Source organism: Roseovarius sp. AK1035 (genome assembly GCF_003288315.1).
Classification (GTDB): Bacteria; Pseudomonadota; Alphaproteobacteria; order Rhodobacterales; family Rhodobacteraceae; genus Roseovarius; species Roseovarius mucosus_A.
This window is the reverse complement of the sequence record NZ_CP030099.1, coordinates 3236804-3467489: the sequence shown is the minus strand read 5'-3', so window position 1 is coordinate 3467489 and position 230686 is coordinate 3236804. Positions and strand designations below refer to the sequence as shown.

Here is a 230686-nt window from a genome sequence, read left to right as displayed (position 1 = left end):
ATGACCGCCTTTGGCATGACCAAACGCGCGGGGCGGTCGGCGGAAAACGATGATGTGCTGGCCGCTGTGCTGAACGCGGGCACCTCTGCCGTCTGCCTTGTGGGCAAGACGCATGATTTTCACGTCACCGCCGCCCTTGGCATCGGCCTTGCGGATAACACCGACAACATCGCCAAATCCATCGCGCATCTGGTCGCTGAGGGGCGCGAGGCGCTTTTTGATGCCGAGCATTTCTTTGACGGCTACACCGCCAATCCCGCCTATGCGCTGGAATGTCTGCGCGCCGCCCTAGAGGCAGGGGCGCGCTGGATCGTGCTCTGCGATACCAATGGTGGCACGCTGCCGCCGCAGATTGGGCGGATTGTCTCTGAGGTGATTGCAGCGGGCATTCCCGGCGACCGTCTGGGCATTCACACCCATGACGACACCGGCAATGCGGTGGCGGGCAGCCTTGCGGCTGTGGATGCGGGCGTGCGGCAGATACAAGGCACGCTCAATGGTCTGGGCGAGCGGTGCGGCAATGCCAACCTCACCACGCTGATCCCGACGTTGCTGCTCAAAGAGCCATATGCCAGCCGGTATGAGACCGGGGTAAGCCTTGAGGGATTGCGCAGCCTCACCGCGATCAGCCGACAGTTGGACGAAATCCTCAACCGCGTGCCTCTGCGGCAGGCGGCCTATGTGGGGGCCTCGGCCTTTGCCCACAAGGCGGGGCTGCATGCCAGTGCCATCCTCAAAGACCCAAGCACCTATGAGCATGTCGATCCCGCCTGCGTCGGCAATCAGCGCATCATCCCGATGTCCAATCAGGCGGGGCAATCGAACCTGCGCCAGCGCCTGAGCGAGGCGGGGATTGTGGTGGAGCCGGGCGATCCGGCATTGGCACGCCTCTTGGAGACGATCAAGGCGCGCGAGGAAGAGGGCTATACCTATGACAGCGCGCAGGCGAGTTTCGAGATCCTCGCGCGCAAGGAACTGGGCCAGATGCCCGCCTTCTTCGAGGTCAAGCGCTACAAGGTGACGGTAGAGCGCCGCAAGAACAAGTATGACCGCATGGTCAGCCTGTCCGAGGCGGTGGTTGTGGTCAAGGTGGACGGCGACAAGAAACTGTCGGTATCCGAGTCGATGGATGATCACGGCTGCGACCGGGGGCCGGTCAACGCGCTGGCCAAGGCGCTGGCCAAGGATCTGGGCCGCTATCAGGGTCAGATCGACGATATGCGGCTGGTGGATTTCAAGGTGCGGATCACCCAAGGCGGCACCGAGGCCGCAACGCGCGTCATCATCGACAGCGAGGATGGGCAGGGGCGGCGCTGGTCCACGGTGGGGGTCAGCCCCAATATCGTAGACGCCAGTTTCGAGGCGCTGCTCGATGCGATCAACTGGAAGCTTTTGCACGGACAGGGCGCGGCGTGAGCCAACGGTTTGACGCGGATTTGACCGCCTGCGCCGATCTGGTGCGCCGCGCTGATCCTGACCGCTTCATGGCCGCAATGGCCGCGCCGGTCGCCGCGCGGTCGGTGCTGTTCCCGGTCTATGCGTTCAACGTCGAGGTGGCGCGCGCGCCTTGGGTCACGCAAGAGCCGATGATCGCCGAGATGCGGCTTCAATGGTGGGCCGATGCCTTGGACGAAATCGCGGCGGGCGGTCTGGTGCGGCGGCACGAGGTGGTGACACCCTTGGCGCATGCGCTCGACGCGCCCGGTGCCGCGCTGCTGGCGGATCTGGTCGAGGCGCGGCGATGGGATATCGCGCGCGATCCCTTCGAGGATGCAGCCCAGTTCACGCAGTATATCGAGACCACCTCGGGCAATCTCATGCAAGCCGCAGTACGGGCGCTTGGCCCTGCTGCGCCCGACGTGGCACGCGATGCGGGCTATGCGCTGGGCCTTGCCAATTGGTTCCGGGCCATTCCGGCGCTCGAGGCGGCGGGGCGCAAGCCCTTGGTGGATGGTCGCCCCGAGGCGGTGCAAGCCTTGGCCAAGGATGGGTTGGTGCGGTTGCGCCGGGCGCGCGCTGCGCGCGGGCAGGTGTCCCACACGGCGGTGGCGGCATTCTTGCCGCTTTGGCTGGCGGGGCCGCTGCTGCGACAAGCGGCGCGTGATCCGCGCGCAGTGGCTGAAGGACGGCTTGCGGTGGCACCGGCGCGCGCGCGCCTGAGCCTGATGGTGCGCGCTCTCTCGGGGCGCTGGTAGGCGGATCAGGCCAAGAGCGGGCACCTTTGCGGGCCAATCGCGGCTGTACCCTCGCGATTTTCGAGCGTTCGGTCAAGAATCGTACCACCGGGCGACGGCGAACACGCCTAACGAATGGGGGTTCCCGGTGATGGCAGCCCCGGCGTGCCCGCCTCTTCGGGATGGGTGGCCAGATAGCGGGCCTTGATGGTCTGGGATGTGCCCCGGCTGTTGTCATGGCTCCAGCCGGGGGGCATGAGGCAATAGTTCAACCGCTCGCGCCATGTCAGCCCCGGCTGCGTTGCATCGCGCCAGATGCCGATCCACTCGTGCAGGGCCACCCGCAGCGGGTTAAAGGTGCCAAGGTTGTGGACAAGGCCGTAATCCACTTTTTCCCGGTCAAGTTCCGGCACGAAGGTGCCAAACATCTTGTCCCAGATAATGAAAACCCCGGCATAGTTGCAATCAAGGTAGCGCGGATTGCGCCCGTGATGCACCCGGTGATGCGAGGGCGTGTTCATCACCGCCTCGACCCAGCGGGGCAGGCGGCCGATCGCCTCGGTGTGGATCCAGAATTGATAGATGAGATTGAGCCCGCCCACGAAAAGCACCATGGCCGGGTGAAAGCCCAACAGGATCAGGGGCGCGCGCACGATCATCATAAAGGTAAAGGTGCCGGTCCATGTTTGCCGCAGAGCCGTGGTCAGGTTGTAATGCTGCGACGAGTGGTGATTGACGTGGCTTGCCCAGACCCAGCGGATGCGATGCCCGAACCGATGCACCCAGTAGTACCGCAGATCATCAAGCACAAAGCAGAGCAGGATCACCCAGATCGAATGCCCCAGATCAAGCGGCGTGATCTGCCACAGCACCATGAAAAACCCATAGGCGACAAAACCCAGCACGATGCCTTCGGCCACATTGCCCGCCCCCATCAAGAGCGAGGTCAGCGCATCGCGCGTCTCATAGCGCCCGCCACGCCCCCGGATCACGATCCACAAGAGTTCTGCAAGGATCGCCGCGATAAAGAACGGCACAGCCCAGGTGACCACGTCGGGATAGGTCAGTGCATCGGTCATGCGCAAGACTCCAATAGTCTGTGCCACGTCTTGGCTTCATCGGGGGACAGTCTGAGGTGAATTCGGGGGGCGGTATAGTCGGGCAAATCAAGCGTAAGGCCGGTTTTGCCCTGCCGAACCCGCGCGCCCTTCAGATAGCGGGCGGTGGTGTCTGCGCCCATTGGCCAGACCACGCCAAGGCCGCGGGCTGTCTCGATCAGCGCGGCGTTGTGCGTGTGGCACCGTCGGATGCGCGTGGGTGTGTCTTCGGGAAATTCGCGCAGCCATGCCGCTCGTGCCGCCGCATCATCCGCCAAGATAGCCCGACGCGACAAGCCCAGAACATGCAAAAGCACCGCGACGCCCGCGATGCCCAAAATGACCATCGGCAACAGAATGATCAGTGGCATGAGCCCTCTCCCTTGATCGGTATCTAGGCCAAGCTGGGGGCTATTTGTCAAAGGCGGCGTTACGTCACCGGCACGCGCCGCCGCCGCCCTTCGCGCCAGATCAGCAACCCCGCCCCGCAGAGGATCACCGCCGCACCGGTGATCGAGGTGATGTCGGGCCAAACCCCGAACACCAGCCCGTCATAAAGCCCGGCAAAGATCAGCGCCGTATAAAAGAACGGGGCGACATAGCTGGCATCGCCGCGCGCCATGGCATTGACGAAGGCCATTTGCGCCAGCGCCATAAGGACGCCGAGCGCGGCAAGGGCTGCCCATTGGGCGGCGGTTGGCGGTGCCCAGACCCAGATCACCGCCAGCGTCGCGATGCTGAGGCCAATCGCGTTGTTCACAAGCAAGATTTGCCAAGGCCCTTCGCGCCCCGAGAGGCGCTTGAGGAAAATCAGCTCTGCCCCAAGACAGAGCGCTGCGCCAAGGGCAAGCAATGCGCCGGTTTCAACCACGCCACTGCCGGGACGGATCAGGATTGCGGCCCCCGTCAGGGCAATCACCGCCGCCGCCCATCGCACCGGTCCGACACGCTCGCCCAAGAGCGGAATGGCGAGGATCATGCCAAGCACCGGGTTGAGAAAGCTGATCGCCGTGGCGTCGGACAGCGGGATATAGGCGGCCGCCGCGAACATCAGGGTCACACCGCCCCAGCCCAGGCCCGAGCGTTTGACATGGGTGCGCAGATCCGGGCGCGTAAAGCGTGGCCGAACCAGCGCGACCGTGACGGAAATCGCCAGCAAGGCAAAAAGAAATCGCCCATGGCTGATCTGCAGCGGATGCAGCGGCGGGCCAAGCGTGTCGGTGCCCAGCGCCTTGGCCAAAAGCGTGGTGCCCGCCAGCAAGGCAGCGGCCAACACGGTCAGAAGGGCCGCAAGGCCCGGATTCGAGGCGCGGGGTATGAACATCGCCGCAGCATTGCCCGCTTGCTACGCTGGCCGCAAGTCACCGTTTCAGGGGGCAGCCTCAAGAAAGTTTTCAAGCGGCGAGACAAAAACGACAGGATGTCGTCGTTTGCCAATCACGCGCTTCGCATCCGTGATCAGTCTTACGAAAAATCGGAACGACTCCATGCACCAGCGCCGCATTCCTGAATGGCTCCGCCACGCCCCCACGCCCTCTGTGCGCGGCTTTGCCACCTTGGCGGGCACCGAGGCGATGGCGCGCGGCATCCTGATTTCGGTCATGCCGCTTGAGATGTATCGCGCGCTCCGCGATGCGGCGCTCGTCTCTGAGATTTATTTCATGGTCGGCCTTTTGTCGCTGGCCACGGGCCTGATGGTGCCCTTTGTGTCGCGGTTCATGCCACGGCGCTGGATCTATGTGACCGGCTGCGCGATGTTCGCGGGCGGGGCTGCGATGGGCGCGCAGGGTGGGGCGCTGGGCATGATCGCGGCGCTGGCAATGATCACGGCAGCCACAGTCACGGTCTTTGTCTGCTTCAATGCCTATGTGCTCGATTTCATTGCCAAGTCCGATCTGGGCCGCTGCGAGACCTCGCGCATGTTTTACAGCGCGCTGGGCTGGACGGTGGGGCCATTCCTTGGCGTGACGCTCTTGGGGATTTGGCGGCCATTGCCGTTCATGATCGCGGCGTTGGCGGCGCTGAGCATGATGGCACTTTTTCTTTACCTGCGGCTTGGCAATGGCAAACTGATCACGCGCGCGCGCCGTCCGGCCCCCAACCCATTGGCATGGATGCCCCGGTTCTTTGCCCAGCCCCGGCTGGTGGCAGGGTGGATATTTGCGGTCATCCGCTCCTGCGGGTGGTGGGCCTATGTGGTTTATCTGCCGATCTTTGCCGTTCAGCAGGGCTTGGGCGAGGATTTGGGCGGTATGTTGCTGTCAGCCTCGAATGGCATGCTGTTTCTCACGCCTTTCATGCTGCGCTGGATGCAGCGGCGGTCTATCCGCCACGCCGTGCGGGCGGGCTTTCTTGTGTCTGGGCTGCTGTTCGTCTTTGCGGCGATCCTGAGTGGTCTGCCATGGGTCACAGTGGCAAGCCTTGCCGTGGCCTCGGTCTTTCTGGTGTTGCTTGATGTCTCTGCGGGATTGCCGTTTCTGATGGCGGTCAAGCCATCCGAGCGCACCGAGATGTCGGCGATCTACGCCAGTTTTCGCGATGTTTCGGGCATTCTTACGCCGGGGGCGGCGTGGCTTGTGCTGCTGGTGGCGCCCTTACCGGGGATTTTTGCGGTCACGGGCGTGGCACTTGTGGGGTGCTGGCATCTGGCGCGGCAACTGCACCCGCGCCTTGGCGCGGCACGTGTGGCGATCGAGCCGGGACCAAAGCTTGACATTTCACTTCCCCTGACACGCAAAACCGGCTAGAGCGCGGCCATGATCACGCAAACCACATATTCCTGTTTGCGACGTCGACGCGACCGCGTCTGACGACCCTTTAGGTCGTGATCCCGGCGCTTTGCTGCGCCAACCCGCCAAATGCCAAATCTCCAAATGATTGACTCGGCCCCGCCCATGCGGCACTCAAAGGGCCTGTTTGACAAGGAAGCCGCCATGATCCCTTCGATCCTGCCAACCTATAACCGTGCGCCGCTCTCTTTCGTCAAGGGCGAGGGGGCTTGGCTCATCGAGGCGGACGGGCGACGTTTTCTCGATCTGGGCGCGGGCATCGCGGTCAATTCATTGGGGCATGCGCATCCCAAGCTGGTGGCGGCCCTAACCAAACAGGCAGAGGCGCTCTGGCATACTTCGAACCTTTACCAGATTCCCGCCCAGCAAGAGCTGGCCGACCGTCTTGTCGCCGCCACCTTTGCCGATACGGTTTTTTTCACCAATTCCGGCACCGAGGCGTGCGAATTGGCGGTCAAAATGGCGCGCAAGCACTTTTACGAGGCGGGCCAGCCGGAGCGTACGGATATCATCGCCTTCGAGGGGTCCTTCCATGGCCGGTCCTCGGCGGGAATTGCGGCGGCGGGGTCAGAGAAAATGACCAAGGGCTTTGGCCCGCTCTTGCCGGGGTTCAAACATGTGGCTTGGGGCGATCACGACGGGTTGCATGCGGCGATTGACGATCATACCGCCGCCATCTTGATCGAGCCGGTGCAGGGCGAGGGCGGCATCCGCCCGCTGCCGGACCAATGTCTCAAGGGGCTGCGCGCCCTTTGTGATGAACGCGGCATCCTGCTTATCCTCGACGAGGTGCAATGTGGTGTGGGGCGCACGGGGCGGCTTTTTGCCCATGAATGGGCAGGGGTGACGCCAGACATCATGATGGTGGCCAAAGGCATCGGGGGCGGCTTTCCTCTCGGGGCTGTTCTGGCCACCGAGCATGCCGCATCGGGCATGACGGCGGGCACCCATGGCTCGACCTATGGCGGCAACCCTCTGGGCTGCGCGGTGGGCTGTGCCGTTATGTCCGAGATTGCGACGCCTGAATTTCTGGCCGAGGTCAACCGCAAGGCCGCGTTCCTGCGCCAGCGGCTCGAAGGTCTGGTGGCGGCGCATCCGACGGTGTTCGAGGCCGTGCGCGGCATGGGCCTTATGCTCGGTCTCAAGTGCAAGGTCCCCAATGCCGAGGTGGTGCAGGCGGGATACGCAGCCCTTGTGGCGACCGTTCCCGCCGCCGACAATGTACTGCGCCTGCTGCCGCCCCTGACCATCACCGATGATGAAATCGCCGAGGCTGTGACACGCCTTGATGCGGCGGCAACCGCGCTAGAGACTGCGTAACTTCATCGTTCCCGAAATACTCCGGGGGTGTGGGGGTTGGCCCCCACCGAACCTCCCACCGAAAAGCGATCCGACCATGACCCATTTTCTTGATATTCACAAAACCACCGAGACCGACCTGCGGGCGATGATTGACCAAGCCCGCCGCATGAAAGAGGCGCGGCAGGGTCGCCCGCGCGGCACACCGGATGATGATCAGCCGCTCGCGGGGCGCATGGTGGCGCTTATCTTTGAAAAACCCTCTACGCGGACCCGCGTTTCCTTTGACATGGGCGTGCGGCAGATGGGCGGTCAGAGCATGGTGCTTTCGGGGGCTGATATGCAATTGGGCCATGGCGAGACCATTGCCGACACCGCCCGCGTCATGAGCCGCTATGTCGATCTGATCATGATCCGCACCTTTGACGAATCCGTGCTGCTGGAAATGGCGGAACATGCCGATGTGCCGGTGATCAACGGCCTGACCGACCGCACCCATCCCTGTCAGATCATGGCTGATATCCTGACCTATGAAGAACATCGTGGCCCGATCAAAGGCAAAAAGGTGGTCTGGTCGGGGGATGGTAATAATGTCTGCGCCTCTATGCTGCATGCCGCCGGGCAATTCGGTTTCGACCTGACCTTTACCGGCCCGATGCAGCTCGATCCCGAGCCCGAGTTCATCGGCCTTGCGCGCAAGGCCGGCAGCACGATCACCATCGAGCGCGATCCGTTCAAGGCGGTGGACGGGGCCGATCTGGTTGTCACCGATACCTGGGTCAGCATGCACGACAGCCAATCCACCAAAGAGCGGCGTCACAACATGCTGCGCCCCTATCAGGTCAATGACAAGCTGATGGCGGCGGCCAAACCTGATGCGCTTTTCATGCATTGCCTGCCTGCGCATCGCGGCGAAGAGGTGACATCCGAGGTAATGGACGGGCCGCAATCGGTGATCTTTGACGAGGCCGAAAACCGCCTACACGCGCAAAAGGCCGTGATGCGCTGGTGTCTCGGGGTCTAAGCGCGCCGCGCCCAAGTGCTGCGCGCTTGCAATCGCCGCGCCAAAGCGCTTAGCCTGTTTTGAGGCTGTTAGCGATAGCAGGGGAACGCATGGCGCAGATTGGCATCTATGGGTTGGGCACCATGGGCAGCGCCTTGGCGCTGAACATCGCCGAGCACGGGTTTGACGTCGCCGTGACCAATCGCGAGGTGGACTGGATCGCGCCCTTCATGACAGAGGCGGGCGATCTTGCGGTCCGGTTGCACCCGCATGAGCAGCTCGAGGCGTTTGTGGCGGCGTTGAACACCCCCCGCGTCATCCTCTTCATGATCCCGTCGGGCCCGCCGATGGATGCCATGCTGGCGCAGATCACCCCGCTGCTCAGCCCCGGTGATACCGTGATCGACGGCGGCAATGCCGATTTCCACGACACCCGCCGCCGCGCTGCGCAATTGGCCGAACGCGATCTGCATTTCGTGGGTTTGGGTGTTTCGGGCGGCGAGGCGGGCGCGCGGCAAGGCCCCTCGATGATGCTGGGCGGCAGTGATCATAGCTGGGCGCAGCTGGAACCGATTTTGACGGCCATCGCAGCCCGCTATGATGGTATCCCCTGCGTCGCGCGTCTGGGGCCGGACGGGGCGGGGCATTTCGTCAAGACGGTGCATAATGGCATCGAATATGCCGATATGCAGGTCATTGCCGAAATCTACAGCCTGTTGCGCAATGGTGCGGCCCTGCCGCCTGCTGAGATCGGCGCACTTTTTGCCGCCTGGGACCTTGGACCGCTCAAATCCTATCTGGTCGAGATCACGGCGCGGCTCTTGACCTATACCGATCCCGAGACCGGGCATCCCATGGTGGATGTGATCAAGGATGCGGCGGGTCAAAAAGGCACCGGGCGCTGGACCGTGATCGAGGCGCTGCGTCTGGGGCAATCGGCCAGCATGATCGAGGCGGCGGTAGGGGCACGGGGCTGGTCCTCGGAAAAACCCACACGGCAGCGGGCCGAGGCGATCCTTGGCGGCGCTGTTGGTGCGTTTGATGACACGCCCGAGGTTCTGGCCGAGGCGTTTCTGGCCGCGCGCCTGCTGACCTATGCCCAAGGGTTTCGCATTCTTGCGGCGGCGTCGGATGCCCATGGCTGGGGCCTTGATCTGGCAACCATTGCCCGCATCTGGCGGGCTGGGTGCATCATCCGTTCCGCGCTTTTGGATGATATCGCAGATGCGTTTGACCGGGATTTGCCACAGGGCGAATTGATCCTCGCGCCCGAGATTGCGCAGACCTTTGCGCGTTGCCTTCCCGCGCTGCGGCAGGTCGTGTGCAGTGCGGTTCATGGCGGGCACCCGGTGCCGGCGCTTTCGGCGGGGCTGGCTTGGTATGACAGCATGCGGCTGGGCCATGGCAGCGCCAATATCATTCAGGCGCAGCGCGATATGTTCGGGCGTCACGGATTCGAGCGCCTCGGGCGCGCGGGTCTGCATCACGGCCCTTGGTGGGATTAGGGCGACCCGGTTTTTTCTGATAATTGGAGCAAGACAAAGATGGATCAGGGATCGGACTGGCCCCAGGGCTATGGCCGCCGTGTGCTGGCGTCAGTGGACAGCACCAATGCCGAGGCGGCGCGCCTTGCGCCGCATCTGGCGGGACCAGAGTGGATATTGGCGCATCAGCAAACAGCAGCCCGCGGGCGGCGCGGCCGCGCTTGGGCCAATCCGGCGGGCAATTTCGCGGCGACGCTGGTCATGCGCCCGACCGAGAGCCCGGACCGCGTGGCGCTGCGGTCTTTCGTGGCCTCGCTGGCGCTTTTTGATGCGTTGGTGGCGGCAACGGGCCGGGCCGAGGTTTTTGCCCTCAAATGGCCCAATGATGTGCTCTTGAACGGTGGCAAGCTGGCGGGGATTTTGCTTGAAAGCGCCGGGGCAGGCGGCAGCCTCAGCCATTTCGCCATCGGCATCGGGGTGAACCTGCACAGCGCGCCCGAGGTGTCCGAGGTCGAACCGGGCGCGCTGCGCCCTGTTTCCCTCCTGTCCGAGACCGGCATCGCGATCGACCCAGAGGCGTTTCTCGACCTCTTGGCGCCCGCCTATGCGCGGGCCGAGGCGCAGTTTGTCACCTATGGGTTTGCCCCCATCCGCACCGCATGGCTGGCACGGGCAGCGCGTTTGGGCGAGGTCATCACCGCCCGCACCACGCGCGAGGTATACGAGGGCCGGTTCGAGACGGTGGACGAGGCGGGCAATCTTGTTCTATTGACCGCGCAAGGGCGACAGGCGATTGCCGCCGCCGAGGTGTTCTTTTGACGGAAAGGGACCGGCCATATGCTCTTGGCGATTGATTGCGGCAATACAAACACGGTGTTTTCCATCTGGGACGGACAGACGTTTCTGTGCACGCTGCGCACCGCGACGGATCATCAGCGCACGGCTGATCAGTATTTCGTCTGGTTCAAGACTCTGCTGCATCACTATGGTATAAAGGCCGATATAAGCGGGGTGATCATTTCCTCGACCGTGCCAAGGGTCGTGTTCAACCTGAGGGTCTTTTCGGACCGTTATTTCAATTGCCGCCCATTGGTTGTGGGCAAGCCCGAGTGCCGCCTGCCGGTCGATGTGCGGGTGGATACGGGCACGCAGGTGGGGCCTGACCGGCTGGTCAACACGGTGGCAGGGTTTGACCTTTACGGCGGTGACCTCATCGTGGTCGATTTTGGCACCGCGACCACCTTTGACGTGGTCGACAGCGACGGGGCCTATATCGGCGGGGTGATCGCGCCGGGCGTGAATCTTTCGCTGCAAGCCCTACATGAGGCGGCGGCGGCCCTGCCACATATTGACGTGACCCGGCCCGAACGGGTGATCGGCACCAATACGGTGGATTGCATGCAGTCGGGTGTATTCTGGGGTTATGTCGGGCTGATCAATGGGCTATGTGACCGGATAAAGGCCGAGCGTGGCCGCACCATGACGGTGATCGCAACGGGTGGGCTGGCACCTCTCTTCCAGCAGGGCACGGACGTGTTCGACATGTTCGAGGACAATTTGACGATGCACGGTCTGACCGTCATCCATGCGTATAACAAGGAGGGCTGACGCCCCATGAGCAGTGAACGACTAATCTACCTGCCCCTCGGTGGGGCGGGCGAAATCGGTATGAACGCCTATGTCTACGGCTATGGCAAGCCGGGAAAGGAACGGCTGATCCTTGTCGATCTGGGCGTGACCTTTCCGGATATGGACGGCACGCCGGGCGTCGATCTGATCCTGCCGGACATCTCTTGGCTTGAGGCGCGCAAAGGGCAGCTAGAGGCGATTTTCATCACTCACGCCCATGAGGATCACGTGGGCGCTGTCGCGCATTACTATGCCCGCCTTGGCGCGCCGATCCATGCCCGCGCCTTTACCGCCAATATCGCGCGCCGCAAGATGCAGGAACATGGCAACCCTGAAAAGGCGGTCCATATCGCCTCGACCTGGCCTGCCACCGTCAAGGCCGGTCCCTTTACCGTGGGTTTCGTGCCGATTTCGCATTCCATCCCAGAAAGCTCTGGTCTGGTGATCGACAGCGCCGGTGGGCGGATCGTGCATACCGGCGACTTCAAGATTGACGTCAATCCGGTGGTGGGCGAACCCTTTGATCGTGATCTCTGGGCCAGCCTGTCCGAGCCGGGGGTCAAGGCGCTGGTTTGCGATTCCACCAATGTCTTCAGCCATCACGAAGGCCGTTCCGAGAGCACCGTGGGCGGCCCGATCACCGATCTGGTCGCGGCCTCCAAGGGGCTGTTTGTGTGCACCACATTTGCCAGCAACGTCGCACGCGTGAAATCGCTGGCCGAGGCCGGCGTGCGGGCCGGGCGCTCTGTCTGTCTGATGGGGCGCGCCATGCAGCGGATGATCGAGGCGGCGCAGGAAACCGGCGTGCTCACCGGATTTCCCAAGACCATCAGCCCGGAAGAGGCGGGGAATGTCCCGCGTGACAGCCTGATGCTGATCGTCACCGGCTCTCAGGGCGAGCGGCGCGCCGCCAGTGCGCAACTGGCCAATGGCAAATACAACGGCATTACCCTCAAAGAGGGCGATACGTTTCTGTTCTCCTCCAAGACCATTCCGGGCAATGAGCGCGGCGTGATCCGGATCATCAACCAGTTCTCCGAGATGGGCGTCGATGTGATCGAGGGCGACGACCGCTATCACGTGTCGGGCCATGCCAACCGTCCCGATCTGGATGAGATGCACAAGCTGATCAAGCCGCAGATGGTGATCCCCATGCATGGCGAGCACCGGCATCTGCGCGAGCATGTGAAGCTGGCCAATGCCAACCGGCTCAAGGGGGTGCTGGCGGTCAACGGCATGATGATCGACCTCAGCGGCAATGCGCCAAAGGTGGCCGAATATATCGAGACCGGGCGCACCTATCTGGATGGTTCGGTGCAGGTCGGCGCGATGGATGGCGTGGTGCGCGACCGTATTCGCATGGCGCTGAACGGTCATGTCATGGTCAATGTCATCCTGGATGAAGAGGATGAACCCTTGGGTGATCCTTGGGTCGAGATTATGGGTCTGGCAGAAACCGGGCGCTCCAACGCGCCGCTGGTCGATGTGCTGGAAGAGGACCTGTCGCAGTTCATGGGCCGGGCCGGGGCCAAGATGCTGACCAATGACGACAAGCTGGAAGAGGGGCTGCGCCGGACCGCGCGGCAGAGCACGCAGACCGAAATCGGCAAGCGGCCCGAGGTGACGGTCGTCATCAGCCGCCTCACGGCGTAAGCGGGACGGCGCGCGGATGCGGATCGGCTATGTCATAGCAGAGGGGCGCGGGGAAACCGATCTCTTGCTGCATGACGTGGCGCGTGCGGCCCGCGCGCGGGGCCTGCGCCTGTGTGGCACGGTGCAGGTCAACACCAATTGCGGCGCGGATCGCCCCTGCGACATGGATGTCGAGGTGCTGCCCGATGGGCCGGTAATCCGCATTTCGCAAAGTCTGGGGCCGGGCGCGCGGGGCTGTCGGCTTGATCCATCTGCGCTGGAACTGGCGGTGGCTGCCGCCGAGGCGCGGCTGGCAGAGGGCTGTGATTTGCTGATCGTCAACAAATTCGGCAAGCACGAGGCCGAGGGGCGCGGGTTTCGCACGCTCATCGCCGAGGCGCTGAGCCAGAATGTTCCGGTTCTGGTCGGGGCGAACCGGCTCAATGCGCCGCATCTTGTTGCCTTTTCCGACGGGATCGCCGAGGCGCTCAGCCCTGACCTTGTGCATATTCTCGATTGGTTCGACAGGACAGCACGCGAGGCCTGTGCCTGACCTAGAACGCAATTGACCGGGCGGGGGGCATCTGTCATGCAGCAGGTTCAGTCACGATGAGGCAAGGACGATGAAGGTCATCATCTGCGGCGCCGGTCAGGTCGGTTGGCAGATTGCGCGGCATCTGTCGGGAGAGCGCAACGACGTCACGGTCGTGGACAACAATCCCGATCTGGTGCGCCGGGCCACCGATACGCTTGATGTGCAGGGGATAACGGGCTTTGCCTCTTATCCCGATGTTCTTGACCGTGCAGGCGCACGCGACGCCGACATGATCATTGCCGCGACCTATTCGGACGAGGTCAATATGGTCACGTGTCAGGTCGCGCATTCGGTCTTTGGCATCAGCCGCAAGATCGCGCGCCTGCGCAGCCAATCCTATCTCGATGCGATTTATTCAGACCTATACCGCCGCGATCACATGCCCATCGACGTGGTGATCAGCCCCGAGCGCGAGGTGGCGCAGGCGGCGCTGCAACGGCTTGCCTCGCCCGCATCCTTTGATACCGAGCTTTTCATGGGCGGGCAGGCGCAGCTTATGGGTATTCGGCTGGAAGAGGATTGCCCGGTGCTCAACACGCCGTTGCGGCAATTGAGCGATCTCTTCTCGACCCTCAGGGTGGTGGTTCTGGCCGTGCGCCGCGAGGGGCGGCTTTTCGCGCCAGAAGCGGGGGATCAGCTTTTTGCGGGCGACGAGTGCTATCTTTTTGCCCCCATCGAAGACGTGCCGCGCACGCTCGAAGTGTTCGGCAAGTCGCAGAAGAAACAAGAGCGGGTGGTCATCATCGGCGGCGGCAATATTGGCCTTGCCGTGGCCCAAGCGCTGGAAACGCGGCCCGGCGGGCGTGTCCGGGCCAAGGTGATCGAGAAAAGCCGCCCTCAGGCCGAGCGCGCGGCGGATGCGCTGGAGCGGACCATCGTGCTGAACGGGGATGGCCTGAATTCCGCGCTATTGGCCGAGGCAGGGATTGCCCGCGCCGATGCGGTGCTGGTTGTGACCGATGATGACAAAACCAATATGCTGGCCGCCGTGCGTGCCAAATCCGAAGGCTGCCCCTTTGCCGTGGCGCTGATCAACGATCCCACCATGGTGCCGCTGCTCGAGTCGTTGGGCATTGACGCCTATATCAACCCGCGCGCCACCACTGTCAGCTCGATTCTGCGCCACATTCGCCACGGCAAGGTGCGCGGCGTCTATTCCATCGGGGATGCCGAAGGCGAGGTGATCGAGGCCGAAGTCATGTCGACCTCCTCCATCGCCGGCGCGGCGATTCGTGATATCGACTTTCCAGAGGGTGTGCTGGTTGGGGCCGTGCGCAAGGGCGGCAAAATACACAAACCCGCAGGCGGTCTGAGGGTTGAGGCGGGCGATGTGATCGTGATCTTTGCAATGGCGGCGGATGTGGCGGCGGTCGAGCAGCTGTTGCAGGTCTCGATCGACTTTTTCTGATCCGATGATTGCCCGGCTGCTGACATTCCCGCTCATCCTGATCCTCGCCGGGATTGCCGCATTGATGATGTATCTGCCTGCGATAGATGCGGGCATGCGTGGCTTTAGCGGCGTCGGCAAGGCCTTTGCTTTTTCCGGCACCATCGGCTTTGCACTGGTGATCACCATAGGGCTGGCGCTGTCCGGGCGGTCCGATCAGCGGATGAGCGACACCCAAAACCTGATGTCGCTCTTGCTGGCCTATGTGCTCTTGCCGGTGTTTCTGGCGATTCCGTTTTATAGCGGCGTGCGGAACACAACCTTTCTCAATGCCTATTTCGAGATGGTCTCGAGCTTCACCACCACCGGGGCCACGCTATTTGGCACGCCGGGACGTTTGGTGGATAGCCTGCATCTGTGGCGCGCGCTGGTGGGCTGGGGTGGGGGGCTGTTGCTCTGGATTTCGGCGTCGGCGGTGCTTGCCCCGCTCAATCTTGGCGGGTTTGAGGTGACGGCCCGCGGCGAGCCGGGACAGGATGAGACCGTTCTGGGCCGGTTCGAGCGGGCGAGCCCCGCCAAACGGTTGGCGCAATCCACACGGGTGCTTGCCCCGGTCTATATCGGCCTGACTGCGGCGCTCTGGATCTGTCTTCTGGTGGGCGGAGAGCGGGCCTTTGTCGCGGCGGTGCACGCGATGTCGACCATGGCAACAAGCGGGATTTCATCGATTGGCGGCTTGCAGAACGGCACTTCGGGCTTTGCCGGGGAATTCGCGGTCTTCCTGTTTTTCTTCTTTTCCCTGTCACGGCTCACGTTTTCCTCGGACACGATTACGTCGATGCGTCCGGGTGTGGTCAACGATCCAGAGTTTCGGCTGGGTGTTGTCTTGCTCATTGGGGTGCCATTGATCCTGTTTCTGCGCCACTGGATCGCCACGCTGGGGGTCGAGGATACGTCTGATTGGCGCTTGGCGCTCCGGGCCTTGTGGGGCGCGGTCTTTACCGTGCTGTCCTTCCTGTCGACCACCGGCTTTGAAAGCGCCGATTGGCAGGAGGCGCGGGATTGGTCGGGTCTCGGCACGCCCGGCCTGATCCTGTTGGGCCTATCGCTGGTGGGGGGCGGGGTGGCCACCACGGCGGGCGGGGTTAAACTTCTCAGGGTCTACGCGCTCTACTTGCACGCCCGGCGCGAAACCGAGCGTCTGGTGCATCCCTCGTCGGTCGGGCGGGCAACCGGTGTCGGGCGGCGTATCCGCCGGCAGGGGGCCTATATCGCGTGGATCTTTTTCATGCTCTTCGCCATGTCTCTGACCTTTGTCACCGCTCTTTTGGCGCTTGCCGGGCAGGGGTTTGACGCGGCGCTGATTCTGGCGATTTCCGGGCTTTCAACCACGGGGCCGCTGATCCTGACCGCAAGCGACACGCCCATTCGCCTGCTCGAGTTGAGCGATGGCGCCAAGATGATCTATGCCATGGCCATGGTGCTTGGACGGCTTGAAACATTGGCCCTTATCGCCTTGCTTAACCCATCAATCTGGCGGGATTGACGCGGGTGCAACTCTCCGCCGCAGTTTGGAACGATTTTATTTTTGGGCTGGAAACTCTTGCACGGGCAAGACATACTCTGATTGTACGCAAGACCCCTCGCGCCGGTTCGCGGTGCGCGCAATAAAAAAAGGCAGGAAGACGCATGGCTTCTGATCGACAAAATTTACAGGACGCATTTCTCAATCAGGTCCGCAAGACCAAGATTCCTGTGACGGTCTTTCTGATCAACGGGGTCAAGTTGCAGGGCGTGATCACATGGTTTGACAATTTCTGCATCCTGCTGCGCCGGGATGGGCAATCGCAGCTTGTTTACAAGCATGCGGTGTCAACCATCATGCCGTCGCAGCCTGTCAACCTCTACGATGGTGACGACGCCAATTGATGGACCACGCGCGCCCGATCACCCGGGCTTGGGTCATCCACCCCGAAATTGACGGTGCCAACCGCGCCCGTGATCCCGCCTTGGCGTTGGAAGAGGCCGTGGCCCTTGCCCATGCTTTGCCGGATATCGACGTGGTCGGTGCCGATACGGTGCGCCTGCGCAAGCCGGATGCCGGGCGTCTCTTTGGCAAGGGCAAGTTGGAAGAGCTGCATCAGGCGATGGAGGCCGCCGAGGTCGAGCTTGTGTTGGTCGACGGCCCCGTGACGCCGGTGCAACAGCGCAATCTGGAAAAGGCTTGGGGCGTCAAGCTGCTGGATCGCACCGGGCTGATTTTGGAAATTTTCAGCGACCGCGCGGCTACGCGCGAAGGCGTGCTGCAAGTCGAGATGGCAGCGCTGAGCTATCAGCGCACGCGCCTTGTGCGCGCATGGACCCACCTTGAACGGCAACGCGGTGGTCTAGGGTTCGTGGGCGGCCCGGGCGAGACGCAGATCGAAGCGGACCGTCGCGCGATTGACGATCAGCTTGTGCGCCTGCGGCGTCAGTTGGAAAAGGTGGCCAAGACCCGCACCCTGCACCGCGCCGCGCGTGCCAAGGTGCCATTTCCGGTGGTGGCGCTTGTTGGCTATACCAACGCGGGCAAATCCACGCTTTTCAATCGCCTCACGGGGGCGGATGTGATGGCCAAGGATATGCTCTTTGCCACGCTCGATCCGACCATGCGCCGTGTCAACCTGCCCGAAGGCGGGCCAGAGGTGATCCTGTCCGATACCGTGGGCTTTATCAGCGATCTGCCCACCGAATTGGTCGCAGCCTTTCGCGCGACGTTGGAAGAGGTTCTGTCCGCGGACCTCATTTGTCATGTGCGCGATATTTCGCATCCCGAAACTGTCTCGCAGTCGCGCGACGTGGCGACAATTCTCGAGAGCCTCGGGGTCAGCGACAAGACACCCCAGATCGAAATCTGGAACAAGATCGACCGCTTGCCAGAGGATGCGCGCGCCGCTGCCGTGACCCAAGCGGCCCGGCAAGAGGATGTCATCGCAATTTCCGCGATCTCGGGGCAGGGGCTCAGTGATCTCATTTCGGCCATTGGGGACAAGCTGTCTGATGTAACGCATCTGACAGAGGTGCATCTGCGCTTTGCCGAAGGGCGCAAACGCGCATGGCTCTTTGAAAAAGAGCTGGTCGAAGCCGAGACCCAGACCGAAGACGGCTTTGATCTGACAGTACGCTGGACCGCGCGGCAAGAGGCGCGCTTTCGCGCTTTGTAACGACAAGGGCGGGGCAGGGGCGGGGCCGTGCGCGGCGACGCCTGTGGCCATGTGACTGCAGGTGTTTTCTGACCCTTCAAGATCCCAGCCTGAAAGGTCTCGCGCGCGGCGCATCTGAAACAGGGGCGGCTTTCGGTCCGCTCAACGTGCCAAGTGCCAAGTTTCGCCTTGATAGACCGTGCCGGATTGGGGATACCTCTGGTGATTTAAGTCAGGATTGAAAAGGATATCAGATGATTACTCCGGTTCTCCTTTGCGGCGGCTCTGGCACACGGCTGTGGCCCTTGTCTCGCAAATCCTATCCTAAACAATTTGTGGCGCTCTTGGGCGATGTCACGCTCTTTCAGGCTTCGGCTCAGCGGTTGTCTGGTCCAGAGTTTGCGGCCCCCATGGTGCTGACCAATGCCGATTTCCGCTTTATTGTGGGCGAGCAACTGGACGATATCGGGATCAATCCGGGCGCGGTTCTGATCGAGCCTTCGGGGCGCAATACGGCGCCTGCGGTTCTGGCAGCGGCGCTCTGGCAGGCACGCCAAGACCCCGAGGCGCTGATGCTTGTCGCGCCCTCAGACCATGTCGTGCCCGATCCCGAGGCTTTTCGACAGGCGGTCGCGGCGGGTGTCGGGCCTGCGCAGGCAGGGCAGCTTGTGACCTTCGGGATCAAGCCCACGCATGCCGAAACCGGCTATGGCTATCTGGAACTTGACGGCGTGCCCGGCGATCTGGCCCCGCGCCCCATCGGCCTCAAGCGGTTCGTTGAAAAGCCGAATGCCGAGGCGGCGGCGGCGATGCTGGCAGAGGGCACATATCTGTGGAACGCGGGGATTTTTCTCTTCAAAGCGGCAACCATCCTTGATGCATTCCGGGCCCATGCGCCGCAGCTCTTGGCACCGGTCGAGGCTGCGGTTGAAAAGACCACCCCTGATCTGGGCTTTTATCGCCTTGATCCCGAGGCTTGGGGCGAGGCCGAGGATATCTCGATCGACTATGCGGTGATGGAAAAGGCGCGCAACCTCACGGTCATTCCCTTTGCTGCCGGATGGTCGGATCTGGGGGGATGGGATGCGGTCTGGCGTGAAACCGGGCCGGATGCACGCGGCGTTGCGACCTCTGGCCATGCAACGGCGATTGATTGCGACAACACGCTTTTGCGGTCCGAAGACGCAGGGCTTGAGGTGGTGGGGATCGGGCTTGACGATATCATCACGGTGGCCATGTCCGATGCGGTTCTGGTGGCGCATGTCAGCCGGGCGCAGGATGTGAAACAGGCCGTCGCCGCGCTCAAGGCCAAGGGGCGCAAACAGGCCGAAAGTTTCCCCAAGGATCACCGCCCTTGGGGCTGGTTCGAGAGCCTGGTGATCGGCGAGCGCTTTCAGGTCAAGCGCATTCATGTTCACCCCGGTGCCGCCCTCAGCCTTCAAAGCCATCACCACCGCTCTGAACACTGGATCGTGGTGGAAGGCACCGCCAAAGTGACTGTGGATGACGTGGTCAAGCTCGTGAGTGAGAACCAATCGGTCTATATCCCCTTGGGCGCAGTGCACCGGATGGAGAACCCCGGCAAGGTGCCCATGGTGCTGATCGAGGTGCAGACCGGATCGTACTTGGGCGAGGATGACATCATCCGGTATGAGGATATCTACGCGCGTGGATGACAGGGATACCGCCCCAGACCTTGTCCTCAAGGCTGGCTTCAAGCGGTCAAACATGCTTGATAGAACGGGCGCGTAGCTGGTAGCAGACGATAAGATGCAGCATTTCCACATTGAGTAGCGAGCGGACGACATCATGAAGAGCAGCACAAACCGGGCCAGCCCACATGACAAAAGTGCGCAAGGTGGGGCGCCGTCCGGTGCCATGTCTGCTCCGCAAGTGGCAACGCGCCGGGTGCCGCATGCGCTGATATTCGTGATGCAAGATGTGACGCCAGCCTTCCAAGAGGCGCTGCACGCCGCTGGATTTGATGTGGCCCCTCTGGATAAAATGGCGGTATCGCAGGCAATCGCCTCTGACGAATTGCCCTGCGCCCTGATGTGGAGTGATCCAACAAATTGCCTTGCCCGCGCAATCGAAGAAGGGACTTCGATTGCAGAGGCAATCGAGGGCTGGCGTGCGCGCGCGGAAGAGATTTTGACGCTTCTTCGCAAGAACCGCCGCCACATCACACTGGTCGAGAGCGATCTTTTGACCGCCTCCAACACCGACCCCGCGTGGGAGGTCCTGCGCAAGAGGCTCAATATCCCCAAGGATGTCGTGCTGTCACAGCCGGGGGCACAATCAGCGCTGTCGCGGTCGGTGGCACGGCTTGCGGTGCCCCAGATTGAGAGCCTGCGCGAGGTTCTTGAGGAGTTGAGAGCCAGTGGCATCTCTCCTGCGAATGAGGGGAGTGCACTTGCCACTCTCGAGGCGGCGGCGGCAGTCTTTGAGGATCTAAGAGCTAGTCAGGATGAATTGGCGTTGCTCGGCGCGCAGGTCAGGCTTCAGGTCGAAGAAGCAGAAGAAAGCAGCGAAGAGCGCGGTTTGTTGCAAAGCCAGGTGATGCTGGTCACGCAGGAAATGCAGCGTTTGACCGCTGTGGAGACAGCATTCGAGGCGCAAAAGCTAGAGCGTGACGACGATCAAGAAGAACTGGCCTTGTTGCGCGAACAGGTGCAACTCCAGCTTAGAGAGGCCCACCGCGCCAGCGAAGAGAGCGCAGCGCTACGCGAACAACTGAACCGTTTGACCCAAGACATTAAGCGCCTCAGAACGGCCCAGACTGCGCTGGAATCCCGCCATGTGCAGGCGCTGCGCGACAAGGATCAAGCCTTGGCGCAAGCAGCCCAAGACCTTGGCCATGCCATGACCCTGCGCGCAGAGCTAGAGGCCCAAAACGCCAAGCTGGGGCATGATGTAGAGGGTTTGACCACGATGTTGGCCATGGTCTACGAGTCCACGTCTTGGCGTGTCACCGCCCCGCTGCGCGGCGTGAGGCGTCTGGTCTCGAAGTAACCCCAGATCCTAGCCGGTAAGACCACAAGGCCGCAGGTTTTGAGGCGGGCAGCTTGGGCGTAACAAGCGCGGGCCTAACCAATGGCTTGGTGCGCGACGCAATAAAGACACCCAGAATTGGTACTATAAAGATCGGTTGAATCCTTACGGGTGATGACCATACTACGGCGGACCCAAGCGGCGATTTCGCGGATGAGATCGACAGAATTTAATTGGCTAGGCAACTTTGGCATGAGTGAGCACCCTGTGAGCAAGACAAAACCACGCAGTTTCATTCATATTGGGGCTGGCACCGGCAAACGTCTTGCAGAGCTTCAAAAGCATGACCCAGACAAGATCGTGCTGGTTGAAGCAGATCGAAACGCTGCGGCGCGATTGACCCAGAAAAGCGCATCGGCGTCAAATGTACAGGTGATCCGGGCCGCTTTGGGCAAGGAAGAGGGCGATGCAGAGTTGTCCCTCTGGAACTTTTCGCGGCTGAACAGCACGCAGGAACCAACCCCCGCGCTCTACGAGCTTTTTCCCGGGTTGATCCGCAAAGAACGTCAGATCGTTCCCGTCATCACGCCCGCGCAGCTCTTGTCCGAGATGGGGGCGGTTGCAAGGCCAATGGCGCTTATCCTTGAGGCCCCCGGCAACGAGATGAATATTCTGAACGCTTGCAAGGCCGATGGCATGCTCGATCAGATCGACCAACTCGAAATCCTTGCGGCTGAAGAGGCGTTTTACGACGGGGCGGTCACGCGCGCCGAGTTGGAAGCATGGCTGAGTGACGAAGGATTTGACGTCACGCTGCGCGACGAGGCGGATGCGGATTGGACTGTGCTGCACCTTCAAGCCGATCAAAAGGCCCGCGCCTTGGCTCGGGCCCAAACACGCATCGAAACCTTGCGCACAAGCCTTGCGTCCCTTGAAACGACGCTGTCAGAGACGCAGGCCGAATTGAAAGCAGCCAAAGAACGGGCAGAGCTGCAAGAGGCTGCCCTATCCGAAGCGCGAGCGGCGACAGAGGCGAAAGCAAAGACCTTGGCAGAGCGCGATATAGCGCTGAAGGCGGCTCAGGAGCGGGTCGTCGCAATTGAGACGGCCTTGACCGAAGCGCGTGCCGCGACGGAGGCAAAAACAAAAGAGTTGGCAGAGCGCGATGCGGCGCTGAAAGCCGCGAACGATAAGATATCTGGCATCGAAACCAGTATGGTGGATTTGGAAAAACAGCGCCACAGTGCCGTGCAAAAGCGCGACGAAGCTGTCTCGACCTTGGATTTTCAAACCCGCTTTCAGGCGATGTTGCAGGTCGATTTGGAAAATTTGCGCGGTCGTCTCGAGCAGAGTGAGACACAGCGCCAACGGCAAGAAGACTTGCTGGGCAAGCTCACGGCAAAACTGTCGCTGGCGGCCGAATATCTGCGACAGTTGCCCCCGAGCGACCAAGAGAGTTTAGCGTCGGACCCCGCCCAAAAACTTTCGCCACCTCGTCGGCGCACTGCGGGCAAGAAGCAGAAAACAAAGGCCGGGCAAGGGTCAAAGGCATGAAGGCGGCGACACACTCGCAGTCAATCGCGATTGAAATCGAAGCGGCATTGGACATGCTGCAAGCCTACAAAGCATCTGTACCGGCGGTGCCGATCACCGACAGTTTCCCAAGTTTGCTGGACCAGTGCGAAGCAATGTGCCAGTCCTTTACTGGCCCCGAACCGATCCGGACATTGCATCATTTTGCCTGTTCCGGTGGCACCTTGATTGCGAAATGTATCGCGGCACTGCCCGGCGTTGTGCTGTTGAACGAGATTGACCCGCTCAGCCAAATTCATTTGCCGGAAAACAGGCGTGCCCCGAAATTTGCGCCGACGGATCTGTTTGGGGCACTGCAGATCTCTCGGCGCGAGGTTAACCCAACTGTTGTTGTCGACGGCTTCCGTGAGGCAACGCAGACAATCGTCGGCGGCTTGGCATCCAGAGGACAAAGCCTGGTGATCCGGGACCATGCGCATTCCCATTTCTGCACCCAGATTGATCCGAACAGCCGGCCTACGCTTCACGAGATTTTGGCGACAGGGCGTCATCCTGTGGTGTCGCTGCTTACGGTGCGGCATCCGCTCGATAGTTTCCTGTCCTTGCATGCGAACGGATGGTTGCATTTTTCGCCCTCCACCCTTGAAACCTACAGCCAACGATATGCAGAGTTTCTGGATCGCCATGCGGATCTGGACCTCGTCAGATACGAAGACTTTGTGGCTGCGCCCGAACTCACGCTGGAAAAGATCTGCCAGATCATTGCCCTGCCATACCACGCCTCAGCCTTGGAGCTATTTACCATCATTCGTCTGTCCGGCGACAGTGGCCGCAAGGGCGCGCAGATCGCCGAGCGCCCACGCCGCGAGGTTCCAATGGTGATCGACGCGCAACGCGGCTCTCGCGATTACAAAGCATTATGTGTGCGTCTGGGATATGAGCCCTAATGCGCGCACAGTCTGGCCCGGTATCAGACGACGCGAGGGGCTGGTTCACAAACTCCGCCGGATAACCTAAGGCGGATCAGCACTTGAGGATCAGATTTGGATTTGCGCAAGACCATCCGTAGGACACTTGATCAGCTCGGCGGGCTGCGGCGGCGGACTGAGACCGGGTCAAACTCTGGATTGGCGCAGTTCGAGAATCTGCACCAAGGCGAAAGCTGTGTCATCGTCTGTAACGGCCCGTCACTGAACCGGATGGATCTGCGGTTTTTGCGCAATCACACGGTGATCGGTCTGAACAAGATCCATCTGGGATTGGAGAAATTCGGCTTTGAGCCGCGCTATCTGGTTGCGGTCAATCCCAAGGTGGTCGAACAGGCGCGGGAGGCGCTGGCGGCCTTGCCCGCAATCCGCTTTATCGGGGCGCGCGCAGCCGGGCATCTCGAGGAGGGGCCGCGCACCTTTCACGTGCCGATTTTGACCCCGCCCGTCATGTTTTCGACCGACATCTGCAAAGGGCTGCGCGAAGGCGGCACCGTGACCCATGCCGCGCTTCAAGTGGCCTATTACATGGGCTTCTCAAAGGTTGTGATCATTGGAATGGATCATCGGTTCACCTATCACGGCGCGCCGCACGAGGCGCATGTTATGGAGGGGCCAGATCCCAATCACTTTAGCCCCGAATATTTTCGGGGTCAGGTCTGGGACAATCCGGATCTGGAGCGTTCAGAGGCGTCTTACAAGGTGGCGCGAGAGGTCTTTGAAGCGGCGGGGCGGCAGATTGTCGATGCCACTCTGGATGGTGCTTGCCCGGTGTTTGAAAAGGCCGATTACCGCGCGGTATTTGGGTTGCCGCGCGATCACGGGCCTAGAGAATAACCTGATGTTCGGCTTGGCCGTGGCAGGCGTGGGCGCTCAGGTCCACAGCATAGGTCATGCCCGCCTCGGGTGCTTTTGACAGCGCCTCGGTGTCCATCCCTTGTCGCGCGGTGGTGATGTGCAGCACTGACAGGTTGTCACCCCCAAAGGCAGGGCAAGAGGCATGGGGCGCGCCCACTGCGACGGCGCCCAAGAATTGCGCCTGCCGATCATAAATCGCCACACGGTGACTTCCCCATTCTGCCAGCCAGAGCCGCCCTTGAGCATCCAGAACCACACCGTCGGGATTGCGGGCCGCTGCGCGCAGGTCAAGCCAGGGTTCGGGATCGCCGATGGGCCAGCCCTGCGTGGCCTCAAGACGCTGGCGATAGACGATGCGGCCCGGCGTGTCGGTGAAACAGGCAAAGCCCGCGTCAGGCGCAAAGCAGATTGCGTTTGGAATGGTGATCTTGTCGAAGAGGCGGCGCATTTCACCCCGGTAATAGCGCCAGATTGCACCGGCTTGCGGTTCGGCGCCATGGCCCATTGTGCCGATCCAGAACCCTCCCCATGGGTCGGCGCGCCCGTCATTGGGGCGCAGCCGTCCAGCGGCGCAGTCAAGCGGCGCAATCGGGGTTGTGGTGCCTTTGGCTATGTCGAAGTGCAAAAGGTGATCGCTGGCCGCGATCAAGAGCGTGTCAGCGTCAATCCAGCCCGCCGCAGAGACAGGCTGTTCAAATTGCCAATGCTGGTTGTCGTCTTGGTCGCGCGACATAAGACGCCGCCCCGTGATATCGAACCAGAAAAACTGCCTGCGCTCTGGATGCCAGAACGCACCTTCGCCCAAATCACAGATGCGCCGGTCAAAGACCTGAGCCTGAGGTAGCTCGCTCATCCCGTTACAACCACGCCGCCGTCGATGACCAATGCCTGACCGGTCATCATCCGGCTGGCCTCAGAGGCCAGAAAAAGCGTGCCGCCGCTGATATCCTCGGGGACAAGGTGTTCCTTGAGGCATTGTTTCTCCAGATGCGCGGCAAGGTCCGTGGGCGTAGCCCAAAGGGTGCGTTGGCGTTCTGTCATCACCCATCCGGGCACCAGCGCATTGACCCGAATACGCTCTGGGCCAAATTCGCGCGCAAGAGCGCGGGTCATGCCGGTAATCCCGGCATTCGCGGTCACATAAGCAGGGTAGCCCGCATTTCCCATCATATAGCTGATCGACGAGAAATTGATGATCGAGCCGCCCCCGGCGGCCCGCATCTGGCCAACGACGCCCTGAATGGCAAAGAAATAGGCAGAAAGATTCACCGCAAGACTTGCGTTCCATCCGGCCTCGTCCAGATCCTCGGCGCGGTGACGCTGATCGTTGGCGGCATTGTTGACCAAAACCTGCACTGGCCCATGTGCATCGCGCGCAAACTCAAGTGCCTGATGCAGCGCTGTGCGATCCGTAATGTCGCAAGGCAGATACAAGGGGCGGGCCCCGTGACGATCAGCGATACTGTCACAAAACGCTGTTGCATCCGAACGTTGCACAAAGGCGACTTTGGCCCCTTGAGCGACAAACGCCTCGGTCAGGGCCGCGCCGATCCCAGAACCTCCGCCGGTGACAAAGACAGAGCGACCCTTCAGATCGGGATAGTGGGCGTCGGTCATCGCAAAAGTCCCCTCGATGGCGTCAATTCACCTCTTTTGCTAACGCTCTCAGCCAAGGATGCAAGCCGGAACTTCGCCTATTTTTTGATCAATCCCGCTGGAGTTTCGGCGGATTCCGCCCATTGGCCGCAGTGCTGAGGGTGGACATGCAAGGTTCAACTCGATAGATACGCCAAGTGTCGATAGTGTTCGGTTCGGTTGGTGTTCGTCTCACGCATATTTTAAATGGTACCGGTAACGGTAGGTTGTTGTGCCCAAAGCGACTTGCATAGGATGGTTCAAATGCTTGCAAGCATTGTGATTAGAACATTGAACGAAGCGCAGCACCTCGACGATCTTATGGTGATGATCGGCGCTCAACAGACCAACGGTCTTGACGTTGAGGTGGTCCTGATCGACTCGGGCTCAACAGACGGCACTGTTGAGATTGCAGAGCGCCATGGCTGCCGGGTCACAACCATCAAGAAATCTGAATTCTCTTTCGGGCGCTCGTTGAATCGTGGCTGCGATCACGCAACCGGAGATTTGCTTGTGTTCATCTCTGGCCATTGCGTGCCTGTTGATACGATGTGGCTGCAGAACCTGTGCCAACCGCTGATCGACGGCGTGGCCAGCTATAGTTACGGTCGCCAGATCGGGGATGACGACAGCAATTACAGCGAGCGTCGCATCTTTGCCAAATACTTCCCGGATGTCTCGGCCATTCCGCAGGACGGATTCTTTTGCAACAATGCCAACTCGGCACTGCTGCGCAGCGCATGGCAAAAGCATCCCTTTGACGAGGCACTGACGGGTCTTGAGGATATGGAGCTTGCCAAACGCTTGGTAAGCGCAGGGCATAAGATCGCCTATGTGGCGGATGCGCCTGTATTCCACCACCATCAAGAGAGCTGGGCACAGGTTCGACGCCGGTTTGAGCGCGAGGCGATTGCGCTGCGCTCGATCATGCCAGAGGTGCATTTGTCGCGCTTTGATGTTCTGCGCTATGTGATCCGCAGCGTGATCGGGGATTGGCGCGCCGCCGCACTCAACAACATTCGCTCGACCTCGCGCATGGATATGCTGCGGTATCGCTGGAACCAATACGTCGGATCGCACAAAGGCAATCACGAACACCGGCTGTTGTCGCAACACGCCAAGGAACGTTTCTTTTTTCCACAAGTCAATGAAAAGGCCGCACAAGATGACTGGCTCAGGCCGCTGCGTCGCACTCCTCCCCATGAAAGCCAACAGTCAAAGAGTTAAGGGCAAGAATTTCCGTCCACTACACGGCAAACCTCTCTTTGCTTGGATTTTGGATTCGCTTCTGGCGCTTGATGAAATTGATGAGGTCGTCATCAATACGGATGCCCGTCACATTCTTGCAGAGAATGGGCTGGTAGAGTCGGACCGCGTGCGAATCCGGGATCGCAAGGCAGAGCTGTGTGGCGATACGGTGTCGATGAATCTGATCTTGGCCGATGATATCGCCGCCGTAGAAGCGGAGACCTATTTGATGACCCATACGACCAATCCGATGCTGCGCCCCGAAACCATCCGGGCGGCTTTGGCCGCCTATCGGGCGGGGGTTGCGGATGGCACGGCGGATTCGCTCTTTTCGGTCAACAAAATTCAGACCCGGTTTTACCGCGCCGATGCCAGCCCGGTGAACCATGATCCGGACAACCTCGTTCAGACGCAAGACCTGGAACCGTGGTTCGAAGAGAACTCGAACCTTTTCATTTTCTCGCGGGATAGCTTTGCCGCGACCAATGCACGGATCGGGCGCAAGCCGATCCTGCATGAGATGAACAAGATGGAAGCTGTCGACATCGACACTCCCGAAGACTGGGCCCTTGCCGAGGCAGTGGCCAGTCTGCACATGCAACACCAAAAGACGGCGTGACCCAATGAAAGACGTGCTTGTAACCTGCCCTCCGATGCTGGGCCAAATCGACCTGTTCATGGAACCTGCTGCCGAAAAGGGCCTGCGCCTGCATCCGGCCAAGGTGACGCAAGTGATGACCGAGGCAGAGCTGATGGACCTTTTGCCGGGCTATGATGGCTGGATCATCGGCGATGATCCCGCCACGCGGCAGGTGTTCTCGGCAGGCCGGGCGGGGCGGCTGCGGGCGGCGGTGAAATGGGGCATCGGTGTCGATAACGTCGATTTCGATGCCTGCAAGGATTTGGGCATTCCCATCATCAACACGCCGCAAATGTTTGGGGCAGAGGTGGCCGATGTTGCCACGGGCCTTGTGATTGGGCTTGCCCGTCAGCTTTTCTTGATCGACCGGGGCGTGCGTGCGGGCGGGTGGCCCAAACCTGCGGGCATCAGCCTTGCGGGTCGCACGGTCGGCGTGATCGGATTGGGGGACATCGGGCGCAACACAGTCACGCGGCTTCAGGCGCTTGGGCTCAAGGCGATTGCCTATGATCCCGGCGTTACCGGAGATGCCGGACTTGATGGGCTGACGCGCGCGGCCTGGCCCGAACGGGTCGAGGAGTGCGACTTTCTTGTGTTCACCTGCGCGTTGAACAAGCACAATTTCCATATGCTCAACGCCGATGTTCTGGCGCGCTGCATGCCGGGGGTACGCATTGTCAACGTCGCGCGCGGCCCGCTGATCGACGAGGCGGCGCTGATCGCGGCGCTACAATCGGGCCATGTGCATTCCGCAGCCCTAGACGTGTTCGAAATCGAGCCGCTGCCAATGGATAGCCCTCTGCGCAGCATGGAACGCTGTATCTTTGGGTCGCACAATGGCTCGAACACCGTCGATGCCGTTATCCGCGCCAGCCACACCGCCATCGAGCGATTAAGCGGCTTTTTTTGAGACCACCCGCCTTTTGCTATGACTGCAAATTGCCAAAGCAAACGCAACGTGAGATCCAATGTCCAAAGTTTTCATCTATCCAGCCCTGCTCAATCTGGAAGACATTGACAATGTCGTGTGTCGCTTGGCGTGGTATTTCAAACCCTATCTGAGCAAGATTGACAGCATCCATTTCACAAGCCGCCGCGCATTGGTCGACGCGGCAAAATTGGCACCGCAGCTTGATCCGCTGGTGGCGGGTGATCTCGCGGCGGTGAAGGCCAAGATAAAGCTGCTGGATCACGAGGATTTTGCCGCTGCGATATCCGAGGTCGATCTTGCGCGGGACCTCTTGTTGATTTGGGATGAAACGGCAGAGAATAATGCGCCTGCGCCGGTCAAGGCGGCCATCAAGGCCTTGGGCGCAAAACAGGGGCTTTACCGGGTCGATCCTTTGCGGACACGGATGGAGGGCTCCTTTTACCTTTGGGCCGGTCTCAACCGCTACGCCGACCGCGCCGCACTGCTCGAGGTGAACCATGCGCGCATGCGCGCGATGGTGGCTGACATCGGGCAGCACGAGAAAGCCTATGTTTTCGGCAGCGGCCCGACGCTTAGTGATTTTGTTGAGGGGCACGACTTTAGCGATGGTATCTGCGTTATCTCCAACTCCATCGTCAAGAACCGCGATATCATCGCCGCAACACGCCCACGGATCATAACTGCCGCCGATCCGCTCTATCATGCGGGCTGTTCTGGTTATGCGGGGGCCTTTCGCGACGAGCTCATTCAGGCGTTGCGAGAAACGGGCGCATGGTTCGTTTGCCCGATGCGGGATTTCGCGATTTATGACACGTTCCTGCCCGTTGACCTGCGGTCTCGTATCATTGGCGTGCCCTTCGACAAAGAGGGCGCGCCGCCCAGCAATCTCGCAGAGACATTCTATCTCAAATCCTATCCAAACGTCCTGACACTGGCGCTCTTGCCGATCGCGGCCAGTATCGCGCGCAAGATCGAGATCGTTGGCTGCGACGGGCGTAATCTTACGGATGACAGTTTCTTCTGGTCGCATGACAAAAAGGCGCAGTTCAACGACAAGATGTCCGAGATTCAGGCGGCGCATCCGGCGTTTTTTGCGATTGATTACAACGATTACTACACCGATCATTGCCGCGACGTAGAAGAGGTGCTGACCGCTCTCGAAGCTGCGGGAAAGGTGATCGAGACCGCGACACCTTCGATGATTCCAGCCCTGCGCATGCGCGAAGCCCCTAATCCCGATAGCATGGCCGCCGGATCGAAAGTCGCGGTTTTCGCGATGATCGACCCGGATGCCAAGGATGACTGGGGTCATTTTCTGGCCTATGACAAGCGCGTCGCAGAGGGCTGTCATGATCTGAATACCGATTTCGCGCTGATCTGCCGCAAAGAGCTTGATCCCAAGTTCTTCCCGGACAATGCCGAACTCGTTTTGCCGGTCTTTTCGGTTCATAGCTGGACAGTGGGTAAGGACTGGCCACAGACGCGTCGCCGCGACATGATGCAATTTGCAAAGGAGCTTGACGAAGCCTTTTCTACGCTTGATTTGCGCTATCCGGCAGACGCGATCTGTGTGTTCATGTATATCGGCAGTATAGAAGTTGCAGAGACAGTCGAGCATCTCCTAATGAGGAGACCCAGGTTCCGGGCGGTGATCAACTTATTCTGGTCGTACAATTTTGATCAGAACGACCCGATCTACAAATCGCAGTGGTATCGCGTCGCCAAGCGTTTGGAGCGGTCGAACCAAGTCTTCCTTATGCATTCTACCGAGCAGATCGCTGATGAATTCAGCACGGATTGGTCGGTTTCTCTTCCGGTTTTGCCCCATCCCAGCACCACGTTCGACGACAAGACTGTCGTGACGCTGGATGAATTGCCCCTGTCCAAGCCGGGCAAACCGCTTCGGGCTGTATTCCCCGGCGGAACACGCAAGGAAAAAGGGTTTGCTCTTTCCACAGGCGCTTGCGCGTTGTTGGCGAACGACCCAGACCTTAGGCTCCGGTTGCGCGCACGCATAGATCGTGTGTCCGGAAAAGATCTTGAAGACGCCTTGCAGTCAATGACCGCCGAGGTAGGGACAAAGGTCGACATTCTTGGGGATGACATGTCTGATGGTGAGTTCATCGACATGATCCGCACGGCGGATATCGTGGTCATCCCCTACCTGTCCGAGGCCTTTCGGCGGCGAACCTCTGGAATTCTGGTTGATGCCTTTCTTCTGGGCAAGCCTGTGGTAGTGCTCAAGAACACATGGCTTTCCGATATTGTCAAAGCAGGGCATATCGGCCTTTGCGCCGATCCAGATCCGGCGGCATTGGCTTCCGCAGTGCGAGAGGTGGCTAAGCGCTATGATGAATTCCTGCCCGGAGTTGCCAAGGTTCGTAGTGACTACCTCGGTAAGCATTCATGGAAAGCTCTCGTTAAAAGCGTTGTGAAAAGAGCAGACCTTTCACTCCCAGCACCACGAAAGAACCTGACAAAGGCCGAAATGGATGGGTTAAAAAAAGAGCTAAAAGAGCTAATCTCAAAGCTTCCGACGCGCGCACCAATTTACCTACCGACAGAAAAAATTGCTGTCGAGGCCCAGATCAAGGGCCTAAAACGCGTGAAGCATATATATGAGAAAGGTCTGAAAGAGGTCTATTCGCCGCGTCTGCGCGCCTTGCGTGAAAAATACCGTGGCACCAAGCGTTGTTTCATTATCGGCAATGGTCCCAGCTTGAACGAGACAGATCTGAGCTTGCTCAAGGATGAGGTGACCTTTGCGGTAAATGGTTTTTTCCTTAAGGCAAAGGATCTTGATTGGACGCCTACTTTCTATGTGGTTGAAGACCATTTGGTGGCGGAGGATCGGGCCAAATGGATTAAGGCTTTCAAAGGGCCAACCAAGCTGTTCCCAGCGTACCTTGGATACATGTTTCCCGAATCCGAGGATACGATTTTCTACAATCATAGGCCCCGTAAAAGCTATCCCCACGGATTTGATTTCTCTACGCAAGCCGACGAAATTACTTACACAGGCGCGACTGTAACCTTCTCGATGCTTCAATTGGCATACTACATGGGCTTTGAAGAGATTTACATGATTGGTGTCGATGCGAGCTATGCTATTCCCGAGGATGCGCAACAAGCATCATCCTACTCTGTCGGGGTGATCGATATGAAATCCGATGACGTGAATCATTTTCACCCAGATTATTTTGGAAAAGGTTTCCGTTGGCACGACCCTCAGGTCAGTAAGATGGTCGAAGCCTATAAAGAAGCACGCAAAGTTGTCGATCAGACCAACCAGCGGATCTATAATGCCACTGTTGGCGGACAGCTCGAAGTTTTTGAACGGCGCAATTTTGCTGATCTCTTTCCACCAAAGCGACCTCTGGAACTTAGAGATTATCCGCGACTGCTGCTCCTTGATTTAACCCCGATTGGTAACGGCTCTGCAACAGGTGAACTTAAGCACAACCTTTTAAGAGATTGGCCATCAGAACAGATTTTGCAGGTGTCCTGCAGAAATTCTGAAGACTTGGTTTTGACACGGCAAAGACTGGGACCCGATTCAATTCCCTTTGAAGTTAAACCCAAAGAAGCAGCTGCGTTCGTAGACGCATTTGCGCCTGAAGTTGTACTTTATCGACCAGTACCCGACACTCGAGTCCTTCATGATTTTGCGATGCCGCTCATAGAACGTCTCCAAAAGCCGCTTGTCACTTGGATCATGGACGACTGGCCGCATCACATTAAGATCAGTGACCCAGCCCAGTATAATCGTATCCATGCCGACTTCGAGACATTGTTAAGCCATTCCTCGATGCGACTGTCGATCTGCAATGCGATGTCCGAAGAGATGTTCCGGCGATATAGGCTGCCATTCCGGTCTTTGGCAAATGGTGTAGCTCCCGAAGATTGGCAAACGCCAAAAAAACACACTCCGGGAACCATGGTCGTGCGCTATGCTGGTGGATTAGAGCCGAACATGACGCGAGCGAGCGTTTTGCGTGTTGCACGCGTGATCGAGTCACTCGGTAAGAAGGGGTATGACCTGCGTTTTGAAGTCAATACACGTGCAGCGTACTATAATCGAAACCTGAATGATTTTGGCAAGTTTAAGCATACCCGATTTACCAATAACGTTCTGTCTGCTGAGGGCTACAAAGGTTGGCTTATGCAGGCAGACGTTACCTTGATCGCCTATAATTTTGATCCGGCCACAGCCGATTATGTCAAATTCAGCATGGCCAATAAGATGCCGGAATGTTTGGCGTCGGGCTCGGTTCTGTTGGCGCACGGGCCCAAAGGATTTGCCACAGTTGACTATCTCGCAGGAGTAGATGGGGCCGTTGTTGTTACTGAGGATTCCGATGCGGCAGTTGAGGCGGCACTTTTGGCATTACGGGCTGACCCAGAGTGGCGCGCCGATTTGGCGACAAAAGCTCGTGCCACTGCTTTTGAGCGCCACAACATTCATCGCCTACGTGAGCAAATGTGGCTTATCTTAAGCCAGGCGGCGAAATCGGCAGATTCTGTTGTCGCGCGGCGCGTAGTTCAGCACATGCATCCGATTGCCCTCGCGGCAGAGCTTTTGTGTGCGCCCGCAGACGCCCTGCACCGGATCGACAGGGATGCGGCAGTCAAAGAGACGGTCGCGCGCACGCTTGATCCTGCCTTCCCTGACCGGCAGTTGAGCGCGCATCTTGAGAACTGCATCGCCTTCGCGCGCAAGAAAACGCGCGTATGACCGGGGTGCTTGCGATGGTTTGGCCCATGTGCTGCAATGCCCGAGACAGCCTTGGGGCAGGGCCAATCAAGAACGGAGAGTTGACGGAATGAAGAAAGCGCTCATCACGGGGGTTACGGGGCAGGATGGCTCTTACCTTGCGGAATTCCTGCTCGAAAAGGGCTATGAGGTGCATGGGATCAAGCGCCGCGCCTCGCTCTTCAACACCCAGCGGGTGGATCACATCTACCAGGACCCCCACGGCGGGCGGCAGAATTTCAAGCTGCATTACGGCGATCTGACCGATAGCTCGAACCTCACCCGCATCCTCAGCGAGGTGCAGCCCGACGAGGTCTATAACCTTGGCGCGCAATCCCATGTCGCCGTCAGCTTTGAGGCCCCCGAATATACCGCCGACGTCGATGCCATCGGCACCCTGCGCCTGCTCGAGGCGATCCGCTTTCTGGGGCTCGAGAATAAAACCCGCTTCTATCAGGCCTCCACATCAGAGCTGTATGGCCTTGTGCAGGAAATCCCACAGCGCGAGACAACACCCTTTCACCCGCGCAGCCCCTATGCGGTGGCCAAGATGTATGCCTATTGGATCACGGTCAATTACCGCGAGGCGTATGGCATCTATGCCTGCAACGGCATCCTCTTCAACCACGAGAGCCCCCGGCGCGGCGAGACCTTTGTCACCCGCAAGATCACGCGCGGGCTGGCCAATATCGCGCAGGGGCTAGAGGATTGCCTCTATATGGGCAATATCGACAGCTTGCGCGATTGGGGCCATGCCAAGGATTACGTCCGCATGCAGTGGATGATGCTGCAACAAGAGGTGGCGGATGATTTCGTGATCGCCACGGGCGTGCAATATTCCGTGCGCGAGTTCATCACATGGTCGGCGCAAGAGCTGGGCATCACGCTCGAATTCACCGGCACCGGCGTGGAGGAGATTGCCACCGTGACGGCCGTGACCGGCGATAAGGCCCCCGCCATCGCACCGGGGCAGGTGATCATGCGCATCGACCCCCGCTACTTCCGCCCCGCCGAGGTCGAGACCCTGCTGGGCGACCCCACCAAGGCCAAGGAAAAACTCGGCTGGGTGCCCGAAATCACCGTGCAAGAAATGTGCGCCGAGATGGTGGCCGAAGACTTGAAGACAGCACAGCGGCACGCTTTGCTGAAAGTGCACGGCATGGAGTTGCCGGTGAGTTTGGAAGGTTAATGGCTTTGCTTACCATCTTAGCGAACTGTCAGGCTGGTCCAATGGCGGCCCTGATATCTCAGTTTTGTCCTGATCTAAACGTAATCAGGTCACCACTGGTGCATCAAATAACTGACAAAAATCGCCTAGAAGTTATTCAAAATATTCAGAAGTCTGACATCGTTATTCACCAACCTTTGGGCCCGTCTTTCAAAGAATTATCCACTGCGGAATTGAAGTCGAAATTCCCCTCTAAGACCTTTGTTTCATTTCCTTCGATTTTCTTCGGTGGATTATTCCCGCAGCTATCATACCTCAGATTGCCCGAAGGTGGCACGATGAAAGGTCCGCTAAGCGATTACCATGATACACGGATTATAGATTGTTTTCTCAACCGAGAGTCGTCCGAAGTGTGCCTTGGTCGCATGAAGTCGGAAGATCCGTTGGAATTGAAATACTACGATATCTCATTGAAAGAGTCTTTGGGTCGTGACAGGGCAGTCGACATTCCAGTTATGGAAATCATCTTGGATGAAATGTCAAAATCTCCGCCGCTGTTCACATTCAATCATCCCACAAACCGGGTGTTGTGGCGTGTTTTAGAGCGGGTACTTAAACTCCTTGGGCTACAAGCGCCGCAAGCTCTTGATCTGTTGCCAGAAAGAGAATTTCTTGGCAACACGCGGGCAATGATACCGGACAGCATCCCAAAGTCATTAGGCCTCGATTGGAGACAGCCTAAATATTCTATTTGGGAAGACGAGTTACCATTGAGAGAGCTGATTACGTCTTTCTATCAACTCTACAATGAGATACCGAATTTTCCGGCTATCTGTCGGGACAACGAACAACGCTTCAATCTTCCTGTAAGACTGGGCCATTATTCATAATTTTGCGGCCTTCGTTAAATCAGAACAAACTCCGGAGACTCCCATGCATGTAAGTGCTCTACTCGGCAACCTAGATATCAATTGTTTCTCTGATATTCTGGGTCCGTATCGCACTCTGAATCCGGACCTCAAGATTTGTGTGGATGGTGGCGCAGGATTGGGCGAGACGGCAGAGAAGATTTTCAAGAATTTACCGCAAGACGACGTGAAGGTGCTGGCTTTTGAGCCAAACCCCAACAACATTGCCGAGTTCAAGTTTTCCGACCCTCGGTTGACAATAGTAGATGCAGCTCTCGGAGCGCGCCGTGCAACAGCAAGATTTCATGTTGCGGCAACGACCCAGCGGCAATCTGAAACCAATCCTTACCTTGTTCCGGGAACAAGTTTTGTAGGCAAGCTGGTCGATGAAGCTGCCAGCTTTGATAAGGGTGATCAGTACGAGGTTCAGGTTGTCCGAATGGATGACAGTTTACGCGAAAATGGATGTTCCGGGGCACAATTCATCAAGCTTGACCTTCAAGGCGGTGAACTTGACGCTCTTAAGGGACTTGGCGATATGCTTGGGGACGTCCACTGGATGTGGATTGAATATGGTGGTCAGCCAGAGCTTTTGGAACTTTTGATCGAGCGCGGCTTTGTATTGTTCGACACCCAGTACCTCTTTTTTGGCGACATGAAGCCAGAAGTGAAAGAAGCTTTCACCGTTACACGAAAGGGTAAGAACTCTGTCGGACGAGAGATCTTTTTTGGACGGCGCAAGCAGGTCTGGCGTAACTATGCTTCTCAGTTTTCTTATTGCCGCAAGTCCTTGGGCATGGTTCAAACAGACCTTGTTGCCGTCGCGCCAGCCTACATCAGCTCCTTTCTTGACGCCTGCTATTTGAAGGGAAAGTTGGGTGCACAAGGAGCGATAGTATCATGATCAAGCGACTTACCCTATTCCGCGAATATGCCTTACCAAATCTGATGAATGTTGAAGCGATCCTGAAGGAAATCTATACGGCTCGGTGCCAAGATCTCAAAGAGTATACTTTGTTCGATGGGGGCGCGCACAAAGGCTACCACACCATTCGAATGTTGGATTTGTCGGGGTGCAAACGCGTATATGCGGTTGAGGCTGATCCGTTCATGGCTCAAGCATTCAACACAATTCTTGAAACACAACGCCCCAATGACCTCGACCGCGTTTCCTTCCATCAAAAGGCTCTGCAAGACGATCCGGCGCGGGCATCTATTCCTTGGAAGTCGTCGACAACGCATGTAGGTCGGTCTTCGATCGTTGCGACAAACAGCGAGCGTCAGACTATATGGGGCGATAACCCGGATATGGTGTATCGCGAAAGTTTTGAAGTCCCCGCGACGACGATTGACGCGCTGCTTGCCGATGAGCCTCTTCCCATACCGTTCTTGAAGCTCGATTTGGAGGGGGCAGATTTGATCGCGCTACGCGGGGCCAGAAAAACCCTGCGTACTAAACGTCCGGTGGTTGCGTTTGAAAATTCTGTGCACGCACCCAAAGTGCACGGCTTTACTCTAGAAGAGATGGCGGCGTATTTTGACGGGCTGGGGTATGTGCCAATCAACTTTGTTGGTGAACGTATGACGCCGGATTCGTGGTTCGGGTTCTTCGAGGCATGGCTGGCACCGGAAGAAGACGCAAATTGGCTCGCGGGCCAATTGGATGAAGCCCTTGCACGGCGCGGCATCTGACGTCTTCAACTCAGGTTCCCATGACACATGAGAACGATAGGCCTGACCTTACAAAATAAGGTTACGAACCTTACAAACCTTACAGGAGCTACTCAATGACCCGGATCCACATTGCAGGCCATCGGGGGATGGTTGGGGCGGCTATTTTGCGGCGGCTTGAGGCGCGCAGGGGCGCGGGCGAGGACCTGACGCTGATCACCCGCACCCATGCGGAATTGGACCTGACCAGTCAGGCCGCCGTGCGCGATTTCATGCAATCCGAGCGGCCAGATGTGGTGATCCTTGCCGCTGCCAAGGTGGGTGGCATCCATGCCAACAACACCTATCCGGCTGATTTCATTTATGAAAACCTGATGATTGAGTGCAACGTGATCCATCAGGCCTTTGACGCGGGCGTGCGGCGGCTTTTGCAATTGGGGTCAAGCTGCATCTACCCCCGCGCCGTGCCCCAGCCCATGCGCGAGGACGCGCTTTTGACCGGCGTGCTCGAACCCACCAACGAGCCCTATGCCGTCGCCAAGATCGCGGGCATCAAGCTCTGCGAAAGCTACAATCGCCAGCACGGCACCGATTACCGCTCGGTCATGCCCACCAATCTCTACGGCCCCGGCGACAACTTTCACCCGGAAAATTCCCATGTTTTACCGGCACTTATCCGCCGCTTTCATGAGGCCGCGCAAGAGGGGCGCGACGAGGTGACGATCTGGGGCTCCGGCACACCGCGCCGCGAATTCCTGCATGTCGACGACATGGCCGAGGCCAGCCTCTTCGTGCTCGACCTGCCACGGGATGTCTATGCGGCCAATACCCAAGACATGCTAAGCCATATCAACGTGGGCTCTGGCACCGATATCTCGATCCTGGAGTTGGCGCAGATGGTGGCTGAAGTGACTGGATTCCAAGGCAAAATAACAACCGACCCCAGCAAACCCGACGGCACGATGCGCAAGCTGATGGATGTCAGCCGTTTGGCCACCATGGGCTGGCGCGCGCGCATCAGCCTGCGCGAGGGGATCGAGGATGCCTATCGCTGGTACCTCGCCCAAACCCCAGGCAGCGTGCGCGGGTAGGTGCTCAATTCTGGATAGAACACTTGGAGAGCGGATTGACACGATGGCTGCAAAACCAAATCGGGAGCGCAGCGAACTCGTCCGCTGGGTGAACTGCCTCCGAGATTATTTGTGTGCGCAGGCGGGAGGGTCGTAACCGCCTCATGGATACCGCGGCCTACGCGGCTTGACTTTGCGTCACGGATACCGGCGGCACCCAGTTCCAGGGGAGCAATTCGTCCAGCCTGTTGATCTTGTGATCGGTAACCGCGCTATTTGCACCGCCTGCCTGACGTTCGGACAATGATTTAAGCCAGGTGTTTAACGACGTCTCTTATGCGGGGTCTGCGATGCGGGGCGAAATTGTGGTGATTATCCCCTAGCAGGCGTTTGTAACAAATTTCGCGCGAGCCGCTATCCGCCGTTTTACGTTTTGTTCGATGCCATCATCCTTCGTTGATTTGACACTTTCGGACAGAACAGGCGTTGCTCAGGCAAAGGCATCAATGCAGTTTTTCTCGGACAATTTGATTGATCCCCTCTCTACCCAGAGTTGCAAGGATGTTATGTAAGCATCTGAAATAGTTAACAAGGTTTCGTTTGCTCGATTTTGTTTCATCCTGTTATCATTCTTTTGAATTTAAATTTTCTAGGTTCGGATCGCAAAAGACATTGATGATTGGTCCATGTTGATAATCACGTTTTAGAATATGGGGGTATTCTATGTTGATTAACATTAGCTCGGCATCGGTCGAGGAACGGGTAGCCTTTGGGAGTGGAGTTCTCGAATTCATCGTAACGCTGGATGCGCCTTCGGCAGGCACAGTGACAGTTGATTACCGCACGCGTCAAGGGACGGCTTCCGAGTTTCTGGATTTTACAGGGGAGAGCGGAACTCTTGTCTTCGCCGCTGGCGAAACCGTAAAAACGATCACCATTCAAACCGCAAGCGACAGCCTTGACGAGGTGGATGAGTTTCTCGAGGTTGAACTGTTCGATCCGACTGGTGGTGGCACCTTCGCAAATGACGTGGATGTCGTGCGCGCTATTGGCTGGATTGAGGACAACGATGGCACGCTTGATGATCGCGCGTTAGCCGTTTCGGATCCCGTAATCGAAGAAGGTGACAATGGCACCACCACAGCGCGCTTCACCCTATCAGTCTCGGAAGCGTTCGGCGTGTCGACGAATATGGGCTGGGCTACCGTCAGCGGGACGGCTACAGCCGGGTCGGACTTCACCGCTGCGTCGGGCATAGCGACTTTTCTGCCTGGCCAGACAAGCACCATCGTGAATGTGGATGTAACTGGCGATAACGCCGTAGAGTTGGCGGAGACTTTCGGTGTAAGCGTAACGCCATCTGCGAGTGTCTTTTCCGGATCAAGTGGCGCAGTCGGGTCGGCGACGATCCTTGACGACGATGCAGGCCCGCGCACGATCTCGATTGCGGATGCTGCGATTGATGAGCGAACGTTCTTCGGCAGCGGGGTCTTGCGATTTGCCGTGACCCTTTCGCAGCCCTCGACCGGGACCGTGACCGTAGACTATCGAACGGTGCAGGGCACGGCGTCAGAGTTTTTGGATTTCACTGGCGCAACCGGCACACTGACTTTTGCAGCAGGCGAAACGACAAAGTGGATCAATATCAGCACCGCAAGCGACGATATTGATGAAGTAGACGAGTTCCTCGAAATCGAGCTCTTCGACGCAACTGGCGCTGTGTTGGCAGGCGGTGTGGATCAGGTCCGGGCCACCGGCTGGATCCTCGACGACGACGGCACGGCGGATGATCGTGCGATGCAGATTTCCGATCCGATTCTGACTGAAGGGCAGGAGGCACAATTCATCGCCCGTCTGTCGCGTCCGGCCGATGACGAGGTGACGGTGGCCTATGCGACGTCGGGGGGCACCGCTCAATCGGGGGAGGATTTTACTGCGGCCAATGGTAATTTTACCTTTGCGCCGGGGCAGACGCTTACCGCGACGACGGTGGCGACGACAGCTGATGCCGTTGCTGAACCGGCCGAGACCTTCGATTTAATCGCTGTTGCGCCGGGCGCGAGTGTCTTTTCCGGCTCGAGTGGCGCAGTCGGGTCGGCGACGATCCTTGACGACGATGCAGGTCCGCGCACGATCTCGATTGCGGATGCTGCGATTGAGGAGCGAACGTTCTTTGGTAGCGGGGTCTTGCGTTTTGCCGTGACCCTTTCGCAGCCCTCGACCGGGACCGTGACCGTAGACTATCGAACGGTGCAGGGCACGGCGTCAGAGTTTTTGGATTTCACTGGCGCAAGCGGCACACTGACTTTTGCAGCGGGCGAAACGACAAAGTGGATCAACATCAGCACCGCAAGCGACGATATTGATGAAGTAGACGAGTTCCTCGAAGTCGAGCTCTTCGACGCGACGGGTGCTGTGTTGGCAGGCGGTGTGGATCAGGTGCGGGCCACCGGCTGGATCCTCGACGACGACGGCACGGCGGATGATCGTGCGATGCAGATTTCCGATCCGATTCTGACTGAAGGGCAGGAGGCACAATTCATCGCCCGTCTGTCGCGTCCGGCCGATGACGAGGTGACGGTGGCCTATGCGACGTCGGGGGGCACCGCTCAATCGGGGGAGGATTTTACTGCGGCCAATGGTAATTTTACCTTTGCGCCGGGGCAGACGCTTACCGCGACGACGGTGGCGACGACAGCTGATGCCGTTGCTGAACCGGCCGAGACCTTCGATTTAATCGCTGTTGCGCCGGGCGCGAGTGTCTTTTCCGGCTCGAGTGGCGCAGTCGGGTCGGCGACGATCCTTGACGACGATGCAGGTCTGCGCACGATCTCGATTGCGGATGCTGCGATTGAGGAGCGAACGTTCTTTGGTAGTGGGGTCTTGCGTTTTGCCGTGACCCTTTCGCAGCCCTCGACCGGGACCGTGACCGTAGACTATCGAACGGTGCAGGGCACGGCGTCTACATCCACGGATTTTACCGGTGTCGCTGGAACACTGACCTTTGCAGCAGGCGAAACGACAAAGTGGATCAACGTAAACACGACTGGTGATACAATCGACGAGATCGATGAAGCCCTTGAGTTGATCTTGTCAGATCCATCGGGTGCGGTGCTTGCGGGGGGAGTTTCGGAACTGGCCGCTGTGGGCTGGATACTTGACGATGATGGAGCACCAGAGGATCGGGCGCTCTATGTGCATGATACGAGGGTAATAGAAGGAGATTCAGGGACAGCCCAAGCGGTGTTTCAACCGAGGCTATCGCGTTCTTCTGACAGTGCCATTGAAGTAGATTACACCACGATCAGCCAAAGCGCTGCCGCAGGTTCGGATTTCGCGTCGAGGACTGGGATACTCACCTTTGCAGCGGGTCAGACAACTGGTGCGGTGTTCGTGCCTATCTTCGGAGACCTCGTTCAAGAAGACGCTGTTGAAGAGTTCCAGATGAATTTTGCCCCGGCCACAAACCAAGTGTTCAGCGGGCCAGGCTTCAACGCGACAGGCACAATCCTGGATAACGATTTCTCAAATTCTTTACCAACCGGGGCAGTTACATTGAGCGGCTCTGCGGTTGAGGGTAGCACGCTTACGGCTGACACATCGGCGGTTGCGGACGCGGATGGCTTAGGGGCCTTTAGCTATCAGTGGTTTCGCAACGGCCTTGCCATCGCTGCGGCAAACGATATCAGTTACACGCTTTTACCGCCAGACATAGGTTCAGAGATCACTGTCCGGGTCAACTATTCAGATGGCAATGGGGCAAACGAAACACTCTTGTCCCAAGGGTCATTGGTTGCCCCAAGACCGGGAACAAGTGCTGGCGAGTTGATCGTCGGAGGACCGTTGGGTAGCCTTTTGGAGGGATTGGGCGGAAACGATACACTTATTGGTGGCGGAGGAAACGACACGATCGCTGGCGGCGATGGTAATGACAGCATCGAGGCAGGCGGCGGTAATGACAATGTCTCGGCTTCAGAAGGCAACGATTTCGTGGATGCGGGCGCTGGCGATGACAGTGTTGGCGGTGGCGTGGACAATGACACGCTGATTGGCGGTGTTGGAAATGACGTCATGGGCGGTGGTTTTGGCGATGATTTCATGTCCGGCGGCGCTGGTAACGATGTAGTTGCTGGCGGCGCTGGCGATGACACGCTCGAAGGCGGCGAAGGCAACGACAGCATGTCGGGCAGCTTTGGCAACGATCTGATCTTTGGCAATGGCGGCGCGGATGATATCGGCGGCGGCACCGGGCGCGATACGATTGATGCCGGTGCAGGCAATGATAGCGTTGGCGGCGGTGAAGGAGACGACAGCATCTCGGGCGGTGACGGCAACGACTTCCTCGCTGGTGGCGGCCGTAACGATGTGGTCGACGGCGGCGCAGGCAATGACACGATCAATGCGGGCGCTGGAAATGACACGATCACCGGCGGAACCGGCGCCGATCAATTCGTCTTTTCGTCCTTCTTCGACGGCGAGGCGGATGTCGTCACCGATTTCGAAGATGGGTTGGACAGTTTCTTCATCCGCCGCGTGGACCCGGATACCGGCGAGACCAATATCACCAATGGCGGCAATGGTCTGGCGGGGTTCGTCGCGGCGATGAACATCGTCGATGTCGAGGGCGGGGCGCAAATGACGGTGAATGGCAACACAATTTTGGTTGAAGGCATCACGGCGGCGCAACTTGCCGTAGAAGATTTCCAGTTCCTTTGAAGAGTTCTGTCGCAAACTTACCGGTTCCATGACGATGGTTGATCTGTCAGCGTTGTCAGATGGTTGGAAGGGAGCTTGTGGCCCGATCGATTCCTAGGCGTACATTATCCTAAGTCGGCGATCCTGCATGCGGTGTTTTTCTATGTCCACTACGCAGTGTCCTACCGAGACCTCAAGGAGATCCTGGCGGAGCGCGGCGTTACGGTTGACCACGCCACGCTGAACCGCTGGGTGGTGAAGTTCGCGCCGCTCATTGCCGATCGGGCCCAGGCGAGGAATGAGGTGCCCCTAGTTTCCTAGACACCTGCTTCGTTTAGTTTCTGCTGTCTGGTTTCGAAGTCAACGGGTGACAGCATGCCGTTGTTCGTGTGCTTGCGCTTTGGGTTGTAGAACATCTCGATGTAGTCGAAAACGTCCTGCCTTGCAGCTTCGCGTGTCGGGTAGGTGCGGCGACGGATCCGTTCCCGCTTCAAGAGTTGGAAGAAGCTTTCGGCGACAGCGTTATCGTGGCAATTCCCACGCCGGCTCATACTGGCTTGCAGGTTGTGCTGGCTGAGAAATACTTGCCACTCACGGCTGGTGAACTGCGACCCCTGATCTGAATGAATCATCACCTTCGTCTTGGGTTTGCGTCGCCAGACCGCTGCAAGCAAGGCCTGCAGCGCCAGGTCGGTCGTCATGCGGGGTTGCGCGGACCAGCCTACCACACGCCGTGAGAAGAGGTCGATAACGACAGACAGATACAGCCAGCCCTCGTGGGTCTTGATGTAGGTGATGTCCGTGACCCAGACCTTGTCGGGCGCATTTACTTCGAACTGCCGATCCAGAGTGTTGAACGCGACGACAGCAGGCTTCCCGCCATATCGTCCCGGGCGGCGCTTGTAGCCAATCTGGGCCAAGATGCCCGCAAGGCTGGCCAGCCGGGCGACCCTGTTCTCAGAAACCTGCTCGCCGAGATCGCGCAGATCATCGGCCAGCTTGCGGTAGCCATAGATCTTGCCGCTCTCGCACCAAGCCTGTCGGATCAACTCTGTCTGCCGTTCATCGTCCTGCGCACGCTGGCTTAACGGTTCTTTAAGCCATGCATAAAATCCGCTGACGTGGACCATAAGCACACGGCACATTGACCGAACCGAAAACTCGGATCGATGAGCCCGGATGAAACCATACTTCAACGGGACTCTCGCGCGAAGTATGTGGCGGCCTTCCTAAGAAACAGCCGCGGTCTCGTGAATAGGCGCCAATACAAACCCGAGGGTCTTGGCGCGCCGTTGAAGGTTTGACAGCAGACGTTTCCGATGCCGCTCTTCATAAGCCGCCGCGCCCTGATCTTTATATGACATGCCATGCCGCACGGCATTGTAAAACAGCACCGCGATCTTTCGCGCTGTCGCCGTAACAGCCTTCTGCTTGCCGATGCGCGAGGACAGCCGCCGATAGAACGCACCCAAGGCCGTGTCGCTCCGGCCGATCGTCGTCGCGGCCAATCTGAGCAAGGCCGCAGCGCGGCTGGAGGACCGGCGTGTCCGCGAGGACAGCAGCTTGCCACCAGAGATCTTGTTGCCCGGGGCGAGGCAGAGCCAAGACGTGAAGTGCTTGGCACTCTTCCAGGCGCGCAGGTCCGTGCCGCATTCGGCCACCAGCTTCAGCGCCAGCGATGGCCCAAGGCCATGGATCTGAGTCAGGTCTGTGCCTAACACCCCGTAGAGCGCAGCCCGCACATCGAAGGACGGCGCATTGTGCTGCCTCCCCTTGATCCGCGCCTTGGGCAGTGGGGCCAGTTCTCCGTCTGCACGGGCCGTCAGCGCCCCAACCGCGGCCTCCAGCCTGCGGTCGCACGCCTCGATCTGCTCTTGATAGAAATCGTAAAGTTCCAGCGACTGTGTCAGGGCAAAGACATGTTCCTCGCGGTCGTTGCCGACCAGCGCGCCTTTGATCGTGTCCAGCGATGAATGGCAGCGGATATCCCGGAATGCGGCGAGAACTTCAGGATCGCGCTCGCCATCGACAATGGCGCGGATAATCCGCATGCCCGTTGCGCCGGTGATGTCGGAGACGACATGATGGAGTTGCAGGTTCATCTCCATCAGCGCCTTCTGCATGTGTTGGATGTGAGCGGCGGCATATTCGGTGAGCCGTTCGCGCTGGCGCATGTAGGCGCGCAGGGTGGCTATCTCCGCCTCAGGGCGGAAACTGCCGCGGAGCAACCCATAAGAATGTAACTGACGCAGCCACCCCGCATCGCTGACATCGGTTTTGCGGCCTGGCACATTCTTGGCGTAGCGGGCATTCACAAGGATAACCTCGAACCCATGCGCCTCCAGGATCTCGAAGGCCGGTATCCAGTAAACGCCGGTCGACTCCATGGCCACGCTGGTGACACCGCACGACTGGAGCCAGTCGGCTAGATCGTGCAGGTCTTGAGTGAACGTCCCGAAAGCTCGCACCGGCATAGCGGCGGTGTCAGGGTTCACAGCAGCCATATGCATGGTCGAGCCAATGTCGATCGCAGCCGCATTGGGGTTGACCACGTTCAAATCCGGGTGGCCGCCGGTCTTACGCTTCGTCATGGCATCTCCTCCGTTCAAGTCGAAGAGCGGGGGCCATGCAAGTTCGTCATCTTCCTAACCGGGATCGCCGCGATGGCGGCGTCACCACTCTCAAGTGCGCATCGACCCATGTGCCACGTTTTTTAACGGGGTCTGACCCTCCAATAAGCCATCGGCAACTGCCCTTCGGGCACAGCATAGCACAGGCTGTTACTACCGCGCACAGGCGGGCTGCGGCCCGGAACGGTTTTTTAATATATCGCGCTCCTCGGTCACGCGGGCCAGTTCCTTCTTCACCCGACGGAGCTCGACGGCCAGATCTGACTCCGCCTCTCGACCCTTGGCAGGCCTCGCAAACTGAGCCTTCCATGTGTAGAGCGACTTCGTGCTGACCCCCAGTCGCTCAGCCACTTCGCTGACCGCATAGCCGCGATCAACAACCTGCGCCACAGCGTCCCTTTTGAACTCGTCCGTAAACCGTTTCTGCGATGACATCCGCGCTTCTCCTTGGTTCCAAAATTACCAAGCAAAGCGTCTAGAAATCTAGGGGCACCTCAGTTGCCGCTCGCCACAACGGCGGTCGGCCCCAAGTTGCCGCATCGTTGGCGGTAACTCATACTCGAAGAACTAAGTGTTCTGCCTCTGAAACTAAACAACTTCCCGTTTTACACCGCGACTTCACGTTCAATTTTCAGTAGTTCCTGTTGCAGACTGTGCTCTTCTTCTTGGGTGAGGCCACAGTAAGACAACCTATGCTTGCCATCAAGAATATCTGAGAAAAGGTTTTCACCCTCAAATCCGAGACTGGCCCCATCAAAGTAACCGTCCAGCCATTCCCACGCAGTGTCAATAATTTGGCGCTTGGTTCGGCGCCAGCGATAGCTCTCCTTTTCGATCAACTCAATGCTGACAAACATTTCGCCAACGTCTTCGTCCTGCTGATCGCTGAGTCGGAATCTCAGCCTTACCCGTGCTGAGAGACGATCGCTTTTTTCGCGACGTGTTACAGTGACAATATCTGCTTCTATTTTGTCGAACGTTTTCAACACGGTCATTTGCCGCTGCTGGCACCCTTGCAAGTTGCGACGATCCGCTGAGATTTCATCGACGATCTGTTCTTCAGCAACCACACCCATACCAAAACACCGACCGCGCACACCGCAATTTGAATGGTCACCTCATCGGTTAACCTTATCGAGAGAATAAACGCGCAGATGATGATCAACCACCATATCCGGACCCATCTATTGCGTGCGGACAGAACGCGCACAGTTTCCGTTGTTTCACATTCCACGAGGTCCAGCGCATTCTCTGCGATGCTTAAGCTGCCCATTGGCCGCGCGGCAAAGTAAGCAAGGCCAAGTAATGCCGTGAAAAGCAAAATAGAAACAACAAGATATACAAAGAAACTCATCAGGAGACTGCTGCCGAGAATTGCAGAAACAACCGCCAGGCCAAATCCAATCACGCTGCTGACAGCAATCAGGATCACGGCGTTAACCGTGGTCACTTCGTGCAAATCGCCCATATCCCTGCTGTCTTCACATGGCGCAGCACGCAGTTTCTCACGTGGTTCGAACCCGGCCTCGCAGCTCTTCACGGTGTTCTGCGCATCCGGCACCTCCCCCCTCAAACAGGTCTTGTTTTCTCTTTGCATCAACATAGCGTCCGCTTATTGGTTCGATTGCCGCCGTTGCGCATCGCCTGTAACGACACGGCCGCCTCCTTGCGGTTCACCACGTAACGCGCGGTGATCATGTCTGAATTACCGGTGAGGGCATCGAGGCAGGGAAAGAGATGGAGTATCTCTGCCCGCACCTCTTCGCAGAGAGTTGACCAGCCGACACAGCCAGGATGAAAGCTCTCGGTCCAACACTGCTCGGAAAGAACGAGCTCGTGGCAGTCAAAGAGAATGTGGAAGTATTCCACATCACCCGGCAACTCGCGCAGGATCGTTTCTCCGTCGACGAGGTATTTGGCCGGAACCAGCACTTCCGTATGCCCCAGCAACAGCTCCAACATCGGTCCCTTCAGGAGAACGCGATGATTGGGTGAAATGCGCAGATCACGAACGTTCTGCAGAACGCCCTTGCGTATCCGGATCGGCGCGATCTCGACATGTGCCTTGACCGTTGTGCGCCCGATCCAGCGGATTTTCTGATAGCCGTGATCACGTGTGATCACGCGATCTCCAACGTTCAGATCCTCGACTGCTATCTCGCCATTGGCGCCTGTGATGCGCGTTCCCCGGCAAAAGCAAATGACATTCGTTGTATCAAAGTTCAGCGTTTGTGGATCGACCGTGGCGCCCCTGTTGGTTAGGGTCAGGCTGTTGCCAGCTGTCCATCCCGCCGCGCGCTCATTAAGGATCCCGTCATCATCGTAATCGGCACGCAGCCATTCCAGCGGATTGCGGATGACCGCGGGATCGATATCACCCGTCAGGACGGCGGCGTCGTAATTGGCCTGATTGTAAAAACCCGACAGATTCACAAAGTCGTTGTTCGACTGATCACCGTCCCGGACAGCATTCGTGTCGTCACTTCCAAAGTCCGAAATCGTGTCGTGCCCAGTTCCCGGCACGAAACGATCATTCCCCGTGCCTCCAGCAATAAGATCATCACCGTCCCGCCCCAGCAACAGATCGTCACCGGCATCACCAAACAAGGTGTCATTCGCAGAGGTGGTAATATTGGGAACGAGGGGGTTGGTATCGACAAAGAGCTCATAGATTGCCCCATCGATCGATCCAAACGTCGCCGTAGAGATGAAAACATCAAGGCGCGAATGCGGAATTCTGATCGTCAGCTCGAGGAATGCCTGTTCACTGTCCACCGGGTCGGCCAACAATCCGGTCAGCCTGCCGGCCGAGTCGATGGTGAAGGCACCGTTGCCTTCGAATGATACATTTCCCGACGCGATGGCGGCATTCAGATTGAGCGCAGTTCCGTCGAGGCTCAGGGTGACGACCTCCAAACTCTCTAGACGGCTCATGAGAATCCGCACACCGGGAATCTGGGTCGGAGACAGACCTTCGGTGTATCGGTGCGTATGCGTCTCGCTTTCAACAGCTGGGTTGGGAAGTGCTATATCCCCCATGAAAAAGCCGGACAAATCAGCCGTAGACCCGAATGCGACGGTTTCATTGGACGTTGTCGTGACGGTGAAAGCCCCACGTCCGTTAGCGCCGGCAACGGCCTGCGCACCGGCTGTCGAAATCTCCTGATAAATGGGTCCTAAGGCGGTATCACTGGCGTCGGTGCCCGTACCCCCGTCTAGGGTGTCATTCCCCATCCCGCCGAAAATCAGGTCAGCTCCGGTTCCACCATCGAGGCTGTCATTCCCATCGCCCCCGAGAATTGTGTCATTCCCGAACCCGGCCAGAACCGTGTCATTACCGCCAGACGCATTGACGAAATCCGCGTTGCTATTGACGAGCTCGCCATTCGTTCCCGCAGCGTCCAGATTATCAATTCGGTCGCCGTTAGGGTCCCCAACGTAATCCTGATTGATCAGATCATTGCCGAGCGTGCCGGTAATCAGCCCATCCCCAGCACTCAACAGAATATCGATGTTCGAAACATCACCACCCAGTGACATCACTCCAAAGCTCTGTGGAAAGCTCTGTGCCGATAAATCGATGTCCTCGCTTCTGACTTGGCCCGAAACACGTAGCGTCGCGACATCCCGTTCGGTGCCATCATTTTCCGAAAAGAGTGCGACCGCCCCCAAATCCTCCGCCGAAACGCTGAAAAAGAGATCGCCGTTCGACATCTGCACGACCGCCCCGGCCGGGACACGCTGAACATCTCCATCCATGAATGTTACTTGGAACGACGAGGTATAAACCTGTCCAATGGATGCACTCGCCAAGCCGCCCTCGACATAAAGGTAGCTTAAGTTCAGGGTACTTCCTTCTTTGCTGTACGCCCCGTCCAAAGCGACCCTGAGGTAGTCAACAGGTTCGAATAAATCCCCCCTCGACAGCTCGAAGACCTGCGCCCCGGTGGGCGTAGCCTCGGTCGAAGGATCGGCAGCAATTTTTCCAAGGAAAAGCCACGTTAGTTTTTTCATGGGTGGGTGGCCTTCTTACTTCAGCGGCACGCGAGCACATGCTCGGCACTGCACGCGTGCAACCTCGGCGCGGTGTTGCGATCGTGGCCTTCGGCAAAGCCGACGATCAGCAAGAGGCACAGCAGACAGCTCAGCATCACAGCTGCGCCGCGCAGGGCGTGGCGTTTGTGGCGGCGAAGGGCGTGCTGGCGCGGACCGGTGTTAGAGACTGATTGGTTGGGCCGCCCCCTCTTGCTGGGCAGACCAGAAAATTCAGAAGCATCGTGCATCATCGCATCAGCGCGCAATGCCTCGGGGGCGCGTAGCATTTCACTCTCTCCGTGCAGTAGAGCAATTCGTTTCGAAAACGACGATTGGCCGTGAGACCACGTTACGTCTGGTAGAAAAGCCGATGAATGTCGGGGGGTCCGAGATATATGCGCAAACGTCCAGTTCTGTGGTCGACAGATCTTAGGTCACGAGTGAATCACGGCAGTGGTAGAAATCATGGCGGCAGCGAGGCGCTCATGCGGGGTTTGACGAGCACATCCCCGGGGACGCAGATGATTTTCTACAGATAAAAGAACACGATACATGCTCAGCGTGGCCACTTAACGTGGCCTTGCGGGAACAGGCCCGCCGAAGTTTCGGCGGGCCTGCTTGTTTATGCTGCGACCTGACCCGTAGTGACGACCGGAAAGTCGATATCGGTGTCCGCCACGTGATTCAGATAGTTGGTAAAGATGTTCGCCACCACATTGGCGAGCGTCTCTACGATGTCGGCCTCGCTCAGCCCTGCGGCACGCGCGGAGACAAGATCGGCATCCGACACTTTGCCCTTAGCCGACACGATACTCACCGACAGTTTCAGGATCGCTGCCGTGCGCGGATCGTCGGAACGTCCGACAAGATGGTCCTTGACCGCCTCGGGTGCAACCTTGAGCCCAGCCGAGATCGCGGAATGGGCCGAGGCGCAGTAATCACAAGTATTGGCGCCGGCCACGGCGAGCGCGATTGCTTCACGGGTGCGGCCATCAAAGGTGCCGCCCGCCAGCGTCTCATTCAGGCCGAGCATTGCCGCCAGAACCGATGGCTGGTTCGCAGCAACGCGATAGAGATTAGGCACCATGCCGATCTTGCCCTTGATCGCGGAAAACAGGGCGCTTGCCTCGGGGGTGGCGGCGGTGTCGGAGACTTGGTTGATGCGTGCCATGGAATCTTGTCCTTTTGTTGGCAGGTGGGAAAGTGGGGAGTCAGGCCGCAGGCATCTGCGGTTCGGGCTTCGACAGCCCGATGACGGTGACGACCGCCGCGCCGTTAAGCCAGTAATAGGCGGCGTCCAAACCAGAGAAGCCAAGAGCGAAGGGCAACACCAGAAACAGCAGCCCGACCGCAAGATCGACTGCAAGATGCAGCTTGTAGGGCAGCACCCGGATCATCCCGAGATGGTGATCCGTAAAGACCGTGAGCACGAAAGCCGCCAGCCCGACAACGGGAGAGATCTTCAGCGCCAGCGGATTGGACGCACCGAGCCCCAACAGGAACGGCAAGCCCATAAGTGAGATGGCAACCGGGTAATCGAGATAGGCGTGGATGTTTTTGGTAACGAAGCGCATGGCGCAGGGACCTTTCTTAATGATTTCGAGAACGGCGGCTCGCCGTATTCCCGACATAGGTCCACTGACACGGACGGTGAATGTTCAGAAATCCGGTAAAACTGCGTGATCGTCCGGATTTCGACCGACTATTGCCTATTCCCGACGAACCTCCGCCACGGCGAGGGTCGTCACACCGACGGCAGGTCGATCACCCGAATTTCGATATCGCTCACTTTGCGCGCTCCGGCATGGTCGTAAAATACGCGGGCTGCGATGTTACAGACCCAAAGATCCGCCACGATGGCGACACATCCCAGATCCAGCGCCCGGCGTTTGACCGCCTGCAACAGCAAACCGCCGATCCCCAGCCCTCGGAGGCCCTCGTCCACGACAAGATCGGCCAGCCAGAGGGTCTTTTGTCGAGTGTGAAGTTCGAAACGTCGGCCATAGGCGGCAAGGCCGAGGATAACGCCACCCTGCTCCGCCACAAGAACGTCGAGCCATCGCTCCGTCCCGAAACAGGCCGCTACAATCAGCGACGTGTCATCGCCGGGATCGGGGTCTGCGACATGCACCGCCAGCGCCCGAGACAGGCGCGCTAGTTCGGCGGCATCATCGGGCTGCGCCTCGCGGATCTTCACCGGAGGCACTGTATTCACGCCGCATTCAATGCGTCACGCCCAGCTTTGGCAAGCAGTCGGACGGCTGCCGGGGTGACGCCGATCTCTTTCTTGAACACCCGGCTAAACGCTGATTCCGACGCATATCCCGAAACCTCGGCGGCCTCGGCCACCGACAGGCCGCGCTCGGCCAATGCCTCACGTGCAATCTGCATCCGCCATGCGGTCACGTAGCTCATTGGGGTCACCCCAAGCCGCGCCGTGAATCGTTCAGCAAAACCGGTGCGCGACAGACCCGCGATCCGCGCAAGGCCAGCCACCGTCCATTCGGCAGCAGGGTTGCGATGAAACATACTCAGCGCGCGTGCGATCTGCGGGTCAGCAAAGCCAGCGATCCCCGGAATGCCCTCGGGCGATTGTTCGATAAAGGCTCGGATGGCTTGGGCAAAGATTGCCTCGGACATCTTGAGCGCAATCAGATCGCCACCAAGCCGCGCGCCGCCCGCCTCAGCTCCGATAACCTTGAGCGTTGCATTGAGCCACCCCCCGGCCTCTTCACCATATCCTCGGAGATGAATGTACGGCGGCAGCCGATCAAAGAGCAGGTGGCGCGACCCCTCGGCTAGCGCAAAATGCCCGCAGATGAGCTGAGTATCTCGCGGGCTTTCCTCTCCACCCCATACAAGCGTGCCATATCCCGGAAACCCCGAGCGGGACAGCACATCATCAAGCGGCAAGGCCTCCTCTGGTCCGGTATGCCGGCATGATAAAACATGCGGCTCACCATGCGGAATGATCACAAGATCGCCCTGCGCAAGGGTCACCGGTGCCTGTTGCCCCGCAACACGCACCAACGCCTCACCGCGATGAGCATAATGGAAGCGCGCCACATCGCGATAAGCTGGCACACGCACTCCCCATGGTTCTGTAAAACTCGTGCGGAAGTAGAGCGTGCCGCGAAACGACAGGCGGGTAAGGATATCGCTGAGAAGGTCCAACATGCGGTACAGCTTACAGGTTAGGCGCGTAGAATCCAGAGCCGTGGACGATCGAGCAATAATTTCGGACGAGGCGCCATTCATCGCGCCGGAATTTTGCGGTGAACAGGCGCAGCCGCGTGACGACGGCCGACCGCATGGCGACGGTCTCGTCCGTCGACGCGGCTTTACTTAACCGTACCACGAGGAGACGCCTAAATGAGATCCAAAACCCTTGCCATGATCCTGTCCATCACAAGCCTGCCCGCTTTCGCTCAGATGGCGACAGAGGCAGGGCAAATCACCGTAGAACCCGTGCTCGAAGTGCCGTCCGAGGAATATCGCACCGGGTGGGTGCAGATCGGGGCGTTTTCGGTGCTCGCAGAGAACCCCGCTGAAGGTGCGCATGAAATTCACGCTGTCTTCATCGACGAAGACGCGCTCAAGGCCTATCTCGCCGAGGGTCGGTTTGTCGAGGGGACGAAGATCGTCAAAGAGGTCTGGGACACCCAAACCGAGGACCTGACAACCGGGCGCGCCAGCTATGCCGACACGCTCAAGGGCCGTTTCGTCATGGTCGCCGACCCCGACGGCAAGCTGGATGCAGGCCCGCGGTTTGGCGACGGTTGGGGCTGGGCTTTTTTCCCAGGACAGGAAACCCGGATTACCGATACCGAAGACTACCGTGATGCCTGCCTGGCCTGCCATGAACCGGCCCGCGATCATGGGTTAATCTACCTTCAGGGCTATCCGGCCCTGCGCAGATAATACAGAGGCACACCACCTCCGCAACTGGACGATTGAGCATAATATTAGGTCGAGCCAGCATTAATAATACGAAAGCCTCTAGGTAACGTGTCCCCACATCGCCAAAATGTACCGCAACTCACGCGGCGACATGGTGATGCCCCGTCCCAGCCGGGGTGGGGATTTCCATGACAAAGAAAGGACAACGAATGAAACGGAAACTGACACTTACCGCTGCAACCCTGTCAGCGCTTCTCGCCTTCGGGCCGGCAATGGCCGCAGACGAATTCAACGTCGTATCGGGTCTGACTGCGGCAGGTGCTCCGCTTGGGGTGCATGGCGTCGACGTGGTTTCGCTGATCGAGTACAACAAAGAGCAGGCCGGAAGCGCGAAATTTACCACGGTCTACGACGGGGTTTCGTACTACTTTACTAGCGAGAAGCACCAGAAATCCTTTGAAGCCAATCCGTCGAAATATATCCCGCAGAACGGCGGATTCTGCACTTTCGGGGTTTCTGTGGGCAAGAAGTTCGATGGCGACCCGAGCTTTGCGTCGGTGGTCGATGGAAAACTCTACGTCTTCCTGAACGAGGATATCTACAACCTTTACCTCAAGGATCAGGCCGGAACGATCCACAAGGCCGAAGAGAACTGGAAGAAAATCCAGCACACCGCCGCCAAGGATCTCTGACACAGAGATCTCGCAGAGCCGGCCGCACAAGCCGGCTCTGCGTCTTCCGCGTGATCTGACAAACGAATGGTGGCTTGGCCGCTTCCTGTCGTCAGCAAGCAGGTCATCCCCGGCGTCCGGCATATTCTAAGGATTCCGGACGATCACACAGAAATCTCGAACGCAATCGCATTCAGACGCAAGCAAAATTAAGGCAATTTCAGTCGCGAATATCTGAGCGAGAGAATAACCGATGAACCCTCACTGTTCTTAGGCGCCAATGCCCAATTTGATGCCACTCACACGCCGCCGCTTCGGTATCGGTCTTGGCGCGTTCCTGGGGTGCGCCGGAACGCTGCGCCGTTCACACGCGCACGATCGGGTGCAAGAGACAATGGTGCGAATCGACAATTCCACCTTCGAACCCTTGGTCGTTGAAATCTTTGCCGGGGATAGCGTGACCTGGGAGAACAACGATCTCGCGTCCCATACCGCGACGGCTCTGGACGGAAGCTGGGATACCGGGCCACTCGAGCGGGGGACGCAGGGCAGGATCATCTTCACCGAACCCGGCGAGTATCCCTATGTCAGCACTTTTCGTTCGCACATGAAAGCAACCGTTCTGGTGCGCAACCGCGATGGCGGATGAGCGAACTCGTAAATGCGAAATGCCATGGCGGGGATCTGCCGATGGCGTCAGGAGAATACCATGAAAAAGCCGATCACCCTCAACAGCCACGCGCTCTGCCCCTATGTGCAACGCATCGCCATAGCCCTTGTCGAAAAAGGTGTTGCGCATGAGCGACGCGTTGTTGATCTCGGCAACAAGCCGCAGTGGTTTCTGGAAATTTCTCCGCTGGGACGCACGCCTGTACTGACGGTCGGAGACGCGTCGCTCTTCGAGTCTACCGCAATCCTTGAGTATCTCGAGGATACGCAGCCCAATCCATTACATCCCGCTGACCCGGTTGAGCGCGCGCGCCACCGCGCCTGGATCGTTTTCGGCGCAGAGGTGCTCGACACGATCGCAGGATTCTATTCCGCGCGAGATGCCGTGACATTCGAGGCGAAGACGGCCGCACTCCGCCGTCACTTCACACTCCTGGAGGATCATCTTAGCGAAGGACCGTGGTTTTCCGGCGCAGACTTCAGCCTCGTCGACGTGGTTTTCGCTCCGGTTTTCCGATATTTTGACGTCTTTAACGAGATTGACAGATTCGAGTTCTTCGATGGGCTGACCAAGGTTCAAGCCTGGTCACTGCTTCTCGCGGCCCGTCCTTCGGTGCGAGATGCGGTGAGCGAGGATTACAACGCGCTCTTGCGCGCCTTTCTGCTTCGCCGCGACGGGGTACTTGCCACGCGCATCCGAATTTCGGGCGCCGCCTGAGCGAAGGCGCAGAATGATGCAGTCGCGCTCACATCATAATTTGACCTTCTCACGCCTTACGGAGGTGCCGCTCGAAACGCTTGTCGAGCATATGTCCGATCCCCGCGTCGCACGGCATATGCCGCTCTTGTCGCAACCTTGGGATGTCGATGCAGCGAAACACTTTGTCGCCGCCAAAGAAGTGTCGTGGCAGCGTGACGGGTTAGGGCATTGGGCGTTTCTGCAAGACGGCCACTACGTCGGTTGGGGCGGTTTCCAAAAGGAAGGAGCGGAGTGGGATTTTGGCCTTGTCCTACGTGGAGAGGCCTTTGGCCTTGGCCTCGCGATCACAAATGCGGCATTGAATTTCGCCCATGCGGACGCACGCATCCCTTTCGTCACATTTCTGCTGCCCCCTTCGCGTCGTCACCTTGGGGCTCTTGCTCGGATAGGCGCAGAGCTGGTGGGCGAGGTGCCTTATGAAACGGCACGATTTCTCAAATTTCGTCTTGATACCCCTTGCCCTGCCACACCCCCCACTTTGCGGAACTGAAAGGACAATCCATGACAATGATCGACCACCTAAGCCTCGGTGTTGCCGATATCTCTGCCGCTTGCGGTTTCTATGCCCGCCTATTCGAACCGCTCGGAATCAACTGTCTGGCCGCAGGCGACGGCTTTGCCGCCTTCGGTCGTGACCGGATCGCGTTTCTGTTGCTGCCGCCCTTCGACGGCAAACCGGCAAGCGCTGGCAATGGCGCGCATGTCGCATTCGCAGCACCTTCGCGCGAGGCGGTCGATGCCGCACATGCTGCGGGGCTTTCCGCCGGGGCGGGTGATGAAGGAGCGCCGGGTGTACGCGCGGCCTATCCCATGCCGAATGTCTACGCCGCCTATCTGCGCGATCCTTGGGGCAACAAGCTGGAAATCGTCCATGCCGGCTTCTCGGCCTGACAAGACCCGATCCGAGATCGAAAAGCTGCAGGCCGAAATCACGGCCTGCAGCGTCTGCTCAGACTTGCCGCTCGGACCTCGTCCGCTTTTTCAGATCGGCGCGGGGGTGCGCATCCTCATCGTTGGACAGGCACCAGGTCGTAGAGCACACCTTGCAGGACGGCTCTTCGACGATGCCTCAGGCGTGCGGCTGCGTAACTGGCTTGGCCTAGACGAAGCGACGTTTCGTGATCCGGAAAAGATCGCGATCCTGCCCATGGGCTTCTGCTTTCCTGGCACTGGCCGTTCGGGTGATCTGCCTCCGCGCCCCGAATGCGCCCCTCTGTGGCGTGCCCGCGTGATGGCGCTGTTGCCCGACATCATGCTGACCGTAGTGATCGGTCGCCACGCCCAAAGCTGGCATTTGCCCGAAATCTCACGCCTGCCCCTTGCCGAAGCGATGCGGGATTGGCCCACATGTTGGCCGGCCAGCATTCTTCTCCCGCATCCAAGCCCGCGCAATATGGGATGGTTTCAACGCAATGTTTGGTTCGAAACTGATCTGCTGCCAGTATTGCGCGCGCGCGTCATCAAACTCATCGGCACTGGTGAAAAGCAGAACAATTTAGGTGACTGACCCGAAATCGAACAGCGAGTGCCTTGATTGAAATCGCTGAGCCGCGCCAATAACTGACCTCCACGCCAGGTCGCAAAAACTGAGTTCTTTGAAAAATCCGGACCAGCACGAAACAAGCTGGCCCGGTGTTGGTTGCTCTCGTCAGAGATCCGTTGCGGCAGTGTGTTTGATCTTGCCCCAGTTGGCCTCAGCCTTTGCGACAGTGCCCGCCTGATCCTTGAGGTATGCCTTGTAAACATCCTCGTTGAGGAAAACGTAGAGTTTGTCGTGCATCACGGCTGCAAAGCTCGGGTCGCCGTCAAACTTTTTCCCGACCGAGACACCAAAGGCGCAGAACCCGCCATATTGCGGCATGTATCGCTCCGGGTTCGCCTTGAACGCCTTCATGTTCTGTTCCGAGGCAAAGTAATAGGCGACCCCGTCATGAGCGGCAACATAAGCGGCGCTGCCTTCGGTGTTTTCGCCATGATCAATTAGTGAAACCGGGTCGGCACCATGCAGGCCGAGCGGCGCACCGCTATAGGTAAGACCCGGAGTGACGTTGGCTTCGTCGGCAGCCATTGCAGGTCCGAAAGCAAAGAGCGCGGTCAGCGCGGTGGCCGCGAAGATCAACTTGCGAGACATTGGATTTCCTCTTTTCATAGGTGATTACATCCCGTACCGAACGGCACAGTCCGCCAAAGCCCGCGGGAAAAGGATTGCTTCCCGCCAACGAAGGCGCGGTGCCAAACTATCCAATCCAAGCGTTTCTTTAATGCCGGTTAGTCCGCATTATATATCTGTTCGTCCCTTTCGATGAACGATGCTGACTTGGCGGTCAAACAGTGTTTCCAAGTTAACGGACTTGAGGTTACTGGTTTACTGATTTGGACATATGCGGTGTCTATGCGGACACAGACGATCAGCTGCAAACGACACCAGTTTCGGCCTCAGATCATCGCTCATGTTGTCTGGCCCTACGTACGGTTCAACTTGAGCCTGCGCGAAGGTCGAGGAACTGATGATGGAACCCGGCATAGACGTTTCGCATCAGGCGATCCGGCGCTGGAGCGTCAAGTTCGGTCCGCTGATCACCCACGTTCTACGGCGACAGCAGCCGCGCCCCGGCAATGTCTGGTATCTGGACGAAGTCGTTGGAAAGATCGCAGGCCGGTCATATTGGCTCTGGCGCGCGGTCTACCATCACGGAGTTATGCTCCAGGAAAACCTCCAATCGAGTAAAGACAAGCGCGCCACAAAGTGGCTTCTAGTCAAGCTGATGAAACGTGGGGGCTTAATGCTAAAAAGGATTATTATGGACAAACTGCGCTCCTATTGCACAGCGAAGCGCGAGGTTGCGCCTGGCCTTGATCATTGGTCACAAAAGGGGTTCAATAACCGCTCAGACTCGTTTCGCTTTTGCTGCTTGCCAGCGAACTCGACAATGACGCCCTCGATGAGCTCTTATTCATGGTAGAAGACCTCTCTACGTAAGCGCAGGGCAAACTGGTCAGCAAATGACCTTCATCCAATGATACCAACCCGTGAGGTCCACGTCTGCTTACGTCGGGATGTAGTAAGCCGTTATGCCTTCGGCACCCGATCGTCCACCTCGACGAGACACCAATAAAACTCTTCAGTGACCAAGCAGGCTGTAGAAGCCAGGATGTGGGTTCTGTCCCACATCCTTGTTTCTCAGTTTTGGTGGTTTGATAAGTTTAGTGGCTCACTCACACAAAATAGGTGCCTCAATACTTTCATTTCGTCCAAAGAGTATTAAGAATAAATAAATTATATCAATAATTTACACTCTTAAACCACTTTCATGTGTGGCTTTTGGACTAAGTAGCGCAATCAGACCGAGAACCGCGCAGCCTGGAGGCACACGAAGATTAAAAACCTAAATATTTCCTTTGTAAACATTAAGATAAGATAAATCCTGTTCTGGCAGTCTCAATCTCGGGTGAGAGATGAGTAACCGAAGGGCTGATGCATAAGTTCTTCGGGTCGTCGACTGCAAAAATTGAGAATGACCGAGCTTTCAGGGACGCCTGAAGGACCAAAGCGGTCATCTCAAGGACCTGCTCCTCTCTCTGAGTTGCCCGATGGGCATTTGTGAGCTGTGGGAGCGTTTCATGAGAAATAACCTGTCTATCGCGCTTGGTTCGGAAAACTTCGCAAATGAAGGACGGCAGATTTCCTCTTCAGCGCTTGGTGCAGAATTTCTGGGCTGGGAGTTCTTTTCTGGATTCGAGAACAGACAGCAACAAGTCGGATTTGATCATGTACGTTGGGCTGGTGGGCTGCCCGTCGAAGAGGGGATCAATACAGACGAAAGCCCGGATGGATCCCGCGAAGTCGTATTTGACCTGACCTTCGAAAACATTGTCGACTGGGACCGCAATGTCTCAAATGGCTATTCTGATGATCCGGTTCCGCGCGAAGGCATTCGGGAGATGATGCAATTCGCGGTCGAGCATAATGCCAGTTTCGCAATGATCGCGCCCACGGTGCGTTACATCGATGTGGCCTTCGACGACCCTGTATCGGCCTTGGAGCAGGCGCGCAACGACATTCGCGTCTTTGCAACCCGCCTCTTGAACGGTGAGTTTGGTGATTTGCCCAAGGAGTTCATCCTTGAGGTTGGAACCGAGTACTACTCCGTAGCCACCCTTTGGCGCGAACATTTCTCAAGACCCGGTATCGATATTGCGAGAACGGCGGGCGAGGTCTTTGCCGCCATGGTGGATGAGCTTGACAAAGTGCTGCGCGATCCGGCCCTGAACCCGACGGGCTATGACATCAATATTGCTGTGCAACTCGGGCGTTCCTTTTCCAGAGATGACGATCCCAGCCGGGGGTTCGATGCCAATGGCGACATCAACGGCGGCTGGGGCGAACACGCGGACAATCAGGACTTCATCACGGCTTTGCAGGACATCGGCGCGCTGGATGCGGTGGATTCGGTCATCTTCCACCGCTATGTGCCAAACTTCTGGGGAATCGAACGCGGCCTCTGGACACCTGTGGGCGGGGTCACGCTTGAGACGGTGATCGATCAATGGGAAAGTGCTGCAGGCCGTGACCTTGGGCTGGTCGGGGGACATCTTGCGCCTGCAGCACAGGGTGACGACGATATTGAATTCCATGCCCCCAGCCTCACCAGCATTCTCCAGCTCACGACCGCCTTACTTGCCAATGGCATGGATTATGGCACCATCTTCGGTCTGGGCTTTGGCACGGATGGATCATTGGGATTTCGGAGCGAGGTTTTTCTAGGCGGGCAACTCTACGGGATGATGGTGGAGAGCCTACCGGGACTGGCTGTCCATGATGGGTTTCAAAACAATACCTCGCCGGTCGACTCTGTCTGGCAAGATGGGCGGATCGTGGACGAGTTTCTGCGCGTCGATGATAGCGTCAATTCCTATGTGTTCGAGAACGAAGATCTGGTTGTCATCTTTTTGGTCGCGAAGGATTTCGCGGCCGAGACGCTTGAGTATTCCCTCCACTTTGAAGAGGCCTTCGAGACTGTCAGTATTTCAAGGCTGTGGGACGATGATAATCAATTCTTAAATCCCCGCACTGACGAACGGATCGGTCATATTGGGCAAATGGCCCATGAGGCAGATGTCCCTTTGAGCGTGACCGGAAGCGGGTCCCGCCTGGACCTCTCCTTCCACCATGATTTCGAGGTTATCCGTGTCACGCTGGACCGGCGCGTTGTTGACGCGTTCCAGGGTACGGATGGTGATGATCTCTTCCGCATAAATCATCGTGAGGATCAAGTGTTTGACGCCGGCTTGGGAAATGACACTGTACAAAGTTCCGTTGACTTTGTGCTCCGCCATGCTTCGGCTGGGCGAGACATCGAGAACCTGCACTTTGTCGGCTCTGATGATCTCACCGGAATCGGCAATGCGGCGGATAATACTCTTCTAGGCAACTCCGGAAACAATCATCTCAGTGGTGTCTGGGGTGACGATACCGTGAGCGGGGAGGACGGCAATGATACGCTGGTCGGGGAGGTGGGCGATGATCTCTTGATTGGGGGGCGCGGGTTCGATCACCTTTTTGGTGGGGATGGGCATGACACTCTGCGCGGTGGCGACCAGGCAGATTACCTGTCCGGAGGGAGCGCCGATGATGTGCTGCACGGTGGTGAGGGGGCCGACACGCTTATTGGGGGTGACGGCGCAGATATCTTCGTAATCGACCCCGCATCGATGAGCAGTGATATCATCGCGGATTTCACCATTGGTGTAGATAGGATCGATGTGTCGCGCTGGCAGTTAGAAGCCTTCTCAGAAATCATCATTTCCTGGATTGATGGTCAGACCTTTGTTCAGGACGCCGTCGGCAGTTTCTTCTTCATTGACAACTTGAGCCGGGGCGAAGGAGAGTCACTTTCCGTCGACAACTTCATTCTTAATGCCGATGACGAGCACATTGGTTCTGTTGAAAACAACACCCTTGCGCCTTCTGTTTCGCCGCCTGCAGCATCACTCCATCCGCCGACACCCATTATGCCTGGGGTCGCACCGGTTTTGCAGGTGGGCGGCACAGAAGATGACCTGCTTGAGGGTGGAACCGGAGCAGACGCGCTTGCGGGCAACACTGGTGCTGACACGCTACTCGGCCACTCGGGCAACGACCGTCTGGCCGGGGGAGATGGAGATGATCTGATCGAGGGGGGGGAGGGGGATGATAATCTTGGTGGCGGGTTAGGGGCTGATCATCTTGAGGGGCAGGCCGGGAATGATACAATTGGCGGCGGCGGCGGCAATGACATCCTTTTTGGCGGTAACGGTGCGGATGTGTTGAGTGGTGGGGAAGGCAACGACCTGCTCGCAGGAGGCGAGGGCAATGACCGGCTTGCAGGCAGCTTCGGCCATGACACGTTGCGTGGCGGAAACGGCAATGACCGCATCGGAGGCGGGCCGGGGCGTGATATTCTTGAAGGAGGACAGGGCAATGATGAACTTGGTGGAGGAGAGGGCGACGATATCGTTACAGGCGGTGCAGGGGATGATTTTCTGGCCGGCGGCGGGCGCGAGGACCTGTTGGATGGCGGCACGGGCGACGACACCCTAAATGGCGGCCTAGGTAATGACCGTCTGATCGGCAGAGAGGGGGCTGACGTCTTCATATTCAACGAATTTACTGCAGGTGAGCGCGACGTGATTGTTGATTTTCAGGTCGGAGAGGATCACCTGCGATTGGCTGGGATCGAGGGGCAGGGGTTGAACGGGCGCTTTCTAGCGCTCACCATTCAGGATACGGACGAAGGCGCGCTCCTGCGCCATGCGGGCCATGAGATCCTGCTCGATGATGTGACGGCAGCCAGCCTGTCGCATTACGATTTCATCTTCTTGTGAAGTGGCACAAGGCGGGAAGGTTTTGATTAACATGGCCACCAAGCCGAAAGCTCCATGCCTACTGTCCCAATCTGGCGCACACCAAAAAACAAGACGTCTCCAAGCATTCACGGATCAGGGCACCCATGCTCAACGCAATTGACGGGTTGGGAACCGAACTACATTCTTCGGTTTCATCGCTTCCACTTCTTGCTCAAGCTCTGGATAAATTGCAATAAGAGCCTCACTGGACCGGTGCAGCCCATTCACCCCCGCGTAGATGATCATATCCAAAACGGTATCCAAAACCCAAACGTGCGCGTCCAGCTTGTCCATGTTTCCCCCAGAATCTAAAAGTAGAATTTTATCTCTCTTTTAATTGTTAGGGTTGTGTTTGCTAACAAAGGGTTAAGACTGCACTCCGTAGTTTCTTTTTGATGCACCAGCGCATTTTCATTTGGCTTTACGCCGATCCTTGGCACTATTGCTCCGCGAACCTCGCCCAAAAATGCAATGTAACATCGCCTAAAACAGCGCCTCGGCAGCCCTGTCGTTGAACGTCGTCTCATCCCGTACATAGCTGACGCGTGACAGATCTGAGGCATATACAGTCTGTGCTCTTACCGTATGGGTCGGCAAACCCCGGCCTTGATTATTGTTTGCAAGGATTGCCCGCAGGGAATGGCCAGTGTGCCATTCAGGTTCGATCGCCGCTCCGGTGAAGCGGTCTTGCAGGATGGTGGAAACGCCATCGGCCCGCAGGCTTTGATGCTGGCAATCGCCGTGGCAATCTAATAGGCGGAAGATCGTGCCGCATTCGCAATAGTTGGGTTTCTGAAACTCAGCCAGCGCGGCAACTGGACAGCATGGGTTTATGACCAATGGGGACGTCGATGTTTCAGCCTTTGCCTGTCTGGCCGGTTTTAGACTGTGACAATTGCAGGACCCGCACCTCATGGACTTTCCCGACATCTGACCACTCTAGCCCAACCAGTTCCGACGCCTAGAAGCAATGAAACGCTAAATCACTCCAATTTTTAATTTTCCATAAGGCTCCTGCCATAAGTAACTTTTATTAACAGGAGAAAGTTATGGACGAACATAGGAATTTTGCACGCAAGCAACATGTGGGCCACGGCACCAAACTTAGGGCGCAGTTCACAGAATACGCCGTCGCAGGACTTCGAAAATCTGATTACGCGGGCGTGTTTCAGAAAACCAAGGACCGCGGCCGACCTGCATGGCTTGCAGAGATAAAACTGGACGGTTTTCAACGGAGCCTTTTTATCAAGTTATGGAGTGCCGTTGACAAGGCTGGCAATATCCGCCGTCTTGGATTGCTGCAGGGTCTGCCATTGACCTTCGAGAAACGGTCGTTTGATCTGATCGTCATCCCCGAAGGCGTCGACCGGTTCCACGGGATAGTCGAGCTGCAAGACGCCCGCTTGATTATCAATGTGTTTCCTGCTCCAGCCCGCGGGAAACGCAGAGTTTATTTGTGTCATCTCGAGGTGGCCCGAAGCGACGGTTCGGTCGAGGCCTAGGGGTGCGCTGATGTTTCAACAAATCTGTTACTGCTTTTTACATTTCTACGACCACGTTGCGGAGTTTCGTTACCACGGTGCTTCCATCAGCGGTCGCATGACAGGTCAAATTCAAGACTGCTCAAAGGCTTGGCTTAACCATCCTCCCCGCTACGGAGTGGGGGAACACTACGTGCGCCTATGGGATATTCAATTTCGAACCCACTGGTCGCAAGCGGTATCTGAACACAAATTTTTAAAAAGAGAGAGATTTCTATAATGACATATTTTGAAGCCAATGTTTTCAAACCAGAGAAGGACGACTGGAGTAGCCCCCTGAAAGTGGTCCACCAACTGGGATAGATTGTCCCGTGAATTGGAGGATCAGCGATGGCTGGAAAACGAGAGAAGCCCGAAGAGATCGTATCGAAGCTTCGGCAGGTTGAAGTTCTGCAAGGACAAGGCGCGACGATCGCCGAGGCGGTGCGCCAGATCGGCGTGACACAGCAGACGTTCTACAGGTGGCGTAAGCTCTATGGCGGGATGGGGAGGTCTCAGCTCGCACGCCTGAAGGAGCTTGAGAAAGAGAACCAGCGATTGCGGCGGGCTGTGTCCGACCTCACCCTGGACAAGCTGATCCTGACCGAGGCAGCAAAGGGAAACTTCTGAGCCCTTCGCGTCGCCGGAAATGCATCGACCATGTGCGGCGGGAACTTGGCGTATCAGAGCGCCGGGCCTGTCGCACACTGGGGCAGCACCGATCCACGCAGCGTAAGATGCCGCAAGGCCGTGCTGACGAGCAGCGTCTGACCGACGACATCATTGAATTGGCTGATCAGTACGGGCGCTATGGATATCGCATGGTCACTGGCCTGCTCAACAATGCAGGTTGGTGTGTGAACCATAAGCGGGTCGAACGCATCTGGCGGCGTGAAGGGCTGAAGGTCCCTCAAAAGCAGAAGAGAAAGGGGCGGCTCTGGCTGAACGACGGGTCGTGCGTGCGTCTGCGGCCCGAGCGCCCCAACCATGTCTGGTCCTATGACTTCGTCCAGGATCGCACCGCAGATGGCCGTGTCTACCGGACACTGAACATTATCGACGAATACACCAGGGAGGCGCTCATGATCCGCGTCGATCGCAAGCTCAACTCAACGGACGTGCTGGATGCACTGACCGATCTGTTCATCCTCCGCGGCCCGCCTGAATACATCAGATCCGACAATGGCCCGGAATTTATCGCTCAGAAGGTGCGGGACTGGATCGCCGCCGTCGGAGCGAAGACGGCCTATATCGAGCCGGGATCACCCTGGGAGAACGGATACTGCGAAAGCTTCAACGCCCGGTTCCGTGACGAGCTGTTGAACGGCGAAATCTTTTACAGCTTGAAGGAAGCCCAAATCCTGATCGAGCAATGGCGGGTTCACTACAACACGGTCAGGCCGCACAGCGCATTGGGCTATCGCCCACCCGCGCCCGAAAGCATCGTTCCGCTGGATCAAAGGCCCACAATGCACTAACAATCAAATCGGACCACCCGATGGGGGCAGACCACGACCTATTCACAGACTTGCAAGCGGCATCTGATAACAAATGGCTTGAAAACGATTTCTTTAATAAGAGTATCGCGGCCTATCAGTTGGCCCTGCATTCTAGCATAAAGTATTCAATTGCAGATCTTTATCGGTCAGGCAGCTGGCAAAAATATGAGCAGCGGGCGGCAGCTTTAGCGCGCAAGCATCCCTCGCGAGATCCCTATGCGGCGTATCTATCTCGTGCCGAGCATGACGATTGGAGTGGGGTGAACAGTCGTCAAAGCTATCGCTCAGCACTTGTGCGGTTAGCCGCTCAGACGGTGCTTGAAGTGGGCCCGTCATTCTGGCGGTATGTCCTCGTTAAGACCAACGACACTGAGGCTCGTAACCAGCTGGTTCGTCAACTTAAGCGGCATCTAGATGAAGAGGTGTGGTATCAGATCAAGACGGTCACTGCTGCACTTTCTAGTGTTGAACTCAAGAAGCTACGGGGTGCTGCCGCGTTCTTGATTCAAGTTCCGCCGGATCCTGAGCACACGGCGGTGCGGCGGGCTTCGACCAACGGCCAAAAAAAATCGTCTAAACCTCGGACAGAAAACTCAAAGAAAAAAACGCTCTATGCGCTCAATCAACATCAACGACGCCGCGCCAAGGAGAGCCCGGGGTACGACTGGCGCAGTCACCTGTGGGCAAGGGCGGTACTGCCAGACCGATATTTAGATGATAACGCACGTGCTGCCATTGCAGTGCTTATGCTGACGGGATGCCGCCCGTCCGAGCTTGCCGATGACTTGGGCGTTGTCATCATGGCTTTTGAGCGCGGCGACCTGGATCACCTCGCATTTGAGATTTCCGGCGCGAAACTGGCCGAGGCGGATGCCGGGGGACATGGAAAAGGGCAAGATCTGCGCAAGATCGAGATTTGCTGTCAAACTCCTGAAGCACACTGGCTCTTTACACATGTCTCAGATCACTCCGGTGGTCAAATGCTCATCAAGCTGGCGGCACCGACGCATAGCCTGACGGGACTCGCACTCATGCCGACGGAACGACAACGTCGCGTGACGAACAGGCTTGGGAAGCTGATGGAGAGGCTTGGCCGGATCGCGTTTCCGCGTCTACAGCAAAGATTGTCGCCGTACGTATTTCGGCATGCGCTTTCTTCTGATCTGCGATCTGGGGGAGCTGGGTGGAGCAAAGAGGAAATAGCGATCGCCCTCGGTCATCAAAGTACCCGCACCCAATCGAATTACGGTAGTTCGAACACCTCCCGAGGTCTCGCAGGAAATCGGGCGGAGCAGGTCACTCAGGTATCAGCACTCAATCCGGTACGGAGTTCAGAACGCGGTGATCCGGGCGCGCCTGACGGGCCGCGTTCGGCATGAGGCAAACAGGGAACTTCGGAACTCGTGTGATTGCGTCAGTTCAACGGAGAAATTGATCCGCCACTGCTGTGCTGACATTGAAGCCACCGACCTGCGGACCGCCAAATTGTAAGCCGGAGAGCGTGGGCAGAGGGCAGAAAAAGACAGTTTGTCACCTTTAAGCGCGCGCACCGATGATACGCCAAGGGCCAGGGGGCAGTATCTGGTTTCTAAGCCCTTGGGAGTCGTGCAAATATTCAGGCAAGGGGAAATATTCGCTCCAAATACACGTTGCCCTCGGTTTCGCCAGTTGGGAGCGAGAAATCTATCCGTGGGATTGCGATTTCTGTTCAAGCCAGTCCGCGAGGATGCGACGGATCATTTCTGGACGCGTGGGGACGTCAGCCTCAATTCTTCTTACATCATCTATTTCTTGAAGCATGGCTTCCGATATGCGGAGCATCACAGCTTGCGTATCAGTTTTTGGACGTCCCATTTTTTTCATTTTGACGTTTTTCTGTATTTAGGGGTTGACTTAATGATATTAATATATCATAAATTGGCAAGCGAGACAAGAGCTGCAACTCCTGTCCCGCTCTAACACAAAGATCTATGAAGGAGATCATCATGTCTAAAAATATCACTACCACTCGATCCCGCGCGGCGAAAGCCGTGGTAAAACCAGAAGACAATTTGTTCGATCATTTTTGCGAACTGATGGTCCGCGTGCTGCTTGCGCTTGAGGAAGAAGAGCTTGCCGCAGATGCGGGCTGGGATACGGCTGTTCGCCAGCCTTACTGCGCAGAAGTCGACGCGGCCTGGAAACTGGTCGCACTTCAAGCGGATGTGATCGCGGCTCTGAAACCGCGCTCCGCAGATGAAAAGCTTCTGCATAGCATGGCTGTGCTTATCTCATGCGCCGTTTCTGCCACCAGCATTCGAGTGCTCGAGGCTGCGCGGGCCCATGCGATGCGGTGCATGCTCAAAGCGGATAAGGACATTTCACCGGAGGTACGTGACCTCGCAGATGAAGCGCGCGACGGCATTGAACAAATGCTCGAGCATACGTCTGCTCGTTCTTGCGACAATAATTCGACGCGTCACTTGCCGCTCGCGGCCTGATTTTCAGCGATTTTCAACAACGTCATTTCTCTGGTCGGCGCGCCCGCGCTGGCTGGTTCAACTCATAACTCAAAAAGGAATAAAGCATGAGTAAACAACTACTTCTGAGTGGATTCGAAACGCTGTGCGCGTCTCAAATCGACAGCACCCACACCAACGATATTCGCGATTTTCCGAACCTGTCGCGGGACACTATGACCCGAAACGCAAAATGGTTTGGCCTTTCTGGCGAATTTTTCGTCGACAGCATTCTCTTGCGTTTCGGTATTTACACATCGCAGTTGCCTGAGGTGCTGCCAGCAGATCGGATCGTCTATCATCCAAGAGCTGATCTGCGGATGCAGATCAAGACCTGCTGCCGCGCGCGTGACGGATATTTTCATTTCAACTTAAGCAGGGGCTATCACCGTTCCCCGACCGGTGTGAAACCCTATGAGACGAATGATTTTGATCTCGTGGCACTGGTCGCATTGTCGGAAAACGCCGTGAAATTCTCCGCGGATCGGCAGGGGTCGCAGAGGATTGCAATCTCCGAAATTGAAACTTTGCGCGCAGACCCGTGCGCTAGTCTCGAGCAGGCGATTGATGACCTAGGCTTTGCCGGGGGGAAAGCCCCCGGTTCCAGCCTTTCGCCGACGTTGGGCGGAGGAGGTTGCCGATGAGCTCACAACCAATCTGCAAGACGGCTAAAGCGAGTAACTTTGCTGCTGCGCTCGCCAGCGCCACAGCCCGCAGTCTCTTCAACTCGACTTGGAACGGGACTATCGAAATCCGCCAGGACTATGACGAGCCAGACGACGCGCATTTTGATGCAGGCGTTTTGATTGATGCGCCATCACCTCCCCGACAGATGTCAGAGGTTGGGCCGCAGCCGCCGATGGCCGAGAGCATGGAGGCCGCCGAAATCGCGGCCTCTATCCGAGATGGCGTCGATCCTTGGGCGCAGTCGTCCCCAGATGAAGGTTCTTCATGGCGCAGAGGTAACCCAACGCCGTCACTCATCGTCTCTGCCTTTGCCATGGCGCAGATCGTTGAAAGCGAGGAACAACTGAAAGCTCTTTTCCGCTCGGGACAGATCACGCATTTTTGCTGTCACTCCCTGGCGTTCCTGCACGTGATGGAACAGATATTACCGAACGTCATCTCATATTGGCGTCGTCTCCTGCCGACTTCCGACACGGCACCGCTCGAGAGTATCGCTTTCGGCGCGGATGCCGGGACAGCGGGTAAATCCGCGCGGCAGAAGCTTAGCCCTTTGGACGCAAAGATCGAACGCAGCTTGTCGCTTGGAGCTTCGGTCTTGCTCGTAACGACGGCAGAAACTCAGCTATCCGCCGAAACGCGCGCACTCGTTACGCGCCGGGTTGGCTGCTGGGGACCAACACAGGATAACGTGATCGAGACCCTGAGGTTGACGCACAGCACAACCGGTCTGCTTGCGGAGAGTGAAATTCGCAACCGATTGCCGTCTGAACAGCTACTGAAAAGGGTGACACCGGCGCAGATTGATGCAGCCTTCGCGGCACCAACAAGCTTGAACGTCGCAGATCGGCTCGCTGAAATCGCCCAGAAAATGACGCAAGGGCAGCCAGACCTGACCCTCGATGCGGTGCATGGCTTGGGCGAGGTGCGAACCTATCTGAGCCGAATGCTCAACGATCTGAACGCGTGGCGAACAGGGGCACTTGCATGGGCTGAAGTGACGTCAAGCGCCGTACTCTATGGCCCACCGGGGACCGGTAAAACAACGCTCGCGAACGCCTTTGCGGGCTCTGCTGGTATCCCAATTATCTCCACCTCCTACGCGGATTGCCAGAAGCACGGCCACCAAGGCGATATGCTGCGCGCGTTGGACGACGCCTTTGCTACGGCGAAAGAGGCTGCGCCAGCAGTGTTATTCATCGACGAGTTGGACAGCTTCACCCAACGAGACACACCGGATTATAACGGGGGCTATATGCGCGGTGTCGTCAATGGCTTGCTCGAACAGATCAACCGCGCGAAGGATGTCGAGGGGCTGGTTCTGCTTGGTGCAACAAACGAGCTGGAAGCGGTCGATCCTGCCGTGATCCGCAGCGGTCGGTTCGATCTTAAGTTGCATGTGCCGCTCCCTGACAAGAAGGGGCTTGAGGCAATTCTGACGGCAAAACTCGGATCCGAGACTGCCATAAGGCTCGATCTCGCCAATCTTGCCGCCAGACTACTGGGGCAGTCCGGAGCCGTGGCGGAGGCAATCGTTCGTGATGCTTTGGGACGCGCACGGGAGGACCGAACGACCATTCGACAAAACCACCTCGAAAGCGCAGCAGACCAGATTGTGCCCAAATTGGACCAGGAAATTCTGCGTCGGACGGCAATACACGAAGCTGGACATGTGGTCGCCATGACACAGCTCGGATGGCCCTTGCCAAAACGTGTGTGTCTGACCGGCGAGGGGGGAAAAGTTGAGCACGAACCGTTTAACTTCCTGACGCCCTGTAAAGCTCGAGAACGATTGGTCGTCCTCTTGGCGGGAAGGGCGGCAGAAATATGTGTGCTTGGGGCACCGAGCTCGGGCGCTGGTATTGGTGAGAAAAGTGATTTGGCGAAAGCTACTTCTGTCGCAATGTTCATAGAGCGACAATGGGGCTTTGGGGAAACAGGCCTGCTTTGGGACGGAGAAGCTGCAACAAATATCTGGAGCGTACCCGGGTATGTGAGACGGCGTGCAGAACAGCATCTGATGGAAGCTGAACGAAACGCTCTTGCTCTGATGAAAGAGCACAAGGCACAGCTTATCACGTTAGCAAAGCATCTCCTACGCGTCAGGGATATGACCGCGCATGATGTCGAGCTTTTCAACTATTATCATGCTTCGCAAGGCTCTGAACGAATGTCTTTGAGGTGAAAGCACTGCGCATTGGAAAAGAAACATCATGAACTTATTCTGCCCGGCTGAACTGGCCCCTTTTTCGACCGGACACCTGGGCAAAATAAAGCGCGTCAGGCAACGCCCAAAACCTAAACCTCAATTAGCACAGATTTGCCCTGACAGGCCAAAGCATCCGGGCAACCACCAGCTCTGTGATAAGAGCGGTCGCCCGGATGGTGGCGCACGCTTATGCCGCAATCTCGCACGCCCAAAAGTGGCAACATTTTCCGCTGCCTTTGGCCCACTTTTGTTCTGCCGTTGATATGTTGCCACGACATTTATGCCGCAGCTGTCCAAGACATTTAGTCGCAAGGAAGTCACATGAATTCGGTTCGAGGCAACAATCAGAGCGGCAAGGCACCGACGGCGCCCCGCACCGGCCTCCCTGACCATTTCCGATCAGCAGACTGCAGCCCTGAGGGGTTTGCTTGCCCGAAAGGGTGCAAAATGCTATTCTCAGTCATTATTATCTGCGCCTTTCTTCAATGATATCAGTTTCTGCCGGGATGAATTTCTCTCGGCTCTGAGACAAAAGGATCGTTTTCATGGGCTTGGAACTTGACGCCTATAAGGCGCGTACGGATCAGACAATCCTAAGATTACAAGCGCTTCAGGATGTGACGTTCCGCATTGGCACGCTGATATCCGCAGCCCAGTTCGGCGTCACGAAATACAAGACTGCGGACAAGACAGCAGAGAATATCGACGATTCCCTTTTCACGGTGAACAATCTTTTGACCGTCGCCGGGTTCGTTTCTCCGCTCAAAACGCCGGTGACGGCCCTCAAGACAGTGCTGAATCGCATCGAGCCGGTCGTTGACAGGATCGACGACAAATTCGACGAAATCAGCGGCAAGGATAATACGGCCACCCCAGAGACCGAAGCGGATGGCCAGTTTGTCGAGACGATCGAGACCGGGCTGACAGGTGCTGCGGTCACGTTCAGCATCGTGGCAGATTTGCTGACCCTGCGCGTGCGGCAACTTGAAATCGCCTCTGCCGCGACGGGAAGCTTTTCAGACGCGCTTGACGCGGCCACCCGTGGCTCCGAAGGCTGGAGCGGTAATTTTACGGCATTGAACGCGGCAGTCGAAGCACAAATGGCCGCGCGGAACGACCTGATCCAAGGTGTCCAGACCCTCTACACCAACGTCAAGGCCGAGGTGGACGCGTTTCTTGCTGTCTTGGTGGACATTGATTTTGAAAGCATTCTTGGCGAGCTTGTCGATCTTGAAGAAATCGGAAAGGTGTTTGATTTCCTCAAGGCCCCTCTCAGCGCCGCCGAGACCCTTCTCGCCCCCATTCAACCGCTGTTGAACGCGGTCGATTTTCTGGTTGGGCTGATCGTCAATCCGATCATTGATTTCGTCATCGAAACCCTGAACCTCGACAGCATCCTCGAAGCCACCGAAGCGGCGATTGATGCGCTTATTCCCTCGATCAACCTGTTGGATGCCTTCGAACAGCTGATCCAGCCCCTTCAGGATTTCCTGTTGGAATACATCGTTGACGGGCTGGGCACGATCCCCTTGTTGGACACGGTGGAGGATGCCTTTTTTGGTGGCGTCGTGGGGAATGCCGATCAGGGGCCAACCGGCTGGGGCAATGATGTTGCGAACCTGCTCGCCGGAGACAGCGGCGATGACATCCTTGATGGCCTTGACGGAAGCGATACGATCTTGGGCGGCGGCGGCAATGACGTGCTTATCGCCGGGGCTGGCTATGACCTGCTTGAGGGGGGCGCGGGCAACGATCTGTTCTATTTCGGGGCAAGTTTCACCGAGTATGAATTGGCCCGCGATCCCGATACCGGCGATATCATCGTAAGCCATCTTGCGCCGCAAACTGCGGTCAACACCGGCATCGACGTTCTTGTCGCCCTTCAGGATGGCGACCACGTGGTGTTTACGGATATCTCCTTTAGCGGGGCCGACCTTAATAATGCGCTCATCGGTGGTTCGGTCCTGAATGGTGACCGAAATGGGTTTGCCGAGGATGATCTTCTGTTTCTCAATTCAACGGGAACCCCGGTAAACGGATTTCATGTGGCGAATGGCCTTGGTGGCAATGATCGGATCTTTGGCTCGACCCTGAACGATCAGCTCAACGGCGGTTCGGGCGACGATGTGCTGGTGCCGGGGCGTGGCGACGACCAAGCCAATGGCGGCACGGGCACAGATACGTTTCAGGTGCTCAGAGGGGCCAATTCCAGACTGACGGTCGATCTTATTGCGGGGACTTCGTTTGGGCAGGGGCGGGACACGCTGAGTTCGGTGGAAAATGTCATTGCCTCTCCGGATCAGGATCACAAGATCCGCGGCACCGATGGGGCAAACGTGATCTACACAGGCGATGGGATCGACGTGATCACGGGTCTGGACGGCAATGACACGATCGACGCTGGCGGCGAGGATGATTACATCATCGGCGGGCGCGGTGCGGATGTGATCAATGCTGGCGCAGGCAATACCGATGTGATGATTTCGGGCAGCGCGGCACAGGCTGGGATCAGCGATCACTATATAGGCGGCGACGGCTTTGACGTGGTGTCCTACACCAGCTCGTCGAATACGATCCGTTTCGATATCAATGATCAGACTGATGATCCGTCGATCCTTCAACAACTTCTCAGCTACATGGATGGGATTGAGGTCAGCGGCCCGGTGCGGATTGATGCGGGCAGCGGTCGCATCAGCCGGTTTGATCTGGCGGGAAATCTGGTCACCACGGATACGACTGACGGTGTCGAAGGGTTCATGGGGTCGGATCTTGCGGATACTCTCTTTGGTGCGCCGACCGCCCGTCTGTTGCATGGTGCGGGCGGCGATGACGTGATCCACACAGGGGGCACGGAAAACATCGACGGCGGAGAAGGCGATGACCTCATCCTGATCGAAGAGGTTGAGGGCGGATCGACGGCACTTCAGGTCAAGGGGGGCAGTGGCTTTGACCGCTTGCAACTTGATGGTGTTGGTGATGCGCGTTGGTTTTACCGCGTGGAAAGCGCGATTTCCCTTACCCTACGGGCGCATAAAACCACCGTTCAAGGCGAAGACCTGCGCAATGCAGGGGATGTTTTCTTTTCCCTGCGCCCCAGAGAGGTTGAGGAAATCTCGCTCGGTAATTTCGACGACCACGCCATCTATGCCCCGGGGGGCAGTGCGACGGCGTTCTTCTTTTTGCAAGACGGGAACGATCGGTTCGACGGGCAAAATGGCTTTGCCGATGTGCATGCCGGGCTTGGCAATGACATTGGCAATTTCAACACTGGTGGTGGCGGTATTTTCCGGGGTGGCGCGGGGGATGACTTTGCCGTGTTTGACGACGCCGGTAGGGACAATGCGGCGATCATGGGCGCGGATAACGATGTGGTCCGGATCGAGCGGTTTCGCGGCACTGCTGACGGTGGCACGGGCTATGACACGATTGCCTTCGATGTGAATTTCAACTCGCGGATCGTCGCCAACCTTGCAGCGGGCACGGTTGTTTCGTTCAATGGTCTGGTGGTCAACAACTCGGAACAGGTCGATATGACCTTGGAAAACTTCGAGGTGGTCATCGCGACAGAGTTCAACGACCTGATAGACGGCAGCAGCCGATCCGAGCAGATCCTCGGGCGTGGCGGCAATGACACGTTGCGCGGCGCAGAGGGCCGGGACAAGCTTTATGGCGGTGCGGGCAATGACACGCTCGAAGGTGGCGCTGACGAGGATTTGTTGCATGGCGGTCCAGGGAATGACCGTCTTGACGGGGGCGCAGGCAATGACACCGCGTCTTACACATGGGCCCGTCCCGGCGGTCTGGACGGCGCGATTATTGCGGATAGTTTCGGGGCTGTGACGGTCAATCTGGAAACCGGCAGCGCAACAGGTGCCTTTGGCACTGATGTTTTGATTTCCATAGAGAATGTGATCGGCACCGGCGCGGATGACCGTCTGATCGGCAATGCGCTGAACAACATGCTGTCGGGCGGTGCGGGCCATGACAGCTTTGAGGGCGGAGGTGGTGACGATATTCTCATCACGGGTGCAGGGGATGATACCGTCGTTGCAGGGGCAGGGGATGATACGGTCGTCGTCGGACTTGGCAGCAAGACCCTTGATGGGGGTTCTGGCTTTGACACGCTGGACTTTGGCACATCATCCGGCGCGATCAACCTGAACCTTGCCACCGGTATCTATAGCGGCACGCTAATTGACCGCGCCCCACGTTGGGCAGACCTAGACCCGAATGGCGATGGCATCGCCGAGAGCGATGGCACCGAGGCCCGTATCTTTGGTGGTGTCGCCCTGACGCCTTTGGACGTGTTCGAGGCCAACCCGAGCCAAGCCAATAGCGCCGATGACCTGAGCAGGGTCTTGCCCACGCTGCAAGACAGCAGCTTTGCGGCGTTTCAGATCGCCTTGGTGGACGTTGCGGTTGCCACATCGGGCGGTTTTGCGGGGTTTGAACGCGTGATCGGCGGGGATGGGAACGACACCGTTTCGGGCACATCCGAAGGCGATCAAATCTTGGGTGGGGCCGGGCGTGACAGCCTTTCAGGTTTAGCCGGGAACGACGTGCTGAGCGGTGGAGAGGGCGATGATACGCTGAGCGCGGGTGAGGGCGATGATACGTTGGAGGGCGGCCTTGGCAATGACCGCCTTATTGGGGGCGCAGGCTTTGATCTGGCGGTGTTCACAATCGCCTCAACCGAGGTCAGGATAGCTCAAGAGGGCACCTCTTTGTCGCTTGTCTCTTCCGAAGGCCGGGACACGGTCGATGGCATTGAGCAGTTCCGCTTTTCGGATGGCACGCTCACCCTTGCGCAAGTGTTAACCTTACCGCCTGCCGGACGGCTAGAGACGGGAACAGTGGGTGACGATACGATCATCGGCAGCTCTGGTGACGATACGTTGAGCGCACAGGGCGGCAACGACTCGATCAATGGACTTGGCGGAAATGACGGCGTCTTTGGCGAAGATGGAAACGACACTCTGTCGGGGGGTGAGGGCAATGACACGCTCGCCGGTGCGGATGGTGACGACGACGTAAGCGGCGGCCCCGGTGATGACAGTATGGGCGGTGGGCTGGGCAATGATACGCTTCGCGGCGGTGAAGGCGATGACATCATCGGGGCCGGGTTCGGAGACGACTCCGTGTCCGGTGGCACTGGCAATGACGTGGTGGCTGGTGGCGCAGGAAATGACACCCTGTCCGGCGGCGATGGCAATGACAGCATGTCGGGCAGTTTCGGCAACGACCTGATTGAGGCAGGCAACGGCGCGGATGATATCGGCGGCGGCACCGGGCGCGACACGATTGATGCCGGTGCGGGGGATGACCGCGTTGGCGGTGGCGAGGGCGACGACAGCATCCTTGGCGGTGACGGCAACGACTTCCTTGCCGGCGGCGGGCGCAACGACACCGTCGACGGCGGCGCGGGCAATGACACGATCAATGCAGGTGCTGGCAATGACGTGATCACTGGCGGAACCGGCGCAGATCAGTTCGTCTTTTCGTCCTTTTTCGACGGCGAGGCGGATGTCATCACGGATTTCGAAGATGAGATCGACAGCTTCCTGATCCGCCGCTTTGATCCTGATACTGGCGTCGAGAATATCAACAACGGCGGCAATGGGCTTGCCGGGTTCGTGGTGGCGATGAATATCGTCAATACAGCCGCGGGCGCGCAGATGACGGTGAATGGCAATACCATTCTCGTCGAGGGGATCACCGCCGCGCAGCTTACCGTGGATGATTTCACCTTTATCTGAGCGCTTAAAAGCAGCTTGGCCCAGACATGCGCAAGCAAGTTCTTTGCGCTTGATGCAAGGCCCGACCTCGCGCGTGGCGTGACGAATTGGTTACGGGCAGATCACGCGACGCTATGCGCCTCCGAGGGCATCTGATTGTTTCGCTGGGCTAATCCCGGTTAAACTACCGGCCAAGGCAAAAGATGATCGCGATGGATTTGCATATGCGTCTTGATGAACTCCATCACAGCACGCTCGCGCAGCATGGCGCGCACATCCCGGTGACAGGTCAGCCAATAGCTGCGCAGGATCGTGATCTCTGACGGCAGGACCGGCACCAGATCGTCATAATGCCGCGCGATATAGCAGGGCAGCACGCAGAGGCAGAGACCCGCCCGCACGGCCGCCAGTTGATTGAAGATCGAAGAGCTTTTGAACACTGGCCTGATCTTGGGGTGGACATCCCCCAGATAATCGAGACCTCGGGCAAAGATCATATCCTCGATATATCCGGCAAAGGGATGGTTGAGCAGATGATCGGGCGTGGTGATCGGGATGTGGTCGCCCAAATACTGGCGGGTGCCATAGACCCTGAGCGCGTAGTCCACGATCTTTTCGGAATGGTAGGGTGACGCCTTTGTCGGATCCAGTGTGACCGACAGATCAGCCTCGCGGCGCGACAGGGACATGACCTGCGGAAGTGTGATCAGCTCTAGCGCGATGTTGGGAAATTTGTCCATGAACACCGGCAGCAGGCTTTCGCTGAAGAAGCTGGCGAAGCCTTCGGGCATGGCCACACGCAGCAGGCCCCGCTGCGCGCTGATGTCTCCCGTAAGATCCAGCAAAAGACGCTCTGCTTCTTCCTCCATGCGCTCGGCGGTTTCAACCAGCCGCCGCCCATTGCTGGTCAGTTCATAACCGCGTGGATTTCGTTCAAAGAGGCGCAGGTCAAGACCCGCCTCTAGCCGGTCTATCCGGCGGGAAACGGTCACATGGCTGGTTTGCAATTGCCGCGCTGCGCGCGAGAGCTGACCTTCGCGCGCAACTGCCAAAAAGAATTGCAGATCATCCCATGTCAGATGCGCCATATCGCCAGCCTGTTCATTTTCGTACAGATAGTGTATGAAATTAGATAAAAGTGAACTGTTGTGTCAAACTTTAAAACCTGTATCACTAGGGCACCGATGCGTCTGGGGAGGCGGTCGGGGACTAGAATTGAAATGATGACACAACCTTTGGGCGCCCGTTGAACGGGAGTTGCAGCCGAAGGTTGGTTTGGGAGGATACTCATGCGTAAACTGCTTACATCCGTGGCGGCCATTGGCCTTTTGGCCGCGCCTGCACTGGCACAGGTCAGCGACGACAAGGTCAAGATCGGCATCCTGAACGATCAGTCCGGCGTCTATGCGAACTTTGGCGGTCGCTATTCCTATGAAGCCGCCCTGATGGCGGTTGAGGATTTTGGTGGCACCGTTTTGGGCGCGCCGGTCGAAGTGACCACCGCCGACCACCAGAACAAGGCCGATATCGCGTCGAACATCGCGCGTCAGTGGTATGACACCGAGCAGGTCGACAGCATCATGGAGCTGACCACCTCTTCGGTCGCTCTTGCTGTTCAGGCGCTCTCGAAAGAGGCCAACAAAATCACCATCACAACCGGTGCTGCCACCACCGAACTGACCGGCGCTCAGTGTTCGCCTTACGGCTTTCATTGGGCTTATGACACCCACGCTCTGGCTGTGGGGACCGGCGGCGCACTGGTCGAACAGGGTGGGGATACCTGGTATTTCCTGACTGCTGACTATGCCTTTGGCTATTCGCTGGAAGAGAACACCGGCAATTTCGTAAAGGCGAACGGCGGTGAAGTTGTCGGCGCAGTCCGCCACCCGCTGGCCTCTACAGATTTCTCGTCCTTCCTGCTTCAGGCGCAGGCTTCTGGTGCCAAGGTGATCGGTCTGGCGAATGCCGGGGCCGATACGCAGAACGCCATCAAGCAAGCTGCTGAATTCGGGATCGTGCAAGGGGGGCAGCGTCTCGCGGCGCTGTTGTTCACGCTGTCCGAGGTGAATGGTCTGGGTGCAGAGGCTGCACAGGGTCTGACCCTGACCGAGAGCTTCTACTGGAACCGCACCGACGCTTCGCGCGAATTCGGCAAGCGTTTCCTTGAGCGCACGCAGGCGATGCCCAACATGATCCATGCCGCGACCTATTCGGCCGTGACATCGTATCTCAAGGCGATTGAAGCTGCCGGCACGGACGAGACCGAAGCGGTCGCCGCCAAGCTGAAAGAACTGCCCGTGCAGGACCTTTTCGCTGAGAACGGTGTTGTCGCTGCGAACGGTCGCATGATCAAGGACGTCTACCTGATGGAAGTCAAAGCGCCCGATCAGATCACCGAGCCGTGGGATTACTATAACGTCCTCTCCACGATCCCCGGCGATGTGGCCTATATCAAACCTGCCGAGAGCGGTTGCCCGCTCGTGACGCAGTAAGGCATCGCAGGCTGATGACCGCACATCCTGTGAGCAAGCAGGACCAACCGCGGGTGGTACTTTCCGCCCGCGGTCTTGGTAAGGACTTCTCGGGTTTCACCGCTGTGAACAACGTCGATCTTGACGTGCAGCACGCGCGCATCCACGCGCTGATCGGCCCGAATGGCGCGGGCAAGACGACGGTGTTCAACCTGCTGACCAAGTTCCTGCAACCCACCCGGGGCAAGATCACCTTGCTTGGGGCGGATATAACAAAGATGAAGCCTGACCGTGTCGCCCGGATGGGCCTTGTCCGGTCTTTTCAGATTTCCGCCGTGTTTCCGCATCTGACGGTGCTGGAAAACGTGCGCGTTGCGCTGCAACGGCCCAACAATCTGGCAACCCAATTCTGGCTGCCGATGTCGGCGCTGGACCGTCTGAATGCGCGGGCGGATGTTTTGATTGATGATCTGGGGCTACGCGAATACCGCGATACCCGCGCGTCTGATCTGTCTTATGGCCGCAAACGTGTGCTGGAAATTGCAACCACGCTGGCCCTCGACCCCGAAGTCCTGTTGCTGGACGAGCCGATGGCGGGGATGGGGCGCGAGGATGTGAAGCTTGTGGCGAATATCATACGCGATGTCGCGCAGCACCGCGCCGTGCTGATGGTTGAACATAACCTGTCGGTTGTGGCCGACATTTGCCACCATGTCACCGTGCTGCAACGGGGCGAAATCATCGCTGAGGGCGATTACGATAGCGTCTCGAAAGACCCGGTCGTGCGCAGCGCGTATATGGGGAGCGAGGCATGAGCGAACCGCTTTTGAAGGTCACGGACCTGCATGCGTGGTATGGCGAAAGCCATATTCTGCATGGCGTCAACCTGCATGTGAACGAAGGCGAGACCATCTGTATTCTCGGCCGCAATGGCATGGGCAAGACCACGACGCTGCGCACCATCATGGGTATCCTGCGCAAGCGCACGGGCCAAATGCGGTTTGCCGGACAGGATCTGATGACCATGCCCCTGCATCGCACAGCGCATACCGGATTGGGATTTGTCCCCGAAGAACGCGGGATATTCGCGACGCTGAACGTCGAGGAAAACCTTATGCTACCGCCAAAGGTGGCCGAAGGTGGCATGTCGGTCGAGGAGATCTTTCGCCTCTTCCCCAATCTCAAAGAGCGGCGCAACAGCCCCGGCACGAAACTCTCGGGTGGCGAACAGCAGATGTTGGCGATGGCCCGGATTCTGCGCACGGGCGCGCGCTGTCTGCTTTTGGACGAGCCGACAGAGGGCCTTGCCCCGGTCATCATCGACGCCATTGGCGAGGTGCTGACCGAACTCAAGAGCCGGGGTATGACGGTTGTACTGGTCGAGCAGAATTTTCGCTTTGCCAGCCGGGTCGCGGACCGCTTTTACCTGATGGATCACGGACAGATGGCGATGGAATTCCCGGTGGGCGACCTTGAGGCGCGCCGTGAAGACCTGAACCAAGCTCTGGGAGTGTGAGATGATAACGATATTCGGAGTGCCCACAGCCGCCCTCTTTGGGCAGCTTCTGGTTGGGCTCATCAATGGCTCGTTCTACGCGCTGCTCAGCCTGGGCCTTGCGGTGATCTTTGGTCTCTTGCGGGTGATCAACTTTGCCCATGGGGCGCAATATATGCTGGGTGCCTTTGCGGCCTATCTGCTGTCGCTCTGGCTTGGTCTGGGTTATTGGTCGGCGCTGATCCTTGCCCCTGTGATCGTGGGCCTGTTGGGGGCTCTGGTCGAGCGCACGATGCTGTCGCGCCTCTACAAGCTGGATCACCTTTATGGCCTGCTCTTTACGTTTGGCCTTGCCCTGACGATCGAAGGTACGTTCCGCTATTTCTATGGGGCGGCGGGCCAGCCCTATGCAACCCCGGCGGCCCTTTCGGGCGGCGTGAACCTCGGCTTCATGTTCCTGCCGATCTATCGTGGCTGGGTCGTTGTCGCCTCGCTGATCGTCTGTATCGCTGTCTGGCTTTTGATCGAAAAGACGAAACTCGGCTCTTACCTGAGGGCCGCGACAGAGAATCCGACGCTTGTTCAGAGCTTTGGGGTCAATGTGCCGCTCTTGCTGACCTTTACCTATGGTCTGGGCGCGAGCCTTGCAGCTTTTGCCGGGGTTCTGGCGGCACCGATCTATCAGGTCAGCCCGCTGATGGGATCCAACATCATCATCATCGTCTTTGCGGTCGTGGTTGTGGGCGGTATGGGGTCCATCCTGGGCGCAATTGTGACGGGCTATATGCTGGGCATCGCTGAGGGCTTGACCAAGGTCTTTTACCCCGAGGCTTCAAACATCGTGGTTTTCGTCATCATGGCGATTGTCCTCATCCTGCGTCCCGCAGGTCTGTTCGGAAAGGATGCGTGACATGGCAGGCAAATCTGAACCCGTTGCAAGCGAAACCATTGCCACCTTGCCCAATGCAGGGACGGTGCGGATCGTGCTGCTTTTGATTGCCTTGGCCTTTCTGCTGGTGGCTCCGTTTTATCTCTACCCAATCTTCGTGATGAAACTCCTGTGTTTCGCTCTCTTCGCAGCTGCCTTCAACCTGCTCTTGGGCTACACTGGGCTGCTCAGCTTTGGGCATTCCGCGTTTTTCGGCGGGGCTGCGTATTTCACCGCCCATGCGGTCAAGGAATGGGGCTGGTCGCCGGAGTTTGGCATCCTTTTGGGCGTTGTGGGGGCTGCGGTTCTTGGGCTGATTATGGGTGCCATCGCCATTCGTCGTCAGGGTATCTATTTCGCGATGATCACGCTTGCCCTCAGTCAAATGTTCTTTTTCTTCTGCTTGCAGGCGGGCTTTACCAAGGGTGAGGACGGTATCCAATCCGTACCACGCGGAGTGCTGTTTGGCTTCATCGACCTCTCAGAGGCCACCAACATGTATTACTTTGTGTTGGGTGTGTTCCTCTTGGGCATGTTGATCATCTGGCGGATCGTCAATTCACCGTTTGGCATGATCCTCAAGTCCATCCGCGAGAATGAGAGCCGCGCAACCTCGCTTGGCTATTCGGTGGCGCGTTACAAACTGGCGGCCTTTGTGATGTCAGCGGCATTGACCGGCCTTGCGGGTGGGATCAAGGCGCTGGTGTTTCAATTCGCCACGCTGACCGATGTCACATGGCAAATGTCGGGCGAGGTCATCCTGATGACCTTGCTGGGCGGCATCGGCACGCTGATCGGGCCGATCTTTGGCGCGGGCATTGTTGTCACCTTGCAGAACTATCTCGCCACCTCTGACTTTCCGGTGACGATCATCACGGGCGTCGTGTTCATGGTCTGCGTGCTGCTGTTCCGCCGGGGTCTTGTGGGTGAATTCTACGCCTCGCGTCTGGGGCGGCGTCTGGGATTCAATCCTGAAAACTGACCCATTGGCCGGGCTGCGTTGAATAGCCCGGCCTATTTCTGATCTAAGAACGACCGGTCACGTCCGGTTCGGTGACTCGTGTCGTCATGCGGCAGGGAATGGAGTAGGCGTATGGATCAATATGATTACATCGTGATCGGGGCGGGCAGTGCGGGCTGCGTGCTTGCCAACCGGCTATCGGCAGACCCGGCAACCCGTGTGCTCTTGCTCGAGGCAGGAGGGAGCGACAATTACCACTGGATTCATATCCCGGTCGGATACCTCTATTGTATCGACAATCCCCGCACCGACTGGCGGTTTCGCACTCAGCCAGAGCCGGGGTTGAATGGCCGCTCGCTGCTTTATCCGCGCGGCAAAGTGTTGGGGGGCTGCTCTTCGATCAACGGCATGATCTACATGCGCGGTCAGGCGCGCGACTATGACCAATGGGCGCAGATGGGCTGCACCGGCTGGGGATGGGACGATGTGCTGCCGCTTTTTCGCTGCGCCGAGGATCATCACGCAGGTGACAGCGATTTGCACGGGGCAGGGGGCGAATGGCGCGTGGAAAAGACCCGCGTGCGGTGGCAGGTGCTGGATAGTTTCCTTGAGGCGGCCGAACAGGCGGGCATCCCGCGTACCGACGATTTCAATTCCGGCGATAATGAGGGCGGCGGCTATTTCGAGGTCAATCAACGGGCTGGCATTCGCTGGAACACGTCCAAGGCCTTTCTACGCCCGGCCAAGGCGCGCAAGAACCTGCATATTTTAACCGGCGCACAGGCTGAACGGCTGATCATAGCAGAGGGCGAGGTCAAGGGCGTGGTCTATCACCACGAGGGCCGCAGCATCACCGCCCACGCCGCCCGCGAAACCGTGCTATGCGCGGGCGCTATCGGCTCTCCGGCCCTGTTGGAGCTGTCGGGCATCGGTGATGGCGCGGTGCTGCAGAACGCAGGTATCGCGCCCGTGGTCGAGGTGCCGCAGGTGGGGGGTAATCTGCAGGACCATCTGCAATTGCGTCTTGTCTACAAGGTTCACGGTGTGCCGACCTTGAACGAAAAGGCCAGCAGCCTGCGCGGCAAGCTGGGGATCGGGTTGGAGTATCTTCTGTCCCGCTCGGGGCCAATGTCGATGGCTCCCAGCCAATTGGGTATCTTTACCCGATCAGGCCCGGAAAAAGAAACGCCGGACCTGCAATACCATGTGCAGCCCGTCAGCCTTGATAAGTTCGGCGATCCGGTACACCCCTTTCCCGCGATGACGGCCAGCGTCTGCAACCTGCGCCCCGAGAGCCGAGGCAGCGTGCATGTGACCGGCCCTGATTTTCGTGCTCCCCCCTCCATTCGCCCAAATTACCTGTCTGCAGAGGCAGACCGCGATGTCGCGACCCGCGCCATCCAATTGACGCGCAGGATTGTCGCGCAACCCGCCTTCGCGCAGTATCACCCCGAGGAATATCGGCCTGGCCCCACGTATCAGAGCCGCGATGACCTAATCCGCGCCGCAGGTGAGATCGGCACCACGATCTTTCACCCGGTCGGCACCTGCCGGATGGGGGCGGATGAGGCGGCGGTGGTCGATCCACGCCTGCGGCTGAAACAGCTCAGGCGCCTGCGCATCGCCGACGCGTCGATCATGCCCACCATCACCTCTGGCAATACAAATTCGCCGACCGTGATGATCGCCGAAAAGGCAGCACAGATGATTCTAGAGGACGCCCGCGCCTGACATCACAAAGGGTGGGACGCCAGCCGCGTCATGCTCAAGGCAGCTTTGGCGCGCTAAGACCTTGTGACCAGAAGGGCATTGACCGCCCTATGATGCGGGCCGCATAAGCAACGTGTGCTCCCTAACCTGTGACACGGCGGGGGAGAGCCTGCGACTGCCATAATATCTGGACCCAAGCATGATCTTGCCCCAACTTGCGATTGGAATGTTGGCGATTTCGGTCACTGTCGCCATTCATGCAGGGTTTATGGTGGTGGCAGCGCGGTTCGGGCGCAGGGCGTCGCGTATGCCAAAGAGAGCCGTGACCAAGGCCTTGGCCGTGATCTCTGTTGTGATGTGGTTCTTTCTGTCCATCTGCGCGCAGTGCTGGTTCTGGGCCATGTTGCTGATCGGATTGGGCGCTCTTGGCGGTGTCGAAGAGGCGCTTTATTTCACAACCGTCACATTCACCACGCTTGGCTATGGCGATGTGGTTCTGGGGCCGGATTGGCGATTGCTTGGTGCCTTTGCGGCGACCAATGGCACGATTATCGTTGGCTGGACGACGGCAATGATCTTTGTTGCGGTCCAGCGGGTCTATGGCACCGCAGGTCGGTGACGACTGCGTCGCTGGTCAGCAAAGATAGTAGCATAGAGGCAAGGCACGACGAAAAGGGTCAAGAGCGTGCCCACGCCCAGACCGAACATCATCACGATGGTCATGCCGCGCCATAGTTCCCCACCAAAGAGATGCAGCGGCAGCAGTCCGAGGATGGTGGTGAGCGTTGTCATCACGATAGGGCGCAGGCGCGCTGCACAGGCCGTGACCAATGCTTGCCCAAGGTCATCATTGTGGGCCCGCTCGGCATCTATGCGCTCGATCAGGACAATGCCGTTATTGATGATGATCCCCGCGAGTGACAGCACGCCAAGAAGCGCATTGAAATCCAAGGTTCCCTTCATCAGCAACATGCCGGGGGCCACGCCCACCAGCACGAGCGGAATCGTGGCAAAGATGATCGCCGGGCGGCGGAAGCTGTCGAACTGCCAGATCAACAATAAAACGATGCCCAGCAGGCACTGTGGCAGTGTCGCAAAAAGCGCGGCATTGGCGTCCGCCTTTGCGACGACTTCGCCATCGGGCTCCCAGCGGATGCCCTGTGGCAGGTCCAGCGCCTCAAGCCTTGGCGCGACCTCGGCGAGCAACTCTGCGGCGGATAGGCCGGGGCGCAGGGCCGAGATGGTCAGGGCGCGCTCTTGTTGCACACGTCGGATCACCCAAGGCTGCAACTCTCCGCCGTAGTCGGCGATCTGCATGAGGGGCACCGCCACGCCATCCCCTGACAACACCGTCACATCGGCGAGCGCATCCAGACTGTTGCGCGCCTCTTGTTCGGCGCGGATCAACACTGGAATTACACGGTCGCCTTCGCGGTAATCCGTCACATGCGCCCCGTCAAAACGCGCCGCAAGGGTGCGGGCAACGGCCGATGGTGCGACGCCCGCGCGCCGGGCACGCGCCTCGTCGATCAGGACCGTCAGTTGCAGAACGGGATTGGCCCAGTCACCACGGATCTGCCGCGTGCCGTCTATGTCGCGAAAGACCCCCTCGACCACCCGACCCGTCGAGAACAAGGCGTCGGCATCGCCGCCGATAAGGCGTATTTCGACCGTTCCGGGCGGTGTTTTTCCAAGGAATAGCAGCTCTGTCCAGCCGCGCGCTTCGGGTAGATTGGCGGCCATCCAGTTCTCGACACGTTCACGCACGACAGACACGGACGTGGCATCAGCAATGTTCACAACGGCAAAGGCAATATGTGGCGCAGGGTCTAGGGGGGAGAGCGCGAGAAAGAAGCGCGGTCCGCCAGCCCCCACATAGACCACATTGCCAACGATTTCGGGGTTGGCGGTGGTGTCGCCAAGAAAGCCTGCGAGGCGGCGCGCGACACGCGCGGTTTCGTCTTCGGAGATGCCAGCGGGCAATTCAAGGCTCAGCACGAATTGTGCCCGTTCCGAGGGGGGCAAAAGGCCGGTGGGCACACGGCCTAGCGCCGCAAGCGCCACGGCAAAGGCGAAAAGCGTGGCAAGAAGCACAAGTGCCCGCGCCCCCAAGGCCCGGCGCAGCGCCGCCTGATAAAGCCGCGTACCGCGACCCGGCGCCGTTTCTGTTGGGCCCTGCGTGGATCGCAAAAAGCGCACGCATAAAAGGGGCGTGACTGTCACCGACAAAAGCCAGCTTGCCATCAATGTCAGTGCCAGCACTTGTGCCAGGGCGCGCAGGAATTCGCCCGTCGCGTCGCTGGCCAGCATCAAGGGAAGAAAGGCAAGGATCGTGGTCAATGACGAGGTCAAAAGCGGAATCGCAAGCGTGCGGCTGGCCTCGAGCGCGGCGTCGCGCGGTGTGGTGCCGCCGTCGATGCGCCGCTTTATATCCTCGGCCATGACCACGCCGTTATCCACCAAAAGGCCGAGCGCGATGATCACCGCCGCAATCGAAATGCGGTGCAGCGGAATACCCCAGAGCGCCATGCCCACCAGCGCCAGCACGATACTGAGCGGCACAATTGCCCCGACGATCAGCCCGGCGCGCATCCCCAAAAAGAGGATCACCACCGCCATCACAGTAGCGATGGTTTGGAACAGGTTCTCAGTTGCATCGGCAACAGAGGCGGCCACAATGGGCGGCTGATGGGTCACAAGATCAAGGGAAAGGCCAAGGGGCAGGGCGCTGCGCAGGTCTGTGAGCGCGGCCTCGAGGCCCGCACCGAAGGTTTGGATTGCGCCACCTTCCACCATCGACACCCCAAGCGTCACTGCCGGATTGCCGTTGAAGAACACCGGATTGCGCACCGGCTCGATATAGCCGCGCGAAATCTGCGCAAGGTCGCGCAAGACTGTGGTGCCGCCTGAAGGCAGAGGCACTGGCACGTCACCAATGGCGCGCCAATCCTCAAAGGCCCCGTCCGTGCTCAGCGCATAGCGAAACCCTGCCTCGGTCTGAAGCGCGCCCGCCGAGAGGATGAGGTTCTGATCTGCTACAGCATCGAGCATTCGCTCAACCGTTAGTCCGGCCTGATCGAGACGGGCGCGGTCGAACTCGATCCAGATCCGCTCGTCCTGCACGCCGTAAAGGTCAATGCGCCCAATCAGGGGCACTGTCGCCAGACGATCACGCAGCCAGCGGGCCGTTGCGCGCAATTCAGACGCAGAGAAATCCGCACCATGCAGCGCGAGCGTGGTCACGGCCACGCGCCCATAGTCATCATTGACCAGTGGGCCCACCGTCCCCTCGGGCAAAGAGGGGGCGAGCTCATCCATCCGGTTGCGCAGCGTGGTCCAGACCGGCTTGACCAGCGTCACCTCAGATCGCAGCTCGACCTTGACGGTCGCAAAGCCGGTCTGTGCGGCACTCTCGATGGTGTCGACCTCGGCAATCTGGCGCGCGGCCTCTTCGATGGGTTTGACCAAAAGCTGTTCGACGCGCTCTGCTGACATACCGGGAAAGCGGGCTGTCACCACCGCGGTGCGAATGGTGATTTCTGGATCTTCTTGGCTGGGATGGGTGAAATAGGTCATCACCCCGGTCACAATCAGCACCAGCGTCACCGCCAGCACCAGCCGCCAGCGATCCAGCGCGGCGCGGGTCAAGCCTGTCATTCCGGCAGGCTCCAGAGGCGCACGGGTTCACCATCGCTCAAAAGAGCAACTCCGGCGGTCACGACGTGTTCGCCGGGCGATAGCCCCTCTGTCACCAGCAGGTCAGTGCCGACCACCCCGTCGATGCGCACTTGGCGCGCCCGCACGGTGCCGGTGGCCTCGTCAAAGACGTAGACGGTTGCGCTGTCGCCCGCTGTCGGTTCGGATCGCGTGTCTGCAAAGATCAGTGCGGACAAGGGTATGTCGATGGCACCGGCAGCGCGCGGCAGCGTGAATGAGACGGCCGCCGAAAACCCGGTCTTTGCACCTTCGGGCGGATCAGCCAGTCGCGCCTTGACGCGGTAAGCGACACCCGCCTCTGCGTCAGCGGCGATTTCTGTCACTTCGGCGGCAAAGCTTTGGTCGGGGAAAGCGGGCAGCCGCACCGCGACCGGCGTTCCCGGCGCAATCACGGCCAAGAGCGCCTCGGGGGCGAGCACCTCGGCCTGAAGCGCCGCCGTCACGGCAACCTCATAGACAGGCTGGCCCGCTGCAAGCTCCTCGAACCGATTGGCCAGTAGGGCCGTCACCACGCCCTCGCGTGGGGCGCGCAGCGTGATGCGGTCGAGCCGGTCGCGCGCGGCGGCAAGGTCTGTCTCTGCCACACGGCGGTCGGCCAAGGCGGCGGAAAGGTCCGCCGAGATGCGTTCAAACCCGGCGCGTGCGACAAGGCCGCGCTCAAAGAGCGTGCGCTGTCGCTGAAATTCGGCGTCCGTGGCATCAAGGCGCGCAAGCGCTGCCGCAAGTTTTGCCTCAGCAGCCGTGATTTCCCGCTCGATGTCGGCGGGATCAAGGCGGGCGACCGCCTCTCCTTGGGTCATCCGATCGCCCGCGCGCAGCGGCACGTCGATCAACCTACCTGCCACGGGAAAGGCAAGGCGCATCGTCTCGGCTGCGGTCAGCACGCCGGGTAGGGTGCGATACGCGTCCTCGCCCCCTTGGGCGACGATCATTGTGCGGACAGCGCGTGGCGGCTTGGGGTCTGCTGGGCCTTCGTCGTCGTCGCAGGTCGTCAACGAAAAAGCGGCCAAGAAAACCATCAGGCGGAGGCTCATTGTCGGGGCTCCGTCACGGGGCCAAAGTGGAAAGGGCGCAAGCCTTGCACCGGCAAGGCCCATCGCGGAATGCGCGCGTGGCGGAATAAGAGGCTCTGGGTGGCATTGCAGGCGCTCGCGTTTGGGACCGTGCCAGAAATGCTATGTGCCCTTTGAATCTAGAGCAAGCGATGAGGCGCTCGAAATGGCCAGTCACCCTGGGCGCATCGCGGCTCTATTCCCTCAACATCTGGTCATCAGGAATGTGCCCCTCAGCGGCACGTATTCACCAGCGCCTCAAGGTCGGTGAAGAGGCGCGCGATCCGGTCAATCGCGCGCTGATCCATCTCATTCAGATCTACCCTTGCCCCGGATATCCCGTCCCGATGGCACATTGTCCAACTATTGTTTGGCAACTGCGTGATCCATCCCTTTTGCCGCAGAAGTTCAAGTTTGCGGCGCACGGTCTGGCGGGGAATGGCTGTCACATCCGCGATGCGCGACGCGCTGATGCCCGGCCGCTCGAGGTTTGACAGGGACGGGTCTTGGTCGCGAATACCCGCATCGCGGACCGCCCTGAGCGTGACCTGACCGATGATGGCCAGAATAAGCATCTGCTGTAGGTCCCCACGAAACGCGCGGCTAACGTCTTCGAGATGTTCGACGAAAAACTCGACAAAGCGATACTGGTAGTCGAGGTAATTCTCGGCGAAAACATCACGTATCTCGGTTGCGCGTCTGGATTTTGCCGTGGCCGCCCCGATTGTGCCTTTGGGTTCGGGCGATGTGCCCATGGTGAACGCTTTTCCTGACATCGGCTTTGTCGGCTCCCACGCTGCAAAGGTCTAAAAAATCGCTTCGGTTCTGTCATCGCCCCTGAGGACATGCTCGTTTTGAGCAGGACGCCGCTATCGGTGGCCCCGGTCCTGCTATAACCCTTCTGGCTGAAGCTTGCGAAGTCAATCCTCAGCCAAAGGTGTGTTCCGTCAGGGCCTTTGGGTGTCGTCGGAAGAAGAGTGCCCTTATGCCCACACGCACAGCCATTACCATCTTTCAGGCCCATAGGATGGACCGCTGGCTTTGCTTCGGGGTGGTCTTGATCTGGCTTGCCGGATGCGCGCCGCGTGCGGATATGGTTCCCGATGCCGCCGCTCTGACGGGAGAGACCATCGTTCCGGTCTATGTCGGCACCACCCGCGCGCAAGAGGCGGCAGGGGTGTGGTCGTCAAAGTTTGCGGGGCCTCTGACCTATGCAAGGGTGGACGTCAGCGTTCCAAAAACGCGCAGGCCCGGGATTGTGATGCTACCGGGTATGCACCCGGACCCTGACAGGCATTTTTTGACGCGCGAGGTGGCCTCTTTCTCTGGTCGGGCTGCATTCCGCGAGGAGGTCGCGCGCGCCTTGGCCTCGGACCGGATCACCGACAAGGAAGTGGTGGTCACAATTCATGGGTTCAACAATACCTTGGGGGACGGGGTATTTCGAACTGCGCAGATGATCCGCGACTTTGATATCGACGCGTTGACCGTTCACTATGCTTGGCCGTCGCGGGGGGCGCCTCTGGGCTATGCCGCAGATCGGGATGCAGTTCTCATTGCGCGGGACGGGCTTGAACAGATGCTCGAGGATCTTGGGCGTGCGGGCGCGCGCGACATTGTCCTTGTCGCGCATTCGATGGGGGCCCAGTTGACGATGGAGGTGCTGCGCCAAATGGCGATCCGCAAAGACCAGACAATGCTGTCGCGGATATCTGCGGTGGTCCTGCTCTCGCCAGACATTGCCCCGTCGGTGTTTCGCGCTCAGGCAGAGGCCATCGGTGACTTGCCTGATCCGTTTGTCATTTTCACCTCGCAAAACGATCCCGCCTTGCGACTGTCCGCACGGTTGACGGGCGTGCCCAGACGTCTTGGAAATATAATGGGCGTTGAGGAGGTGGCCGGGTTGAATGTGACAGTCATCAACCTGTCGTCCGCCCAAGACGCTGCTTCGAACCATCTTGCTGCGCTGACATCGCCCTCAGTTATCAGCTTTCTCAAACAAACCGAAGCCGTGCGACGTAACCTTGAGACAGATCCCTCTGGGCGGGCGGGGCTTCTTCCGGGGACAATGCTGCTGGCCCAAGAGGCCACAGCGATCATGCTTGCGCCTGTCGCATTGGTGGAACGCGCAGGCAACTGACAACAAAGGGTTGTTCAATTTGCGTGGTCGCGGAAATCTTGGACCATCTTCCACTTGTTTGCCGCGCGACTGTCGGAATGATCAAAAACTGCAAGCCGCCCCTTGATATGCGCAACAGCAATTTTTTACAGCAAGTGATGGGTGTGAGGGCCGGGGATGGGCCCCTGTTTGCTGCGGTGGTGGCAAACAAGCGGCACTCGTAAGGTCAATAATGATTGGTCGTCTCTATACTTGTTATGGTTGGCTTCTTTTCCAAACGCGGGCGCGATCCGGTTTCGCCAAGGTAGCCTGATCCATCTTTGAAAGCACGCGACCTTAAGTTTTTTCTGCCGTGTCTGAAACTTTGGGCGGCGGTGTCCCGTGACTGCTCTGTGATGCATGCAAACGGGAGGTCAAACCATGGCACATCTAGCGACGAACTATTCCTCTTTTGAAACCTTTCTGCGGGGCGCTGAGTCTACCTATACGGTAGATTTCATTGCTCTCAACGGCTCGGGTGTCAGTGGAACAGCGATCCTTGCGATTGGCGCGCCTGAAGCCACCGGCGAACAATATCTGAACGTCTCCATCACCGTAGAGGGCATGGAGCCGAACCAACCTGTTCCGCAGCATATTCACGGTCTTTTTGATCTGGAGGGAAATCCTGCAAACTCACAAACCCCGGATATCAACAGTGATACTGACCGGGATGGATTGGTGGAAGTGCTGGAAGGGGTAAGCCAATATGGCGACGTGCTCTTGACTCTGACCGAAGACGGCGCTGCTCCCATGACCAATGCGGATGGTTCTTTCACATATATTCGGGCCTTTGACCTGAACGATGCGGCAAATTTCTTTAGCCCTGTCACAATGAATGATTACGTGGGCGCGGATATTCTTCCACTCACCTTGCGGGAAATCGTCCTGCATGGGGTGTCGGTGCCGAATGGCATAGGGGCAGGGACACCGGGCGAGGTAAATGGCCTTCAGGATGGTTTTGTTCCTATTCTGCCTGCGGCGGCGGGTGAGATCGAGGAGATCACGCTAGAACAAGCGTTGTCGCTTCTTGACGATCAGCGGGCCATGGGCGGTGTCACCCTCGCCTTGGGCGATGCTGGCGAGACCGTGACAGGCACGGAAGGCGACGATGTCATCAACGGCGGGGCAGGCGATGACGTGCTCATCGGACTTGGCGGCAAGGACACCCTGACAGGCAACGGCGGCAGTGACGACATTGACGGCGGCCAAGGGGATGACGTGATCATGGCAGGCAGCGATGCCAATATCCCGAATGGCGCTGATACTGGGGCCTCGGGTGCATTGCCGCGCACAGAATACGACAACGGCTATGCCGGCGGTGCGGGTGATGACTTGATCGAAGGTGGCGCGGGGGATGACATCATCACCGGCGATGACGATAGCCGCGTTTCGACCGCCACAGGGGGCGTGTTTGATGCAGGTGCCGACGGATCGGATACGATCTTTGGCGGCGCGGGCAATGACGAGATTCACACCGGAAGCTGGTCGGATGGCGATGATGGTCTGAGCAATATCTCGACTGGCGTCCTAGGAGATGTGGCCCACGGTGGGGACGGCGATGACATCCTGCGCGGTGCGGGTGGCGACGATATCCTCAACGGCGATGCTGGCAATGACGATGTCGGTGGTGGCGGCGGTGCAGATAGCATCACAGGCGGCGCGGGCGATGATGTGCTGTTCGGCAATGCAGGTGCAGATGTGCTTGATGGCGGCACGGGCAATGACACGCTGAGGGCTGGGCCGGGCGACGATGACGACCCGTTCAATGCCGCCAGCTTTGGGGCTTCGGGGGCGCTTCCCCTGTCGGAATACGACAATGGCTATGCTGGCGGTGCGGGTGATGACCTGATCGAAGGTGGCGCGGGGGATGACATCATCACCGGCGATGATGATAGCCGCGTTTCGACCGCCACAGGGGGCGTGTTTGATGCAAGTGCCGACGGATCAGATACGATCTTTGGCGGCGCGGGCAATGACGAGATTCACACCGGAAGCTGGTCGGATGGCGATGAGGGTCTGAGCAATATTTCGACCGGCGTCATGGGAGATATGGCCTTTGGCGGTGAAGGTGACGATATTCTGCGTGGTGCGGGTGGCAATGATTTCCTAGCTGGTGAGGCAGGGAACGATGACATTGGCGGCGGCGGCGGCGCGGACAGCATCGTTGGAGGTGACGGCAATGATGTTCTCTCTGGCAATGGCGGCGATGACATCATTTCCTCAGGGAATGGTGATGACGTGGCCATGGGCGGCGACGGGGATGATCGGATCGGTGGGGGGCTTGGAAATGACCAGCTGTCCGGCGATGCGGGCGACGATGTCATTGGCGCAGGCCTTGGTGACGACACCGCAGATGGCGGCGACGGGAATGATCTCGTCAATGGTGGCGGCGGTGACGATGTTCTGACGGGCGGGGCCGGGAACGACAGTATGGGCGGTAGCCAAGGAGCGGATACGCTGAGCGGCGGCGATGGCGACGACCTGATGGGAGGCGGCACCGGAATGGACGTCATGAGCGGTGGCGCCGGTAACGATCAAATGGGTGGCGGTTTCGGCAACGACATGGTGGATGGCGGTGTCGGTGATGACTTTGTTGCTGGCGGCAATGGTCGCGACACGCTTCTCGGGGGTGAGGGTAACGATACCATCAATGGCGGCAACGGCGACGATCAGATGCAAGGCGGGGACGGGGCGGATGTCTTTGTCTTCAACAGCTTCAATGCCGGAGAGGTTGATGTGATCTCGGATTTCGACACTGCGGGTGATCTGCTGGATCTGCGTGGAGTGATCGGCGGCTTTGAGGGTCTGAGCATTGCTGCGACAACCTTTGACGGTTCTGGTGCCACACAGGTCAGCTATCTGGACCACACGATCATACTGGTCGATGTAGAGGCGACAACGCTGGATGGTGGTGACTTCATCTTCGGCTGAGCCGGACATGGGGCAGGGTCCCTCGCCATCTGCGGGGGGCCCAACACATTCTGTCTGCGGAAAAGCGCGCCTTGTGCCGGTTAACAAACGGATGTGGAGATAAGCTCATCTCGGTTCTTTCTGGAACCAGATCACTCGCTTTGGTCTAGGCTGATATCCGCAGTCGCAAAGGCATCCTCGGACGACTCGAGGAGGTGCACCGCGGCATCGACCTCGTGTTCACTCATTAGAGTAAATATCCGTCATCGGATCTGCGCCAAGCACCGTCATGAGGCGTAGGACCTCGGCCTTCCATCCGTCTTTTACCCGTCTTGCCAACTGCGACATCGGGCGCAATCTGGGGACAAAAATGGCGCAATCATATCGAAGGTCTTGCGCGAGCGGACGAAATACCAACGCATCCCCGTTCAGCCTTGATTGCTGTTCGCTGGCCACGGTCATCGGATCGACGATGGCGCAGCATTGCCCTTGGGACACAAATTGCAAAAGCGGGATGAAAAATTGGCTTTCGATGATTTGATTGTACCGTGCGCCATGCCCCTGAAATGCCATGTGAATACGTTTTTGAAGCCAATGCGCGCTGTGCAAGCCGCCCATCGGTTGATCATGCAAATCTTCCCAAGATAGCGCTGCTTTTTGAGCCAAGGGATGCGCCTGAGGCAAGGCGCAGAAGCAGCGTGCAGAAAAGGTTTCTGCCGTCAAAAGACCTTTGCGCTTTTCAAGCTGAAAATCCAGATCCGCAAAGCCGAAATCAATGCTTTGGGTGGCCACCAACTCGAGGATCTGTTGCGAACTTCGCATCGTCAATGTCAGCTTGATATCCCTGAAATCGCCGAGAACCCGACTGATATATCCGGGGAAAAGATAACTGGATGGTCCGGGCATCGCGGCAACCTTCAGATTGCCGCTCGCGGCATCCCCGAGGCTTTTCATGGTGCGAGACACTGTAGACAGTCGGTCAAGCACTTCATCCGCCTCTGCCAACAGGTAATAGGCCTCTGGCACCGGGATAAGGCGGCGCCCCTCACGTTCAAAAAGAGTGATACCGAGCGACGCTTCGAGTTCTCGCAAGGAAAGGCTGATCGCAGGCTGCGTGCGCCCCAAACGCCTCGCCGCCTGCGAGACGGAGCCGGTAGCCATGACTTCACGAAAAACAGAGAGTTGCTGGAGCTTCACTATATAAGTTTTTCCTTGTTTTTTAGAGTTATAACAAATTTGTCTTTATCAACGCTACCATTAAGCTCGCGACCACGACAAACCTTCGCATCGCGGAGGTAAAGCCAATAAAAACGGGGAGTTTAGAATGGCATTGATGAAGAAAATGGCAGTGGCAGCTTTGGCAACGGCCTTGATGGCCGGCACGGCAATGGCCCAAAGCCCAACTTTTTTTCGAATTGGAACCGGCGGTGCAGGCGGAACTTACTTCCCGATTGGCGGAACGATCGCCAACGGGATTTCCTCTCCTCCCGGATCTCGACCCTGCGAAGAGGGGGGACAGTGCGGCGTTCCCGGACTGATTGCGATTGCGCAATCTACAACCGCATCAGTTTTTAACAACGCGGCTGTGCAGAACGGCGAATTGGAAGCCGGCCTTGCTGCTGCCGACGTGACGCGTGAGATGTACCTTGGTGTTGGCACATTTGAGGGCAAAAAGCATGACAAGCTGCGACTTGTCGCCAACCTCTTTCCAGAAGACCTGCATCTTGTGATGCCCGCCGGGGCAACCTTGGACGGATTGGGTGATCTGGCAGGCAAAAGGGTTGGCATTGCGCAGGCGGGGTCTGGCACCCAAGTGGCTGTTCTGAAAATGCTCGAAGAATGGGGTGTGAACCGCGACAACATGGAAGAGGCCGAGTTGAACAATTCGCAATCTGCTGAACGTCTGGCGGATGGGCAATTGGACGCCTTCTTTTATGCGGCGGGTTGGCCTGTGGCGGCGATGGTTCAGCTTGCATCGACCAAGGGCATGACGCTGTATTCCTTCAGCGACGAAGAAATGCAGAAAATCAACGATGTGGTGCCTGCCTACATTCCCTCAAAGATTCCCGGTGGCGTATATGAGGGTATTGATAACGATACGATGACCCCTGCGGTTTCGGCATATCTTGTTGTCTCCTCGGATCTTTCGGACGATCTTGTTTACGGGATCACCAAGGCGCTCTGGAATGACAATACCCGCAACTTGCTCGACAATGGGCATGCGAAAGGCAAGCTGATCCGGCCGGAAACGGCGTTGAACGGGGTGGATAGCCTTGGGGTGCCGCTGCATCCCGGAGCAGAGCGCTTTTATCGCGAAGCAGGGCTGCTCAAATAAGCCGTCTTCATTCTAGGAAACATTCCAAGCGATGCCCCCAGCGGGCATCGCAACCTCTTTTCATGAATGACAAGGCAGGCCCGTGACCAACAGCAGCAATGACCTGAGCGCCGAAGAACTGGCCAAGCTGACCCCAGAGCAGTTGGCCGAGATAGAACGGAAGTATGACGAAGGCGCTGCGACGCGCGCAGTAGGCCCGAACGTTGGCATGGTCTTGCGCGCGGTGGCACTGGTCTTTGCGCTTTATCACTTTGTGACTGCGGGGTTTGGTCTTCCGGCCGATCATTGGCACATGGGCTGGCATCTTTCGGGATTATTCATTCTCACCTACGCGCTCTTTCCAATTTTTAAGAGTGACAGCGCCTTTGCAATGAAGGTCAGTCGCCTTCGGCTGGGGAATATTCCCCTTTATGATCTGGTCTTCATGGCATTGGGCGTGGCGTCATCGCTGTATGTGGGCCTGGCGTGGCGCGGCATTCCGGCGCTTGGCATCGAGGAACAAACCTTCCGAATGGGTAATCCCAACGGGTATGACGTATTTTTTGGTGTCATTATAATCCTGTTGGTTTTGGATATTGCACGGCGGACCCTAGGTTGGGTTTTGCCGCTCATCATCTGCGTATTCATTTCCTACGCGCTTTTCGGGACCTATTTTCCCGGTTTGTTGCAGCATCCCGGCGTGAACTTCAAAACTTTCGTCTCGTCGATGTATTTCCCACAAGAGGGTATTTTCGGTGTCACCCTTTGGGTCGTATCAACGATTGTATTTCACTTTGTCCTGTTTGGCGTCATCGCGCAGCGCACCGGTTTGGGGCAATTATTCATAGACAACGCAACCATTCTTGCCGGGCGCTATGTCGGTGGTCCGGCAAAGGTGTCGGTTGTATCCTCGGCATTTTTCGGGACAATTTCCGGCTCTTCCGTTGCGAACACAGTGTCTACGGGGGCCCTTACCATTCCGAATATGAAACGGCTGGGCTACCCCGGACATTTTGCAGGTGGCGTTGAGGCCGCTGCCTCGGCGGGTGGTCAGATTACGCCGCCGATCATGGGGGCCGCAGCCTTCATCATGGCAGAGTTTCTACAGCTACCCTACACCACAATCGTGATTGCAGCGATTGTCCCGGCGGTATTGCATTACGTCGGTGTGTTCGCTGTGGTGCACCTAATGGCCTTGAAACTTGGCTTGAAGGGCATGGCAAAGGACAGCCTGCCCCAATTCGCGGCCGTATGGCGAGAAGGCTGGGCGAATATCATTCCCTTGATCGGCCTGCTGGTTGTGCTTTTCTCTGGCTACACGCCTTACATGTCTGCGTTTTGCGGCATCTCTCTGGCAGTGATCGCGGGCATGGCGCGGTTACGTGAACCGACCACTTTGATCTATCCTGCGGCCTTCATTGCCTTTGTTTTGTGGAAATGGATGGGCCAAGGATTTGAGGGGCAAATGGCCCTGCTGCTTGTGATCGGTGCGGTTGTTGCCACCTTGAACCCGCAAGCGCGTATTCGGCTGCCTCAAATGGCAGAGTCGCTAGAAGTGGGTGTAAAATATGCCCTGGCTGTCGGGGCGGCCTCGGCGGCTGTGGGCATTGTCGTCGGTGTCATCAATACCACGGGTATTGGGTTTCGCATGGGCTTTATGGTGACCCAAGGCGCGGGTTCGATGGCCATGAGCTTGAATGATATGTTCACCTTTGGCGGTTGGGAAATGATCTCAACCCCAGATCTGCAATTGTTCCTGTCACTGGTGTTCATCGCGATTTCTTGCATCTTGATGGGGGCAGGCGTTCCGACGACAGCGCTTTACATCATGCTTGCGTCGGTGGCTCAGCCTGCTCTGGCACAGCTTGGCGTGCCTCCGATCGCCAGCCATATGTTTGTGCTCTACTATGGTGTCGTATCGGAAATTACGCCCCCCGTTTGTACTTCGGCCTATGCGGCGGCGGCCATCGCCAACTCCAATCCTTTCCGGACAGGTGTGTCAGCCTTTACCTTGGGCTTGGGCAAAGTCGTCGCGCCAATGGCCTTTGTGTACGCGCCTGTCCTGCTTATCGTTTCCTCAACGGGATTTGATTTATGGGAGTTCACCTATACCGCCACGAGCTGCATTTTGGGGGTTCTGGCGCTTTCAATGGCGGTTGTTGGATACTGGAAGGCCCCGATGGGTGCCTTCATGAGAGTATTGCTGGCAGTGTCGGGCATAGTGTTCATTGCGCCCTCGCTGCAGGCCGATTTGATTGCCGCGTTGATTGCTGCTCCGGCCATTTTGAGCCAGCTTTTCAAACGGCGTTCAACACCTGCGGCGGTCTGAGGTATGGACGGTCATGTAACCATCATCGGTGCCGGTATTGTCGGGATTTGCACGGCGATTTCCCTTTGTGAGCGTGGTTTCTCGGTACGCCTGATTGACAGAGGCATACCCGGACAAGAAACCTCTTTCGGGAATGCCGGTGTTATCTCTCCGTGGTCCATTATCCCGCAATCCATGCCAGGGATATGGAAGACCTTGCCTGGATTGCTATTGGACCGAGATAGCCCACTTTCGGTGCGTCCCCGCTTTTGGCCGCGTATGATCCCTTGGGGGCTGCGCTTCTTACGACACGCAACAGAGGAAAAGGCACGTGCCGCGTCCGATTGTATGGAGTATCTGTGCGGTCCATCCGTGGACCTGTATCGCCGTCTTCTTGCCGGAACTGGCCATGAGGATTTGCTTGCTGAGAGCTATTACATCCACGCTTTCCGCACTGCGGACAAAGCCAGTCTGAAGAACCTTGATTACCGCATCCGTGTGGAAAAGGGCGGGGATCTGGCTCTGATAGGTCCAAGGGAGTTGCAGACGCTGGAGCCCGGACTTTCGTCTGACTTCAGGGCCGCGGTGGTGATCAAAGGTCAGGCGCGTGCCCGCGCACCCGGTCAGCTTGGTCAGGTCCTGACCGCGAAGGCGCGGGGGCTTGGGATCGAGGTGGTTCAGGCTGAAGTGATCCGTCTGTCGCATCAAAATGGCAGTTGGACGATTTTCGCCAAAGGCCAAAATTTCACAGCGCCGCGCGTTGTTCTGGCTGCGGGGGTTTGGTCAGCAGACTTGCTGCGGGCCCTTGGGATCACCCTGCCTCTGGTGGCCGAGCGCGGGTATCATGTGGAGTTTGCGGCCCCCGGTGTCACTCTCAATCACTCGGTGATGGATGTCGATGGCAAGGCCGTCGCCAGTTCCATGCTTGGCGGATTGCGTTTGGCTGGTACCGCAGAGTTTGCGGCCATTGACGCGCCACCTGATCCCCGGAAACAAGCTATTCTGACACGTCAAGCCAAGGCGATGTGCCCTGATCTAAGCACTGCGCAAGGGTCCTTCTGGATGGGCCGCAGACCTTCATTTCCCGACAGCTTGCCCGCATTGGGCGCGGTGCCGGGGCAGGGTGGTCTCTTTGCGGCTTTCGGCCACAGCCATTATGGGCTGATGATGGCCCCCAAAACCGGCGAAGTTTTGGCGGATATCATATCAGGATGCCCCGCAAATGCCCCGCTTGATGCCCTCAAAATGGATCGGTTTCTCTAGGTCCGTAGTGTTCAGCTCAGCGAAAAGCCACCTGACGCCTTCTGCGAGTTGCGAGAGTAACATGGGGATAGTTTAAATCACTCTATGGTCGAAGGATTTGTGAGCAAAGACCTTGATACGGATGGTTGCATTCGCGATATTCGACGCAATCGCGGTCTAGGCTGAACGCTTAGTTTGTGCAGCCTTGAAGAAGCTTTGGGAGTAGCGGCATCAAAGTCCTGTTTCTTGTGTCAAGCGCCTATGGGCACATGGATTTTGGCGGTCTGGGGTTCTTGCGCCTTAGCCAGAAGTTTGAGGCCGCAGGGCACAGCAGCGTGTGGATCACATATGGGGATCAAGTCGCGCGGTTACGCGGACATGGCTGCGACGTGGAGCAAGCGGGCGATCTCAACCGGCTGCGCCTGATGCCCATGCCGCATATCGACGACATAGCGAAAAACCCAGCAGGACATGACGGTAGGGTCGCAAGTTTGCGGCGCGTTGTGGAGCGCATTGCGCAGCATCGGCCTGACATGGTCTTTATCGACCGCCTGCTTGTAGGAGCTGGACTTGCTGTCGCTCAGCTTGATCTGCCTTATGCGGCGATGGGAACGCCGGGTGGGTATTGGCGTTTCTTCCCAGACCCGGCCCAAGGGCACCTCAACATTCACCCTTGGCCGGAGCCGGTGCAGGAGTATCATGATCTTGGTGAGCGATGGAAGGACGAGCTTGGCTGGCAGAAGGGCGGGCTGGACAGTGGATGGCTCCGATCACCGTATCTGAACGTGCAGTTTCTGCCGACGCGGTTCTACGCGCACGTGAACGATCCAGCGAGCATCAGCATCCACAACCATACCTCGCCCGCGCTCGCACCCAATGTCCGCCGTATCGGGGTGTCCTTCGGAAATCAGGGTTGCACAGAACATCTGTTACGCCTCACAGAGGCGCTGATCGCAAACATACCCGAAGGCAACGGTGTAAGCCTTTTTTTAGGCAATCATCCTGACCTGCACGCGCATTTCCATTCGGTCAGTTGTGGCAGGGATGTCGAATTGCACCAGTGGATTGAATTCAATACGGTGATGCCGGGTCTATCGTCGTTTCTGTTTTTGGGTGGTGTCGGCACGATCTGGCACTGCTTGCAAAACGGCGTACCGATGATCGTAGCCCCCGGATTTATCGGGGATCAGCTGGAAAACGCCCGACGAATTGCGGCACTTGGGCTTGGCGCACATATGACCGAAGACCAGCCATGCCAGGACATCGCGGCCATTGTTCAACGTGTAACCATGGATTCAGATATTCGAAACCGTCTGGCAGAGGCACGCGAGCCAGCCTCTTTCTCGCATACGATGGACAGCTTTTTCGAACTCATATGCGATTTGACCAGATGATCCTGTTCTGCAACCTGTGTTGCGGGGTAACCATTTTAGTGTCAACGAGCAGAGAGACGACATCGACCGGCTTGACGAATTAAACTACATACCAAATCGGACCAACGTGAGCGATGGTTCTTCGGCACAGCAGGGCGGCTTTAGATGGCAAATACCTACGCGGCAAAGACTGTTTGCATCCTTGGGATGCATCGGAGCGGAACGAGCTGTCTGGCTGGATGTCTGGAGGAACGCGGTCTGTTTCTTGGTGATGTGATCAATTTTGCCAAGTTCAATCGACGGGGCAACAAGGAAAACCCCGAGATCATGCAAATCAACAATGACCTTCTGAAGCTGAATGGCGGCACTTGGGACAATCCACCCGAAGAGATGCGATGGAGCGATGAGCTTCGGGCGCGTCGGGATGCACATATTGCATCCCTTGCCAGCCGTCCGATTTGGGGATTCAAGGATCCACGCACCGTTTTCACATTGCCATTCTGGCAGGAGGCGGTGCCGGATATGCACTATGTCGCCACCTTTCGTGACCCCTTTGCCGTGGTTCGCTCACTTCAGCGCCGTGGCCCTAACCTACTCCCCGTTATCGCCCCCATTGATTTGTGGATGAAATATAACCTTCGACTGCTGCAGCATATCACGGCCCATGACATCCCGCTGGTCAGTTTTGACTGGCCTGCCGATGTTTATAACAAGGCGGTGGATTATATTGCCGATACCTTCGGTGTCTCGACGGAAGGCCTGACAGAGGCGCCTTTTTACGAACAGAGCCTGCGCACAAGCGATGAGGACGAAGGGATGACGCAGTCAATGGAGCCTGAAGTTCGCATGGTCTACGAGGCGCTATTAGAAAGGGCTATGCCCGTCACTGACTTTGTGTAAGCGGCTGTCGCATGTCCACCCAAACGGCCAAGATGACCCCTTCAAGGTTTATCAGTTTGCAGGCAACCCGTCGGTCATATAAACCGCTAAGACGAGATAACGCCCAGGGATATATCAGGTCCATATATCGGGAGGGCCGCACCACGATGCTTTCTAGCTCATTCAATTTTATCTTTATTCACGTGCCAAAGACGGGCGGCAATTCAATTCAAAAGGCTCTCTTACCCTACAGTGATGATCGCATCGCCCTGATTGGACCTCACCACGACGGGATAAATCGATTTGAGATACGTTCCCCTGAATTCCAAATTCACAAGCACGCGACGTTGGAGGATTATCGACGCCAATTGGACCAGGAGCGCTATGCGCGGCTGATCAAAGTTACCTGCGTGCGAAATCCGTGGGACCGCTGCGTCTCGTATTATTTTTCGCCGCACCGCGGCACGGTGGTGTGGTCAGAGCAAGATTTCGCGCATTTTATCAGCAATACGGTCCATCCTCATGCGCACTATCTTACCCTTGATGGTCTGAAGAGCGATCCGTTTGACAACGTCGATGTCATCTTGAAATACGAAACTCTGGAGATGGATTTCAAGGCACTTTGCGGACGGCTTGGGCTTGGTGACGTCGCTCTTCCGCGCCTCAATGCTTCTGTGCGCGACACCTATAGATCCTATTTCGTCCGAGACGATGTTATCGAACTCGTGGCCGAAAAATTCGCGCCCGAGATTGATCGTTTCGATTACTCCTTTTGATCCCTTACGCGGTTCCTGCCCATGCAACCAAATATCGTTATCATCAATCCAGATCAAATGCGGTGGGACTACGCCTCGTGTCAGGGCCATCCGTTCATTGCTACCCGGCACTTGGACCGGCTGGCAGCGATGGGAACGCGGTTCAGCCACGCCTTTGCGGCAAGCCCTATGTGCGGGCCGAGCCGGACGAGTTTTCTAACTGGGAAATATCCCATCGAACACGGCATTCGGCAATATGGTGGCACCTACGATCAGGCGCAGCCCAATGCCCTGCGCGTGCTGGGTGATGCGGGCTATGTGCGAGGGATTTGGGGCAAGGACCACACCTTCAAAGGAAATGTGATTGGTAGCCTGTATGATGAAGGAGAGGACATCTGCATAGGGATCATGGGTGGCCACCCAGACTATATAAATGCATGGGACAGCACGAGCCTTGATGTCGGGTCAAAGTGGAACCTGACCAAGCGTCTCACAGATGAGGGGCTCGCGTTTATCCATCGCCAAGCTCGGACAAGCCAGCCATTCTTTTTGACCCTCAATTATCAGGACCCGCATCCATTTTTTGCCTGCCCTGAACCCTACTCGTCCTTGTTTCACCCAGATCAGTTTGAGCTTTCACCGAATTATCGCAAGGCGCCAGTGGACGGAGAAATCACCCGGCTGACAAACTGGCGCATTCACAGCAATGAAATCAACATGCCGGTCGCAGAGCTCAAACAGGCGATGGCGATCTACGCCGGGCAGATCCGGTATGTTGACGATCAGGTTGGGCGTATTCTGAACGAGCTTGAGGCTCTAGACCTGCTTGAAAACACGATCGTCCTCTTCTGGAGCGACCACGGTGAATTCATTGGTGATTTTGGTGTGACCCACAAGATTCCAGCGTTTTACGAGTGCTTGATCCGGGCGCCGATGGTGATTTGGGATCCGACCGGGCGCGTGCCGCGCGGCGTGTGTTCTGGCTTGGTCGAGCTGATGGACGGCATGGCGACAGTTCTCGATCTATGCGGTCTCAAGCAGCCAGAAGGCTCGCATGCCCGGTCGATGGCGGGCACGGTGGTGGGACGACGTGACGTTTACGCCGATTCAGGCATGCTTGTGCGACAGCCGCTAGAGCCGATATCCGGCCATGTCATCAAAGGGGCAATGCCACCGACGGCGTTTGGACCTGGATCAATGCTGCGCACGGAGGACTGGAAGCTATGCCTTTACGGTGAAGACAAAGGCGAATTGTTCGATCTGCGGCGGGATCGTTACGAGACGACGAACCTGTTTGGTGCGCCACGACATGCTCAAATCCAGGACGAGCTTATGCTGCGCCTCACACAGCGCATGATGTGTTTGGGACAGATGCCCGAAGCGCTTCCAACCCTAAAAGTTTGATTGCAAAACAAAATCGGATTTTGGCGATTTATCGAGTTTACGCTGAAGCCGCGTAAGTCATACCATTCTCTGCCATGTTCCATTGCTCACTCAAGCTACGCAACGCCTTCGCTCACGATATCCATACAACCTTCGACACACCAAGCGTCAAGGACAGATGCGCTACGTTGCGGATGAAGGCAGATGACTGCGACAGTGGAGAACTAGGCGAGTTTCGTGTGAATGCCGCTGGCCAATTTGAGACCGCCGCAGTGGCTCTCATCATGAATTTGCTGAACCGGCCGCACTACGTTGCGAAGCAGCGCAGGACACCTCAAGAATGGCGCTGCTAGGCTGAAATAAGCGACAAAAAAGCGACTAACCCAAGGAAAAGGGGTTAGCAGTTTCCCGCTAACCCCTTGAAATCTTTGGCTCCGGCGGTAGGGATCGAACCTACGACCAATTGATTAACAGTCAACTGCTCTACCGCTGAGCTACGCCGGAACACGTGGGCCGTATAGCAACCGGATTCGGGGAGGTCCAGAGGCTTTGTGACAAAAATTTAGGACGAGGTGCAGGTGGTTTGGAGGCGTGCGAATTTTGCGTCTGCCTGTAGTCCGCCGACTGGCGCGACTTGGGATTTCTGCATCAGGTCGATGAGATGCGCGAGCACGTTGCGGCGGGCCGCGGTGAGGAGGCTTTGTGGGGTGTCGGCATAGACGCGGCTGGTAATCTCGGTGGCGGTCAGCGGTGCCCGCGTGAGGGAATCGAGGATTGCCGCCTCGCGCGCCTTGCGATGCGCGACGAGCCAGTCGACGCGGGCCTTGGGATGTTCGATCACTGCCCCGTGGCCGGGTAGAAAGCGCCGCGCCTTCAGCGCGCCAAGACGTGCGCAAGACCGCAGAAAATCTGTCAGATCGCCGTCTGGTGGCGAGACCAGAGAGCTGGCCCAGCCCATCACCAGATCGCCGGACAGCACGCTGTCTGCGATCTCAAAGCTCATGTGATTGCCGAAATGCCCCGGTGTCCAATGCGCGGTGATCTGCCAGTTGTCCCCCATGATCCGTTCCCCGTCGCAGAGCACCAGATCGGGGGCAAACTCCGTATCCACGCCCTCACCACCGCCCATAAGCCCGCTTTCGGCGAGGCTCTGCATCACGGCGCTGCGCCCGGCGGTGGCATCGCCATAGGCCAGCACCGGTGCGCCGGTTTCAGCCGAGAGGCGCGCGGCAAGAGGGGAATGATCCAGATGCGCATGCGTGACAAGAATATGGCTCACGCTCTGGCCCGGACCCAAGGCCGCAAGGATCGCTGCGAGATGGGCAGGGGTGTCGGGGCCCGGGTCAATCACCGCAAGGCGGCGCGTGCCCACAAGATAGGTGTTGGTCCCCCAAAACGTCATGGGCGAGGGGTTGGGCGCAAGAATGCGACGGATCGCCTGTCCGACATCCTCGGCCATGCCTACAGGGGGGCTTTTTCCTTGGTCGGCTTGCATGGCTCTTCCTTATGGCTGCGCGCGCGGCTAGGTTTAGCCATGTCGTTGCGTTGGCTCAAACCCTATCTTCCGCGAAGTCTCTATGCACGGGCCGTGTTGATCCTGCTTTTGCCGGTGATCACGCTGCTCTTGGTGGTGTCGCTCGTGTTTGCCCAGAGGCTGTTTGACGATGTCACGCAGCAGATGGTCAAGACGGTGGCGCGCGAGGTGCGCTTGGTGCTTGATGAGCCCGAAGGCAGCCCGGTGTCAGAAATGCTGGAAATCGAGCGGCGGCGGGTGCCCGCATCCGAGATGCCAGAGGCCGATGACTATGATTGGTTCGACCTTTCAGGAAGCGTGGTTATTCGCGAATTGCGTGGCTATTTTGAGGATCTCGAGCGTGTTTCACTGACCGATAATCAGTTTGTTATGCTTTATTTTCATAGGGATGGTGGGGTGGTCGAGCTTGTGTTTGACCGGCGCCGGGTGTCCGCGCGGCGGCCCTATCAAGTGCTGCTCAATCTGGCGTTCTATGGCATCCTCATGACCGTTGTCTCGTATGTCTACATGCGCAAACAGCTCAAGCCGATTACCCGGCTGGCTGAGGCGGCAGAGGCCTTTGGGCGCGGGCGGCATGTGCCCTATCGGGCCTCTGGTGCCCTAGAGGTGCGGGCTGCGGGCAATGCCTTTCTCGACATGCGGGCGCGGCTTGAACGGCAGATCGAGCAGCGCACGCTGATGCTCTCGGGCGTGAGCCATGACCTGAGAACGCCGCTGACCCGGCTGAGATTGAGCCTTGCGATGCTGGAGGATGAAGAGGCGGCCCCCATGCTGCGCGACGTGCGCGATATGGAGCGATTGCTGGAAGGGTTTCTGGCCTTTGCGCGCGGGGCGCATGAGGGCGAGCCGGAACCGGTTGATCCGATTGCGCTTGTGACACAGATTGTCGAAGATGCCCAACGTGCACAGAATGACGTGACTTTGGTGGAGGCACGGGGCGTGGGCACGGTGGCTTTGCGGGCGGAGAATATTCGCCGGGCGGTCGAGAACCTGATCAACAACGCGGTGCGCTATGGCTCGCGGGCTGAGGTTTCGGTGGTCATGACCGAAAAATCATTGAGAATCAGGGTTGAGGATGACGGGCCTGGGATTCCGCCTGACAGCAGGGACGATGCAATCAAGCCATTCACCCGGCTGGAACCTGCGCGAAACCAGAATCGCGGCATGGGGGTCGGCTTGGGCTTGTCCATCGTGCTAGATGTGGCGCGGGCACATGGTGGCACGCTGCGATTGGGAGAGAGCGCGCGGCTAGGTGGCCTGTGCGCGGATATTGTCATTGCGCGATGATCTCATCTCAGCGCGCAATGATTTTTGATAAAATGCTTCTAAAGTAACAAGTTACCCGGTGCGCCTCTCATCAAAGCTGAGTGCGATGAAGCTGGGCAGATGATCCCCAAGACCCATGACACGCGGCCCGCCACCGTGATCCTGACGCCCGCGGCCCTCTCGGTGGCGCGGGGCGTTATCGTCATTGCGGTCGCGATTGCGGTCCTGCCGGGGTTCCGGCGTCCGCTCAGGGCGGCGTTCCTGTGGGCGTTCCTGCGGTGGGGTCGCCTCAACTGCCTGTTCGGAAACTGTTTCCGGGGCCTTGTGGCTGGCGGCGGGACGCTCTTCGGGCTTTCCGCGGCTCACGTTGCGTGCGCGGCGCGGTTTGGCGGGGCGCTCCTCGCTGCCCTGCGGCGGTTCGGTTTCTGTGGTCGGAGGGGTGAAGGTCACGGGGCTTTCAACCCGGGGAATTTCCTTTTGAATCAAGGCTTCAACCCCGGCGAGGTTCTTTTCGTCGCGCGGGTTGCAGATCATCAGCGCCTTGCCGCTGCGCCCGGCCCGGCCGGTGCGCCCAATGCGGTGAACGTAATCTTCTGCATGGCTGGGCACGTCAAAGTTAAACACATGGCTGACCGCTGGCACGTCAAGGCCACGGGCGGCCACGTCGGAGGCGATCAGAAAGCGCAGCGTGCCTGCGCGAAAGCCGTCGAGTGTGCGCGTGCGCTGGCTTTGGTCCAAGTCACCGTGAATGGGCGCCGCATCATATCCGTATTTTATCAGAGACTTAGCGACCACATCTACATCAATCTTGCGATTGCAAAAGATGATGGCATTGCTACAGGCAGCACCTTCGCGGTCGATCAGTGCGCGCAGCAACTTGCGTTTTTCGCTATCGGCATTCTCACGGCGGGACGGTTTGAACATCACCACGCCTTGCTCGATCGTCTCGGAGGCGGTGGCCTGACGGGCAACCTCGACCCGAGCGGGGTTCGACAGGAAGGTATTGGTGATGCGCTCAATCTCGGGTGCCATGGTGGCAGAGAAGAAAAGCGTCTGACGGGTGAAGGGGGTAAGGCTGAAAATTCGTTCAATATCAGGGATAAAGCCCATGTCGAGCATGCGGTCAGCCTCGTCCACGACCATGATCTGAACACCGGTCAGCAAGAGCTTGCCGCGTTCGAAATGGTCGAGAAGACGACCTGGCGTTGCGATGAGAACATCAACGCCCTTGTCGATCAGCTTGTCCTGTTCCTTGAAGCTGACGCCGCCGATGAGCAGCGCCTTTGTAAGCTTTAAGTGTTTGGAATATGTATCAAAATTCTCGGCCACTTGGGCTGCGAGTTCGCGCGTGGGGCACAGGACCAAGCTGCGTGGCATGCGGGCGCGGGCGCGTCCACGTGACAAAAGCGAGAGCATGGGCAAGGTGAAGCTGGCGGTTTTGCCGGTGCCGGTTTGGGCGATGCCGAGAACGTCGCGGCCGACGAGCGCGTGAGGGATGGCTTCGGCCTGAATGGGTGTGGGCGTTTCGTAACCGGCCTCTTCGATGGCCTTTAACACCTTGGGATTCAGGTTCAGATCGGAAAATTTTGTCATGTGTATCCGTGGTTTACGGACGCAATCATGGCCCGTACGACTGATGCGGGTTCGGGCCCCTCATGGGCCTGTGGTTCTCCACATGGATGCCCCGCTGCGCCGCACTTACCTGAGAACGTCACCAGCGTCAATGCACCGCATAATCCGCGCAACAATCCAAGGGGTACGGAGAGGGATTATGCATTTATTGGAAACACTTAGCTATGATCCGGAAAGTGGCGGGCGCGCTTTGCGTCAAGGTCGAGATTGATGTGATGAAGGTGGCCGAAAGACGCAAGGCGTTTTTGCAACTCTGGGGTGGCGGTGCAGACCTCGGAGAAGAAGCGGCGCAGGGCGGGTTCCCCTCCGTCTTCCTCAAGCATGTGAAAAAATTCATGCATATTAAAGGCATAGCCGTCGGAGTGGGGGGCTGGCTTTAATTCTGCACGGTAGGAACCCAGGCTGAGGCGGTAGCGGTAGGCGGCGAGCCAGTGATCCCAGGTGGCGGCATGATGGTGACAGAGGCGAAGTTCATGTAACTCCTCAGCTTTGTTGTCCATCTCTTTGTTTATAAATGCATTATGTATGCGCAGGCTGATATCTGGTTGCCCGGTCCGCACAAAGACCTTGCCTGCAACGTGGCTGAGGAAACCGCCGTTGAGATAGGGACCGTAGGTGGGATAAATGGCGTTGGTCTGGGCGCGGCGGTCTGCCTGTGAGAGGGCGCAGGATTTGTAAGCTCTGTAAGGTTCGGCCTCGATTTTGTAAGGTCCGGGGTCCAATGCCTCGATGGGGCGAACACGGGCGCTTAGGCGGTCCGGGGCGACGCGCGCGAGACGGTCGGCGATGGGGGTTTCGGACCAGAGAAACTCATCCACGTCGATATGTGCCAGCCAATCGACCTGTGGACGTTTGTTGAGGCAGTGGGTGGCATTGAGGCTTTGGCGCGGCTGGTGTTTGTCGGGGCGTCCCTTGCGTGACCGGCGGTTCCAATAGTCGTCGTCACAAAGGATGACACGGCATTTTGGATGGGCGCGCAGGGCGGCTTCGGCCTGCGGGTCGGGGGCGTCGAGATAGATATGAACCCGGTGAGCGCCCAGATCGAGATGATGGGCGGCAAACGTGAGGATGTCGCGGGTGGGGGCCTTGATCGTGGCGACCACGCCCCAGTTGGGTGCTGCGTTCATGGGCGCAGAATGCGGTCAGGCCGCAGTGCGCGCAAGAGCTGTCAGTCGAACTTGCGCGAGGGGGCCAGAACCGTGGCTTCGCCGATCAACACCTTTTTGCCATTCACCAGACAACGGCAGTCGAGTTGCACGCGGCGCTTGCCGTGGTCGATGCCGATCACCTCGACCTCTGCATGGACCATGTCGCCGGGACGCACGGGGGCGAGGAATTTCAGGGTCTGCCCCATGTAGACGGTGCCATGCCCCGGCAATTGCTCGCCAATCACCGCAGAGATGAGGCCGGCGGTGAGCATGCCATGGGCGATGCGCCCCTCAAAGATGGTGTCTTGCGCATAATCGTCATCGAGATGCACCGGATTGCGGTCGGTCGAGACCTCAGCGAAGAGTTCGATATCGCGGTCGGTTACGACTTTGCGCAGATGGCGGGTCATGCCCATCTCGATGTCTTCGATACAGATCGTGCCGCGTGGCATATTGTCCAACATTCGCCCCTCCAGTAGGTTTGGTGCGCAATTATTGGGCTGTATTTTGGCCCATGTTGGAATTTTATTACTTTGCGGATGCAGAAAAATCAAGCGCTTTCTCTTAGCGCAAAAATCCGATCGTATAGGTGGGTGCGGAGTTTTCCTTGGAAAGATAAGTGGTTAGCGCGGCCTCATCGGGCTGGTGCGACGTTTTAGTCTCAGTCGCGGCCAAGCCGCCGGAAATAAAGAGGGAATCGATATCCTCGCCCATGGCCCCGTCGATATCGGTATGCACCCCGTCGCCGATGGCCAGAATGCGGCCGTTTTCGACATCGCGGCCAAGCGCCAAGAGCCTGCGGCGGGCAAGGTCGTAGATGGGGGGATGCGGTTTGCCGAAATAGAGGCTTGTCCCCCCCATGTCAGTATAGAGGCGGGCAAGAGCGCCTGCGCACCATTCCCGCACCTCGCCGCGATCGACCACGATATCGGGATTGGCGCAGAGGAGTTTGAGCCCCTTTTGCTTGGCATAAAGAAACTGCGGGCGCAGGTCGGCGGGATCGGCCAAAGGATCAAAGGGGCCGATGCAGACGATGCCTTCGGCCTCTTCCAGAGGCACACGGGCGATGGGCACGGGGTTTTCGATCAGGTGGAGTGGGTCAAAGAAGCGGTCATCGAACGGCTGGCCGATGAACCAGACCTTTTCGCCCACCACGCCCTGAAACATGGCGGCGCGCGCGCTGTCGCCGGAGGTGGCGATGCTATCCCAAGCGTCGCGGGGCACGCCAAAGCCGTCGAGTTGTTTTTCCACGCCGCCCCGCGCGCGGGGCGAGTTTGTGACAAGCACCACGGTGCCGCCGCCCGCGCGGTAGGCCTGAAGTGCTGCGACCGCATTGGGCAGGGCGCGCACGCCGTCATGCACACAGCCCCAGAGATCGACAAAGAGCGCGTCATATTTGTCGGAAATATCGCTGAGGGCGGTGATGATGCGGGTCATGGGCGGCTCCTGTTCCGGGGTGGGCGCAGATATGGCAGGGGGGCCGCTGTTTGGCCAGCGGTGGAATTGAGTATTTTGACCAAGAAGACGCAGGGGGTGTTCAGTGCCCGTGCGGGCGTACGATGTGGTAATCGCCACTGAGATAGGTCAGCGGTTTTTGCCCAGCATTGGTGAGGGCTGTGACGGTGCCGATGCAGATGGCGTGGCTGCCATGGGTGATCCGGTCTGTGAGCAGGCAGGAAAAGGCGGTTGCACGCGGCAGCACCGGGCCTTCGGGGCGGGGGGTGACCGTGAGCCCGTCAAAGCGCGCGGCGGGGTTTTCCGGCGAAGAACCGGCAAAGGCGCGCGCCACCTCGACGGCATCCTCGGGCAGGACATTGACGCAGAAGGCGCCATTTTCTATCACCGCGCGCGCGATGCGGCTGTCGGTGCGCAGGCAGATGAGCACCGAGGGCGGATCAGCGGAGAGCGAGGAAAAGGCGCTGACCGTGGCCCCGGCGCGGCCTGAGACCCCGTCGGTGGTGACAACCGTCACAGTGGCCGCGACCTGCCGCATGGCGGCCAAGAAGGCGTCGCGGTCTACGCTGAGGGTGTCTGAGGTCACGGGTGGTGCTCCTGTATCGGGGGCGGACCCATTGGGTAGCCCTGAAATGTGGCGGGGTAAAGGAAATCCCGTGCCGGGACCGTAGGTAGTGTGGTTCTGTGGGCTTTCAAACCGTTTGGGTCTCAGACCTGAAAAAACCATGCGGGCCGGGCCTGCGGTGTCAGGGGCCGGTTGATCCGCCCTTGGTTTTGAGAGAGCTGCGCGGGGGCGCTTGGGCAGTGGCAAAGCCCAAAGGTCAGGCGCGGCCAGCATCCGATGAGAGCATCAGGGGTGAGATGCCAAGGCGGGTTAGCGCGGCCTCCCATTTGGCGGGATTTGGGGTGTCGAACACCAGTTCCATATCAGCGTCACAGGTGAGCCAGCCGTTTTCCGCAAGTTCTGATTCGAGTTGACCCGGCCCCCAACCGGCATAGCCAAGTGCCAGCAGGGCGCGATCCGGGCCGGTGCCACGGGCCAGATCCTCGAGAATGTCGAGCGTGGCGGTCATTGCGAAATCCTCATTCACCTCAAGCGATGTGAGAGTGGATTGATACCCCCGATCATGCAGAACAAATCCGCGCCCGTGTTCGACCGGGCCGCCGAAATGCACTGGCAGATTGCGGGTTTGGCCGGTTGGTGCAATCGAGAGTTGTTCAAGCAAGTCGCGCAGGCGAAGATCGCTGGTTGGTTTGTTGATGATCAGCCCCATGGCCCCATCGGGCGAATGGGCGCAGAGCAGCACGACCGAATGCGCAAAGCGCGGATCGCCCATGCCGGGCATGGCGATGAGCAATTTGCCTGTCAGATCCATATCTTGACTGGTTCGGGTCACGGGCTGTCCCTGTGCTTGTTACTCATGAAAATGGGGCGAGCGGGCCGGGGGTGCAAGCCATCTCTTCATCCTTTGGCAAGAATTCTCGCCGGATTGTGAGTTGGCAATCGGCGCGGAATGGCCCATGTCAGCGGCATGATACAGGTTTGGCGCATCGTTTTTCTGACGGTTCTTTCGGTTCTGGTGCCCCATTCGGGGGCGCGGGCGCAGGAGGATATGGTCGCGGTCAGCATCGTGAACGGCTGGCAAACGGCCGATGGCAGCCATGTGGCTGCGCTGAAATTCGACCTGGCCGAGGGATGGAAAACCTATTGGCGCGCGCCCGGTGAGGCGGGGATTCCGCCGCGGTTCGATTGGCGCGGGTCGCGCAATCTGGCGCGGGTCGAGATTGAATGGCCGACACCCAAACAGACCGTGACCAATGGAATGCGAACCATCGGGTATGAGCATGTGTTGGTGTTGCCGCTGCGTTTGACGCCGGAACGTGCCGGACAGCCGATCACCTTGAGTGTGGATATGGAGATCGGCGTGTGCAGTGATATCTGCGTGCCGGTGTCTTTGACGGTGGCGCAGGGCTTGGATAGCGATGCGCGGCGGCCTGATCCGCAGATTGCCGCTGCCTTGGCCGCGCGGCCCTATACGCAGGCAGAGGCCGGTGTGGGGCGGGTGGTCTGCAAGGTGTCGCCCATAGAGGGCGGTGGCGTGCATCTGGTGGCAGAGGTCGATGTGGCGGCGATGGGCGCGCAGGAGATGATGGTGGTCGAGACTGCCAATCCTGCGCTTTGGGTCGCACAATCCAAGAGCGTGCGACAGGGCAACCGTTTGCGCGCTGAAGCCGAGATTTTCCATGCGGAGGGGCGCGGCTTCATGCTTGACCGCAGCGGGCTGCGGCTCACGATCCTGAGCAGCGGCGATGCGGTTGATATTCGCGGCTGTCCGGCGGGCTAAGGGTGGTTTGAGGGGCTATTGACCGGGCCAAAGGTGCTGGACGGCACAGGCCCGCTTTTGGTTTTTTCCCTAGACAGACCGGGCGCGCAGCGGGCGGCCATCAGGCAATGAGATATTGGCGACCTGTTCGGAAATCGGATCGTTGACGAGAGGATGCGCCTGCGCGCGGAATTCCTCGGGATCACGCATTTTCTGCCAGCGGTTGCCGACATAGACTTCGAGACCCGAGAAGGCGGCCTTGTACCCCATTTTGGGGCTGCCGGGCACCCAATAGCCCAAGTAGACATAGGGAAGCCCGTTTTCGCGCGCGATGGCGACGTGATCAAGGATCACATAGGTGCCCAGCGATTCGCTGCTGCGCTCGGGGTCGTAGAAGGAATAGACCATGCTCACGCCATCATCGAGAATATCGGTGAGGCAGACGGCGGTCAGCGCGCCGGTTTCGGCCTCGGTGTATTCCACAACGCGGGTGCGGATCGGGGTCTCCTCGACCATGGCGGCAAATTCGAACGTATCCATATCGGCCATGCCGCCGGTGGCGTGGCGGCTTTCGAGATAGCGGCGGAAAAGGCTGTATTGTTCTTCGGTGGCCCAAGGCGAGGTGGCGCGGCGCTTGAGGGCCGCGTTGCGGCGCAGAGTGCGGCGCTGACCTTTGGAGGCTGTGAACTCTGCCACGTTGATCCGCGCCGAGAGGCACGCGGCACAATCGGCGCAGGAGGGGCGATAGAGCACGTTTTGCGAGCGGCGAAAGCCCTGTTTCGACAGACCGTCATTCAAACGCTGCGCGCCTTCGCCCTGAAGAGCGGTAAAAAGCTTACGCTCCATCCGGCCCGGAAGATAGGGGCAGGGCTGTGGCGCCGTCACGTAGAACTGGGGCGCGATGGGAAGAGTATGCCGCATGGTTGATCCGTTATCTGTCTAAGCGGCACGATAACAACGATAAAGCGCCCCGCCAAGAGGCTTGTCATGGGGGCGTTACATGGCCGCGCGGCGGTTGATCGCGACGCATCCCATCACCCTGTCGGTGAGGCCCTGCGCCCGCTCGCCCGTGAGCATGAGCACGATGGAAATGACCTGTAGGATCGGGATGCTCAAAGAAACCGTGAAGCCAAGCGTGTGCAAGACAGCCTGCGACAGGTCAAAGCGCGCGCCCTTGGCATCGCGGAATTCGATGGCTGTGAGGCGCATGCCCCATGTGGCCGAGCCGCGCGCGAGGGTTACGACCCGGTAGGCAAAGCCCACCACTGCCGCGAGCAGGGGAAAGAAGAAAATCCCGGTAAAGGCGGTGAACGGCACGATCAAGAGGCTGATCCCGATGATCACGACCGTATCGACGAGAAAGGCCAAAAGCCGCTTGAGCGGCACATCGGCGTAAAACTCTGGCTGGGTGTCGGGATTGGGCAGGTGCCAGCTTGTATCGGTCATGGGGTCAATCAGTATCCTTGTTGCGCCCTCAAGGTTGGGGGTGCGCAGGGGCATTGCAAGGGTTCAGGCGGTGAAATCCTCGACCGTGGCGCCGGAAATCTGCAAAAGCTGTGCGGGGTCAATGCCGAAGAGATGCCGGGGCGTGCCGGCGGCGGCCCAGACCATTGGGAAGGTCAAAAGATGCGGGTCAAAGAAGGCGCGCGGCGGGGTGAGATGGCCCAAAGGCGCCACGCCGCCAATGGCAAAGCCGGTCTGCGCGCGGATGAGGGCGGCATCGGCCTTGCCCAGAGGTTCGCCGGCAAGGGCAGAGGCGCGGTGATCGCAGACGCGGTTGGCACCGGAGGTGACAAAAAGGAGCGCCGCGCCGCTCGTCTCGCCCCGAAACATGATGGATTTGGCGATTTGCCCGATGGAGCAGCCGATCAGATCAGCCGCCATTTGCGCCGTTGTGGCATCGCCGATCTCTTGGGGGGTGATGTCGTGCCCTGCCAATTGCAGGGCCTCGGTCACGCGTCTGAGGCTCTTGCTCATGATCTTCTCCGGTTTTTTCACAGTATTTCAGGCGCGTGGGGCATTGACCAGCCTTGCGCGGGTTGTATCACTCGGGTCATGAATTTTCTTGATCGCCTCACCCGCTTGCCGCGCCCCTTTGATCCTGCCGAGGGGGAGGAGGCGCGTGACGCCTTGCCCAGTCTTGACCCCAAGCTATCGGATCTGGTGGCGGGGGCGGCAGGGTGCAGCCCGTTTCTGAAATCGCTGATCCTGCAAGAGGCCGCGTGGCTGGAGGGGGCGTTTGACGATCCTGAGGCGGCGCTGGTCGCGCTTTTTGCGGCGTTGAAGGAGGCCCCGGCGGAGCGTCTGGCCTCTGGCTTGCGCGAGGGCAAGCGGCGGGTGGCGCTGATCACCGGGCTTGCTGATCTAGGGGGCGTTTGGCCGCTGGAGGAGGTGACGGGACATCTGACGGACTATGCCGATCTGGCCTGCGATCTGGCGCTGAAGGCGGCGCTGGCGGCAGAGATCAAACGCAGCAAGCTGCCCAGTATGACCGAGGCGGATGTGGCCACGGGCGCGGGCATGGTGGTGCTGGCCATGGGCAAGATGGGGGCGCATGAGCTAAACTACAGCTCTGACATTGACCTTATCTGCCTTTTTGATGAGACGCGGCTGGCGCGCGAGGATTTTCACGAGGCGCGCGCCGCCTATGTGCGGGCCACGCGCAAGATGTCGGCGATGCTGAATGACCGCACCGCCGAGGGCTATGTGTTTCGCACCGATCTTCGGCTGCGCCCGGATTCGGGGGTTACCCCGGTCTGCATGGCGATGGCAGCGGCAGAGGCCTATTACGAAAGCCTTGGACGCACATGGGAGCGTGCGGCCTATATCAAGGCGCGGCCCTGTGCCGGGGATATCGCGGCGGGGGAGCGGTTTTTGCGCACGCTCAAGCCCTTTGTCTGGCGCAAGCATCTGGATTTTGCCGCGATCGAGGATGCGCATAACATGCGTCTGGCCATTCGCGAGCATAAGGGGCTGGGGGGTGCGCTGTGTCTTGAAGGGCACAACATGAAGCTGGGCCGGGGTGGGATACGCGAGATCGAGTTTTTCACCCAGACCCGTCAGTTGATCGCGGGTGGGCGGGATGCCGACCTGCGGGTGCGGGGCACGGTTGCGGGGCTGGCGCGGCTGGCCGAGAAAGGCTGGGTGCCGCAGGCGGCGGCCGAGACGCTGACCGGGCATTACCGGTTTCACCGCGAGGTAGAACATCGGGTGCAGATGCTGCGCGATGCGCAGACGCATTTGTTGCCCAATTCGGCAGAGGAGTTTGATCGGCTGGCCGCCTTTATGGGGCGTGACACGGCCGAGTTGCGCGCCGAGATCAAAGCGCGGCTGACCGAGGTGCATGATCTGATCGAAGGATTTTTCCGGCCCGAGGAAGCGCCGGAGACACCTGAGGCGGCGGAGGCGCTGAATGGCGATGTGATCGCGCGTTGGCCGAGTTACCCGGCGTTACGCTCGGATCGGGCGGTGCAGATTTTCAAGCGGCTGAAGCCGGATATTCTGGGGCGGCTGGCGCGCACGGCGCATCCCAATGAGGCGCTTGTGGCGTTTGATGGGTTTCTGGCGGGTTTGCCTGCCGGGGTGCAGGTGTTTTCGCTGTTCGAGGCCAATCCGCAGTTGATTGACCTGCTGGTGGATATTGTTGGCACGGCCCCTGCGCTGGCGGCGCATCTGTCGCGCAATGCGGGCGTGTTCGATGCGGTGATCGCGGGCGATTTCTTTGCCGATTGGCCGGGGCGGGCGGCGCTGGAGGCAGAGCTTGCGGCGCGGCTCGCGGCGGAGTCTGATTATGAGCGGGCGCTGGATGCGGCGCGACGTTGGCGCAAGGAATGGCATTTCCGGATCGGGGTGCATCATCTGCGGGGGTTGACCGGGGCCGACCATGCGGCGGCGCAATATGCCGATCTGGCGGGCGCGGCGATTGCGGGCGTCTGGCCAATGGTTCTGGCGCAATTTGCCGAAAAGCATGGGACGCCGCCGGGACGGGGTGCGGTGGTGCTGGGGATGGGATCGCTGGGGGCGGGGCGGCTGAATGCCGGGTCTGATCTTGACCTCATTGTGATCTATGATGCGGGCGAGGCCGAAAGCTCGGATGGGCGCAGGCCCTTGGCCGCGCGGCCCTATTATGCGCGTCTCACACAGGCGATGATCACGGCGTTGACCGCGCCGATGGCCGAGGGGCGGCTTTATGAGGTGGACATGCGGTTGCGCCCCTCAGGCAATCAGGGGCCGGTGGCGACAAGCTGGCCAAGTTTCCAGAGCTATCAGCAGGAGGAGGCCTGGACCTGGGAGCATCTGGCGCTGACGCGGGCGCGGGTGATCACGGGCGAGCCGGGTTTGGCACAGGACGTGGAGGCGTTCCGCGAGCGGTTGATCAGGGAAAAGGGTGCGCCCGAGGCGGTGCTGGAGGCGGTGGCCGAAATGCGCGCGCGGGTGGCGAGCGCCAAGGCGCCTGCCGGGCCATGGGATGCCAAGCTGGGGGCGGGGCGGCTCTTGGAGTTGGAGTTGATGGCGCAGGCGGGCAACCTTTTGGCGGGGCAGGCGGCGCGCGATGTTGTCTCTGGCTTTGCGGGGGGTGTCGCAATCGGGTGGCTGAGTGACGGGGATAGCGCAGCGCTGAACGCGGCTTATGCGCTTTGCTGGCGGGTGCAGATGGTGGCGCGGCTGATCAGCGACAAGCCGCTGGAGCCTGAGCGTATGGGCGAAGGTGGTGCCGCGTTTTTGTTGCGTGAGACCGGGCAGGAGGGGTTGGCGATGTTGCAAGAGCGGCTGGAAACACTGAGCCGAGAGGCGTCCGAGGTGATGGGTGCGGCGCTTGTGCGTCTGCCCAAGGGGCGCTGAGCCATGGCACGTGATCCCATGGACCCCAAGGGGCTGATCACCGAATCCTACCGCATCGAGGGCATTACCGAGCCGGAATGTCGGTCGGTGTTCCTTGACTGGGCGTTGTCGCTGCCAGTGGGGCAGGAGGTGCCGGGTGCCATTACTGAAATGGTCGCGCGATATGGTGGTGATAATCCTGATCATCCGATGACGCGGGTTTTGCGCGAGGGCATGGTTAGCGCTGCCCCGGCGCGCAGGCGGGGGGGATGGCGATCCCGACCCCGCGACACAGGGGACCAGTCATAACCCTGCGTGTTTCGCATGGGTTGAGTTCCCGCTTGGGTGGTGAATGACACCGTAATACACCGAGTTTGTCTCAAATGCGCCCTAATCCGGCGTCATCCATAGGTTGCGACAAGGGACACAGCCCATGGAGGAAGACATGAGCTATTTGAGAATCATTACGGTGGCGATGCTGGGATTGACGCTGTCGGCCTGTGCGAGCGTCGAGACGGCAACCCGCAACGCCCCGCTGGAAACCCCAGCCCTGCGGGCAGCCGCTGTGACACTGGATGTCCAGCAAATTCGGGTGACTGTGCCCAAATCCCTCAAGGTTTCGGAGGCTAACAGCTATTATCCCATGGGCGATATCGTCTGGCGCGAGGATAGGCCGGGGGATCGCCATGCGCAGGTCAAGTCCATCGTTGAGACGGCGCTGGCGCGCGGTGTGGGCGACGGTGTGCCGGGCGGCATGCCTGCGGTGCTTGATGTCCAGGTCACCCGGTTCCATGCGCTGAGTGAAAAGGCGCGCTATACCATCGGCGGCATGCATTCGATCCATTTCACCATCACCCTGCGCAACCCCGAGACGGGTGCACCTTATGGTCCGACGAAACCTGTCAAAGCCAGTTTCAAGGCCTATGGGGGGCAGGCAGCGGTGGCCGCAGAGCAGCGCGGGATCACCCAAAAGGTGCGGATTACCGATCATCTGGCCAAAGTGATCCGAGGCGAATTGGGTCTGCCGCCGCGCGCTGAGACCGATCTGGTCGCGGCCTTGAGCGTGACCGAGTAAATCTGATCTTTTCCATGGGCTACAATCGGCGTAAGGGGGCGGTATGACACCGCCCCCTTATCCTGTGATCCGCCTTCGCCCGAATGTCGAGCCGCGCGCCATCCGTCATGGTGCGCCTTGGGTATTCGATAATGAAATCGTGACCGACCGGCGCACCAAGGCGCTGAGCGCGGGCACTATCGCGCTTTTGGAGGATGCGGACCGCGCGCCTCTGGGCCTTGTCGCGGTCAATATGGCGTCAAAGATCATGGCGCGGATGATGGAACGCGATGTCAGCGTGGCCATTGATCGCGCATGGCTGGTGGCGCGTCTGACCCGCGCCTATGAGATGCGCGAGCGGATGCATGACGCGCCCTATTACCGTTTGGTACATGCCGAGGCCGATGGGTTGCCCGGCGTTGTCATTGACCGCTTTGACGATATTGCCGTGATCCAGCCCAACGCAGCCTGGGCCGAGGCGATGCTGGGCGATCTGGTGGCCGCCGTGCAAGAGGTGACAGGCGTGGGCACCGTGCTCAAGAACGCCGGGGGCCGGGCGCGGGGGCTGGAGGGGCTTGACGATCAGAGTGCTGTTCTGGCGGGTATGGCACCTGAAGGGCCGGTGCCGGTGCCGATGAACGGGGCCATTTACATGGCCGATCTCTTGGGCGGTCAGAAGACCGGGCTTTTCTATGATCAACGCCCCAATCACGCCTTTGCGGCGCGTCTGGCAAAGGGCGCGCGGGTGCTGGATATGTTCAGCCATGTGGGCGGGTTCTCATTGGCCGCTCTGGCTGCGGGGGCAGAGTATGCGCTGGCGGTCGATGGGTCAGACCCTGCGCTGGGCCTTGCAACACAAGGTGCGGCGCGCATGGGTCTGGCCGAGCGGTTCGAGACGCGGCGCGGCGATGCGTTCGACGTGATGGAGGCGTTGGCGGCAGAGGGCGCGCAATTTGATGTGGTCATCTGTGATCCGCCGGCCTTTGCGCCGAGCAAACAGGCGATGGAAAAGGGGCTGCGCGCCTATGAGCGGGTGGCGCGGCTTGCGGCACCTTTGGTGGCACCGGGCGGCTATCTGGCGCTTTGTTCCTGTTCGCATGCGGCGGATTTGAGCAAGTTTCGCGCTGCCTGCACGCGCGGCATTGGGCGCGCGGGGCGGGTGGGGCCGTTGATCCATACCGGCTTTGCCGGGCCGGATCATCCGCTGCATGCCAATCTGGCAGAGTCTGGCTATCTCAAGGCGCTGTTCTATCGGTTATGAAAGTCTTGCTCGACACCTGCGTGATCTATCCCACGGTGATGCGGGAAATGATCCTGGGGGTCGCGGCGGGCGGCGCGTTTGAGCCGCTTTGGTCTGAGCGTATCCTTGGCGAATGGCTGCGCGCGGTGGTCAAGCTGGGACCTGGGGCCGAGGCGCAGGCGGCGGGCGAGGCGGCGATGATGACCGCGCGCTGGCCGCGGGCGTGCGTGACCTATCCGTCGTCGCTGGAGGCGCGGCTGTGGTTGCCTGATCCGGCGGATCGCCATGTGCTGGCAGCGGCGATTGCTGGCTCTGCGGATGGGATCCTCACGCTGAATGCCCGCGATTTTCCACGCCAAACGCTGGCCGAAGAAGGGGTTTGGCGGGCCGATCCGGATGGGTTTTTGCACGGTATCTGGCAGGCGCAACCGGGCCTGGTGGCGGCGGTGGCCGAAACGGTGCTGGACAAGGCGCGGGCGTTGTCGGAGCGCGACTGGGACATGCGCCCGCTTTTAAAAAAGGCCAAGTTGCCGCGTCTGGCCAAGGCGCTTGGGGCTGACTGACGGGCCTTTGCATTTTTTTCCGGCGTGGGTGGAATAATCCTTGCGCCGCGACGTTTCTCTCTTGTCCGCCCCGTTGCCGGGGTGTGGATCACAAGAGGAGAGAACCATGACACAGGACAAGGATAGAATGCTGACGCGGCGGCGCGTGCTGGCCCGTTTGGGGCTGGCGAGCGGGCTTGCCTATGTGGCCCCGGTGATGATGCATCTGGGGGCGGCGCATGCGTCGGGCGCAGGCGGTGATGGTGGCGGCGGTGACGGCGGCGGCGGCTCGGGTGGTGGCGGGTCTGGCGGTGGCGGGTCTGGCCCCGGTGGCTCGGGCGGCGGTGGTGGGTCCGGCCCCGGCGGCTCGGGCGGTGGGGCTGGCAATGCGCGCGGCTCGGGTCCTTCGGGGCGCGGATCCAACCGCAGTTCTGGTCCTTCGGGACGCTAGGACCAACGGGCGATCGTGGCGCAGCGGTGCCCTGATCGCCCGCACTCACCGCGCAAAGCGTTGGGCAGGGTCGGCGAAAGCCTGCGCATCAGAGCGCAAATCGGGATTTTCTGTCCAGCCAGATTAGGTTCTGCGACAGGATCCCCTTTTGGGTGGCTCTGCCCATCTGATGAAACAAGCACAGGATGAATGATATGGCACATAAGGACGAGACACATCTCACGCGGCGGCGCTTGCTGATGCGGTTGGGGCTGGCGAGCGGGCTGGCCTATGTGGCCCCGGTGATGGTGCATCTGGGGGCGGCGCATGCCTCTGAGGCCAGCGGGCGCGGATCACGCGGGTCGCGGGGATCACGGGGATCGCGCGGTTCCGGTGGGGGCTATTCCCGCAGCGGGTATTATTACGGGCGCGGATCGAGCCGGGGGTCCTATGGGTCGGGGCCGTCGGGCCGTGGCAGGCAAGGCTACGTAAGTACGGGTCAGGTGGTCGATGGCATCATCGGCACCTTGAACGATTTGAACAGGCTGCGGTGACATGCGCGCCATGTTGCATCCGGTAAGACAGTTTGCGGCCCGGCTGCGCGCGGCGTCTGACTCCGCAGAATGCCTGTTGCGATTCGACACCGTGCCGCAGGAGGTGGTGCTAAGCCGCGCCGAGGCGGTGGCCGGGGCGTTGTCAGAGGTGATGCCGGGCTGGGGCTGTCGGAGCCTGCCGGGAGCGCCCTCTGAGGCCGTGCCGGTGACGCGGGTCACAGCAGAGGACAGCGGGCGCTATAGCTATCAGTCGTGGTGGTCGCGCGCGCCGTTGACCGATCTGGGGCTGGCGGGGGCGACCTGTGGCGTGGTGGCCGACCTGGTGCAAAGCTATTGCGATGCGCGCCCTGAAATGATCGGGCTGCATTGTGGCGCGGTCGAGGTGGGGGGGCATCTCTTGGCCTTTACCGGGCCATATCGAGCGGGCAAGACGACGCTGGTCACGCGGCTGGCGGCAGAGCCGGGGGTGCGGCTTTATTGCGACGATGTGTTGCCGGTGAACCCAGACGGGCAGGGCGTGGCGCTTGGGGTTCAGCCGCGCCTGCGCCTGCCCTTGCCTGAGGGGGTTTCGGATGGGTTTCGCGCCTATGTTGCGGATCATCTGACGGTGCAGGACCGGCGCTATGGCTATGTGCGGTGTGACGGGCAGGCCCCGCTGGGTACGCAGGCCCCCTTGGCGGGGCTGATCGTGCTGCGGCGCGAAGCCTCTGGTCCGGCGCGGCTGCACCGGATGCGGGTTGCGGATGCGGTGGCCCATATGATCCGCCAGAATATCGCCGATCCCGGCGAGACCGAGGCGCATTATGATCGGCTTGCGGCGCTTGGTGCGCAGCTTTTCTGCGCGACGCTGGTCTATAGCGATCTGGAGGAGGCGGTGCAGGTGGTGCGCGATCTCTGTGCTGCGCCAGAATTGCCGGGGGGCGGCGTGCAGATTGGCCCGATGCTGCCACCTGATCCGGTCGAGGCGGAGACCGTGCCGGCCGATCTGGCGCAGGTGTTTTGCCGCGCCGAAGAGGTCAGCGCGCGCGAGATCGGGCAGGATGTGTTTTTGTGGCAGATGGCGGGGCGCAATTTCTTTCGCCTCAATCCCGTAGCCGGGGCGGTTTGGGCGCTGTTGGAGGAGCCGTGCTATGGCCATGACATTGCCGAAACGCTGGCAGAGGTCTTTGTGGGCACGCCCCAAACGATGATTGCCGACGACCTGTCGGACCTTCTGGGGCAGATGTGCGCGCGCGGGCTGGTGCGCGCCGACGGTTAACGCAGCAGTGCCCGCATGCCTTGATCGAGCCCGGCGAGGGTCATGGGCACCATGCGGTCCTCGAAAATCTCGCGGATCATGGCGATGGACTGGGTATAGCCCCATTCGCCCTGTGGCACCGGGTTGATCCAGAGGTGATGCGGCCATTGGCTGCGTGCGCGCGAGAGCCAGACCTGTCCGGCTTCGGCGTTCCAGTGTTCATTGGCGCCGCCGGGATAGGCGATTTCATAGGGCGACATGCTGGCGTCGCCGACGAAGATGCATTTGTAATCCGGCCCATAGGTGCGCAGCACCTCTTGGGTTGGGATCTGGGCATTCCAGCGGCGGGCATTGTCGCGCCACACGCCTTCATAGAGGCAATTGTGGAAGTAGTAATATTCAAGATGTTTGAATTCGGCGCGGGCGGCGCTGAAGAGTTCCTCGACCACCTTGATATGCGGGTCCATCGAGCCGCCGACATCGAGAAAGAGCAGCACTTTGACCGCATTGCGCCGCTCTGGCCGGGTTTGCACATCGAGATAGCCATGTTCCGCGGTGGCGCGGATGGTGCCGTCAAGATCAAGTTCTTCGGCGGCCCCGTCGCGCGCCCATTTGCGCAGGCGTTTCAGCGCGACCTTGATGTTGCGCGTGCCCAGTTCGACCGAGTCGTCGAGATTGCGGAATTCGCGTTTATCCCAGACCTTGACCGCGCGTCGGTGGCGGCTTTCATCCTGACCAATGCGCACGCCCTCGGGATTGTAGCCATAGGCCCCGAAGGGCGATGTGCCAGCGGTGCCGATCCATTTCGAGCCGCCCTGATGGCGACCCTGCTGTTCCTTGAGGCGCTCGCGCAGCGTTTCCATCAGCTTGTCAAAGCCGCCAAGCGCCTCGATTTCGGCGCGCTCTTGGGGTGTCAGATGCTTTTCGGCCAGTTTTTGCAGCCATTCGGCGGGCAGGTCGACGGCATCAAGCACGTCTTGGGTGCTGATGGCCTCTAACCCGGAAAAGCTGGCGGAAAAGGCCTGATCAAAGCGGTCAATATGACGCTCGTCTTTGACCATCGCGGTGCGGGCGAGGTAGTAGAAGCCGTCGACGTCATAGGTGACAAGGCCGCGCCCCATCGCCTCGAGAAAGGTCAGGTATTCGCGCAAGGAAACCGGCAGGCCCGCGCGTCTGAGGTTCTCAAAGAACGGCAGGAACATCGCAGATCAGAGCGCGCTGCGGTGGATGATCAGCGTCGCAAAGAGACCCAGAAGGGCGAAAATAAGGGCATATACAAAGGCGTATTGCAGAATATCCGCCAGCTTGCCCTTGCGCCGCCGTGCCATGAACGCGCCGGTGAGCGCGCCCAGTAGTGCCCCGATGATTACGATCATGCCTTACCCGTTCGGTCCTTTGAGCGGGCTGAGCGCGCCAACTTCGCGCAGTTTGGCACGCACGGCCCAATCCGCGCCATACCCGTAACGCGCCCAGCCCAGACTGTCCAGCCTGACGGCCTGCGCCTCTGAGACGCGGCCCGAGAGATCGAGCGCCTCGGCGCGCAGCATCATCAGCGTGGCCAAGAGGGCCGCGTTTTCGGCGCGCTCAGCCGTGGCCAGATGTGGGCCGATCAGCATCAGCGCATCCTCGCCGCGCCCTTGGGCGATGGCATAGGCGGCCAGTTGGGCGGCCGCAAAGGCACGGTGCAGGTCTGTGCCGGGGTTCGCCTCGTAGAAGCGTTCGGCAAGGACAAATTGTTCCTGTGCAAAATCGGGATCGGAGGCTTGGGTGATCCGGCCGAGCGCGAAATGGCTGAAGGCGCGGCGGTGATCGTTCCAGCCGACGGCCTGTGCGATGCGCACCGCATCTGTTGCGGCGGCGCGGCGTTCCAGCGGGCGCGCGCCCGGCCCAAGAGCCGTCTGGATGGCGTCGATCCAAGCGCGGGGGGTGGACCCGGCAAAGCGCGGGGCCAACCCATCCCCGGCGGGATTGAGGCGTGACAGGATCGCGGGCAGACGTTCCTCGACTTCGCGGCGGGTCATGCCGGCGCGCAATTCGGGGGCGTAAAACACCTTGAGCACCAGCATGTCGAATCCGGTGAGCACGGCATGGACGTTGTCATCGTTAAAGACGCTGTCCGAGAGGCGGTAAAGATCGTTGAGGGGGCCAAGGGCCTGCGCGAGTTCCTCGTGCAGGCAATCGCGCACCTCTTGCGGGCTGGTGTCATTGGGAACGAAGATGGCGATTCTCTCGCGTTGGCGCAGCTGGCTCCAATCCGTGGCGCGGGAATTGCGGGCGGCGCGGTATTGCGACAGGCGCGAGATATTGGGCACGACGAAACAGGCGGCCTTGGGCAAGCTGCGCTGGATGGCGTCGCGGCTGACGGCCTCGATGGTGATATTGGCGGGGCCTTCGGAGACGCGGCTGATGTTGATCCCAGCCTCGGTTTGCAGGCGGTGCATCAGGCGGTTGAGGTCTGAAATGAGGGTGATCGGAGGTTCGCCGGTCACGCGCACAGTGATCGGCCCCTCGAAGCGCGAGAAATGTTGCAGCATGCGACCCGATTCAAGCTGAAATCCAAGATCGAGGATGTCGCGCTGAATATCGCGGTTGGAGCGTTGCGGGGGCAGGGGGCGGGGGGCGGAAAACGCCTTCATCGGCGGCATCCCGGCCTCTTCCGGCATCGCGGCGCGGGTGGCCGGTTCGTGATAGCTATAGGTGCCGGGCACACAGGCCCCTAGCAGCAGGCAGATCGGTAGAATGACACGACGCATAAGACCCCCGTAACCTAAATCGAAACCAAGGAGCCCGCAGCCGCCGTGGCGCGGGCCCAGTCGCCGACGGGGGCGGGCAAGGGGCGTGCAAGACCCATCGGCCTTGCGCAGCGTATCCCTGCCACGGCCTTTGCCGGGTCGGGGGTAGAATTCATTTTCATCCTGTCCCGCGTAAGGAGCATTTGCGGCAAAATTGTGGCAACTGTATCTTAGCACGGAACAGGGCGCATGCCATGGTTGAATAGCATTCTAAAACAAGAGGATATCTCTTGAAACTTTTATCTCTGGCGGCGCGCCATGAAGGCGAGACGCTCAAATAGATGCACATCCTGCTCGTTCTTGAGAAGCGCGCCGTGCAGTTTGGGCAGGGCATCTGCCCCGTCGCGGCGTAGATCCTCGGGGGTCAGATCCTCGGCCAAGATCAGTTTGAGCCAATCCAAAACTTCGGAGGTCGAGGGTTTTTTCTTGAGGCCCGGCTGATCGCGGATCTCGAAGAACTGGGTGAGGGCGGTCGACAGGAGCGCGTCCTTGATGCCGGGATGGTGCACCTCGACGATGCGCCGCAGGGTTTCGGGGTCGGGAAAGCGGATGTAGTGAAAGAAGCAGCGGCGCAGAAAGGCGTCGGGCAGTTCTTTTTCATTGTTCGAGGTGATGATGATGACGGGGCGGTGGCGGGCGCGGATGGTCTCGCCTGTCTCGTAGACATGGAATTCCATGCGGTCGAGTTCTTGCAGCAAGTCATTGGGAAACTCGATATCGGCCTTGTCGATCTCGTCGATGAGCAGAACGACCTTTTCGTCAGAGGCGAAGGCCTCCCAGAGTTTGCCGCGTTTGATGTAATTGGCCACATCATGCACTCGCGCCTCGCCCAATTGGCTGTCGCGCAGGCGGCTGACGGCATCGTATTCATATAGGCCCTGTTGGGCTTTGGTCGTGGATTTGATATTCCACTCGATCAGCCGCAGGCCAAGCGCACCTGCCACTTGCCGGGCCAATTCGGTCTTGCCTGTGCCGGGTTCGCCCTTGACCAGCAGGGGGCGTTCCAATGTCACGGCGGCGTTGACGGCGACGGTCAGGTCTTCGGTGGCGACATAGGCCTCGGTGCCTTGGAATTTCATCGGTTTTTCAATCCTGTCAGAGGTCAGCGGCGCTGTATTCGGTGGCAACCTAGACGGTTAGACAATTCACATCAATGGCGCGTGATTGGCTAGTGACAATCCTGAATGTGCCGTGTAGATCACCGCCCATGGGGCGCCGACTGTCTGAGGAGTTCATTATGCCAGACACTGGCCTTGATGAGGGGATCGAGATGAAAGCGGAAGTATTTCTGCCCGAAGATTACCAGCCAGCGGAAGATGAGCCGTTCATGAATGACCGGCAGCTGGAGTATTTTCGGCGCAAGCTGATTGCCTGGCGGCTGGAGTTGCTGGAGGGCAGCAGGGAGACAATCGAAGGATTGCAGGATGGCACTCGGGCCATTCCGGATGTGGCCGACAGAGCCAGCGAAGAAACGGATCGTGCGCTGGAATTGCGCACCCGCGACCGTCAGCGCAAGTTGGTGGGCAAGATCGACGCCGCGTTGCGGCGGATTGAGGATGGCGAATTTGGCTATTGCGAGATGACCGGCGAGCCGATCAGCCTCAAGCGGCTGGACGCGCGGCCCATCGCCACCATGACGCTGGAGGCGCAGGAGCGCCATGAGCGCCGCGAAAAGGTGCATCGCGACGATTGAGCTCACGGCCCAACAGCGAAATTTAAACGACAGAGCGCGCCGGGACTTTCCTCCCGGCGCGTTTCGTATCAAGAGAGGTGCCATGACACTGGATGGGCTGAACATCGCGGTCATTGGGGCCGGAATTGGCGGGCTGGCCGTCGCGCGCGCGCTGTGCCTGCGCGGGGCGGATGTGACCCTGTTGGAGCAAGCGCCCGAGATTTCCGAAGTGGGGGCTGGATTGCAGATCAGCCCCAATGGCTTTGCCGTGCTGCGCGCGCTTGGGCTGGATGTGCCGCTTGTGGCGCGGTCGATGCAGGCGCAAGCTGTCAGTCTGCGCGATTATCAGCGGGGCGAAGTGCTGCGGCTGGATCTGGCGGGATTACAGGATCGAAATTATCATTTCATCCACCGTGCAGACCTGATCGACGTGTTGGCCGAGGGCGCACGCGAGGTCGGGGTCAAGGTGCGGCTGATGCAAAAGGTCAGCGCGGTCGAGGGCGGCGAGCGCCCCTGCGTGCGGATGGCCAATGACTCGCGGTTTGATGCGGATCTGGTGATCGGGGCGGACGGGCTGCATTCGGTGGTGCGGCGCGCGCTGAATGGCACGCTGGCGCCGTTCTTTACCCGGCAAGTGGCATGGCGGGCGGTGGTGCCCAATCTTTTGGGGCGCGGCCCTGAGGCGCAGGTGCATATGGGGCCGATGCGCCATGTGGTGAGCTATCCGTTGCGGGGGGGCACGCTGCTTAATCTGGTGGCGGTACAAGAGCGCGCCGCCTGGACCGAGGAAAGCTGGAGCCAGAAGGATGATCCGATGGCGCTGCGCGCGGCCTTTGGCGATTTCGGGCCAGAGGTGCAGGCGATGCTGTCGGCGGTCGAGGAGGTGCATCTGTGGGGGCTGTTCCGGCATCCGGTGGCGCAGGTCTGGCAGCGGGACGGGCTGGCGCTTTTGGGGGATGCCGCGCACCCGACCTTGCCCTTTATGGCGCAGGGGGCGTCGATGGCGCTGGAGGATGCCTGGGTGCTGGTCGATGCTCTGAGTGCTGCGGAGGGGCTTGCCGAGGGGCTGGCGGCCTATCAGGGGCGGCGCGACGCACGGGTGCGGCGGGTGGTTGAGGCGGCCAATCGCAATGCGTGGAAATACCACCTGAGTTTTCCGCCGCTCCGTTGGGCGGCGCATACGGCGTTACGGGCCGGCGGGGCATTCGCGCCCGAGCGCATGTTGCGGCAGTTTGACTGGCTTTATGGCCATGACGTGACGCGCAAGGCGGGGTAGGGGCGTACGCTCAGGCAACGCCACTCTGCCCGCCTATTTGAAGTTGCGGCTTTCCTTGATCTGTTCCCACGCCCAGACCACCTGTTGCAACTGTTCTTCCTGGCTGCGGTCGCCGCCGTTGATATCCGGGTGCAGCACCTTGATCAGCGATTTATACGCTTTGCGCAATTCGGCCTTGGTCCAGGTATCTTCGGCCTCGAGGATCTCGATGGCGCGGCGTTCGGTGGGGGGCAGTTTGCGGGTGCCGCCTTTCTTCTTGCCGGGGTTCTGGGTGGCGTTGACGCCCAGCACCTGATGCGGGTCCTCGATGCCCAGGCGTGCCCAAGCGCGCGCCTCGGGATCGGTAATGCGGCGTGTTTCACGCTCCCACACCTTGTCCTTGGACATCTGCGCGTTCAACTCTGCCTCGGTGGTGCCATCAAAGAAGTTCCACTTGAGGTTATAGTCGCGCACATGCTGCTGGCAGAACCAGAAGTAATCGTCGAGCACATCGGGCGCCTTGGGGGCGCGATATTTGCCCGCCTCTTCGCAGCCCTCGTGATCGCATACGCGGGTCGAGGTTTCGGAAGCGCCGGACATGCCCCGCCGACCGCGCGGATTCTTCTTCTTGGCCGAGGAGACGGACATATCGAAACCGAAGGGATCTGATTTGGACATGGGGCTTACCTTTGCGAGTCGGAGACGAGAGTGTATGCCAAAACGCGCGGAATTGAAGGGGCGGCGGGCAAAATATTCCGGGTCGGGGCGCGCATTCGGGGCTTGACAGAGAGCCCGTGCGCAGGGTCAGGCGGCGGTCAATCCGTCTCAATCACATCCGGGGCACGTGGGGGGATGCTGGCTGTATCCGGCGCGGCGGTCTGTGCCGTGCCGGGGATCACCACCTCGCGGCGAAAGACCGCAACCGAGCGATAAACGGTGTGGGTCGAGGTCAGGCCTTGCCGCTCTTCGCTGGGGAGAATGTCTGTTCGCAGATATTCCCAACCGGCGCGCGCCATATCATTGAGCAGATCCTCGACGCCCAAGGCAAAGCGCGCCTCGGGGGTTTTGACGCCGGGGGCCTTGCGGCCACGGGTGGGCGCGGGCAGGACCTTGTATTCGAAAAGGGGCATTTGCAGCTCCGGATTGATGCAGGCGCCATACCTTACGCGACTGGTCTGGGGGCGCAAGCGAAACACGAAGCCCCGGACGATGGGTCCGGGGCTGTGCATTTGGTCAAGGCGGGCAGGGTTACTTGGGGCCCGGTCCGATCACCATGATCATCTGGCGACCTTCCATCTTGGGCATGTTCTCGACCCGGCCTACTTCTTTGATGTCATCGGCGATGCGTTCAAGAAGTTGGCGGCCCAAGTCCTGATGCGCCATTTCGCGACCACGGAAGCGCAAGGTGATCTTTACCTTGTCGCCGCCTTGCAGGAATTTCACGACGCTGCGCATCTTGACGTCATAGTCATGCGTGTCGGTGCCGGGGCGGAACTTGATTTCCTTGATCTCGATGATGTGCTGCTTCTTGCGGGCCTCGGCCTCACGCTTTTGCTGCTCATACTTGTATTTCCCGAAATCCATGATCTTGCAGACCGGCGGCGTGGCGCTTGGCGAGATTTCGACCAAATCAAGTCCTGCCTCTTCGGCCATTTCAAGCGCACGTTGTGGGGTTATGAGCCCGACGTTTTCGCCATCTGCGCCGATCAGGCGAATTTCATCACAGCGAATGCGGTCATTGATACGGGGGCCGGTTTCGCGCGTAGGGGGCGCGTTGTGGGGTCTGCGGGCTATGGCTTTGTTCCTTCGATTGTTGTTCGGGTCGGGTGAATTTGACGCTGCAAGGTAAACGCGGTGCGCCGCGCTTTCAAGCTGCAAATAGGCTGATCTGAGCCGAAAGCCGGTCAATTCCCCCTTGCGCCTTTCCTTTTGTGTCTACATTTGGGAGGGAGTTAGCAAAGGACCGCGCGACAAGCGTGCGGGCCAGACAGTTTTGGGGAGATGGTTATGAAAAACCTGATTTGGATTCTCGTGGCGGCGGTTGTGCTGGGGGGGGGCTATCTGCTCTTTTCCGGCAAGTCGGTGGAAGAGGTTGTCGAGAGCGTGAGCCCGACCGAGACCGAAGTCGAAGCGCCGGCCGCGTTGGAAGATGCGGCAACGGCAGTTGGTGACGCGGCAGAGGCCGTGGCGGACACCGCAGCCGAGGCGGTCGAGGCCACGCAAGAGGCCGCCGAGACAGCCGTTGAGGCTGTGAGCGATACGGCAGCGGCCGCAGGCGATGCCGCAGCAGAGGCGGTTGAGAGCGCGACAGAGGCTGTGACAGAGACCGCGACCGAGGCATCCGAGGCCGCAGGAACCGCAGTAGACGCCACGACCGAGACTGCGACCGAGGCAGCGGACGCAGCACAGGAGACTGCCGCAGAGGCGGTTGAGGGCGCGCAGGACACGGCTACCGAGGCCGCGGACACCGCGACCGAAGCAGCCACGGCTGCAACCGAAACCGCGACCGAGGCCGCGGACGCAGCACAGGAGACGGCCACAGAGGCGGTTGAGGGCGCGCAGGATACGGCCACCGAGGCCGCAGCGGATGCGGTTTCGGCAGCGGTTGATCAGCCTGCGACGGCGGCAGAAGTGGCCCCGGAGGCGCTGACGGTTGAGGGTTTTGACCTGGCCACGGTTCAGACGCTGATTGAAGGCTCTGACGTCGGTGCGTTGCAAAAGACGATGCTGCTGGAAGGCGTTAAGGCGGCGCAGGACAATCCCGAATTGCTGAAAGCGGCCCTTGAAGCAGCGCGTGCGGCGCTCGGCTACTGAGCCCTGAGATTACATGAAGAAACCCGCGCAAGGTGTTGGCCTTGCGCGGGTTTTTTTATGCCTGACGTTTGGGGCTCTCAGTCGAGGAACGCTTTTTCCACGACATATTCCTTGGGGTCGGAGTTGGCCCCCTCGCGCAGCCCGTAGCCCTCGAGCATGTCCTTGATCTCGAGGTTGAAGGCGAGGTTGCCGCAGACCATGGCACGGTCGGTCTCTCGGCTGAGCGGGGCCACACCCAGATCAGCAAAGACCTCGCCCGAGCGCATGAGGTCGGTGATCCGGCCCATCTTGGGGCTCTCCTCGCGCGTGGTGGTGGGATAATAGCGCAGTTTGTCGGCAAAGCCTTCGCCGATCAGTTCGGCCAGCATTTCGTCGTTGCGAATGCTCTCGATCAGATCCGCGCCATATTGCAATTCGCCCACTTCGCGGCAGGTGTGGGTGATGATGACCTCGTCATAATCGCTATAGGTCTGCGGGTCGCGCAGAAGCGAGGCAAAAGGCGCAAAGCCGGTGCCGGTGGCAAAGAACCAGATCCGCTTGCCGGGCAAGAGCGCGTCATGCACCAGCGTGCCCACGGGTTTGGGGCGAAGGATGATTTCATCGCCCACTTCGATATGCTGGAGGCGCGAGGTGAGCGGGCCGTCCTGCACCTTGATCGAGTAGAATTCCAGCTCGTCATCCCAAGAGGGCGAGGCGATGGAATAGGCGCGCAGAAGCGGTTTTTCCTTGCCGGTTTTCTCGTCGGTCTGCATGAGGCCGATCATCACGAATTCGCCCGAGCGAAAGCGCAAGCTGGCGGGCCGCGTCACGCGGAACGAAAACAGCCGGTCGGTCCAGTGTTTCACCTCTGTCACGATCTGCGCATCGGGGATCGCAAGGGTTTTGGGCGCTTTCGCGGTCGCTTGGGTCACGGCGGTCATCTCGTTCATGGTGTCATCTGCCGGTCGTTTAAACCGACATCCTTTTCTAATCTTTGATTCAGGTCAGGTGAAAGGGCTAATCAGCCGCGCAGCCGCGCCTGATAGTCATGCGCCTGCCAATCGGCGCGAAAAAGCCAATCTGCCTCGGGCTGACGGGCGGCGAGGCTATCGGAAATCTCGACCTCGTCGAAACCCGACCGCCGCGCCATGGCGTATTGATCGGCGATGACATGGCCGCGCGCGCGCAAGCGCCCGGTATAGCCCATGAGCCGCAGTTGACGCGCGATGGAATAGCCGCGCCCGTCGGCAGCCGCTGGGAAATCGACGCGAATGAAGGTGATACCCTCGAGCCGCCCGGCGAGCGTAGCGGGGTTGGTGTCATTGGGCAGATCGAGCGCTGTCGTCTCGGCACCCGCCTCGGCCAGGGGTGTAATCGGGGCGGTCCAGTCGTCGGGCGCAAAGCCCCGGTCGGTGATGATGACAGTCATGCGGATACTCCTTTTCGCACCATCTTGCCGTTGACAAAATGGATGCCACATTCGGTTTTGTCCTGATCGCGCCAGCGGCCGGATCGGGGATCTTCGCCCGGTGCAACGGGTGTTGTGCAGGGCATGCAGCCGATGGACGGGTAGCCGCGCGCGACCAGCGGATGCCGGGGCAGGCGGTTTTCGTCCATATAGGTGCGGATATCTTCGGGTGCCCAATGGGCGAGTGGATTGACCTTGATGCGCCCGGTCTCGTCCTCGACCTCGAAGAAATCGAGCGCGGCGCGGGTGCCGGATTGATAGCGTTTGCGCCCGGTGATCCAGCCATCAAAGCCTGTGAGCGCGCGTTGTAGCGGCGCGGATTTCCGCAGGGCGCAGCAGGCATTGGTATCGCGTTGATGAAGGGTCGCATCGGGGTCTTGGGCCCTCAGATCGCCCGCATCCGCGCGGATGATGCGCAGGCCACTGAGGTTAAGCCGCTCTGCCAATTCCTGTTGATAGACAAGCGTTTCGGCAAAGAGCATTTCGGTGTCGATGAAAATCACCGGCGTGTCGCGACGGGTGACCGAGACCATGTGCAAGAGCACGACGGATTCCGCGCCAAAGCTTGAGACAAGCGCCAGCTTGCCCGCTTGTGGATCGCGCAACGCATGCTCGAGCACCGACACCGCCGAATGATGGCGGTATCGGTCGTTGAGCGCGTGAACCCGTGTGGTCAGGTCACTCTGCGGCATGGGCGCGGGCCTCTGCATCGTAGAGCGCGGATTTGAAGGGGGCCATCCCGAGGCGATTATAGGCCTCGAGGAAGGTCTCTTCCGGTCCTTCGCGCAGATCGAGATAGGCAAAGATCAGACGCTCGATGGCGGGCACAATCTCGTCATAGGCAAAGCCCGGCCCGGTGCGGGTGCCGATGGCCGTGTTTTCCGACGCATCGCCGCCAAGGGTGATCTGGTAGTTTTCAACGCCCGCACGGTCGAGGCCAAGAATGCCGATATGGCCCACATGGTGATGCCCGCAGGCGTTGATGCAGCCCGAGATCTTGATCTGGAGGTGGCCCACCTCATGCTCGATCTTGAGCTCTTCGAGGCGGGTGGCGATGCCTTGGGCCACGGGGATCGAGCGGGCGGTTGCCAGCGCGCAATAATCCATGCCGGGGCAGGCGATGATATCCGAGGCAAGGCCGATGTTCGCCGTCGCCAGCCCGACAGCTTTCAGGGCCGCATGCACTGCGGGAATGTCGGCCAAGGCCACATGCGGCAGAACAAGGTTCTGCGCGTGGGTGGCGCGGATGTCGTTATGGCCGTAGTTTTCCGCCAGATCGGCAACGAGACGCATCTGATCGGCGGAGGCGTCGCCCGGTGTTTGCCCATGCGCCTTGAGGCTAATGGTGACGATGCCGTGATCGGCGTGTTTGTGCGCTGTCACATTGGTATCGGCCCAGGCGCGGAACACCGGATCGGCATCGCGGGCGGCGTAATAGGGGGCGGCATCCCGTTCTGAGAGGGTGGGCGTGACAAAGGCCGCGTTGATCCGCGCCAGCCAGTCCTGATCGACGCCAGAGAAGGCGGCGCGGCGGCGGGGGAATTCCTCCTCGACCAGGGCGCGGATTTCATCAAGGCCGTTCTCGTGCACGGTGATCTTGATACGCGCCTTGTATTTGTTGTCACGCCGTCCGATGCGGTTGTAGGTCGCCAGCACCGATTCCAGATAGGGCAGCAAATCTGCGCGCGGCAGGAAATCGCGCAGCAGTTTGGCCACCATCGGCGTGCGGCCCATGCCACCACCAACCCAGACCTCAAAGCCGCGCGCGCCATCACGCTCGACGATCTTGAGGCCGATGTCATGGCTCTTCATCACGGCGCGGTCGCTGTCAGAGGCGATGACGGCAATCTTGAACTTGCGCGGCAGGAATTGGAATTCAGGATGGTCGGTGGACCATTGCCGGACAAGTTCGGCCACCGGGCGCGGATCTTCGATTTCATCCGCGGCGGCACCTGCGAAATGGTCGGAGGTCACGTTACGGATGGTGTTGCCAGAGGTTTGGATGGCGTGCATCCCCACCTCTGCCAGAGCATCGAGCATATCGGGGATATCGCTGAGCTTTGGCCAGTTATATTGAATGTTGGTGCGGGTGGTGAAGTGGCCATAGCCCTTGTCCCACCGCTCTGCCAGATAGGCCAGTTGGCGCAGCTTGGCCGGATCGAGCGAGCCATAGGGGATCGCCACGCGCAGCATATAGGCGTGCAGTTGCAGGTAGAGCCCGTTCATCAGGCGCAGGGGGCGAAATTCATCCTCGGTCAGGTTGCCGGCAACGCGGCGGTCCACCTGCGCGCGGAACTGGCGGTTACGCTCTGCGATGAATGCGGTGTCGAAGTCGTTGTATTGATACATTTTCTGGGTTCCTTACCTTGGGAGGTCCCGGGTCAAGCCCGGGACAGTCCTTCGGATTGCTTGCCGTGAAAGAGGTTCGAGGGGCCCTTGCGGCGGAAATCCTCGCGGAAATGGGTGGGTTCGGGGCCGTTCGGGCCATGTTTGACATCGGCGAGATAGGCCCCGACGATTTCGCCTGCGCGTGCTTGTGCTTGCAGCAAACGATAGTCGGCATCGGCCTCGTCGGTCAGCACCTCGGCCTGAGCCAGATCGCGCGCCCATGTGTCGGCGGCGGTGAGATAGACGACATCGCCCTCGATCAGGGCGTTGGCGGTGACGACCTTGGGGGTGAATTCTTGGGCCATGTCAGGCAAGCTCCTGTTGGGATTGGGCAATTTGGGCCTCTGCCGCGCGGGGCGCGAGACCGAGAAAGGTGAGGGCGGGGCCGGTGATCGCGGCCTCTGCGAGATCCGTGGGCAAGCGATCCAGTGTTGTGGCAAGGATGCGTTGATCGGGGCGGCTGGCATTCTCGATTACAGTCACGGGCGTGGCACGGTCGGCCCCGTGCATGATCAGGCGGCCTTGGATGAAGCGGGCAGATTTCTTGCCCATGTAGATCGCGGCCACCTCGCCGGGCCGCGCGAGCGCGGACCAATCGTGATCGGCAAAGCCCTTCATGTCATGGCCGGTGAGAAACCGCACCGAGGCGTTGCGGCCACGTTGCGTGAGGCTTTGACCGATGCTGGCCACCGAGGCGGAGGCGGCGGTGATGCCGGGCACCACATGCCACGCGATGCCAGCGGCGGTCACGGCCTCGATTTCCTCGTCCAAGCGACCAAAGACGGTGGGATCGCCACCCTTGAGGCGCACCACTTGCGCGCCGGTGGCGGCATGTTCGACGATAAGGGCGTTGATCGCGTCTTGTGACATGGAGGCCGCAAAGCCCTCTTTGCCTGCGTCAATCAGGATTGCCTCGCGGCGGGCGAGTTCGAGGATGGCGGGCGTTACCAGACGGTCGTGGATCACCACATCGGCGGTGTCGAGCGCCTTGCGCGCCTTGAGGGTCAGAAGATCCGGATCGCCGGGACCGGCCCCGACAAAGGCGACGTGACCGTCACGCTCTTGCGCGTTCAGATGCTGATCAAGGATTGCGTGCAGCGTGGTTTTGACCTGCTCTTCGCCGCCCTGATCCATCGCGCGGGGGCCTGCGTTGAAATAATAGTCGGCCCAGAAATCGCGGCGGCGGCGGCCCATGGGCAGCACATCGGCGGCCTTGCGAAAGGCCTTGCCCAACCGGGCAAGAGGGCCAAGCGTGGCGGGCAGGCGCGCCTCGAGATCGGATTTGATGGCGCGGGCCAGAACCGGCGCTGCACCTTCTGTACCGATCGCCACGGTCACCGGATCGCGATCGACGATGGCGGGGGTGATGAATTGGCTATCCTCGAGGTTGTCCACGATATTGACGAGTGCTCCGTCCGCCCGCGCGATGGCCGATGTGCGGGCATCCTCGGCGGTATCCTCATCGGCGGCATAGAACAGTACAGCGCAAAGGGCATCGCCGGGCTGCATCGCGCGCTGCTGCAGGCGCAGGCGGCCTGCGGCGGCCCATTGCACGATTTCGGGCGCAGGTTCGGGCGCAAAGACGGTCACATGCGCCTCGGTCTTGAGCAGGAGGCGCAATTTCGCCAGAGCGGCCTCGCCGCCACCGGAAAGCACGATACGACGTCCCTCGACGGCGACAAAGATCGGGAAATGTTTCATCGGGCGGGCCTCGGGGAACGGTTTGACTCTGCGGTTAATATAGGAAATATTCCCGGTTAAGCGCCATATGCTGGGCGGAATAAGGAAGTTTGTTCCAATTGCAGCGCAGGTCAGTTGGAATGTTTCGGCAAAAGGAAGAATTTGGAATGGCTGTTCGTCTCGATGATCTGGATCGGAAAATCCTCGTGCAGCTGCAGGAGGATGGCGGGCAGTCGCTGGATGATATCGCCAAGAACGTCGGCAGTTCCAAGACGCCCGTCTGGAACCGGATTCGCAAAATGCGTGAGGCCGGGGTGATCCGGCAGCAGACCTATTTGCTGGATCCTGAGTCGCTGGGGTTCGAGGCGTGTTTTTTCGTGCTGATCCGCACGTCAGAGCATGATGCGGGTTGGCAGGCGGCATTCCTCAGGGCGCTGAAGGCGCGGCCCGAAGTGCAGGAGGCGCACCGGCTGGCGGGGGATATCGACTATATCCTCAAGGTTCGGGTGGCCAATGCGCGGGCGTATGACGTGTTTTATCAAGCGCTGATTTCAGAGGTGAAGGTGCATAATGTGACAGCGCTCTTGTCGATGGAAGAGATCAAATCAACCACGATGCTGCCACTTTGAGCGGGGAATGGGGGCGCTGCCCCCGGCCGCCTGCGGCGGCCACCCCCGGAGTATTTTTGCCAAAAAGAAGCGGGATCAGGCCTGTTCAAGCGCCGTGATGATCGGCGAAAACTCGGCAGTGGTCAGGCTTGCGCCGCCCACAAGCGCGCCATCGACATCGGCCAGTGCGAAAATCTCGGGGGCGTTGGCGGGTTTAACGGAGCCGCCATAGAGCAGGCGGATGCCTTGGGCGGCTTCTGCCCCAAAGCGCGCGGTAAGTTCTGCGCGCAGGAAGCGATGCACCTCGGAGATTTGTGCGGGGCTGGGGGTGAGGCCGGTGCCGATGGCCCAGATCGGTTCATAGGCGATGACGGTATTTGTGCCGGTCGCGGTATCGGGCAGGGAATGGCGCAGGTGCTCGGCGATGACATCAAGGGTTTGTGCCGCCTCACGTTCGGCCAAGGATTCGCCCACGCAGATGAGTGCCGTGAGATGGGCGGCATGGGCGGCGGTGGCCTTGGCGGCGACAAGGGCGCTCGACTCGGCATGATCCTGACGGCGTTCGGAATGGCCCAAGATGACCGCCACGGCACCGGCATCGGCCAGCATCGGTGCGGAAATATCGCCGGTATGCGCGCCGGAGGCGGCAGCGTGGCAGTCTTGTGCGCCGATCATCAGGGGGCTGTCGGCACTGAGCCCTGCGGCCTGCACAATGAGCGTGGCGGGTGGGCAGATCAGGATATCCACGCGCGGTGTGGGATGGGCGGCGATGAGTGCTTGCAATTCCGTCAGGCTAGCATTGATGCCGTTCATCTTCCAATTGCCGGCGGCAAGCTTGCGTCTCATACGTGCACTGTCCATTTATTACAAAGACTTGTGAGGCGAAGCTCACATATTGGCGAACTTGATCGACTCGCCGCAGCCACAGGCCTCTGTCACGTTGGGATTGTTGAAAACAAAGCCGGATTCAAGGAGCGATGTCTTGTAGTCAATCTCGGTGCCGAAGAGGAACATCTGGGCCATAGGGGCAATGAGCACGCGCGCGCCGTCCTGTTCGATCACCTCGTCATGGGGATCAATCTCGGTCACGTAGTCCATGGTGTATTCCATACCGGCGCAGCCGCCCTTTTTTACCCCGATCCGCAGCCCTTGATGCCCGTCGCGCTGCATCAGGCGGGTGATCTGGGTCACGGCGGCCGGGGTTATGGAGACGGGCGGTTTTCCGGGTATGCCAAACATGAGGTCAGCCTTCCAGTCTATTGATTTCGTTACATGAACCCGAGTTCAAGGCGGGCTTCATCGCTCATCATATCCATGCCCCATGGCGGTTCCCAAACGAGGTTGACATCAACCTGTTTGATACCTGCCAAGGGTTCGATCGCATCGGCCACCCAACCGGGCATTTCGCCTGCCACGGGACAGCCGGGGGCCGTCAGGGTCATGGTGATCGAGACCGTGTTTTCGGCATCTATATCAATGGTATAGATGAGGCCAAGATCATAGATATTGACCGGAATTTCCGGGTCATAAACGGTGCGGCAGGCCTCGACCACCTGTTCGAAGAGCGGGTGATCTGTGCTGGAGGGCGCGATCAGGGGGGCGCCTTCGAGCGGCTCTGAACTGTTCATCATGATCGTATCCTGCGGTTATCCTGAGCAAACATATAGGGTTTATCGAGGCCCGCGTCCAGAGGGGGACGTCAGCGGGCACCACGCAGCTTAGTCGGTGCCAGATTTGCGCCGACGCACCGGGACCGGGCGCGCGCGGGTCTCGATCATTTCGTAAAGCGCGCCGGTGATGTTCTTGCCGCTGGCCCCTTCGATCCCCTCAAAGCCGGGGGAGGAGTTGACCTCGAGCACTTTGGGGCCGCTGTCGGAGCGCAAAAGGTCTACGCCCGCCATGTTGAGATCAAACACACGGGCGGCGCGGATGGCGGTATCGCGCTCGGCCTTGGTGATGCGGATGGTCTTGGCGGTGCCGCCACGATGCAGGTTGGAGCGGAAATCGCCCTCGGCCCCGGTGCGTTTCATCGAGGCCACGACCTTGCCGCCGACAACAAGGCAGCGGATGTCTTCGCCCGCCGCCTCCTTGACGAAATCCTGTACGAGAAAATTGGCCTTGAGCCCGCGAAAGGCGTCGATCACCGACTCGGCGGCCTTTTTGGTCTCGGCCAGAACCACGCCTTTGCCTTGGGTTGATTCGAGCAGTTTGACGATCAGGGGGGCTGTGCCGACAAGGCCCATGAGGTTGCCGGTGTCCTTGGGCGAGGCGGCGAAGGCGGTGTTGGGCATGCCCACCTGTGCGCGCGCCATCAGCTGATGGGCGTAGAGTTTATCGCGGCTGGAAATGATGCCCGCCGAAGGATTGACGCAAAAGGTGCCGATGGTTTCGAACTGGCGGATCACGGCGGCACCGTAGGCGGTGATGGACGCGCCGATCCGCGGGATCACCGCGTCATAGCGGGGCAGGCGTTTGCCATCGTAATGCACTTCGGGGGCGAGCGCGTTGATCGCCATGTAACAACGGGTGGTGTCGATCACCTCGACGGTGTGACCGCGCGCCTCGCCTTCCTCGACGATGCGGCGGGTGGAGTAATTATCCTCGCGGCTGAGCACGGCGATGCGCAGGGCGCGTTTGGGCTGCGCGGTGCGGACGCGGGCGGTGTGATAGACATCATAGCTGAGTTCGGGTTGCAGAAAGCGGTCTGTGGCGACGATGGAAATATGATCCTTGAGCGCCTGACGGCCCAAGAGCATGCGGCTTGTCATGCTGGAGCGATTGGTCAACGTGATCTCAATCGGCCATGTATCGCCGCCGACCGAGAGCTTGGAGGCGATGACATAGCGCAATTCCCGCTCGCCATTCGACGAGGTCACATCGCGCCGGTCGATGATCGGGGCGGAGCAGGGGATGATCAGATCATCACGGCCCGGAATCGGATGCACGGTAAAGCGCACCTTGGGGCGAGAGGCGGGACCGAAGGTTTCGATGTCAAAGGCATGCAGCGCCGAGGTGCGCGCGCCGGTGTCGACCTTGGCCTTGATCGCGGGGACGCCAAGATCAGGCAGGCTGACCCATTCCTCCCAGCCGAACTGGAGAGGCTGGGGGCTGTCGGGGGTATCGGTCATCGGGCGTGTCCTGTTGCGTTGAGTCGCGGCGGGGGCGCGCGTGCCGCCTCTCTACTTGGGATGGACCTGAGGATGCAAGGAATGGGGGGGCAGGTTACTTGTTGATATCTTCGCGGATCACGCGGCTTTGGTCATCGGGAGCGCGAAAGAGCCGCCGCAGGATTACCCAGGCGGCCAAGGAGAGAAGCGTAAAGAGGGCGAGAAGCGCCGTGAGGCCAAGATTAAGCGGCAAGAGCACCAGCAGCGCCACGAGGGCAGCCCCAATGGCGAAGCCCAGAAAGATGAAACCGGGCACGAGGATTTCGAGGATGGCCAGCCCAAGGGCTGCCGCAAGCCAGACCCACCAGAGATGCCACAGGACCGTTTCCATCAGCTGCGTCCCTTGAGCATGTTGAAGGCATTGCCAAACGCCTCGAGCGCGTGAGCGGGCACGAGAATGGTGTTGGACGAGGGGCTGTTGCCAAGGGTGTTGAGCGCCTCGACCTGTTTCAGCGCCACTTGATATTGCGCGGCCTCCAGCCCATTGGCGGCGATGGCGGCGGCGACCACGCCGGTGGCATAGGCCTCGGCGTCGGCCTCGATGCGGCGGGCCTTGGCGGCCTGTTCGGCGGCGTAAAGCTCGGCATCGGCCTGAAGCTCGACGGCGCGTTTATGCCCCTCGGCCTCGGTCACCTGCGCGCGGCGGGCGCGCTCGGCGTTGAGCTGTTGCAGCATCGCGGCGCGGGTGGCCTGATCAAGATTGACATCGAGAATTTCGGCGCGGGTCACTTCGATGCCCCAGTCATCGACGGCGTTTTCAACCAGCGATTTGATCGTGGTGATCAGTTGAGTGCGGTTGGATTGCACCTCGTCTAGGTCCATCTTGCCGATTTCGGCGCGCACGATGCCGGCCACGGTGGTGGCAATCGCGCCATCCACCTCGCGGATGCGGTAGACGGTCTTTTCCGGGTAGAGGATGCGGTAGAACACCGAGGTTTCGACCTGCAAAAGCACGTTGTCGCGGGTGATGGCATCCTGGCTTGCGTTGGGCAATTGCCGCTCAAGGATCGAAATCTTGTGCCGCACCACATCGAGAAAGGGCACGATCAGGTTGATGCCGGGGCCAAGCACCTTGTGCAGTTTGCCAAAGCGTTCGACGACATATTGCTCTGACTGGGGCACGATCTTGACCCCGCGAAAGATTATGATGATCCCCAAAATCGCGATCAGGAGCCAAACGACATTTGTGGAAATCAGGTTCAGGATCATGTCTTCGGTCATGGGAACTCTCACACTGGGGCGGCCAAGACGGCATTTTACAAGGCAGGGTAAACCGCTTTAAAGGGGGGCAAAAGGGCTAAAGCGATAGGAATTGACGGCATGCGGTTCGGGTTCGAGAAACTGGCACAGGACGGCGCGGCGCGGGCAGGGGTGATCCGCACGCCGCGTGGTGACATCCGCACGCCAGCCTTCATGCCGGTGGGCACGGCGGCCACGGTCAAGGCGATGATGCCCGAAAGCGTGCGCGCTACGGGGGCGGATATCCTCTTGGGCAATACCTATCACCTGATGCTGCGGCCGGGGGCCGAGCGGATTGATCGCTTGGGCGGGTTGCATCGGTTCATGAACTGGGATCGGCCGATCCTGACGGATTCGGGCGGGTTTCAGGTGATGAGCCTTGCAGGGCTGCGCAAGCTGACCGAGCAGGGTGTGACCTTCAAGAGCCATATCGACGGGTCCAAGCATGAGCTGACGCCCGAGCGGTCGTTGGAAATCCAGCGGTTGCTGGGGTCTGACATCGTGATGTGTTTTGACGAATGCCCTGCCTTGCCCGCGACCGATAAGGCGGTGGCCGAGAGTATGCGGCTGAGCATGCGGTGGGCGGCGCGCTCGAAAGAGGCGTTTGGCGACCGGCCCGGTCACGCGCTCTTCGGGATCATGCAGGGGGGTGTTACGCCCGAGTTGCGCGAAGAGAGTGCCGAGGCCCTGAAAGCCATTGGTTTTGACGGCTATGCCGTGGGCGGTCTGGCCGTGGGGGAAGGGCAAGAGGCGATGTTTGGCGTGCTTGACTATGCGCCGGGCTTTTTGCCGGAGGATCGCCCGCGCTATCTCATGGGGGTGGGCAAGCCCGATGACATCGTGGGGGCCGTGAAGCGTGGCATCGACATGATGGATTGTGTGCTGCCCAGCCGGTCGGGGCGCACCGGGCAGGTGTTTACCCGGCATGGTGTGGTCAATATCAAGAACGCGCGGCATCAGGATGATCCGAGGCCATTGGATGAGGCCTGCACCTGTCCGGCCTGTCGGAATTATTCCCGCGCCTATCTGCATCATGTGTTCCGGTCGCAGGAGATCATCAGCTCGATGCTGCTGACATGGCACAACCTGCATTATTTCCAACAGATCATGTCAGAGATGCGCGCAGCGATTGCCGAGGGGCAGTTTGAAGCGTGGGAGGCTGCGTTTCACGCGGGCCGCGAAGAGGGCGATATCGACCCGCTCTAAGCGCGCGCCTGTCAATGGCCGGGTTCTGTGCGGTGGTGCGGCAAGGCCTGTGGGATAGGGCGCAGCTGGCGGACTTGTGTGGCGGCAGCGGGGGCATAGGTTGAGTGCAAGCGTAAATCGCATGCACAAGGAGCATTCCCCATGAGCCACAAACTGTTTTCCCGCACCAAAGCTGGTGATCTTGATCTGTCCAACCGGGTTGTCATGGCCCCGCTGACACGCAACCGCGCCGATAATGACACGGGCGAGGTTGGTGCGCTGCATGTGGAATATTATGCGCAGCGCGCCGGGGCCGGGTTGATCATCACCGAGGCCGCGCAGATCAGCCCCGAGGGCAAGGGCTATGTCGGCACGCCGGGCATTTACAGCCCCGGGCAGGTTGCCGCGTGGAAAAAGGTGACAGAGGCGGTGCATGCCAAGGGGGGCAAGATCGTCATTCAGCTCTGGCATGTGGGGCGGATCAGCCATACGTCGTTGCAGCCCGATGCGCAGGCCCCGGTTGCGCCGGTGGCGGTGGCGGCCAAGGCACAGACCGTGACGACGGCTGGGTTCGAGGACACATCGACGCCGCGCGCCCTGCGCGCGGATGAAATGCCGCGGCTGGTTGCGGATTATGTCCATGCCGCCAAGGCCGCCAAGGAAGCCGGGTTTGACGGGATCGAATTGCATGCCGCCAATGGCTATTTGCTGGATCAGTTCCTGAAGGACGGGCCGAACACCCGCGAAGATGCCTATGGCGGATCAGTGGGCAATCGGGCGCGGTTACTGTTTGAGGTATTGGACGGGCTGGAAACCGTCTGGGCACCGGGGGAAATCGGTATTCGCCTTTCGCCGTGGTCCGGGTTCAATGACGCGACGGACAGCGATCCTGATACCAGCTTTGGCTGGGTGGTCGAGCAGCTTAACCGGCGGGGTCTGGCCTATCTGCACCTGATCGAGGGCAGCACGGGTGGCGCACGTGACGGCGCGTTTGACGCGCTGCGGGCCAAATGGACCGGGGTTTACATGGCCAATAATGGCTATGACCGCGATCTGGCGCTGACGCGGGTGGCGACGGGCAAGGTTGATCTGGTGGCCTTTGGGCGGCCCTATATCGCCAATCCCGATCTGGCCGAGCGGCTAGAGCTGAATGCGCCGCTGAATGAGGGTGATCAGGCGACGTATTATGGCGGCGGGGCAGAGGGCTATACCGATTATCCGACGCTTGAGACCGTTTAAGGATCGTCTGACATGATATTTTGCGCGCGGCCTGTTGGGCTGCGCGCAAAGATGGCGCGATACGTGCAGGATCGCAGCAGGTGACGAGGGATAAGGGACTTGGACAGCGCAGGACGATTTGTGCCGGTCTGACCCTAAAGTTGTATAAAGCATGACCGTTTAGCCAAAGATGCAGGCGGTGTTGTCTGACCCTTCTGACCATGAAACATACTGCACGAGGTGGATATGCACGCCGACGCCGCACGGTCTGGCCCAAGGGCCGACAAAACACTTGTCGACCAAGAGGTTCCTTTTCGAGCAGATGAGCTGTTCTTTTCCCGCACCGACACGCGCGGGGTGATCCGGGCGTTCAACCCCGTGTTTGCCCGTGTCGGGGGCTACAGTGCCGAGGAACTGGTTGGCGCGCCGCACAAGCTGGTGCGGCATCCCGATATGCCCAAAGGTGTGTTCTGGTTGATGTGGGAAGGGTTGAAACGTGGCCATTCGGTTGGGGCCTATGTCAAGAACCGGGCCAAGGATGGGCGGTTCTATTGGGTGTTCGCCGTGGTTTCGCCGGTTGATGGCGGCTATTTGTCGGTGCGGCTGAAGCCGACGAGCGCGCTCTTCACGACTGTGAAAGAGGTATATGCCCGCGCCTTGGGCCGCGAGCGCGAGCGCAGTCTGACGCCTGAGCAAAGTGCAGCGGCCATTGAGGCCGATTTGATTGACGCGGGCTTTGCCAATTATGGCGTGTTTCAGATCGAGGCATTGCGCCGCGAACATGCGTCACGCGAGGGAGCGCGTAAACGCGCGGTCACGCCTGCCTTGGCTGCGTCGGGTCATCTTTTTGACGTCAAGCGCGAGATTGAGCAGGAATTGCGGGTGCTCTGCGTCAATCTCAAAGAGGCTGAGCTGATCACAACCAATATGAAGATCCAAGCCTGCAAGCTCAAGTCTGACAGAGGGCCGATCAACGAGATTGCCAAGAATTACGAAATGATGATGCGCGATATTCGCAATCATCCGCGCGTGATCCAGACCCTGCGCGACGATCAGGGAACTTGGGATGTGGCCGACGAAGCAAAATCGGTGTTCATGATTGCCGTGGCCGATCTTATGGAGGAAATGGTCACGTTCTTTACCCAAGAAGCGGAGCGCGAAAACCATCTGGGTGCGACCGCCGAGATGGAGGTGGTCGCGGGCCTGCGGGATCGGTATCGGATCGAGGCGGATCGCGCCATGCAGGACGGCTATCGCGCAGTCCGGCAGTTGTCGGCGGATGCCGAGATGATCCGGCGCATGGTCACGGGGTTGGCGATGGTGCGGGTCGTGCTGCGTGTCGAGGCGGGTATTCTGCGCGAGCGCTTGTCGGGGCTGCAATCCATCTTGGGGCAGTTGGACCGCTTTCATGACGAGGTCAGTGCCGCGCTGGAGCGGGTGCAGGACGCGGTGACGTCGTTGATGCGCGACCGCAGTCTGGCGGCCTGAGACACCATGCAAAGCGGGGCCTGGCCTATGATGCGCCCTTGTGCCCGGTCTGATCTGAGGGCAATGTTTGCCGAATCTGTTGAAACCTGACGGGGTGCGCCCCAAGTTAGGACTAACGTAACGGAGAGGGCCGTGGTTGCCGCCGCGCGGGGCCGGTGCCCTCTTGCTAAAAACAGGAATACGAGCATGCAAGACACCCTTAACGCCTCTTATCCGGTCCTGCCGCTGCGGGATATCGTGGTGTTCCCGCATATGATCGTGCCGCTCTTTGTGGGGCGCGAGAAATCTGTGCGCGCCTTGGAAGAGGTCATGGCCGATGACAAGCAGATCCTGCTGTCGAGCCAGATTGATCCCGCCGATGACGATCCCGCCGAGTCCGGCATTTACCGCGTGGGCGTGCTGGCCAATGTGCTGCAACTGCTCAAGCTGCCCGATGGCACCGTCAAGGTGCTGGTCGAGGGCGTGGCGCGGGTGCGGATCACCGAGTATCTGGCCAATTCCGAATTCTTCGAGGCCAAGGCCGAGTATCTGAGCGAAATTCCCGGCGATGCGACCACGATCGCGGCGCTGTTGCGCACGGTCGGGGATGAATTCGCGCGTTATGCCAAGGTGAAAAAGAACATCCCCGACGAGGCGATGGCCGCTGTCACCGAGTCCGAAGAGCCGGCCAAGTTGGCGGATCTGGTGGCGGGTCATTTGGGGCTGGATGTGGGCCGCAAGCAGGAACTGCTTGAGACGTTGAGCGTGAGCGAGCGTCTGGAGAAGGTTTACGGCCTTATGCAGGGCGAAATGAGCGTTCTTCAGGTCGAGAAGAAGATCAAGACGCGCGTCAAATCCCAGATGGAGCGCACGCAACGCGAATATTACCTGAATGAGCAGATGAAGGCCATTCAGAAGGAATTGGGCGATGGCGAGGATGGCGCGGGCGAGATTGCCGAGCTGGAAGAGCGCATCGCCAAGACCAAGCTGAGCAAGGAAGCCGCAGAAAAGGCCGAAGCCGAGCTGAAAAAGCTCAAAAGCATGAGCCCGATGAGCGCTGAGGCGACTGTGGTGCGCAACTATCTCGACTGGATGCTGAGCATTCCATGGGGTGTCAAAAGCCGCACCAAAAAGGACCTGCACAAGGCGCAGGATATCCTTGATGCCGATCACTATGGTCTGGACAAGGTCAAAGAGCGGATCGTCGAATATCTCGCGGTGCAGCAACGCAGCCAAAAGCTGAAGGGCCCGATCATGTGCCTTGTCGGCCCGCCGGGTGTGGGTAAGACCAGCCTTGGTAAATCCGTGGCGCGGGCGACGGGGCGCGAGTTCATCCGGATTTCTCTGGGTGGGGTGCGCGACGAGTCCGAGATCCGTGGCCATCGCCGGACCTATATCGGGTCGATGCCCGGCAAGATCATTCAGGCGTTGAAAAAGGCCAAGACCACCAATCCGCTGATCCTGCTCGATGAGATCGACAAGATGGGGCAGGATTTCCGGGGTGATCCGGCGTCGGCGATGCTTGAGGTGCTTGATCCCGAGCAGAACTCGACCTTTGTCGATCACTATCTTGAGGTGGAGTACGACCTTTCGAATGTGATGTTCCTGACCACGGCCAACAGCTATAACATGCCGGGGCCTCTCTTGGACCGGATGGAGATCATTCCGCTGGCGGGCTATACCGAGGATGAAAAGCGCGAGATTGCCAAGCAACATCTGGTCGACAAGCAGGTCAAGAACAACGGCCTGAAGAAGGGTGAATTTGCCCTGACCGATGCCGCGCTGACCGATGTGATCCGCTATTACACCCGCGAAGCCGGGGTGCGGAACCTTGAGCGTGAGATTGCCAAGCTGGCGCGCAAGGCGGTGACGCGGATCATCAAGGGGACGGACAAGGCGATCACGATCACGCCGGAAAATCTTGATGATTTCCTTGGGGTGCGCAAATACAAGTTCGGTCTGGCCGAAGAGAGCGATCAGGTGGGTGTTGTCACCGGGCTGGCCTATACTTCTGTGGGCGGTGAGTTGCTGAATATCGAAGCGCTGCGCCTGCCGGGCAAGGGCCGGATGAAGACCACCGGCAAGCTGGGCGATGTCATGAAAGAGTCGATTGACGCTGCCTCAAGCTATGTCCGCTCTGTGGCACCTGATTTGGGGATCAAGCCGCCCAAGTTCGAGAAATGGGATATTCACGTCCATGTTCCCGAAGGCGCGACGCCCAAGGATGGCCCCTCGGCTGGCCTTGCGATGGTGACCTCCATCGTATCGGTGCTGACCGGCATTCCCATTCGCAAGGATATCGCCATGACTGGCGAGGTCACGCTGCGCGGCAATGCGCTGCCTATTGGTGGCCTTAAGGAAAAGCTGCTGGCGGCGTTGCGGGGCGGGATCAAGACCGTTCTCATTCCGCGTGAGAACGAAAAGGATCTGGCCGAGATCCCGGACAATGTGAAAGAGGGGCTGGATATTATCCCTGTCGATCACGTGCGCGACGTGCTGAAACTGGCGCTGGTGCGGGCACCGGAGCCTGTGGAATGGGACGAAGAGGCCGAAGAGGCCGCCGCTGCCGAGGCCGCGCTGAAATCCGGCGAAGAGGGCCGGGGGGCCGTGGCGCACTAAGCTGCGCAGGCCCTTTCCGATCTGACATGACAAAACGCCCCTAGCTCATCGCTTGGGGCGTTTTCCATTTGGTATATGTCCCAAAATGAAACCGGCCCCGCTGTTGAACGGGGCCGGTGAAATTTTTGCCTGGACCAGTATTTATCCGAAGAGGAAATTATCTGCGGTGAGGTCCGCCGCGAGAACCGCTTCGAAGGTGATGGTCTGGCCGTCGACCGCTACAACCGCACCGGCGACCGTATCGGTGATGTCGAGCGTGTCGAAACTGGCCACGCTGCGCAGGATCACGGTTTCGGTGCTTGCATCGAAATCGGTGATGATGTCGGCCTCGCCGCTGGTCAGCGTGTTGAAGACGAAGGTATCCACACCCTCGCCGCCAGTCATCAGGTCATTGCCCGAACCGCCGTTGAGCGTGTCATTGCCTGCGCCGCCATCCAGCACGTCATCGCGCCCGCCGCCTGCGACAAAGTCATCACCTGCGCCACCCAGAACGGTATCGTCACCCAAGCCGCCGCCGAGGCTGTCGTTGCCTTCGCCCCCATCAAGCAGGTCAGTGCCCGCGCCGCCGCCGATGAAGTCATCGCCGGTGCCACCCTCGACCGTGTCAGCGCCCTGACCGCCACCGAGGCGGTCATTGCCGTCCTCGCCCCGCACCAGATCGTTGCCTGCGCCGCCATTGGCCACATCGTTGCCAGCACCGCCGTTGACGATGTCGTCACCCAAGCCAGCCCCGATAGTGTCGTTGCCAGCTCCGCCGTTCACCGTATCATTGCCAAAGCCACCGCCGAGGTTGTCATTGCCTGCGCCGCCGTTCACGAGGTCGTCGCCCGCGCCTGCGCCAAAAACATCGTCACCGTCCGTGCCCACCAGCGTATCGTCGCCATCACTGCGCCCGGTCGGGGAGCTGTCCACGCCGAGGTTGTCGAGGTTGTAGATTGCGGTGTTGCCGTCGCCCTCATAGGCGATGGCGATCTGGGCAAATCCTGTCGCGCTCTGCTCTGCCGGGATAAAGGCGATGGTTTCGGGGCTGATGTTGCCGTTGGCCTCGCTGTCGATATAGCTGTCAAACACCGGGTTTGCGGGGTCGGAGATGTCGAACACCATAATGCCGCTGTCGCGCTCAAGCCCGATGAAGACATAGGGTTTGCCTTCGACAACACCCACGGCGATGGCCTCGGGCTCAACCCCTTTGTCGTCTGAACGGTTGTCGCACTCGCCTTCGTCCTGATTGAAGAGCTCGGGCCGGATTTCGGCGATAAGCTGCGAAAACTGCGACCCGCTGTCAAACACGATCTCGCCCGCGGCGTTGTAGATGGTGAAGGAGCGCGCGCCGTAGTGGAACAGCTGATCGTAATCGCCATCGCCGTCGGTGTCGCCCAGATCGGTGCGCACGTTGAGGCGGCCAAGGTTTTCGTTCAGTTGCAGGATATCGGCATTTGGAAAGGCCGTCGGATCAAGATCAAGGCTGCCAATCCGGGCCTCGGTCGCATCGCGGGCGTCGCCTTCGTTGGCGGTGAAGATATAGGTTTCGCCGCCGATTTCGATTGAGGTGATCGCGTCGGGCTGGCGCATGCCGAAGAGGTTGTCATAGGTTTGCAGGTTGATCGCGTTGTCGCGGTTGGAGGCGTCGATCTCGTTGCCCTGAAGCGAACGATCCACGAGGCCAAAGCTGCGGATGTCGGTCACGGTGTTGGTCGTGAGGTCGATGACCGCGTAGGCATTGGCCTCTTGCAGGCTGACCCATGCGGTGACGCCATCGGGCAGCACGGTGATATACTCCGGCTCCAGATCCTGCGAGGCGGAGTTGCCCGGTTGGATCAGAACGCCGACCTCGCGCAGCGCGTCCTCTTGGCCGTCGAAGGCCGAGAAATCGAGCGTGACAGCGGTGGCATTGGCCGCGCCGCCGCTGAGGTCGATGATGGACACAGACCCGAGCGGATCGGTGCCGTCGAGCGGTTCACCCTCATTGGCCACAAGGATGCGCGTGCCATCGGGGGTGAAGGTGAGCATGTCGGGCAGATTGCCGACCTCAATGGTGTTGAGCAGGGTGCCTTCGAGATCAAAGATCGCAACCACGCCATTGGCCTCGGCCGGCGTGACCGAAATGGCCGCGGCGACAAGGCCGTTTTGGGCAGTGACCGATTGCACGCCGTCAAAACCCTGAACCTGACCTAGATCGAATTCAAAGAGCTTCTCGCCGGTGGTGGCATCGAATACGTCAACCCGGTTTTGCGCGCCGTTGGTAACATAGGCGCGGCCTGCGTCCACCGAGACCACTTCGGAGCCGCCGGTGAAAAGCTCGGTCTCGCCGCTGAGCAGGTTGGCAGCGATGGACACCTCAAGCGTTGGGGTGTTTTCGTCCAGCAGAATGCGGTCAATCCCGCCATTGCGCGCCAATTGAACAATGCGCAGGTCGTTGGCCACATCGGTTTCGGCATTGGCAAAGGCGGTGTCTTCGTCGGGGAAATTCTCGGACATGAAATCGCCCAAGGCCTGCTGTTCGCCAAGGCGATCCGCCTCTGTGTCGGATGTGATGCCGCCTTCAGGCGTCAGGAATTGCACATCCGAGATCAGTTCCTGAAACGGATAGCCGTCGCCATTGCTCTGCATGAGGAAATCGAGCGTGACCATGCGGATCGTCTCGGGGGCCTCAGCCGTAAAGGCGCCATCGCGAAAGATCACGATGTCATCGCCGGTTTCGGGATCAATCAAGGCCACCGTCTTGATCCGGTCGCCCGCGACGGCCACTTGCGGGCGGTCGGTGGCCGGATCGACCACGTAATCGCCATTCGCATCGGTCACGAGTTGCTGGGCGGTGCCTGCCTCATCAAAGCTGACGCGGAAACCGCCGATCTGAAAGAAACGACCGGGGGTGTTGCCTGCGTCGGTATCGGTGTCGGCCACGCCATGCTCGAGCAGCATGAGAAAGCCTTCTTTGGTCACGGTGGCGACGGCCAGACCGTTGTTGAACCGCAGCGAGTTTTGCAGGTCGAGCTGCGACAGCACGCCGTCGCCTGCATCAGTGCCGGTGTTGGTGGCCGAGCCGATTTCGGCGCGGATGCCGCCACCGTTCTTGAAAGAGACGTTGACGGTGGTATCGGCACCCCGCGCCGCCGAGAGATTGGCATCGGCAGTCAGGTTGCCAAGGTTGCTTTCTTCGGTGCGCACGGTTTCGCGGCGTCCGTCAAGGAACACGTCATGGTTGCCAAAGGCGATGGCGTCGGCCTCGTCTACAATGACCTGCACCGCATCGGTCAGGTCCTGTACGATGCTGGCCTTGGCCGAAGCGTCGAGCGCTTCTGTCAAAGTGGCGGCACCGGTCACGTCGAGAACGCCCTGAGCATCGGTTGCGAAAGCGCCCGAGACGGCGGTGTCTATGGAATCGGCCATAAGAACGCCGTTGTCGTCGAATTCGACCACGAGGCGGCCAAGGTAGCTGTATTCGCCATCAGTCGAAACGATCGCCACGGGATGGCCATTCGCATCCACGGTCAGGAAAGGATAGGATTCGGCCGCTGCATCGCCATCGCGCAGCCGGTCATTGGCATCGGCCTGAAGCGTGTTGGAGCCGCCCGCGATAATGATATCCACCCCGTCAAGCAGCCCTGCCAGTTCCTTTTCCAGCGAAATCTGCTGAAGATGCGAGGTGAGGATGATCTTGTTGGCCCCCGCCGCGATCAACGCGTCGATCTGCGGCTGAATGACGGCGGCGAGAGCGGCCATATTGTTAGCCCCGCCGGTGATCTCATTGGTGCCGCCGGTCGAGGAAATCGTCTCGATGATCTGGGTGGTGGCCCCGACCACGCCGATCAACTCGCCGCCTTCTTCGATCAGAGTGGCGGGGGCGATGGCCGGGCCGATATTGCGCGCCGCCAGATCGGCCAGCGATTCCGCGAAGATATCCGAGGTCAGGATCTCGTCGGTAAAGAGGCGGCCAAGGCTGTTGTCGCCGGAAAAGTCGATGTTGGCGGAAAGATAGGGGAAGAGGGCACCGACCCAGTTGATCTCGCCATTGCCGCCAGAGGCATTGATGATGCCGGCAAAGGCATTGGTGCCGGGGTCGAATTCGTGATTGCCGACTGCCGAGGCGTCAAAGCCGAGCACGTTCATGATAGTGATGTCGACGCGGCCCGGGCCTTCGTCGATGTCGAGCGTCACGCCGGTCAGATCAAGGCCCAGAACCTCTGTGTAAAAGCGTTCATAAGCGGCGGTCAGGGTGGCCCCCATCGAGAAATCCGCTGCGGTCGAAAAGAATGGACCGGGAATGTAATTGTCTCCGGCAGAAAGCAGGATCGTGTTCTCGAATGTATCTTCGAGCGTGTCGACGATCGCGGCAAAATTTGGCGCGTTGTCCAGAGCGGCAACGCCACCCTCAAGATCGTTGGCATGCAGAAGTTGGAGCGTATAGGCCATAGGAGGGTCCACCCAGATTGAGACATGATACCGGGGACCGATAGAGGCGGTTTGTGACGTGGGTTTGAGAGATTTGTAACGTCTGCGTAAACGGCGCGGGTTCGCGGGGCGGGGTGCGCGGTGGTCCGTCTGACAGATGTGGCGCGTGGTTTGCGCTTAGTCGCGTTCTGGTGTCTCTGCGCGCGCGCGATTGCGCAGGCGCTGCGCCCGAGCGAGCCTGTCCACTTGGTTCATCGCTTGCAGGATGTTTCCCGTGGCGGCTGTGAACAGCGCTTCGCGCTCTGCAAAGAAGGGGTCGGCGAATGTCTCAAAGGCGCGGCGCGCGACGGCGGCACCGGTTTTGAGGTGGCGATGCCGTGCGAGGGCCTGCAGCATTTCCTTGTGATATTTGGGCAGCGTCTTGCGGGCGCGCATCTCGGAATAGAACCAGGCGTTGTCCAGCGTGCCGGTGCTGGCCTTGCGGAACACCTCCTTCAAAAGACCCATGGCGTCAAAGGCTTCGGGCAGGCCGTGCCCAAGCAAAGGGCTGCGCAGGTGCCGGACATTTTCCCCGGTAAAGCGCGCGGCATGACGGCGATCTTCGCTGTGGAACGGATCATAGAACAGATAGACCTCGGCGGCCTGACGCGATTCGACGGCGGCATCGTTGAAGAGACCATCCCAGCGTTGCCGACGTCCTTTGCCGTGGTTGGTTTCCCAAGGCACCAGATCGGCATGTAGGGTGCTTTGTGGGGTATAGCTGATCACGCGGCAGCCGGGGGCCAATGACGAAAAGGCCGCCGCACCAAAGCCGCCCATAGAGGTGCCGGTCATGACGACCTGCGCGAAGTTTTGGAAAAAACCCCGGTCGCGCAGCGCCAGCAGGCTGGCGTGCAGGGCAGGGCATCTGAACCAATCGGTGTCATCCGCCATGACACCCAGAACGGAATGCCCCTCTTGCAAAAAGAACCCATGCCCCCAAGCCCGCCTGTTCGGCACCCGGCGCTGCGCCGCGACGGCATTGTCAAAGGACACAACCAGCACGGGCCCAGCCGCCGTGAAGGACAGGCGGTTCTTCGGCAGGATAGTCTCGAAATCCGTAACGAGTGGCATGGCGTTTTGTCTCTGTGCTTGGCCTGCTCAGGCCTCACCTCGGCGGCACTGATCGTTGCAACTGCATAACCTCTTGGCGCAGCAGTCTCGCGGATTTTAGGCGACATCACAATGAAGAGCGATGCCAGAAAACACACAGCCCGCCCAAAAGATTTTAAGTAGGTAAATGACTTAAGGGGATTGTGGCGGAGAGACAGGGATTCGAACCCTGGGTGGGGTTGCCCCCACAACGGTTTTCGAGACCGCCCCGTTCGACCACTCCGGCACCTCTCCGCGGGGGTCTGGTGGAGCAAGCGTTTATTTGCCTTTGGCGGGGGGGGCAAGGGGGATTTGCATTGTTTCGCGGGATAATTTGCCTAGGTTGGGCTAAGGTCTGAGCGAAGCGATCTGGAAAGGATGACGTGTCATGAGCGAGGTTCGCTTGCGGTCACCGGCGCGCGGCGTCGTTTTGACGGTTCTGGCGGTGGTGATGGTGGCGTTGATCGCAGGGCCTCTGCGTGCGGCGGATCGGGCGCGGCTGGAGGCGTTTCTGGAGGTGACGGGCTTTGGCGTGGCGCTGGACAGTATCGCGCTCTCGGCCTCGGGCGCGCCGGCGATGCTGGGGCTTTCGGCCAGTGATTTCGGGCAGGGCTGGAGCACGCTGGCCGATGAGGTGTTTGAGACCGCACGGATGCGTGAGATGGGGTTGAGCATCCTCGAAGAGGCGATGGACGACGAGATGTTGGGCCATGCGGCCGAATTCTATGCCTCGGATTTGGGGCAGCGTCTGGTTTTGGTCGAGAATGCCGCGCATCTGCATGAGGATGACGACGCCAAGCGGGCTGAAGGCGAGGCGCTGTTGGCCGCGATGCCGCCTGAGCGTGTCGAGGTGCTGCGCGCGATGAATGCGGCGGTGGACAGTGCGGGCACCGGGGTGCGTGCGGTGCAGGAAATTCAGGTGCGGTTCTTGCTTGCGGCCTCTTACGCGGGCGTGCTGGAAAGCGAGATCGACGAAACCATGCTGCGGGCGCTTTTGGCGGAGGACGAAGACGAATTGCGCGAGAGCCTGCGCGCCTCGGCGCTGGCCAGTGCGGCCTATACTTATCAGAGCCTGCCTATTGAGGATCTGCGCGCCTATGTTGCGGCGCTCGAGCATCCGATCATGGCGCGGGTTTATGAGCTTATGAATGCCGTGCAATATGAGATCATGGCCAACCGGTTCGAGGTTTTGGCGGCGCGGATGCGGGGGCTGACCCCGGCGCAGGAGCTGTGAGGGTGCGGGCGGTTCTGTTTGCCTGTGCGGCGCTGCTGCTGGCGGCGCTGCCGCTGCGCGCGGGCGAGGTTGATCGGCTGATGGCCGCGCTGCACTTTGAAGAAACCGTGGCGATCATGCGGGCCGAAGGGCTGCGCTATGGTGGCGATGTGGGCGACGAAATGTTGAGCGCGGTCGAGCGGGCCCGTTGGGATCGGGTGGTGGGCCGTGTCTATGATGCGGATCGGATGCTGGCGCAGGTGCAAAGCCGGTTCGCACAGGCGATGGACGGCGCCGACACCGGCGCTTTGCTTGGGTTTTTCGAAGGGCAGGGTGCTGAGGTTGTCGCCTTGGAAATTGCCGGGCGTCGGGCGCTGTTGGATGACGGCACAGAGGCTGCGGCAGAGGCGCGCTATGCCGAGTTGGCGGCGGCGGATGCGCCGATTGTGCGCCATGTGGCGACCCTTATTGCGGATAGCGATCTGATCGAGCGCAATGTCGCGGGGGCACTGAATGCCAACCTTGGATTTTATCGAGGGCTGGCTGATGGCGGCGGTCTTGATCTGAGCGAACAGGAAATGCTGGCGGAAATCTGGGCGCAGGAGCCTGAGATGCGCGAGGAGACCCGCGATTGGTTGCAGGCCTATCTGACCATGGCCTATCAGCCGTTGCCGCAAGAGGTGCTTGAGGCCTATATTGCCCTTTACCGCAGTGCCGAGGGCCAGCAGTTGAATCATGCGCTGTTCGTGGCCTTTGACGCGATGTATGAAGAGTTGTCCTATCAACTTGGGTTGGCCACCGCTTTGACGATGCAAGGCGAGGATTTATGAGGGATTTGGCGTGGTTTTGCCCGGCTGGGCCTTGACTCTGACGATGGAGTTTGGCATCAGCGCGCAACCCGGCGGGATGATCTTGCCGGGTTTGTCTTTGATATACACCCCTATAGGGGCGCAGTTCGAGGTGGCCTGAGGGCCGAAAACGCCCGGTTCATCCGGGGACCACAGAGCGCGGAGAGAAAAGGAAGAGCCCATGTTTGCGGTCCTCAAGACCGGTGGCAAGCAATACAAGGTGTCGTCGGGCGACATTCTTCGTGTTGAGAAACTTGCAGCTGATGCTGGTGAAAAAGTTCAGTTCAACGATATCCTGATGCTCGGTGGCGATGCCCCCGTGATCGGTGCGCCTTTTGTGGCCGGTGCGGCCGTTCAGGCCGAGGTCGTTGATCAAATCAAGGGTGACAAAGTTATCAACTTTGTCAAACGCCGCCGTAAACACGGCTCGCAGCGCACCCGTGGCCATCGTCAGAAGCTGACCCTGCTGCGTGTCACCGAGATTCTGGCCAGCGGTGCAGACGCAACAGGCGTCAAAGCGGCTGTCGGTTCCGGCTCGGTTGCGACTGTGGTCGAAGCGAAGCCCGCCAAGAAATCCAGCGCCAAGCCGGCAGCGGGTGGCGATGATCTCAAGCGGTTGTCGGGCGTTGGCCCCGCACTTGAGAAGAAGCTGCTTGAAGCGGGTGTAACCACCTTTGCCCAAGTGGCGGCATGGACCGAAGCCGATGTGGCTGCCATGGACGAAAAACTGTCGTTCAAGGGCCGGATCGAGCGTGAAGGCTGGATCGAACAGGCCAAAGAGTTGGCTAAAGGCTAAGGAGAGACCAAATGGCACATAAAAAAGCAGGCGGTTCATCCCGTAACGGGCGCGACTCTGATGGTCGTCGCCTTGGCGTCAAGAAATACGGTGGCGAAGCCGTGATTTCCGGCAATATCCTCGTGCGTCAGCGCGGCAACAAGTTCTGGCCGGGTCTGAACGTGGGTGAAGGCAAGGATCACACGCTGTTTGCCGTCGCGGAAGGCGCTGTAAAGTTCCACAAGGGCCTCAAGGGCCGCACCTTTGTTTCGGTTCTGCCAGTGGCGGAGGCCGCTGAATAAGCCGTCCTTAGGGTTTTTAGACTAGAGGGGATCGGCGAGACCGCCGGTCCCTTTTCGCTTTTGCGGGCTAGGGAGCGTGCTCGCTGGGTGACGACACTGCACAATTGCGCGAGCGTGCCGTTGTGCTTTGGCGGGGAGGGGCCATCTCTTGCCATGACTTTGGCGCTGATCGGAGGAGCAGGCGCATGAAATACGAAACGATTGTCAACCAACCGGTGATGCCGGCGGAACGGTTCGATCTGCGCCCTTTGCGGGTGTCGGATGCGGGGTTGATCGGGATGAATGCCGGGGATGAGCGCGTGGCGCGCTTTACCCGAAGCATCCCGCATCCCCTGCCACCGGGAGCCACGGAGGCGTTGATCACCCGGGCACAGGCCGAGGACCGGTCGGAGGATATCTGGGCGATCGACGGCACCAAGGCGGGCGGCTCTGAGGTGATGGGCCTCATCAGCCTTGAACGGGTGGATGACGGACAGTCCGAAATCGCCTATTGGGTGGCTCCGGCCTATTGGAATACAGGGGTGGCCTCGGCGGCGGTTGAGGCGCTCTTGACGGCCAATCCGCACCGGGCGCGCACGATCTTTGCCTCGGTGTTTCAGGACAATGCGGCCTCGGCACGGGTCTTGACGAATTGCGGGTTTCAGTATCTTGGAGATGCCGAAGCGTTCAGTGTTGCGCGTGGGGCCAAGGTTCTGACTTGGACCTATAGTAAAAAGATGATCTGAGGCCCCGCACTGGGCCTTTGCGATAAGGACAGACTATGAAATTTCTCGATCTCGCAAAGGTCTATATCCGCTCTGGCGGCGGCGGCGCGGGCAGCGTCAGCTTTCGCCGCGAAAAGTTCATTGAATTTGGCGGGCCGGATGGCGGCGACGGCGGCAATGGCGGTTCGGTCTGGGCCGAGGCCGTCGATGGGCTGAATACGCTGATTGATTTTCGCTATCAGCAGCACTTTTTTGCCAGAAGCGGCACGCCGGGCATGGGGCGCCAGCGCACCGGCGCGAGCGGGGATGACATCGTTTTGCGCGTGCCGGTGGGCACGGAAATCCTTGACGAGGACATGGAAACAGTCCTGGCCGACATGACCGAAATCGGGCAGCGCGTGCTTTTGGCCCAGGGCGGCAATGGGGGCTGGGGCAATCTGCATTTCAAAACCTCGACCAATCAGGCCCCGCGCCGCGCCAATCCCGGGCAAGAGGGGATCGAGCGCACGATCTGGTTGCGGCTCAAGCTGATTGCCGATGTCGGGCTTTTGGGTTTGCCCAATGCGGGAAAATCGACATTTCTTGCCGCCACGTCGAACGCGCGCCCCAAGATTGCCGATTATCCCTTTACCACGCTGCATCCCAATCTGGGGGTTGTGGGCGTGGATAATGTGGAATTCGTGGTGGCCGATATTCCGGGGCTGATCGAAGGCGCGTCTGAGGGGCGCGGACTTGGTGATCTTTTTCTGGGCCATGTCGAGCGGTGTGCGGTGCTGCTGCATCTGGTCGATGGCAGTTCAGGCGATCTTGTGGGCGATTATCAGACCATCATCACCGAACTTGAGGCCTATGGTGGGGGTTTGGCGGATAAGCCGCGTGTGGCGGTGTTGAACAAGATTGACACCTTGGATGATGAAGAGCGCGCGTTTCTGCGCGATGAGCTGGAGGCCGCCTGCGGCACGCCGGTGATGCTCATGTCTGGCGTGTCCGGTGAAGGCGTGACGGAGGTGCTGCGCGCGCTGCGCGAGCGCATCGACGCGGACCGCCTGCGCCACAAGGTGAGTGACGAGGACGAAGAAGACGCACCGTGGCAACCGTAACTGACGCAAAACGACTGGTGATCAAGATCGGCTCGGCCCTGTTGGTGGACCGGGTCGGTGGGGCCTTGCGGGCCGAATGGCTGGGCGCGCTGATCGAGGATGTCGTCTGGTTGCGGCAGCGCGGCACAGATGTGATCCTTGTCTCGTCTGGGTCTATTGCGCTTGGGCGTCGGGTGTTGAACCTGCCGCAGAGTGTGCTGACGCTGGAGCAGTCGCAGGCAGCCGCCGCCGTAGGGCAAATCCGGCTGGCGGGGGCCTATGATGCTGCCTTGGCCGCGCATGGGCTGACGGCGGCGCAGGTCTTGGTGACGCTCGAGGATAGCACCGACCGGCGGCGCTATCTCAATTCCCGGGCCACTCTGGAACAGCTTTTGCGCTTGGGGGCTGTGCCCATCGTCAATGAGAATGACACCGTGGCCACGGATGAAATCCGCTATGGCGATAATGATCGGCTGGCGGCGCAGGTTGCAGTGACGGCAGGTGCGGATCAGTTGATCCTGCTTAGCGATGTGGACGGGTTCTATACCGCCAACCCTGCGCAGGACCCGACCGCGCGACGGTTTGACACCGTGGCCCTGATCACGCCCGAAATCGAGGCGATGGCGGGTGACGCCGTATCGGGCCTGAGCAAGGGTGGCATGAAGACCAAGCTTTTGGCGGCCAAGACTGCCACGGCGGGGGGCTGCGTGATGGCGATCACGCAAGGCGATGTGCTGCATCCGGTGCGCGCGCTAAATGAGGGGGCCGCCGCGACATGGTTTCTGGCGCAAGGTGATCCGCAGCAAAAGCGCAAGGCGTGGATTGCCGCGATGAAGCCCAAGGGGCGGGTCATCGTTGATGAGGGCGCTGCGCGCGCTCTTACAGCGGGCAGCAGCCTGCTTGCCGCCGGTGTGACAGAGGTCTCGGGCCGGTTTGGCCGGGGCGATCCGGTTGAGGTGGCCGATGCGGCGGGGCGCGTGCTTGGCCAAGGGCTTACGCGCTATGATGCGGCGGATGCGGAGCGGATCAAGCGGCTGCGTTCGGATCAGATCGAGGCGGTGCTGGGGTATCCGGCGCGGGGGCCTTTGATGCATCGTGACGATATGGCATTCTGATAGCCCGGAGGGCGGACTATGAAAGACCAGACAGAGATTGCGGCGCTGATGGCCGAAATCGGGGCGCGGGCGCGTGCGGCATCTGCGGATTTGGCCATTGCAGATGCCGCGAGCAAGCGCGCAGCGTTAGAGGCGGCGGCAGAGGCGGTCTGGGCCGGGCGGGGCGAGATCCTGGCCGCCAATGCCCGCGATCTGGACTATGGTCGTGACAAGGGGCTGTCTCATGCGATGATGGACCGGCTGGCGCTGGATGAGGCACGTATTCAGGGTATTGTCGACGGGTTGCGTGCGGTTGCGGCGCAGGACGATCCAGTGGGCGAGGTTTTGGCGGAATGGGACCGGCCCACGGGCCTGCATATTCGCCGGGTGCGCACGCCTCTGGGGGTGGTCGGCGTGATCTATGAAAGCCGCCCGAATGTGACGGCGGATGCCGGTGCCCTCTGCGTGAAATCCGGCAATGCGGTGATCTTGCGCGGCGGGTCAGAAAGCTTTCACTCCTCGGGTGCGATCCATGCCTGTCTGGTCGCGGGATTGCGCGCGGCGGGCCTGCCAGAGGATGCGATTCAGCTTGTGCCGACGCGGGACCGCGCCGCGGTTGAGGCAATGTTGACCATGACCGACACGATTGATGTGATCATTCCGCGCGGCGGCAAGGGCCTTGTGGGCCTCGTGCAGCGTGACGCGCGGGTGCCGGTCTTTGCCCATCTTGAGGGGATCGTGCATATTTATCTCGATGCGGCGGCGGATGCGGCCAAGGCGCTTCGGGTTGTGCTCAATGCCAAGACCCGGCGCACCGGGATCTGCGGGGCGGCGGAATGTCTGCTTATTCATCGCGATATTGTCGACACCATCGGCCGGGATGTGATCCGCGCGCTGATCGAGGCCGGGGTCGAGGTGCGCGCCGATGCGGCGTTGCAGGGGATTGCGGGAACTGTGCCGGCCACGGACGAGGATTGGGGCCGCGAATACCTAGACAGTATCATCGCCGTCAAAGTTGTTGAAAACATTGATGATGCCATCGCGCATATCCGTCGCTACGGGTCGAACCATACCGAGTGCATCGTGACCGAAGCTGATGCGGCGGCGGCGCGTTTCTTTGCCCGGCTGGACAGTGCGATTCTGATGCGTAACGCCTCGACGCAATTTGCCGATGGGGGCGAATTCGGCATGGGCGCTGAAATTGGGATCGCCACCGGCAAGATGCATGCGCGCGGCCCGGTGGGGGCGGCGCAACTGACCAGTTTCAAATATCTGGTTGAGGGGGATGGAACCGTCAGAGCGTGACGCGAAACTCTGTGTCGGTGAGTTGGCGCTGAAGGGTTGCGCCCTGCGCCGCGAGGCAGTGATGCAAGAGCTGGAAATGCACCTGCGCCGGGGTGGGCCGGGGCCAAGGCCCCTCTGCGCAGAGCGCGCGCCAAAGATCCACATCCGGGGCAAGACGGGCCGCAGTGGCCACGATCTGCCATCCTCCAGGCGTTTGGCTGACGGCGAGTTGCCCGCCCTGCGGCAGGGCCTGTTCCACGCACAGCAAGCCAAGCAGCAGGATTTGCGCCATCGGGCGTGGCAGCGGAGCGGTGATCTGAAGGGTAAGCGTGATGCGCCCCCCCGCGTGCAGGGTGCCAAGAATGTCGCGCAGTTCTTCGGCCCGCGTGACGTGATCGTCCTCAGCCTGACCAAAGGCCAGCCGAAAGAGCCGCACCCGCGCCAAGGCCTGCGCTGCCGAGGCCGCGATTAGCGCCATTTCCGGCCCTTCCATAGTGCCGGACAGGCCCATCAACTCTAGCCCATTGCCGATCGCCCCCAGCGGGCTGACGAGATCATGGCAGATGCGCGAGGCTATCAAAGCGCCAAGAGCATGGGTATGTTGGGGCATGAGATGACTCCGGGACGGGATGCAGCATGACGGATATGAATTCGATACTTGAGCCAGGAATGCTGGTGCTGCATCCGCATAGGCCGGATTGGGGAACGGGGCAGGTGCAATCCAACATTGGCGGACGGATCACGGTTAACTTTCGCGAAGAGGGTAAAGTGGTGATTGATGGTAATCGCGTGGAACTGATACCTCTTCTTGATCCCTGATCGAGGTTAGCAAAAGGTTAACAACCGCCGAACCTTGCGACCAGTGGTATCGTTGCACTTGTTGGCGCTCTTGCCTAAAAGGCGGCGCAGACCCCAGAGACAAGGCCGATGATCGCAAGCGCCCCCAAGTTCCGTGTGAAGCTGGCCGATACGCCCGAGGAATTGCGCGCGGCTCAACGCTTGCGCTACGAGGTCTTTGTCGAGGAATTGGGCGGTGATGGGCCGCTGGTTGATCACGCGGCGCGGTTGGAACGCGACCGCTTTGATCCGTTCTTTGACCACCTGTTGTTGTTGGACGATGCGAATAATGCTGCCGTTGTCGGCGTTTACCGTCTGTTGCGTGACGATCTGGCCGCGCGCGCAGGCCAATTTTATTCCGAAGACGAATACGATCTGAGCGCGCTCAAGACCAGTGGTCGGCGGCTGATGGAATTGGGGCGGTCCTGTCTGGCGAAATCTTATCGCGGGGGACCGGGCATGTATCATCTCTGGAACGGTCTGGGCCGCTATGTGACGGATCATGGCATCGAGATCCTGTTTGGTGTGGCCAGTTTTCATGGAACAGATATCGCGCATCTGGCCCCGTCACTAAGTTTTCTGCATCAGCGACATTTGGCGCCTGAAACTCTGCGTGTGCGGGCGCGGGAGGGACATTTTCAGCGCATGGACCTGATTGCCGCGCGCGATCTAGATCGGCGCGCGGCGATGCGCCAAGTGCCCGCGCTGATCAAGGCCTATCTGCGATTGGGGGGCTATGTTGGCGATGGCGCTTTTGTGGACCATCAGTTCAATACGACCGATGTCTGCCTGATTCTCGATACAGACCGTCTGAGTGAGAAGCAGAAAAACATTTATCAACAGAGTATTACGTCTTGAAGTTCAGGTGGCAGTCCGAGGTGCCGCCCCCTGAGTTCACGCTGACACCCGGCGGGTGGTTGCGCGTGGGCCTGCGGGGGCTGGGTATGGCGCTGGTGATTCTGGTGGGCGTGGTCTTCGCGGTCGCATTGCGGCTGGTCGAGCGGCCCTTGTATGGCGTGCACCGTCCGTGGACGCCCTATGTGACGCAATGGGTGTGTTGGGCGGTGTTTCGCGTGCTGGGCATGCGGCATGAGGTGGTGGGCACGCCGATGCATGTGCCCGGTGCGGTGGTGGCCAACCACGTCTCTTGGCTGGATATTTTCGCGCTCAATGCCTGTAAGCGGGTGTATTTCGTGTCAAAATCCGAGGTGGCGGGTTGGCCCGGCATCGGGCATTTGGCGCGGCTGGTGGGCACGGTTTTCATCACCCGCGATCCGAAAGAAGCCAAGGCGCAGACCGAGATTTTTGAAGAGCGCCTGTTGGCGGGCCACAAGCTTTTGTTTTTTCCAGAGGGAAGCTCTACCGATGGGATGCGCGTTATCCCTTTTAAATCAACGCTCTTTCAGGCGTTCTTTAGCAAACGGCTAGAGCATTCAATCCACGTTCAGCCGGTTTCGGTGATCTATCAGGCCCCCGTGGGTCAAGATGCCCGTTTCTATGGCTGGTGGGGAGATATGGATTTTGGCACGCATCTTTTGCGTGTTTTGGCGGTGCGGCCTCAGGGCCGGGTGCGTGTGGTCTATCACGCCCCGGCGCGTGTCGATTCCTTTGCGGACCGCAAGGCGCTGGCCGCTTGGGCCGAGGCGCAGGTGCGCAGCGGCATGCCAGAGGCGCGCCGGGGGCAAGAGTGACGAGGTTCAGCCCATCGCGGCGATGAAGCGGCCAAGGGCGGCAACCGGGTCCTCTTCGCGCCAGATTTCTTCGCCAAAGGCCAGAAAATCCGCCATAGGCGTCAGTTGCGCCACCAACGCCAGATCAAGCGCGCCTTCGGCCACGACCGGCAGTTCGATCACCTTGGACCACCAGTCGAACACATCCATATCAACCTGCGCGCCGTCGTCTAGCGGGGTGGCCCCCACGGGACCAAAGCTGATGTAATCAGCGCCTGCCTCGCCTGCGTTCATACCGTCATGGCGGGATGTGCCGCAGAAACAGCCGACAATCGCATCCTCGCCCAATTCCTTGCGCGCGGCGCGCACCGAGCGTCCGGCATCGGGAAGATGCACACCGTCCAACCCATGCCGCTCGACCAGCATCAAGTGGCTCTCGATGACCAAGGCCACGTCACGGGCATGTGTCACCTCACGACAGGCATCGGCCGCACGCGCGATGCGATCCTCGTCACGGCTGGCAAGGGCCAAACGCACGCAGGCGACGGGATGACTGTCGAGCACGCGGGCCAATGTGTCGGGAAAGACGCTCAGCTCGAATTCGGGCGGGGTGATGAGGTAAATCTGTGGCTGCTCGGTCTCGGCCATTGGGGCGCTCCTGATGGATTTTTGCCCCTATACCGTGGAAAAGCGGCTTTGACCATTGGGCAGGTCGGGCTTCCTCTTGGGTCAGATGCAAACCGTCTCACTCTGGTTCAGGGCTGCGGGGAACGCCCGGGCGCAATTGCCCCTAGCAACCCCTCTGGCGGGTCTCTATCTTGAGCGCACGAGAAAAAGGGGCAGTTCTTGGCGATTGCAGGTTTGGCAGACGGGGTGGTGCGCAGCATCGAAGGCTTGGGCGACCGGGTTGGGCAGGCATTGTTCGAGCCGGTGATCCGCGTCGGTGTGACGGGCCTTGCGCGCGCTGGCAAGACGGTGTTCATCACCTCTCTCATCGCCAATCTGATGGACCGGGGGCGGATGCCCGGCCTTTTGGCGCAGGGCGAGGGGCGGATTCTGGCGGCCTATCTGCAGCCGCAGCCCGATGTGACCTTGCCGCGTTTTGACTATGAGTCGCATTTGGCCGCGCTGACCGGCCCGGAACCGCATTGGCCCGAGAGCACGCGCACCGTGTCCGAGCTTCGGCTGTCGCTGCGCGTGCGGCCTGCGGGGCTTTTGTCGGGGGTCACGGGGCCTCGGGTGATCCATCTTGATATCGTGGATTATCCCGGCGAGTGGCTGCTGGATCTGGCTTTGTTGGACAAAAGCTATGAGGAATGGGCCGCCGAGGTGCTGGCGCGGATCGGGGCGCGCAGCGAGGCGGCTGCCTATCTCGCACAGGTGACAGAGGTGGATACGGCGGCACCCCTTGATGAGCCATTGGCGCAGGCTTTGGCCGCTGGCTTTACCGCTTATTTGCATGCGGCGCGTGCCGCTGGTTTCTATGATTGCACGCCGGGGCGATTCATTTTGCCGGGGGATCTTGCAGGATCGCCGGTGGTCACCTTCGCGCCCCTGCCTGAGGGCAAGGCGGGCCGGGGCAGCCTGCGCGCCGAGATGGCACGGCGCTATGACGCCTATAAGCGTGAGGTCGTAAAGCCGTTTTTTCGCGATCACTTTGCCAAGATCGACCGGCAGGTGGTTTTGGTGGATGCGCTTGATGCCATCCACAAGGGGCCGCAGGCGGTCGAGGATATGCGCCGGGCGATGGCGGATATCCTGAGCGCGTTTCGGCCGGGCCGCAATGCGTTCCTGACACAGTTGTTCTTGGGGCGGCGCGTAGAGCGCATTCTCTTTGCCGCGACCAAGGCGGATCACCTGCATCATGCGCAGCATGGGCGACTGACGGGGATCATGGCGGCCCTCTTGCGTGAGGCGCGGGACAGGGCCGAGTTTGCCGGGGCCACGACGCAGGCAATGGCCTTGGCCGCATTGCGCGCCACGGTCGAGGAACGGGTAAGCCACAATGGCGAGATGCTCGACTGTGTCCGTGGACGGCTGCTCGAGACCGGGCGGCAGGCGGCGTTTTATGCAGGCGATCTGCCGGATGATCCGGGACAACTCTTGGCCCCGGCACGGGCGGGGGCCAAGGAGTGGTTGGGGCGGGACTATCAGGTGATGCGGTTTGCGCCTGCTCCGCTCAACCTGCGGCCCGGCGAGGGCCCGCCGCATATTCGGCTGGACCGGGCGGCGCAGTTCCTGTTGGGGGACAAGCTATGAAGACGGCGCGTGGGCGGCTTTGGCATTTGCCGCGTCTTGCCATGATCCTTTGGGCGTTTACGCGTGCCACGCCATGGTTGCCAAGGGTGCGCAGTCACTGGGACGATCTTCGCGCGCTGGCACGGGTCATCCGTTGGGGATGGGTGCGCGTGATCCGCGAGCAGGGCCGTGTTGCCGGATTTCTGGTGCGCGACGGCGATATCCTGCACGCGCTCTATGTCCATCCGGTGCTGCGTGGGCAGGGGTTTGGCCGGGCACTTTTGGCCGAAGCCAAGGCCGAAGCGGGCGTGCTGCGCCTTTGGGTGGTCGAGGCCAATGCCGCCGCCCGAGCATTCTATGCGCGCCAAGGATTCGTCGAGGCGGCGCGCAGTGCGGGTCTGGGAAATGATGAAGGGCTGCCGGATATCCTGATGGTCTGGCGTGGCGAGGGAGTGAGCGCGTGAGCGTTGATAAGGCCAAGGGCCCGGTATTGATTGAGATGGAGGAGCGTGCCGCCGAGGGACCGGACCGCGCGCCGCCTGTGCCCGATCTGGTTGAGCGGCCAGACGGGCGGGCGATGCGGGCGGTGATCACGCGCGGTGCGGCGGGGCCGTCTTGGCTGGGCCGGCTGTTTTGGGGTTTGGCGCTTGGGCTGATGGGGGCCGCCTTATCGGTGGCGGCATGGGATTTCGCAGTTGGATTGATCGCTCGGGTGCCGGTGCTGGGCTATGGCGTCGCGGCGATGGGCGTGGGCCTTTTGCTGGTGGCAGCGATGATCGGGCTGCGCGAGATGGCAGGATTTGCCCGGTTGGGGCGGCTCGATACCCTGCGGCGCGCGGCCGCTGCGGCGCTGACCGGAGGCGATCTGGAGGCGGCGCGAGCGGTCGTGGCGCGGCTGCGCGCGCTTTACGCCGCGCGCCCCGAGGCGGCTTGGGGGCTTGAGCGGCTTGCAGAACAGCAGGCGGATCAGTTCGACGCCGAGGCGCTGTTGGGGCTGGCGGAGGCCGAGGTTCTGGCCCCTCTTGATGCGCTCGCGTTGCGCGAGGTCGAGACTGCGGCGCGGCAGGTGGCAATGATTACGGCTTTGGTGCCGCTGGCCTTGGCCGATGTGGTGGGGGCGCTTGTCTCTAATCTGCGCATGATCCGGGCAGTGGCCGAGATATATGGCGGACGGGCGGGGTTTCTTGGCAGTTGGCGCTTGGCCCGTGCGGTGATGGCGCATCTTTTGGCCACCGGGGCTGTGGCGGTGGGGGATGACCTGATCAGCAGTGTGGCTGGGGGCGGCGTGCTGTCAAAGGTGTCGCGACGGTTTGGCGAAGGCTTGGTCAATGGTGCGCTGACAGCGCGGGTGGGCGTGGCTGCGATCGAGGTGTGTCGCCCATTGCCGTTTCAGCGCGGGCGCAGGCCCTCGGTGACAGGTGTCGTGCGTCGGGCACTGACTGGCCTGTTTGGGCAGGGGTGATCCATGGACGCGCTGGCAGTTGTCATCGGGCTTGGGATACTGGCGCTCCTCGTGATCGGGGTGCCCTATCTCTTGGTGTCGCATGCGCGGCTCAAGGCGCGGGTGGCGCGGCTTGAGGCGGGGTTGGGACAAACGACGCCAGAAGTTGTGACAGAGACTGTGGGTGCGCCTGTGGTCGAGGACCGGGCCGGACCCTGGGCAAGCGCATCTGTTGTTGCGCCTCAGACCGAGCCGACGGACACACCGCCGCGCGCCTTTGTGCTGCGGGCGGACAGGCTTGGGGCACTGATGGCGTGGCTGAGGGCCAATTGGGCCTTGGCCGTTGCGGGTGTCTCGCTGGCCTTGGCGGGCGTCTTCATGGTGCAATACGGCGTCGAGCAAGGGGTGCTTACGCCGTTTTGGCGGGTAATGGGCGCGCTGGCGCTTGGTGCCGCGCTGATTGCAGCGGGCGAGCGGCTGCGGCGGCGCTATGGCGACGAAGCGGCGGGCGCGGTCACGGGCCTGCCCTCGGTTCTGTCGGGGGCGGGGGTGATCGCGCTTTTTGCAGGCGTTTTGGCGGCGCGGGGCCTTTATGATCTTATCGGGCCGGGCATGGCCTTGGCGGGGCTGATAGGTGTTGGGGCCGGGGCGGTTGTACTTGGCTGGTTCCATGGGCCGGTGCTGACGGCGCTCGGCTTGATCGGCGCAGGTGTGGCACCGTTCCTGGTGGGCGGACAGTCTGATACGCCGGGGGTGTTTTACGGCTTCTACGCGCTGCTTGCAGTCGTCGGGCTGGCAGTGGATGCCGCGCGCCGTTGGGCATGGATTTCAGTCTTGGCATTGATGGTCAGCATGGGCGGTGCAACGCTGCTATATCTGGGGGAGGCTGGAGCGCTGCTGTATCTGGCGTTCTGGGCCGGGCTGGTTGTTTTGACGCTGCTGGTGCCCGAGGCGCGGATGATACCCCAGCACGCGGGAAATTCGCTGCTGCGACGCGTCATGGCTGGGGGCGCATATCCTGATTTTCCGGTGCGGCTGGTCTGGGCCGTGGTGGTATTGGCAAGCCTTGCTGCGCTGATGCTGGCGCGTGACGCGGGCGAGGCGCTGGTGGTCTGGGGCGCACTGAGCCTGCTTGCGGGATTGCTGGCGGCATTGACCCTTGGCACGCGGCGGGCTGAGGCGCTGGAGGATTTGCCACTGGTTCCGGCTTTGGCGGCGCTGGTGCTGGTGACGCTCGAAGGTTTTGGGAAGGGGCCGGTCTCGTCGGGGTTCATGGCCGGGATCGAGCGCTTGCCCGAATCCCCGATGCCCATGGCGGCGAGTGTCATTCTGGCGGGCGGGGCGGTGGCCTCGGTCGTTTTTGCCTTTCGCGCCCGATATGCGGCGGGGACGGTGCCGGTGATCCTGTGGAGCCTTGGGGCGGCGGTGATGGCGCCGGGGCTGGCGCTGATCCTTGAGCTGCTTTGGACCCCGGCCATGGTGATCGGTGCCTATGGTTGGGCTTTGCAGGTGATGGCCCTGGCGGGGCTCATGGTGGTGTTTGCGGTGCGGGCACGGGGATCTGAGGCCCGGTTGGTGGCAGCGGTATTCGCTGGGGCAGCGCTGGTGCTGATCACGCTGGCCCTTTTTGTGATGCTGAGCCAGGCGGCGTTGACGCTGGCGCTTGGGGTGATGGTGCTGGCGACGGCGCTGATTGATCGGCGGTTCAATCTGCCGCTCTTGGGCGGGGTGGCGCAGGTGGGCGTTGCGGTGATCGGCTACCGTTTGGTGATTGATCCCGGTCTCTCTTGGGCGGTGCGCGAGGCGGGCTTGGGGGATGTGTTGCTGTCGCATCTGGGGCCGCTGATATTGCTTGGGGCGGCATGGTTTGTCATGGCGGCGCGGGCCGGTGGCACGACGCGGGTGGTGATTGAAAGCGCCGTTTGGAGCATCACGGCGATCGTGCTCAGCGTGCTTTTGCAGCGTTGGCTGGGGGGGCCGGGGGCGATGGGCCATGCGGGTCTGGGCCTGACGGCGGTGGTGTGGCTGGCCTCTGCCATGGTGCAACTCTGGCGTTTGCGCGCGGGCGGGCGCGTGGTGCGATGGCTGCGGCTGGCTCTGGCGGCGGCTATGGGCGCGGTGGCGCTCGTGACGCTGGTGGCGCAGGCGCTGTTGACCAATCCGCTTGTGCCGGTGCTCTGGCGCAAGGAGTTCGTGAGCGGGCCGCTGATCCTTGATACATTGGCCGCCGCCTATTTGCCCGTTGCCTTGGTTTTTGCCTTGGCCGCGTGGAAACTGGATCATCTGCCACGTTTGCTGCGGCAGGTCTTTGTCGTGGCGGGCGCGGGCTATGGCGCGTGGTATCTCGGGCTTGAAATCCGGCGGCTTTGGCAGGGGGATGATTTGAGCGTGCCGGGGGTTAGCGATGGTGAGCTATACAGCTACACGGTCGCGCTCATTCTGGTCTCGGTGCTGCTTTTGATCCTTGCATTGCTGCAACGGTCCGAGACGCTGCGGCGGGTGGCGATGGCCGGGGTCGCGTTGACCGTGGCCAAGGTGTTTCTGGTCGACATGGCAGGATTGGCGGGGCTGGTGCGGGTGGCATCGTTCCTTGGGCTTGGCCTGTCTCTGGCGGGGCTGGCCTGGCTCAACCGGCGGATTGCCGAGCATATGGGGCGCGGGGCAGCTTAGCCCTGAGCGGCGCGCCATGCCGCCCAAGCCTCGGGTGTGTCAAGGTCGGTTGTGGCATGCTGACGGGGCAAGGGAACGGGCGTCACGGGATGCGCGCGCAAGAGGTCACGCGCGCCAGTGTCGCCGGTGATCTGGGCTAAGTCTGGCAGAAGGCGCGCGGGCAGAATAACCGGATGGCCGGGGGTGCCATCCGCATCGCATGCCCGAAAGATATGTTCACAATCATTTACTTGCAGCATGATCTTCATGTCATCTGCGGTCAGGTCCGGCAGGTCGGGGAGCAAGACCATGAGGGCTGTGACCCCTTCGGCCATTGCCCATGTCGCCCCCGCGCGCAATGAGGCGGACATGCCGGTTGCGGCATCAGGCACAGGCAGGAGAGTGGCATCTAAACCCTTTAACGCCGTGCGGCGTGCATGCCCCTCTGGTGGCAGGGTTACGGCAACGTCGCATCCGGTGCCAAGCGCAAGCGTCACGCGGTCTCGCAGAAGCGGTTGGCCACGCACCATTTCCAAGAGCTTGTCCGTCCCCCGCATCCGCGAAGATGCCCCGGCCGCGGGCACGAGAATCGCCACAGCCCCCATCAGCGGATCAGGTTCATCCGCAGGCTGAGCTTGCGGCGGTACTCCTGCGGCAGATGGCGGTTGAGCCGGCGATTGATCAGGCCAAAGACACCGATCACAACCAGCGTGAGCAAGATGAAATAGCCGGCAAGAATGGGGTAGGGCACGAAGGGGTTAAAGGTCTTGTCCGCGAAATACTTGGCGTAATACAGCGCATCGCCGCGCTGTTGCCAGACCGGAAAGCCCGAAAAGAACACCAGCGTGGTGGCGTGAAAGAGAAAGATCGCCTCATTGGTATAGGCGGGCCATGCCAGCCGCAGCATGGTGGGCCAGATGATCCGGCGAAAGCGGGGCCAGCCGGAAAACCCGTAGGCATCCGCCGCCTCGACATCGCCCTTGGGAATGGAGCGGAGCGCGCCATAGAAAATCTCGCCGGAATAGGCTGCGGTGTTGAGGAAAAGCACGATCAACGCCCCGAGCCACGCCGAGGTCAGAATGTCAAAGAAGGGTGAGACGGATTTGAGCGATAGAAAGAAGAAATAGGCAAAGAAGAACTGGATAAAGAGCGGCGATCCGCGAAAGACAAAGATGAACCATTCCGACAGCTTGCGGATCACGCGGTTGCGAGAGCCTTTGCCAAGGGCCACGGCAGTGGCAAGGATGAAGCCGCTGATGAGCGCGAAGAACCCGAAATAGACATTCCAGATCAGGCCAGAACCGATGAGGGTGAATTGCTGGCATAGGGTGAAATCGCTTTGTGGCAGAAGGCGTTCCCCAATACCAATGGCGCGCAGTCCGTAGGCTTGAATGGTCTCAAGGCAGCTCATGCCGCTTTCCTTTGCGCTTCACCGCCGGTGGTGGCCTGCCCCAGAGTGAGGCGCTGCATCAGGCGTTCCAGCACCACTTCGGAGATGCGGGTAAAGCCAAGGTAAAACACCATCAGCCCGAGAAAATACCACATCCGCCAGTCGCCATGCGGGTATTCCGTAAAGCGCGGGTTGGCGGTGGCACCGAGTTCGCGCGCCCAATAGACGATATCCTCGACCCCCAAGAGAAAGAGCAACGGCGTGGCTTTGATCAGCACCATCCAGAGATTGCCAAGGCCGGGCAGGGCGTAAACCCACATCTGCGGCACCATGATCCGCCAAAACGCCTGACGCCGGGTCATGCCATAGGCCTCTGCGGTTTCCATCTGGGCGCGCGGCACGGCACGCATCGCGCCAAAGAGCACGTTGGCGGCAAAAGCACCAAACACAATGGCAAAGGTCAGCACTGCAAGGGTGAAGCCGTAGGTTTCATGCACCCATTGTGGCGCGGTCCCTAGTGGCAGTTTGGCGGCCTGACAGACCACGAAATCATTGCCTTGACGGATCGGTTGATCCCAGTCAGGGCAGAGGATTTGATGCCGCGCCCATTCAAACGCTTGGTCAAGAGCGATGACAAAAAAGAGGAAGAACGCGATGTCGGGCACGCCGCGCACGATTGCGATATAGGCTTTGCCGAGCCAGCGGACCGGGGCGATATGTGCCCGCGCGGCCATGGCCCCGCCAAAGCCAAAGGCGAGGGCCGCAGGTGCCGTGATCGCCAGCAGCAACAGCACAGTGCCCACCGCATAGTAAAGTTGCAGGTGTTTGGACGTGGTGAGATAACAGCTCAGCCACGCAAGCCCGTCGAGATTGGCCGGATCGGAGCAAAAGGCAAACATCGCATTCAGCCTTGTTGGAGGGGGCGGGGCCGCATCGGACCCCGCCGGTCGGTCAACCTCAGAAGGTCAGGCCGATTTCCCATTTCTCGATGAGCGCGTTCAGGCTGCCGTCGTCCTTCATGGATTGGATGGCGGCGTCGAGTTTGCCTTTGAGTTCGGTGTCGCTTTCGCGCAGGCCAAGGCCGATGCCGCCGCCGATCATCACCATCTCTTCAAGCAGTTCGAGCCCTGCATCCTCTTCTGCCACGGGCAAAAGGAAGGCGCGGTCGGCCAGCACGGCATCTGCTTCGCCATTGCGCACGGCGGCGATGGATTCTTCGGGCGTGGCATATTCCACCAGCGTGGCACCGCTGCTGGCAACGTAGGACGCCTGAATGGTGCCCGACTGGGCCGCGATGACGCCGGATTTCACATCGACATCCGCCGACGGGGCAAGATAGGCCGAGGGATCGGGCAGGGTGTAGTTCTGGGTAAAGTCGATGACCTGATCGCGTTCTTCGGTAATCGACATGCCTGCGATGATCACGTCATAGTTGCCCGACACAAGGTTGGGAATAATGCTGTCCCAGTCATTCGTGACCCATTCGCAGGTCAGTTTGGCGCGCTTGCACAGCTCATCGCCCAACTCGCGCTCGAACCCGTCAACTTCGCCTTTGTCGTTGATGAAGTTATACGGAGGGTAGGCGCCTTCGGTGCCCAGCCGAACGGTGTCGGCCATGGCAAATCCAGCCGAGAGGGCCAGTGCGGCGGTGGTGAGTAGTAGTTTCTTCATGGTTTTCTCCCTTTGAGTGGTGGTCTTGCCTCAGCCGCCAGTGGTGGAACTGAGGAATTGTTGCAGGCGCGTCGATTTCGGCGCGCCAAAGAGGGTGTCGGGCGGACCCTGTTCTTCGATCAGCCCTTGGTGCAGGAACACGACATGGTCGCTGACATCAGCGGCCATCTTCATATCATGGGTGACGATCATCATGGTGCGGCCCTCATTGGCCAGATCCTTGATGACGCGGATCACCTCTTGCTCCAGCTCTGGGTCAAGCGCGGAGGTGGGTTCGTCAAACAAGAGCGCCTCCGGCTCCATGCAGAGGGCACGGGCGATCGCTGCGCGTTGTTGTTGACCGCCGGACAATTGCGCCGGGTAAACATCGCATTTGTCGCCAATACCCACCTTGTCGAGATATTTGCGCGCGGCGGCCTCAACCTCGTGCCGATCCCGGCCCAAGACCGTAACGGGTGCCTCCATCACGTTCTGCAGGATCGTGAGATGCGCCCAGAGATTGAATTGCTGAAACACCATGCTGAGATTGGTGCGGATGCGCAGCACTTGTTTGGGGTCAGCGGGGTGGCGCGCCAAGCCTGCGCCCTTCCACTGAACCGGCTCGCCCTTGAAGAGGATGTCGCCCTGTTGGCTATCTTCAAGCAGGTTGGCGCAGCGCAGGATGGTCGATTTACCAGAGCCCGAAGACCCAATGAGCGACACAACATCGCCGCGATGGGCGGCAATATCGACCCCCTTGATCACCTCAAGCGCGCCATAAGCCTTGTGCAGGTTGCGTATCTCGATAACCGGGGGCGTGTCTGACAAGGGGTGCTTCCGTTTTGGTGCGGTTTTGACGGCTTTATGACAATAGGGCCGAAAAAATGGGCCGATGCAACTTGCAAAACGGGCGATTGGGGGGCGGTTTGTGCGATTTGACGCGCCGTCAGCTCAATTCGGAGGCGTGAGTGGCGGGGGCGGCGCAGGATTGGGCGGGGCCAAATAATCCTCGGCGGCAATATAGGTCACGCCCTTTAACCCAAGGGTTGCGCGCGCCGCCGCAGGCAGCGCCATGATTGCTGCCTCAAGGGCGTCGCGCAGTGCGTCTGCATCGCGCCCGAGCGCGGTAATGTAGGGCAGCGCCGGGGTAGGATCGGTATGGGCCAACTCGCGCAACCCCGTCGTGAAGGGATCATGTGCCTGCATCAGGTGCCAACTCAGCACATCGAGCGCGGCAATATCGGCGCGCCCTTCGGCCACGGCCATAGCCGAGGCGCGATGCGCGCCGGTGTGGACGGGCGTGGTAAAGGAAAATCCACGCGCGGCGGCCCAGTTCTGTGGCGCGGCCCAACCCGATTGCGACAGACCGTCGTTATAGGCCAGACGCGCGGTGGCGAACGCCTCGGGATGGGTGCGTGGATCATCTGCCCGCGCGACAAATACGCTATGGTAATATCCCGGTGGGCAGCTTGGCAGGTCAAGCACGGGACTGGCCACCAGCGTTACATGCCCGTGCAGCCGCGCACGGTAGGGATAGCCGCAGGTTTGCGACAAAAGCAGATCAGGGCTACGCCAGTGATCCCAGAGGTTACCGTCCCGGGTGAGGGTCTCTGGCCCGTCGCCCAAGGCTGCACGCATGGCGTTCCAGAGGGCATCGTTGCACGCCGCCGTCTCGGGGCGGTCATACATGGGTAGGCTGACGATCACGTGCTGCCCATGACGCGCTGACGGGCGCGCGCGCTTTCCTGATCGGTGATGCCCAAGAGGCTGGCCACGAGACGCAAGAGCGCGTCCTCATCGGCCTCTCGCACCCCATCGGCCAAGGCCACTTGCCAGAGCGCTTCGATCACACCAAGGCGATCCTCATGTGGCACCGCGTCCTTGATGGCGCGCGTGAAGCGCACGGTGTCGGGGGCTTCGCTCTCAAGCGTTTCGGCCTCTTGGCGCAGGGCTTCGGCCTCTGACTGAGGCAGGTCGTAGCGGGCAGAGATGATGCGCGTGATGCGGATGATCTCAGCGGCGGAATAATCTCCATCGGTGCGCGCAACGCGCACGAGGAGGGCACAGAGCGCCAGACGGGCATCACCGCCGGTCAGGGGCTCGGGGGCTGGTTGGATCAGCCGTTTGAGGAAATCTGCGAACATGCCATAGGTATAGGGTGCCAACCGCGACGCGCCAATGGGGAATTACTGCGCCTCGGCCAAGGCGCGGGCGGCGTCACTATCGGCATGGCTCAGGCCCATCGCCTCTCGCGCGGCGTCTATCACCTGCAACTCTTCTGGCTGGCTTGCGCCGTCGGACAGCACCACTTCCCACAGCGCCTCGAGCGCACCAAGGCGAGCCTCGAGGCTGACGGTCTCGCGGATGATGTGGCCAAAGCGATCCGTATCGGGGGCTGCGTGCTCAATCCGTTCCGAGACTGCGCGCATCTTGGCCGCCTCAACCGGGCCAAGCCCATAAATGCGCGCCAACAGACGATCTATCCGCTTGATTTCGGCCAATTCGTAATGGTGATCGGATTTCGCGACACGCACCATCAAGGCGGCCAAGGCAAGTTTCTCATCCGGCTCTGGCAGGGGGCCGGGTTTTGACGCAGAGAAGCTGTGTAGAAGGCGATTCAACATACCCAAAGTTTACGCGCCAAAGCAGCGCGCCCCAAGCAAATTTTTATGGGCTGCCCAAATGGCGTCACAGTTGTTCCGCAGAAAGCGCACTTTCGGCGCGCAGAGATAGCGCATTGTTTTTTCGCGATAGTTACGGAGCCGATGATGCCGCAAGCCAGTCCGTTTGATTGGTCCGCAAGCCCTGTTGCCGAGCAAATCGAGTATTTGCGTGGCCTGGCGCCAGAGTCGTTTCATCAGGCGCTCATCGAGTATGACTGGGCGCTTGCGCCTGAGCCTGTCTTGGGCTGGGCCATGGCACAACGGGGTATTGACCTGTGCACAGCGCTTTCCGTTTTTTTCAACGGCGATCCGGGGCGGTTCAATTACATGCCAAAGCCACATGTGCCAGAGCCATATCGCGGCGTGGCACGGGTGCTGGATAATATCTGTTTGCGGGTCAACAGTGGATTTTACCTGATTTATCCCGGTAAACTCCCGTGTTGCCAGCACCGGCTCTCGAAGTGGCTGAGCTACCAGCAGGCGGACCGCGACGAAGGGCGGCGGGGGCGATGGATGCTGGATGAGCGTATTCTGGAACCGATGCTACAGGATGATCTGCGCTTGCCGCGCGATCAGGCCCCGGTGAACAAGCCGCGCCCGAGCCTCTGGCGCGATTTGCTGAGCCCACTCATCGGGCTGGGGGTGGATCGCGACGTTCTGAAATACAAAGACCGTTTGTGACACGCGCCCTCAGAGCTTGCGCACTTTCAATCGCGTGATGCGGTTGTCCTTGCGGGCCATGACCTGAAACCGGAAGCCGTGAAAGATAAAGACCTGATCCACCTTGGGGATCATCTGCGCCTCATGGATCACAAGCCCTGCGACGGTATTGGCGGCCTCGTCGGGGAGGTTCCAGTCGTTGGCGCGGTTGAGGTCGCGGATGGTCATCGCCCCATCGACGAGAAACTGATTGTCTTCGGTCCGGCGCACGGGATGTTCGGCATCCGGGTCGAATTCATCGGTGATCTCGCCGACGATTTCCTCCAGAATATCCTCGAGCGTGATCAGACCCTGAAGCGTGCCGTATTCATCAACCACCATGGCGAAATGGCTGCGCATCCGCAGAAATTGGCGCATCTGGTCGTCGAGCGTTGTGGTTTCAGGCACGAAATAGGGTTTGCGCGCGATACTGCATACGTCGAAATTCTTGAGCGCGGCCGCGCCATCCTGCGATTCTGTCACCAGTTTGTGCATGGCGCGCAACAGATCCTTGGCGTGCACCACGCCGATGATGTTGTCAGGGTCGTCGCGATAAAGCGGTAAGCGGGTGTGGTTGCTCTTGAGGCATTGATCGAGAATCGCGTCAGGCTCTGCTTCGGCGTCGATCATCTCGATCCGCGAGCGATGCAGCATGATTTCCTCGACGGCACGTTCGCCGAGGTCGAGCGCGCCAAGGATACGGTCGCGGTCTTCCTTTTCCACCACCCCTTCGGATTGCCCAAGGTAAAGCGCACCAGCGATTTCCTCGCGCACGGCCAGAATGTGGCTGTCAGGATCGGTTTGCACGCCAAAAAGCGCCAGAACCCGGCGCACGAACCAACGCACGGCGGTGACGATCGGGGAAAAGATCTTGATCACCCAGACGATGATGGGCGCGGTGCGCGCAGCGGCGGCCTCGGCATTGGTGATGGCATAGGTCTTGGGCAGGACTTCGGCAAAGACCAGCACGAGCAGGGTCATCACCAGCGTGGCAAGGGCAACACCGCTCTCGCCAAAGAGGCGGGTAAAGAGCGCTGTGGCCAGCGACGCGGCCAGAATGTTCACCATGTTGTTGCCAAGCAGAACCGAGCCGATGAGCCGCTCGTTATCCTCGGTGATCCGCAGCGCCGTTTCCGCCCCGCGCGAGCCCTTTTCCGCCTGCGCCCGAAGTTTCCCGCGGGAGGCGGCAGTAAGCGCAGTTTCGCTGCCCGAGAAATAGGCAGACATGACCAGCAGGGTGACGATCGCACCGCAGGTGATCCAAAATGTCAGGTCGGTTGCGCTTGACGCGGCTTCCATCTCTTTGCAGTCCCTTTTAATTTATTGGGTTATGGGGTGTCCGTCCCCTGCATTCAAGGGAGCATGGGCCATGCGGATCATGGATTTGGGAGAGTTGTTTGGTCCTGTGCTGATTTTCGGTGGGCCCTATTCTAATTTGCAGGCGACGCAGGCGTTGCTGGCATGGGCAGATGCACATCACTTTCCACCGGAGCGCCGGATTTGTACGGGCGATGTCGTGGCCTATTGTGCGAACCCTGCCGAAACGGTGGCCCTTATTCGTGCGGCGGAGTGTCCTGTGCTTGCGGGCAATTGTGAGCGACAGTTGGCGCGCAATGAACTGGACTGTGGCTGTGGCTTTGGCGCGGGCACGCAATGCGATCTTTTATCAGCGGGGTGGTATCGTCACGCCGACCGATTCAGTGGGGCTGCGGATCGGGGCTGGATGGAGACGCTGCCAGATCTCATCCTGTTCACCCATGCTGGTCGGCGTGCGGCCGTGATCCATGGCGGTCTGAGGGATGTCAGCCGATTCGTCTGGCCGGTGTCGGATGAGGCGGTTTTTCTTGAGGAAATATCACATATTCAAGAGGTTGCAGGCCATATTGATTATGTTTTTTCAGGCCATTCCGGGGTGATGTTTCAGCGACGTATCGGCGCGGTGGACTGGATTAATGCGGGGGCAATCGGCATGCCGCCCCATGATGGACGGGTTGAGACCGGATTTGCCGTACTGGACGCGCACGTGACCTTTCATCGTCTCGCCTATGATTATCTGGGCGCGCAGGCTGCGATGCGGGCGGCGGGGCTGGTGCAGGGCTATGATACGGCCCTTACGACCGGCTATTGGCCATCCGAGGAGGTTTTGCCCCCGGTCTTGCGCCGGGCGGCCTGTGCCAACGGGTGATGCTCTTGCACAAGCGCCTGAAGGCGGGCTTCAAGCACATGGGTATAAATCTCGGTTGTGGCGACATCGGCATGACCAAGAAGCGTCTGGATCACGCGTAAATCGGCACCGTTGGCCAAAAGATGCGTGGCAAAGGCATGGCGCAGGGTATGCGGCGTGACCTTGTCGGGATCAACATGAGCTTTGACAGATATTTCTTTGATAAGGTTGTAAAATCTATGGCGCGTGAGATGTCCGGAGGCACCCCCTGAGGCGAAGAGATAGGGGGAGGATTGCACGCCTTTGGCGCGGCGCGCGCTCTCTTCGGCATCGCGAATCGCGAGCCAGTCGCTGAGGGCTGCGCGCGCGGGCGGCGAGAGTGGCACCATGCGTTCCTTGCCGCCTTTGCCGCGCACCAAAATCATGCGTGGATCGCCCCGCGCGGCACCAAGTGGCAAGGACACCAGCTCGCTGACGCGCATGCCCGTGGCATAGAGCAGCGCCACAAGGCAGGCGTTGCGGCTGCGCTCCGACGCTGTGCGCCCATGAGCGGGGGCCATGTCGAGCAAGCGGCTGACCTCTTCTTCGCTGAGGGTCTTGGGCAGGCGCTGTGCCTTACCCGGCCCTTTGATGCGAATGGCGGGGTTATCCGCGCGCAACCGCTCATCAAAGGCAAAGCGGTAAAGCTGACGAATCGCCGAGAGCCTGCGCGCCCGCGTGGCCCGCGCGAGGCCCTGTGCATCGCAGAAGACAAGATAGCGATCAATGTCAGGCTGAGTGAGAGTTTGCAGCGCAAGCCCTTGATTTTCAACCCATTCGGAAAAGTCTTTGAGATCCCGTGCATAGGCGAGCAGCGTGTTTTTTGCGGCCCCAAGCTCGGCGGCCTGCGCCTCGAGAAAGAGATCGATCCAGCGCGCGGCCTCGGTCACCCGCGTGGGTCCAACAGCAGCAATTGTAAAGCCGCGCGGCGGGCGGTGTCCTCAAGCCCCAAGGTGCGCAGCGTGGCAATTGCCCCTGGCAGTGCATCGCGCGCCCGGTCGCCATGGCCGATCTGTCGCGCAGCGGCCAGAATCGCCTCGCCCAGTCGTCCGGCGTCGATCAGCGCCTGATGATCTGCCGGCGGGGCGCTGTTGGCGAATCCTGCGGCGATCGCACTTTGGAGTGAGGTGCGCGCCGCTTCGGCCGATGGGGCACCACGGGCGGTATCAATCAGGAACTGTTGATCCGACGAGGGCGAGGACAGCCGCGCAGAAGCAGTTTCATACTGCTCTGATAAAAGCATGATTTCAAAGACTTGCGAGGCGATGTTTTGCGGGATTTCCGCAGCATCAAGGCGCTCTGCAAAAAGCTCGGCAAAGATCACCTCTAGCCGTTGGTCGCGCGCGGCGCGCCAGGCTCTTGGCAAGGCTTCGACAAGGTCTTGCGATGCTCCTTCGCTTAGCGCCTGATCGAGCGCCTGAATTGCCGCAACCCGATCCCAGACGCCGCCTGAGGCAGCCGGGCGGCGATCTGTATAAAGGCCCAAAAGGCGCGAGGCAGGCACGGCACCTGTGCGCGCTAGACGTTCTGCCGCCTCGATTTCGGCCTTCCAGCCGGAATTGCCGCGCAAATCAGCCATGGCGAAGGCGCGCGGCAGATTATGGGTTGGGAGGGCGGTGCCGATAGCCTCAAACAGCCGAAATTGCAGCGCTGTAAGGGATTGGGGTGGTTCCGGCGGTTCGGTTTCCTCGATCAATTCGGGATCAAGGTAGAGTGCCAGAAGAGTGGCATCGGTTTCGGAGAGTGTGCCGAGGGCGGTCGCGCTGTGATAGGTGAGCGCGGCGGTGTTCCAGTCGCCACTGCGGGCGGCGCAGTAGATACGCGCGCCGATATCCGACGTCAGACGCGGCTTGCGGCTGAGCATGGCGCAGGCGGGGTCCTCTTGTCCGAGCAGAAGAGAGAGGTCAAACCATTGATCAAAAAGTGATTTCGTCATGGGTCCGGCCCGCTCTGCCATGGCCTGTGCGGGTTCTATCGCGCCAAAGCTGCGCAGCGCCTTGAGGCGTGCTTGCAGGAATGCGGCATCTGATCCGGCATCAAGAGGGGCATTCGCCTCGGCCAGCAGCAGGGTGTAATAGAGCGCCTGAATGGCAGGCAAGGGTTCGGATTCTAGATGTGACAGGGCACGTAAAAGCGTTGAAGTTGTGCTTTTTTCCCAAAGGGTTACTGGCAAGCCTGTGGTGGTGCTGGGCAGTAGGCCAACAGCATCCGCACGCGGTGCGTCCAGCGCGGTGACGGTCACGTTCGGTACGGTGACGGTATTCGCGGAGGGCGGTTCCGAGAATGAAGGGCGCGGTACGGTCGTGACGGCTGCGGTGCTGGCCTCATCCAACCACTCAATCGCAGAAAGCGGTTGCTGCGCGAGGGCGGCACCCGTCGTGGTCAATCCAAGGAAAACTACCGTGCTAATCCGTCTCAAGAATGATGTCCTGCCGAATCTCGGTCTGGTCAGGTGAGAAATCCGCGCCAAAGAATGGCCCGATATAGGCATAGGCCACTAAGGCAATGAAGCCTAGAATAGCCAGATAAATCAGCCACTTGATCAATCGCAGCATGTTATCCCCTGCCTGAATTGCCCGTTCTTTTTCCCAAGTTATAACTGGCCTTTTGCGCAAGATCACGTCATTGAGTGAAAAACTTTGTGAATGGGCAAGGGAGCGCCGAAAGTGTCGGGCAAAGGGCACTGGACATTGGGCAAGACGGTTGTGCTGGTGGGCATGATGGGGGCGGGCAAGACGGCGGTGGGCAAGGCGCTGGCGGCCCGGATTGGCGTGCCGTTTCTCGATTCGGATGCCGAGATCGAGAAGGCCGCGAATATGGCGATTTCCGAGATATTTCAAAGGGATGGCGAGACGTTCTTTCGGGCGCGGGAGACCGAGGTGATCGACCGTTTGCTGGATGGGCCGAGAGCGATCCTGTCCACGGGTGGGGGCGCGTTTTTGGCGGAGCGCAACCGGGATCTTGTGGCGCGCAAGGGGGTTTCGGTCTGGCTCGATGCTGATCTTCCGCTTTTGTGGTCTCGGGTAAAAGGAAAGAATACCAGGCCCTTACTGCGCACAGCTCATCCATATGAGACGCTTGCGGATATCTATAATGCCCGTGTGCCGATCTATGAGTTGGCAGAGATCCGGGTGCGGGCGCGGCCGGAGTACAGTGTCGAGGCAATGGCCGAGCAAGTTCTTAACGCGCTTAGCGCGCGCACGGACGTATTGGAGTGGGTGGAATGACCGAAATCGTGCATGTGGGCCTGCCGGGACGGGAGTATGATATTCACATCGGGCCGGGTCTGTTGGGGCAGTCCGGGGCGCTGATTGCACCGCTGTTGCGGCGTCCGCGTGTGGCGATTGTGACCGATGAGACGGTGGGGCCATTGCACTTAGCAACGCTTTGCAACGGATTGGAAAAGAACGGTATTTCTTCGGTTTCGCTGACGCTTCCGGCGGGGGAGGCGACCAAATCCTGGCCGCATTTCGAGCGGGTGGTCGAATGGTTGCTGGAGGAAAAGGTTGAGCGCAATGACGTGGTGGTCGCCTTTGGCGGTGGCGTGATTGGTGATCTGGTCGGGTTCGCGGCGGCGGTGCTGCGGCGGGGCGTACGCTTTGTTCAGGTTCCGACGAGTTTGCTGGCGCAGGTCGACAGTTCTGTGGGGGGCAAGACCGGGATCAACGCGCCGCAGGGCAAGAACCTGATCGGAGCGTTTCACCAACCAAGCCTTGTTTTGGCGGATATCGAGGTGTTGGGAACGCTGACGGAACGCGATTATCTGGCTGGATATGGCGAGGTGGCCAAATACGGATTGCTTGGAGATAGTGAATTCTTTCAGTGGCTTGAAGGCAATGCTTCACGTGCCGCAGCGGGTGATATGGCAGCGCGACTTTATCTTGTGACGCGGTCGGTTGAGATGAAAGCCGAGATTGTGACGCGCGATGAGACCGAGCAAGGTGACAGGGCCTTGCTTAATCTGGGTCATACATTTTGTCATGCTTTGGAGTCTGCCACACAGTATGATGGGTCGCGGCTCTTGCATGGGGAGGGGGTTGCGATTGGTTGCGCGCTTGCGTTCGAGGTGTCGGCGCGGCTTGGCCTGTGTTCGCAGGAAGACCCAAGCCGAGTGCGGGCGCATCTGCGCGACATGAAGATGAAGGTTGATCTTTCTGATATTGCAGGAGATTTGCCAGATGCCGATGGGCTGATTGCGCTTATGGGGCAGGATAAAAAGGTTGTTGATGGCAAGCTGCGGTTCATCCTTGCGCGCGGGATCGGTGAGGCGTTCATCACCTCGGACGTGCCGCCGGATGTTGTGCGCGACGTGCTGCGCGAGGCGCTGCGCGGGCCGGGGTGACCCTTACGGACCTTACAAATCGTAAGCTGATTTTGTAAGGTCCGCTGTTACTGTTAGCCGCTCAGTCTGACAGCTTGACGAGAGCGTGACGTTTCTTGCCCGCCGACAGCTTGATCGGCGATGTCAGGGCTGCGGCGTCGATCATCAGGCCCGCGTCGGTTAACGGTTCGTCATCCAGACGCGCGCCGTTTTCAGTGATCAGGCGCTTGGCCTCTTTGCCGGATTTGGCAAGACCGGCGCGCACGATGAGTTGCACGATGGAAATCCCCTCGGCCAGTTCATCCGCTGTCACCTCGACGGTGGGGAGGTCATCACCCACGCCGCCATGTTCGAACACCTCGCGCGCGGTGGCCTCGGCCGCCGCCGCCGCCTCGGGCCCATGCAGGAGGGTTGTGACGGCGTTGGCGAGAATGATCTTGGCGGCGTTGATGTCGGAGCCTTCCAAAGCGCCAAGGCGGTCGCATTCTTCAACCGGCAATTCGGTGTAGAGTTTGAGGAAGCGCCCGGTGTCGGCGTCGGTGGTGTTGCGCCAGAATTGCCAGAATTCATAGGGGCTGAGCATATCGCCCGAAAGCCAGACCGCGCCGCCCGCCGATTTGCCCATCTTGCGCCCATCCGAGGTGGTGAGGAGCGGCGACGTGAGGCCGAATACCTCGTGGTCGATGACGCGGCGGGTGAGGTCGATGCCGTTGATGATATTGCCCCATTGATCCGAGCCGCCCATTTGCAGCACACAGCCGTGGCGACGGTTCAGCTCAAGGAAATCATAGGCTTGCAGGATCATGTAGTTGAATTCGAGGAAGGACAGCGATTGCTCGCGGTCAAGGCGCGATTTCACCGATTCAAAGGACAGCATCCGGTTCACGGAGAAATGCCGCCCGATGTCACGCAGGAATTCGAGGTAGTTGAGACCGTCGAGCCATTCGGCGTTGTTGAGCATCATGGCATCCTGCGGCCCCTCGCCGTAGGCAAGGTAGCGGGCGAAGACGCGGTTCATGCCAGCGATATTGTCGTCGATTTGCGCGGGTGAGAGCAGCGGGCGTTCATCCGAGCGGAACGAGGGATCGCCCACCTTGGTGGTGCCGCCGCCCATAAGCGTGATCGGGCGGTGTCCGGTCTTTTGCAGCCAGCGCAGCATCATGATGTTGAGCAGGTGCCCAACGTGCAAAGATTTCGCCGTGGCGTCGTAGCCGATATAGGCGGTGACGGTTCCAGCACTCAATGCCTCGTCCAGACCCTGATAATCGGTGCAGTCGGCGAGATAGCCGCGCGACATCATCACGTTCAGGAATTCGGATTTGGGGCGATAGGTCATAATGCTTGTCCCGGCTTGGTTTGCGCGGCATGTATATGCAGTCGGTGGGCAAAGGAAAAGGCCATGTTGAAGGCGGAGCGCCTCTGGGCGTTGGGGGCGATGTCGGGCACCTCTTTGGATGGGGTTGATGCGGCCATGGTCGAGACTGATGGCGCGGCAATTTATGCCTTTGGCCCAAGCGCTTATCGTGCCTATTCCGCCGAGGAGCAAACGGTGTTGGCGGCGGCGTTGGGCAAGTGGCCGGGCGAAGATTTGGCGGAGGCACAAGCGCTGGTTGAGAGCGCGCATCTGGAGGTTTTGAGCCGGTTTGACGGCGCGGCGCTGGTGGGGTTTCACGGGCAGACCTTGGCGCATGAGCCGCGCGGGCGGGGCACGCATCAGCTGGGGGATGGGGCGCGTTTGGCCGAGGGGCTGGGCCTGCCGGTGGTCTGGGATTTTCGCAGCGCGGATGTTCGGCTGGGCGGTGAAGGCGCGCCGCTGGCCCCGTTTTTCCATTTCGCCTGTGCCAAATGGATCGGGGCGACGGAGCCGCTGGCGTTTCTGAACCTTGGCGGGGTGGGCAATATCACTTGGGTTGATCCAAGTTTCGCGCGGCCTGAAGAGGCGGGGGCGGTGCTGGCCTTTGACACCGGGCCTGCCAATGCGCCGATCAACGATCTGATGCTGGCGCGGCGGGGCGAGGCGTTTGACCGTGATGGCGCCTTGGCGCGTCAGGGGGAAGTGGCGCAGGGGGCGTTGGAGCTGTTTCTGGACGAGCCTTATTTTCTGCGCATGCCGCCCAAGTCACTGGACCGGGACACATTTGCCGACATGATCGGATTGGTGGGAGAGTTGGGCGATGCCGATGCGGTGGCGACATTGACCGGAATGGCGGCGGCGGCGGTGTTGCGCGGCATGGAGCATTGCCCGCGCCCGCCGGTGCGATTGCTGGTGACGGGGGGCGGGCGGCATAATCGCGTGATGATGCAGATGCTGCGTGCCGCCCTTGATTGCCCGGTGGAGCCGGTCGAGGCGGTGGGGCTGGATGGCGATATGCTGGAGGCGCAGGCCTTTGCCTATCTGGCGGTGCGGGTGGCGCGGGGGTTGCCCACCTCTTGTGCCAGCACCACGGGGGTGCGGGCCGCAGTTTCGGGTGGAACAATCAGCCGGGTGGAGGGGGTGTGATGCAGTACGATCTAGATGAGGGCGCGGGGGCGGGGCTTCGGCTGGGCATGATCATGCTCAGCACGGATGAGACGGTGGAATATGAGGCGCGGATGGTGCTGGCGGGGCGCGATGTGAACCTGATGCATGCGCGTATTCCGGCGAAGGCCGATGTGACGCCCGAGGATCTGGCCAGCATGGCGCCCGAGATGACGCGCACGGCGGCGCTCTTGCCACGCGATTTGCGGGCGGTGGCCTATGCCTGCACGTCGGGAGCGACGATCATCGGATCGGACGAGGTGGCGCGGTTGATCAATCTGGCGCATCCGGGCGTGCCGGTGACGAACCCGCTGAGTGCGGTGATCGCGGCCTTGCATCGGTTGCAGGTGCGGCGGATCGCCATGGTGACGCCCTATGTGCGCGAGGTCAGCGGGCCGATGGCGGCGGCGCTTGGCGCGGCGGGGATCGAGGTGATCCATTCGGTTAGTTTCGGTCAGAAAGAGGATTGGACCGTCGCGCGGATTGCTGAAACAAGCACGCGGCGTGCGATGCTGGAGGCAGGGCGCGTGCCGGGGGTTGAGGCGGTTTTTGCCAGTTGCACCAATTTACGCACCTATGGGGTGATTGACGCGGTTGAGGCGGAATTGGGCCTGCCGGTCGTGACCTCGAATCAGGCGCTTTTTTGGGATATGCTGCGGCGGGCCGGGGCTGGGGCACTGGGATGGGGGCCTGGGCGGTTATTCACGATGGACTATGGAAAGATCGACGCATGAAGAACGAACCGCTGAAACCCGCAACAATCGCCGCGCAGGCAGCGGGGGCCAAAGACAGTGCCACGGCGGGCGTGGTGCCGGGAATTTCGTTGGCCACGACCTATACGCGGGGGGCCGATTATGCCCTGCTGCGGCCCGACAATATCTATGGGCGCGATCAGAATGATACGGTGCGGCAGGCGGAAGAGGTGATCCGGCAACTCGAGGGTGCGGCGGCGACGCTGCTCTTTCCCAGCGGTATGGCGGCGGTGGCGGCGGTGTTTCGGGCGTTGCCCAGTGGCGCGCGGGTGGTGATGCAGAATGGCATTTACTGGGGCACGTTGAAGTGGGTGCGGGCCTATTGTGTGCGGCGTGCCATCCTGCTTGATGAGATTGACGCGGCGGACCCGGCGGCGCTGGCGGCGGCATGCCGATCCTCGGCAGATATGGTCTGGATCGAGACGCCGTCAAACCCGTGGCTGAAAACGGTCGAGATCGCCACGGCGGCGGGCATGGCGCATAAGGCAGGGGCGCTATTGGTGGTTGACGGCACAGCGGCGACGCCGGTGCTGACGCGGGCGCTGGACCTGGGCGCGGATATTGTCATGCATTCGGGCACCAAGGCGCTCAACGGGCATTCGGATGTGTTGGCGGGGGTGCTGTCGTGTCGCGAGCCGGGCAATCCGATGTGGCAAGAGATCGCGACAGACCGGCATGATGCGGGCGCGGTGATGGGGCCGTTCGAGGCCTGGCTGCTCATGCGCGGCATGCGGACGCTGCCGCTGCGGATGGAGCGGATGTGCGAGAATGCGCTGGCGGTGGCGCGGTATCTTGAGGAGCATCCGAAGGTTGAAACGGTGTTTTACCCCGGATTGGCCAGCCATGCGGGCCATGCCATTGCCACGCGGCAGATGTGTGGCGGCTATGGCTATTTGCTGTCTGCCGTGGTGGCGGGTGGGCGGGAGCGGGCGCTGGAGGTGGCGGGCCGGTTGCAGCTGTTCCAGCGCGCCACATCGCTAGGCGGGGTCGAGAGCCTGGTGGAGCATCGCCACACGATCGAGCCGCATACCGGCATTCCCGAGGGGCTGTTGCGGTTTTCCGTGGGGATCGAGGATGCGGGCGACCTGATGGCTGATCTGGCGCAGGCGTTGGAGGGGTAGGCTGGGTTTTTCTTGGGTTGTTTGAGGGGGTTGAGTGAGGTCCCGGGTCAGGCCCGGGACGGCCCCTAAGGAGGACACGCCCCGGCCTTGAGCCGGGGGGGCTTGCTTTTCGTCTATGAGGTCCCGGGTCGAGCCCGGGACGGGGTGGTGCAGAGTGGCAAGAGGTCCCGGGTCGAGCCCGGGATGGGGTTAGTGCGCCGAGCGGATCGCGGTCAGGAGCGCGTGATGCAGGGAGCCCGCCGAGGAGCGGGGGCCGATCACTGAAATATGGCGCGGGCTGTGGCACAAGAGGAAGCAGCCCATATGCTCGACCGCGGCGCGCTGCGCCTCGCCGCCCGTAAAGGCGCGGGTATTGGCGTTGGTGAGGCGTTCCAGCACATCGGCCAGCCCATCGCCGCTGAGGTCAAAGCGGCACCATGCGCCGGTTTGATCCGTGACGCTTGCGGCCCCTTTGGCCTGCGCCTTGACCTGCTTGGCCAAATCCTCGTGGGTTTCAATAGGCGCTGACAGCATCCATTGATCCGGTCCCATCCAGAAGGCGGTGAGTGTGTCACCGCCCATGCGGGCCGGGCCGGGGGCCGGGGTGCCGATCAGGGCGGCTATGAGCGCGCTTGTCTGTGCCTCATGCCCAAAGCGGGCGGCGACAGAGGCCAAGGCGCGGTCGGTGACTTCGGTCAGGGTCACGGGGCCGTGGCTGTCGATACGGGGACGGGTCGCCCCGAGCGGGGTGATGGCGATGAGATCATGCACGGAGGCGTTCTCCTTCTGGATCGACGAAATGGGCGCTGACGACTTCGACGTCATGTTCGACGCCGGTCAGGGGGGACACAAGGCGCAGGGTTTCGCCCATGCGGGTATCGCCGGATTTAAGGAAGGCCAGCGCGATGGAATGCCCGAGATTGGGCGAGTAGCAGGCGGAGGTCACATAGCCCTGATCATGAGCGGCATCGACCGGGCTGCCCTTGGTCATCAGATGCGCGCCTGCGGGCACGGGTTTGGAGCGGTCTACCGGGCGCAGGCCGACAAGGCGCAGCGCGTCCGGTGCATTGAGACCGTCGCGGCGCGAGAGCACGGCCCCGATGGAATCCTTGTTGGCCGAGACCATCTTGCCCATCCCGAGATTGAGGGCGGTGGTGGTGCCATTGAGTTCGTTGCCAGCCGCGTGGCCCTTTTCGATGCGCATGACGCCGAGTGCTTCGGTGCCATAGGCCACCACGTCAAACTCGCGCCCTGCCTCCATCAACCGGCGGATCATGGCATCGCCATAGCGCGTGGGCACGGCGATTTCATAGGCCAATTCGCCCGAAAAGGAGATGCGGAAGAGGCGCGCGGGCAGGCCACCGCAAACGGTGATCTCGCCACAGGCCATGAAGGGGAAGCCATCGTTCGAGAGGTCGAATTCCGGGTCCACCACCTTTTGCAGCAGTTTGCGGGCATTCGGGCCTGCGACGGAAAACTGCGCCCAAGCCTCGGTCGTGGAGATGAGTTGCACATCCATGTCGGGGCAGAGGCATTGGCGCACGAATTCCATGTGGCGATAGACCGTGACCGCGTTGGCGGTGGTGGTTGTCACCACGAAGTGATCCTCGGCCAGACGCGCGGCGGTGCCGTCATCCATGGCAATCCCGTCCTCGCGCAGCATGAGGCCATAGCGGACGCGCCCGACGGGCAGTTTGGCGAAGGCGTTGCAATAGATCTTGTTGAGGAAGGCGGCGGCATCGGCCCCCTGCACGTCGATCTTGCCCAAGGTGGTCACATCGCAGATGCCAACGGAAGCGCGGGTTTGCAGCACCTCGCGGTCGACGCTTTGTCGCCAATGGGTTTCGCCGGCGCGCGGGAACCATTGGGCGCGCAGCCACATGCCGACCTCGACAAAGACAGCGCCCTGTTCCTCGGCCCAGAAATGGCTGGGGGTTTTGCGGGTGGGGCGGAAATCCTTGCCGCGCGCGCGGCCCGCAAAGGCGCCGATGGCGGTGGGCGTATAGGGCGGGCGGAACATGGTGGTGCCCACCTCGGGGATGGATTTGCCCGCCACCTCGGCCATGATCGCCATGCCTGCGGTGTTCGAGGTTTTGCCCTGATCGGTGGCCATGCCAAGCGTGGTATAGCGCTTGAGATGTTCGACGGAGGTGAAGTTTTCCTGATGCGCCAGTTTGATATCCTTGGCGGTCACGTCGTTTTGTTGATCGACCCAGGCGCGCTTGGCCCCCTGCACATGCCAGAAGGGGGTGATCGCCAGCGGTGTATCCTCGGCCTGCGGCAGATCGGGGCGCGTGGCGGTGTGGCCAAGGTCGGCCGCAATCTGGGCGGCGATATCGGCCCCCGAGGTCAGGGCGGCATGAGTCGAGAAGAGGCCGTTGGCCGCGCCCGCAACCACCATGCCCTGAGGCAGGGTGCCGCCGGGCACGAAGGCGTGAATATCCGCGTTCCATGTGGGGCGGCCACGCTGATGGCAGGTGAGGCTGACGTTGGGGTTCCAGCCGCCCGAGACGCCAAGCGCGCCACAGGTCACGCTGCGGCGATTGCCGCGCGCGTCCGTCACCTCGACCTTGGTCAGGCCAAGGCGGCCTGAAGTATTGGTGATGGTGCCGCCAGCGATCACCTCATAGCCGGTGCCTTTGGGCGCATCGGGGCGGGTGTCGATCACTGCGGTGACGGTGACGCCCTTGGCCAGAAGATCCCGCGCGGTGCGATGGCCGTCGTCATTATTGGTGAAGACGGCGATCTCTTGCGCCGGGGTGGTGGCCCAGCGGTTGGCATAGGCGCGCAGCGCGCCTGCCATCATGATGCCGGGGCGGTCGTTATTCTCGAAGACGATGGGGCGTTCGGTGGCCCCGGCGGCGAGAATGGCGCGGGTGGAATAGATGCGCCAGAGGATCTGGCGCGGCTTGCCCTCGGGGGGGACGGGCAGGTGATCGCTGACCCGTTCCAGCGCACCGTAGATGCCGTGATCGAAGGCCCCGAGCACGGTGGTGCGGGTCATCAGGCGCACATTGGGCAGGGCGGCCAGCCGTTCGGCGGTTTCTGCCGCCCAGTCATGGCCGGGCTGCTGGCCCATGGCAAAGGTTTCGGCATTGAGGCGGCCACCGGGCAGGGAATCTTCATCCGCGAGGATGACGTTGAGACCGGATTCGCCCGCCGTGAGGGCGGCGGCCAAGCCTGCGGGGCCTGCGCCGATGATCAGCAGGTCGCAATGCAGATAGCCCTTGTCGTAGCTGTCAGGGTCGGCTTGCAGGCTGAGCGATCCCAGACCGGCGGCGCGGCGGATGATCGGTTCGTAGAGTTTTTCCCAGAAGGCCGCGGGCCACATGAAGGTTTTGTAATAAAACCCGGCGGCAAAGAAGCTGGAGAGGCGGTCATTGATCGAGAGCGCATCGAAGGCGAGCGAGGGCCAGCGGTTTTGCGATTGCGCGGTCAGGCCGTCGAACAGTTCTGCGGTGGTGGCGCGGGTGTTGGGCTCGCGCCGCGCCCCGTCGCGCAGTTCCACGATCGCGTTCGGCTCTTCCGAGCCAGCCGAGAGCGGGCCGCGCGGGCGGTGGTATTTGAACGAGCGGCCCATCAGGCGCACGCCATTGGCCAGAAGTGCCGAGGCAAGCGTATCGCCGGGGTGGCCCTTCATCCATTTGTCATCGAAGCGAAAAGAGATGGCGCGGCTCTGGTCGATCAGCCCGCCCTTGAGGCGATTTACTTGGGTCATTTGGAGCGTCCCTCGCGGCGGGCCACGTCGCGGGCCAGTTCCACAGCGGTGATTTCATGGGTGAGCGTGTTGCGGGTGACGACCAGCCAAGAGCGGTCGCCCTGTTCGTGAAACCACAGTTCGCGATGTGCCCCGGCGGGATTGTCGCGCAGATAGCCGTAGTCGATGAACTGCGCCAGCGCATCGGGTGCGTCCGGGTCGGGGCGGTTGATAAGGGCGGCGTCGCCTTTGTAGACGAATTCGCTGGCGTCGCGGGGGCCAAGGAGGGGGTGATTGATCAGCATGGCGCGGTCTCCCTCAATGCAGGTTGGGCTGGTTGCCCATGCCTTTTTCGTCGATCATCAGCCCTTTGGCGAAGCGATCGAAGCGATAGGCGGTGGCGGTGGGATGGGGCGTGTCGGTGGCGAGCAAATGGGCATAGACAAAGCCTGAGGCGGGCGTTGCCTTGAACCCGCCATAGCACCAGCCGCCGTTGAAATAGAGCCCCTTAATGTGGGTGTGGTCGATGATGGGCGAGCCGTCCATGCTCATGTCCATGATGCCGCCCCACATGCGCAGGAGCCGCGCGCGCCCGATCATCGGAAAGATCGCCATGCCGCCTTCGCAGACATCCTCGACCACGGGCAGGTTGCCGCGTTGGGCGTAGGAATTGTAGCCGTCGATGTCGCCGCCGAACACAAGCCCGCCCTTGTCGGATTGGCTACAATAGAAATGGCCTGCGCCAAAGGTGATGACGCCGGGCAGCACGGGTTTGAGGCCCTCTGACACAAAGGCCTGCAACACATGGCTTTCAATCGGCAGGCGCATGCCCGCGTGGGACATGAGGCGCGAGGACGAGCCGGCAACGCAAGCGCCGACCTTTTTGGCACCGATGAAGCCGCGCGAGGTTTCAACGCCAAGGCATGTGCCGTTCTCGATGCGGAAACCCGTGACTTCGCAATTCTGGATGATGTCCACACCGCGCTGATCGGCGGCGCGGGCATAGCCCCAAGCCACCGCATCATGGCGCACGGTGCCGCCGCGATGCTGCGCCAAGCCGCCCTTGATCGGGAAGCGGGCGTCATTCACGTTGAGGAAAGGGTAGCGCGCGACGATCTGCGCGGTGCTGAGCAGGTCGGCATCGGCCCCGTTCAGCATCATCGCATTGCCGCGCCGAATGAAGGCATCGCGCTGTGCGTCGGTGTGAATGAGGTTCAGGATGCCACGCTGACTGACCATGGCGTTGTAGTTCAGGTCTTGCTCGAGCCCCTCCCAGAGCTTGAGCGAGAATTCATAGAAGGGTTCATTCCCATCAAGCAGATAGTTGGAGCGGATGATGGTGGTGTTGCGGCCCACGTTGCCGCCGCCGATCCAGCCCTTTTCCAGCACGGCGATGCGCGCCTGCTTGAATTCCTTGGCCAGATAATAGGCCGTCGCCAGCCCGTGCCCGCCGCCGCCTATGATGACGTAATCATAGGACGCCTGCGGCGCGGCATCACGCCAAGCGGGGCCCCAGCCCCGGTGGCCGGTAAGGGCCTCTTTGATGACCTTGAATCCTGAATAGCGCATTGTATCCGACTCCTTTGCCCCAATTTCGGGCAAAAAGGGCCGCTATGGTATATCGAATTCGGTCAAAGCCGGTCACAAATCGGACTCTGTGACAAAATGATTGCGCGCGATGCCTAGTCGGCGCGGATCGCTTCGAATTCGAGGATGATCCCGACAGCATCGCCCACGAACTCGGGCAGGGCATAGGTGCTGCCGAAATCGCTGCGCAGGATTTCGGCAGTGGCAGAGATGCCAAGCGTCTCTTTGCCGTGGCAGCAGGGGTAGACGGCGCGTTTGTTCAGGGTCACGTCGAGGGTCACGGGCTGGGTCACGCCGCGAATGGTCAGATCGCCCGTTACGGTGCCGGTTGTTTCAGAGGTGGGCGTGCTGTCGGTGGCGGTGAAGGTGATCATCGGATGGCCGCCCGCATCCAGAAAATCAGGCGAACGGACGTGTTCGTCCCGCTTTTCGTGGTCTGTGTTGACGCTTGCGGCACCGATGCGGGCGGTCACCTCGCCCAGTTCCTGCGTCTCGGGGTCGTAGACAAAGCTGCCCTCGATGTCGGAAAAGCGGCCCAAGACCTTGGCATAGCCTGCGTGCATGATGGTGAAGGCCACCACTGTATGTTCGGGGTCGATTGTCCATGTGGCGGGGGCGGCCTGAGCGGGATGTGCCAAGCCAAGCGCGAGGGTGGTGCAAAGTGTGGTGCCAAAAGCGGTCAGTCTGAAAGCGGTCATGCGGTCTCTCCCATGTCAGGCGGTGTTGGCGTGGAGGGGGGCGGATTGCAGCGCGGGGCGGCGATCTTCGGGAATGTCAAACAGGCCGGTGGCCTGCGACCAGCGGCTGGGGCGGGGCAGGGTCGACAGCACCGCCACCGGGATCGAGAGGAGAAGCGCCAGCAGCACCGGCGCGCCAAAGATCAGCGCCCAAGGGGCCTGAATCCAGAACCACAGGCAAAGCGCGCCGCCAAGCAGGGTTTGCGGCCAGAGCACGCGCGCGGCCTCATGCCATTCGAGCCGGTCGCGGCTGCGTTGTTGCGCGCTCCAACCGATGCGCTGGCCGAACACGAGCCCGATGGCGAATTGTGTGAGCGCCACAGCCACCACTGGCGAGGTGAGCATGGAAAACACAATCTCTGCGAGGCCGCCCAAAAGGACACGCGCGCGCCCGCCATAGGCCGCAGAGCGCGGGGAAGAGCAGAGCACCTGTGCAAGCCCCATGAGTTTTGGGCTGAGGCTGAGCGTCATGAGCACGGCAAAGAGTGTCAGACCGGCGGCGGCGGGAATGGCGTTGATCTGGTCTGCTGTGCCTGCGAGGGCGGCACCGATCAGAATAAAGGCAATCCATGCCGGGGCGCTGATGTACATGAGGATGGCCAGCCCCAGTTGCAGGCGGCTCACAGGTTTCAGGCCGGGCATCGAGAGCAGTTTGAAGTACTGCATGTTGCCATTCATCCAGCGGAGTTCGCGGCGGATGAAATCCACGAGGCTGGGCGGATTTTCCTCATAGCTTTCGGATTCTTCGGCCAGAACGCGCACCTCATAGCCCGCGCGGCGCATGAGCACCGCCTCGACCTGATCGTGGCTGAGGATCGCGCCGGAAAGCGGCCCGCGCCCCTTGAGGACCGGCAGCATACATTGTTCGCGGAAGGGGGTGGTGCGGATCACGATGTTATGGCCCCAGTTGGGGCCGCAATCGCCCTGCCACCAAGCAGAGCCAAGCGTGTAAGAGCGCATGCCGTGGCGCATGCCGAACTGGAAGGCACGGGTAAAGAGGCTGCGCGCGGGCAGGCCGGTGACAAGGCTTTGCAACATGCCGATTTCGGGGCTGACCTGCATGACGCGGATCAGCCGAAAGACCGTATCGGCGCCCATTTCGCTATCGGCGTCGAGCGGCAGGAAAAGATCGCTGGCACCTTCGGGGCTGTGCAGGAACTCGGCGATATTGCCCGCCTTGTAGCCGGTATTGTCGGTGCGGCGGCGGTAGTGGATCGCGGCTGTGGGCCGTGCGCTGCGCCATTGCGCGATGCGCGCCTCTTCCTTGAGCGCGACATGGGCGTCATCGGTATCGCTGAGCACGTGGTAGGAGAAGCGCCCCGCATAGGGGCTACAGGCGATTTCCTCTTCCAGACGCCGCAGGCGGGCGATGGAGGCGTCCGGGTCTTCGTTGCGCAGGGGCATGACGACGGCGACGCGGGCGGTGATGGCCTCATCCCCGCGAATGCGCGACAGGGCCGGGGTGACATGGGCAGCGGCCCCCGCACCGTGGCGCAAATCAAGCAGCAGGCCAAGAATGCTGTTCCAGAGGCCGATTGAGAGCCAGGGAAGCGTGAGCAGGAAGGCGGTGAGCATCGCGCCTTCCGCCCAAGTGATGCCTAGCGGCAGAAAGAGTGCGAGCATCGCGGAAAAGAGCGCCGCGACCGTCACCACATTGAGCGCCAGCACAAGGCGGCGGCGGGTGGCGAGCGCGGGCGCGCGGCGCAGGCGCGGCGCGAGCGGCGTCACGTCGGGGGAGGTCGGGCGGCTTGGGGTCAACTCTGTCACGGTCACTCTCTCGATGCGGTTTCGCTGCACACAGTTATGGCGGCGCGTCGGCAGGTCCAATGAATTTCTCGGGTGCGCGCGGTGTTTCGCCGATTTGGTGCTGAGGCTTGACGCAATCAAGGTGCGTGTTAGGTCTCGGCTGCCATTCAAAGAAGGAAAGTTCCATGTTTGCCGTCGAAGTTCGCGATCACATCATGATCGCCCATTCCCTGCCCAATCCAGTGTTCGGCCCTGCGCAGGGGGTGCATGGTGCGACCTTCGTGGTCGATGCCGCGTTTTACACTGAAGATATTGATGCGCACGGGCTGGTTGTGGACATTGGCCTTGCCTCTGACGCTCTGGCGCGGGTGTTGGCCCCGTTGCGCTATGGCAATCTGGATGACAAGCCAGAATTCAAAGGCAAGTTCACCACCACCGAATTTTTGTGTCATCACATCTGGACCGGCCTGCGTGACATTGCCCGGTCCGAGGGGTTGGGCGATGCGGGGCGGTTGCGGCGCATCCGGGTGAAGCTGCATGAAAGCCATATGGCGCGCGGCTGGTACGAGGCGGATATCTGAGATGGGGTTTGCCCCCGAATGGCTGGCGCTGCGGGAACCGGCGGACAGGGCGGCGCGGGATGCGGCGCTGTTGGCTCGGGCGGTGGCGCTGGCCGATGGGGCGGTGCTTGATCTGGGGTGCGGCACGGGATCGACCCTGCGCGCCTTTGCCGGAGAGCGGGCGACGGGCGCGGGCTGGCGGCTGTTTGATCATGACGCGGATTTGTTGGCGCGGGCCGCAGCCTGGCATCCTGAGGCGGTGATCCATCAGGGGGATCTGGCCAGGGTGGAGGATCTGCCGCTTGAAGGTGTAGGTATGGTGACCGCGTCGGCGCTGTTTGATCTGGTGTCGCGGGCGTGGGTCGAGCGATTTGCAGCACGGTTGGCGGGGGCTGGCACTGCGCTTTATGCGGCGCTGAGCTATGACGGGGTGATGCGCTGGCATCCCGAAGACCCTGATGACGCGATCGTGACGACGCGTTTCAACGCCCACCAGAGGGGCGACAAGGGCTTTGGTCCTGCGCTTGGGCCTGAGGCGGCAAAGGTGATGGCGGCGGTCTTTGAGGCGCTTGGCTATGAGGTGCATTATGCACCGAGCCCGTGGCGGCTGGGGCCGCAAGATGCGGAAATGCAGCATCTTTTGCTGGCGGGCATTGCGCAGGCGGCGGGCGAGGCGGGGTTTGCCGGGGCCGAGGCATGGCATGGGCGGCGCGCGCAAGTTCTTGCCGATGGTTGGGCCGAAATCGGCCATATTGACCTTTTGGCGCTGCCTCCGGGGCTGGTTCAACGGGCATGACATTTTTGAAAAGCCGTCTATCTCTGATATGCACACGATAAAGGCGCGCCCGAGTGGCGCGTGTTCAACCATGGCGAAACGCCGAGACGTAATGCAAAACGGAGACCCGGATGCAAAGTGCTGATGTCACCCCCAAGGTCTGGGAGCATATTTTGGCTGCGCGCGCGGGGCAGGCGTGTTTATGCTGTGGAGACTGGGCACCGGGCGAGCGTGCGGCGATGGCGCTCTATGGCTCGATGATGGCCGCGCCCGGCACGCCGCAGGTCGTGGCGCAGATCGGACAATCGCTGGATGGTCGGGTGGCCACGGTCACGGGGGACGCGGCGGATGTGTCGGGGCCGGATGGGTTGGCGCATCTGCACCGGATGCGGGCGCTGGTGGATGCGGTGATCGTGGGGGTCAAGACGGCGTTGCATGACAACCCGCGCCTGACGGTGCGGCTTGTGTCGGGGCAAAACCCGGCGCGGGTGGTGATTGATCCCTCGGGGCGGCTGCCCAATGACGCGCGGCTGTTCGCAGAGGATGGCACGCGGCGCATCGTCATTCAGGAGGTGGACAAGCCCCGTCCCGCCGGTGTCGAGGTCATTCAATTGCCGCGGAGTGACTGGATTTCACCCCCCGCCATTGTAAGCGCCCTGCGCAAGGTGGGCCTGCATCATCTGATGGTTGAAGGTGGGGCGATCACTATTGCGCGATTTATCGAGGCAGATTTGCTGGCGCGGCTGCATGTGGCGGTGGCGCCGCTCTTGATCGGGGCGGGACCGCAAGGATTGACGACGCGGCCCGTGGCACGGTTGGCGCAGGCGCGGCGGCCGGAAACGCAGGTTTATGGGTTGGGCACGGATGTGCTTTTTGATTGCGTCATGGGCGCGCGGGTGGCGGCAGAGGTCTGGCCCCACGCGCGCCAACCCGCTGTGCGGCTGGGGTGAGCGGCGTGTCTGAGGGCGCGCGCGCGCTCTGGATTGTGGCACCGGGGCAGGCGGAGGTGCGGCCTGTCACGGTTGCGCCCGGCGCGGATGAGGTTGTGATCGAAACGCTATACACCGGCATCAGCCGGGGGACCGAGCGGCTGGTCTTGGACGGCCGGGTGCCTGAGAGCGAGCATGGCACGATGCGCGCGCCCTTGCAGGAGGGAGAGTTTCCCTATCCGGTCAAATATGGGTACTGCGCCGTGGGGCGCGTGACCGGCGGGGCTGCGGCGGGGCAGGTGGTGTTCGTGCTGCACCCCCATCAGACGCGCTTTGCCTGTCCGGCGCAGATGGCGGTGCCAGTGCCCGAGGGCGTGCCGCCGGGGCGTGCGGTGCTGGCCGCCAATATGGAAACCGCGCTCAATATCCTGTGGGATGCGCAGATCGCTGCCGGGGACCGGGTGGCGGTTGTGGGCGCAGGCACGGTGGGGGCGTTGGTTGGATATCTTGCAGCGCGGGTGCCGGGCACAGAGGTGACCTTGATTGATCGCGACGCGGCGCGGGGGCCGTTGGCTGAGGCGTTTGGCTGTGGCTTTGCGGCACCGGAGCAGGCGGTGGGCCGCGCGGATGTGGTGATCCATGCGACGGCCAGCGCGGCGGGATTGGCCACAGCGATCCGCCTTGCCGGGATTGAGGCGCGGGTGGTTGAGGCCAGTTGGTATGGCAGCGGCGATATTCCCGTGGCGCTTGGCGGGGCATTTCATCAGCGGCGGTTGCAGGTTGTCTCGTCGCAGGTGGGGCGAATTCCGGCGAGCCATGCGGCGCGGTGGGATTACCGGCGGCGGATGGAGGTTGCGCTGCGACTGCTGGCCGATCCGGTGCTGGATGCGTTGATTTCGGGGGAAACGCGGTTTGATGATCTGCCGCGCGCCTATGCGGGGATCTTGGCGGCGGCGGGGACGCTGTGCCATCGGGTGCGCTATGGCGACTGAGGAGGGGCGCGACATCGCCTTTGCCGTGCCGGGTGATCCGGGGTTGACGACGGGCGGCTATCTTTATGATCGGCGGTTGGGAGAGGCGCTGGTTGCGCGGGGTCTCAGGCTGCGGCATCTGCGGCTGGGCGATAGTTTTCCGCATCCCGATGCGCGGGATATGGCGGATGCCTTGGCGCAGCTTTCGGCGTTGCCGCGTGATTGCCCGGCCTTGGTGGATGGGCTGGCGTATGGTGCGCTGGACCCTGAGGGGGTGGCGCGGTTGGCGGCACCCATGGTGGCGCTGGTGCATCATCCGCTGGCGCTGGAGCCGGGGTTGAGTGCGGCGCAGGCTGCGGATATGGCGGTGCGCGAGCGGGCCAATCTGGGCCGGGCGCGGCATATCGTGGTGACGAGCGGGCATATCGCAGGCCTTTTGCGCGAGGCCTATGGTGTGGCCCCAGAGCGGATCAGCGTGGCGCGACCGGGGTTTGTGGCGCCCCGAGCCAACGCAATGCCCGATGTGCCGCCACTGATCCTGTCGGTGGGATTGCTCGCGCGGCGCAAGGGGCACGATGTGCTGTTGCGGGCCTTGGCGCGGATTGCCGATCTGGACTGGCGGGCGGTGATTGTCGGGCGCTTGCATGAGCCCGAGACGGTCGCAGAGTTGCGGGGGCTGCGCGATGTCTTGGGGCTGGTGGAGCGGGTCGAGATTGCGGGGGAGGTATCGCAATCGGATCTGGACGCGCTTTATGGGCGGGCGACGGTCTTTGCACTGGCGACGCGCTATGAAGGCTATGGCATCGTGTTTGACGAGGCGATGGGCCACGGCTTGCCGATCGTGAGCACGCAGGCGGGGGCGGTGCCAGATACCGTTGCCGCCGGTGCGGGAATTTTGGTGCGCCCCGAGGATGACGCGGCCTTTGCAGAGGCGCTGCGGCGGATGCTGAGTGAGCCTGCGTTGCGGGCGGGTTGTGCCTGCGCGGCGCGGAAGGCGGCGCAGGGTTTGGGCGATTGGGCGGCGGCGGCAGAGGTTGTGGCGGCGGCGCTCAACCGCCCTTAGACATCGGCGGAGTAGTCGAGCACGCGTTCGCGGTGTTTGCCGCGCATATCCGAGGGCGTGACACCGTAGAATTTCTTGAAGGCGGTGGCGAGTGTGCCGGTCGAGCCAAAGCCGGTGGCGGTGGCGATGTCGATCAGCGGCAATTTCGTGCTCTGGATCAGGTGATGGGCGCGACGCACGCGCAATTGCTTGTAATAATGCCCCGGTGAGGTTTCAAATACCGCGCGAAAGCGGCGTTCGAGACAGCGTTGCGAGGTGTCCACCTCATCGGCGATTTCCGCGATGGAGAGTGGATCGGTCAGATTGTCCTCCATGATGGCGAGCGCGTCTGACACGGCCTTGTCGTAGAATTTGTGAAACGCTTCGGGGGCGAAGGGCTGAGTGCTGGAGCTGGTGCGGATTTCCGGCAAGAGCAGGTGGCGGCCAATCTCGGTGATGTCGGACACGGGCAGATCACGGGCCAGAAGGCCAATCACAAGCTCTGCTGTGGCGCCGCGTCCCGCGGCCGTGATGATGCCGTTGGAAAATTCTGACAGGTTTTCCGTAAGGCGCGGTTGATCTTGGGTCTCGCGCAGCACCACGGCATCGGCCCAATGGGTTGTAACCGCGCCCGTCTCGATCTGGGTGCGGGCGATGAAGGTGGTGGAGGCATCCGCCAAGAGAATGACCGAGCGCCCGAGCCGCCGCATGCTGCGGATGCGGGCCATCCAGACGGCGGGATCGGCGGTTTTCGACGCGATGACAATCAGGAAATCGGCCATGCAGTGATCGGGGATCACCGGCTCTGCGCGCACGAGACAAACGCCGTTACCCTGAACGAGCCCCGGTCGGTCTGAGATGATCCGCCAGCCAAAATGCGCGGAGCCATGTACCATATTGGCGGTTTGCAGGGTGTGAATGACCGACGCAAGTTCGAGATCGCAGAATTTTCGCTGCACAAAGATTTCAAAGAGAACCTTTGGGTCCTCATGGGTGACAACGGGGCGTGGCGTCTGGTTGGTCATGGCGATTCTATAGACTGGAACGTGCGGGATAAAAACCTTGATTGAATGCGCGGCAGGATCAAGCGCTTGTTACAGGTGGGACATCGGGGCTGTTGCGCGGGGCGGTGCTCGTGTATTCTGCGCGGGAGAACGAACCGGGAAACGGCGTATGAGCAGGATCATTGGCATAGGGCTAGCGCTTGCGCTGGTGATGGGCGGCGCGGCTGTGCGGGCGCAGGAGAGCGTGTTTAGCGGTTTGGCGCGGCTGGAGGCGAACGCCAGCAGCATTACGGACAGCCGCCGCGGGGTGGAGGTGACCTTGAGCCTGTCGCAGGGAGTGCCCTATCGCGTCTATACGCTTGATGCGCCGCCGCGTCTGGTGCTTGATTTTCAAGAGGTGGATTGGCAGGGCATCGGGGCTGAGGATCTGATCGCTGGCGCGCGCGTCAAAGGCTTGCGGCTGGGACAGATTCGGCCGGGCTGGTCGCGCATGGTGGCCGATCTGGACGCGCCTTATCCGCTGGAGCAGGCGGGGTTGGAGATTGACCGCGTGAGCGGGCGGGCGACGTTGAAGGTTGCCCTTGGGGCGGCGGATGCCGAGCGGTTTGCCGCCACTGCGGGCACGCCTGCGTTGCCCGGCTGGGACCTGCCCGATCCCAAGGATGCGCTGGCGGCGGTGCCGGTGGGGGTGCCGGGCGAGGGGCCGCTGGTGGTGGTCCTTGATCCGGGCCATGGCGGCATTGATCCCGGAGCCCAAGAGGGAGAGCTGACCGAAAAGGCGCTGATGCTGCAGTTTGCGCAGGAATTGCGCGATGAATTGCTGCGCGCTGGCGGATTTGAGGTGGTGCTGACGCGCGAGCGTGACGAATTCGTGAGCCTTGAGCGGCGGGTCGCCCTCGCGCATTGGGCCGGGGCGGATGTGTTCTTGTCGCTGCACGCGGATGCGCTGTCGGGGGCGCAGGCGCGGGGGCTGTCGGTTTATACCCTGTCCGAGAGCGCCTCGGACAAGGCCAGTGCGGCGCTTGCCGAACGGCACAATCGTGCCGATATGCTGGCGGGTGTGGACCTGAGCGGTAAGGATGATGTGGTGGCAGATGTGCTGATGGATCTGGCGCGGGTCGAGACGCAGCCGCGCACCGCGCATCTGGCCCAAGCCTTGATCGAGAGCTTTGCCGCGCATGAGTTGCCGCTTTTGTCGCGCCCCCTGCGGGAGGCGGGGTTTTCGGTGCTGAAAGCCCCTGATATTCCATCTGTTTTGATCGAATTGGGGTTTCTGTCTAGCCCGCGTGATCTGGCGCGGTTGCGCGATGAGGAAGGGCGGGCCCGGATCGCCGCAGCGCTGCGCGCGGCGCTGACTGCCTGGCGCGACGCTGATGCGGCGCGCGCGGGATTGGTGCGGCAATGAGGGGGGCGCGCGGCGATACCCGGCGGACAGTGACGCGACGCTTGGCCCATTCCCTTTTGACCCTGAGGCCCACTAGGCCTATACCCGGCGCAGCAAGCATGCGGGGGCCCTTGTGATACGTGCGATTCTCAGCCTTTTTGGGACTGTGTTCAGTTTGATCACGCTGGTTGTGGTGGTGATCGGCCTGAGCATTGGTGCCGTGCTGCATATCTATGGTCAGGATTTGCCGAGCCATGAGAGCCTTGCCAATTACACGCCGCCGACCATCAGCCGGATTTATTCGGGCGAGGGGCGGATCATCGACGAATTCGCGCGCGAGCGGCGGTTGTTCACGCCCGCTGAGGATATTCCTGATCTGGTAAAGCAGGCGTTCATCAGCGCGGAGGACAAGAATTTCTACACCCATGGCGGCTATGACGCCGTGGGTATCGCCTCGGCTATCGTGGATGCGGTGAAGTCGCGGGGGCGCAATGTACGCGGTGCCTCGACCATCACGCAGCAGGTGATGAAGAACTTCCTGCTATCCGGCGACCGGCAGATGGAGCGCAAGATCAAGGAGATTATCCTTGCCACGCGGATTGAGGAAACTCTGAGCAAGGATGATATCCTTGAACTCTATCTCAACGAGATTTTTCTGGGTCAGAACAGCTATGGCGTGACTGCCGCGGCACAGACCTATTTCAACAAGACCCTCACGGACCTTGCGCCGCATGAGGCCGCCACCATCGCCGCGATGCCGAAAGCCCCGAGTGATTATCATCCGGTGCGCGAGAAAGAGCGGTTGCTGGAACGGCGCAATTTCGTGCTGCGCGAGATGTGGGAGAACGGGTATCTGACGCAGGCCGCCTATGAGGAGGAGCGGGCCGCACCGCTGCGCTCTGTGCAGAATGGGGATTTTCCGCCGTTCAGCGCCGAATTGCCGCCGCGTGATTATTTCACCGATGAAATCCGACGGCAGCTGAGCCTTGATTTCGGTGAGGGCGAATTTTTTAGCGGCGGTTTGTCTGTGCGCGCGACCATTGATCCCGAATTGCAGGTTCATGCCGCGCGGGCGTTGCGGCGGCAGTTGGAAAATTATGACCGGGGGCAAGGACGGTGGCGCGGCACGGGCGAGAGCCTGCCCGCCGAGGCGTTGGGGGATGAGGCCGCTTGGCGAGCGGCGCTGGCAAGCGTCAGCGTGGCCCGGGATGTGGATCTGGATGGGGTCTGGCATCCGGCGGTAGTGCTGGGCATCGGCGATCAGGCAATGCAGGTGGGCATTGAGGGCGTCGACGGCGTGCAGGAGGTGCCGCGCAGCGATATCAAATGGTTGCCCGGCGATTTCGAGGCGACCTTTGATCTGGGCGATGTGGTGCATGTGCGCGCCGTGACCCAGGAGGGGACCTTTGTGAATTGGTCGTTGCGGCAGGTGCCTGAGGTGCAGGGCGGCTTTGTTGCAATGGATGTGAACACGGGCCGCGTGATTTCCATGCAGGGCGGGTTTTCCTATCAGGCTTCGGTCTTTAACCGCACGACGCAGGCGTTGCGGCAGCCGGGATCGTCGTTCAAGCCGTTTGTGTATGCGGCCGCGCTGGACAGCGGCTATTCGCCCGCCACCATCGTGATCGACGCGCCGATTGAGATCAACACGCCGCAGGGCCTGTGGAGGCCACGGAATTCGTCGAACAAGTTTTACGGCCCCACGCCGTTGCGCACAGGCATCGAACAGTCGCGGAACCTTATGACCATCCGTCTGGCGCAAGAGGTGGGAATGGATGTGGTCGCGGATTATGCCGAGCGCTTTGGCGTTTATGAAAACATGGGCCGGTTTCTGGCCAATTCGCTGGGGTCCGAAGAGACCACGCTTTATAATATGGTTGCGGCCTATGCGATGTTTGCCAATGGCGGCGAGCGGGTGCGCCCAACGCTGGTTGACCGCGTGCAGGACCGCTATGGCAAGACCGTCTATCGCCATGATCAGCGCGATTGCGTCGATTGCGGTGATGCCGGAATCCCTGCGGATCGCGGCCCGCGCATCGTGTCGGATCGGGAGCGGGTGATGAATGCGGTCACGGCCTATCAGCTGACCTCGATGCTCAAAGGGGTGGTGGATCGCGGCACGGCGTCGGGGGCCATCAACCTGCCGGTGCCGGTGGCGGGCAAGACCGGCACCACCAATGACGCGCGCGATGTGTGGTTCGTGGGCTTTACCAGCAATATCGCGGCAGGCTGTTACATTGGCCATGACCAGCCTCGGGGTCTTGGACGGTCGGCCTATGGCTCGTCGCTGTGCGGGCCGGTGTTTCAGGATTTCATGGTCGAGGCTGTGAAGAAATATGGCGGTGGTCCGTTCGAAGTGCCACCCGGCGGGCATTTCATCAAGATCGACCGGTTCACTGGCGCGCGGCTGCCAGATACTGCCGAGGGCGACAATGTGGTGGCCGAATATTTCCGCGACGGCGAAGAGCCGGTGTTTGGCGTGGCCTATGACGGGGGCTTTGCCATGGGCAATGACCTTGAGCTGTTCAGTGCGGGCGAACGCGAGCAGGTTCAGGAGGTTACGACCTCGACCGGCGAAAAGGCGCGGGTGGGGGGCAAGGCCAGTTTCGGGTCTATGAGTTCGGGCGGGCTTTACTAGGCTTCGGGCTCTCTTGCCCGGCCCGGCGCGCTGCGCTATCACCCGCACCTGACCAGACAAGGACATTCCGATGCGCGCAGAAACCCAGAACCTCGTGGCTGAGATCGAAAAGTCGTTGGAGCTCTTGCGGCAGCGGCTGGGGTGGGAGACGGCCCGCCACCGGCTGGAGGAATTCAACGCGCGTGTCGAAGATCCCACGCTTTGGGATGATCCCGCGCGGGCGCAGACACTGATGCGCGAGCGGCAGGCACTGGTGGATGCGCTGGAGACCCATGACGGCATCAAGAACGAGCTAGAGGATAATCTTGGGCTGATCGAGCTGGGCGAGGCTGAAAGTGACGCCGAGGTCGTGGGCGAGGCCGAGGCCGCGATCAAGGCGCTGGCCAAGGTGGCCGCCGCCAAGGAGTTGGAGGCGCTGCTGGATGGTGAGGCGGATTCCAACGATACGTTTCTGGAGATCAACGCGGGCGCTGGCGGCACCGAGAGCTGCGACTGGGCGTCGATGCTGGCGCGGATGTATGTTCGCTGGGCGGAAAAGCGTGGCTATACGGTCGAACTGCAATCGGAATCGGCGGGCGACGAGGCGGGGATCAAATCCGCTGCCTATAAAATCAGCGGTCACAATGCCTATGGGTGGCTGAAATCCGAATCGGGCGTGCATCGTCTGGTGCGGATTTCGCCGTTTGATTCGGCCGCCAAGCGGCACACATCGTTTTCGTCGGTCTGGGTTTACCCGGTGGTGGATGACAATATCGAGATCGAGGTGAACCCGTCTGATATTCGCATCGACACCTATCGTTCGTCTGGCGCGGGTGGGCAGCACGTGAACACCACCGACTCGGCGGTGCGGATCACGCATATGCCCACGGGTATTGTTGTGACGAGCAGCCAGAAATCGCAGCATCAGAACCGCGACATCGCCATGAAGGCGCTGAAATCGCGGCTTTACCAGTTGGAATTGGACCGGCGCAACGCGGCCATCAACGAAGCCCATGATGCCAAGGGCGATGCGGGCTGGGGCAATCAGATCCGGTCGTATGTGTTGCAGCCCTATCAGATGGTCAAGGATCTGCGCACCGGTGTTGAAACATCGGACACCAAAGGTGTGCTGGATGGTGATCTGGATGAATTCATGGCCGCCACGCTGGCGATGAATGTGAGTGGCAAGAGCCGGGCCGAGGCGCAGGGGGGTGATTGACCCGTGCGGGTCGGCCTGCGTAGGGTATGGTCCGGGCAAATAAGTAGGGAATCCGGGGGGCATCGCTGCTTTGCCGCTTTTATCCGCCGGGATGACCCATTAGATACGAAGCTGAAATTCCCGGGGACGACAACCGACCCCCGAGAAAGGGAGAAATTGAAATGCTGAACAATATTGGCCTTCCGGGGCTTCTTCTGATCGCGGTGGTGGTGCTGGTGCTTTTTGGGCGCGGCAAGATTTCGTCGCTCATGGGTGAAGTGGGCAAGGGTATCACCTCTTTCAAAAAGGGCGTGGCCGAGGGCACCAAGGAACTGGATGACACCAGCAAAGAGTCTGCTGAGACCGCGCGCGACGTGACCCCGACCGAAGACAAAGACAAGGTCTGATCCTTAAATGTTCGATCTTGGCTGGACGGAGCTTTTGCTTATCGGCATCGTGGCCTTGATCGTGGTGGGCCCCAAGGACCTGCCGGGAATGTTTCGGGCTGTGGGGAATTTTGTGGGCAAGGCCAAGGGCATGGCCCGCGAATTCAGCCGTGCTATGAATGATGCCGCCGATCAATCCGGCGTTGGCGACATTCAAAAAACCTTTAAATCCGCCGCAAACCCGATGAAGACCGCGATGGATGAGGTGCGCAAGACGACGGACAGCGTCACGCGCGATCTGAACGATGTGACCAAGCCCACGCTGAGCGCCGAACAGCAAGCCTCGGCCGAAAAGGGCCGCGCCGCCACCGCTGAGATGGCAGAGGCGCGCAAGGCTGCGAAAGCCGAGGCTGAGGTCGCACCGGACAAGGTGGCGTCCAAGCCCAAGGCCGCCGCGAAGCCCAAGGCTGCGCCGAAAGGGAAGACGTCCAAGCCAGAGGACGAAGCATGACCCCGCGCGACGAGATCGAGGACAGCAGTGCGCCGCTGATCGAGCATCTGGCCGAGCTGCGCACCCGGCTGATCCGGTCGGTGATCGCGTTTATCATCGGGATCTGTTTGGCCTTTGCCGTGGCCGAGCCGATTTTGCAATTCCTGCTTGAGCCGATCGAGGCGACATTGCGCGAATTGGGCGACCCGTCGCCCACGATGCAATATACCAGCCCGCAGGAATATCTCTTTACGTTGTTCCGCATTTCGATGGTGTTCGGCTTTGCGCTGGCTTTTCCGGTGATCGGGTTCCAGATGTGGCGCTTTGTGGCGCCGGGGCTTTATAAGCAGGAAAAGAACGCGTTTTTGCCGTTCATGATCGCGTCGCCGATGATGTTCCTGTTGGGGGCATCCTTTGCGCATTTGGTGGTGACGCCTCTTGCGATGGCGTTCTTTCTTGGCTTTGCCGATGTGCCCTCGATCATCGCCGATCTGATGACGGGATTGGTTGGGCCAGAGGTGGTGCCGGGTGCGGCGGTGGCCCCTGAGGCTACGGGCATTCGCATCACCTTTTTTGGTAAGGTCAACGAAAGCCTTGATATCACGCTGAAATTCATCATCGCCTTTGGGCTTTGCTTTCAATTGCCGGTCTTGCTGACGCTGATGGGGAAAGCGGGGCTGGTGAGTGCGATTGGTCTGAAATCGGTGCGCAAATATGCCGTGATCGGTATCCTTGTTCTGGCCGCGCTGGTGACGCCGCCTGATGTGGTGACGCAACTGATCCTTTTCGTGGTGGTTTACGGCCTGTACGAGATTTCAATCCAACTGGTGACGTGGGTTGAGAAAAAGCGTGAGGCGGAATTGCGTGCGCAGGGGCTGTGGTTTGACGAGGAAGAGGCGGCGGATGCTGCTGAGGCCGACGCGTCCGAGGAAAAAGGCAAGAATTGAATGAGTGATCCGTTGGACCGTATCGCCGCCGCGCTGGAGCGGATGGCCCCGGCACCGCTTTCGGCCCCTGATTTCGATACTGCGGATGCCTTTGTCTGGCATGTCAGCCCGGATAGGTTGGAGCCGGTGCGCCACGTGAGCCGGGTCGATATGGGCCTTTTGGTGGGGGTGGATCGGTCGCGCGATACGCTGTTGCAAAACACGCTGCAATTCGCGCGGGGGCTTCCCGCCAATAACGCCCTCTTGTGGGGCGCGCGGGGCATGGGAAAATCCAGCCTTGTGAAAGCGGTGCATGCGGCGGTTCGGGCAGAGGGCCTGCCGCTCAAGATCGTGGAATTGCAGCGCGAAGACTTGCCGTCGGTCAGCCGGTTGCTGAACCTCTTGCGCGGTGCGCAAACCCGGTTCTTGCTGTTTTGTGATGACCTCAGTTTTTCCCATGACGATCAGCATTACAAATCGCTCAAGGCGGTTCTGGATGGCGGGATCGAGGGGCGGCCAGACAATGTGGTATTTTATGCCACGTCAAACCGCCGGCACCTGATGCCCCGCGACATGATCGAGAATGAGCGGTCATCGGCGATCAACCCGTCTGAGGCGGTCGAGGAAAAGGTGTCTTTGTCGGATCGGTTCGGGCTTTGGCTTGGGTTCCATGCCTGCGATCAGGATCAGTATCTGGCGATGATCCGGGGCTATTGCGATGCCTACGGTGTCGAGATTGACGAAGACACGCTGCGCGCTGAGGCGATTGAATGGCAGGCCACGCGCGGCGCGCGCTCGGGTCGGGTGGCGTGGCAATACTTCACCGATTTGGCGGGGCGGCGGGGCGTCAGCGTCGCCTAGGGGCGGGATGCCGTGCCTGCTGCGCCTCAGGAATAGGCGATCATCCGACCGCAGAGCAGGACGGCGATCCACAGGCAAAGCGACAGTATGGCCGCCGCGCATTGGCGGGGGCGTGACAGGGCCAGCGGATGCAGATGCAAGGCCGCGTTCATCAAAGCCGCGACCAGAAGTACGATTTTCCAGCGGAACCAGCTATTTGCCACATAGTCCGACGCTTGTGCCGCAAAAAGCAGGCTGCCGCAGGCAAGCGCGAGACAGAGTCCGCCAATCGCATAGACGCGCAGCATCCTGATCGCGCGCAGATCGCCGCGCAAGAGCCGGACATCCATGGGCACGACGGCCCCGATCAACAGGGCCAGACCAAGGATATGACCCGCATTCACCAGCGGATATGTCCAGCGCGAGGCCCGCAGGGCCTGAGCGAAGGGCTGGGCCTCAAGCGTTGCCGCCCAATCCATCAAAGGCGTTCGGGGTACAGCTCAAAGAGCGCGCCTGAAAGCTCGATCGCCTCGGCCTTGACCAGACGCTCCTTGGGATCAGCGGCGCGTTTGCCAATGATCTTTATGTCCGTGCCGGGGGCAAGCATGGCGTCAGTCAGACCGGCGCGTTCGTTGCGCCACGGCTGGCCGACCTCGGCCTTCCAGATCTCGCCCTCTGCGTCGATGGTCAAGACGCCATGCGGATTGCCCAAGCGTGCCTCGGTGATGAGGCCCCGCAATTCGAACCGCCCATCGTCGGTCCAGCGCCAGCCGTGATGGGCGATGGCGGGCCGGGCAAAGAGGAGCGCGGGTAGGCCAAGCGCGATGAAACGGCGTGTCAGGGTCATAGCGGTCTCCTTTCGTGCTGTGCCAAGTAGGTGGGGGCGCGACAGGGCCAGGTCAAATGAATTTTGCCTGACCATCTTGCGGCGCGGTTCTGTACGGGCGGCGATGTGCCGAGGACGGGCAGGGCGATTGTTGCATGTTCGCGCTCTGTTCACAAAATTACCTTGGAAGCGGCGCGGCTCTCGCCTATGTGTGGGGAATGGTGATCCGGGGGGTCAGAATGGCCGATCTGAAATATATCGAGGTGCGCGGGGCGCGCGAGCATAACCTCAAGAATATCGACGTGGATATTCCACGCGATCAGCTGGTGGTGATCACCGGGCTGTCGGGCTCTGGCAAATCCAGCCTCGCCTTTGACACGATCTATGCCGAGGGGCAGCGGCGCTATGTCGAATCCCTGAGCGCCTATGCGCGGCAGTTCCTTGACATGATGGAAAAGCCGGATGTGGATCATATCAGCGGTCTGAGCCCGGCGATTTCGATTGAGCAAAAGACGACAAGCAAGAATCCCCGTTCGACCGTGGGCACGGTGACGGAGATTTACGACTATCTCCGGCTGCTTTTTGCGCGCGTCGGCACGCCCTATTCGCCCGCCACCGGCCTGCCCATCGAGGCGCAACAGGTGCAGGATATGGTGGACCGGGTGATGGCGATGGAGGAGGGGACGCGCGCCTATCTGCTGGCCCCTATCGTGCGCGACCGCAAGGGCGAGTATCGCAAGGAATTTCTGGAACTGCGCAAATCCGGGTTTCAGCGGGTCAAGGTCGACGGGCAGTTCTACGAATTGGATGAACCGCCCACGCTCGACAAGAAATTCCGCCATGACATTGATGTTGTGGTGGACCGGCTGGTGGTCAAAGACGGGTTGCAGACGCGGCTTGCGGATAGTTTCCGCACGGCGCTTGATCTGGCGGATGGCATTGCCGTGCTGGAAACCGCGCCCAAGGAGGGTGACCCGGAGCGGATGATCTTTTCCGAGAAATTCGCCTGTCCGGTCAGTGGCTTTACCATTCCGGAAATCGAGCCGCGGCTTTTTTCGTTCAACGCGCCCTTTGGGGCCTGTCCCGAGTGTGACGGGTTGGGGGCGGAGCTGTTCTTTGACGAGCGGTTGGTGGTGCCCGATGAGGCGCTGAAGCTGGCGGATGGGGCGATTGCACCCTGGCGCAAGGGCAAGAGCCCCTATTTCACGCAGACCATCAATTCCATTGCCAAACATTACGAATTTGACCGCAATAGCCCATGGAAAGACCTGCCTGCGCATGTGAAGCAGGTGTTCTTGCACGGGTCTGGCGAGGAAGAGATCGGATTTCGCTATGATGAGGGCGGGCGTGTCTATCAGGTGAGCCGGGTGTTCGAGGGCGTCATTCCCAATATGGAACGCCGCTATCGTGAGACCGATTCAAGCTGGGTGCGCGAGGAATTCGAGCGCTATCAGAACAACCGCCCTTGCGGGGCCTGCGGTGGCTATCGCCTGCGGGCCGAGGCGCTGGCGGTGCGGATTGCGGGCCTGCATGTGGGCCAAGTGGTGCAGATGTCGATCCGCGAGGCACTGGAGTGGTGCCGCACGGTGCCGGATCATCTGGGCAAGCAGAAAAACGAGATTGCGCGCGCCATTCTCAAGGAAATCCGCGAGCGGTTGGGGTTTCTCAACAACGTGGGGCTGGATTACCTGACGTTGAGCCGCAACGCGGGCACGCTGTCGGGTGGCGAAAGCCAGCGCATTCGGCTGGCCAGCCAGATCGGCAGCGGGTTGACGGGCGTGCTTTATGTGCTGGATGAGCCGTCGATTGGCCTGCATCAGCGCGACAATGGGCGACTGTTGGAAACCCTGCGCAATCTGCGGGATCAGGGCAATACGGTGATCGTGGTCGAGCATGACGAAGAGGCCATTCGCACCGCTGACTACGTGTTTGACATTGGCCCCGGTGCCGGGGTGCATGGGGGCCGGGTGGTGAGCCATGGCACACCTGACGCGGTGGCGGCTGATCCTGCGTCGCTGACCGGGCAATACCTGTCTGGCGCGCGCGAGATTGCGGTGCCCGAGGTACGGCGCAAGGGCAACAAGAAGAAGCTGACGGTTGTCAAGGCGACGGGCAACAACCTCAAGGAGGTGACGGCGACCTTTCCGCTGGGGCAGTTTGTTTGTGTGTCGGGCGTGTCGGGTGGGGGAAAATCGACGCTGACGATTGAGACGCTGTTCAAGACCGCTTCGATGCGTCTGAACGGCGCGCGGCAGACGCCCGCGCCCTGTGAGACGATCAAGGGGCTGGAGCATCTCGACAAGGTGATCGACATTGATCAGCGGCCCATTGGGCGCACGCCGCGTTCGAACCCCGCAACCTACACGGGGGCGTTTACACCGATCCGCGATTGGTTCGCCGGTCTGCCCGAGGCCAAGGCGCGCGGCTATAAGCCGGGGCGTTTTAGCTTTAACGTCAAGGGCGGGCGCTGCGAGGCCTGTCAGGGTGATGGTCTGATCAAGATCGAGATGCATTTCCTGCCGGATGTCTATGTGGAATGCGAGACCTGCAAGGGCGCGCGCTATAACCGCGAGACGCTGGAAATCCGCTTTAAGGGCAAGAGTATAGCGGACGTTCTTGATATGACGGTGGAAGAGGCGCAGGAGTTTTTCAAGGCGGTGCCGAGCATCCGTGAAAAGATGGATGCGCTGATGCGCGTGGGGCTTGGCTATATCAAGGTGGGCCAGCAGGCGACGACCCTTTCGGGGGGCGAGGCGCAGCGGGTGAAGCTGTCGAAAGAGCTGGCCAAGCGGTCCACGGGCCGCACGCTCTATATTCTTGACGAGCCGACGACGGGGCTGCATTTCGAGGATGTGAACAAGCTGTTGGAAGTGCTGCATGAATTGGTCGATCAGGGCAATTCGGTCATTGTGATCGAGCATAACCTTGATGTGATCAAGACGGCCGACCACATCATCGACATTGGCCCTGAGGGCGGCGATGGCGGCGGCGAGATTGTGGCGGTGGGCACGCCGGAAGAGGTGGCCGAAGAGCCGCGCAGCCATACCGGGCGCTATCTCAAGGAGATATTGGCGGCGCGGCGCGTGGCTGCGGAATAGGGATGCGGCGCGCTGCGGCGATCTGTGGACGCGGCTTGGGGATCGCTTGGCTTTTGGGGCTTGCGGTCTGGATTGGGCTAAGCCTGCATTTCCAGATCGCGGCACCTTGGATTTATCTGCTTTATCTGGTGGGGGTGTTCGTCTGGCTTGCGCTTGTGCGGATGCTGTTGCGGGGGCGTTTGCGCCGGGCCTTGGGGCTGAGCGCCGTGGTTTTGGCGGTCTGGGCGCTGTGGTGGAGCGGGATTGCGCCGCGACAGGACCGGGATTGGATGGCGGAAGTGGCGCGCGGTGTCACCGCAGAGACGATGCGCGAAGGCGCGGTTCTGGTGCGCAACATCCGAGATTTTCGCTGGTCAAGCCCGACCGAGGCGGTTGAGCGCTGGTATGATCTGGAGGTTCAGCCGGAGCAGATCACCTCTGTGGATATGATCATGTCGGTCTGGGATAGTCCGGAGATCGCGCATACGCTGGTCAGTTTCGGGTTTGCCGATGGGCGGCACATTGTCTTTTCCGGCGAGATCCGCAGGGAAGTGGGCGAAGAATTTTCGGCCATTGGAGGATTTTTCAAGCGCTATGAGCTGGTGTTGATTGCCGCCGATGAGCGCGACATCGTGCATCTTCGCACCGATGCGCGAGGCGAGTCGGTGTCGCTCTATCCGGTGGCGATGGGTGCTGGGCAGCGGGCGGCGTTGTTTCGGGCGTTTCTGGACTATGGCAACGCCTTGGCCGAGGACCCGCGCTGGTATCACACGCTTTGGACCAATTGCACGACAATGCCCTATCGGTTGGTGCGCGGCATTGCGGAGGGTCTGGTGTTTGACCTGCGGGTCATCTTGTCGGGGCGGTTGCCCGGATATCTTTATGATCTGGGGGTTTTGCCGGGGGCAGGGACGGTGCCCTTGGCAGAGCTGAAAGCGCGCGCCGTCTTGCCGCCCAGCCCGGTTGACGGGCTGAGCAGTCAGGAGTATTCGCGGCTGCTGCGGCAGGGGTGGCGCGACTAGCGCCTTGTCGCGAAGCGGTCAGTTCAGAACCGCCGCCGCAGCGCCGATCAGGTCGAGAATTTCGCGTGTTTCGCGGTTCACGCGGTATATCTGATCGCCGACGCGGTAGTAGGTCTCGTTCCGGTCCAGACCGTAGCGACCGGGATTACGCAGAATGATGTAATCCTCGTTGATGCGGTCGCCGATGCGGTAATATCCTTGCTGCTTCGCCTGACCGGGGGGCTGACAGCCGTTGTATTTCTTGGCCAGTCCCGGCGGGCAATGGCCGTTGGCCGCAAAGGCCGGGGCCCCGCCGAAGGTGATACCCAACATCAACAGGATCATCGTGTGTTTCATGGCCTGTCCTTTCGTGTGTACGACAGACATGGGCCGTGTCACGCCCGATGCCAAGACGGGGCGTGCGCCTTGGGCGAAACCTTGCCGTTATTTCTTGAGCGGGCAGGTCGAGAGGCCGAGGATCGAATAGAGCGGGCAGGAGGACATGAGACCTGTCACCAGCGGGATGATCCCGATCAGATAGAGCCAGCTATAGGCGCCCTCGCGGTTCAGCGCGAAACCTGCCAGCAGCGCGAGGCCAAAGAGGATGCGCAGGGCGCGGTCAATAGAGCCAACATTTTTCTTGAGCATGGGATCACCTATGGATTGAGGGGCGCGGAGGCCCGGTTGATGCGCCATAGTCGCATGCGGGTGGGGGCAGCGTCTGTGATCTGGTCACAGAGGGGGATAGATTGGTGGCTCAGGCGTTGAGTTCAACCCAGAGCGGGACGTGATCCGAGGGTTTGTCGCGGCCACGTATATCCTTGTCGATGCCGCAATCGGTCATCAGGTCTGCTGCCTGCGGGCTGAGCAGGAAGTGGTCGATGCGAATGCCGTCGTTCTTGTTCCAAGCGCCGGCCTGATAATCCCAGAAGGTGTAATGCCCCGGCCCCTGCACCTGCGCGCGAAACGCCTCGGTAAAGCCGAGGTTGAGGATGCGGCGAAAGGCGGCGCGGCTTTCGGGGCGGGCCAGCGCATCCTCGCGCCATGCGTCGGGGCGGGCGGCATCCTCATCCTGCGGGATGATGTTGTAATCGCCGCCCATCAGCACCGGTTCTTCGCTGGCCAGAAGGTCGCGGGCGCGGGCGTGCAGGCGGTCCATCCATGCGAGCTTATAGTCGTATTTCGGCCCCGGTGCGGGATTGCCATTGGGCAGGTAGAGACCGCAGAGGCGCAACGCGCGGTGATCGCCGACAACTGTTGCCTCGATCCAGCGGGCCTGTTCGTCTGTGTCGTCGCCGGGCAGGCCGCGCGTGACATCCTCAAGCGGGCGCTTCGAGAGGATCGCCACGCCGTTAAAGCCCTTTTGCCCATGGGTTTCGACGTTATAGCCGCGCTCTTCGAAAAGCTCGCGCGGGAAGCCGTCATCGACGGATTTGATCTCTTGCAGAAGGGCCACATCGGGGGAGGCCTCGTCAAGCCAAGCGGGCAGGGCGTCAATCCGGGCTTTGATGCCGTTGATATTGAACGTGGCGATTTTCATGGCGCGGCCCCCTTTTGTCCTCTGGCAGTCTCTATCGCGCAGGGGGGCGGGGGTGACAAGCGGTCACATCGAAAACGACGTGCCGCAGCCGCAGGACGAGGAGGCGTTGGGGTTGTCGATGATAAAGCGCGCGCCAATCAATTCCTCGGAGAAATCAATCGTGGCCCCGGCAAGAAACGGCAGGGAGGTGGAATCAACCACGACCTTTTGCCCGTCGCCTTCGAGAATCAGATCGTCTTGGGCGGGCTCGTCGAGTTTGATTTCGTATTGAAAGCCAGAGCAGCCGCCGCCCTCGACGGCGACGCGCAGGGCTTGACCCTGATCGCCTGCACCGATTTCGGCGAGGCGGGCAAAGGCGCGGGGGGTCACCTTGGGCGGCAATTGCATCGGAATGCTCCTGACTGGTTCACGTTTGCTGTCAGGTGCAATATATGGGGCCTGACCTCTGGCGACAAGGATAAGCAGCGATGACGGCCCCCTATGCCTCTGATCCCGCGCAGGTGCGTGGGCGGCGTGTTGCGGAAGAGGAAAGCGCGTTTCGCTCGCCCTTTCAGCGCGACCGGGATCGCATCATCCATTCCAGCGCGTTTCGTCGGCTCAAGCACAAGACGCAGGTGTTTGTGGCGCATGAGGGGGATTATTTCCGCACACGGCTGACCCATTCCATCGAAGTGGCGCAGGTGGCGCGCACGATTGCGGGTGCGCTTGGGCTGAATGGCGAGCTGACCGAGGCGGTGGCGCTGGCGCATGATCTGGGGCATCCGCCCTTTGCCCATGCGGGTGAGGACACGCTGGATGCGTTGATGGCGCCCTATGGCGGGTTTGACCACAACGCGCAGGCGGTACGGATCGTGACATCGCTAGAGCGGCATTACGCCGAGTTTGACGGGCTGAACCTGACATGGGAGACGCTGGAGGGGTTGGCCAAGCATAATGGCCCTGTGACGCCCCTCCGGGGCGATGGGCCTGTGACGCCCCTCAGGAGTGATGACCCTGTGACGGGGTCGTTGCCCTATGCCTTGGCGGATTACAATGCGCGGCATGATCTGGAATTGCACACGCATGCCAGTGCCGAAGCGCAGGTGGCGGCCCTGTCGGATGATATCGCCTATAACAATCACGATCTGCATGACGGGTTGCGCGCGCGGTTGTTTGACGATGACGAAATCGCAGGATTGCCCATTGTGGGGGATTGTTACGCCGAGGTGGACCGGCTCTATCCCGGGCTCGATCGCAAACGCCGCAGGCATGAGGCGCTGCGCCGCGTGTTTGGGGTGATGGTGGGCGATGTGATCACGCGATCACGGTATCTGTTGGAAGACGCTGCTCCGGTTTCGGTGGCGGAGGTGCGGCATCTGGGGCGTCCGGTGATCCGGTTCTCGGATGCGCTTTGGGGGGATTTAAAGCAAATCCGGGCGTTTCTTTTTGCGCGTATGTATCGCGCGCCCGAGGTCAACGACATGCGTCTGAGGGTGCATGGGGTGGTGAGCACGCTGTTTCCCCATTATCTGAACGCGCCGGATCACCTGCCCGAGGAGTGGCGCCGCGACGTGGCGCAGGCGGCGGATGAGACCGCGCTGGCGCGGCTGGTCAGTGACTATATCGCAGGGATGACGGATCGGTTTGCCCTGCAGGAATATGCAAGCCTAACGGGTGAAGGCGCGCGTGATTTCTCCGATAACGGTGTCTAAGCTCTTATAACGAAAAAGTTTATACGCTTCTGCGTGCAGCCTGCGTTGTGTGCTGGGCGGCCCGATGCTAACCATCTCGTGGTATTTGGGGCGCTTTGGTGATGGTGGGTTTCGCGGAGCATGTTGCGGGCAAGACCGTGCTGATCGCTGCGGCGGGCTGTGCGGCGGGTGTTGTGCTCGCGCAGGGGTTGGCGCGGGCCGGGGCGCAGGTGATCGTGATTGACCGGGAAGATCGGCGGTGTCAGGCACTGGCGCGGTTGGTTCCGGGGCGCATCGAGACGCTGGCGCTGGATGTGCTACGCCCGTCGGTCTGCGCGCGGTTGGGGGCGCTTTGGGGGCAGACACCGATTGATTTGCTGATCCATTTGCAACCTTTGCGCATGGCGGCGCGCTTGGGGGCGGTGACGATGGGCATTGCCGGGTTGAGCCGCGCGCTGCGACCCGGTTTGCAGGCGGGGCAGGGCCGGAGCTTGATTGTCAACGCAGTCCCCTGCGCGGGGGCAGGGGCGGCGGAACGGGCGTGCCGTCTGGGTCTGGATCATTTGGGCGGCTATCTGGTGCAAGAGGCAGGTGGTGCGCAGCCGGTGCACACGCTGCGTTTGATGCGGGCCGAGGGGCCGCGACGGGGCACGACGGCTGCGCTGTCGGTGGTGTTGGAGCCTGCTATATTTCTGGGCTTTGCACCTGGGGGTGAGGGTGGGGTGCAGTCGTCTTGCGTGACGGTTTGCGCCGCTTGTGATTGACGCGCCGCGCGCCGTTGGATAACCCGAGCCAAGGCAGCAAGGATAGCTTTTATGAACCTTTTTACCGATATGCGCGACCTCGTGCTGGAAACGCTGGCGGCAATGCAGGCAGGCGGCCAGTTGCCCGCGGGGCTGGATATGACCAGTGTGACGGTCGAGCCGCCGCGCGATGCGGCGCATGGCGATATGGCAACCAATGCGGCGATGGTGCTGGCCAAGCCTGCGGGCCTCAAGCCGCGCGAGATTGCCGATGCTTTGGCGGCACGGCTGGCCGAGGATGGCCGTGTCGAGAGCGCCGAGGTGGCGGGGCCGGGGTTTCTTAACCTGCGGCTGGTCCCTGCGGTGTGGCAGCGGGTGGCGCGTGCGGCGCTGACCGAGGGCACGGGCTATGGTCGCTCGACCCTTGGGGCGGGCAAGCGGGTGAATGTGGAATATGTCAGCGCCAATCCGACGGGGCCACTGCATGTGGGCCATACGCGGGGCGCGGTGTTTGGCGATGCTCTGGCGCGGCTGTTGGATTATGTGGGCTATGAGGTCACGCGCGAATATTACATCAACGACGGCGGTGCGCAGGTCGATGTGCTGGCCCGGTCGGTTTATCTGCGGTATCTTGAGGCGCATGGGCAGGCGGTGGCCTTTGCCGATGGCACCTATCCGGGTGATTACCTGATCGAGGTGGGCGAGGCGCTGAAGGTGCAAGTGGGCGATGCCTATGTTGGGCAGCCCGAGGAGGTTTGGCTAGAGCCGATCCGCGATTTCGCCACGGACAAGATGATGGCGCTGATCCGCGAGGATCTTGCGGCGCTTGGCGTCGAGATGGACGTGTTCTATTCGGAAAAGTCGCTTTATGGCACCGGGTTGATCGAGGCGGCGATCGAGGATTTGCGCAGCAAGGGCTTGATCTATCGCGGTGTGCTGGAGCCGCCCAAGGGCAAAATGCCCGAGGATTGGGAGCCGCGCGAGCAGACGCTGTTCAAATCCACCGAACATGGCGATGATGTGGACCGCCCGATCATGAAGTCGGACGGTGGCTGGACCTATTTCGCGCCTGATATCGCCTATCATTATGACAAAATCAGCCGGGGGTTTGACCTTTTGATCGACGTCTTTGGCGCGGATCATGGCGGCTATGTCAAGCGGATGAAGGCGGCGGTGTCGGCGCTGTCGAATGGCCGGGTGCCGGTGGATATCAAGCTGTGCCAACTGGTGAAGCTGTATAAGAATGGCGAGCCGTTCAAGATGTCGAAGCGCGCGGGCACCTTTGTGACGCTGCGCGATGTGGTTGATCAGGTGGGCGCGGATGTGACCCGTTTTGTGATGCTGACGCGCAAGAACGATGCGCCTTTGGATTTCGATTTCGACAAGGTTTTGGAGCAATCCAAGGATAACCCGGTGTTCTACGTGCAATATGCCAATGCGCGGGTGAATTCGGTGCTGCGCAAGGCGGCAGAGGCCGGAATTGCGGTGGAGGATGCGACATTGGCGCAAGCGGACCTCAGCGGGTTGACCCATGAGGCAGAGCTGGCGGTGGCGCGCAAAATTGCGGAATGGCCACGCTTGGTCGAGATTGCCGGGCGCAGCAATGAGCCGCATCGCGTGGCATTCTATCTCTATGATCTGGCGTCTGATTTGCATGCCTTGTGGAACCGGGGCAATGACGATGCGTCGCTGCGTTTCATCCAAGAGGGCGATGTGGCCACATCACAGGCGAAAATCGCCCTTGCGCGTGCTGTAACCGTTGTTATTTCCGCAGGCCTTGGTATTCTGGGCGTAACTCCGGCGGAAGAGATGCGTTAACGCACCAAGCCGGGGATGAGGCAGAACAGTACATCCCCGGCGACCATGTATCGCCGGAGAGCAAGAGGCGACATGGCAGATATGCACTATGCACGGCCCGAACCGGGGCCTGAGCACGCAAAGCTCATTGTCAGGCTGACCAATCTGACCGGCGCGGCACTCTCGCTTGCGCTGATCGCGGGCGTTGGGGTGTGGGGCACCAAGATGGTCCTGCGCGATGTGTCAGGCGTGCCGGTGGTGCGCGCGGCCGAAGGGCCAATGCGCGAGGCACCCGCCGATCCCGGTGGCGATGCTGCAGCCAATCAAGGGCTGTCGGTTAATGCCGTGGCCGCCGAAGGCACGGCAGCGGCCCCGGCAGATCGGTTGGTTCTGGCCCCTCCACCGCTTGAATTGTCGCTGGAGGATGTGGCCCCGCTGACCCCGACGTCGGAGGTCGCAGAGGCCACTCCGCGTGCAGAAGTCACAGAGCCTGCGCCACAAGCTGTGCCGGAGGAGGTTCAAAACGCCTCAATCCTTGCGCTTGCGGATCAGATTGCGGCGGGGGCCGCGCCGATAACCCCGCTGGAGGAAGAGGTGACGGGCCCGGAGGCGGTCGAGACCCCTGACGTGGAAGACGTTGCCGTTGCGCAAGCGGTCGTGCGCCCGCGTGCGCGCCCTGCATCGCTTACCTCGGTGTCCGAAGCAGTCGCCCTTGCGGTGGCGGCGGCGCGATCTGCGCCCTCGGATGAGGTGGATGCGGAAACGATCCCACTTGGCACGCGGTTGGCGCAGCTTGGCGCGTTTGACTCGGCCGAGGTGGCGCGCGCGGAATGGGACCGGCTAGCGGGGCGGTTCGGTGATTTCCTTGATGGAAAACAACGGGTTATTCAACGCGCGGAAAGTGGCGGGCGCACATTCTACCGGTTGCGGGCCATGGGCTTTGCCGATCTGGGGGACGCGCGGCGGTTCTGTTCGGCACTGGTCGCGGAGCGCGCCGAGTGCATCCCGGTGGTCACGCGGTGACGCGGTTTGGGGCGACGATCCTCGATGCGGAGGGTCTGCGGCTGACGACAGAGGAAAAGGCGCTGTTTCGCGACACACGCCCTTTTGGGTTTATCCTCTTTGCGCGCAACATCGACAGCCCGGATCAGGTGCGCGCCCTTGTGGCAGAGATGCGTGAGGCCGCAGGGCATGATGCGATGGTCACGATTGATCAGGAGGGAGGGCGCGTGCAGCGCCTGCGCGCGCCGCTGTGGCGCGAGTGGCCTGCGCCGTTGGATCAGGCAGAGGCGGCGGGCAGCCGCGCGGCTGAGGCGATGTATCTGCGCTATCGTCTGATTGCGGCAGAGTTGCACGCGCTTGGCATCGACAGCAATTGCGCGCCGTTGGTGGATGTGGCGGGGCCTGCGACGCATCCGTTTCTGCGTAATCGCTGCTATGGCGTTGATCCCCATACGGTGGCGCATCTGGGCCGTGCGGTGGCGAATGGGCTGCTAGACGGGGGCGTATTGCCTGTGGTCAAACATATCCCCGGACATGGTCGCGCCGAGGCGGATAGCCACCATGATCTTCCGGTGGTCACGGCGCTGAAGAGTGACCTGCAAGATACTGATTTTGCGCCTTTTAGAGCGTTGAACGACCTGCCTTTGGGGATGACGGCGCATCTGGTCTATAGCGCGATTGATGCCGCGCCTGCGACCCTATCCGCACCGATGATGCAGGTGATCCGGGACGAAATCGGTTTTGACGGGCTGATTATGACTGATGACATTTCCATGAAAGCGTTGCAGGGCACCTTGCCGGATCTGTCGCGGGCGGCCTTGCAGGCCGGGTGCGATGTGATCCTGCATTGCAACGGGACGCTGGCGGAACGGCAGGCGGTGGCCGACGCCGCAGGCGAGATGACCGAGCCTGCGCAAATCCGTGCCGACCGGGCGTTGACATGGCGCAAGACCCCCCAAGAGATTGACATTTCCGCCCTATCGGCACAGCTTGATGCGCTGACGGGCGGGTGTGCGCATGAGTGAGGACGATTTCGACAGGGATGAGGGGCCGGTCAATGTCGCCGAGCGGTTGGCCGCTGAGGCGCTGATTGTCGATGTCGATGGGTTCGAGGGGCCGCTTGACCTTTTGCTGACGCTGAGCCGGACGCAAAAGGTGGACCTGCGCAAGATTTCGGTGCTGGAGCTTGCGCGGCAATATCTGGCCTTTGTGGAACGCGCCAAGGCGCTGCGGCTGGAACTGGCGGCGGATTATCTGGTGATGGCGGCGTGGCTTGCCTTTCTCAAATCGCGGCTGCTGTTGCCGCCAGACCCGAGCGAAGACGGACCCTCGGGCGAGGAGCTGGCGGCGCATCTGGCGTTTCAGTTGGAGCGCTTGCAGGCGATGCGCGATTGCGCGGCGCGTCTGATGGGACGAGACCGGCTGGGGCGCGATTTCTTTGCACGCGGGGTGCCAGAGGACGTGGCGCGCCTGCGGCGTGTGACCTATACGGCGACGCTGCTTGACCTCATGCAGGGCTATGCCCGGATCAGGACGCGCGATGAATTCCGCCCCTTTGTGATGGATCGCGATGCGATCTTTACCATGGAGCAGGCGTTGGAGCGGATGCGGGGTTTGATCGGCTATGCAGGAACCTGGACCGATATCCTGAGCTATTTGCCGGAGGGGTTCACCACCGATCCGGGGCGGCGGCGATCGGCCACGGCCTCGACCTTTGCGGCGGCGCTGGAACTGGTCAAGGAAGGGCGGGCAGAGGTGCGGCAAGCGGAGATTTTCGCCGCTATCGAGCTGCGGCGCAAGGATTAAGAGTATGTCGGAAGCACCTGAAGAAAAAGAACAAAGCCTGTTTCAAGCGCCCCCCATTGGCGAGCAGGAGCGGATGATTGAGGCGATGCTATTTGCGAGCACCGAGCCGCTGACCACCCGCGACATGGTCGAGCGGATGCCGCATGGCAGCGATCCTGCCGAAGCGCTGGTGCATCTGCGCAAACGCTATGAGGGGCGCGGCGTGCGTGTGGTCAAGGTGGGTGATGCCTGGGCCATCCGCACCGCGCCGGACCTTGGCTATTTGATGAGCCGCGAGACGGTTGAGACCCGCAAGCTGAGCCGGGCTGCGATCGAGACATTGGCGATCATCGCCTATCACCAGCCGGTGACGCGTGCCGAAATCGAGGAGATTCGCGGCGTGGCGGTCAGCCGGGGCACGGTAGATCAATTGCTGGAGATGGAGTGGATCCGGTTCGGGCGGCGCAAGATGACGCCCGGGCGGCCTGTGACCTTTGTGGTGACGCAAGAGTTTCTGGATCATTTCGGACTAGAGAGCGCGCGGGACCTGCCGGGGCTCAAGGAGTTGCGGGCTGCGGGCCTGTTGGACAATCGCCCGCCGCCGGGGACCATGCCGCAGATGGGCAGCGAAGAGGACGAGGACGAGAGTGCACCGGGACAAAACGAGCTCTTCGAGGACTGACGCGGCAGATCCGTGCCGTCGGGGCGATTGCGGCGGCGATTGAAGGGCGCCGGCCATGGATAAGAGGGATCGCCAGCCTCTTGCCAGAGTACCCTAAGCGTGCGGGCCGTCTTGGTTACAGGCCTGCGGCGGCTACATTCTTCTTTTGCAATCCGACCCTGCGCGGCATCTGTCCAGTGCTGATGGTGGCCTTTATCGGTGAGATGTAAGATCTCGACTTTGAGTCTATACCGATGGCCGGAGAGGGTGTCAGATCCGGGGCAAAAATCCTCAGCCCAAAAGACGGCGCTTTCCGGATGAATACAATTGACAAGGCAAGTGCCGGTCTCAACTATCGAGCTGCGTGCAGGCGTCCGGTTGGGTTTTTCGGCCATCTACCCAGTCTAAAAGGAGAAATATATTCGTGCCGGAGAATGAATTTCAGGGTCTGTGCACGATTTGCGGCCATGTGGGCGTATTTCGACGTGGCGATCACCGCTCTTTGCGCGAGTCCTATCCCTGCCCAAATTGTCGGTTCACGATGCGCTGGCGTGACCAGGCGGCCGTTATCCTTGATGAATTCGGACGCGGGCAGGCTTTGTCGATTGACGAATTGGTGGCACGAGGCTTTCTGTCCAATGTCGCCGTCTATGAGCCAGCCTTGCGGGGACCTTTCGTTGCGCGTTTTAATACGCTGCCGCACTATACAAGATCCTATTTTCGGCCCGACCTTGCGATCGGGGCACTAGCACCTGATGGCGTGCGTAACGAGGACCTGACCAAGCTGACCTTTGACGAGGACAGCTTTGATCTCATCATCACGAGCGATGTGATGGAGCATCTTCCCGATGTCGAAAGCGCATTTGCCGAAACCCTGCGCGTTCTTCGGCCCGGCGGGATTCACGTCTTTACCATTCCGAATGACTATCCCTTTCCTGACCGGACCGAACCGAGGGTTCGGGTAGAGGAGGGGGCGGAGGTGCACCTGAAGCCGGAGCGCTACCACAACGCTGGCGACGGGACGAAATGCTTGGTCTATACGGATTACGGGGCCGATCTTGCGGACATGATCCGCTCGCTTGGGGGCAGGCTGACCATCACGCGCCGCGGCGGTCCTGTCGAACCTCTCAACACCAACGCCACATTCATCCTGCGCAAGATTGCATCGGCGGGCAAACGGCGCCCGGTGTCGTCGCTCTCTGGTGCGGACAAACCTGTGGCCGAGGTGAAATCCGTTCAGGGTGCCCCCACGATCCGGACGGTTGACGAGGATCTTTGTTGCCCGATCTGTCACGGGACCGAGTTCGAGGATTTCAACGGTCGCTCCCATGCGCGGTGTTCATCCTGTCGGGGGGTGGAGCGCAACCGGCTTATGTGGATGGTGCTTGATCGACTGGGCGCTTTCGAGAAAGGCAAACGCATCCTTCATCTTGCGCCGGAGTTGGGACTGGCCCGAAAATTTGTCGAGCTTTCAGGGGATGCCTATCATGGTGCGGATCTTGATGCGGAGCGCTACAAGAGCAAGTTTCTCACGGTTCGAAAGCTTGATCTGTGCGTCGATCTGGCCGGCATCCCGGATGCAAGTTATGACCTGATCGTGCATAGTCATGTTCTGGAACATCTGCCTTGCTCAGTTGATGGCGTGCTGCAGGACCTTGACCGCATTCTTGCACCCGGCGGGTTGCATTTCCTGTCGGTTCCAGTCCGCGGCGAACACACGCTAGAGGATCTGTCGCCAGATCTTCGCCCGGTCGATCGACTGACGCGCTTTGGTCAAGAAGACCATATGCGTATTTTCGGGGCGGTGGATCTACAGGCGCTTCTGACCAAAGTATGGGGGCCGGGACAGCATCTGATCGTGCCTGTCGATTTGTTCGCGCGCGACGATCTGCGCCGCGCCGTCATTCCGACGGTTGCTTGGCAAGGCGTGTCGGGTCACAGCATCTTTCACTATCGCAAGGGTGCTAGACCTCCGGCAGAGATGCTGACCACGCAGGTGGACGCGGCACCGCCGTCTGATGTGGGGCGGTCGGTTGCCCCAAATGCAGCGAGTGGGCCGCAGGGCGCAAAGCCCAAGACGCAAGAGGCCGATCTTGCCGCGAACGCCCCAACGGGATCGCGCGTCATCCTGGGCCTCGACGCCTTGCAGAGGGATAATCCCTGGCCGGAGTTTCCATGGGATGAACACGCACCGTTTCACCTTGCGCGCGACGCGGACGGTGATGGCGGTCGCGAGATCATCTTGCGACAGATCCTGAACCGGGACATCCGATTGATGGCCGAGGTGGGGTGTTTCCTTGGGGGGTCTTTGCTGCATTGGCTCAAGGCAAAGCCTGATCTGACGGTCATTGGGATAGACCCGTGGGATGGAGATTGGGCCAGCTTTGTCGAAGGGATGGCGCCCCATGCCAATCATCTGTCCGACGCTGAGGTCACGCGCATCGCCCGCCTACTGCGAAAGTACGGCAATTTCGCCGTTGCCCTGAACGCTCTACGCTTGTTCAAGGATCGCTTTGTTCCGGTGGGCTGTGCATCTCTAGAGGCGTTGCACGACTTGCGGCGGCGCGACATCCCTATTGAGCTGATCTACCTTGACGGCTTCAAGAACCGCGACGAGCTTGATGTGGCGCATGACCTCTTTCCCGACGCCGTGTTGTGCGGCGATAACTGGCTGTGGCAGGACCAGACAGGTGCATTTGTCGTGCAACACAGCATCACGGCATTCGCGCAGGATCATGGGTTTGATATCGAGGATTTGCGGCAGTCTTGGATCTTGCACCGTGAGAGGTAGGCCGGGCGACCATCGGGTAATAGCCATGGGGGGGGCGTCAGGACGGGGTCGCAGGCTCGAGCGTGAGAAGCGGGCCGATGTAGCTGCGCAAGGGCCGCTCTGGTTCGCCCTTGAGCAGTTTGATTTCGGGGGCTTCCACGGTGGGGGATATCGTTATCTCACGCAGGTGGAGGCCGCGGTAGAAATCGAAGGCGACGGTTCCGATTCTGGGTGCGTAGCTGAAAGGATCGACGGTGGAGACTTGCAGACTATGGCCCGATGGGTCGAGGCGCAGGTTGATGTGCCCGCCAGCTCGGTGGAACAGGTGGACGAGAGCCTGGGCATGATACTCTTGCCCAAATCGCAGGACTGCGCCCGTGTTTTCGAGACGCATGTAGTGGAGGGGCAAATCCATGCAGTCATGACGCTCCATCGGGTGGTCGTGCAGAATTGCATCGGTGTCGAGGAGACCGCGGCGCCAGATCGGTTTGGGCAAGGAAACGGCGTGGAACCAAGCAGCCTGATCGAGGCAGCGTTTCAGGAACGGGGTGACGCGGTCTGCCATGACCTCACCACCTTCGTAGGTCGTGTGGACATCATCGCGCAGGAGGCCCGCCACGACATCGGCCCCAACCTCGGCAAGCCATTCTTCGGCCATGTCCAAAAATGGGATGCGAAACTCCTTGCAGAATTCGCGGGTTTGCGCGTTGAAATCGTGATGAACCGGAGATGTCCAACGGCGGTGGTGAAGAAAAAAGGCCGGGTCGGCCCCGATATCCTGAGCCACAAGTGCCATGTCGAGAAGCAGTTCGCGCCCGCGCGCCGGGGTCGTCAGGGGATGCAGGGCAAAGGCCGACGCGTTTACCTCGAACAGAACGTGGCTGAATGGCCCGAGCTTTGCGGCGGCAAGGCGCAGGTAGGGTGGGATCACATGCGGCTGTTGGGCGCCCAGCCCGACCCGAAGCACGGTAACGTCTGGTGTCTCGGCACGAAGCCGGTCGATGGTGGGATCGGAGAAGCCGGATCTTGTGGCCACGTTGGAGAAGCCGATGATCAAGAGACGGCGGGTTGGCATTTAGGTCCCCTTGCAGCGATGTTGGAACACACCTTGCGCGGCGGCCAAACCATGACCGAGGCGCTGACGATACCCCCGCCCTTGATCAGACCTGAGGTTGCGACATGACGCAATCGCTTTTCGAACACTGCGTGGCGCGTGCTGAAGGTGCCGCAGCGGCACTGGCAAGCCAAACTGTGCCGGGCAGGGTGCTGGCGCATGCAGCGGCACGGCCAGATGCGGCGTGCTATTTCTTTCACAACCCGGCCGGACCACCGGATGTGCTGAGTTTCGAGGATCTGGTGAAACGTGCGTCACATGTCGCGGGGGTCTTGACCGCAGCAGGCTGTAGCCATGGCGCGCGCGTGGCGTTGATCTTTGAGCATGGACCGGGTTTTGTGATCGCCCTGTTCGGGGCCTTCTTTGCGGGCTGTGCTGCGGTGCCGGTCGCGGTGCCGACCAATGAGACGAAAAGAACGCGGGCGGGCGCTATTTTGGCAGAGGCTGACTGTGCGGTTCTGCTGACGTCGCCTGCCATCGCCAAAACACTTGCTGAGGACGGGATCGGCATCGCGGCCTTGCCGCCGATCATTGCGCTCGACACCGTCGACCGTGCCGCATCGTTTATTCCTAGCAGGATTGTGCCCGAGGATGTGGCCATCATTCAGTATACATCCGGCTCGACAGGACATCCGCGGGGGGTAGTGGTGACGCAAGGCGCGCTCCATGCCCAGATGTGTGCGATAGACCTCTGTCTGCGAAGTGAGAGCGAGGAGCGCGTGGTCACATGGCTGCCGCCCGAACATGATATGGGGCTTATGGGCGGGCTGCTCTTCAATCTCTGGCGTGGCGATCCGACTTATGTTCTCGCGCCCGAAAGCTTCATACGGCGTCCCTATCTCTGGCTTGATACAATCAGCAAATGGCGCGGCACGGTTTCGGTTGCACCGAATTTCGCCTTTGACCTCTGCGTGCGCGGCATTCCTGCTGACCGCCTAAAATCTCTTGATCTCTCAAGCTGGCGTGTCGCGTTGAACGGGGCGGAACCTGTCCAGCCCGAAACCCTTGCCCGCTTTGCCGACGTGTTCAAGCCTGTGGGCTTTGATCCTCAGTGCTTTCTGCCGTGTTATGGACTGGCCGAGGCGACGCTTCTGGTTTCGGGTGCTGCACGTGGCGGCGGGGCCACGACCCACTGGTTCGATCCGGAGGCTCTGGAAGCGGGCAGGGTTGTGCCACTGTTGGCGGGAACGGGGCGCTGTCTTGTTTCTTCCGGCCCGGTTCGCACGACCGGCGGGGTCCGGATTGTCGAGCCGGAAACTGGCGTTCCCTGCCGCTCTGACCGCATCGGCGAAATCTGGATTGCAGGGGAAAGCGTAGGCTCTGGGTATCATGACCGACCCGAGGAAAGCGTTTCGACATTCGGGCAGTTCACCGCGACTGGCGACGGACCATATCTGCGCAGCGGGGATTTAGGATTTCTTTGGAACGATGAATTGTATGTGACGGGGCGCATCAAGGACATCGTGCTCTGGCGGGGCCGGACCCTGCACGCGGCTGACCTGGAACTTTTGATCACCGGCGCAGATCCAGCCATCCGGCCCGGCCGGATCGCGGCCTATCAGCGGGACGCAGGAAATGTCGATCTGATTGTTGAGATCGCGCAGGGCCGGCTTGGGGCGGATGGCGGCACCGGTGTAGCCGAACGGATCTGGCGTGACCTCATGGCAGGGTCGGGGGTTGATGTGGCGCGCGTGCGTCTGGCGCGGCCCGGAACATTGATGTGGACTTCAAGTGGCAAGCTCCGGCGCCGCGACACGCACGCAAGGCTGGAGACGGAGTGCGGGCTGCTGGTGCTTGATTGGGAGCCGGGACCGCTCAGAGCGCGCGGCGCACAGATCGAGGCGACCCGGACCCTTGCCGGGGCTATCGCGCAGAAGAGCGCGGGGCCGGGCGCATATCTGCGTTTTCTGACCGATTGGGTTGCCGCAGCGGTCAATTGCGCGCCGCAAGACGTTGATCCCCATCTGCCCTGGGCGGACCAAGGCATGGATTCGTTGATGATCACGGAAATGGTGGTGGATTTGGAACAGGCAGTTGGGCGCGACATTCAGCCCGAACTGCTTTTCGAAATTCCCACCCCGTCTGGCTTGGCGCTTGCGCTCGCGCAAGGTTCGTCATGAGGCCGGACGAACCGATCGCTGTTATTGGTCTTGCCTGCAGGTTCCCCGGAGTGGACGGACCCGCAGAGCTGAACCGGCTGCTCCGCTCGGGGCAGACAGGCATTCGCGACATTCCGCCCGACCGATGGGCCTTGTGGGGACTGTCCGAAGACCTGTCCCTGCGCGAAGGTTTTCCCGTCACGCGGGCCGGTACTCTGGATGATATCGCGTTCTTCGACCGGCGTCCGTTTCGGATCTCGGCGAACGAAGCCCCGCTGATCGACCCGCAGCAACGGCTTGCTCTGGAAACGAGCTGGCACGCGCTTGAGGATGCCGGGTTTTCGCCGGCTTGCCTTGAGGATGCGCCCATCGGCGTCTTCATGGGGGCTGGGTCGTCTGACTATGCGCTCCGGATGGCCCAAGCGGGCATATCCGGTGCTGGAAACCCCCATTGTGCGAATGGCGCGCAGAATGCTGCGATTTCGGGGCGTATCAGCTATTGCTTGGGTCTGACAGGGCCAAGCCTGACCATCGATACTGCCTGTTCCTCGGGGGCCGCCGCCGTCGCGTTGGCGGGGGACAATCTGCGCCTTGGTCATTGTGATGTTGCGCTTGCAGGGGGCGTGAATGCTCTTTTGACGGTTGAGCCCTTTCGGGCACTTTCCGGGATGAGTGTGCTGTCGGCCAAGGGTGAAACCCGCAGTTTCGACGCGACCGCATCAGGCTTTGTCCGCAGTGAGGGCTGTGGCGTGCTGGTTCTGAAACGGCTGTCATGCGCGTTGGCGGCTGGCGACCGCATCCATGCCGTCTTGCCCGGCTGGGCGATGGGACAGGATGGCCGCAGCAACGGGCTGAGCGCGCCCTCGCGCCGGGCGCAGGCGCGCGTCATTCTGCAAGCGGTGGAGGCAGCCGGACTAACGCCCACCGATATCGGGGCCATCGAGGCACATGGATCTGCCACCGTATTGGGTGACACGATTGAGATATCGGCATTGGCAGACGTCTTTGGTGATCGGATTGACACAAAGATTGTCGTGGGATCGGTGAAGGCGACGCTCGGCCATCTAGAGGCTGCGGCTGGGGTGGCCGGTCTGATCAAGGCCATCTTGATGGTCCGCGACGGATTCATGCCAAGGCAGCCCTGCTTTGCGACGCCGTCGCCACGGATCAACTGGGACGAGGCGCCATTCGAGATTGTGCGGGATCAGAGGGTCTGGCCCGGTCCCCGCCGGGTGATGGGGGTCAGTTCCTTTGGCATGAGC

At 60.4% G+C, this 230686-nt stretch carries 205 protein-coding genes, 2 tRNA genes and 4 pseudogenes (2 of these 211 cut by a window edge); 126 read left to right on the top strand and 85 right to left on the bottom strand.

Annotated features, from left to right (window positions below; genetic code table 11):
• Together cimA and RAK1035_RS16505 are read left to right on the top strand one after the other, a co-directional pair.
• Window positions 1-1416: the 3' portion of a citramalate synthase gene (gene cimA / locus RAK1035_RS16510; RefSeq protein ID WP_008283160.1), read on the top strand. 204 nt of this gene lie to the left of the window's left edge; only the last 1416 of its 1620 coding nucleotides appear in the window; its start codon lies off the left edge, out of view; its stop codon occupies window positions 1414-1416.
• Window positions 1413-2195, top strand: coding sequence for a squalene/phytoene synthase family protein (locus RAK1035_RS16505; protein ID WP_008283159.1), 783 nt, complete (start codon window positions 1413-1415; stop codon window positions 2193-2195). The genes cimA and RAK1035_RS16505 overlap by 4 nt, the downstream gene beginning before the upstream one ends.
• A 107-nt stretch (window positions 2196-2302) precedes the next feature.
• Here the strand turns inward: RAK1035_RS16505 and RAK1035_RS16500 are convergent, their stop codons facing one another.
• Genes RAK1035_RS16500 through RAK1035_RS16490 form a run of 3 tightly spaced genes read right to left on the bottom strand, consistent with a single transcriptional unit; the run spans window position 2303 to window position 4595 of the window.
• On the bottom strand, window positions 2303-3253 hold the full coding sequence (locus RAK1035_RS16500; RefSeq protein ID WP_008283158.1) for a sterol desaturase family protein: 951 nt from the start codon (window positions 3251-3253) through the stop codon (window positions 2303-2305).
• Window positions 3250-3642 (bottom strand): hypothetical protein, encoded by a 393-nt coding sequence (locus tag RAK1035_RS16495; RefSeq protein WP_008283157.1) that lies wholly within the window; start codon window positions 3640-3642, stop codon window positions 3250-3252. The genes RAK1035_RS16500 and RAK1035_RS16495 overlap by 4 nt, the downstream gene beginning before the upstream one ends.
• Window positions 3643-3701: 59 nt before the next feature.
• Entirely contained in the window at window positions 3702-4595 is an 894-nt protein-coding gene (locus RAK1035_RS16490; protein WP_008283156.1) for a DMT family transporter, read from the bottom strand.
• Between the two features lie 163 nt (window positions 4596-4758).
• Here RAK1035_RS16490 and RAK1035_RS16485 point away from each other — a divergent pair, with 163 nt between their 5' ends.
• From RAK1035_RS16485 to RAK1035_RS16405, 17 genes are all read left to right on the top strand, one after another.
• Window positions 4759-6018, top strand: coding sequence for an MFS transporter (locus RAK1035_RS16485; RefSeq protein ID WP_008283155.1), 1260 nt, complete (start codon window positions 4759-4761; stop codon window positions 6016-6018).
• A gap of 186 nt (window positions 6019-6204) precedes the next feature.
• Window positions 6205-7380: an aspartate aminotransferase family protein gene (locus RAK1035_RS16480; RefSeq protein WP_037298973.1), complete on the top strand. Its 1176-nt coding sequence runs from the start codon at window positions 6205-6207 to the stop codon at window positions 7378-7380.
• A gap of 76 nt (window positions 7381-7456) precedes the next feature.
• Window positions 7457-8383 carry an ornithine carbamoyltransferase gene (argF, locus tag RAK1035_RS16475; RefSeq protein WP_008283153.1) on the top strand — a complete coding sequence of 309 codons (927 nt, stop codon included), beginning with the start codon at window positions 7457-7459 and terminating at the stop codon, window positions 8381-8383.
• An 89-nt stretch (window positions 8384-8472) separates the two neighbouring features.
• Window positions 8473-9867: an NADP-dependent phosphogluconate dehydrogenase gene (gene gndA, locus RAK1035_RS16470; protein ID WP_008283152.1), complete on the top strand. Its 1395-nt coding sequence runs from the start codon at window positions 8473-8475 to the stop codon at window positions 9865-9867.
• 39 nt (window positions 9868-9906) lie between these two features.
• On the top strand, window positions 9907-10665 hold the full coding sequence (locus RAK1035_RS16465; RefSeq protein ID WP_008283151.1) for a biotin--[acetyl-CoA-carboxylase] ligase: 759 nt from the start codon (window positions 9907-9909) through the stop codon (window positions 10663-10665).
• An 18-nt stretch (window positions 10666-10683) separates the two neighbouring features.
• The gene (locus RAK1035_RS16460; RefSeq protein WP_008283150.1) at window positions 10684-11454 is read left to right on the top strand and encodes a type III pantothenate kinase; all 771 of its coding nucleotides are present in this window, start codon (window positions 10684-10686) and stop codon (window positions 11452-11454) included.
• Window positions 11455-11460: 6 nt separating this feature from the next.
• Window positions 11461-13128 carry a ribonuclease J gene (locus RAK1035_RS16455; RefSeq protein WP_037298960.1) on the top strand — a complete coding sequence of 556 codons (1668 nt, stop codon included), beginning with the start codon at window positions 11461-11463 and terminating at the stop codon, window positions 13126-13128.
• Window positions 13129-13144: 16 nt separating this feature from the next.
• On the top strand, window positions 13145-13660 hold the full coding sequence (locus RAK1035_RS16450) for a DUF2478 domain-containing protein (RefSeq protein ID WP_008283148.1): 516 nt from the start codon (window positions 13145-13147) through the stop codon (window positions 13658-13660).
• A gap of 70 nt (window positions 13661-13730) precedes the next feature.
• Complete coding sequence (gene trkA, locus RAK1035_RS16445) at window positions 13731-15110, top strand: Trk system potassium transporter TrkA (RefSeq protein ID WP_008283147.1); 1380 nt, start codon at window positions 13731-13733, stop codon at window positions 15108-15110.
• A 4-nt stretch (window positions 15111-15114) separates the two neighbouring features.
• Window positions 15115-16635 carry a TrkH family potassium uptake protein gene (locus RAK1035_RS16440; RefSeq protein ID WP_008283146.1) on the top strand — a complete coding sequence of 507 codons (1521 nt, stop codon included), beginning with the start codon at window positions 15115-15117 and terminating at the stop codon, window positions 16633-16635.
• Between the two features lie 143 nt (window positions 16636-16778).
• A complete protein-coding gene (gene hfq / locus RAK1035_RS16435; RefSeq protein ID WP_008283145.1) occupies window positions 16779-17018 on the top strand; it encodes an RNA chaperone Hfq in 240 nt (79 codons plus the stop codon).
• Window positions 17018-18292: a GTPase HflX gene (hflX, locus tag RAK1035_RS16430; protein WP_008283144.1), complete on the top strand. Its 1275-nt coding sequence runs from the start codon at window positions 17018-17020 to the stop codon at window positions 18290-18292. The genes hfq and hflX overlap by 1 nt, the downstream gene beginning before the upstream one ends.
• Window positions 18293-18525: 233 nt before the next feature.
• Window positions 18526-19947, top strand: coding sequence for a mannose-1-phosphate guanylyltransferase/mannose-6-phosphate isomerase (locus RAK1035_RS16425; RefSeq protein WP_037298958.1), 1422 nt, complete (start codon window positions 18526-18528; stop codon window positions 19945-19947).
• A 133-nt stretch (window positions 19948-20080) separates the two neighbouring features.
• Window positions 20081-21283: a hypothetical protein gene (locus RAK1035_RS16420; RefSeq protein ID WP_008283142.1), complete on the top strand. Its 1203-nt coding sequence runs from the start codon at window positions 20081-20083 to the stop codon at window positions 21281-21283.
• Window positions 21284-21529: 246 nt separating this feature from the next.
• The gene (locus tag RAK1035_RS16415) at window positions 21530-22816 is read left to right on the top strand and encodes an FkbM family methyltransferase (RefSeq protein ID WP_081506339.1); all 1287 of its coding nucleotides are present in this window, start codon (window positions 21530-21532) and stop codon (window positions 22814-22816) included.
• Entirely contained in the window at window positions 22813-23742 is a 930-nt protein-coding gene (locus RAK1035_RS16410; RefSeq protein ID WP_008283140.1) for a sulfotransferase, read from the top strand. Before RAK1035_RS16415 ends, RAK1035_RS16410 begins: the two co-directional genes overlap by 4 nt.
• A gap of 96 nt (window positions 23743-23838) precedes the next feature.
• The gene (locus RAK1035_RS16405; protein ID WP_198133633.1) at window positions 23839-24618 is read left to right on the top strand and encodes a 6-hydroxymethylpterin diphosphokinase MptE-like protein; all 780 of its coding nucleotides are present in this window, start codon (window positions 23839-23841) and stop codon (window positions 24616-24618) included.
• Here the strand turns inward: RAK1035_RS16405 and RAK1035_RS16400 are convergent.
• Window positions 24608-25492: an SMP-30/gluconolactonase/LRE family protein gene (locus RAK1035_RS16400; protein ID WP_008283138.1), complete on the bottom strand. Its 885-nt coding sequence runs from the start codon at window positions 25490-25492 to the stop codon at window positions 24608-24610. The genes RAK1035_RS16405 and RAK1035_RS16400 overlap by 11 nt on opposite strands.
• On the bottom strand, window positions 25489-26256 hold the full coding sequence (locus RAK1035_RS16395) for an SDR family NAD(P)-dependent oxidoreductase (protein WP_008283136.1): 768 nt from the start codon (window positions 26254-26256) through the stop codon (window positions 25489-25491). Before RAK1035_RS16395 ends, RAK1035_RS16400 begins: the two co-directional genes overlap by 4 nt.
• A 282-nt stretch (window positions 26257-26538) precedes the next feature.
• On the opposite strand from RAK1035_RS16395, the gene RAK1035_RS16390 reads away from it, so the two are divergent.
• The 11 genes and pseudogenes from RAK1035_RS16390 to RAK1035_RS16340 all read left to right on the top strand — a co-directional run.
• Entirely contained in the window at window positions 26539-27501 is a 963-nt protein-coding gene (locus RAK1035_RS16390; protein ID WP_037298956.1) for a glycosyltransferase family 2 protein, read from the top strand.
• Window positions 27422-28141, top strand: coding sequence for an acylneuraminate cytidylyltransferase family protein (locus tag RAK1035_RS16385; RefSeq protein ID WP_332306714.1), 720 nt, complete (start codon window positions 27422-27424; stop codon window positions 28139-28141). Before RAK1035_RS16390 ends, RAK1035_RS16385 begins: the two co-directional genes overlap by 80 nt.
• A 4-nt stretch (window positions 28142-28145) precedes the next feature.
• Window positions 28146-29072 (top strand): phosphoglycerate dehydrogenase, encoded by a 927-nt coding sequence (locus tag RAK1035_RS16380; RefSeq protein WP_112303106.1) that lies wholly within the window; start codon window positions 28146-28148, stop codon window positions 29070-29072.
• Window positions 29073-29130: 58 nt separating this feature from the next.
• On the top strand, window positions 29131-33828 hold the full coding sequence (locus RAK1035_RS16375; RefSeq protein ID WP_008283063.1) for a 6-hydroxymethylpterin diphosphokinase MptE-like protein: 4698 nt from the start codon (window positions 29131-29133) through the stop codon (window positions 33826-33828).
• Between the two features lie 88 nt (window positions 33829-33916).
• Window positions 33917-35035, top strand: coding sequence for a GDP-mannose 4,6-dehydratase (gene gmd, locus RAK1035_RS16370; protein ID WP_008283062.1), 1119 nt, complete (start codon window positions 33917-33919; stop codon window positions 35033-35035).
• Window positions 35035-35904, top strand: coding sequence for a WcbI family polysaccharide biosynthesis putative acetyltransferase (locus tag RAK1035_RS16365; RefSeq protein WP_008283061.1), 870 nt, complete (start codon window positions 35035-35037; stop codon window positions 35902-35904). Before gmd ends, RAK1035_RS16365 begins: the two co-directional genes overlap by 1 nt.
• Before the next feature lie 43 nt (window positions 35905-35947).
• Window positions 35948-36826, top strand: coding sequence for an FkbM family methyltransferase (locus RAK1035_RS16360; RefSeq protein WP_008283060.1), 879 nt, complete (start codon window positions 35948-35950; stop codon window positions 36824-36826).
• A complete protein-coding gene (locus RAK1035_RS16355; RefSeq protein WP_008283059.1) occupies window positions 36823-37614 on the top strand; it encodes an FkbM family methyltransferase in 792 nt (263 codons plus the stop codon). Before RAK1035_RS16360 ends, RAK1035_RS16355 begins: the two co-directional genes overlap by 4 nt.
• 95 nt (window positions 37615-37709) lie before the next feature.
• Window positions 37710-38684 carry a GDP-L-fucose synthase gene (fcl, locus tag RAK1035_RS16350; RefSeq protein ID WP_037298837.1) on the top strand — a complete coding sequence of 325 codons (975 nt, stop codon included), beginning with the start codon at window positions 37710-37712 and terminating at the stop codon, window positions 38682-38684.
• A 702-nt stretch (window positions 38685-39386) separates the two neighbouring features.
• Window positions 39387-43379: a Calx-beta domain-containing protein gene (locus RAK1035_RS16345; RefSeq protein ID WP_008283057.1), complete on the top strand. Its 3993-nt coding sequence runs from the start codon at window positions 39387-39389 to the stop codon at window positions 43377-43379.
• A gap of 75 nt (window positions 43380-43454) precedes the next feature.
• Window positions 43455-43655: pseudogene (locus RAK1035_RS16340) on the top strand (IS6 family transposase); the annotation flags it as partial.
• A gap of 20 nt (window positions 43656-43675) precedes the next feature.
• Here the strand turns inward: RAK1035_RS16340 and RAK1035_RS16335 are convergent.
• The 11 genes and pseudogenes from RAK1035_RS16335 to RAK1035_RS16285 form a co-directional block, all read right to left on the bottom strand.
• Window positions 43676-44584, bottom strand: a pseudogene (locus RAK1035_RS16335) (IS3 family transposase); the annotation flags it as partial.
• A 3-nt stretch (window positions 44585-44587) separates the two neighbouring features.
• The gene (locus RAK1035_RS16330; protein ID WP_008283054.1) at window positions 44588-45949 is read right to left on the bottom strand and encodes an IS110 family transposase; all 1362 of its coding nucleotides are present in this window, start codon (window positions 45947-45949) and stop codon (window positions 44588-44590) included.
• 228 nt (window positions 45950-46177) lie between these two features.
• A pseudogene (locus tag RAK1035_RS16325) lies at window positions 46178-46423 on the bottom strand (transposase); the annotation flags it as partial.
• Between the two features lie 170 nt (window positions 46424-46593).
• Complete coding sequence (locus tag RAK1035_RS16320; RefSeq protein WP_008283052.1) at window positions 46594-46983, bottom strand: hypothetical protein; 390 nt, start codon at window positions 46981-46983, stop codon at window positions 46594-46596.
• Entirely contained in the window at window positions 46980-47591 is a 612-nt protein-coding gene (locus RAK1035_RS16315; RefSeq protein ID WP_008283051.1) for a hypothetical protein, read from the bottom strand. The genes RAK1035_RS16320 and RAK1035_RS16315 overlap by 4 nt, the downstream gene beginning before the upstream one ends.
• Complete coding sequence (locus RAK1035_RS20675; protein ID WP_083803358.1) at window positions 47585-50002, bottom strand: Hint domain-containing protein; 2418 nt, start codon at window positions 50000-50002, stop codon at window positions 47585-47587. Before RAK1035_RS20675 ends, RAK1035_RS16315 begins: the two co-directional genes overlap by 7 nt.
• Window positions 50003-50022: 20 nt before the next feature.
• Window positions 50023-50310 carry a hypothetical protein gene (locus tag RAK1035_RS16305; RefSeq protein ID WP_037298829.1) on the bottom strand — a complete coding sequence of 96 codons (288 nt, stop codon included), beginning with the start codon at window positions 50308-50310 and terminating at the stop codon, window positions 50023-50025.
• Window positions 50311-50645: 335 nt separating this feature from the next.
• Entirely contained in the window at window positions 50646-51194 is a 549-nt protein-coding gene (locus tag RAK1035_RS16300) for a carboxymuconolactone decarboxylase family protein (RefSeq protein WP_008283048.1), read from the bottom strand.
• 40 nt (window positions 51195-51234) lie between these two features.
• The gene (locus RAK1035_RS16295) at window positions 51235-51597 is read right to left on the bottom strand and encodes a hypothetical protein (RefSeq protein WP_008283047.1); all 363 of its coding nucleotides are present in this window, start codon (window positions 51595-51597) and stop codon (window positions 51235-51237) included.
• A 170-nt stretch (window positions 51598-51767) separates the two neighbouring features.
• Complete coding sequence (locus tag RAK1035_RS16290; protein WP_050775792.1) at window positions 51768-52238, bottom strand: GNAT family N-acetyltransferase; 471 nt, start codon at window positions 52236-52238, stop codon at window positions 51768-51770.
• A complete protein-coding gene (locus RAK1035_RS16285) occupies window positions 52235-53200 on the bottom strand; it encodes an AraC family transcriptional regulator (protein ID WP_008283045.1) in 966 nt (321 codons plus the stop codon). Before RAK1035_RS16285 ends, RAK1035_RS16290 begins: the two co-directional genes overlap by 4 nt.
• 195 nt (window positions 53201-53395) lie before the next feature.
• Between RAK1035_RS16285 and RAK1035_RS16280 the strand changes: the two genes are divergently transcribed.
• The 7 genes from RAK1035_RS16280 (at window position 53396) to RAK1035_RS16250 (ending at window position 57530) form a co-directional block, all read left to right on the top strand.
• Entirely contained in the window at window positions 53396-53944 is a 549-nt protein-coding gene (locus tag RAK1035_RS16280; RefSeq protein ID WP_008283043.1) for a cytochrome P460 family protein, read from the top strand.
• 188 nt (window positions 53945-54132) lie between these two features.
• On the top strand, window positions 54133-54615 hold the full coding sequence (locus RAK1035_RS16275; protein WP_008283042.1) for a YHS domain-containing (seleno)protein: 483 nt from the start codon (window positions 54133-54135) through the stop codon (window positions 54613-54615).
• Between the two features lie 271 nt (window positions 54616-54886).
• Window positions 54887-55243 carry a cupredoxin domain-containing protein gene (locus tag RAK1035_RS16270; protein ID WP_157132435.1) on the top strand — a complete coding sequence of 119 codons (357 nt, stop codon included), beginning with the start codon at window positions 54887-54889 and terminating at the stop codon, window positions 55241-55243.
• A gap of 60 nt (window positions 55244-55303) precedes the next feature.
• Window positions 55304-55981 carry a glutathione S-transferase family protein gene (locus RAK1035_RS16265; RefSeq protein WP_037298826.1) on the top strand — a complete coding sequence of 226 codons (678 nt, stop codon included), beginning with the start codon at window positions 55304-55306 and terminating at the stop codon, window positions 55979-55981.
• Between the two features lie 13 nt (window positions 55982-55994).
• Window positions 55995-56513 (top strand): GNAT family N-acetyltransferase, encoded by a 519-nt coding sequence (locus tag RAK1035_RS16260; protein ID WP_008283039.1) that lies wholly within the window; start codon window positions 55995-55997, stop codon window positions 56511-56513.
• A gap of 11 nt (window positions 56514-56524) precedes the next feature.
• The gene (locus RAK1035_RS16255; protein ID WP_008283038.1) at window positions 56525-56914 is read left to right on the top strand and encodes a VOC family protein; all 390 of its coding nucleotides are present in this window, start codon (window positions 56525-56527) and stop codon (window positions 56912-56914) included.
• Window positions 56895-57530 (top strand): uracil-DNA glycosylase family protein, encoded by a 636-nt coding sequence (locus tag RAK1035_RS16250; protein ID WP_008283037.1) that lies wholly within the window; start codon window positions 56895-56897, stop codon window positions 57528-57530. The genes RAK1035_RS16255 and RAK1035_RS16250 overlap by 20 nt, the downstream gene beginning before the upstream one ends.
• A gap of 141 nt (window positions 57531-57671) precedes the next feature.
• Here RAK1035_RS16250 and RAK1035_RS16245 read toward each other — a convergent pair whose 3' ends face one another.
• Window positions 57672-58154: a YHS domain-containing (seleno)protein gene (locus tag RAK1035_RS16245; protein WP_008283036.1), complete on the bottom strand. Its 483-nt coding sequence runs from the start codon at window positions 58152-58154 to the stop codon at window positions 57672-57674.
• Window positions 58155-58415: 261 nt separating this feature from the next.
• On the opposite strand from RAK1035_RS16245, the pseudogene RAK1035_RS16240 reads away from it, so the two are divergent.
• Together RAK1035_RS16240 and RAK1035_RS16235 are read left to right on the top strand one after the other, a co-directional pair.
• A pseudogene (locus RAK1035_RS16240) lies at window positions 58416-58920 on the top strand (IS6 family transposase); the annotation flags it as partial.
• A 724-nt stretch (window positions 58921-59644) separates the two neighbouring features.
• Window positions 59645-62887 carry a calcium-binding protein gene (locus RAK1035_RS16235; protein ID WP_008283034.1) on the top strand — a complete coding sequence of 1081 codons (3243 nt, stop codon included), beginning with the start codon at window positions 59645-59647 and terminating at the stop codon, window positions 62885-62887.
• A 129-nt stretch (window positions 62888-63016) separates the two neighbouring features.
• Here RAK1035_RS16235 and RAK1035_RS16230 read toward each other — a convergent pair whose 3' ends face one another.
• Entirely contained in the window at window positions 63017-63202 is a 186-nt protein-coding gene (locus tag RAK1035_RS16230) for a hypothetical protein (protein ID WP_008283033.1), read from the bottom strand.
• Window positions 63203-63957: 755 nt separating this feature from the next.
• Between RAK1035_RS16230 and RAK1035_RS16225 the strand changes: the two genes are divergently transcribed.
• From RAK1035_RS16225 to RAK1035_RS16195, 7 genes are all read left to right on the top strand, one after another.
• Window positions 63958-64410: a hypothetical protein gene (locus RAK1035_RS16225; protein WP_008283031.1), complete on the top strand. Its 453-nt coding sequence runs from the start codon at window positions 63958-63960 to the stop codon at window positions 64408-64410.
• Between the two features lie 369 nt (window positions 64411-64779).
• A protein-coding gene (locus RAK1035_RS16220) for an IS3 family transposase (protein WP_085976969.1) occupies window positions 64780-65906 on the top strand; the annotation gives its coding sequence in 2 pieces (ribosomal slippage) (window positions 64780-65044 and window positions 65044-65906; 1128 coding nt in all).
• 20 nt (window positions 65907-65926) lie between these two features.
• Window positions 65927-67306 carry a site-specific integrase gene (locus RAK1035_RS16215; RefSeq protein ID WP_008283030.1) on the top strand — a complete coding sequence of 460 codons (1380 nt, stop codon included), beginning with the start codon at window positions 65927-65929 and terminating at the stop codon, window positions 67304-67306.
• Between the two features lie 606 nt (window positions 67307-67912).
• Complete coding sequence (locus RAK1035_RS16210) at window positions 67913-68407, top strand: hypothetical protein (RefSeq protein ID WP_157132434.1); 495 nt, start codon at window positions 67913-67915, stop codon at window positions 68405-68407.
• An 86-nt stretch (window positions 68408-68493) separates the two neighbouring features.
• The gene (locus RAK1035_RS16205) at window positions 68494-69069 is read left to right on the top strand and encodes a hypothetical protein (protein WP_037298820.1); all 576 of its coding nucleotides are present in this window, start codon (window positions 68494-68496) and stop codon (window positions 69067-69069) included.
• Entirely contained in the window at window positions 69066-71294 is a 2229-nt protein-coding gene (locus tag RAK1035_RS16200) for an AAA family ATPase (protein ID WP_008283027.1), read from the top strand. Before RAK1035_RS16205 ends, RAK1035_RS16200 begins: the two co-directional genes overlap by 4 nt.
• A gap of 569 nt (window positions 71295-71863) precedes the next feature.
• Window positions 71864-77074 (top strand): calcium-binding protein, encoded by a 5211-nt coding sequence (locus RAK1035_RS16195; RefSeq protein ID WP_008283026.1) that lies wholly within the window; start codon window positions 71864-71866, stop codon window positions 77072-77074.
• Window positions 77075-77232: 158 nt separating this feature from the next.
• Here the strand turns inward: RAK1035_RS16195 and RAK1035_RS16190 are convergent, their stop codons facing one another.
• Complete coding sequence (locus RAK1035_RS16190; protein WP_008283025.1) at window positions 77233-78141, bottom strand: LysR family transcriptional regulator; 909 nt, start codon at window positions 78139-78141, stop codon at window positions 77233-77235.
• 201 nt (window positions 78142-78342) lie between these two features.
• On the opposite strand from RAK1035_RS16190, the gene RAK1035_RS16185 reads away from it, so the two are divergent.
• From RAK1035_RS16185 to RAK1035_RS16155, 7 genes are all read left to right on the top strand, one after another.
• A complete protein-coding gene (locus RAK1035_RS16185; protein ID WP_008283024.1) occupies window positions 78343-79545 on the top strand; it encodes an ABC transporter substrate-binding protein in 1203 nt (400 codons plus the stop codon).
• A gap of 14 nt (window positions 79546-79559) precedes the next feature.
• Window positions 79560-80339, top strand: a complete 780-nt coding sequence (locus tag RAK1035_RS16180) for an ABC transporter ATP-binding protein (RefSeq protein WP_008283023.1) — start codon at window positions 79560-79562, stop codon at window positions 80337-80339.
• Window positions 80336-81040 carry an ABC transporter ATP-binding protein gene (locus RAK1035_RS16175; protein WP_008283022.1) on the top strand — a complete coding sequence of 235 codons (705 nt, stop codon included), beginning with the start codon at window positions 80336-80338 and terminating at the stop codon, window positions 81038-81040. Before RAK1035_RS16180 ends, RAK1035_RS16175 begins: the two co-directional genes overlap by 4 nt.
• 1 nt (window position 81041) lies before the next feature.
• Entirely contained in the window at window positions 81042-81929 is an 888-nt protein-coding gene (locus tag RAK1035_RS16170) for a branched-chain amino acid ABC transporter permease (RefSeq protein WP_008283020.1), read from the top strand.
• Window position 81930: 1 nt separating this feature from the next.
• A complete protein-coding gene (locus RAK1035_RS16165; RefSeq protein ID WP_037298817.1) occupies window positions 81931-82929 on the top strand; it encodes a branched-chain amino acid ABC transporter permease in 999 nt (332 codons plus the stop codon).
• Window positions 82930-83040: 111 nt separating this feature from the next.
• Complete coding sequence (locus RAK1035_RS16160; protein WP_008283018.1) at window positions 83041-84639, top strand: GMC family oxidoreductase; 1599 nt, start codon at window positions 83041-83043, stop codon at window positions 84637-84639.
• Between the two features lie 178 nt (window positions 84640-84817).
• Entirely contained in the window at window positions 84818-85237 is a 420-nt protein-coding gene (locus RAK1035_RS16155) for an ion channel (RefSeq protein WP_050775790.1), read from the top strand.
• On the opposite strand, the gene RAK1035_RS16150 is transcribed toward RAK1035_RS16155, so the two are convergent.
• From RAK1035_RS16150 to RAK1035_RS16140, 3 genes are all read right to left on the bottom strand, one after another.
• Window positions 85216-88275 (bottom strand): efflux RND transporter permease subunit, encoded by a 3060-nt coding sequence (locus RAK1035_RS16150; RefSeq protein ID WP_008283016.1) that lies wholly within the window; start codon window positions 88273-88275, stop codon window positions 85216-85218. The genes RAK1035_RS16155 and RAK1035_RS16150 overlap by 22 nt on opposite strands.
• Entirely contained in the window at window positions 88272-89369 is a 1098-nt protein-coding gene (locus RAK1035_RS16145) for an efflux RND transporter periplasmic adaptor subunit (RefSeq protein ID WP_008283015.1), read from the bottom strand. Before RAK1035_RS16145 ends, RAK1035_RS16150 begins: the two co-directional genes overlap by 4 nt.
• Window positions 89370-89620: 251 nt before the next feature.
• A complete protein-coding gene (locus RAK1035_RS16140; RefSeq protein WP_008283014.1) occupies window positions 89621-90142 on the bottom strand; it encodes a MarR family transcriptional regulator in 522 nt (173 codons plus the stop codon).
• Between the two features lie 230 nt (window positions 90143-90372).
• Between RAK1035_RS16140 and RAK1035_RS16135 the strand changes: the two genes are divergently transcribed.
• Window positions 90373-91527 carry an alpha/beta hydrolase gene (locus RAK1035_RS16135; protein WP_008283012.1) on the top strand — a complete coding sequence of 385 codons (1155 nt, stop codon included), beginning with the start codon at window positions 90373-90375 and terminating at the stop codon, window positions 91525-91527.
• Window positions 91528-91926: 399 nt separating this feature from the next.
• Window positions 91927-94476 (top strand): calcium-binding protein, encoded by a 2550-nt coding sequence (locus RAK1035_RS16125; RefSeq protein WP_232279264.1) that lies wholly within the window; start codon window positions 91927-91929, stop codon window positions 94474-94476.
• Window positions 94477-94695: 219 nt separating this feature from the next.
• Here RAK1035_RS16125 and RAK1035_RS16120 read toward each other — a convergent pair whose 3' ends face one another.
• Window positions 94696-95652: a LysR family transcriptional regulator gene (locus tag RAK1035_RS16120; RefSeq protein WP_037298811.1), complete on the bottom strand. Its 957-nt coding sequence runs from the start codon at window positions 95650-95652 to the stop codon at window positions 94696-94698.
• Window positions 95653-95779: 127 nt separating this feature from the next.
• On the opposite strand from RAK1035_RS16120, the gene RAK1035_RS16115 reads away from it, so the two are divergent.
• The 7 genes from RAK1035_RS16115 to RAK1035_RS16085 all read left to right on the top strand — a co-directional run bounded on the left by RAK1035_RS16115 (window position 95780) and on the right by RAK1035_RS16085 (window position 104730).
• On the top strand, window positions 95780-96790 hold the full coding sequence (locus RAK1035_RS16115; protein WP_037298807.1) for a TAXI family TRAP transporter solute-binding subunit: 1011 nt from the start codon (window positions 95780-95782) through the stop codon (window positions 96788-96790).
• 82 nt (window positions 96791-96872) lie between these two features.
• Entirely contained in the window at window positions 96873-99098 is a 2226-nt protein-coding gene (locus RAK1035_RS16110) for a TRAP transporter permease (protein ID WP_008283006.1), read from the top strand.
• 3 nt (window positions 99099-99101) lie between these two features.
• Window positions 99102-100340 (top strand): NAD(P)/FAD-dependent oxidoreductase, encoded by a 1239-nt coding sequence (locus RAK1035_RS16105; protein WP_037298805.1) that lies wholly within the window; start codon window positions 99102-99104, stop codon window positions 100338-100340.
• Between the two features lie 248 nt (window positions 100341-100588).
• Complete coding sequence (locus RAK1035_RS16100) at window positions 100589-101713, top strand: glycosyltransferase (RefSeq protein WP_008283004.1); 1125 nt, start codon at window positions 100589-100591, stop codon at window positions 101711-101713.
• Window positions 101714-101857: 144 nt separating this feature from the next.
• Window positions 101858-102592 carry a sulfotransferase family protein gene (locus tag RAK1035_RS16095; protein ID WP_008283003.1) on the top strand — a complete coding sequence of 245 codons (735 nt, stop codon included), beginning with the start codon at window positions 101858-101860 and terminating at the stop codon, window positions 102590-102592.
• An 11-nt stretch (window positions 102593-102603) separates the two neighbouring features.
• Entirely contained in the window at window positions 102604-103347 is a 744-nt protein-coding gene (locus tag RAK1035_RS16090) for a sulfotransferase family 2 domain-containing protein (protein WP_083803356.1), read from the top strand.
• Between the two features lie 21 nt (window positions 103348-103368).
• Entirely contained in the window at window positions 103369-104730 is a 1362-nt protein-coding gene (locus RAK1035_RS16085; protein ID WP_008283001.1) for a sulfatase family protein, read from the top strand.
• 408 nt (window positions 104731-105138) lie between these two features.
• On the opposite strand, the gene RAK1035_RS16080 is transcribed toward RAK1035_RS16085, so the two are convergent.
• Both RAK1035_RS16080 and RAK1035_RS16075 read right to left on the bottom strand, forming a co-directional pair.
• A tRNA-Asn gene (locus RAK1035_RS16080) sits at window positions 105139-105213 on the bottom strand.
• Window positions 105214-105271: 58 nt separating this feature from the next.
• A complete protein-coding gene (locus RAK1035_RS16075) occupies window positions 105272-106204 on the bottom strand; it encodes an MBL fold metallo-hydrolase (RefSeq protein WP_037298801.1) in 933 nt (310 codons plus the stop codon).
• Between the two features lie 39 nt (window positions 106205-106243).
• Here RAK1035_RS16075 and RAK1035_RS16070 point away from each other — a divergent pair, with 39 nt between their 5' ends.
• A complete protein-coding gene (locus RAK1035_RS16070) occupies window positions 106244-107530 on the top strand; it encodes an ATP-binding protein (RefSeq protein WP_008282998.1) in 1287 nt (428 codons plus the stop codon).
• Between the two features lie 51 nt (window positions 107531-107581).
• On the opposite strand, the gene RAK1035_RS16065 is transcribed toward RAK1035_RS16070, so the two are convergent.
• The 6 genes from RAK1035_RS16065 to RAK1035_RS16040 form a co-directional block, all read right to left on the bottom strand.
• Window positions 107582-109102 (bottom strand): DEAD/DEAH box helicase, encoded by a 1521-nt coding sequence (locus RAK1035_RS16065; RefSeq protein ID WP_008282997.1) that lies wholly within the window; start codon window positions 109100-109102, stop codon window positions 107582-107584.
• A 197-nt stretch (window positions 109103-109299) separates the two neighbouring features.
• A complete protein-coding gene (locus RAK1035_RS16060; RefSeq protein WP_008282996.1) occupies window positions 109300-110268 on the bottom strand; it encodes a glycosyltransferase family 2 protein in 969 nt (322 codons plus the stop codon).
• A gap of 41 nt (window positions 110269-110309) precedes the next feature.
• On the bottom strand, window positions 110310-110753 hold the full coding sequence (locus tag RAK1035_RS16055) for a MaoC family dehydratase (RefSeq protein WP_008282995.1): 444 nt from the start codon (window positions 110751-110753) through the stop codon (window positions 110310-110312).
• 100 nt (window positions 110754-110853) lie between these two features.
• Window positions 110854-111726 carry a TIGR01459 family HAD-type hydrolase gene (locus RAK1035_RS16050; protein ID WP_008282994.1) on the bottom strand — a complete coding sequence of 291 codons (873 nt, stop codon included), beginning with the start codon at window positions 111724-111726 and terminating at the stop codon, window positions 110854-110856.
• A gap of 100 nt (window positions 111727-111826) precedes the next feature.
• Window positions 111827-112330, bottom strand: coding sequence for a flavin reductase family protein (locus RAK1035_RS16045; protein WP_008282993.1), 504 nt, complete (start codon window positions 112328-112330; stop codon window positions 111827-111829).
• Between the two features lie 235 nt (window positions 112331-112565).
• Complete coding sequence (locus tag RAK1035_RS16040) at window positions 112566-113120, bottom strand: YqgE/AlgH family protein (protein ID WP_037298798.1); 555 nt, start codon at window positions 113118-113120, stop codon at window positions 112566-112568.
• A gap of 138 nt (window positions 113121-113258) precedes the next feature.
• Here RAK1035_RS16040 and RAK1035_RS16035 point away from each other — a divergent pair, with 138 nt between their 5' ends.
• Window positions 113259-114089, top strand: a complete 831-nt coding sequence (locus RAK1035_RS16035) for a protein-disulfide reductase DsbD domain-containing protein (RefSeq protein WP_008282991.1) — start codon at window positions 113259-113261, stop codon at window positions 114087-114089.
• 69 nt (window positions 114090-114158) lie between these two features.
• On the opposite strand, the gene RAK1035_RS16030 is transcribed toward RAK1035_RS16035, so the two are convergent.
• The 3 genes from RAK1035_RS16030 to RAK1035_RS16020 all read right to left on the bottom strand — a co-directional run bounded on the left by RAK1035_RS16030 (window position 114159) and on the right by RAK1035_RS16020 (window position 116045).
• The gene (locus RAK1035_RS16030; RefSeq protein ID WP_008282990.1) at window positions 114159-114989 is read right to left on the bottom strand and encodes an arginyltransferase; all 831 of its coding nucleotides are present in this window, start codon (window positions 114987-114989) and stop codon (window positions 114159-114161) included.
• 75 nt (window positions 114990-115064) lie between these two features.
• Window positions 115065-115514, bottom strand: coding sequence for an RDD family protein (locus tag RAK1035_RS16025; RefSeq protein ID WP_037298841.1), 450 nt, complete (start codon window positions 115512-115514; stop codon window positions 115065-115067).
• Window positions 115515-115577: 63 nt separating this feature from the next.
• Window positions 115578-116045 carry a YbaK/EbsC family protein gene (locus RAK1035_RS16020; RefSeq protein ID WP_037298793.1) on the bottom strand — a complete coding sequence of 156 codons (468 nt, stop codon included), beginning with the start codon at window positions 116043-116045 and terminating at the stop codon, window positions 115578-115580.
• A 78-nt stretch (window positions 116046-116123) separates the two neighbouring features.
• On the opposite strand from RAK1035_RS16020, the gene RAK1035_RS16015 reads away from it, so the two are divergent.
• The 8 genes from RAK1035_RS16015 to RAK1035_RS15980 all read left to right on the top strand — a co-directional run bounded on the left by RAK1035_RS16015 (window position 116124) and on the right by RAK1035_RS15980 (window position 123967).
• A complete protein-coding gene (locus RAK1035_RS16015) occupies window positions 116124-118910 on the top strand; it encodes a [glutamate--ammonia-ligase] adenylyltransferase (protein WP_008282987.1) in 2787 nt (928 codons plus the stop codon).
• A gap of 3 nt (window positions 118911-118913) precedes the next feature.
• Window positions 118914-119198 (top strand): hypothetical protein, encoded by a 285-nt coding sequence (locus tag RAK1035_RS16010; RefSeq protein WP_008282986.1) that lies wholly within the window; start codon window positions 118914-118916, stop codon window positions 119196-119198.
• Window positions 119199-119334: 136 nt separating this feature from the next.
• Window positions 119335-119964, top strand: coding sequence for a DUF6778 family protein (locus RAK1035_RS16005; RefSeq protein WP_232279262.1), 630 nt, complete (start codon window positions 119335-119337; stop codon window positions 119962-119964).
• A 43-nt stretch (window positions 119965-120007) separates the two neighbouring features.
• On the top strand, window positions 120008-121204 hold the full coding sequence (locus tag RAK1035_RS16000; protein WP_112303102.1) for an RSP_2647 family RNA methyltransferase: 1197 nt from the start codon (window positions 120008-120010) through the stop codon (window positions 121202-121204).
• Window positions 121201-121746 (top strand): RSP_2648 family PIN domain-containing protein, encoded by a 546-nt coding sequence (locus RAK1035_RS15995; protein WP_008281172.1) that lies wholly within the window; start codon window positions 121201-121203, stop codon window positions 121744-121746. The genes RAK1035_RS16000 and RAK1035_RS15995 overlap by 4 nt, the downstream gene beginning before the upstream one ends.
• A 106-nt stretch (window positions 121747-121852) precedes the next feature.
• Entirely contained in the window at window positions 121853-122176 is a 324-nt protein-coding gene (locus tag RAK1035_RS20430) for a hypothetical protein (protein ID WP_008281171.1), read from the top strand.
• A gap of 194 nt (window positions 122177-122370) precedes the next feature.
• On the top strand, window positions 122371-122709 hold the full coding sequence (locus RAK1035_RS15985; RefSeq protein WP_050775754.1) for a hypothetical protein: 339 nt from the start codon (window positions 122371-122373) through the stop codon (window positions 122707-122709).
• A 76-nt stretch (window positions 122710-122785) separates the two neighbouring features.
• On the top strand, window positions 122786-123967 hold the full coding sequence (locus tag RAK1035_RS15980) for a PqqD family peptide modification chaperone (RefSeq protein WP_254683683.1): 1182 nt from the start codon (window positions 122786-122788) through the stop codon (window positions 123965-123967).
• Here the strand turns inward: RAK1035_RS15980 and RAK1035_RS15975 are convergent.
• The 4 genes from RAK1035_RS15975 to RAK1035_RS15965 all read right to left on the bottom strand — a co-directional run bounded on the left by RAK1035_RS15975 (window position 123964) and on the right by RAK1035_RS15965 (window position 127817).
• A complete protein-coding gene (locus tag RAK1035_RS15975; protein ID WP_008281168.1) occupies window positions 123964-125148 on the bottom strand; it encodes a vWA domain-containing protein in 1185 nt (394 codons plus the stop codon). The two genes, RAK1035_RS15980 and RAK1035_RS15975, sit on opposite strands and share 4 nt — an antisense overlap.
• Window positions 125149-125154: 6 nt before the next feature.
• Complete coding sequence (locus RAK1035_RS20425) at window positions 125155-125322, bottom strand: hypothetical protein (protein WP_008281167.1); 168 nt, start codon at window positions 125320-125322, stop codon at window positions 125155-125157.
• 3 nt (window positions 125323-125325) lie between these two features.
• Window positions 125326-126699, bottom strand: coding sequence for a DUF2927 domain-containing protein (locus RAK1035_RS15970; protein ID WP_008281166.1), 1374 nt, complete (start codon window positions 126697-126699; stop codon window positions 125326-125328).
• A gap of 278 nt (window positions 126700-126977) precedes the next feature.
• Window positions 126978-127817, bottom strand: a complete 840-nt coding sequence (locus tag RAK1035_RS15965) for an AAA family ATPase (protein WP_008281165.1) — start codon at window positions 127815-127817, stop codon at window positions 126978-126980.
• Window positions 127818-127975: 158 nt separating this feature from the next.
• Between RAK1035_RS15965 and dksA the strand changes: the two genes are divergently transcribed.
• Both dksA and RAK1035_RS15955 read left to right on the top strand, forming a co-directional pair.
• Window positions 127976-128431, top strand: a complete 456-nt coding sequence (gene dksA / locus RAK1035_RS15960; protein ID WP_232279198.1) for an RNA polymerase-binding protein DksA — start codon at window positions 127976-127978, stop codon at window positions 128429-128431.
• Window positions 128432-128513: 82 nt separating this feature from the next.
• A complete protein-coding gene (locus RAK1035_RS15955; protein ID WP_008281163.1) occupies window positions 128514-129686 on the top strand; it encodes an FAD-dependent monooxygenase in 1173 nt (390 codons plus the stop codon).
• A 33-nt stretch (window positions 129687-129719) separates the two neighbouring features.
• Here RAK1035_RS15955 and RAK1035_RS15950 read toward each other — a convergent pair whose 3' ends face one another.
• The 3 genes from RAK1035_RS15950 to infC all read right to left on the bottom strand — a co-directional run bounded on the left by RAK1035_RS15950 (window position 129720) and on the right by infC (window position 131543).
• Window positions 129720-130343, bottom strand: coding sequence for a J domain-containing protein (locus RAK1035_RS15950; RefSeq protein ID WP_008281162.1), 624 nt, complete (start codon window positions 130341-130343; stop codon window positions 129720-129722).
• A gap of 137 nt (window positions 130344-130480) precedes the next feature.
• Entirely contained in the window at window positions 130481-130795 is a 315-nt protein-coding gene (locus RAK1035_RS15945; RefSeq protein WP_008281161.1) for a hypothetical protein, read from the bottom strand.
• 118 nt (window positions 130796-130913) lie between these two features.
• Window positions 130914-131543, bottom strand: a complete 630-nt coding sequence (gene infC / locus RAK1035_RS15940) for a translation initiation factor IF-3 (protein WP_008281160.1) — start codon at window positions 131541-131543, stop codon at window positions 130914-130916.
• A 129-nt stretch (window positions 131544-131672) separates the two neighbouring features.
• Here infC and RAK1035_RS15935 point away from each other — a divergent pair, with 129 nt between their 5' ends.
• On the top strand, window positions 131673-132479 hold the full coding sequence (locus RAK1035_RS15935; protein ID WP_037297682.1) for a hypothetical protein: 807 nt from the start codon (window positions 131673-131675) through the stop codon (window positions 132477-132479).
• Window positions 132480-132556: 77 nt separating this feature from the next.
• On the opposite strand, the gene RAK1035_RS15930 is transcribed toward RAK1035_RS15935, so the two are convergent.
• The 6 genes from RAK1035_RS15930 to cysG form a co-directional block, all read right to left on the bottom strand.
• Window positions 132557-133408, bottom strand: coding sequence for a ferredoxin--NADP reductase (locus RAK1035_RS15930; RefSeq protein WP_008281158.1), 852 nt, complete (start codon window positions 133406-133408; stop codon window positions 132557-132559).
• A gap of 71 nt (window positions 133409-133479) precedes the next feature.
• Window positions 133480-133887: a DUF934 domain-containing protein gene (locus RAK1035_RS15925; RefSeq protein ID WP_008281157.1), complete on the bottom strand. Its 408-nt coding sequence runs from the start codon at window positions 133885-133887 to the stop codon at window positions 133480-133482.
• Window positions 133884-134618: a phosphoadenylyl-sulfate reductase gene (locus RAK1035_RS15920; RefSeq protein WP_008281156.1), complete on the bottom strand. Its 735-nt coding sequence runs from the start codon at window positions 134616-134618 to the stop codon at window positions 133884-133886. Before RAK1035_RS15920 ends, RAK1035_RS15925 begins: the two co-directional genes overlap by 4 nt.
• Window positions 134605-136275 (bottom strand): nitrite/sulfite reductase, encoded by a 1671-nt coding sequence (locus RAK1035_RS15915; RefSeq protein WP_008281155.1) that lies wholly within the window; start codon window positions 136273-136275, stop codon window positions 134605-134607. The genes RAK1035_RS15920 and RAK1035_RS15915 overlap by 14 nt, the downstream gene beginning before the upstream one ends.
• A gap of 32 nt (window positions 136276-136307) precedes the next feature.
• A complete protein-coding gene (locus tag RAK1035_RS15910; RefSeq protein WP_008281154.1) occupies window positions 136308-136619 on the bottom strand; it encodes a DUF2849 domain-containing protein in 312 nt (103 codons plus the stop codon).
• Window position 136620: 1 nt separating this feature from the next.
• A complete protein-coding gene (gene cysG, locus RAK1035_RS15905) occupies window positions 136621-138015 on the bottom strand; it encodes a siroheme synthase CysG (RefSeq protein ID WP_008281153.1) in 1395 nt (464 codons plus the stop codon).
• 146 nt (window positions 138016-138161) lie between these two features.
• Here cysG and RAK1035_RS15900 point away from each other — a divergent pair, with 146 nt between their 5' ends.
• Complete coding sequence (locus RAK1035_RS15900) at window positions 138162-138623, top strand: Lrp/AsnC family transcriptional regulator (RefSeq protein WP_037297758.1); 462 nt, start codon at window positions 138162-138164, stop codon at window positions 138621-138623.
• A 75-nt stretch (window positions 138624-138698) separates the two neighbouring features.
• Here the strand turns inward: RAK1035_RS15900 and tpiA are convergent, their stop codons facing one another.
• The 6 genes from tpiA to RAK1035_RS15870 form a co-directional block, all read right to left on the bottom strand.
• Window positions 138699-139448 carry a triose-phosphate isomerase gene (gene tpiA, locus RAK1035_RS15895; protein WP_008281151.1) on the bottom strand — a complete coding sequence of 250 codons (750 nt, stop codon included), beginning with the start codon at window positions 139446-139448 and terminating at the stop codon, window positions 138699-138701.
• A 42-nt stretch (window positions 139449-139490) separates the two neighbouring features.
• Window positions 139491-139841 (bottom strand): HesB/IscA family protein, encoded by a 351-nt coding sequence (locus RAK1035_RS15890; RefSeq protein ID WP_008281150.1) that lies wholly within the window; start codon window positions 139839-139841, stop codon window positions 139491-139493.
• 29 nt (window positions 139842-139870) lie between these two features.
• On the bottom strand, window positions 139871-140233 hold the full coding sequence (locus RAK1035_RS15885) for an SUF system Fe-S cluster assembly protein (RefSeq protein WP_008281149.1): 363 nt from the start codon (window positions 140231-140233) through the stop codon (window positions 139871-139873).
• Window positions 140234-140320: 87 nt separating this feature from the next.
• Window positions 140321-141730: a 30S ribosomal protein S6--L-glutamate ligase gene (gene rimK / locus RAK1035_RS15880; protein WP_008281148.1), complete on the bottom strand. Its 1410-nt coding sequence runs from the start codon at window positions 141728-141730 to the stop codon at window positions 140321-140323.
• 94 nt (window positions 141731-141824) lie between these two features.
• On the bottom strand, window positions 141825-142100 hold the full coding sequence (locus RAK1035_RS15875; protein WP_008281147.1) for a hypothetical protein: 276 nt from the start codon (window positions 142098-142100) through the stop codon (window positions 141825-141827).
• Window positions 142100-142990, bottom strand: coding sequence for an SPFH domain-containing protein (locus RAK1035_RS15870; protein ID WP_008281146.1), 891 nt, complete (start codon window positions 142988-142990; stop codon window positions 142100-142102). The genes RAK1035_RS15875 and RAK1035_RS15870 overlap by 1 nt, the downstream gene beginning before the upstream one ends.
• Window positions 142991-143089: 99 nt before the next feature.
• Here RAK1035_RS15870 and tgt point away from each other — a divergent pair, with 99 nt between their 5' ends.
• The 4 genes from tgt (at window position 143090) to lon (ending at window position 149497) form a co-directional block, all read left to right on the top strand.
• Window positions 143090-144214, top strand: a complete 1125-nt coding sequence (gene tgt, locus RAK1035_RS15865) for a tRNA guanosine(34) transglycosylase Tgt (RefSeq protein WP_008281145.1) — start codon at window positions 143090-143092, stop codon at window positions 144212-144214.
• A 141-nt stretch (window positions 144215-144355) separates the two neighbouring features.
• Window positions 144356-145432, top strand: coding sequence for an alkene reductase (locus RAK1035_RS15860; protein ID WP_008281144.1), 1077 nt, complete (start codon window positions 144356-144358; stop codon window positions 145430-145432).
• A 225-nt stretch (window positions 145433-145657) separates the two neighbouring features.
• A complete protein-coding gene (locus tag RAK1035_RS15855; RefSeq protein WP_008281143.1) occupies window positions 145658-146899 on the top strand; it encodes a PAS domain-containing protein in 1242 nt (413 codons plus the stop codon).
• Window positions 146900-147085: 186 nt separating this feature from the next.
• The gene (lon, locus tag RAK1035_RS15850; protein ID WP_008281142.1) at window positions 147086-149497 is read left to right on the top strand and encodes an endopeptidase La; all 2412 of its coding nucleotides are present in this window, start codon (window positions 147086-147088) and stop codon (window positions 149495-149497) included.
• A gap of 141 nt (window positions 149498-149638) precedes the next feature.
• Here the strand turns inward: lon and RAK1035_RS15845 are convergent, their stop codons facing one another.
• The 3 genes from RAK1035_RS15845 to RAK1035_RS15835 form a co-directional block, all read right to left on the bottom strand.
• A complete protein-coding gene (locus tag RAK1035_RS15845; RefSeq protein WP_008281141.1) occupies window positions 149639-153910 on the bottom strand; it encodes a choice-of-anchor I family protein in 4272 nt (1423 codons plus the stop codon).
• 156 nt (window positions 153911-154066) lie between these two features.
• The gene (locus RAK1035_RS15840) at window positions 154067-155002 is read right to left on the bottom strand and encodes a hypothetical protein (RefSeq protein WP_008281140.1); all 936 of its coding nucleotides are present in this window, start codon (window positions 155000-155002) and stop codon (window positions 154067-154069) included.
• Between the two features lie 183 nt (window positions 155003-155185).
• Window positions 155186-155275 (bottom strand) — tRNA-Ser (locus tag RAK1035_RS15835).
• 133 nt (window positions 155276-155408) lie between these two features.
• On the opposite strand from RAK1035_RS15835, the gene RAK1035_RS15830 reads away from it, so the two are divergent.
• The 8 genes from RAK1035_RS15830 to RAK1035_RS15795 all read left to right on the top strand — a co-directional run bounded on the left by RAK1035_RS15830 (window position 155409) and on the right by RAK1035_RS15795 (window position 162340).
• Window positions 155409-156254, top strand: a complete 846-nt coding sequence (locus RAK1035_RS15830) for a DUF2059 domain-containing protein (protein ID WP_008281139.1) — start codon at window positions 155409-155411, stop codon at window positions 156252-156254.
• A 2-nt stretch (window positions 156255-156256) separates the two neighbouring features.
• A complete protein-coding gene (locus RAK1035_RS15825; protein WP_037297677.1) occupies window positions 156257-157063 on the top strand; it encodes a hypothetical protein in 807 nt (268 codons plus the stop codon).
• Between the two features lie 199 nt (window positions 157064-157262).
• Complete coding sequence (locus RAK1035_RS15820; RefSeq protein WP_008281136.1) at window positions 157263-157877, top strand: 50S ribosomal protein L21; 615 nt, start codon at window positions 157263-157265, stop codon at window positions 157875-157877.
• A gap of 11 nt (window positions 157878-157888) precedes the next feature.
• Window positions 157889-158158 carry a 50S ribosomal protein L27 gene (rpmA, locus tag RAK1035_RS15815; protein WP_008281135.1) on the top strand — a complete coding sequence of 90 codons (270 nt, stop codon included), beginning with the start codon at window positions 157889-157891 and terminating at the stop codon, window positions 158156-158158.
• Window positions 158159-158343: 185 nt separating this feature from the next.
• A complete protein-coding gene (locus RAK1035_RS15810; RefSeq protein WP_008281134.1) occupies window positions 158344-158883 on the top strand; it encodes a GNAT family N-acetyltransferase in 540 nt (179 codons plus the stop codon).
• Between the two features lie 35 nt (window positions 158884-158918).
• Window positions 158919-159962, top strand: coding sequence for a GTPase ObgE (obgE, locus tag RAK1035_RS15805; RefSeq protein WP_008281133.1), 1044 nt, complete (start codon window positions 158919-158921; stop codon window positions 159960-159962).
• Window positions 159950-161056, top strand: a complete 1107-nt coding sequence (gene proB / locus RAK1035_RS15800; protein WP_037297675.1) for a glutamate 5-kinase — start codon at window positions 159950-159952, stop codon at window positions 161054-161056. The genes obgE and proB overlap by 13 nt, the downstream gene beginning before the upstream one ends.
• Before the next feature lie 18 nt (window positions 161057-161074).
• On the top strand, window positions 161075-162340 hold the full coding sequence (locus RAK1035_RS15795; RefSeq protein ID WP_008281131.1) for a glutamate-5-semialdehyde dehydrogenase: 1266 nt from the start codon (window positions 161075-161077) through the stop codon (window positions 162338-162340).
• On the opposite strand, the gene RAK1035_RS15790 is transcribed toward RAK1035_RS15795, so the two are convergent.
• Window positions 162330-162929, bottom strand: a complete 600-nt coding sequence (locus tag RAK1035_RS15790; protein WP_008281130.1) for a histidine phosphotransferase family protein — start codon at window positions 162927-162929, stop codon at window positions 162330-162332. The genes RAK1035_RS15795 and RAK1035_RS15790 overlap by 11 nt on opposite strands.
• Window positions 162930-162955: 26 nt before the next feature.
• Between RAK1035_RS15790 and RAK1035_RS15785 the strand changes: the two genes are divergently transcribed.
• From RAK1035_RS15785 to RAK1035_RS15775, 3 genes are all read left to right on the top strand, one after another.
• Window positions 162956-163138 (top strand): DUF3553 domain-containing protein, encoded by a 183-nt coding sequence (locus RAK1035_RS15785; protein ID WP_008281129.1) that lies wholly within the window; start codon window positions 162956-162958, stop codon window positions 163136-163138.
• A gap of 108 nt (window positions 163139-163246) precedes the next feature.
• Window positions 163247-164014 (top strand): GNAT family N-acetyltransferase, encoded by a 768-nt coding sequence (locus RAK1035_RS15780; protein ID WP_008281128.1) that lies wholly within the window; start codon window positions 163247-163249, stop codon window positions 164012-164014.
• On the top strand, window positions 164011-164847 hold the full coding sequence (locus tag RAK1035_RS15775) for a lysophospholipid acyltransferase family protein (RefSeq protein ID WP_050775753.1): 837 nt from the start codon (window positions 164011-164013) through the stop codon (window positions 164845-164847). Before RAK1035_RS15780 ends, RAK1035_RS15775 begins: the two co-directional genes overlap by 4 nt.
• A 6-nt stretch (window positions 164848-164853) precedes the next feature.
• Here the strand turns inward: RAK1035_RS15775 and RAK1035_RS15770 are convergent, their stop codons facing one another.
• Window positions 164854-165474, bottom strand: coding sequence for a thiamine phosphate synthase (locus RAK1035_RS15770; protein ID WP_008281126.1), 621 nt, complete (start codon window positions 165472-165474; stop codon window positions 164854-164856).
• A 198-nt stretch (window positions 165475-165672) separates the two neighbouring features.
• Between RAK1035_RS15770 and RAK1035_RS15765 the strand changes: the two genes are divergently transcribed.
• Genes RAK1035_RS15765 through RAK1035_RS15750 form a run of 4 tightly spaced genes read left to right on the top strand, consistent with a single transcriptional unit; the run spans window position 165673 to window position 171175 of the window.
• Window positions 165673-167085, top strand: a complete 1413-nt coding sequence (locus tag RAK1035_RS15765) for a YcjX family protein (protein WP_008281125.1) — start codon at window positions 165673-165675, stop codon at window positions 167083-167085.
• Window positions 167082-167528, top strand: coding sequence for a GNAT family N-acetyltransferase (locus RAK1035_RS15760; RefSeq protein WP_008281124.1), 447 nt, complete (start codon window positions 167082-167084; stop codon window positions 167526-167528). The genes RAK1035_RS15765 and RAK1035_RS15760 overlap by 4 nt, the downstream gene beginning before the upstream one ends.
• Window positions 167525-168526 (top strand): YcjF family protein, encoded by a 1002-nt coding sequence (locus RAK1035_RS15755; protein WP_008281123.1) that lies wholly within the window; start codon window positions 167525-167527, stop codon window positions 168524-168526. Before RAK1035_RS15760 ends, RAK1035_RS15755 begins: the two co-directional genes overlap by 4 nt.
• A gap of 3 nt (window positions 168527-168529) precedes the next feature.
• Window positions 168530-171175, top strand: coding sequence for a DUF2339 domain-containing protein (locus RAK1035_RS15750; RefSeq protein WP_008281122.1), 2646 nt, complete (start codon window positions 168530-168532; stop codon window positions 171173-171175).
• On the opposite strand, the gene RAK1035_RS15745 is transcribed toward RAK1035_RS15750, so the two are convergent.
• From RAK1035_RS15745 to RAK1035_RS15710, 8 genes are all read right to left on the bottom strand, one after another.
• Window positions 171172-171759, bottom strand: coding sequence for a nucleotidyltransferase family protein (locus tag RAK1035_RS15745; RefSeq protein ID WP_008281121.1), 588 nt, complete (start codon window positions 171757-171759; stop codon window positions 171172-171174). The two genes, RAK1035_RS15750 and RAK1035_RS15745, sit on opposite strands and share 4 nt — an antisense overlap.
• Window positions 171759-172565, bottom strand: coding sequence for an ABC transporter permease (locus RAK1035_RS15740; protein ID WP_008281120.1), 807 nt, complete (start codon window positions 172563-172565; stop codon window positions 171759-171761). The genes RAK1035_RS15745 and RAK1035_RS15740 overlap by 1 nt, the downstream gene beginning before the upstream one ends.
• The gene (locus RAK1035_RS15735) at window positions 172562-173443 is read right to left on the bottom strand and encodes an ABC transporter permease (RefSeq protein WP_008281119.1); all 882 of its coding nucleotides are present in this window, start codon (window positions 173441-173443) and stop codon (window positions 172562-172564) included. The genes RAK1035_RS15740 and RAK1035_RS15735 overlap by 4 nt, the downstream gene beginning before the upstream one ends.
• A gap of 58 nt (window positions 173444-173501) precedes the next feature.
• Window positions 173502-174215: a transporter substrate-binding domain-containing protein gene (locus RAK1035_RS15730; RefSeq protein WP_037297673.1), complete on the bottom strand. Its 714-nt coding sequence runs from the start codon at window positions 174213-174215 to the stop codon at window positions 173502-173504.
• A gap of 30 nt (window positions 174216-174245) precedes the next feature.
• A complete protein-coding gene (locus RAK1035_RS15725) occupies window positions 174246-175022 on the bottom strand; it encodes an ABC transporter ATP-binding protein (protein WP_008281116.1) in 777 nt (258 codons plus the stop codon).
• A 123-nt stretch (window positions 175023-175145) separates the two neighbouring features.
• Entirely contained in the window at window positions 175146-175901 is a 756-nt protein-coding gene (locus RAK1035_RS15720; protein ID WP_037297670.1) for a phosphate/phosphite/phosphonate ABC transporter substrate-binding protein, read from the bottom strand.
• Window positions 175898-176338, bottom strand: a complete 441-nt coding sequence (locus RAK1035_RS15715) for a TerB family tellurite resistance protein (RefSeq protein ID WP_037297668.1) — start codon at window positions 176336-176338, stop codon at window positions 175898-175900. Before RAK1035_RS15715 ends, RAK1035_RS15720 begins: the two co-directional genes overlap by 4 nt.
• A gap of 42 nt (window positions 176339-176380) precedes the next feature.
• Entirely contained in the window at window positions 176381-176818 is a 438-nt protein-coding gene (locus RAK1035_RS15710; RefSeq protein WP_008281113.1) for a TerB family tellurite resistance protein, read from the bottom strand.
• A 144-nt stretch (window positions 176819-176962) separates the two neighbouring features.
• On the opposite strand from RAK1035_RS15710, the gene RAK1035_RS15705 reads away from it, so the two are divergent.
• Complete coding sequence (locus RAK1035_RS15705; RefSeq protein WP_112303101.1) at window positions 176963-177538, top strand: hypothetical protein; 576 nt, start codon at window positions 176963-176965, stop codon at window positions 177536-177538.
• Between the two features lie 9 nt (window positions 177539-177547).
• Here RAK1035_RS15705 and RAK1035_RS15700 read toward each other — a convergent pair whose 3' ends face one another.
• Complete coding sequence (locus tag RAK1035_RS15700) at window positions 177548-178855, bottom strand: HlyC/CorC family transporter (protein ID WP_008281110.1); 1308 nt, start codon at window positions 178853-178855, stop codon at window positions 177548-177550.
• A 70-nt stretch (window positions 178856-178925) separates the two neighbouring features.
• Here RAK1035_RS15700 and RAK1035_RS15695 point away from each other — a divergent pair, with 70 nt between their 5' ends.
• A complete protein-coding gene (locus RAK1035_RS15695) occupies window positions 178926-179741 on the top strand; it encodes a metallophosphoesterase family protein (RefSeq protein WP_037297665.1) in 816 nt (271 codons plus the stop codon).
• Here the strand turns inward: RAK1035_RS15695 and RAK1035_RS15690 are convergent.
• The 3 genes from RAK1035_RS15690 to RAK1035_RS20420 are packed head-to-tail and all read right to left on the bottom strand — an operon-like array spanning window position 179678 to window position 182314.
• Window positions 179678-180649: a site-specific tyrosine recombinase XerD gene (locus RAK1035_RS15690; protein ID WP_008281108.1), complete on the bottom strand. Its 972-nt coding sequence runs from the start codon at window positions 180647-180649 to the stop codon at window positions 179678-179680. The genes RAK1035_RS15695 and RAK1035_RS15690 overlap by 64 nt on opposite strands.
• Window positions 180646-182178 (bottom strand): hypothetical protein, encoded by a 1533-nt coding sequence (locus RAK1035_RS15685; RefSeq protein ID WP_037297663.1) that lies wholly within the window; start codon window positions 182176-182178, stop codon window positions 180646-180648. The genes RAK1035_RS15690 and RAK1035_RS15685 overlap by 4 nt, the downstream gene beginning before the upstream one ends.
• The gene (locus RAK1035_RS20420; RefSeq protein WP_008281106.1) at window positions 182165-182314 is read right to left on the bottom strand and encodes a hypothetical protein; all 150 of its coding nucleotides are present in this window, start codon (window positions 182312-182314) and stop codon (window positions 182165-182167) included. The genes RAK1035_RS15685 and RAK1035_RS20420 overlap by 14 nt, the downstream gene beginning before the upstream one ends.
• A gap of 90 nt (window positions 182315-182404) precedes the next feature.
• On the opposite strand from RAK1035_RS20420, the gene RAK1035_RS15680 reads away from it, so the two are divergent.
• Window positions 182405-182986: a shikimate kinase gene (locus tag RAK1035_RS15680; protein ID WP_008281105.1), complete on the top strand. Its 582-nt coding sequence runs from the start codon at window positions 182405-182407 to the stop codon at window positions 182984-182986.
• Window positions 182983-184101, top strand: a complete 1119-nt coding sequence (gene aroB / locus RAK1035_RS15675; RefSeq protein WP_008281104.1) for a 3-dehydroquinate synthase — start codon at window positions 182983-182985, stop codon at window positions 184099-184101. Before RAK1035_RS15680 ends, aroB begins: the two co-directional genes overlap by 4 nt.
• Before the next feature lie 61 nt (window positions 184102-184162).
• Here aroB and tyrS read toward each other — a convergent pair whose 3' ends face one another.
• The gene (tyrS, locus tag RAK1035_RS15670; protein WP_008281103.1) at window positions 184163-185416 is read right to left on the bottom strand and encodes a tyrosine--tRNA ligase; all 1254 of its coding nucleotides are present in this window, start codon (window positions 185414-185416) and stop codon (window positions 184163-184165) included.
• Between the two features lie 63 nt (window positions 185417-185479).
• Here tyrS and RAK1035_RS15665 point away from each other — a divergent pair, with 63 nt between their 5' ends.
• From RAK1035_RS15665 to RAK1035_RS15655, 3 genes are read left to right on the top strand one after another with little or no spacing between them, the layout of a single operon-like run.
• Window positions 185480-186580, top strand: a complete 1101-nt coding sequence (locus tag RAK1035_RS15665; protein ID WP_008281102.1) for an anhydro-N-acetylmuramic acid kinase — start codon at window positions 185480-185482, stop codon at window positions 186578-186580.
• Window positions 186580-187332: a maleate cis-trans isomerase family protein gene (locus RAK1035_RS15660; protein ID WP_008281101.1), complete on the top strand. Its 753-nt coding sequence runs from the start codon at window positions 186580-186582 to the stop codon at window positions 187330-187332. Before RAK1035_RS15665 ends, RAK1035_RS15660 begins: the two co-directional genes overlap by 1 nt.
• Window positions 187329-188471 carry a trans-sulfuration enzyme family protein gene (locus RAK1035_RS15655; protein ID WP_008281100.1) on the top strand — a complete coding sequence of 381 codons (1143 nt, stop codon included), beginning with the start codon at window positions 187329-187331 and terminating at the stop codon, window positions 188469-188471. The genes RAK1035_RS15660 and RAK1035_RS15655 overlap by 4 nt, the downstream gene beginning before the upstream one ends.
• 189 nt (window positions 188472-188660) lie before the next feature.
• On the opposite strand, the gene RAK1035_RS15650 is transcribed toward RAK1035_RS15655, so the two are convergent.
• From RAK1035_RS15650 to mdoH, 6 genes are all read right to left on the bottom strand, one after another.
• Window positions 188661-189221: a sarcosine oxidase subunit gamma gene (locus RAK1035_RS15650; RefSeq protein WP_008281099.1), complete on the bottom strand. Its 561-nt coding sequence runs from the start codon at window positions 189219-189221 to the stop codon at window positions 188661-188663.
• Window positions 189214-192168, bottom strand: coding sequence for a sarcosine oxidase subunit alpha family protein (locus RAK1035_RS15645; protein WP_008281098.1), 2955 nt, complete (start codon window positions 192166-192168; stop codon window positions 189214-189216). The genes RAK1035_RS15650 and RAK1035_RS15645 overlap by 8 nt, the downstream gene beginning before the upstream one ends.
• Window positions 192165-192452 (bottom strand): sarcosine oxidase subunit delta, encoded by a 288-nt coding sequence (locus RAK1035_RS15640; protein WP_008281097.1) that lies wholly within the window; start codon window positions 192450-192452, stop codon window positions 192165-192167. The genes RAK1035_RS15645 and RAK1035_RS15640 overlap by 4 nt, the downstream gene beginning before the upstream one ends.
• 13 nt (window positions 192453-192465) lie before the next feature.
• Window positions 192466-193716 (bottom strand): sarcosine oxidase subunit beta family protein, encoded by a 1251-nt coding sequence (locus RAK1035_RS15635; protein WP_008281096.1) that lies wholly within the window; start codon window positions 193714-193716, stop codon window positions 192466-192468.
• A gap of 113 nt (window positions 193717-193829) precedes the next feature.
• Complete coding sequence (locus tag RAK1035_RS15630; RefSeq protein ID WP_008281095.1) at window positions 193830-194432, bottom strand: YceI family protein; 603 nt, start codon at window positions 194430-194432, stop codon at window positions 193830-193832.
• Between the two features lie 15 nt (window positions 194433-194447).
• Complete coding sequence (mdoH, locus tag RAK1035_RS15625; protein ID WP_232279196.1) at window positions 194448-196238, bottom strand: glucans biosynthesis glucosyltransferase MdoH; 1791 nt, start codon at window positions 196236-196238, stop codon at window positions 194448-194450.
• A gap of 164 nt (window positions 196239-196402) precedes the next feature.
• Between mdoH and RAK1035_RS15620 the strand changes: the two genes are divergently transcribed.
• The 5 genes from RAK1035_RS15620 (at window position 196403) to RAK1035_RS15600 (ending at window position 200515) form a co-directional block, all read left to right on the top strand.
• Window positions 196403-196798, top strand: coding sequence for a 6-pyruvoyl trahydropterin synthase family protein (locus RAK1035_RS15620; protein WP_008281093.1), 396 nt, complete (start codon window positions 196403-196405; stop codon window positions 196796-196798).
• Between the two features lies 1 nt (window position 196799).
• Complete coding sequence (locus RAK1035_RS15615; protein ID WP_008281092.1) at window positions 196800-197573, top strand: hypothetical protein; 774 nt, start codon at window positions 196800-196802, stop codon at window positions 197571-197573.
• A 110-nt stretch (window positions 197574-197683) separates the two neighbouring features.
• Window positions 197684-198502 (top strand): RibD family protein, encoded by an 819-nt coding sequence (locus tag RAK1035_RS15610; protein ID WP_008281091.1) that lies wholly within the window; start codon window positions 197684-197686, stop codon window positions 198500-198502.
• A 5-nt stretch (window positions 198503-198507) separates the two neighbouring features.
• On the top strand, window positions 198508-199473 hold the full coding sequence (locus RAK1035_RS15605) for a zinc-dependent alcohol dehydrogenase (protein WP_037297749.1): 966 nt from the start codon (window positions 198508-198510) through the stop codon (window positions 199471-199473).
• The gene (locus tag RAK1035_RS15600) at window positions 199463-200515 is read left to right on the top strand and encodes a glycosyltransferase family 4 protein (protein WP_008281089.1); all 1053 of its coding nucleotides are present in this window, start codon (window positions 199463-199465) and stop codon (window positions 200513-200515) included. Before RAK1035_RS15605 ends, RAK1035_RS15600 begins: the two co-directional genes overlap by 11 nt.
• Here RAK1035_RS15600 and RAK1035_RS15595 read toward each other — a convergent pair.
• Entirely contained in the window at window positions 200512-201519 is a 1008-nt protein-coding gene (locus RAK1035_RS15595) for a GlxA family transcriptional regulator (RefSeq protein WP_008281088.1), read from the bottom strand. The genes RAK1035_RS15600 and RAK1035_RS15595 overlap by 4 nt on opposite strands.
• 148 nt (window positions 201520-201667) lie before the next feature.
• Here RAK1035_RS15595 and RAK1035_RS15590 point away from each other — a divergent pair, with 148 nt between their 5' ends.
• The 7 genes from RAK1035_RS15590 (at window position 201668) to RAK1035_RS15560 (ending at window position 209360) form a co-directional block, all read left to right on the top strand.
• On the top strand, window positions 201668-202903 hold the full coding sequence (locus tag RAK1035_RS15590) for an N-acetylmuramoyl-L-alanine amidase (protein ID WP_008281087.1): 1236 nt from the start codon (window positions 201668-201670) through the stop codon (window positions 202901-202903).
• Between the two features lie 112 nt (window positions 202904-203015).
• The gene (locus tag RAK1035_RS15585) at window positions 203016-205520 is read left to right on the top strand and encodes a penicillin-binding protein 1A (protein WP_037297660.1); all 2505 of its coding nucleotides are present in this window, start codon (window positions 203016-203018) and stop codon (window positions 205518-205520) included.
• A gap of 70 nt (window positions 205521-205590) precedes the next feature.
• Window positions 205591-206718 (top strand): peptide chain release factor 2, encoded by a 1128-nt coding sequence (prfB, locus tag RAK1035_RS15580; protein ID WP_008281085.1) that lies wholly within the window; start codon window positions 205591-205593, stop codon window positions 206716-206718.
• Window positions 206719-206879: 161 nt separating this feature from the next.
• Complete coding sequence (locus RAK1035_RS15575; RefSeq protein ID WP_008281084.1) at window positions 206880-207104, top strand: twin-arginine translocase TatA/TatE family subunit; 225 nt, start codon at window positions 206880-206882, stop codon at window positions 207102-207104.
• A 7-nt stretch (window positions 207105-207111) separates the two neighbouring features.
• Window positions 207112-207594: a Sec-independent protein translocase protein TatB gene (tatB, locus tag RAK1035_RS15570; RefSeq protein ID WP_008281083.1), complete on the top strand. Its 483-nt coding sequence runs from the start codon at window positions 207112-207114 to the stop codon at window positions 207592-207594.
• A complete protein-coding gene (tatC, locus tag RAK1035_RS15565) occupies window positions 207591-208520 on the top strand; it encodes a twin-arginine translocase subunit TatC (protein ID WP_008281082.1) in 930 nt (309 codons plus the stop codon). The genes tatB and tatC overlap by 4 nt, the downstream gene beginning before the upstream one ends.
• Complete coding sequence (locus tag RAK1035_RS15560; RefSeq protein ID WP_008281081.1) at window positions 208521-209360, top strand: ATP-binding protein; 840 nt, start codon at window positions 208521-208523, stop codon at window positions 209358-209360.
• Window positions 209361-209386: 26 nt separating this feature from the next.
• Here the strand turns inward: RAK1035_RS15560 and RAK1035_RS15555 are convergent, their stop codons facing one another.
• Both RAK1035_RS15555 and RAK1035_RS15550 read right to left on the bottom strand, forming a co-directional pair.
• On the bottom strand, window positions 209387-209818 hold the full coding sequence (locus RAK1035_RS15555; RefSeq protein WP_008281080.1) for a hypothetical protein: 432 nt from the start codon (window positions 209816-209818) through the stop codon (window positions 209387-209389).
• Window positions 209818-210186: a DUF6152 family protein gene (locus RAK1035_RS15550; protein ID WP_008281079.1), complete on the bottom strand. Its 369-nt coding sequence runs from the start codon at window positions 210184-210186 to the stop codon at window positions 209818-209820. The genes RAK1035_RS15555 and RAK1035_RS15550 overlap by 1 nt, the downstream gene beginning before the upstream one ends.
• A 218-nt stretch (window positions 210187-210404) precedes the next feature.
• On the opposite strand from RAK1035_RS15550, the gene uvrA reads away from it, so the two are divergent.
• Together uvrA and RAK1035_RS15540 are read left to right on the top strand one after the other, a co-directional pair.
• Window positions 210405-213263 carry an excinuclease ABC subunit UvrA gene (uvrA, locus tag RAK1035_RS15545; RefSeq protein WP_008281078.1) on the top strand — a complete coding sequence of 953 codons (2859 nt, stop codon included), beginning with the start codon at window positions 210405-210407 and terminating at the stop codon, window positions 213261-213263.
• A 2-nt stretch (window positions 213264-213265) separates the two neighbouring features.
• Window positions 213266-214264, top strand: coding sequence for an Lnb N-terminal periplasmic domain-containing protein (locus RAK1035_RS15540; RefSeq protein ID WP_008281077.1), 999 nt, complete (start codon window positions 213266-213268; stop codon window positions 214262-214264).
• 18 nt (window positions 214265-214282) lie between these two features.
• On the opposite strand, the gene RAK1035_RS15535 is transcribed toward RAK1035_RS15540, so the two are convergent.
• The 4 genes from RAK1035_RS15535 to RAK1035_RS15520 form a co-directional block, all read right to left on the bottom strand.
• Window positions 214283-214600: a hypothetical protein gene (locus RAK1035_RS15535; protein ID WP_008281076.1), complete on the bottom strand. Its 318-nt coding sequence runs from the start codon at window positions 214598-214600 to the stop codon at window positions 214283-214285.
• 87 nt (window positions 214601-214687) lie between these two features.
• Window positions 214688-214891 (bottom strand): YgaP family membrane protein, encoded by a 204-nt coding sequence (locus RAK1035_RS15530; RefSeq protein ID WP_008281075.1) that lies wholly within the window; start codon window positions 214889-214891, stop codon window positions 214688-214690.
• Between the two features lie 109 nt (window positions 214892-215000).
• Window positions 215001-215783, bottom strand: a complete 783-nt coding sequence (gene xth / locus RAK1035_RS15525; RefSeq protein ID WP_008281074.1) for an exodeoxyribonuclease III — start codon at window positions 215781-215783, stop codon at window positions 215001-215003.
• A 63-nt stretch (window positions 215784-215846) separates the two neighbouring features.
• Entirely contained in the window at window positions 215847-216170 is a 324-nt protein-coding gene (locus tag RAK1035_RS15520; RefSeq protein ID WP_008281073.1) for a HesB/IscA family protein, read from the bottom strand.
• A gap of 80 nt (window positions 216171-216250) precedes the next feature.
• On the opposite strand from RAK1035_RS15520, the gene RAK1035_RS15515 reads away from it, so the two are divergent.
• The 8 genes from RAK1035_RS15515 (at window position 216251) to RAK1035_RS15480 (ending at window position 226232) form a co-directional block, all read left to right on the top strand.
• Window positions 216251-217474, top strand: a complete 1224-nt coding sequence (locus RAK1035_RS15515; RefSeq protein ID WP_008281072.1) for a deoxyguanosinetriphosphate triphosphohydrolase — start codon at window positions 216251-216253, stop codon at window positions 217472-217474.
• 98 nt (window positions 217475-217572) lie between these two features.
• Window positions 217573-218217, top strand: a complete 645-nt coding sequence (locus RAK1035_RS15510; protein WP_157132404.1) for a hypothetical protein — start codon at window positions 217573-217575, stop codon at window positions 218215-218217.
• Window positions 218218-218268: 51 nt separating this feature from the next.
• Complete coding sequence (gene argS / locus RAK1035_RS15505; protein ID WP_008281070.1) at window positions 218269-220014, top strand: arginine--tRNA ligase; 1746 nt, start codon at window positions 218269-218271, stop codon at window positions 220012-220014.
• A gap of 72 nt (window positions 220015-220086) precedes the next feature.
• Window positions 220087-221016, top strand: coding sequence for an SPOR domain-containing protein (locus RAK1035_RS15500; RefSeq protein ID WP_008281069.1), 930 nt, complete (start codon window positions 220087-220089; stop codon window positions 221014-221016).
• Complete coding sequence (nagZ, locus tag RAK1035_RS15495; RefSeq protein ID WP_112303100.1) at window positions 220992-222020, top strand: beta-N-acetylhexosaminidase; 1029 nt, start codon at window positions 220992-220994, stop codon at window positions 222018-222020. The genes RAK1035_RS15500 and nagZ overlap by 25 nt, the downstream gene beginning before the upstream one ends.
• Window positions 222013-222801: a segregation and condensation protein A gene (locus RAK1035_RS15490; RefSeq protein ID WP_008281066.1), complete on the top strand. Its 789-nt coding sequence runs from the start codon at window positions 222013-222015 to the stop codon at window positions 222799-222801. Before nagZ ends, RAK1035_RS15490 begins: the two co-directional genes overlap by 8 nt.
• 4 nt (window positions 222802-222805) lie before the next feature.
• Entirely contained in the window at window positions 222806-223462 is a 657-nt protein-coding gene (gene scpB / locus RAK1035_RS15485; protein ID WP_008281065.1) for an SMC-Scp complex subunit ScpB, read from the top strand.
• Between the two features lie 403 nt (window positions 223463-223865).
• A complete protein-coding gene (locus tag RAK1035_RS15480; RefSeq protein ID WP_050775752.1) occupies window positions 223866-226232 on the top strand; it encodes a class I SAM-dependent methyltransferase in 2367 nt (788 codons plus the stop codon).
• A 37-nt stretch (window positions 226233-226269) separates the two neighbouring features.
• Here RAK1035_RS15480 and RAK1035_RS15475 read toward each other — a convergent pair whose 3' ends face one another.
• Complete coding sequence (locus RAK1035_RS15475; RefSeq protein ID WP_008281063.1) at window positions 226270-227286, bottom strand: hypothetical protein; 1017 nt, start codon at window positions 227284-227286, stop codon at window positions 226270-226272.
• Window positions 227287-227390: 104 nt separating this feature from the next.
• Here RAK1035_RS15475 and RAK1035_RS15470 point away from each other — a divergent pair, with 104 nt between their 5' ends.
• Both RAK1035_RS15470 and RAK1035_RS15465 read left to right on the top strand, forming a co-directional pair.
• Window positions 227391-229445, top strand: a complete 2055-nt coding sequence (locus tag RAK1035_RS15470; RefSeq protein WP_008281062.1) for an AMP-binding protein — start codon at window positions 227391-227393, stop codon at window positions 229443-229445.
• Window positions 229446-229495: 50 nt separating this feature from the next.
• A protein-coding gene (locus RAK1035_RS15465; RefSeq protein ID WP_008281061.1) for a polyketide synthase crosses the window boundary here: on the top strand, window positions 229496-230686 show its 5' portion. Its footprint extends 597 nt past the window's final position; only the first 1191 of its 1788 coding nucleotides appear in the window; the start codon lies at window positions 229496-229498; its stop codon lies off the right edge, out of view.

Bases quoted from the DNA above. Each gene is read 5' to 3' on its own strand.
- RAK1035_RS16500 (WP_008283158.1), bottom strand. From the start codon at position 3,253: ATGACCGATGCACTGACCTATCCCGACGTGGTCACCTGGGCTGTGCCG.
- RAK1035_RS16495 (WP_008283157.1), bottom strand. From the start codon at position 3,642: ATGCCACTGATCATTCTGTTGCCGATGGTCATTTTGGGCATCGCGGGC.
- RAK1035_RS16490 (WP_008283156.1), bottom strand. From the start codon at position 4,595: ATGTTCATACCCCGCGCCTCGAATCCGGGCCTTGCGGCCCTTCTGACC.
- RAK1035_RS16485 (WP_008283155.1), top strand. From the start codon at position 4,759: ATGCACCAGCGCCGCATTCCTGAATGGCTCCGCCACGCCCCCACGCCC.
- RAK1035_RS16480 (WP_037298973.1), top strand. From the start codon at position 6,205: ATGATCCCTTCGATCCTGCCAACCTATAACCGTGCGCCGCTCTCTTTC.
- argF (WP_008283153.1), top strand. From the start codon at position 7,457: ATGACCCATTTTCTTGATATTCACAAAACCACCGAGACCGACCTGCGG.
- gndA (WP_008283152.1), top strand. From the start codon at position 8,473: ATGGCGCAGATTGGCATCTATGGGTTGGGCACCATGGGCAGCGCCTTG.
- RAK1035_RS16465 (WP_008283151.1), top strand. From the start codon at position 9,907: ATGGATCAGGGATCGGACTGGCCCCAGGGCTATGGCCGCCGTGTGCTG.
- RAK1035_RS16460 (WP_008283150.1), top strand. From the start codon at position 10,684: ATGCTCTTGGCGATTGATTGCGGCAATACAAACACGGTGTTTTCCATC.
- RAK1035_RS16455 (WP_037298960.1), top strand. From the start codon at position 11,461: ATGAGCAGTGAACGACTAATCTACCTGCCCCTCGGTGGGGCGGGCGAA.
- RAK1035_RS16450 (WP_008283148.1), top strand. From the start codon at position 13,145: ATGCGGATCGGCTATGTCATAGCAGAGGGGCGCGGGGAAACCGATCTC.
- trkA (WP_008283147.1), top strand. From the start codon at position 13,731: ATGAAGGTCATCATCTGCGGCGCCGGTCAGGTCGGTTGGCAGATTGCG.
- RAK1035_RS16440 (WP_008283146.1), top strand. From the start codon at position 15,115: ATGATTGCCCGGCTGCTGACATTCCCGCTCATCCTGATCCTCGCCGGG.
- hfq (WP_008283145.1), top strand. From the start codon at position 16,779: ATGGCTTCTGATCGACAAAATTTACAGGACGCATTTCTCAATCAGGTC.
- hflX (WP_008283144.1), top strand. From the start codon at position 17,018: ATGGACCACGCGCGCCCGATCACCCGGGCTTGGGTCATCCACCCCGAA.
- RAK1035_RS16425 (WP_037298958.1), top strand. From the start codon at position 18,526: ATGATTACTCCGGTTCTCCTTTGCGGCGGCTCTGGCACACGGCTGTGG.
- RAK1035_RS16420 (WP_008283142.1), top strand. From the start codon at position 20,081: ATGAAGAGCAGCACAAACCGGGCCAGCCCACATGACAAAAGTGCGCAA.
- RAK1035_RS16410 (WP_008283140.1), top strand. From the start codon at position 22,813: ATGAAGGCGGCGACACACTCGCAGTCAATCGCGATTGAAATCGAAGCG.
- RAK1035_RS16400 (WP_008283138.1), bottom strand. From the start codon at position 25,492: ATGAGCGAGCTACCTCAGGCTCAGGTCTTTGACCGGCGCATCTGTGAT.
- RAK1035_RS16395 (WP_008283136.1), bottom strand. From the start codon at position 26,256: ATGACCGACGCCCACTATCCCGATCTGAAGGGTCGCTCTGTCTTTGTC.
- RAK1035_RS16390 (WP_037298956.1), top strand. From the start codon at position 26,539: ATGCTTGCAAGCATTGTGATTAGAACATTGAACGAAGCGCAGCACCTC.
- RAK1035_RS16385 (WP_332306714.1), top strand. From the start codon at position 27,422: ATGAAAAGGCCGCACAAGATGACTGGCTCAGGCCGCTGCGTCGCACTC.
- RAK1035_RS16380 (WP_112303106.1), top strand. From the start codon at position 28,146: ATGAAAGACGTGCTTGTAACCTGCCCTCCGATGCTGGGCCAAATCGAC.
- RAK1035_RS16375 (WP_008283063.1), top strand. From the start codon at position 29,131: ATGTCCAAAGTTTTCATCTATCCAGCCCTGCTCAATCTGGAAGACATT.
- gmd (WP_008283062.1), top strand. From the start codon at position 33,917: ATGAAGAAAGCGCTCATCACGGGGGTTACGGGGCAGGATGGCTCTTAC.
- RAK1035_RS16365 (WP_008283061.1), top strand. From the start codon at position 35,035: ATGGCTTTGCTTACCATCTTAGCGAACTGTCAGGCTGGTCCAATGGCG.
- RAK1035_RS16360 (WP_008283060.1), top strand. From the start codon at position 35,948: ATGCATGTAAGTGCTCTACTCGGCAACCTAGATATCAATTGTTTCTCT.
- RAK1035_RS16355 (WP_008283059.1), top strand. From the start codon at position 36,823: ATGATCAAGCGACTTACCCTATTCCGCGAATATGCCTTACCAAATCTG.
- fcl (WP_037298837.1), top strand. From the start codon at position 37,710: ATGACCCGGATCCACATTGCAGGCCATCGGGGGATGGTTGGGGCGGCT.
- RAK1035_RS16345 (WP_008283057.1), top strand. From the start codon at position 39,387: ATGTTGATTAACATTAGCTCGGCATCGGTCGAGGAACGGGTAGCCTTT.
- RAK1035_RS16330 (WP_008283054.1), bottom strand. From the start codon at position 45,949: ATGACGAAGCGTAAGACCGGCGGCCACCCGGATTTGAACGTGGTCAAC.
- RAK1035_RS16320 (WP_008283052.1), bottom strand. From the start codon at position 46,983: ATGACCGTGTTGAAAACGTTCGACAAAATAGAAGCAGATATTGTCACT.
- RAK1035_RS16315 (WP_008283051.1), bottom strand. From the start codon at position 47,591: ATGTTGATGCAAAGAGAAAACAAGACCTGTTTGAGGGGGGAGGTGCCG.
- RAK1035_RS20675 (WP_083803358.1), bottom strand. From the start codon at position 50,002: ATGAAAAAACTAACGTGGCTTTTCCTTGGAAAAATTGCTGCCGATCCT.
- RAK1035_RS16305 (WP_037298829.1), bottom strand. From the start codon at position 50,310: ATGCTACGCGCCCCCGAGGCATTGCGCGCTGATGCGATGATGCACGAT.
- RAK1035_RS16300 (WP_008283048.1), bottom strand. From the start codon at position 51,194: ATGGCACGCATCAACCAAGTCTCCGACACCGCCGCCACCCCCGAGGCA.
- RAK1035_RS16295 (WP_008283047.1), bottom strand. From the start codon at position 51,597: ATGCGCTTCGTTACCAAAAACATCCACGCCTATCTCGATTACCCGGTT.
- RAK1035_RS16285 (WP_008283045.1), bottom strand. From the start codon at position 53,200: ATGTTGGACCTTCTCAGCGATATCCTTACCCGCCTGTCGTTTCGCGGC.
- RAK1035_RS16280 (WP_008283043.1), top strand. From the start codon at position 53,396: ATGAGATCCAAAACCCTTGCCATGATCCTGTCCATCACAAGCCTGCCC.
- RAK1035_RS16275 (WP_008283042.1), top strand. From the start codon at position 54,133: ATGAAACGGAAACTGACACTTACCGCTGCAACCCTGTCAGCGCTTCTC.
- RAK1035_RS16270 (WP_157132435.1), top strand. From the start codon at position 54,887: ATGCCACTCACACGCCGCCGCTTCGGTATCGGTCTTGGCGCGTTCCTG.
- RAK1035_RS16265 (WP_037298826.1), top strand. From the start codon at position 55,304: ATGAAAAAGCCGATCACCCTCAACAGCCACGCGCTCTGCCCCTATGTG.
- RAK1035_RS16260 (WP_008283039.1), top strand. From the start codon at position 55,995: ATGATGCAGTCGCGCTCACATCATAATTTGACCTTCTCACGCCTTACG.
- RAK1035_RS16255 (WP_008283038.1), top strand. From the start codon at position 56,525: ATGACAATGATCGACCACCTAAGCCTCGGTGTTGCCGATATCTCTGCC.
- RAK1035_RS16250 (WP_008283037.1), top strand. From the start codon at position 56,895: ATGCCGGCTTCTCGGCCTGACAAGACCCGATCCGAGATCGAAAAGCTG.
- RAK1035_RS16245 (WP_008283036.1), bottom strand. From the start codon at position 58,154: ATGTCTCGCAAGTTGATCTTCGCGGCCACCGCGCTGACCGCGCTCTTT.
- RAK1035_RS16235 (WP_008283034.1), top strand. From the start codon at position 59,645: ATGAGAAATAACCTGTCTATCGCGCTTGGTTCGGAAAACTTCGCAAAT.
- RAK1035_RS16230 (WP_008283033.1), bottom strand. From the start codon at position 63,202: ATGGACAAGCTGGACGCGCACGTTTGGGTTTTGGATACCGTTTTGGAT.
- RAK1035_RS16225 (WP_008283031.1), top strand. From the start codon at position 63,958: ATGGACGAACATAGGAATTTTGCACGCAAGCAACATGTGGGCCACGGC.
- RAK1035_RS16215 (WP_008283030.1), top strand. From the start codon at position 65,927: ATGGGGGCAGACCACGACCTATTCACAGACTTGCAAGCGGCATCTGAT.
- RAK1035_RS16210 (WP_157132434.1), top strand. From the start codon at position 67,913: ATGTCTAAAAATATCACTACCACTCGATCCCGCGCGGCGAAAGCCGTG.
- RAK1035_RS16205 (WP_037298820.1), top strand. From the start codon at position 68,494: ATGAGTAAACAACTACTTCTGAGTGGATTCGAAACGCTGTGCGCGTCT.
- RAK1035_RS16200 (WP_008283027.1), top strand. From the start codon at position 69,066: ATGAGCTCACAACCAATCTGCAAGACGGCTAAAGCGAGTAACTTTGCT.
- RAK1035_RS16195 (WP_008283026.1), top strand. From the start codon at position 71,864: ATGGGCTTGGAACTTGACGCCTATAAGGCGCGTACGGATCAGACAATC.
- RAK1035_RS16190 (WP_008283025.1), bottom strand. From the start codon at position 78,141: ATGGCGCATCTGACATGGGATGATCTGCAATTCTTTTTGGCAGTTGCG.
- RAK1035_RS16185 (WP_008283024.1), top strand. From the start codon at position 78,343: ATGCGTAAACTGCTTACATCCGTGGCGGCCATTGGCCTTTTGGCCGCG.
- RAK1035_RS16180 (WP_008283023.1), top strand. From the start codon at position 79,560: ATGACCGCACATCCTGTGAGCAAGCAGGACCAACCGCGGGTGGTACTT.
- RAK1035_RS16175 (WP_008283022.1), top strand. From the start codon at position 80,336: ATGAGCGAACCGCTTTTGAAGGTCACGGACCTGCATGCGTGGTATGGC.
- RAK1035_RS16170 (WP_008283020.1), top strand. From the start codon at position 81,042: ATGATAACGATATTCGGAGTGCCCACAGCCGCCCTCTTTGGGCAGCTT.
- RAK1035_RS16165 (WP_037298817.1), top strand. From the start codon at position 81,931: ATGGCAGGCAAATCTGAACCCGTTGCAAGCGAAACCATTGCCACCTTG.
- RAK1035_RS16160 (WP_008283018.1), top strand. From the start codon at position 83,041: ATGGATCAATATGATTACATCGTGATCGGGGCGGGCAGTGCGGGCTGC.
- RAK1035_RS16155 (WP_050775790.1), top strand. From the start codon at position 84,818: ATGATCTTGCCCCAACTTGCGATTGGAATGTTGGCGATTTCGGTCACT.
- RAK1035_RS16150 (WP_008283016.1), bottom strand. From the start codon at position 88,275: ATGACAGGCTTGACCCGCGCCGCGCTGGATCGCTGGCGGCTGGTGCTG.
- RAK1035_RS16145 (WP_008283015.1), bottom strand. From the start codon at position 89,369: ATGAGCCTCCGCCTGATGGTTTTCTTGGCCGCTTTTTCGTTGACGACC.
- RAK1035_RS16140 (WP_008283014.1), bottom strand. From the start codon at position 90,142: ATGGGCACATCGCCCGAACCCAAAGGCACAATCGGGGCGGCCACGGCA.
- RAK1035_RS16135 (WP_008283012.1), top strand. From the start codon at position 90,373: ATGCCCACACGCACAGCCATTACCATCTTTCAGGCCCATAGGATGGAC.
- RAK1035_RS16125 (WP_232279264.1), top strand. From the start codon at position 91,927: ATGGCACATCTAGCGACGAACTATTCCTCTTTTGAAACCTTTCTGCGG.
- RAK1035_RS16115 (WP_037298807.1), top strand. From the start codon at position 95,780: ATGGCATTGATGAAGAAAATGGCAGTGGCAGCTTTGGCAACGGCCTTG.
- RAK1035_RS16105 (WP_037298805.1), top strand. From the start codon at position 99,102: ATGGACGGTCATGTAACCATCATCGGTGCCGGTATTGTCGGGATTTGC.
- RAK1035_RS16100 (WP_008283004.1), top strand. From the start codon at position 100,589: ATGGATTTTGGCGGTCTGGGGTTCTTGCGCCTTAGCCAGAAGTTTGAG.
- RAK1035_RS16095 (WP_008283003.1), top strand. From the start codon at position 101,858: ATGGCAAATACCTACGCGGCAAAGACTGTTTGCATCCTTGGGATGCAT.
- RAK1035_RS16090 (WP_083803356.1), top strand. From the start codon at position 102,604: ATGTCCACCCAAACGGCCAAGATGACCCCTTCAAGGTTTATCAGTTTG.
- RAK1035_RS16085 (WP_008283001.1), top strand. From the start codon at position 103,369: ATGCAACCAAATATCGTTATCATCAATCCAGATCAAATGCGGTGGGAC.
- RAK1035_RS16075 (WP_037298801.1), bottom strand. From the start codon at position 106,204: ATGCAAGCCGACCAAGGAAAAAGCCCCCCTGTAGGCATGGCCGAGGAT.
- RAK1035_RS16070 (WP_008282998.1), top strand. From the start codon at position 106,244: ATGTCGTTGCGTTGGCTCAAACCCTATCTTCCGCGAAGTCTCTATGCA.
- RAK1035_RS16065 (WP_008282997.1), bottom strand. From the start codon at position 109,102: ATGACAAAATTTTCCGATCTGAACCTGAATCCCAAGGTGTTAAAGGCC.
- RAK1035_RS16060 (WP_008282996.1), bottom strand. From the start codon at position 110,268: ATGAACGCAGCACCCAACTGGGGCGTGGTCGCCACGATCAAGGCCCCC.
- RAK1035_RS16055 (WP_008282995.1), bottom strand. From the start codon at position 110,753: ATGTTGGACAATATGCCACGCGGCACGATCTGTATCGAAGACATCGAG.
- RAK1035_RS16050 (WP_008282994.1), bottom strand. From the start codon at position 111,726: ATGACCCGCATCATCACCGCCCTCAGCGATATTTCCGACAAATATGAC.
- RAK1035_RS16040 (WP_037298798.1), bottom strand. From the start codon at position 113,120: ATGGATCTGACAGGCAAATTGCTCATCGCCATGCCCGGCATGGGCGAT.
- RAK1035_RS16035 (WP_008282991.1), top strand. From the start codon at position 113,259: ATGGCCCATGTCAGCGGCATGATACAGGTTTGGCGCATCGTTTTTCTG.
- RAK1035_RS16030 (WP_008282990.1), bottom strand. From the start codon at position 114,989: ATGCGGCATACTCTTCCCATCGCGCCCCAGTTCTACGTGACGGCGCCA.
- RAK1035_RS16025 (WP_037298841.1), bottom strand. From the start codon at position 115,514: ATGACCGATACAAGCTGGCACCTGCCCAATCCCGACACCCAGCCAGAG.
- RAK1035_RS16020 (WP_037298793.1), bottom strand. From the start codon at position 116,045: ATGAGCAAGAGCCTCAGACGCGTGACCGAGGCCCTGCAATTGGCAGGG.
- RAK1035_RS16015 (WP_008282987.1), top strand. From the start codon at position 116,124: ATGAATTTTCTTGATCGCCTCACCCGCTTGCCGCGCCCCTTTGATCCT.
- RAK1035_RS16010 (WP_008282986.1), top strand. From the start codon at position 118,914: ATGGCACGTGATCCCATGGACCCCAAGGGGCTGATCACCGAATCCTAC.
- RAK1035_RS16005 (WP_232279262.1), top strand. From the start codon at position 119,335: ATGAGCTATTTGAGAATCATTACGGTGGCGATGCTGGGATTGACGCTG.
- RAK1035_RS16000 (WP_112303102.1), top strand. From the start codon at position 120,008: ATGACACCGCCCCCTTATCCTGTGATCCGCCTTCGCCCGAATGTCGAG.
- RAK1035_RS15995 (WP_008281172.1), top strand. From the start codon at position 121,201: ATGAAAGTCTTGCTCGACACCTGCGTGATCTATCCCACGGTGATGCGG.
- RAK1035_RS20430 (WP_008281171.1), top strand. From the start codon at position 121,853: ATGACACAGGACAAGGATAGAATGCTGACGCGGCGGCGCGTGCTGGCC.
- RAK1035_RS15985 (WP_050775754.1), top strand. From the start codon at position 122,371: ATGGCACATAAGGACGAGACACATCTCACGCGGCGGCGCTTGCTGATG.
- RAK1035_RS15975 (WP_008281168.1), bottom strand. From the start codon at position 125,148: ATGTTCCTGCCGTTCTTTGAGAACCTCAGACGCGCGGGCCTGCCGGTT.
- RAK1035_RS20425 (WP_008281167.1), bottom strand. From the start codon at position 125,322: ATGATCGTAATCATCGGGGCACTACTGGGCGCGCTCACCGGCGCGTTC.
- RAK1035_RS15970 (WP_008281166.1), bottom strand. From the start codon at position 126,699: ATGCGTCGTGTCATTCTACCGATCTGCCTGCTGCTAGGGGCCTGTGTG.
- RAK1035_RS15965 (WP_008281165.1), bottom strand. From the start codon at position 127,817: ATGAAATTCCAAGGCACCGAGGCCTATGTCGCCACCGAAGACCTGACC.
- dksA (WP_232279198.1), top strand. From the start codon at position 127,976: ATGCCAGACACTGGCCTTGATGAGGGGATCGAGATGAAAGCGGAAGTA.
- RAK1035_RS15955 (WP_008281163.1), top strand. From the start codon at position 128,514: ATGACACTGGATGGGCTGAACATCGCGGTCATTGGGGCCGGAATTGGC.
- RAK1035_RS15950 (WP_008281162.1), bottom strand. From the start codon at position 130,343: ATGTCCAAATCAGATCCCTTCGGTTTCGATATGTCCGTCTCCTCGGCC.
- RAK1035_RS15945 (WP_008281161.1), bottom strand. From the start codon at position 130,795: ATGCCCCTTTTCGAATACAAGGTCCTGCCCGCGCCCACCCGTGGCCGC.
- RAK1035_RS15935 (WP_037297682.1), top strand. From the start codon at position 131,673: ATGAAAAACCTGATTTGGATTCTCGTGGCGGCGGTTGTGCTGGGGGGG.
- RAK1035_RS15930 (WP_008281158.1), bottom strand. From the start codon at position 133,408: ATGAACGAGATGACCGCCGTGACCCAAGCGACCGCGAAAGCGCCCAAA.
- RAK1035_RS15925 (WP_008281157.1), bottom strand. From the start codon at position 133,887: ATGACTGTCATCATCACCGACCGGGGCTTTGCGCCCGACGACTGGACC.
- RAK1035_RS15920 (WP_008281156.1), bottom strand. From the start codon at position 134,618: ATGCCGCAGAGTGACCTGACCACACGGGTTCACGCGCTCAACGACCGA.
- RAK1035_RS15915 (WP_008281155.1), bottom strand. From the start codon at position 136,275: ATGTATCAATACAACGACTTCGACACCGCATTCATCGCAGAGCGTAAC.
- RAK1035_RS15910 (WP_008281154.1), bottom strand. From the start codon at position 136,619: ATGGCCCAAGAATTCACCCCCAAGGTCGTCACCGCCAACGCCCTGATC.
- cysG (WP_008281153.1), bottom strand. From the start codon at position 138,015: ATGAAACATTTCCCGATCTTTGTCGCCGTCGAGGGACGTCGTATCGTG.
- RAK1035_RS15900 (WP_037297758.1), top strand. From the start codon at position 138,162: ATGGCTGTTCGTCTCGATGATCTGGATCGGAAAATCCTCGTGCAGCTG.
- tpiA (WP_008281151.1), bottom strand. From the start codon at position 139,448: ATGAGACGCAAGCTTGCCGCCGGCAATTGGAAGATGAACGGCATCAAT.
- RAK1035_RS15890 (WP_008281150.1), bottom strand. From the start codon at position 139,841: ATGTTTGGCATACCCGGAAAACCGCCCGTCTCCATAACCCCGGCCGCC.
- RAK1035_RS15885 (WP_008281149.1), bottom strand. From the start codon at position 140,233: ATGATGAACAGTTCAGAGCCGCTCGAAGGCGCCCCCCTGATCGCGCCC.
- rimK (WP_008281148.1), bottom strand. From the start codon at position 141,730: ATGACCGATACCCCCGACAGCCCCCAGCCTCTCCAGTTCGGCTGGGAG.
- RAK1035_RS15875 (WP_008281147.1), bottom strand. From the start codon at position 142,100: ATGGAAACGGTCCTGTGGCATCTCTGGTGGGTCTGGCTTGCGGCAGCC.
- RAK1035_RS15870 (WP_008281146.1), bottom strand. From the start codon at position 142,990: ATGACCGAAGACATGATCCTGAACCTGATTTCCACAAATGTCGTTTGG.
- tgt (WP_008281145.1), top strand. From the start codon at position 143,090: ATGCGGTTCGGGTTCGAGAAACTGGCACAGGACGGCGCGGCGCGGGCA.
- RAK1035_RS15860 (WP_008281144.1), top strand. From the start codon at position 144,356: ATGAGCCACAAACTGTTTTCCCGCACCAAAGCTGGTGATCTTGATCTG.
- RAK1035_RS15855 (WP_008281143.1), top strand. From the start codon at position 145,658: ATGCACGCCGACGCCGCACGGTCTGGCCCAAGGGCCGACAAAACACTT.
- lon (WP_008281142.1), top strand. From the start codon at position 147,086: ATGCAAGACACCCTTAACGCCTCTTATCCGGTCCTGCCGCTGCGGGAT.
- RAK1035_RS15845 (WP_008281141.1), bottom strand. From the start codon at position 153,910: ATGGCCTATACGCTCCAACTTCTGCATGCCAACGATCTTGAGGGTGGC.
- RAK1035_RS15840 (WP_008281140.1), bottom strand. From the start codon at position 155,002: ATGCCACTCGTTACGGATTTCGAGACTATCCTGCCGAAGAACCGCCTG.
- RAK1035_RS15830 (WP_008281139.1), top strand. From the start codon at position 155,409: ATGAGCGAGGTTCGCTTGCGGTCACCGGCGCGCGGCGTCGTTTTGACG.
- RAK1035_RS15820 (WP_008281136.1), top strand. From the start codon at position 157,263: ATGTTTGCGGTCCTCAAGACCGGTGGCAAGCAATACAAGGTGTCGTCG.
- rpmA (WP_008281135.1), top strand. From the start codon at position 157,889: ATGGCACATAAAAAAGCAGGCGGTTCATCCCGTAACGGGCGCGACTCT.
- RAK1035_RS15810 (WP_008281134.1), top strand. From the start codon at position 158,344: ATGAAATACGAAACGATTGTCAACCAACCGGTGATGCCGGCGGAACGG.
- obgE (WP_008281133.1), top strand. From the start codon at position 158,919: ATGAAATTTCTCGATCTCGCAAAGGTCTATATCCGCTCTGGCGGCGGC.
- RAK1035_RS15795 (WP_008281131.1), top strand. From the start codon at position 161,075: ATGAAAGACCAGACAGAGATTGCGGCGCTGATGGCCGAAATCGGGGCG.
- RAK1035_RS15790 (WP_008281130.1), bottom strand. From the start codon at position 162,929: ATGCCCCAACATACCCATGCTCTTGGCGCTTTGATAGCCTCGCGCATC.
- RAK1035_RS15785 (WP_008281129.1), top strand. From the start codon at position 162,956: ATGACGGATATGAATTCGATACTTGAGCCAGGAATGCTGGTGCTGCAT.
- RAK1035_RS15780 (WP_008281128.1), top strand. From the start codon at position 163,247: ATGATCGCAAGCGCCCCCAAGTTCCGTGTGAAGCTGGCCGATACGCCC.
- RAK1035_RS15770 (WP_008281126.1), bottom strand. From the start codon at position 165,474: ATGGCCGAGACCGAGCAGCCACAGATTTACCTCATCACCCCGCCCGAA.
- RAK1035_RS15760 (WP_008281124.1), top strand. From the start codon at position 167,082: ATGAAGACGGCGCGTGGGCGGCTTTGGCATTTGCCGCGTCTTGCCATG.
- RAK1035_RS15750 (WP_008281122.1), top strand. From the start codon at position 168,530: ATGGACGCGCTGGCAGTTGTCATCGGGCTTGGGATACTGGCGCTCCTC.
- RAK1035_RS15745 (WP_008281121.1), bottom strand. From the start codon at position 171,759: ATGGGGGCTGTGGCGATTCTCGTGCCCGCGGCCGGGGCATCTTCGCGG.
- RAK1035_RS15740 (WP_008281120.1), bottom strand. From the start codon at position 172,565: ATGAGCTGCCTTGAGACCATTCAAGCCTACGGACTGCGCGCCATTGGT.
- RAK1035_RS15735 (WP_008281119.1), bottom strand. From the start codon at position 173,443: ATGTTTGCCTTTTGCTCCGATCCGGCCAATCTCGACGGGCTTGCGTGG.
- RAK1035_RS15730 (WP_037297673.1), bottom strand. From the start codon at position 174,215: ATGAAGAAACTACTACTCACCACCGCCGCACTGGCCCTCTCGGCTGGA.
- RAK1035_RS15715 (WP_037297668.1), bottom strand. From the start codon at position 176,338: ATGTTCGCAGATTTCCTCAAACGGCTGATCCAACCAGCCCCCGAGCCC.
- RAK1035_RS15710 (WP_008281113.1), bottom strand. From the start codon at position 176,818: ATGTTGAATCGCCTTCTACACAGCTTCTCTGCGTCAAAACCCGGCCCC.
- RAK1035_RS15705 (WP_112303101.1), top strand. From the start codon at position 176,963: ATGCCGCAAGCCAGTCCGTTTGATTGGTCCGCAAGCCCTGTTGCCGAG.
- RAK1035_RS15700 (WP_008281110.1), bottom strand. From the start codon at position 178,855: ATGGAAGCCGCGTCAAGCGCAACCGACCTGACATTTTGGATCACCTGC.
- RAK1035_RS15695 (WP_037297665.1), top strand. From the start codon at position 178,926: ATGCGGATCATGGATTTGGGAGAGTTGTTTGGTCCTGTGCTGATTTTC.
- RAK1035_RS20420 (WP_008281106.1), bottom strand. From the start codon at position 182,314: ATGCTGCGATTGATCAAGTGGCTGATTTATCTGGCTATTCTAGGCTTC.
- RAK1035_RS15680 (WP_008281105.1), top strand. From the start codon at position 182,405: ATGGGCAAGGGAGCGCCGAAAGTGTCGGGCAAAGGGCACTGGACATTG.
- aroB (WP_008281104.1), top strand. From the start codon at position 182,983: ATGACCGAAATCGTGCATGTGGGCCTGCCGGGACGGGAGTATGATATT.
- tyrS (WP_008281103.1), bottom strand. From the start codon at position 185,416: ATGACCTATCGCCCCAAATCCGAATTCCTGAACGTGATGATGTCGCGC.
- RAK1035_RS15665 (WP_008281102.1), top strand. From the start codon at position 185,480: ATGTTGAAGGCGGAGCGCCTCTGGGCGTTGGGGGCGATGTCGGGCACC.
- RAK1035_RS15660 (WP_008281101.1), top strand. From the start codon at position 186,580: ATGCAGTACGATCTAGATGAGGGCGCGGGGGCGGGGCTTCGGCTGGGC.
- RAK1035_RS15655 (WP_008281100.1), top strand. From the start codon at position 187,329: ATGAAGAACGAACCGCTGAAACCCGCAACAATCGCCGCGCAGGCAGCG.
- RAK1035_RS15645 (WP_008281098.1), bottom strand. From the start codon at position 192,168: ATGACCCAAGTAAATCGCCTCAAGGGCGGGCTGATCGACCAGAGCCGC.
- RAK1035_RS15640 (WP_008281097.1), bottom strand. From the start codon at position 192,452: ATGCTGATCAATCACCCCCTCCTTGGCCCCCGCGACGCCAGCGAATTC.
- RAK1035_RS15635 (WP_008281096.1), bottom strand. From the start codon at position 193,716: ATGCGCTATTCAGGATTCAAGGTCATCAAAGAGGCCCTTACCGGCCAC.
- RAK1035_RS15630 (WP_008281095.1), bottom strand. From the start codon at position 194,432: ATGACCGCTTTCAGACTGACCGCTTTTGGCACCACACTTTGCACCACC.
- RAK1035_RS15620 (WP_008281093.1), top strand. From the start codon at position 196,403: ATGTTTGCCGTCGAAGTTCGCGATCACATCATGATCGCCCATTCCCTG.
- RAK1035_RS15615 (WP_008281092.1), top strand. From the start codon at position 196,800: ATGGGGTTTGCCCCCGAATGGCTGGCGCTGCGGGAACCGGCGGACAGG.
- RAK1035_RS15610 (WP_008281091.1), top strand. From the start codon at position 197,684: ATGCAAAGTGCTGATGTCACCCCCAAGGTCTGGGAGCATATTTTGGCT.
- RAK1035_RS15600 (WP_008281089.1), top strand. From the start codon at position 199,463: ATGGCGACTGAGGAGGGGCGCGACATCGCCTTTGCCGTGCCGGGTGAT.
- RAK1035_RS15595 (WP_008281088.1), bottom strand. From the start codon at position 201,519: ATGACCAACCAGACGCCACGCCCCGTTGTCACCCATGAGGACCCAAAG.
- RAK1035_RS15590 (WP_008281087.1), top strand. From the start codon at position 201,668: ATGAGCAGGATCATTGGCATAGGGCTAGCGCTTGCGCTGGTGATGGGC.
- prfB (WP_008281085.1), top strand. From the start codon at position 205,591: ATGCGCGCAGAAACCCAGAACCTCGTGGCTGAGATCGAAAAGTCGTTG.
- RAK1035_RS15575 (WP_008281084.1), top strand. From the start codon at position 206,880: ATGCTGAACAATATTGGCCTTCCGGGGCTTCTTCTGATCGCGGTGGTG.
- tatB (WP_008281083.1), top strand. From the start codon at position 207,112: ATGTTCGATCTTGGCTGGACGGAGCTTTTGCTTATCGGCATCGTGGCC.
- tatC (WP_008281082.1), top strand. From the start codon at position 207,591: ATGACCCCGCGCGACGAGATCGAGGACAGCAGTGCGCCGCTGATCGAG.
- RAK1035_RS15560 (WP_008281081.1), top strand. From the start codon at position 208,521: ATGAGTGATCCGTTGGACCGTATCGCCGCCGCGCTGGAGCGGATGGCC.
- RAK1035_RS15555 (WP_008281080.1), bottom strand. From the start codon at position 209,818: ATGGATTGGGCGGCAACGCTTGAGGCCCAGCCCTTCGCTCAGGCCCTG.
- RAK1035_RS15550 (WP_008281079.1), bottom strand. From the start codon at position 210,186: ATGACCCTGACACGCCGTTTCATCGCGCTTGGCCTACCCGCGCTCCTC.
- uvrA (WP_008281078.1), top strand. From the start codon at position 210,405: ATGGCCGATCTGAAATATATCGAGGTGCGCGGGGCGCGCGAGCATAAC.
- RAK1035_RS15540 (WP_008281077.1), top strand. From the start codon at position 213,266: ATGCGGCGCGCTGCGGCGATCTGTGGACGCGGCTTGGGGATCGCTTGG.
- RAK1035_RS15535 (WP_008281076.1), bottom strand. From the start codon at position 214,600: ATGAAACACACGATGATCCTGTTGATGTTGGGTATCACCTTCGGCGGG.
- RAK1035_RS15530 (WP_008281075.1), bottom strand. From the start codon at position 214,891: ATGCTCAAGAAAAATGTTGGCTCTATTGACCGCGCCCTGCGCATCCTC.
- xth (WP_008281074.1), bottom strand. From the start codon at position 215,783: ATGAAAATCGCCACGTTCAATATCAACGGCATCAAAGCCCGGATTGAC.
- RAK1035_RS15520 (WP_008281073.1), bottom strand. From the start codon at position 216,170: ATGCAATTGCCGCCCAAGGTGACCCCCCGCGCCTTTGCCCGCCTCGCC.
- RAK1035_RS15515 (WP_008281072.1), top strand. From the start codon at position 216,251: ATGACGGCCCCCTATGCCTCTGATCCCGCGCAGGTGCGTGGGCGGCGT.
- argS (WP_008281070.1), top strand. From the start codon at position 218,269: ATGAACCTTTTTACCGATATGCGCGACCTCGTGCTGGAAACGCTGGCG.
- RAK1035_RS15500 (WP_008281069.1), top strand. From the start codon at position 220,087: ATGGCAGATATGCACTATGCACGGCCCGAACCGGGGCCTGAGCACGCA.
- RAK1035_RS15490 (WP_008281066.1), top strand. From the start codon at position 222,013: ATGAGTGAGGACGATTTCGACAGGGATGAGGGGCCGGTCAATGTCGCC.
- scpB (WP_008281065.1), top strand. From the start codon at position 222,806: ATGTCGGAAGCACCTGAAGAAAAAGAACAAAGCCTGTTTCAAGCGCCC.
- RAK1035_RS15475 (WP_008281063.1), bottom strand. From the start codon at position 227,286: ATGCCAACCCGCCGTCTCTTGATCATCGGCTTCTCCAACGTGGCCACA.
- RAK1035_RS15470 (WP_008281062.1), top strand. From the start codon at position 227,391: ATGACGCAATCGCTTTTCGAACACTGCGTGGCGCGTGCTGAAGGTGCC.